The sequence below is a fragment of the Pantoea sp. NPDC088449 genome (genome assembly GCF_044753225.1).
Classification (GTDB): Bacteria; Pseudomonadota; Gammaproteobacteria; order Enterobacterales; family Enterobacteriaceae; genus Pantoea; species Pantoea floridensis.
Window position 1 is genome coordinate 518509 of record NZ_JBIVMT010000002.1, and the last position, 206676, is coordinate 725184.

Here is a 206676-nt window from a genome sequence, read left to right on the forward strand (position 1 = left end):
TCAACGCGTTGCGCTTTCCATCCGCTCAGTATCAGCTGCGTCCCTAACCAAAGCAGATAAACGGTTCCCGCTACTTTCAACATGCCAAACACACCGGGAGATGAAACCAGGATAGCGGTGAGGCCCAAGCCAATGAGCAGGGCATGCGTATAAATGCCTAGAGCAGTGCCCGCCAGCGTACGGATCAGTCCACGACGTCCGCCCGCCAGCGCGCTGTTCATGGCCAGCGTGAAGCTTGCCCCAGGTGAGCATGCCACGGGAAGCAGCGCAGGAATAAAACCCAGTAGATTGATTTCCATAGTGTTTGCATAGTAAGTGATGCATTACGCTGTTGCCACTGCTATCTGGAACCTGATGCAGATCAAAGCATGATGGCTATCCGCACTCTACTCTGCGCTTCGTAAAGAAATGTAAGCGCCGCTCTGGCTTAAGTGTGATCGAGGAAAAAGGAATGAATCGAGGTTCTTTTCGTTGTGCTTTGCTGGCCCTGATAATGGTAGCTATCAGCCCTGCACATGCCATCAACGCCGCTCATCGGGCTGCTCTGACACGCTCGGGATGCGATATGCAAACTGAAGCGACGTGGTGCGATATCCACAAAACCAAAGCACAGAATGACGCTAATCGACCAGCCGCCGAGTCACGCAACAGCGTGATGGAACGCCAGCGCGGTGATATCGCCTCCTTTCTGCAGGCACGCGTTCTGGCACAGCCTAAAACGAGCGCTTTTGCGGCACTGGTGGAATATGGATTCACACGTGAGAATGATGGCGACTTTTTTAAGATTACCGATCATTCAGCCTGGCATGTGCTAATGACGTTCAATTCAGACGGCACCGTAGCGACGGCCACGCTCCAGTAATCGCTGTTATTGCCCGGTCGTTTTGAAAAATTCACTTGCGAATTATTGCATTAACTTGATCGTCATTCTCAGTATGCTTATCTCCATCTTCTCATACTAAAGTTTGCATCGTGGTGCGGAAACAAAGGGTACGCATGTTGGCTAATGAACGATCTGCAGAGCCCCGCACGTTTTTACGTGCCGGACGTTTCATATTGATACAGAAACTATTACGTCGTGATAAAACGCCAGCCTTGCTATTAGCGCTGGCGGCGCTGGTGGGCGTGCTAACGGGACTGATCGGCGTGGCGTTTGACCGCGCCGTAAATTTTGTTATTCACACCCGCCTCAACATGATCGATAACGTAGATGGCAGCCCGTGGTTGACCGGTATGAGCGCTTTTTTTCTGGCCGCTGTCCTGGGCGGCATAGGTTACTTTCTGGTGCGCCGATATGCGCCGGAAGCGGGCGGCTCGGGCATCCCGGAAATTGAAGGTGCGCTGGAGGAGTTACGTCCGGTGCGCTGGTGGCGTGTGTTGCCAGTGAAATTCATTGGCGGAATGGGGGCGCTGGGTTCCGGCATGGTGCTAGGACGGGAAGGGCCCACCGTTCAGCTGGGGGGAAATATTGGTGGGATGTGCGTTGATCTTTTCCGCGTGCGTGCCGCTGAGTCTCGCCATACGCTGCTGGCAACAGGGGCTGCAGCCGGTTTATCAGCGGCTTTCAACGCACCATTGGCGGGTATCCTGTTTATTCTTGAAGAGATGCGGCCCCAGTTTCGCTATAGCCTCATTTCTATCAAAGCGGTGTTTGTGGGCGTTATCGTTTCCAGCATTGTTTTCCGCCTATGCAACGGAAATGAGCCAATCATTAATATTGGTCAGTTACGGGATGCGCCTACTAATACACTTTGGCTCTATCTGATTCTGGGTATGTTATTTGGGGGATGCGGCGTTGCGTTTAATCGCCTGATTTTTGCTGCACAGGATCAGTTTCAGCGCTGGCATAAAGGACGCGTAACGCCATGGGTGATAGGGGGGAGTTTACTGGCCGGCACCTGTGGCGTGATAGGAATGGTGCTACCACAGGCCGTGCAGGGCGGGATCTCGCTGGTCCCGGACTTTACCAGTGGTAATGTCAGCGCACAGGCACTCTTCTTCCTCTTCGCGCTGCGCACGCTGATAACCATTTGCTGTTTCTCTTCCGGTGCGCCCGGGGGTATTTTTGCACCAATGCTCACTCTGGGCACACTTTTAGGTACCTGCTACGGCCAATTGTGCATGCAGTGGTTCCCGGGATTACAGCTGGAGCCGGCTACTTTTGCCGTTGCGGGTATGGGCGCGCTTTTCGCCGCGTCGGTGCGCGCTCCCCTGACGGGCATTGTGCTGGTGTTGGAAATGACCAACAATTATCAGCTGATTCTGCCCATGATCATCACCTGCCTGGGGGCCACGCTAGCCGCGCAGTTCTTTGGCGGTAAACCCCTTTATTCTTCAATTCTTGCCCGAATGCTGGCAAAAGCTAACAGGATCGAAAGCTAAGTCATTGTTTAGCTCGCCATGCCAAACTCTTTACCCAGCCACGCAGAAAACGCCGTCATCGCGGCGCTCTCTGCGCGTGATTGCAAGCGTGTAAGCCAGTAGCCACCCAGATCTATCTCAGCGGTAAATGGACGGACGAGCTTATCCGTCTGTAGCAGGTGATGGAAAATCTTGCTCGGGGCTAACGCAATGCCGACTTCCAGCAGTGCGGCTTCAACCATCGTCAGTGAAGAATCGAAGATCATCACCGGATGTGAGGGCGAGGGGGGATGTTCGTTTATGCTTTGCAACCAATGGCTCCACTCATCGCGGCGAAACGAGCGTAGCAGGGTAAATTTATGCACGTCAGCGGGTTGCTGCAGCTGTTGGGCAATGGTAGGACTGCAAAGCGGTGAGAGAGGCGCATCGCAAATAAACTGTGCCTCGGTTCCGTGCCAGGCTCCGCTGCCAAAACGAATCGTATAATCGTGCCCCTCGGCAGCGGGATCGACACGGTTATTGTGGGTGGAGAGTTGCAGCTCAATATGTGGATGCTGGCGGTTGAAATCGCTCAAACGCGGGATGAGTAAGCCGGTGGCAAAGCTACCCACCACCCCCACTTTTAATTTTTCACGCATTGTTCCCGCAGAAAAGCGATCCAGCGTATCGGCAATACGATCAAACGAATCATTCAGCACCGGCAGCAGACTTTCACCTTCAGTGGTCAACATCAATCCACGCGAAATCCGCACAAATAATTGGCAACCGAGCTGCTGCTCCAGCGATTTCACCTGTTGACTCACCGCCGCGTGGGTGACATTCAGTTCAATCGCTGCATTAGTAAAACTTAAATGGCGAGCTGCCGCTTCGAATGCCCTTAGAGCATTGAGCGGTATGTAGGGGCGCGTCATGCATTAACCTGTAAGATTTTCTATTGTCTGACGCTAAAATTAACCGTTTGTTGCGGCTTGTCAAATTGGGCAAACTGCTCGCGGAACACCAACCCGGAAGATTAAATACAATGAAATTGATTTCTCAAGCGTGGATAGCAACGCTCCTGGCATCGGTATGCTCCACAGGCGTGGCCGCCACGCCAGATGTAGAAAAAACCGTGAGTGAAACCATAAAGCCATTGATGCAGCAGCAAGGCATCCCCGGCATGGCCGTAGCGGTGATTGTGAAAGGCCATCCTCACTTTTTCACCTGGGGTATGGCAGATGAACAACGCCATCGCCCGATAACCCAGGACACGCTGTTTGAATTAGGCTCGGTGAGTAAAACTTTCACCGGGGTGTTGGCCGGCGTAGGCGTCAGCAAAGGCGAGATCTCACTTAACGATCCTGCGCGCCAATATTGGTCGGCACTTAATCAGCCTCAGTGGCGCCACATTACGTTGCTGCAACTGGCGACTTACACCGCGGGTGGTCTGCCCTTACAGGTCCCGGACAGCGTGACCAATGAGCCTGAACTGGTAGACTTTTATCACCAATGGCAACCTCAATGGTCACCCGGCAAGACACGGCAATATGCCAACAGCAGCATCGGCCTGTTTGGTTATTTAGCCGTGAAGCCGAGCGGCCTCTCTTTCGAGCAGGCGATGCAGCAGCGCGTGTTTACGCCACTTAAGCTCAGTCATACCTTTATTACGGTGCCGGATGCGCAGAAAAATTCTTACGCCTGGGGCTATCGGCAGGGCAAACCCGTACGCGTATCGCGGGGGATGCTGGATGCAGAAGCCTATGGGGTGAAGTCATCCATTAAAGATATGTCGCGCTGGTTGCAGGCCAATATGGCACCAAAACAGGTGGATGATAAGACATTACAACAAGCCCTTGATCTCGCGCAGACACGGTTTTATCGCACCGATAATTTATATCAGGGACTTGGCTGGGAAATGCTTGATTGGCCTGATCAGGCTGCCATGGCCGAGAAGGGGGCTGATAATACCGTTGCGCTGGGGCCACAACCGGTGGTGGATGCGTCGATACACCCGCGTGTAGCGGCATCGTGGGTACATAAGACAGGCGCCACCGGCGGTTTCGGTGCTTATGTTGCCTTTATCCCGCAAAAGCAGGTGGGCATTGTTATGCTGGCCAATAAAAATTATCCGAATACCGAGCGGGTAAAGGCCGCCATGCAAATTTTAACGGCGCTGGAATAAGTGCCAGGGGCGAATTTTCGCCCCGTTTCTTGTGGCAAGCCACAAGAGCCGGGCGATTGATCATCTACACTTAAACTCTACTCATACTAAGGAGATCGAGATGACAGACCACCCGGAAAAAAGACGTGATGTTAAAGATGAAAAGCACCCGGCTAAAGATGCGCCTAATGAGCACGGTGAGATTCCCAGAACGCGCGATGACAGTGAAGACCACAAAAAAGATCCCTTCCGTGATGAGTGACGTTAATCGGTTTTCGCTGGTGTAAGAAAAAGCATCGCCAGGGGTAGCGCGGCGAAGAGTAATAACGCACTCGCTGCGCCTGCACTGGCGTAGACCTGGCCAAAAAGGAGCGAACCGATCACTTGTCCAGCCGCTAACATAAAAAACAGTATGCCAACGCCGCTGGCAGGCGAATGCGCTGTTGCTTCGGCACCCCATACCAGCAGCACGCCGGAAAGCGTCACATAAGCAGCTCCTCCCAATGCCACGGCAGGAAATAGCCACCACGCATAGTGATGGCTGAGTGCCAGCAGCAGCAAAAGTAACGACATACCGCATAGCGACAGTCGATAAACAGCATTCATGCCAATCCATTTTGCCATCGGCCCCGTTAATGCGCCGAAAATGCCTGCCGCACCGCCAACCAGCCATAACAGACTCACGACGCTGGCATTCACATCAATGTGATGCAATAAATCGGGGCCAAAACTCCACCAGGCCGCGCTGGCGATGCCGCTAATCAACGCAATGACGATTAGCCGCTGAAGCGAGCGCTGGCGCAGTGTGCTGAGCCACGATGAGTGGCGCGCAGCGTCACTTTTTCCGGGCAGCTGACGCCATACTGGCAGGATGCAAATGAGCGCCAGCAAAGCAAACAGGGCGCAGGCTGCTCGCCAGCCTCCCGGTAGCCAAAACAAAATGGGCACGGACAGCATGATCCCCATGCTGGTCCCGGCATTGATCGCGGTATTCATCTGCGGCTGTTGTCGGGATTCTATGCGCTGGCTCACCGCGTCTGCCAGCGCCGGAGAAGCAAGGCCAGCGCTTAGGCCGGCAATAAACAGCCCTGCACCGAGAAGCCATGGCGATGCGGCGCTGGCCAGCAGCAGCAATCCCGTTGCCGCACACAGGGCTGCAACCATCGCGGAAAACCGCGGCCCGGCGCGTGAAGTTAGCATCGGCGCAAGCATCACCGCGACGCAGTAGGCCGCAAAACTACTGGCTGAAAGTACGCCAGATATACGCGGTGTCAAAGGAATAGTGTGCATCACGTCTGGCATCATCAGGCCCCAGGCGAAGCGCGCCATGCCATAAGTGATGGCGATAAGCGAAAAGCCGGTCAGGACCAGCGCAGTCCCTTTCATGGCTGCTCACTGAGATTCAGCAGCTGGAGTGCGGCAGCTTTAGCCGCCTCACATGCATTCACCGCGCCGAGGATCAACGCGGAGGTAAGCGCACCTTCAAACAGTAGCCATATGGCATCAGCTAGCGCCACCTTCTCCTCGCCGTGAAGCTTGTGAACGCAGCGCGCAATGTAAGCGCGCATGCTATGACGATATGCCATCGCCTGTTCAGCCAGTGCGATATCCTCCCCGGCATACTCTCCCCATGCTTTGAGGAATAAGCAGCCGTTGTTACCGTATTCAAGCATCCATGCGCTCATGGCATCGAATATCTGGCTTATTGCGTGGGGATGTTCTGCGGCATATAGCGCGGCGAAAAAACGTTCCTGACGCGCTGTCAGTACCGCAGCCGTCAAGGCTTCGCGAGAAGGAAAATAGCGATACATCGTGCGTGTAGACACATTGGCCTCGCTGCAGATGCGATCGGTACTGGTGGCATGAAAGCCATTGAGATAAAACAGCCGCTCAGCGGCATCAATAATGTCTTGTTGTTTATTCATCCTTAAAAAGTAAACCGATCGTTTTACTTTTGCAAGCTGACGGGATTAATCAGTTGATAAGGCCTTCGTCGCGTTATCGACTTTTACTTCCTTATTTTTTCCGCCGCGAAGGTCGCACTGTACAAGCTCAGTAACCAATCGATAAAGACGCGCACTCTGGGCGACAGCTGGCGATGCTGCGGATAAAGTGCGGAAACCTCCATGCCAGGGCTTTGCCATGCGTTGAGCACCTCGACCAATCTTCCGTCCGCCAGCGCCTCCGCAACGTGATAACGCGGTAACTGCACCAATCCCGCCCCTCGTAATGCGCAGATAACATAGTTTTCCGCATCGTTTACCGTCACCCAACCTTTGGGCGAGAACGCCTGTTTTTTACCATTGATAATTAGCTCAATGGAATAATTCACGCCGCCCGTGGTCGAGAAAAAATTAACGCACTGATGCGCCATTAATTCTTCGGGATGCTGCGGCATACCAAAGCGTCCGAGGTAATCGGGACTGGCGCAAATCACTTGAGGCATCGTGGCCAAATGACGCGCCATCAGGGAGGAATCATGCAGTTTTCCCGCTCTGACTGCGCAGTCAACGCCTTCCCGCACTAAATCAACCAGCCTATCGCCGCTACTGATCACCAATTCAATATCCGGATAGCTACGGTGAAATTGATCGATATTCGGTAGCACAATGCGCGTTGCATGCGCGCCATGGAGGTCGAGCCGCAAAATGCCACGCGGCCGCGCAACCGTATGTCGCAACGATGACTCAGCGTCATCAAGTTCGGAAAGGATATGCACGCACCGCTCATAGAAAGCTTTACCGTCCAATGAAGTCCGCACATGACGGGTGGTTCTTTCGAGCAGCCGGCACTCAAGATTTTTTTCTAACTGTTTGATCGCATTGCTGGCCGTGGCGCGCGGCACGCCTAGCTGATCTGCCGCCTGACTGAAACTTTCTAACTCGACAATACGCGTAAACAGCAGCAGCGTTTCAAACTTATCCATTATCTTTTCTCACGCGCTAATTATTAACGAAAACGGAATTATCATATCAATTTAGCCAGCTTTATCTCTATTTATAAAGCATTAGTATGGATTTCACAGCACGCGGATGCGTGAGTCATTACCTTCACATTGGGAGAAACACATGAGTTCTGTAACGAAAACAGCTCTGGTAACGGGCGCCTCTCGCGGTATTGGTCGGGCGATTGTTGAGCGTCTGGCACAGGATGGATTTTCTGTGATCGTGAACTATGCCGGCAACGCCAGCGCTGCACAGGAAACCGTGCAGGGCATCATCGCTAAAGGCGGCAAAGCCATCGCGATTCAAGGCGATGTAGCAAACGAAGCGGATGTTAGCCGCCTGTTCAGTGAAGCCAAAACCTTTACCGGTAGTCTGGACGTTGTGGTACACAGCGCGGGAATTATGCCGATGGTGAAGATCACGCCAGCCGGTCTTGCCGACTTCGATAAAACCATCAACACCAATTTGCGCGGCGCTTTTCTGGTGTTGGCGAACGCCGCCGAATCCGTGAGCGAGGGTGGTCACATCATCGCCTTGTCGACAAGCGTGATCGCAAAATCGTTCCCGGCTTACGGTCCTTATATCGCGTCCAAAGCGGGGGTGGAAGGCCTGGTTCATGTACTGGCCAACGAATTGCGTGGTCGCAACATCACCGTCAATGCCGTCGCGCCTGGGCCGACCGGCACCGATCTGTTCTTTAACGGTAAGAGCGAAGAGCAAATCGCCGCTATCGCTAAACTGGCGCCGCTGGAACGTATCGGTACGCCTGGAGAGATCGCCAGTGCGGTTGCCATGCTGGCGAGCGCTGACGGGAGCTGGATTAATTCGCAAGTGATTCGTGTTAACGGCGGTTTCGCCTAATCGGCGGATCTGCAAGCAGGAGCATATTATGCAACAAGTCATTCTGGTTACCGGCGCGTCGAGCGGTTTTGGCGCCTTATCCTGTCGTGCATTCGCCCATGCCGGGCACATTGTCTACGCCAGTATGCGCGACACCAAAGGGCGTAACGCAGCGCAAGTTGAGAGCACACTGCAGTACGCGAAGACACAGGGTGTAAATATGCAGGCGATTGAATTGGATGTGCAGTCACAGGATTCAGCCGATGCAGCGATCGCCAGAATTATTGCCGAGCAGGGACGATTAGATGTCGTGGTCCACAATGCTGGACATATGGCATACGGGCCAGCGGAAGCCTTCTTGCCGGAACAATTCTCACAGCTTTATGACATCAATGTCCTTGGTACCCAGCGGGTAAACCGGGCTGCACTTCCGCACATGCGTACGCAAAGAAATGGCCTGCTGCTGTGGGTTGGCAGCAGCAGTACCCGTGGCGGAACGCCACCTTATCTCGCCCCCTATTTTGCGGCGAAAGCGGCGATGGATGCCGTGGCTGTTAGCTATGCGGCAGAATTAGCGCTGTGGGGAATTGAGTCGTCGATTATTGTGCCTGGCGCCTTCACCAAAGGGACTAATCACTTTCTCCATTCAGGTAAACCGGCTGATAGCGATCGCGAGCGTGAATATAACCTCACCGGTCCCACCGCAGGACTAAGTGAACAAGCATTAAAGGGCCTTGCAGAATGTGAACCGGCGGATGCGGATGTTGCCGATGTTGCGGCGGCAATGGTCGGTATCGTCAACGCGCCTGCGGGTAAACGTCCGTTCCGCGTACATGTTGATCCCTCTGATGACGGTGCGGAAGTGGTGAATGCGGTGGCCGATCGTATTCGCAAACAGTTTTTGCAGCGTATTGGGTTAGATGCGCTGTTAAGGCCGAGCATACGTTAGCGGTGGTAAAAGCGGGCTGGAGGCTACGATGCGAACGCTGCTATTTTTACTCTGTGGCTATCTGCTGGCGGGGGCGTGTTATTTGCTGGTTCGCTTGTTTTCCGCAATCTATCCGGCAGTTGCAATGCTGTTTCCAGCACTATTTACTTTGATGTGGTTCGCTGTCTCGTTAACCAATCTTATCGCTGGAATGACTAAGGCCGGATATAGCTTTGGTGAAGAATTGCCTCTGTTTTTGCTGATATTTATGCTGCCTGTAGCAACGTTATATTGGCTGGGGAAAGTGTGACGGCTTAAATCCGCCAGCTGCAGCCCGACGCGCTGAAGCTGGCGGCCCAACTAACTTACTGAGATTGCTGCTTTTTGCTGTCAGCCTCTTTCTGCTTTTTATTGGCCATGTGATGACCCACTGCACAGCCAGCTGCAGCACCTGCAACGCCATGATGCGCCATATGACCAGCCACGCCGCCCACAGCGGCACCTTTCAAACATCCTTTCGCCTCAACCTGAGACGTTACGGACATCAAGATACCTGCGGTAAGTACAATTAGTGAGAGTTTACGCACTGGATTTTTCCTCATTATGTTAATAGGCACATTAAGCCCGAATTGAGCATAGCCATCGTAAATAAATGCACTATTAAAAAGTGTAAGGAAAAGCATTCACTTGCATTGTTTCAAAAGTTCATTATGATTGACTAATCACTCATTTAAGGTGTTTGTATGGCAAGGCCACTTGACGAAGAAAAACGTAGAGCCATTTTAATGGCGGCATTACGAATTATCCCTGAGGAAGGGTTGGGTGCCACAACGGCTCTGATTGCCCGTGAAGCAGGGATTTCGTCTGGCTCACTTTTCACCTATTTTCCGGACAAAGTGACGTTGCTCAATCAACTTTATCTGGCGATCAAAACGGATGTTGCTGAGGCGCTGATGCGCGGTTTTCCTCTCCAGTCTGCTATCAGAGAGAGGGCATATCATGTCTGGATGGCTTATATCGAATGGGCATGTGCCCATCCTGAACAGCGCGCAACACTGCAGCAACTGTCGGTGTCGCGGGTGGTAACTGCTGAAGTGAGGGCGCAGTCTGCCGTTATGTTTGAGGCGATTAACATCATGCTGGCAGAACTGGGTACCACCGGCATTTGTGACAATGTGGAATTTATCACGTCGGTCATGGCTTCTCTGGCGGAATCAACCATCGATTTTGTGTTGCAATCGCCAAACGATAAAAAAGCATTAACCGAAGCAGGGTTCAATATGTTCGCAAGAGCGACAGGCATTTAGCCTTTCGCTTAATCAATAAATGACTGACTAGTTAATCATTAACTGCACATAGGAGAAATACGATGAAACACATCACTCAACATTACATTAACGGTACATTCACCGATTCCATTGGCCAGGAGAAATTTGAACTCTTAAGTCCATCGACGAATGAAGTGATTGGCAGCGTAGTACTGGGAAATGAAGAAGATACGCGGCTAGCCATTGCGGCGGCAAAACAGGCGTTTCAAAGCTATTCGCAATCGACGAAGGAAGAACGCGCCGCCTACCTGCAGCGATTTCATGATGCGATCATGGCAAGGCAGGATGATCATGTGGAAGCTTTTGTGACCGAGTATGGCGGCCCAATTCAGATGGCGCAGTTCCTGGTAAAAGCTTCTGCTGACGCGATTCTCAGCGCAAAAGAGAGCCTGCTAAACATGGCTTTCACCGAAAAGGTCGGTGAAGCGGAAGTTTCACGTAATCCCATCGGCGTTGCCGCACATATCACACCCTGGAACGCGAACATTATTTATTTCTGCAACAAAACGGCGACGGCATTAGCTGCCGGATGCACGGTGGTCACCAAGCCCAGTGAAATGAGTGCCATTCAAACCCAGGTGATTATGGAGTGTGTTCATGCCGCAGGTTTGCCCGCCGGATTGATTAATATGGTCAACGGGCGAGGGGATGTTGTAGGCGTTGAGCTGTCGCAAAATCCAGACATCGCCAAGATTTCGTTTACCGGTTCAACCGCAGTGGGGAAAAGTATTGCAGCCCTCAGCGCGCAGACCATGAAACGCGTGACGCTGGAACTTGGCGGCAAATCGGCCCATATCGTACTGGACGATGCCGATTTAAATAAGGCGGTACCTTTTATTCTGGCGACAGGTTTTCTCAACAGCGGACAAGCGTGCATTGCCGGAACGCGCATTTTGGTTCCTGCAAGCCGTCAGAATGAGATCACCATGGCCCTGAAGCAGGCTATTGATCAGATTAAAGTGGGTATGCCGCATGAGAACGATACTGCCATTGGGCCGATGATCTCACAAAAGCAATACCAGCGCGTTCAGGACTATATTCAGAAAGGGATCGATGAGGGTGCGAAAGTGATTGCCGGCGGAGCAGGACATCCTGATGGGTTAGAGGCGGGAAACTTTGTGAAACCCACTATTTTTGTCGATGTCACGAATCAGATGACGATCGCAAGGGAAGAGATTTTCGGACCGGTTCTCTGCGTTATTCCCTACAAAACCGACGACGAAGCTATAGCGATTGCTAATGATTCACCTTATGGCCTTGCGGGATATGTCAGCAGTGAAAACCGCCAGCGTGCGAAGCACATTGCCGATCAACTGGATACGGGGATGGTATCAATTAATACATTTGTACATACGCCTTTTGCTCCGTTTGGCGGTACCAGGCAGTCTGGTCTTGGCCGGGAAAATGGCATGTATGGCATCGGGGCGTATCTGGAATACAAAACCATTGCTTAATTTGCTGAAAACAGCGTCGGTGAAGAGTGTTAGTTAATGAGCCGGGTCAGCCCGGCTAATCAGGAGCAAATAAGTGAACCTATTAATTTACGGGGCATCGGGCATGGTTGGCCAGGGCGTATTGCTTGAATGCTTGCGGGCAGAAGACGTGGAATCCGTAACCGTTGTGGTGCGTGCAGCAATCTCTCAAAATCACCCCAAACTGCGACAGCTCATCACCGCAGATCTGTCTGTAGAGATGAATAGCCGTGATTATGATGCCTGTTTTTTTTGTCTTGGCGTCAGTGCCGCAGGTATGACCGAGGAACAATACAGCAAGCTGACCTTTGATTTAACCGTGAACATCGCCGCTAAACTGGCACAATCAAACCCTCACATGACGTTTGTCTATGTTTCTGGTGCCGGTACAGACAGCAGTGAAAATGGCAAAATTATGTGGGCGCGGGTTAAAGGTAAAACCGAGAACGCACTGCTTGCGATCGGATTCCATTCAGCGCTGATGTATCGCCCAGCCATAATCCGGCCCATGAAGGGCGTTCGTTCCAAAACGGCGAGCTATCGTATTTTTTATCTACTGATGACGCCGATTCTTCCTGTCCTGAAGTTGATTTTTCCCCGCGCCATCCTGACAACCGAGGAAATAGGCATTGCTATGCTTAATGCGGTTAGATATGGCAGCCCGAAAAAGGTGCTTGAAAAAGAAGACATTTTCGAGCAGGCACACCGGTGAGAACGCGGTAACGCTGCTGCGATATTTCTGTGGTGAACATGGTGCGAAACTAAGATAACTTTCACGTAGCGACGCCGAAGTATTAAGTGCGCATAATCATGATTATGTTAAATGACTCGGGCGTAAAAGGATCCAAGCGTGGTAATACGCAATTATCCTGTCTGATGCAGTTGGATTCGCTTCTGTCCGTTTTGATTTCAACTACAAACAGCCACAGCTATAAATAAATTTTACTTCGCACCTTCCCTGCCGGTTTTGCCGCGTTGGTGATGGCGTCGCTACGTGAATTCTGGTGCGTTTGCAGCACATTGGCCCGCAAACTTTCGCGTAGCAAAACCCGTGACCGGATTTGCCGTTTGCAGTACGTTCTGATGCTTGCCGTAAGCACCGCGCCACCATGATGTTTTTTTCAATCTTCATTGTGCGCAGCGCTCATCAGATTGCAGCCATAAAAAAAGCCGACTGTGATAGCCGGTTTTTTATTATTTCCCGTACTTTCAGCCAACAAGGCTTTCAAGCGGAATATTGAACTGTTTGTGCAGATTGCGAATCATTGGAAGCGTAAGCTCGCGTTTGCGGTTAAGCACTTCATATACGCGATTCTGCCGACCAATTGCCGGTGCCAAATCTTTGGCCGTCAGCCCCATCTGGACCATACGGAAAAATGTCACAAATCCAAAAGATAACACCTGTCTTGATATGCCAAGTGAGTAGAAAAAGGTTACTCTTTTGAGTGAATTTGCAGAGATGTCAATTCACATGAATTGACGATGTATCTGTTTAAAGATGGAATTCGCTATGCCAACGAGTAAAAAAACAGTCGCTAGTAAGGCTGCGGTCCTCGTTATGGATGGCGCACGCACGATAGCAAAAGGGGATCATGACTCATGAGTTTTCAGGCACACACCATCGCTATTCTGAAAGATTTGGAACAAAATGCGTTGCAACTCGACAACGCGCAGGCGATGAAACTCATCTCTCAGATCCGTAATGCAAAGCACATTTTCCTACAGGGGGCCGGGCGAAGTGGCATTGCTATACGGGCGTTCGCTAATCGCTTAGTGCATTTAGGCTTCTCGGTTAGCGTGGTAGGCGAAATTTCATCCCCACATTCTAAACCAGGTGATTTATTAATTATTGGTTCAGGCAGTGGTGAAACCTCGAGTCTGAAAAGTCTGGCGCATCAAGCCGTTGAAAATGGAGTTGAGGTTGCGCTTATCACCATGAAACCCGATTCGACGATTGGCCAATTGGCAAGCAGCGTGCTGGTATTACCGGGGAAGATGAAAACGGAAAACGATCGTCAACTAATACACTTCTCTCAGCCAATGGGTTCGGCTTTTGAGCAACTCTGCTTCATCGTCTATGATGCGATCGTGCTTGAGCTTATGGACCAGCTAGGTGAGACCAGCCAAAGCATGTTTAAGCGACACGCTGATTTTGAGTAGTCCAGAATTTCGCGCCCCAACGTCAACGCATCACTACCCTGCTCACGCACCACATTCAACGCTACGCTGATGAGCTGCTGCCGGCGGAGTCATACGTTGGCGAATGGGTAAGTGGTCAAATTTGTTAAGTTCAGCATCACTCTGCTATTTGTAGCTCATACACTACACATGGCACATCGTAATGTTCCTCAATAGCTTTGTATTTCATGCCTAGCCGTTGCATCACTTTCTGCGAGGCGGTGTTTTTGGGATCGGCAACCGCGACCAGATATTTTGCACCTATCTTTTCAGCAGCAAACTGAATAATCGCCCGGCCTGCTTCCGTGGCGTAACCTTTACCGTGATGATTCGCGTGCAAACGCCAGCCGATTTCCAGAGGTGCGCCATCCTGATTGGCTAAATGTTGTAGACATGCCGCCCCCACCACTTCATGCGACTCCTTTTCCCGCATCGCCCACCAGGAAAAGCCGTATTGCTGCCAGCGCAACATAACGCGTTCAATATTGGCTCGCGTCTCTTCAGGGGATTTCACGATGCCATTGCTGATATAGCGCATTATCTCTGGATCGCTTTCCATCGAGCGCAGGCCGTCAAAATGTGCGTGTTCGAAAGGTTCCAATACTAAGTGTGTTGTAACTAATTTCATCGTTTCTCCCAAAGATTTCATCATTGTAACCAGACCATAAGAATCTCCCGCTTTCCGTGTCAATGTTATTTAGGAAATTTCGTACAAGTCGCCACTCCTCGGTCTGATACTTATCAGTGCCCTGCCGCGATTTAATAACAACATAATTGGGATGGGGAGGTAGAAATGTTGTCATTAACACTAGTAGACAATAACCAATGGATTGCGGAAGGTTTAAATCACTATTTTTCTGAGAAACCTGTTCAAATTAAAAAAATTGACATCGACAGCCTCAATTCAGCCCTCAAAAATATTGCCGGCTGCGATGTACTGATCAGCGAATTAACCGCTTACGGCCGCGATGTGCAGTTTTTTACTGAGCTGTTACGTAAGGTAAAAGTGTCTTCTCCTGCAACGCGCATTATTGTTCTTACCGATCTCAATGAGAAAGCGGTGGTCAGTTACGTTATGAGCGTGCTGCCAGGAGTGATATTCCTTGCTAAAACCAGCTCGCTCGATGACATTTGCGATGCGGTAGTGGGCCACGCGACGACACAGAGTACGCGACGTTCCAAGCAGACGCTCTCACCGCGTGAATTTGGGCTTTTGCGACTGCTGGGACAAACCAGTAATCTGACAGATATTGCCTATTCGCTTAGGCTGAGTTGTAAAACGATCAGTCACCATCGTCAGAGCATCATTCGTAAACTCAACTGTGCCAACAATAAAGAGTTATTTAATCGCCTAAATCGCATGGGTTACCAATTAGAAAAGATTTAATCATTCCCTCCTGTTAATTGAACCGCAAATTGGTGCGGTTCAATTAACACTCAACGTGGTAGCGAATCCCCCCAATCTTCACTTTTCTGGATTTTGTGTGACTGAGGTTGCATTTTCGGCATGAGCTGCTGGTTAACGAGGCACGCCCAGGCGCAGAATGGAATATATAACCATTACTGAATATATATTCAAATCGATTTGCATGCATAACCCAACACGCAATAATTTAAGGAGAAGGTTCTATGAGTAGTTACACGTATCCGAAATTTGGTGCCGGATTGTGGCACTTCGCTAACTATATCGATCGTTACGCGGTTGATGGTTATGGACCGGCGCTCAGCACTCTCGACCAAATAAAACTCGCCGCCAGCGTCGAAGACCTGTCCTACGTTGATGTCCCCTATCCTTTCACTGAAGGCGTTACGGTGGCTCAAGTCAAACAAGCCCTTGAAGATGCTGGCCTACAAGCCATCGGCATCACGCCGGAAATTTATTTACGTCGCTTCTCCCGCGGTGCTTTCACTAACCCTGATGATGCTATCCGTAAACAGGCTTTCGATTTAATGCATGAAGCCGCCACCGTGGTGCGAGAGCTCGGAGCCAACTATGTCAAAATTTGGCCAGGTCAGGACGGTTGGGATTATCCGTTCCAGGTAGATCATAAGAATCTGTGGAAGATGGCGGTTGATGGCATGCGGGAATTGGCCAGTGCCAATCCCGACGTAAAATTCGCTATTGAATACAAACCACGCGAGCCGCGCGTGAAGATGACCTGGGATTCTGCCGCACGCACCCTGCTGGGCATTGAAGACATTGGTTTGCCTAACGTCGGCGTGCTGCTGGATTTTGGTCACGCGCTGTTTGCCGGTGAATCTCCAGCGGATTCGGCTCAATTGATCATCGATCGCGGGCGTTTATTTGGGATGGACGTCAATGACAACCTGCGCGGCTGGGATGATGATTTGGTGGTTGGCACCGTACATATGACGGAGATTTTTGAATTTTTCTACGTACTGAAGATTAACAACTGGGATGGCGTATGGCAGCTCGATCAATTTCCCTTCCGTGAAGATCATGTTGAAGCAGCCAACCTCTCCATTCGCTTCCTGAAACATATTTACCGGGCATTAGATAAACTGGATATCACCGCGCTGCAGGAAGCGCAGCGTGAGCAAAATCCGCTTAAAGCTCAGAAGATCATTCAAAACGCGTTGCTCAGCAGCATCGAGCAGTAGGGTTAAGCCCAGTACGTGCATTCTGGACAAATAGGTGGTCATAAATGGCCTAATGCCGTTCAATTAGGCAATCCTTCTTTATGCAGGTGCGCATGAATGCGCACCCTACGAAAACCCGGTTATATCCGCGTTGGGTCCCCATTTATGGTGACCGATTCACGCTTAGCTGACGAGCAATACGCCATAAATGGCCACCTTACATTGAATTCGAATGCCTAAAAAGCAACGCTCGGTACGAATTTTGTTGCTTCCATTGCAGCGTAAACCCGCTAAGTTGGGAAAAAAATGGAGGTAACTATGCAAATGCCCTCTTCACCCTGGTGGTGGGATCTCTCTACGCGAGAATTTAGTGAACTTGATATGGCAAACATCGTTGCCATACTGCCAATCGGTGCGGTGGAACAACATGGGCCTCATTTGCCGGTACGCGTCGATGCAGCAATAAATGCCGGCATTGTTCAGCGCGCGGTCGAATTACTGCCTGATAACTTGCCGCTGCTGGTCATGCCCGCACTGCCGATAGGTAAATCCGACGAACATCTCGCTTACCCCGGCACGCTTTCATTGCCCTACGAGGTGTTAGGTAAGGTGTGGTTTGAAGTGGCAAAAAGCGCGTGGCGTGCTGGCATTCGTAAACTGATTTTCTGGAATTCACACGGCGGCCAGCCACAGCTGATGGAGATCGTCTGCCGTCAGTTACGCATTGAACTGGGCATGTTTGCCGTCGGTGCCAGCTGGTTTCACACCTTTGATGCTTCCGACTTGTATAGCGCACATGAACTCAATCACGGCATTCACGGCGGAGAGTCCGAGACCAGCATGATGCTGCATCTCCATCCACAATTGGTGCAGATGCAGCACGCAGATAATTTTGTGTCCACGTCGGTGGCGCTCGAAGCCCGCGGCGGTATTTTGACGCCAGAAGGCGGTATTGGTTTTGGCTGGATGGCACAGGACCTGCACCTTTCCGGCACCACCGGCAACGCAGCGGCCGCCGATGCCGAACGCGGAAAGATCGCCACCGATCGCGCCGCGCATGCGCTGCTGAAACTGGCGCGCGAGGTGCAGAGTTTCGATCTTGGTTTTCTTACTGAGCGAACCGCATACCAGCCGCTGAACCTGTAGGGTTGCCATTCATGGCGATCAGGTGCGCATTAATGCGCACCTTATAGGCTACACAAGTCCTGACATCATGCCTTTGATGGTTTCAGCAAATACGCTGCCAATCGCGCTGGTGCCGCGATCGTGACCGATCAGCATCAGCGTTTGCGTATGCTGCGCCAGTTCTCGTACCGGAATATAGATCAAGCGGCCGCTGCGCTGGTCAGATTCAATATCGATTGGCGTGAGAAACGTCAGCGTTTGATCCATCATCGCCGACTGGCGCATCACTTCGATCGAGTTAGTTTCGATGACCGCTTGTAAAGTGATCGAGGCGCGTGCAAACACTTCATTCAGATAAGGGCGAATGACCATCGATTTATCGGCAATCACCACCGGATAAGGCAGGCAATCACTCAGGCGTAAACTGGATTTCTCCGCCAGCGGATGTCCCGATCCTACTACCGCACCTAACCGCACCGGTACGCTAGCAATATTGCGGTGGACCGGCTGCAGTTCAAAATCAAAGCCAATACCCAAATCCGCCTCACCGCTTGCCACCGCGTTAGTGATATTTTCACCGGTGGTGAGCTGTTGTAGCAGCAATTTTACCCGCGGATTGGCGCGTCGGAACTCGGCCGCCACGCGCGGAATCAGGTTTGCCGCCAATCCACTCATCATTGCCACGGTGACTTCGCCACGCCGCAGTCCTTTCAGCTCTTCGATTTTCATCTGCGCAATTTCAATCTCTTTGAAACTCTGCCGTACATGGTGAATCAGCGCTTCACCGGCGGCCGTGAGGATCATTTTACGGGGTAAACGTTGAAACAAAGGCGTACCCAACTCCTCTTCCAGCGCAATCAATTGGCGGTTTATGGCCGATGCGGAGATATGCAGACGCTCGGCAGCTTTGCGGATTGAACCGCTGCGCGCGATCTGGTCGATATAAACAAACAAACGGTGCTGAAGCATATTCCATCCTGCGTTGCCTTTTAGGCATCGGTAAGTGCTAAAAATGATGCTTTTAAGATAATGCTCTTCCGGTGATTAATACATCAAAACCACACCAGGAGAACACATGATGGCAGACGTATCCCGCAGAAAATTTGCGAAGTTAGTGGCTGGCGCGCTGTTGTTACCCGCGCTGGCACCCATGTTGTCGCGCAAAGCCATGGCAGCGAATAACAATATAAAAATCGCCCTGCTGCTGCCCGGTTCGGTTGCCGATGGCGGCTGGAGTTCGCTGGCGTATGTTGGCTTGCAAAGCCTGCAAAAAGCCGGTTTTACCGTCGCCCATAGCGAAAGCATCACCCAGGCGCAGATGGATCAAACCATTCGCGGCTACGCCGATGATGGTTACACCTTGATCATTGGGCACAGTTTTGAATACGGCTCAGCCTTCGCTGAAATCGCCCCCGAATATCCGGATACCTATTTCTTCGCTTCCACCTTTAAGCCCGATGAAAAAGCGCCGGGTAACGTGGAGTACATCGATCTCGCCTATGTGCAAGGTGCTTATGCTGCAGGTGCGCTAGCCGCGCTGATCTCTGATAACGGTAAAGCAGTAGGATTTGTCGGCGGCGGCGATAACCCCACACAGCAGGCGATGATGCGAGCCTTCATCCAGGCGGCAGAGAAAACCCGCCCGGGTATGAAAGGCTTGGGCGTGGTAACCGGCGATTATGATAACGCCGCGAAAGGTCGCGAGGCCGCAACCACCATGATCGGCAACGGTGCGGATGTGATCTGGCATGCGGCAGACGTCACGGGGCTTGGAGCCATACAAGGCGCGGCGGCGGCGAAAGTCAAAGTCCTTGGTTGTTATGTGGATCAGCGTAGTGTCGCGCCGGATTACGTTGCCTGCAGTTTCCGCCAGAATCTCGATTGGATGGTGGAGCAAGTGGGTGAATCGGTGGCCAATAAAACCTTTAAAGGTGGCCAGGAGTGGCAGCCTACGGTGGGCAAAGCCTGGTCAATAGTTAACGGCAGCGAGCGTTATAACGCCAAACTGGTGAGCACCAGCGCCTGGGATAAATTCCAGCAGATCTGGCAACAGCTGGACAACGGCACACTGAAGCCAGTGGTTTGATAAGCGGAATCGACTCATGACAGTAACGGCAAACATACGCGTCGCGCTTAACAACATCACCAAACGCTTCGCACGCGTGGTGGCAAATGACGATGTGTCACTCAGCATTAAAGCCGGAGAAATTCACGCGCTGCTGGGCGAGAACGGCGCAGGCAAAAGCACGCTGATGCAGATCCTGTACGGTTTGTATCAGGCCGATGAAGGCAGCATTGTGGTGGATGGCAAAGCGCAGCGCTTTCGCGATCCCAGCGATGCTATCGCCTGCGGCATCGGCATGGTGCACCAGGAATTTATGCTGGTACAGCCTATGAGCGTGGTAGAGAACGTGATACTGGGGCTGAAAGAGAGCGTCAGCGGCGTACTCAATTTGCATGCTGCGGCAGCGCGTTTGCAGGCGCTATCAGATAAACACGGTCTGGCGATTGATCCCTGGGCAAAAGTACAACATCTGCCCATTGGCGTGCAGCAGCGCGTGGAGATCCTCAAGCTGCTTTATCGCGATGCGCAGGTGCTGATTCTGGATGAACCGACTGCGGTGCTCACGCCGCAAGAGAAAGCAGGTTTGTTTGCCACGCTGAAATCGCTGTGTGCTGAAGGCCGTTCGGTGGTGATCGTCACGCACAAACTGTACGAAATCATGGCCATTGCCCATCACGTTTCGGTGATGCGCGGCGGAAAAATGGTGGATTCAGTCGATATTAAAGACACCTCTGAACGCGACCTGGCACGCCGTATGGTGGGCCGCGATGTGGTGCTGCGTATGGAAAAAACGCCGTGCCAGCCGGGTAAAACCGTGCTGCAAGTTGATAACATCGCGGTGCGCGACGCCAGCGGACAGCAGAAAATCTGGCGCGTTTCGCTGAGCGTGGTCGCGGGAGAAATCCTCGGCATTGCCGGCGTGGAAGGCAATGGGCAATCCGAGCTGGCAGAAACGCTGCTCAATCTACGCGAGCTGGAAGCCGGCCGTATTCTGCTCAACGGTGAAGATATCAGCGATGATTCCCCTGCTACACGCCGCAGTAAAGGTATCGGTTTTATTCCGGCGGATCGGCGCGGCGTTGGATCAGTTACCGATCTTTCGATCACCGATAATGCCCTGCTTGGTCGCCAGCGCAGTTTTACCCGCGCGCGAGGATGGCTGTTGGATCGCCAACGTATTCGCCAGCACGCACGGGATATCATCGCGCGCTTTGCAGTGCGTACGCCAGATGCCGATTTTGAAGCCGGAAAACTCTCCGGCGGTAATTTGCAAAAGCTGATTCTGGGCCGTGAAGTAGCCAGCAATCCCTGCCTGCTGATTGTGGAGCAACCGACGCGCGGGCTGGATGTGGGTGCGATTGAGAGCGTATGGCAAGGATTAATGAACGCGCGCGATCGCGGCTGCGCCATTCTGATGATCTCCGCCGAGCTGGAAGAGATTATGAATCTTTCCGATCGCATCGCAGTGATGTACAGCGGCCAGATCGCCGGGGAAATGAACGCCGTCGATGCTTCTCCAGAACGCCTCGGCGAGCTGATGGCGGGCGCACATCTCAAAAAAGGGGCAGGCAACCATGAAGAAGCTGCTTGAGCGGCGTCTGGCTCCCGCTGAATCCACCAGCGCACTGATGTTAACCAGCTGCTGCGGGATCGTAACGGCGTTTGTGATTGCTGGGCTGCTGTTTATCCCTTTCGGCGGTAATCCATTGTCAGCGTATGGCTTCCTGTTTGACGCCGCGTTTGGCTCATTGAGTAGCGTAGGCCTTAGCATCGTGCAATCCACACCGTTAATGTTGATTGCGTTGGCAACCATCGTGGTGTGGCGTGCTGGATTGGGCTACATCGGCTTTGAAGGTTGCTTTCTGCTGGGTGCCGCGGCGGCCAGCTGGATTGCGCTCTCCGGGACGCCTCAGGGTTTTCCGTGGGCCGTTCCAGCGCTGCTTTATTGGCCACTGGTGCTGATCGCCGCTTTCCTCGCCGGGGCGATTTGGGCCGGCTGGGTTGGCGCGTTACGCGTCAGGTTTGGCGGCAATGATGTACTGATTTCCCTGATGGCCAACTACGTGGCGCTGTTCATAGTGCAATATTTGGTTTCTGGTCCAATGCGCGCGCCCGGCGACCTGCCACAAACGCCACGCTTACCGGTGGATAGCTGGTTGCCGTTTGTCATGACTGGCATGCGCGCACACTGGGGCATCGCCATTGCGCTGGTTGCGACCGTCTTTGTCTTCTGGCTAATGCGCGCCACACCCGCCGGCTTCGAAATCAAAATCGCCGGGCTTAATGCGCGCGCCGCACGCTACAGCGGCGTTGATGTCAATCGTCGGCAAATGGGCGCAGTGCTGCTCGGCGGTGGATTGGCGGCGCTGGCAGGATTGTGCGCGGTACTTGGCGTGCAGCATCGGCTGATGGAAGGCATCTCTGGCGGCGTCGGGTTTATTGGCGTGGTCGTCGCCTTGCTGGCACGCCTCAATCCTCTGCTGGTGATCCCTACCGCAATTCTCTATGGCGGTTTAGAAGTCGGCGGCAGCGCGATGCAGCGTCAAACCGGTTTGCCGACGTCAGTAGTGCTGATTCTGCAAAGTTTAGTGGTGTTACTCATTCTGGCGGGTGATTTGCTGCGCTATTACCGTATCAACCTGCCCATCCTGCGTAAAACCCGCAGCCCAATGGTGGAGAAGCAATCATGAGTTTGTGGGCTAATCTCGACACCGCGTTCTTTGTCAGCTGGCTGGCTGCAGCGGTGCGGCTTGCAGGTCCCGTGTTGTTAGCCGCACTGGGCGAAATCTATGGCGAACGTTCTGGCGTGTTAAATATTGGCATCGAAGGCACCATTCTGCTGGGTGCGCTCTCCAGCTACATGGTAGCGGTAGCAAGCGGCTCAACGGCACTCGGCTTCATCGCCGGTGGCGTAGGAGGATTACTGGTCGGCTGCGTGCTGGCGGCGCTCTATCTGCGTGCCCACGCCAGCCAAATTGTGGTCGGCATCGTTTTCAATATTCTTGCCGCTGGCCTTGCCACCTGGATTTATGCGCTGGTGATGGGCAACGAATCATCGCCAACCATTCCCATGCTGGAACCCTGGCATGTGCCGCTGCTCTCGTCATTACCCTTCATCGGTCCGATTCTGTTCCAACAGCCACTGCCGCTCTATTTAACTTTACTACTGGCGGCACTGGCGCATTTTGGCCTGTTCCATACCCGCTTCGGCCTCTCTTTGCGCGCGGTGGGTGAAAATCCGCGCGCTGCCCATGCAGCCGGGCTTAACGTAGTAAAGATCCGCACATGGGGAGTAATGTTCTCCTGCTTAGGAGCGGGTTTAGCCGGCAGCTATCTGGTGACCGCCCAGATTGGCTTATTCCGCGACAACATCGTCAGCGGGCAAGGTTTTATCGCACTGGCCATCGTTATCTTTGGCCGCTGGAGTCCGCTCAAGGCGGTGGTGGCTGCCTTTATTTTTGGCGCAGCCGATGCATTACAGCTGTCGCTACAGCTGTTTGAAAACACGCTTCCTCCGCAGGTGCTGCTGGCCCTGCCTTATCTTCTCACCATCCTGGCAATGTCCGGCGTAGTAGGACGCACATTTCAACCCGGCGCGCTAACGCAGCCTTATCGAAAGGAATAACTGATGAAATCGTTTCGTTTCAACTCTCTTGCGGATGTGAAGGCGTTCCGTATTAGTCCCGATAGCAGTAACTATTTCGCCATTTTGTTCGACAAACCGCTGGATGGCATTGAGAACATCTTTGTGGTGGAAATCTTCAACGTGGGCGGTGCTACGCCGCCCAATGAACACGCCACCGCGCATGAGTTTTTCTATGTGCTGCATGGTGAAGGCGTCGCTCGCTGCAACGATGAGGAGTTAGTGATTAAGAAAGGCGATTCCCTGCTGTTGCACCCGGGTAATGATCATGCGATCCGCAACACCGGCAGGTGCAAGCTCTATACGCTGACGGTCATGACGCCCAATGAGGGATTCTCCGAACTGATTCGCAGCGGTGACCCTGTCACGCTGGATGAGGAAGATTTGCGCATCTTAACAGGAGCCTGATATGGGAGAAAACGTTTTAGGCAGCAGTCGCCAAAATCAGTGGCGTGTCTCCGCGCAGGTCATTGATATGCGACGCCCGGAGCAACCCGTGCGCGCAGTAAAGCTCGGCACGCGCGACCGATCGGTGATCTTTGATTTACAGAGTACTGCAATCATCGTAGTGGATATGCAGAACGATTTTTGCCATCCCGACGGCTGGCTCGGACACATTGGTGTGGATGTCACGCCCGCGCGCGCACCGATTGCGCCGCTACAAGCGTTATTGCCAGCATTGCGTGCCGCCGAGGTGCCCGTTATTTGGCTCAACTGGGGCAATCGCGCTGACAAACTCAATCTCAGTCCGGCTTTGCTGCACGTTTATAATCCGTATGGCACCGGTGTGGGTTTAGGCGATCCGTTACCGGTTTCCGGCGCGCCGGTATTGCAGGCGGGTAGCTGGGCGGCCGAGGTAGTGGATGAACTCATGCCGAACGATACGGATATTCGCGTCAACAAATACCGAATGTCCGGGTTTCATGACAGCGAGCTTGATAGCATCCTGCGCAATCTCAACGTCACCACGCTGTTGTTTGCCGGCGTCAATGTCGATCAATGCGTGCTCTGCACTTTGCAAGAGGCCAACTTCCGCGGTTATGACTGCCTGCTGCTGGAAGATTGTAGCGCGACGACCTCGCCCGACTATTGTCGCGATGCCACGCTGTATAACGTACAGCAGTGCTTTGGTTTTGTGGTGAATGCCGCAGAGTTACAACAGCAGCTGGAGAGCAACATATGAGTTACTTGCTGGCTGACGGCTGGATCATCTCCATGAATCCGCAGCGCGAGATTCTGGAACAGGCCAGTTTACTGATTGAAGACAACCTTATCGCCGCCATCGGCACGCGTGATGCCTTGCAGCAGCGCTATCCGGAAGCGGAAATCATCAACTGCCGCGAGCGTATTATCATGCCGGGAATGGTGAATACGCATACGCATCTGTTTCAGACGCTGCTAAAAGGTCTCGGTGACGACATGGTGCTGAAGAAGTGGTTCACCTGCATGACCGGTCCAAGCGCCGTGGCGCTGACGGAGGAAGACGTCTACGCCGCTGCGCTGCATGGCTGCGTGGAATCGCTGCGTTCTGGCGTCACCTCGCTGGTTGATTTTATGTACGCCCATCCGCGTCCAGACTTGACGGCTAAAGTGATTGACGCTTTTGAAGTCAGCGGCATTCGCGGCCATGTCTGCCGCGGTTTCCTCACCAGCGGCATTGAGCACGGCATTCCCGCTGAACTGATTGAAACGCCGGAGCAGGCGCTAGCCGATGCACGTAATGTGATTCAGCGCTATCACAAGGCGGATGGACGGGTAAAAGTTGGTCTCGCGCCAAGCATGATTTGGGCGCTGGATGAAAAAGTACTGCGTGGCACACGGGCGCTGGCGAATGAAACCGGCGTACTGATCACGACCCACGTTGCAGAAACCGATTTTGAAATCGAGCAGGCTAAGCTGCGCTTTCAGGCGACCGATACGGAGTTCCTTAGCGATATCGGTTTCCTCGGCCCGGATGTGCTGGCGGTACACTGCGTGCAGTGCAGCTCCCGTGATATCCGTGCGCTGAAGCATCACGACACACGCGTCTCACACAATCCCTGCAGCAATCTCTACCTTGCCTCGGGTGTGGCGCCGATTCCCGAAATGCTTGCCGCCGGATTAACCGTAGGGTTAGGCTCCGACGGCCCCGCCAGCAGCAATAACCACAATCTGTTTCAGGCCATGAAAGTGGCAGCGCTGCTGCCAAAAGGCGTGCATCGCGATCCCACAATAATGACCGCTGAAAAAGTGCTGGAGATGGCGACCATCGACGGCGCGCGCGCCATTGGTCTTGAGCATCTGGTCGGCTCGCTGGAAGTGGGTAAACGAGCGGATGTCGTGATTGTGGATACCTCGCATCCTGCGATGACGCCGATCCACCATCCTGTCTCATCTTTGGTCTACTCCGCTTTGGGCCACGAAGTCAGTGATGTATTTGTGGATGGTGCTTATCTGTTGCGGGCGGGAGAATTTACCCAGCTTAACCAGCGGGAAGTGATGGCGCGTTCACAACGAGCGGCGCAGTCACTGGCGGTGCGCACCGGCAATGATAAAACACGCGGTTGGCGTTCAGCCGCGTTTTGATGGGGCACAGTGGCGAGTTTTAGGCTTATCACCGCGCGAACGATGCTGTTCGGTTAACAGCGGCACATTCCGCTTAACTTACTTTTTGCTACAACATTCAAACTCATACCACTCTGCAAAATGCGCTTTTAGCCCTAAGCTTTAAGGCATCTGGCCACTGTTAATGAGGTTTCAATGAGTTTACTTTTTAGCGCAACGCAACTGGGTAAGTTAACGCTCGACAACCGCATCGTGATCGCCCCGATGTGTCAATACTCCGCCCAGGATGGCAAAGCCAGCGCCTGGCATCGCATCCATCTAGGCCAGCTCGCACTTTCGGGGGCGGGTTTGCTGATTATCGAAGCAACGGCGGTTGAAGCCGCAGGGCGGATTTCGCCGGGCGATCTGGGGTTGTGGGATGATGCAACCGAAGCCGCGCTGGCTAGCGTGCTGGAGGATATTCGCCACTATTCTGATATCCCTATCGGCATTCAGCTCGGTCACGCCGGGCGCAAAGCCTCATGCGCAGCACCGTGGCTGGGTGGTCACCAGCTGGCACTGAATGACGGTGGCTGGCAAACGGTAGCCCCCTCTGCACACGCTTTTAACCCAGAAGACCGTGCACCGGTGGCACTGGAAAAGCAGGATTTGGAGCGACTAAAAACCGCTTTCGTCGACAGCGCGCAGCGCGCCGCGCGTCTTGGCATCCAATTGATTGAGCTTCATGCCGCCCACGGCTATTTGCTGCATCAGTTCCTGTCGCCATTGAGCAACCAGCGTCAGGATGAATACGGCGGTTCACTGGAAAATCGTCTGCGTTTCCCGCTTGAAGTTTTCCACGCGGTACGCAGCGCATTGCCCGATTCAGTTACAGTTGGGGTTCGCCTTTCAGCTACAGATTGGGTTGAGGGCGGCTGGGATGTTGAGCAATCCATCACCTTCAGCCAGCAACTGGAAACTGCAGGTAGCGATTATGTGCATATCTCCAGTGGGGGACTTTCACCGCAGCAGCATATTACAGTGGGGCCCGGCTATCAGCTGCCGTTCGCGCATGATATCCGTAAGCAGGTGAAGATTCCGGTGATTGGCGTGGGCTTGATTACCGACCCGCAGCAGGCTGAAAATGCATTACAGAAAGACGATGCCGACCTGATCGCACTCGCCCGCGCGGTACTCTATGACCCACGCTGGCCGTGGCATGCCGCTGCAGCACTAGGCGCACAAGCGAAGGCTCCCCCTCAGTATTTGCGCTCCGAACCCCATGGGTTGAAAGGGACGCTGGTCGCGAATAAGGGCTGAAAATCATATCCAGGTGCGCATCCAAACGCACCTGGATATCCCTAACAGCGACCGTTACTCCGCTACAAACTCTGGCAGCAGCTTAAACCAGCTCAGCACCCATGCCAGAATATTCAGTAGACCAAATGCAAAGAGTAAAACGACCGCGATCGAACAGCGCTGCTGCGATCGCCAGGCCAGCATCGCCGGAACGATCACCGCCCACAGGGTGGCAAATAAACCGGCAAAGCCAATCGCTGCCACAAATCCACTCGGCCAGCAAATCGAGGCCATTAACGGCGGCAGAAACGTCAGACAAGCGGTTTTAAAACGCGCAGTCGGTGAATGTCCTAAGCCCAGACGATCGGCAATGAAATCAAACAAGCCGGCCGTGACGCCAAGAAATGAGGCAATCACCGCTAAATGCGAAAATATCGACATCATTAATGACAACGCATTGACGTGCAGTTGCGCACGCAGCGCGGCCATCAGCGCCGCAATATCGCCGCCCTGTTGCACAATTTCAGGGAACGCGCTGCGCGGCAAGTTGCCCATGGTGCTGGTAAGCCAAAATACATACAACGCCAGTGACAATAGCGTGCCCAGAACCAACGCTTGTGTGATGTGCTTTTTGTTCCCCGCATAATAGCTCACCAGCCCGGTGATATTGCCATGATAGCCAAACGAGGCCAGACAAAAAGGCAACACCCCGAGTGCGTAGGGCCAGTAACGCTCCCCTGCGCCTGGCGCCTGAAGCAGCGACGGTACATTGACCTGCGTGAGCAGTCCCCCAAATAACAGGATCAAAAGCAGAATCTTGGCCAGCACGCAAAAGGTCATCAGCCGACTCACGCCGGTTGTGCCGAGCCACACCACTGCCGCCACGCCGATTGTTAACAGCACTTTTGCTTCTGCGGTGGAAATTGGCACACCCGCCTGATTAAGAGAGTGCTGATACACCGGGCCGCTGGCCGAGATATAGGCGTAGGTAAGAATGCCGAGCACAAATAAGATACTGAGCCCGTTCAATATCGCCCAACCACGCCCCAGCAGATCTTTCGTTAAGGTGTCATAGCCCGCGCCTGGCGGATAGCTGAGGCTGACGCGCATAAAAAGTAAGCCTGAAAGCAGCATGCCGCCCCAACTGACCAGTAGCATGATCATCGCCCAACCAAACCACGCGCCCGCCATCACCACCGGCAGCGTAAACATCCCTGCACCCACTACGGTGCCGCAAATAATCATCGCGCCCCACCACACGGAAGGCTGGCGGCGGGACAATGTCATCTCCGTCATCATTTATTCCCTACAAAACCGCTTAAAGGCGGCGATGATACACGGGATAACGCTAAGAAGAGAGTTACAAGCAACAGAAAGTGCGACGGTAGATGGCTGGGGTGACAATGCAAAGATGCATTACCACAGGTTGCGCCGTCACGGCAGCGGGTTGTCGCGCAGTAAAAGCCTGATTGATTAACCTGCGCCGTACTGTTTACCCCCTTCAATATGTGATCATTTTCGCAACAACCTTTTAAACATCCTTGTATGGTAGTAGAACACCAACCCTCAGGGACTTTTGCTATGGCCTCTTCCACCCTTACCCAAACGCCAGCGATCGAGAAAGATCATGCTTCACTCATCAAACGAGTGGCAAGCGCATCCGCCATTGGCACCGCGGCAGAGTATTACGACTTCTTTGCTTATGGCACCGCTGCCGTCTTGTTCTTTGGCCATCTGTTCTTTCCCAGCCACGATCCGCTCATCAGCACCCTCGCCGCTTTTGCCACCTATGCGGTGGGCTTTCTCGCTCGTCCAATCGGCGGCATCGTTTTCGGACACATTGGCGATAAAGTTGGACGTAAAAAAGCCCTGGTGGCCACCATCCTGATTGTTGGCCTTGGCACGTTTTGCATCGGATTGCTGCCGACTTACGAAAAAATCGGCATCTGGGCTCCCGTGCTGTTGATTTTGATTCGCTTGTTGCAAGGCTTTGGCGTGGGCGGCGAGCAAGCGGGTGCGGTATTGATGACCGCAGAATATGCACAACCCGCACGTCGTGGTTTCTTCGCCAGCTGGGTACAAATTGGCGCGCCGGTGGGTTTCCTGCTGCCGCTGGCGCTGTTTGCCGTTCTTAATGCCACGCTCTCCCCGGTTCAAATGATGGATTGGGGCTGGCGCGTTCCGTTTTTACTCAGCGCATTGCTGGTGATTGTTGGGCTGTTTATCCGCCTGCGCATTGATGAGTCGCCGGTGTTCGCCGCTATTCGCGAAACCAAAGCAGCAGAATCACGCCCGTTAAAAGAGGTGATGCGCGGGAATCCACGCCTGGTCATTAACGGTGTCGCCGCCAAACTGATTGAAGCCTGTGCCTTTGCCCTGTTCACGGTGATTATTCTGGCGTGGGGCAAAGCTAACAATCTCGATTCTGGCATTCTGATGAATAGCATGATCGTGGCGGTGATTCTCGAGGTGTTTGCCATTCCACTCATGGGCGCGTTGTCAGACAAAATTGGCCGCAAGCCGGTATATATGATGGGTACGCTGCTGATTGTCATTGCCATCGTGCCGTTCTTCCTTGCCCTACAGCAAAACAGCTATTGGCTGACGCAAATCGCGATGATTGTCGCCCTGACACTGGGTCACAGCATGTGTTACGCGCCGCAGGCATCGTGGTTTCCGGAGCTGTTTCCCACTCACATTCGCTGCAGCGGTATTGCGGTGATTTGGCAGGTGGGCTCGCTGATTGGCAGCGGCGTGCTCGGTTTGGTCGCCGTAAAAATCCTGCAAATGACCGGCGGTCACTGGTACGGCCTGGCGCTGTATGTTGCGGTATTAGGGGTGATTTCCGTTATCGGTCTCATAAGGCTGCCTGAAACTGCACCGCGCCGTCGCAACGGCGAATATCATCAATGGCAGCAACATTAATTTGTTGAGCAGAGCGGCAGAATGCCGCTCTGTCGCTTGGCCATGTGATATCAGAGAATCATTTCCGTCTCGGCAGCGAAACCATGAGCAAGCCAATGACAATTAACACCACGCCAGCAAAGCTGCTCCAGCGGAACGACTCCCCCATAATCGGCAATGAAATCGCTGCCAGCCAAACCAGCACATAGCTCAAACTCAGCAGTGGATAGAGCCGATTGAGCGGCAAATGGCGCAGCGCCAGCATCCAGCACACCATTGAGAGCGCATATGCGCCAAGTCCGATGGCTAACAGCAGCAGTGGCTTGAGGTGCTGTAGATTGATCAACTCGCGCAGCGGCGGAAAATCCAGCATCGCCGTGCGCAGCACCAACTGCGCCAGCGACACCAGCAGTACGCTGCACAAGGCCAGCATTAGTCCTTTCATAGATGACTGCCCATCAGCGCCACGCCCGCCATTATCACCAGCGTGCCGATCCACTGTTGCGAGGTGAAGGTTTCGCGCCAGATCAGCCGCGCGGCTAATGCGACCAGCACAAAGTTAAGACTCATCATCGGATAAGCAATGCCGACAGGCACCATGCGCAATACCATCAGCCACAGCAACATCGCCACGCCGAGCAGCAGCACGCTCAGCGCAATCCATAATATCAGCCGCTTTTTACCCTGACGGCTGCCAAGATACGCCGCCTGCTTTTGGCACAGTTGGGCGGCGCAGCTCAGCACACTTACCAGTAAGATCAGCACAAGATTCATGGTGTTGCATCATAGCCGTAATAGACTAAACGGCCCTGACGATAGACATCATCGGGTTCTGGCAAGTTTTTATCCGGCGTGTTGTCACCTGAATTCAACATCAGCACCAGCGAAACTTTCCCCTGGCGACGATGCACGCGCAGCCAGTCAGCAAATCCGTCCGCATCAATAAAGTGAGATTGTGCATCCGGATAGCTCAGGCCGTATTGCAACTCCCCTTTGGCATCGTAGAAGTTGATATCGCTACGCTGCAACGCCCAGGCAACCGTTGACGCCACGCCGGGATTGTTGGCTAACAGATAACGACTATCCGCCAGCTGGTCGTGCACTGCGCTAATAAAACTCTGCGGCTGCTTGGAATCGCGTACCTTTTGGGGGATGGCAAAACCGACCAGCAGCGCCAGCACCAATGGGCAAAGGGCGGCTAACTGCCAGCGGCCATTTTCCGGTTTGCGACTCATCCAACCCAATATGCCCCAGCCAGCAAAAGCCAGTGCTGCACACAATACGCGCTGCAGTTCATCGCTGGCGTACAGCGGACGGTGCGCTACGCCCCACGGAGCCAGAACAATGAGAACAACCAGCGTCGTCACGGCGCCGAACAGTAAGTTGATCCAGCCATTCACTTTAAACGCCTTAACGACAGAGGCAGAACCGCTGTGGGCATAATGCGCCATCAGCAGCGCCAGCGGGGCGAAGCAAGGCAATATATAGGTTGGTAGTTTGCCCTTGGCGATACTGAAAAACAGCAGCGGTAGCAGTACCCAACTCAATAAATAAACCGCACCAGCATTTTGACCGCGTTGACGCCATGCACCCGCCAGCGATCCCGGCAGTAGTGCCAGCCACGGTAAACATCCGCCTAGCAGCACCGGTATGTAATACCAGAAAGGTGCTTTGTGCTGGGCATCTGCCTCAGCAAAACGCTGAATATGTTCAACCCAGAAGAAGTAGTGCCAGAAGTCCCCTTCCTGCCGATTAATGGCCAGCGCCCATGGCAAACTGAGTAGTGCAGCAACCACCATGGTCAATGGCCCCCAGCGCAGCAACTCGGTGAAACGCCGCTGCCAGATGGCCCAGGGCAAAATCGCCAATACCGGGACCGCCAGAGCAAGGAAACCTTTGGTCATAAAACCCATGGCGCACGCGGCCCCGAGCAGCACATACCCACACGCGCGCTGTTGCGTAGATGTTGCCTGCGCCGCCAGCCAAAAGCTGCACATCGCCGCAACCAGCCACAGCATTAAGATGGGATCGAGCACGGCGTAAGTACCAATGCCATAGACCAACAGCGAGGTGAGGAAGATGACGCTGCTGCTTAACGCAACTTTTTGACTGGCGAACATTTTTTTAGCCAGCCAGTAGATAAGTAACGCACTGAATGTGGTACTGATAATCGCGCCAGCGCGCACGCCAAAGTTGGTATGGCCAAACAGTAACTGGCCGATGTTATTCACCCAATACCCGGCAATTGGCTTCTCGAAATAGCGCAAATCAAAGAAGTGCGGTACTACCCAATTACCGCTGAACAGCATTTCGCGGCTGATTTCAGCGTAACGGGCTTCGTCCGGCTGCCATAAGGCGCGGAATTCAATGGGGATCAGATAATAAAGCGCAAAGAGTGCTATGAGCAGCGCGGTTTTGGTGCCTGTTCGCATCCGTGAGTCCTGTAAGAATTAACGTTGGCAGCCTAACCAGCCTTCGCGCCCGGCAAGATGTCCGCGCACCACGTTGCCCTGCGGCAGCGTGCTGAGATCGTCTGGCAATAAGGCACTCAACGGGCAGAATTGAATGTTGTGTTGTTCAGCGCGCTTCAACAGATCGGCGAACGCCTTTAACCCAACGATTCCTTCCACTTCGGCATGAATGGTGTAAACCGGCGAACCGGTTGCAGCGAGCATTTTTTCCAGAATGTAGTCATTAAAGTCGGCAGCGCTGACCGCTTGTCCCACCACTTCATCCCAGGTTGGCAAGGTGACTGGAATTTGTACGGTGCCTACGCTGCCATTACTTAAAAGCGGCAGGAATGGCCCGGAGCCGCGACAATCGCTGTTATAGCGAAAGCCAAATTCCTGTTTGGCAGCCACCACACGGCCATCTGCGCGCCAGCCTGCCACGGCAGAACAGGTGACGTTGTCACCAATAATCGCTTCCAGCGCACTTTTACCTTTTGCTATCTGCTCAACCAGCTTTTCCTGCGGCCAGACCCCCGCCCAGGTTTGCCATGCAAAGTGGTCCCAGGCATGTAAACCGACTTCATGGTGATCGGCGGTGGCACTGATGATCTCCTCAAGGCCACGACCAATTTCACGTCCTGGCCAGGCGGTGCCGGCCAGTAAAATATCCCAACCGTATAGTGATGCTGCGCGGGAACGCAGCATTTTCCACAAGAAGCGCGGCTTAATCAGGCGCCACAAGTGGCGCCCCATGTTGTCGGGCCCTACGCTAAAGAAGAAACTCGCCTGCATTTGATGCAAACTGAATTGCTCCAGCAACGCCGGGACACCCAGTTTGGTGCCACGCCAGTTATCGACATCGACGCGCAAACCTATTTTCTTCATGGCTTATCCTGCAGCTCAACGGTGCGCAGGAAGAAGTCCAGCGTGTTATCGATGGTGGTTTCCATCTCAACTGTTGGCGTCCAATCCAGCAAGCGACGGGCGTTTTTAATCGATGGCTTACGATGTTCAACGTCCTGATAACCTTTGCCGTAATAGCTGCTGCTTTCCACTTCGCGGAAGCCCGCAAACGGTGGGAAATTGCTACGCAGCGGATGGCGCTCAAAACTGGCCAGCAGGCGCTCAGCCAGTTCTTTAATGCTGGCTTCGTTTTCCGGGTTGCCGATATTGACGATTTGACCATCACAGTTGTTCTGCTTGTTCTCGATAATGCGGAACAGCGCTTCAATACCGTCGCGAATATCGGTGAAGCAGCGCTTCTGCGCGCCGCCGTCAATCAGCTTGATCGGAGAACCTTCCACCAGATTAAGGATCAACTGCGTGATGGCGCGTGAACTGCCGATACGCGCGGCGTTGAGGTTATCGAGGCGCGGCCCCATCCAGTTAAACGGGCGGAACAGCGTAAAGCGCAGGCCCTCTTTCTCACCGTATGCCCAGATTACGCGGTCAAGCAGCTGTTTGGAGACCGAGTAGATCCAGCGCTGCTTGTTGATGGGGCCAACAACCAGATTGGAATGATCCTCATCGAAATGCTGGTCGGTACACATGCCGTACACTTCAGACGTCGAGGGGAAAATAATGCGTTTTTTGTATTTAACGCAGTCGCGGATAATTTTCAGGTTCTCTTCGAAATCCAGTTCGAACACGCGCAGCGGATTGCGGGTGTACTCAATCGGCGTGGCGATCGCCACGAGCGGCAGCACCACATCACATTTCTTGATGTGATACTCAATCCATTCGGAGTGAATACTGATGTCACCTTCCACAAAATGGAAGCGAGGCTGATCGAGGAAGCGGCTGATGGCATCAGAACCAATATCCAGGCCATAGACTTCGAAGTTGTCGTCCTGCAACAGGCGCTCGGTCAAATGGTTCCCGATAAACCCATTCACGCCGAGGATCAGCACGCGTGTACGGCGCTTCACCGCCGCCACCGGCTGAGAATAAAGCAATGCCCCTTTCACCATGCCAAGGCTCTGCGCCAGCTGGCTGCCGTTCATATAGACACCGTTATCGACTTGCCCGGTAATCACTTCCAGCGCGCCTTCTCCACAGGCGATCATAAACGGCTCAACGGATAAGACGATGCCCGGCTTTGCCTGATGCTCAGCGCAATGAACGCGCCCTTTCCACACCACGAATTTAACCGTACCGGCAAAGGCAAACGCGCCCGGCCACGGATCGGTTACCGCCCGCACCAGGTTGTTGATCGATTTCGCAGATTGCTCCCACTTGATGCGGCCATCTTCCGGTGTACGGCGTCCTACCATCGTCGCCTGGCTATGATCCTGCGGTGTTGTGACAATGTCACCTCGCAGCAACCCAGGCAGCGCCTGCTCCAGCAGCTGGGTAGCACAGGCCACCAGTTTTCGATGTAGCGTTAAAGCGTTGTCCTGCTCGTCAATGGCCACGCGCTGCTGCGCCACAATGTCACCCGCATCGGCGCGTTTCACCATGCGGTGTAGCGTGACGCCCGTTTCTGTTTCACCGTTGACCAGCACCCAGTTAAGAGGCGCACGACCGCGATATTTCGGCAGCAGCGAACCGTGCAGGTTAAAAGCCCCCACGCGTGCGCAATTGAGGATGTTGTCGCTTAATAACTTGCGATAGTAAAACGAAAAGATGAAGTCGGGCTCCATCGATTTGATGCGGTCAACCCACAGTGGATGATCGGCATCTTCCGGTGCATACACGGCAATGCCATGTTCAGCGGCCAATCGTGCCACCGAAGGGAAAGCGTGGCTTTCAGGCGAGGTGTCCGCATGGGTGAAAATAGCGTCGATCTCAAAACCAGCGTTCAGTAAGGCAGAAATACCAGCACAGCCCATTTCGGCGTAGGCGAAGACAATTGTTTTCATTGCTCAATTTCCTGTACAGAAGAGGCATCTTTCTGTGAATTAATAACACGTTGTATGAAGTAGCGCGGACGGGCACGAACATCGTTATAAATACGCCCGATGTATTCGCCGAGTAAGCCCATACCGATAAACTGTGCGCCAACAAAAATAAACAGCACCGCGAACAGCAGGAATACGCCGTCACCCGCCCAGGCTGCGCCAAGGAACAAACGCAGCACAATCAGCACCAGAGAGAAGGCAAAACCGAGAAGCGCGATCAAACTCCCTACGATACTCAGCAGACGCAGTGGCGTGGTGGTTAAACAGGTGACGAGGTCGTACATCAGGTTAATCAGCCGCATAAAGCTGTACTTTGAGTCACCAAACTCGCGCTCGGCGTGAGCGACGGGTAATTCAATGGTGCGGCGGGCAAAGGTGTTCGCCAGAATGGGAATAAACGTGCTGCGCTCATGGCAGTTCAGCATTGCATCGACGATATGACGGCGATAAGCGCGCAGCATACAGCCATAATCGCCCATCGCTTTACCGGTTACGCGCTGAATCAATTGATTGATGGTGCGCGAGGCGCGGCGACGGAACCAGCTATCCTGACGGTTCTGTCGCACAGTTCCTACCACGTCATAGCCTTGCAGCGCCGCGTTGACCAGATTGGGGATTGCTTCTGGCGGATTTTGCAAATCGGCATCCAGCGTAATAATCAAATCGCCGCTCACGTGGCTAAATCCCGCCATGATCGCCGAGTGCTGGCCATAGTTACGATTGAGTAATACGCCCACCACATGGCTGCCCGGCACAGTGGCAGCGTCAGAGATCATCTCGCCTGAGCGATCGCTGCTGCCGTCATCCACCAGCAAAATCTCATAATCGAGCCCAACACTTGCACAGGCAGCATCGGTTCGACGCACCAGTTCGGGCAGGCTCTCCTCTTCGTTGTACACCGGGATTACCACGGAGACTTTACGAATGGTTTTTTCTTCCAGCATGTCAAACTCCAGCGATCTGTCGCAAAGCACTTATCACGCGATCAACGTCCTCATCGCGCATATCAGGGAACAACGGTATTGAGCAGATGCGATCGCTATTCCATTCCGTATTGGGCAGGGAAAGATGCGGATAGCGCTCGCGATAATATTTATGGGTATGCGCAGCGCGGAAATGCAGGCCAGTGCCAATATCCTGTGCTTTCAAGGCTTCCATTAATGCATCGCGGCTTAGGCCACAGGTGGCTTCATCAACACGGATAATGAAAAGATGCCAGGCATGCTGATGCGCCCAGTGCGGTTGAACTAACGGCATAAAAGGCGTATCGGCTAACCCGACGAGATAGCGTTGCGCAATGGCGGCGCGGCGTTCATTGATGGCAGGAAGTTTCTTCAACTGGACCAGCGCAATGGCGGCACTGATATCAGGCAGATTGTATTTAAAGCCCGGCATGATCACTTCCGCCTGCGGCTTGCGCCCGTGCGTATGGCGATCGTAAGCATCAACGCCTAAACCGTGGAATTTCAGGCTGCGCATACGATCGGCCAGCTCATCATCATCCGTGACAATCAGGCCGCCTTCGGCACAGGTCATATTTTTGATGGCATGGAATGAGAAAATCGCCGTGCCCTGGTTGCCAACATGCTGTCCCTGGTAATAACACCCTGCCGCATGGGCGGCATCCTCTATTACCGGAATGCCATGACGCTCGCCAATGGCGCGTATGGCAGCAAGATCGGCTGGCGCACCGGCGTAATGCACGGGAATGATGGCGCGCGTTCGAGGCGTAATTGCTGCTTCGATTTGTTCAGGCGTAACCATCAGGGTATCGCGATCAATATCAATCATGACCGGCGTGGCGCCCAGCAAGGTAATGATATTGATGGTAGAGACCCAGGTAAGGGATGGCGTAATCACTTCGTCGCCCGGCTGAATATTCAGTGCCAGCAACGTGACATGCATTCCTGCAGTAGCAGAGCTAACCGCAATTGCATGCTTATTACCCGTTAGCTGGCAAAAAGCCGCTTCAAGAGCTGCGTTTTGTGGCCCGGTAGTGATCCAGCCGGATTCAAACACTGCTTTAACGGCTGCTAACTCTTCGTCGCCCAATGATGGACGCGAAAATGGGAGGAAATTCATAAACTCACCTTAACGTTTAACGCCTTGAACTACCTGTATTAGGGCCAGCTGCAATATGCGGCTAAGTGTTTCCATCACTAACATTAAGTAACCTGCTGTTTAAACGTAGGTTAAACCACGCAAATTGCGTAGCACGAATTGTTAATAATCGATTCAGTCGGAAAAACATAAATTTTGTTGCTTTATCGCCCTGTGTAACAAAATACGGATGAATACTTAACGGAACATTAAATGGGTCGTTAACTTAGTGGCTTTTTTCTGAGATGTTGAAGATTGGTAGAAGAAGGAGGGAATGTGGCCTTATTTAAGCAATAGCCAGGTTGCATCTGTGTGACGGGGAGCAGAACGCACGGCATGTACATGAGTCGATACTAATAAAACGCTTTTAAACAATAAGTTAACTTATAAACTATACTCTTCTTAAGGTTATGTTAAGGTTGTGACCTCACACTATGTCAGGATATGCCGACTAATCTTTTGAAGGAGAGTGCAATGAGAACAGCGACAGACAGACTTTCTCAGGCTGCGTTGCGCCGCCATCATATTGGCGTTAAAACCAAAGGACTGCGCTATCGCGGCGATCTGTACGTTTTTCGCTACAATGCCGGTCAATATGATGTGTACCTCAATAATGACTGTGTTATGTCACTTGCCACCAGTAACGTACAGGAGGCGATTCAACTGTTTAAACAGCAATCGTGACACGTTGACCTTGCCCTGTTTTTTACCGAATTCTGGATCCCGATCGGCAATTTTGCTGTAACTCCCTGTAATCTCGTCTTTCCGCTCGCCGCTATGCACGCTTCGGCGTAATGTCTCTCGCCATCAACAAGCCTGGACGGCATAAGAGGAATGACAATGGAAGTGGCGTATTGGTTGATAGGCGGTTTAATGGCTTTGGCCATCGGCAGTTTTCTCAACGTGGTGATCTCTCGCCTGCCGTTACAATTGCAGCAGGATGAAGTAGCGGCCACCCTGTTTTATCCCGCCTCACACTGCCCACAGTGCAAAACGCCTCTGCGCTGGCGCGATAATATCCCGGTACTGAGCTGGCTGTGGTTGCGAGGTCAATGCCGTTACTGTGGGTGCGTGGTGAGCATGCGTTATCCACTGGTGGAAATACTCACCTCACTCTCTGCGCTGTCGCTTACCTGCTATTTACCCTTCGATAAACATTTAGTGCCAGCACTCTTGTTTATCTGGTCGTTACTGGTGCTGGCGTGGATCGACATCGAGCATTTTCTGTTGCCAGATGTTATTACTCTGCCGTTGCTATGGGCTGGACTGCTATTTAAAACAATGGGCTGGCTAGCGGGACCGTTAAACGAAGCCGTTATAGGTGCTGTGGCGGGATACCTCTCTTTATGGCTATTGGCTAAAATTCATCAAAGGCTAAGAGGGTTTGAAGCCCTGGGCATGGGAGATGCCAAATTGCTCGCCGCGATGGGCGCGTGGCTGGGCTGGCCTCTTTTACCCTCTGTGCTTTTGTTCGCTTCTAGTGGCGCTATTTTATGTGTTTTGATTTCCAGAATGGCCTGGCAGCGAGAGGTTAATCACGTCATTGCTTTTGGCCCGTGGATTGCTCTTTCAGCGATAAGTCTCTTTATTCATTCGATTATTTTTTAACCAGTTCATTTTGTGGTAGCAAAACAGGCGGCCAATTATTGGCCAACGCCCTGATTCATATATGGAAAGAGTAAACAATTCTAAACAAAATTAATCATTGTGATGTAGGTCAAAAGGCTCTATATTGGCCGCGTTTTTTTCACGGTTGTTACTTTTTTATTCAATTAGTCAATCGGCAAGCCAATGCGAGCCCCGGTTGAAGGAGAGATATGATGACGGATAAAGTCCGTATTGATAGTTTTGGTGCCAACTCATTCAACGGAAACAACGACGCATTCCTGGCCCGTCAGGCCGAGTTTGAATCAAACGTCAGGAGTTACCCGCGCAAATTGCCTTTAGCGATCGCTAAAGCCCATGGCGTGTGGATCACAGATGTTGAGAATAAACAATATCTTGACTGTCTGGCTGGCGCAGGGACGCTGGCACTGGGTCACAACCATCCTGATGTTCTGCAGAGCATACAAAATGTCATTACCAGCGGCTTGCCGTTACATACTCTAGATCTGACTACGCCTCTGAAAGATCAGTTCTCAGAATCCTTGCTGTCGCTGCTGCCAGGCCAGGGTAAAGAATACTGCCTGCAGTTCACCGGTCCTTCTGGCGCCGACGCCGTTGAAGCCGCGCTGAAACTGGCGAAAAAAGCCACTGGCCGTAGCGGTGTCATCAGCTTCTCTGGCGGCTACCACGGTATGACGCACGGTGCCTTGTCCGTCACCGGTAATCTGTCACCGAAAGAAGCGGTTGACGGCATGATGCCAGAAGTCCAGTTCATGCCTTATCCGCATCAATATCGCTGCCCGCTGGGCATCGGTGGTGAAGCTGGCGTAAAAGCGCTGACCTACTACTTTGATAACCTGATCAATGACGTGGAAAGCGGCGTACGCAAGCCTGCCGCGGTGATCCTCGAAGCCGTTCAGGGTGAAGGCGGAGTTAACCCGGCGCCGGCTGAGTGGCTGCAGCGCATCCGCAAAGTCACCCAGGAACACGGCATCCTGCTGATCCTTGATGAAGTTCAGGCTGGATTTGCCCGTACCGGTAAATTCTTCGCCTTCGAACATGCGGGCATTGAGCCAGACATCATCGTCATGTCTAAAGCGGTTGGTGGTGGTCTGCCACTGGCAGTATTAGGCATCAAAAAGCAGTTTGACGTTTGGTCACCTGGCCATCACACCGGCACTTTCCGCGGCAACCAGCTGGCGATGGCAACCGGTTTGACCACGCTGAAAATTCTGCAAGAGCAGAATATCGCCGATAAAGTTGCGGCGCAGGGTGAGTGGCTGAAAGCGCAGCTGATCGCGATGCAGAAACGCTTCCCGGTTATTGGTCACGTGCGTGGTCTCGGCATGATGATTGGTATCGAGATCGTTAAACCGAACGAAGCAGCCGATCATATGGGCAGCTTCCCAGCTGACGGCGAGCTCTCTGCTCTGCTGCAGAAGAAGTGCTTCGAAGCAGGTCTGATTCTGGAGCGCGGTGGCCGTCATGGCGCAGTGTTGCGTCTGCTGCCTTCACTGCTGATCACCAACGATGAGTTGGCGATTTTCCTGGATAAATTTGAGCAAGCGCTGATTGGTGCTGGCGTCAATCCTGTTTGATTGGAAGCGTAAATGTCTGAAGTAAACCCGATTCTGGCCGCCTCTGCACAGAGCATTGAGGCGTACCAGCAGGCGATTGCGCAAAGCAGCGCCGCGGTTGTGCAGTGGCTGCAACAGCCTGAGATGTATCAAGGCAAAACTGTTGCCGAACTGCGCGAGCGTATCACGCTCGACTTCAATCCAAACGGCCTGGGTAACCAGGCCGCGATTGAACGTGCGATTGAATATTTCCTGAAAGACAGTCTTTCAGTACATCACCCACAATGTGTGGCACACCTGCACTGCCCTAGTCTGGTGGTGAGCCAGGCAGCAGAAGTGCTGATTAATGCCACCAACCAGAGTATGGATTCGTGGGACCAGAGCCCTTCTGCCACCATCATTGAGATCAAACTGATCGAATGGTTGCGTGCGCAAGTGGGTTATTCGGCTGGCGACGCGGGTGTTTTCACCAGCGGCGGCACCCAAAGTAACCTGATGGGTCTGATGCTGGCGCGTGATGCGTTCTATCAGCGCCAGGGTCACTCAGTGCAGCAGCACGGTATCACCGGAGATCTGCGGAAGATCAAAGTGCTGTGCTCTGAAAATGCGCACTTCTCAGTGCAGAAAAACATGGCGCTGCTCGGTCACGGCTATCAATCTGTGGTGCAGGTGAAGTCTGACCAATTCGCTCGTATGGATGTGTCAGACCTGAAAGCCAAACTGGCACAGGCCGAGGCCAACGGTGAGCAGATCCTGGCGATCGTCGCAACCGCCGGTACTACCGATGCGGGCGCTATCGATCCATTGCGTGAAATTGCCGGCATCGCGGCAGAGCACAATATCTGGGTACACGTTGATGCAGCCTGGGGCGGCGCGCTGCTGCTGTCCGAGAAGTATCGCGACTACCTTGATGGCCTGGAACTTGTGGATTCCGTTACGCTGGACTTCCACAAACAGTATTTCCAGACCATTAGCTGTGGTGCATTCCTGCTGAAAGATGAGCGTCATTACGAGCTGATGCGCTATCAGGCGGCTTACCTGAACTCTGAGTTTGATGAAGAGGCAGGCGTGCCAAACCTGGTCTCCAAGTCTCTGCAAACAACGCGTCGCTTTGATGCGCTGAAACTGTGGATGGGCCTCGAAGCGCTGGGTCAGAAACAGTATGCGGCGATCATCGATCACGGCGTGACTCTGGCGCAGGAAGTGGCGAAGTTTGTCGCCTCTGAACCGCGTCTGGAGCTGGTAATGCAGCCACAGCTGGCCAGCGTACTGTTCCGCTACCGTCCAGAGCAGCTGTCCGACGTAGCACAGATTGCGCTGTTCAACCAACGAATCGGCGATGCGCTGCTGGATTCAGGCCGCGCTAACGTCGGCGTGACCGAGAATCAAGGCGTAACCTGCCTGAAGTTGACGCTGCTGAACCCAACCGTAACGCTGGAAGATGTCAAAGTCCTGCTGGCCTTGGTTGAGAAAACCGCGAATCAGTTGCTGAACGCCTAATCCTGCGCGATGTGATAAAGCCGATAACTGGCAACGGTTATCGGCTTTTTTATTGGCTGCATCGCTCACTGATGCTTGTCAGTTGAGAGATGAAACTGACATTACAAAACGCAGGCATCATAGCGGCACACTTTATTGCGTGATAAATTGCGCCGCGACGCAATGTAAGCAGATTGGCTACAGCACATCGGCATTTAATTAAAAATTCCTGCCTGAAAACCTCTCGCTTTTCCCATACCGCTAGATTACTGACAGACTAATAATACCGCTTCAAAATAGTAAACCTTCTTTATTATCAGAGTAAGCAGTTGACTCAGCGTACAATAAAGCATCAATTCGCTAAAGAAATGATAAGTTATTTTGATCATTTACCCGCTCAAATTAAAGCAAATATACAGAGAGTTATCTAATGCTTGCAGGCAGAAAAAAATAATAGATTAAAGTAATAAAATCGACTTCAAATAATAGATTATTCACTCACTTTTATCATTCAAAAAAACAACATTTCATTAACACGAGTAAAATAAAAAACGAACTCTAAATAACTCGTTGAATAATAAGAAGTAACAATGGAAATTAAACTTCCCGGAAATGTCTGGTAAAGGTATTTTTTACTGCTAATTTAATTAACGTTAAAAGAAATGATGGCCCGCTATATTTCCTCTCCATGAAATAAAATCCCAGATAATAACCTTATCCGTAAGAAATTTCTTGATTGGTAAAATCGACTAATAGGTTTATTCGATCATGATTCCTGATTTCAATAGGTAATATCTATCGTTTGAAACTTATTAATATTCACAATCATTTAGCTATTTTATTTGCCTTAGATTTAAATTGTTCGAATAGAGGTTCATTTAATGTTTTCGCTTAATAGGTAACAACCGTATGAGCTCTAACTTTTTTCTCTATTCTGATCTTGAGTTTGACCCGCTCTACAGTGAAATAGATTTCGCTATATCACGGCTGGATTCCAATAACGATCCATTAGAGGAGATTTCGTCAGATATTATTTCATGGTCTCTTATCAATGATCAGTGCGAGAAATTACTTGAAAAGGGATTTAACTGGCGGGTTCTGCTCTGGCAACTTCGTGCAAAATTAATGCTGCAGGGAATTTCTGCGTTGTGGATAACGCTACAGATTTTAGAACAAGCGTTAGAACAATTGCCTGCCGATAGTGAGGTTAGAAGAGATGCCGCAACCGGGCTAATTTGGCTCGCGGGAAATCAATGTTTTACGTTATTTAAAAATGCTCAGCTTACACCTGGAATGACCTTGAGCCTCGAACGTTGCCAGGTTCGAGAGTCAAATGAGGATCGATCTTCCTTACCCTACCCGGAAATTATTTCTGCTGTTGAGACGGCCGACCGGTGGTACAGGGAACAACATATTCCAGCACTGCATAGTCAGTTGATTGATTGTCAGCGAATGCTGAATTACATCAGTGAAAACGTCAATTTTTCGTCTGATGGCTATCAGTTTAATGCCACAAATCTGAGCAGCTATTTACTCTCTGCACAGAAAAACTTGTCTGGATTGTCGGCTAATCCAGCCTCTAACAGTGATGAAGAGCTTAATACACATGTAGAGCCTTACTTACCAGCATCAGAACAACAGAGACCAGATATCCCGCAAAATAGGCGCGAGGTAATTATTATGCTCGATCATATCCTGACCTATTTTGAACAGTATGAACCCAGTCATCCCGCGCCCGTTTTTATTCGACGTTCAAAGAAAATGATTGGCATGGATTTCATGGCGATTGTCGAAGAAATGCTACCCGATGCGCTTAGTACGTTACAGCAATTTGCAGGAAAGTCTTAACCTCTTACTCAGGAGAATCTCATGGCCAAAGATTCAAGCTCGCAAAAGTTTATTGGGAAGAATAATGCTCCGCGCGTACAGATTGAATATGACGTTGAGCTATATGGTTCACATAAGAAAATTGAATTACCTTTTGTGACAGGCGTGATGTCCGATCTTTCTGGCGATCGAAAAAAAGCGTTGCTTCCCGTGGAAGAACGTAAATTTCTAACATTCGATCAGGATAACTTTAATGACCGGATGCGGGCTATCCGCCCTCACCTGCAATACTACGTCAAAAATACGCTGACTGACGGTGACGAACTCCTTGATGTGGATCTGGAATTTGAGTCAATGGATGACTTTTCCCCAGCGCAAATCGCACGACGCATTCCACAAATGGCCGCACTGCTGGAAGCACGTGAACATTTGACGCAGCTCATCACCTATATGGATGGAAAAAGTAGCGCTGAAGAAGTGGTCAAAAATCTACTTGAACAACCTGATTTTCTGCAGCGACTGGTCAATGACGCAAAACAAGCCGTGCAGTCTTTCAATGAAGATAGCGCATCAGAGAATAAGGAGGTTTGAGCATGCCACTGACGCAACAACACACGAATGCCCACACGACGGAATATGCTAATCAACCCATGCTGGGCGAAAATGACGAATTAGGTCGGTTGCTCAAAAAAGGGTTTCGTCCCATGACGCAGGAAGCGTCGAGCGCGGTTCGCCAGGCGATTGGCACACTGGCAAGTCAAATCAATAGTAGCCAGGTGAAAGTGAATCAGGATGTATTATTTACTATCCAATCGTTGATTACGGAAATAGATGAGAAATTATCTTCTCAACTCAATGCTGTTATTCACAACAAGAAATTTCAGGACCTGGAAGCTTCCTGGCGCGGCCTGAGTTATCTGGTTGATAATACTAACGTCAATGAAACGTTAAAAATCCGCGTCCTGAACATTACACAAAGCGAATTAATGAATAGCCTGCGGCGTTTCCGTGGAAGTGCGTGGGATCAAAGCCCCATATTCAAACAAATATATGAAACTGAATATGGCCAGTTTGGCGGTGAACCTTTTGGCTGTCTGATTGGCGATTACCAGTTCGATCACAGTCCAACGAGCGTCATGCTGTTGACTGAAATATCCCGGATATCCGCTGCTGCCCACTGCCCGTTTATTGCCTCCGCCTCACCTGCTCTACTGCAGATGAAGAGCTGGTCTGAGCTTGGCAATCCACGTGATATCGGCAAGATCTTTAGTACGCCCGAATATGCGTCCTGGCGCAGACTGCGGGAAAGTAATGATGCTCGCTATCTGGTAATGACGATGCCGCGCTTTATGGCTCGTCTCCCCTATGGCGCCAAAACTGCGCCAGTCGATGAGTTTGCCTTTGAAGAAGAGGTCAATCCGCTCAATGATAATGATTTTGTCTGGGCGAACTCAGCTTATGCCATGGGTGTTAATATTAACCGCGCATTCCATGAATATGGCTGGTGCTCACGTATTCGCGGCATTGAGTCCGGTGGTTCGGTTGAAGAATTGCCAGCCTATGCATTTCCTTCTGAGGAAGGCGGTTATGAAATAACCTGTCCAACCGAGGTCGCTATATCTGACAGACGAGAGCAAGAGTTGTCAGATGCAGGTTTTTTACCGCTGGTTTATCGCAAGCATTCTGACTTCGCCGCCTTTATTGGGTCGTGCACGCTGCACACACCCAAGCTCTATGAAGATCCTGATGCTACGGCTAATGCCCGTCTATCCGCACGCTTGCCTTATATTTTTGCCACCTGTCGTTTTGCGCATTATTTAAAATGCATTGTACGCGACAAAATTGGTTCATTCCGCTCTCGTAATGATATGCAGGTTTGGTTAAATGACTGGCTAATGAACTATGTCGACGGCGATCCTTCGGTATCAACGGAGGCTACCAAAGCACGACGTCCGTTAGCTGCCGCCGAAGTGAATGTTGAAGAGGTGGCTGATGATCCCGGTTATTACCGCGCCCATTTTTATTTACGCCCTCACTATCAGCTAGAGGGAATGACAGTTTCGCTTCGCTTAGTTTCTAAACTTCCATCCGCAAAAAAAGGTGGAGAATAAACAGCGCCACGATTTTGCACTGTAATTGACCTTTGTAAATATGGCGTTTAAAACACCCTGCGACAGTAGTCGCATCCTCACTCAAGGAGTATGAAATATGGCGGCATTAGTTGACTATTTCTTAAAAATCGATGGAGTAGATGGAGAATCCCCTGACCAGAATTATCCGGGATGGATTCAGTTAGATGCGTGGCAGTGGGCAGAGGAAAATGCGGGGCATTTCTCAGCAGGTAGCGGTGGCGGATCGGGCAAAGTCGAAATGAAAGATTTCGAATTTCGTATGCGCACCAATAAAGCCTCGCCGAAATTATTTTTAATGTGCGCAATGGGTGAGCATATTACCCAGGCTACGCTGGTGTGCCGCAAATCAGGACAAGGTCAAAAAGACTTCCTGACCATTACCTTCAGCAATTGCTTAGTGTCTCGTTTCCAAACGGTGGGTAATATGCCGCTGAATAATATGGGGATCGAAGCCTCTGAAACGGTGCTGCCTACGGATGTCATTAAATTGAACTTTGCCCGTATTGAAGTCGAATATAGAGAGCAAAATAATGATGGCTCAATGGGTGCAGCAATTAAAACAGGCTACGATCTGAAAAGAAACGCCAGAGTGTAATCATATCGCTTAATAATACAATGGCTACTCAGTAGCTATGGGTAGCTATTTCCTTAACGAGCATCATATGAAAGTTTCACAACCCTTTTTATTTGATAAGTTAAGTAGTAAAACGAGCCGTTCTTTCTGGCGAGGCGCATTAGTTCGCGATGTAGAGTTATTGCTAAATGATGCGGCACGCAGTGGACAATTACATTTAGATAACTATCCATGGTGTAAAAACTCAGTTTTAAACTTTGGCTTACCCTCATTAAGCCGACAGTTACCGGTCAATGCTGATGCATTAACCATTGCGCATCACATTCATTCAATTATTGTGCTGTTTGAACCGCGCATCGACCCGCGCTCTATTAAAGTGACGCCGGTGGTAGAAAAAAGGCAGGCATTAGTTTTAGCACTGTTATTTGATATTAACGGCTGGAGCGTTATTCCCGAACTTCAGGCGCCCATTAGTTTACGCATCGCGCTGGATTATTCCTGTGGCGCAGTCAGCATAATTTAATAGAGATATTGCCATGACACCCGATTTCCTCACGCTCTATAACGAAGAATTACGCTATCTCCGTGAAGCGGGTGATGCTTTTGCAAAACAACATCCGCAAGTTGCCAGCCAATTGGGTATACATCGTAATGGCGTACAGGATCCCTTCGTAGAACGATTACTGGAAGGCACTGCTTTTCTTGCGAGTCGGGTTCATGAGCGCCTCAATAACGAGCAGGCAGAATTCGCGTTAAATATGCTGACTCATTTAGCACCGAACTGGCAAACGCCGGTGCCATCGATGATGACGGTGGCGCTACAACCCGATCTCACACACCCGCAGTGGAGCGCCAGAACCTGTTTACCGAAGGGCAGCAGAGTCATGCTGAATGATCCTTCACTCAAAGAGCGCCCTGCTGTTTTCGTTACCGGCAATGACGTACATGTTCAACCGGTTGAAATCGAGCGAGCTGAACTCAAGGTGCATCCACCGCTTGAACTGCCGGAAAACGTACGCCAGCAATTTCAGGATTCGCAGAGCTATTTGCACCTCACCATAAGCACGCGCGGGATTATCCCGCTGTGCGAGCTGAGTTTTTCGCCGCTTCGTCTAACGATGAGCTGTGAAATTGTTCTGCTCAACCAACTTCTAACGTTATTACTGACCAACACGCTGCGTATAGTACTGCACGCCCACCAGCCGGAGGGGCCGATATACAATATTCTCGATGCTGACGCTATCTCTCTTGCCGGATTAACGCCGGAGGAGTCGCTATTACCGCAGGCGATTGGCGAATTACCGGGCTGTCGTCTGTTACGTGAATATTTTGCCGCGCCGGGACGTTTCTCTACGCTTTTGGTAACCGGTCTGCATGACTTTTTAGCACGCGGGACGCACAGCCATACGTTTGATCTCTTTTTCCTGTTTAACAAATCCAGCTTTGCACTGGCAGAGAGTATTCATGCCCGTCACTTTCATCTGTTTGCCACACCGGCCATAAACCTTTTTCCCCGAGTATGCAGCCCGGTGCTGATTAATCAGCAGCACACGGAATACCCGCTGATCGTCGATCGATTAAACGCCCGTCATTTTTGTATTCACAGCCTGACGGAGGTGAAAGCTATTTTGCAGGATGGCGAAAAACGCCCCTTTTCTGCACTGACCGGCGATGCGCATTACGAAACCGTCACTGACGCACCGGCACGTTGGTCATTACGGCGTCGTAGCGATCCACGTACCACGCAAGCCAGTCACCATCGCCTGCCGCTTGAGCAACTCTTTTTGTCCTTTTCCACCGGCCCTGCTCAGCTTGAGCCCCAGGAGATAAAGGCTTTCGCTGTTGAAGCTTTGGTCTGCGAGCGACATTTGCGGCCTGAACATCTTCAACGTCCCCACGTTGAACTTGAGCGGTCAATGCCGATTAAAGGCATCATTCTCACCCGGCATCCCAGCGCGCCGCAGGCTCCGCCGGCAAAAATTAAAAGTTGGCATGCGCTACAGATGCTCAATGTAAACCCTTTGCATTATGCCGAGAGTGAAGTTGAAAACTGCGCCGAATTGCTTCGTGAATGGCTGAGCCTGTTTGTGAATGAGCAAAATGCCGCGCAGACAAAACAGCTTTCCAGCATTCGCCGGGCGACCATTACCCATCATTTCGAACGCTGGCAGGGAGCGGGTCCGCTGAGCTGGACGCGCGGCACCCGACTTTCCCTCGACATCGCACCTCAGGATCATGCCGACCAGGGCGCCTTTATGTTTGCCTATATGGTTTTTCATGCCCTGACAGATTATTGCGAGCTCAATCAGCGGCTCAGCTTCACTCTCACGTTGGATGGCGAACGCTTTATGGAACAGGGGGCATCGGGTGGCTGATTTAACGTATTTGAGCAGCATGGATTACTTTGCGCTGCTACGTGAGATTGAGCGCCGCAATACCGCTGCTTCCCGGCTCGGTACGCTAAACGACAATAGCGATCGGCAGCTCAGAATTTTGCAAAAGGCAGACCTGGCATTTGCCTCGCGCGAAGTGGCGCATGTACTGCCAGCCGGTGAGCGTATCACCATTACGTTACGCCATTTTGGCCTGCTGGCGCCCTACGGCCCGATGCCTCTCAGCGTGACTGAACATACCCGCGCCGAAAAGCTGAATCATTCCAGCAATGCGTTTGGTGACTTTCTCTCACTGCTCAGCCAACGCCAGGCCATTTTCTGGTATCGCAGCTGGAGCCAATTGCAACCGATGGTGAGTCACGATCGCCCGGGTGATGACAACCGTTTCCTGGCTCGCCTTGGTCAGATAGCCGGGATTCCTCCCGTGCGCGGTTATCCGCTGCTGCAAACGCAACTGCGGCAGGTCTGGCCTGCTGCCTGGCTGGCGGGACGCGCTTCTTTACGCGATTTACAGCAGATGCTGAGTCATTTTTTTTCCATTCCCTGCCGCCTGGATACCACGAAGGGAGAGTGGATAAAACCGCAGGAAAAGCGTGCGCAGCACAAGATGGGACATCTTGGTGCCACGCGGCTGGGCAGCCGCATTTTTGACGCACAACATAGCCTGCACATCGAGATCGGCCCGCTCGGATTTCCGGATTATCAATCCTGGCAGCGCGGAGAGAAGAAATTGCAACTGCTGGCGTCGGTCTGTCAGACCTTTGTTCGCCATCAGATGCAGTTAACTATTGATTTATTGCTACTTTCCTCTCCTGAGCTGGCCCAGGCATTTCCCACAAGATTGGGAAGTAACAGTTGGCTTAAGCCGCGTCACGGCGTGGTCTCGCAACGCGTCTGGCAATCCCCAACCTGACAGATGGAATCGATCGCGTTAGCGGCAGAAAGAAGGCGCTGCGTCAGATTGAGGATGGTGCGCTTTTCTCAGCGTTGAATGACATTCACTCATAGGGAACTAAACATGCCTTTAATTCAATTAGTCAGTGAGGAATTGCCTGCACATCGCGCTTTTCCCTTAAGTTTTCAGACGCAGGAAGAGCTATCACGCACTCCGCTTTTCCAACTGGAGATCGCCTCTGCAGAGCCCGATCTGGACTATAGCGAGCTGTTAGGTAAACAGCTCACGGTATTAATTGAGCAAAAACAGGATCTTCCTCGCCCCTTCCATCTCTATATCGTTGGTGGGGAAGATGCCGGGCAACTGGGAACGAAATCGGTCTATCGTCTGACGCTGAGCTGTTGGCTGTGGTTTTTACAGCAGAACCGCAACTGTAAAATCTTTCAGAACAAAAATGTGCCGACCATCATTGAGGAGGTATTTGCGCGCTACGGCGTAGCTCGTTACCGCCTCGATCTCAGTGAAAGCTACCCAGGTCGCGAATACTGCGTTCAATTCGCCGAAAGCGATTTCAATTTCATCAGCCGGTTAATGGAAGATGAAGGCATCATCTGGTTTTTCGCGCAGGAAGATGAGCAGCACACCCTGGTGATTACTGATAATCAGACCTTCCAGCCGCTGTCGCTCACCTACGATCAACTGCTTTATAGCCCTGATGGTGAAGAGCAACGTGCCATCCGCGAAGGGATACAACGTATTCAGCGGGCGCGCCAGGTGCACTCAAGCGACGTGGTATTGCGCGATTATGATTATCTTAACCCGCGTAATAACCTGCAAACCCACGCGACAAACAGTAGCGAAAGCCTGCCTGATATGCCGCTTGAGTGGTACGACTATGCCAGCGGCTACAGCGACCGAACGCGCGGAGAAACTATCGCGCGCCTGCGTTTGCAGCAGTTCAGCGCTCAAGGGCAAATGCTCAGTGGCGAAAGCAATGCTACCGGCTTGAAAGTCGGTCATGCTTTTAGTCTCAGCTTGCATCCCGATCAAAACCGCAACCGCAGATTCAAACTCATCAGCTGCGCCTACCGCTATATCCAGGATGGTCCAGATAGCAGCGCGCAGGGACGTAACGTTACCTGTCGTTTTACCGCTATTAACGATGATGTGACCTGGCGTCCGGCCCGCATTACGCCCAAACCGCAGCTTCCCGGTATCCAAAGTGCCACCGTAGTCGGCGCGCCAGAGAGCGAAGTGCATACCGACAGTTATGGGCGTATTCGCGTTCACTTTCATTGGGATCGCTATAAAACCAGCGAAGAAGATAGCTCATGCTGGATCCGTGTGGTGCAGGCCTGGGCGGGCAAAGGCTGGGGTGTGATTGCCATGCCGCGTGTTGGGCAGGAAGTGCTGGTGAGTTATATCGATGGCGATCTCGATCGCCCGCTGGTTAGCGGCATCGTTTATAACGGCGACAACCCGCCGCCGTATCGCTTGCCAGAACAGATTAACTACACCGGGCTGGTGTCGCGCTCGCTTAAACAGGGTCAGCCTCAGCATGCCAGCCAGATCACCTTTGACGATAAACGCGGCAATGAACGCCTGATGCTGCACGCCGAGCGGGATATGCAGACATCTTCGGGACGAAATGACATCCGTGATGTGGGAAATGATGCCTATGAACGCATCAATCGCACCAAAATTGAAGATTACCAGGATCACATCGTTAACCGCGATAACTACTTCAGCACCACTAAAACCCAGGTAATGGAAACAGATACCAGTTTCACCAGTACTAAAACCAGCGTCACCTCCACAGAAGACGAAACCGCGACCAAAGGAACCAGCACGACCTTTACCGCGAAGAGCAGTTCCGTCACCGGCATCAGTCATTCAACTACCGGGATCTCGACCTCACGAACCGGTATCTCCACCAGCATGGTGGGTATCAGCACCGGCATGACAGGAATAAGCACCAGTATGACGGGGGTGAGCACCAGCATGACCGGCGTCAGCACGGGTATGACCGGCGTCAGTACCAGCTTTACCGGGATCGGTACCAGTTTCACTGGCGTCAGTACCGGTTTTACGGGCGTCGATACCAGCTTCACCGGGGTTGCCACCTCAACCACCGGCGTGTCGACTTCGACAACGGGGGTCTCCACCTCAATGGTTGGATCCAGTAATAGCACAACCGGATTATCAATCAGCAATACCAGCGCAGCCTATTCGCAAGTGGGTGTTGACCTTAAAACCGCCGGCATGCAGAGCAAAAACTAAGGAAGCCAGATGCGCATTATCAAACCTCAACAACTCGCGGTGATTAAAAGTGGCTATCAACTTGGTCGCCAGAGTTATTTGGGTTTCAGTGTGGTGGCCGGATGTTGGCTACAGCGCAAGCCACAGTTCACGACTGAATCCCAAATCTGGCAGGCCTGGCAGCAGGCGCCACATCAGTTCCCTTATCTGGATGATGCAACACCCAAACCTTTTGCCGAATTTCTGCTGGCGGGGCACGTTCATCGCCCTCACCCAGTGCAAACGGCTGAGGCTGCAGTAACGCTTAATCAGATAACCCGACGCTGGCACCTGAAAGCGGCAAGGGACGATAACGGTGAGTTCGTTGCCTTCAATAAAATGCCATTAAATCACTCCGTGGCCGCAAATACGTCTGCGAATCCCTGGGGAAGCCGTCAGCCCACGTTGTTCATGGCAGATCATGATGAAGATTTAATGGTCGCACCGGGTCCGATACCCGCTGATTTCCCGCTGAGAAATCGCTGGATCAAGGCGATTCACACCGCCATGCAGGATGAGGATTACCGCGAAAATATTTTCCCCGGCATGCCAGCCTCCTTTGACACGCGCTACTACCAGCTCGCGTCCGCTGCGCAGCAACTCGCCACGCCAGCCTGGCCAGCGCAGGCTACTGGTGTACTTCATGGCTTCAGTGACGAAGATAGCCACCTGAGCTTTACCCTGCCAAATGTCGAGGCGCGCGCGTGGATACAGCGTGACAAGTCGCAACCGGCTGCAGTAGATATGCCGTTGAAAACGATATGGTTACTGCCCGATCAAAACGTCATCCTTTTGGTATTCACCGGTTCGGTTGCGGTGACCCATATGCTGGATAACAGCATTACTGCGCTGCTGGTCGGCCTTGAGGATCGTGCGGCTTTACGTCCCGATGCCCATTTTTTACAGGTGATGGAACGTCGTTGTGCCGCCAGCGCATCACCTTTCGAATTTATGTATGACCCTGATCTCATGCCAGAAAAGGGTGCCTTAGACGCCTTCATTCCCGATGATGAAAAGCACGGCCATGCCTTTCCTTGTGATCCTGCTGTAACCCAGCAGCACTATGTTCAGCTGCGGGCGCTTATCGACAGCGAAAAAACCACGGCGCCTGAGCCGGCGATTTTCGACGTGAAGAAACTCGCAACGCTGTTTCCGCCGGAACCGCTAGTCGATCTTGACGCTGCAGATATCGTGACGGGTAAGCGCCTAAGCCAGCCAGTGATTGGCAATCTTGCGGGGCGAACTTTCAGTAACTGTCAGTTCGTCAACTGCCGGTTTTCCGCAGGGACGTGGCAGCATATGCAGTTTGAAAACTGCACGTTTGAGTCCTGTCGCTGGCAAAACCTGACTATTCACGACAGTCGCTTCTCGCAGTGCCACTTTTATGATTGCCAGCAGAAAAACCTGCAGCTGACGAACGTTTCGGGCCACAACCTGCGGTTCAAAGCCTGTCAGCTGGACCATTGGCATTCACATAAAGGTAAGTGGGAGGCGTTGACCTTTGACGATTGCCGGCTGTGTGATGCGCATTTTTCTCAGGACGCGCTTAGCGCCGTGACATTACATCAATCAGCGCTGATGCACAGCCGCTTTGAAGACGTGATCATTCAGCAGGCGATGTTCGTTAAATCTACGCTTGAGCAGTTGCAAGCCACCCACCTGGTGATGGAAAAAAGCTCTGCGCTGGCGTCCTCTTTCGTCGGCAGTCATTTTTCACACTCCACCTTCAACAGTGTCACCTTTGGTCAGCGCTGTGATTTTTCATCGGCAATCCTCGATCGGTGCCAATGGAAAAAGGTGGGTCTGGCTCAATCAAATTTACGTTTCACCCAGTTCACGGCCTGCGCCATTGAGGAGAGCTCCTTCGAACGCAGCCAGTTGAATGGCACCGTGTTTGTGCGCTGCGATTTAACCGGCGTTCAGCTGCAACAGGCGCAGTTAAATGAGAGCCAGTGGCAGATGAGCAGCCTGCAGCAAGCGTGCCTGTACGGCGCAGCACTCAATGGCACAACCTTTCATCACTGTAATCTGAGCGGTGCTAATCTTGCGCGCGTTGAACGTGATGCTCAGACCGCATTTGCAGCGTGCTTGTTGCAGGATGTTTGCTGGTTGCCGCGCCGCGATACTTGTCAAAGAGAGGTGGCATGATGAGCAAAATTCATCCAGCTGCCGCACTCACCGCCGCGATACCCATGCCACGAAAGGTCTTCCGAGACACGGCATTTACCGAAAGTGCCGCGCTGCAAAACCTACAGGACTGCGAGTTTATCAATTGCCATTTCGGCTCAATCACGTTGCAGCAGGCGAACTGGTCAGGATTGAAATTTGAACGCTGCCGGTTTCAGTCGGTGAATTTTGCGGGCTGTGAACTCAACGATTGTCATTTTACTCAATGTGAACTGGTGGATTGCCATTGGCATGCAGGCCGTTGCCAACGCTGCACCAGCCAGCAGTCGGTATGGCGGCAATGCGAGTTTCATTATCTTCACAGTAAGGCAATGACATTCCAGGGAGGACAGTGGCAGTCAATTATCCTCAACACCTGCCTAAGCGAGCACTGGAATCTCATCCAGATTCCCATCACGCAGTTGCAATTACTGCATGGCAGCGCGCATGACTGGAATATATGCCAGTGTGAATTTCAAAATGGTTGCTGGCGAGATATTGAAATACAAAGACAAGTAGCCAGCGAATGCCAGTTCAATCATGTTGTGCTGGGCCATCGACATGGCCCCGGCCAGACGTGGTATCAGTGCCAGTGGCTGCAGTGCCAACTTAATGAGCTGACATTAGTAGGCGGAAGTTTTCACCGTAACCAATTTGATGCATGCAATTTCGCTGCCTCCCATTTTCGTCACACGGTACTTGTGGAATCCCAGTTCAGCCAGTGTTGCCTGGCGGATTTTTACGCCGAGGCGATTCAGGGTGAAAAACTACAGCTTAGCGCCTGCTCCCTGGACGCCAGCCGCTGGTCTCACTGCGGGTTGCAGCAGTCTGAATTTCATCACTGCGTGGGTGAAAGTAGCGATTTCTCCTACAGCGATTTGCGCGCGGCTCACCTCAGCGGTTTACCCGACAATACCCTGTTCACTGATGCTCGCCGGTTTGGTGCAACGCCCGCTGCGAGCGTGGAGAACGAGCCTGCGCTGAAGGCCATCGCCGATTGGCATCAAACATGTCGTCCGGGACCCGATCACCTGCACACCTCATTAGCCATCAAAGGAACCAGCAAATATGTCTAATCTCTTGCAACTCACCCCGGTCAGTTGTGCTCTGCCGCAGGGCGAAACCCGGCTAGTCACACTGGCTGCCACGCCTGATGGGCACTTATACGTTGCTGAAGAGCCCACCGTTAGCCTGCATATTGCGGTGAGCTGCCTGGTACAGCCAGCAGCAGGCGATCGGGTTCGCGTCATTGCTGATGGGAATGCGTATTGGGTACTGGATCTGTTGTTGTGCGCTGATCCGGGGCGCGCATTGGCGATCCAGACCGCTCACGATTCCCTGCATATCGATGCCTCAACGTTAACGCTGCGTGCTCAACAGACAATGACGCTGGAAGCGCCGGCGCTGTCGCTCATCAGCCGTACGGGTAACTGGATCGCCGAGCGGCTGAATCAGATTGCGGAAAAAGTGCAGGTTCGCTGTAAATCCTCCGAACGTCTGGTCAGCGAGATCGAGTCGATCGAAGCCGGCCATATCAGCCACACCGCCAAAACCAGCTATCGCATTGACGGCGAGCTGACATCGTTAAATGGCAGAACGGTGTTGAAAATCGATGGCGGACAGGTGCATGTGGGGTGAGATATGACTGCAGCAAATAATAATCTGGGTGGAATGAGTTTTGTCGGAGCCGATCCCATGATCCCTTCTCCCGGCCCAAATACCGCGCCAAACATGATGGGCATTCCCAATGTGCCTAACTACTTTTGCTGCGGCAGTAATGAGCAAAACATGGCGACGATCCGCACGACTACCATCGACGCAGGCAACGAGGTAGGTGTGGTTTCCGGAACCCACTCGGCGCAAATGCTACCGATACAGGGATCGTCGAAGTACTTTATTCAAGGCATGCCCGCGACGCGATTGGGCGATATGAGCATGACCAACAATAACAACATGGTGACGACACAGACCGTGCCGAGCCAGATGAAGTATTTCATCAACGTTTAACGCCTCAGGAGCAAGGATGCATTTACCAGGATGTCTCGTCATCGGAGCGCTGCTGCTCTCAGGTTGTAGCCTGTTTGCCGCAGATTCCGCACCGGATCACGCCGTGCCGCAACCACCCGCGCTTTCTCTTACGGCTGCGTTGAACAGCAACCTGTCGCCAGGCGGCATCGCACAACCCACCAGAGTGTGCGTCTGGCAACGCGCGCAGCCTGGTTTCATACCCGATGGCGTATTTAGTGGCGCAACTTGCCAGCTGCAATCGGACGCTAACGCGCCTTTGTTTAACGACATTATCGCGCCGGGCATGCAGCGCAGCCTGCATTTGCCTGACACGGTGACCACACCGTGTTGGTTGGTGATCGGTGCTGAGTTTCAACAATACGGCTCGTCACAGAGCCTGATTGAAATTCGCGTGGCTAATGCTGATGCCGAAAAAATTATTGTTTTAATTAACGATCAGACACTTGCGTTCAAAATATACAACAAGGATTAACCTCATGTTTCCTACCAGTCGTACCGCATGGATTGAAGGCATGCTGATGGAACCACAGCATTTTCAGCAGCAGGAGCGTTTTTTTGAACACCATATTGATGGTCGTCTCAGAGCCGTTCAGCGCTGGAATTGGGGCTTCAGCCAGATTGAAATCAATCATGCTTTATTGGATCAAGGCAAGATCGCCCTCACTCAGGCGAAAGGTATTTTTCCCGATGGAACGCCCTTCAGCTTGCCTGGCGATGGCCCACTGCCGCTGCCCTTAGCATTAGAGGAGGCGATGGAGGGCCAGCAAGTTTGCCTCACGCTCACCCTCGATCTTCCGGATACCGAACTTGCCAGCGTGGCAAACGCACGCCAGGGCAGCCGACTGGCATTGGAAGATGCACAAATCAAGAATCGCTATGCGGGTATTTCCTCGCCCGGGAATCCGGACATGGTCACGCTGCAAATTGCACGTCTTAACTGTCGCCTGCAGCTCAAAAATAGCGTTACCGGCGCTGAAACTGCGCTGCCGTTGCTGACAATCCGTGAACGTAGTGCCAACGGTGCGCTGGTTATCGACAGCACGATGCTACCGCCTTTGTTGGACTATCGCGCCTGTGGCTGGCTTAAAGATGCCCTTAACGAATTGATGAGCTTGATTCGCTTACGGCTGGAGAGTGTGTTCCGAAATGATGTTCACTCGGCCGTCGGTGGACTTTCCGAGCTGCTTGAGCTGCTGCTGCTGCAAACGCTCAGTCACGCGCATCTGCATTTAGCGCATCTTAGCCAACAATATCCGGTCCATCCTGAGCAACTTTATCAGCAGCTACTTACTCTGCTTGGTCAGCTCAGCATCATTCCAGATGGGGAACGATTATGGGAACGGCAGGATTTGCAATATCAGCATGATGAGCCGCACATGGGGTTTTTCCCGCTGTTTACCGCCATCCGCCGCGCGCTCTCGTTGGTTATCGAAGCTCCTGCGGTCGCGCTGCTGTTCAAACAACGCGAAGATGGCATCTGGATTTGCCCTACTGACGCGCAGCTCAGGCTGGAGAAAATTGTATTTGCCATCAGCTGCGATCTACCAGCCGACCAGCTGCGACTGGCGTTTCCGGCGCAGACTAAAATGGGCGCAGTGGAAAGAATCAGTCATCTCATCGATCTGCAGCTACCGGGCGCTCGTTTGCTGCCTATGGTTTCCGCCCCGCGTCACATCCCCTGGTATCCCAACAGCGTTTACTTCGAAGTTGATAACAATGACTCGCTTTGTCGTGAGATGTACAACGCCTCGGCGATGGCCGTCAGTATTGTCGGCGACTTCCCGGGGTTGAGATTTGACGTCTGGGGGCTGCGACAAGGGAGGATCGCATGAACGACTTCGAACGCAAAATACGTGAGGCGCTTAACCTGCAGCGTGAAAACGATGACGCGCGTCAGCAGAACAACGCGCTAAATCTGTCGCACCAGGCTTCCCTGCTGGCTACCACTTCGCTGGTGGGTGCCACGATGGCGGGTCTGAAAAAAACCGAAAGCAGCGGCAATGCGCATGCCCATACGCCAACGCACGCGCTTGCTGCAGAGCCCTCCCAGGGGAGCGCCAACGCCGATATCACCTCGCCGTTTCAAACGGAGAGTACGCTGCTAGCCGCGCGCAACACCTTATCGCGTCCTGGGCAAACTTACAGCGAATGGGCAAATCCGCTGATTAAAGCTGCCTTTCCGCTCATTCTGATGGTCGAGCAGTATAAAAAAAGCGGACAACGTCACGATGACATTCAACGCGCGCAGTGGGTACGTGAAGCCCAATATTTTCAACAGGTTTTACTCCAGCAAGGCTATACCAGTGAGATCATTAATCATCTTACTTACCTCCTCTTCACCTGGATTGATGAAACGCTAAACCGCAATAACACCAGCGCGCCGCTCTCGCTGCTGGTGGAGTATTACCAGGATGCATGGGGCGGCGAGAAATGTTTCGATCACCTCAATCAGTACTGGCAATCTCCGCAGACGCATCAGGATGTTCTGCAATTCTATGACCTGATTTTGTCGCTGGGCTTTTATGGTAAATACGCCATGATTGAGCGGGGTCCGCTGCTGTTGGCCGATCTGCGCCACCAGCTGGACGTACTGCTCTACTTAAACCATCCAACCCAAACGCTAGCGGATGCACAGTCCCACCGCGTGGTGCCGAAAAAGCGCGTGATTACTCCCCTGCGCCTGCTGATGTTCGGTGTACTGGCGCTGAGCGCTATTTACGCTTACGCCAGCTGGCGACTGCATGACGATGCTCGCACATTACGTAATGCAATCCTTGCCTGGACGCCACCAGAACCGCGGCGGATTAACATCATGTCGACCTTGCCGCAGCCGCTGCCAGAAATTCTGCAGGAGGGCTGGCTTGAAGTGAGAAAAGATCCTCAGGGCTGGCTGTTAATTTTTACTTCAGATGGTGCGTTCGCAACCGGAAAAGCAACCTTGCTGCCCGACTTCGTGAATAAGCGCAACATCGAGCGCCTGGGAGCGGCTCTCGCGCCATGGCCGGGCGATCTGGAAGTGATTGGCCATACCGATAGCGAACCGTTCCGCAAAAATCCGACGCAGTCCAACTTGATCTTGTCAAAAGAGCGCGCGGATACGGTGGCCAACAAGCTCCGTTCTGTCATGCAAACCAACAGTAAATACCAACGCAACATTGATGCCACGGGCAAAGGTGATACCGATCCGCTAGCGGAAAACACCACGGAAGCAGGACGTAAGCGCAACCGACGCGTTGATATTTTGTGGAAGATTGGCCAGCGCCAGGATGAAGCGACACAGCAGGCCGTTGAGGACGTTCGCGCGGCAGCCAGGAATCCGTAACTAAGGACAGTTCATGTTTCGTCATCTTTTTATACTTATATTTGCTCTTGTGGTCAGCGCAGTGATCTGGTGGATTGGTCCGCTGATTGCGATTGGTCGTTGGTTTCCCCTTGCAAGCCAGTGGCCTCGCGCCATCTTAGTCGGCCTGCTGCTGTTCTGGGCCGTGTGGCCGTGGATCGCGCGCTGCTTCAGCTGGATGTCTGGCAAACTCTTCACGCCGTTTGCCCGCCGGGCGCCCGTTTCTGCGGTGAGCAATCACCGCTTCTATGATGCAGTATCAACCCTGCGCTACGTCGGATTAAGTGAACAGCGGACATACTGGCGGCGCATGTGTTATCGGCTTTATCAGCCCTGGCTGCGCGATCGCCCGTGGTTTTTGGTCATGGGGCCGCAGGACAGCGGTAAGACTTCACTGCTGAGTGAAAGCCAACAAACGTTCCTGTTGGCAGAACAGTATGGATTACATGCAACAAACGGCACCGGGCCAACGCAAGAGTGCAACTGGTGGTTGACACGGGACGCCATCTGGATAGATACCCCCGGCAGCTGGGCACAGAGTGAAGACAGCGTCAGAGCCGATAAAGCCCGCACCTCATTACTTCGCCTGCTGCGACGCAAGCGCGGGTTTCCGCCGATCGATGGCATCTTCCTCTGTCTGGATGCGCACTGGCTGCTCCAGGCTTCCTTATCCGAGCATAAAGCGCTGGCGGACACCCTGCGTGCTCGCCTGCTCGGCTGCGCCAATGATGCGCGCTGCGATCTTCCGGTTTATCTGATGCTTTCACACCTCGATCAACTGCCCGGAGGTGCCTCTTTGCTCGCCATGATGAGCGACAATTTACGCAGGCAGGGTATTGGATTCAGTATTGAGGCGGGCCAAAAACATGCCGAGCAGGCATTTGCAGCACTACTGGTGCGCATTAGCCAGTACGTACTGGAACTGATCCACGACGTGAATTCAGAAACCGAGCGACACCAGCTTCTGCAACTCATAGAGAGCCTTGGCACGCTGAGCAGGCCGCTGTTCAGCTTGATCAATCAGATCTTTCCCTCCTCGCCGGTAGGCTACGAAGTTCAGCTACGCCACATCTGGTTGGGCAGCGCTCGCCAGATAGCGCTGGATCCGCTCAACGTCGCAACATCATGGGGATCATCATCCACTACACATCCCACCACGGAACTGTGGCAATCGGGATTCGACCATGCCATTACCGAGCGCCATATTCTCACCTCGGGGGGCCAGCGTTCCGCTGCCGTAGCGATTCGGCGATGGGTCGGCTCTGTATTGGTACTACTTTTTCTGAGTGGTGTAGGTTGGGGGCTGTTGCGTTATTACCAATGGGAGAAGGATTATATCGGCTACGTGAATGCCACCTTCGATGAAACCCGCCGCTTAGTGCGCGAGGTCCCGGCGACGCAGCGTCCGGGTGAAAATCTGATCGCCGCCTATGAGCAGCTTGGCTATATGAACGCCCAGCTGGAAAGCGTCGATACCCTGCCCCTGAATCCTTATGTCGAACATCTGGCGCTCAACGATGCCGCGACCGCTACCTGGCATCGTCATTTGCTCAAAATCTTCTGGCCGGCGGTGCAAGCCTATATTGTCGATGCGCTCCAGCAGGACGCCAATACCCATAAAGATGATGTCTACGGCACGCTAAAAGTTTATATGATGCTGGTTGATCCGGCACATCGCGATCCGGTTGCCTTAAATAATTGGTTTATGGCGCGCTGGGATCGGTTCGCGCCACCGGGATACGCCAGCAATAATAAAACCTTGTTTGGTTATCATCTGAAGGCGTTGTTCTCATTAGCGGTAACGCCGGCGCTGAAACCTGATGTAAATCTGGTGCGGCTGGCGCGTGTGAGAGCGGCGGAAATCCCGCAGCAGATGCGGGTGATTAACCGTTTGAGGGAGAGTTCACATGCGCTGGCGATGCCAGATGTAACGCTGGCGAATGCGGCAGGCAGTGACGTCATGCTAACACTGAGACGTAAAAGCGACGCCACGGTTAACGATGTTGCGGTACCCGGGTTCTACACCCGATCCAGCTATCGCGATGTGGTGTTGCCGGAAGTAGAAAACATGTCCAAAGCGGTACTCGAGGAGGAATCCTGGGTGATGGCGGACAAGGACAGCGCCTCGAACCTTGAAATGGTCACCGCAACCCAACGTCTGATGGATGAAACGCGCAAACTCTATCTGCTGGAATATGCCAATCACTGGGCCGACTTTATTAAAGATATCCGCGCCAGACCGGTGCAAAGCATTGATGATGCGGCATCACTCGCGCGCCAGTTAGCGGACCCCTCTTCATCGTTAGCCAATTTAATCCGCTTCATTACCCGTGAAACCAGCCTTACCGGACGCGATGATGCCGGTGCAACCAGTTGGTTTGACCGACAGCGTTACAGCTTGCAGAAGCAAAAGCGGGACATTGTCGATGAGATCTCCGGCGATCGTTCACGCTTTAAACTCACGCCAGAACAGGCCGTTGAGGATCGTTTTCAGCCAATGCGGCGGCTGGGACTTGAGTTAGCGAAAAGCAATGTTGGCAATGACAGCCTCCAGCGCACTTTTAACGAGCTTTATAATCTGCTGGCGGCGGCATCGGTTCGTCTTAATAGCAGCGAGAGTAATGCCCAGTCGCCGGATGATGGCTTAAAGCGCGCCCGCATTGATGCCGCGCGTTATCCCGATCCGGTCAGGAGCGTCATGATGGATCTGATTGAACGCGGCCAAAGCCAGACCCTGGCGCAGATTCGGCAAAAACTCTCAAGCAATACGGCGTCACTGACCACCGGTGAATGTAAAAATATCATCGCCAATCGTTATCCGTTTTCCACCACGGCCAAAAACGAAATTGGCATTAACGATTTCTCTCGCCTGTTTGCAAAAGATGGCAGCTTACAGCGCTTTTTCGACCAAAACCTCGCATCGCTGGTTGATGTTAACCAGCGACCCTGGCGCGCTAAGGATCCGAGCTTAATTTCTGCAGGTACCGTCCGATCTTTTGAAAGTGCGGCGAAAATTCGTGAAAGCTGGCTTAACAGCAGCGGAAATATGGCGTTAACCTTTTTCCTCACGCCAATGACGCTCAGCAGCAACATCTCTGAAGCCGTACTGGATATTGATGGACAGGTTATCCGTTATAGCCACGGTCAAAGTCAACCGGAGCGGGTGGAATGGCCAGGCCCAAAAGGTGGCACCTATATTCGCCTCACTTTCAAAGCCAATGACGGCAGCTTGCAGACCGCGATGTTCGAAGGTCCTTGGGCCCTATTCCGACTTTATGATCGCGCGACGGTCAGCAACATGAGTAGTGATACGCGAGAGCTGTTGATGATGCTGAACGGTATGCCAGGAAGCTTCGCGTTTACTATCCGCTCAGCGCAACAAAACTTCCCATTATGGTCCCGCGCGTTGCGCAATTTTAAATGTCCTTAATCCCAGCAATGACAAGGAGTTATTCATGATTAATAAAGAAGATATTCTTGCAGCAGCGCAAAGCGGCAATTCAACCGCCGATAGCGTACACCGTTCTCTTCAGGAAAATTTTACGCAGTCATGCGCATCAATGAGTTTATCCGGTATGGATTCTTCCGCTGCGGTTGCTATGCAGAGTAATGGCGCATGCAAATCCATGATGGAACAAATGGGCAGCACCTTTGTTGGGTTACAACAGCAGTTACAGGCGCATAAACAGGCATTGATGAAAGATGCGCCTGAAATGTTTAACGTAACGAAGAATGATTTGCGCGATACGGTGGCTAAAGGTGTGCCTGCTGAAGAGGCACACTACAACTCTAAGCGCGAGTTTTAATGTGAATAAGCGGATGAAAATCCGCTTTATTTATTAGGTTGCGTTAATTTATCAGCCAGTCACGCGGCATTAAGCTCACGCACATAATCCAGAAAGGCCTGCAGCGGCGCCGGGATTAAACGGCGATCGTTGTAATACAGCCACAGGCCGGTGAAGCTTTGCCACCATTCGGGCAGAATCGGTTGCAGACTACCGCTGTCAAGCGCCGGTTTCAGCCAATCCTCGAACAGATACACCACGCCGGAACCGGCAATTGCGGCCTGAACCGTGAGATCCATGGCCGCGCCGATACTGCAAATCAGCGGGCCTTTTGGCTGCAGGCGCACGGTTTCTTCACCGCGCGTAAATTCCCATTCGGCTACCACGCCGGTCGCATAGCGTCCGTATAAACACCGATGCTGCATGAGATCCCGCGGATGCTGCGGCGTGCCGAACTGGGCCAGATAAGCGGGGGCCGCCGCTAACGCAAAGCGCTGGGTGCGAGGGCCAATCGGCAGCGCCACCATATCCTGTTCCAGATGATCGTCATAACGCACGCCAGCATCACAGCTGTCGCGGAACACATCCTGAACATTGCTCTCCGCCACCACTTCCAGCTGGATATCCGGGTAGCGCTGGAGAAAGCCCGGCACAATCGCGGGTAGCACAATGCGCGCGGCGCTGACCGGGACATTCAAACGCAACGTGCCGCCCGGAGTATCACGGAAGGTATTTAGCGCATCCAGTGCCGCATCCACTTCGTTCATCGCAGGCAGTAAGCGCGACATCAGCGCCCTGCCAGCTTCAGTTAACGCCACGGTGCGCGTGGTGCGATTAAACAAGCGCACGCCAAGCTGCTCTTCTGCCCGCCGTACTGCATCACTCAGGCGTGACGGATTACTCCCCGTCATGCGCGCCGCCTCGCGAAAGCCCCCGGCTTTTGCCACCGCGACTACCGCGTGCAGCAGTGCGATATCTACTGCCATTGTTCGCTACCTCGTACACTGTGTCCCGATTTGCACGGATAGTTGCACAGCGCTGGGGCGATTACAATCACTCTACACACTTACAAAGGAGCTTCCCATGTCTCATCCAGCATTAACTTATCCCCTTGGCGATCGCCAGGTAGCGCGCCTTGGTTACGGCGCCATGCAGTTGGCAGGACCTGGCGTCTTTGGCCCGCCCAAAGACGAAGCGCGGGCTTTGCAGGTACTGCGTGAGGCTATCAGCGCGAGGGTTAACCATATTGATACCAGTGATTTTTATGGCCCGCATATTACCAACCAGCTGATTAAAAAAGCGTTGCATCCCTACGCGGACGATCTGGTTATCGTCACCAAAGTGGGCGCGCGTCGTGATGAGAAAGGCGGTTGGCTGCCGGCGTTCACCCCGGAGGCGCTGACACAGGCGGTTGAAGATAACCTGCGTCATCTTGGACTCGATGTGATTGAAGTGGTGAATCTGCGTTCGATGTTGGACGTGCATGGTCCAAAAGAAGGTTCACTGGAGCCGCAGGTTGAGGCGATGATCAAACTGAAAGAGCGCGGCCTGATTCGTCATATCGGCTTAAGCAATGTCACCGCCAAACAGGTGGCCGATGCACAGGCAATGACGCCGATTGCCTGCGTGCAGAACCTCTACAATCTGGCCAATCGTCAGGACGAGGCGCTGCTCGATCAGCTGGCGGCGCAGGGCATTCCGTACGTGCCTTTCTTCCCACTGGGTGGTTTTTCTCCGCTGCAGTCCGATCGGCTAACCGACGTAGCGAACGAGCTGAACGCCACGCCGTTACAGGTGGCGCTGGCCTGGCTGCTGCAGCGTTCACCGAACATTCTGCTGATTCCAGGTACCTCATCGCCAGCGCACCTGAAGCAGAACCTGGCGAGTGCTGACGTGAAACTCACGCCTGAAATCGTCAGTCGTTTGGACAGCATCGCCTAACCATCGCTTTGCACACCGGGTCGTCATGAATGACGCCCCTACGAAGGTAATATGCGCTGTAGGGTCGTCATTCATGACGACCACTCCATCAAATAATTCCCATCTCCGCCAGGCACCCTTTCAACGTACCAAATGCATCCTGGCACTGCCGCTCATCGACACAGGCAAAACCCAGCAGTAGGCCGCGTCGCTCCTGCGGATGCATGTAATATTGCGACAGCGGACGTACCTTTACGCCGCGCCGCAGTGCCAGCGCGGCGACGGCGACATCGTCGCATCCCATCGGTAAGTTCATCACCAGATGTAAACCTGCTTCGTGATTCACCAGCGGTAAAAAGGCCGCGCCGAGATAGCGTTCAATCAGGCTGACCATAAAGCGTCGGCGCTGGCTGTAAAGCTTACGCATACGGCGGATGTGCGCCATGTAATGGCCTTTCTGAATAAATTCTGCCAGCGCGCGCTGTACCAGCAGATGACCGCCACGATAGAGCTCTGCCGCCGCTACCCGCAGCGGCTGCGCTAACGCTTTCGGCACCACCAGATAGCCGAGCCGCAGCGCGGGATAGAGCGTTTTGCTAAAGGTGCCCATATAAATCACGGGTGCATCTGGCTCGAACCCCTGCAGCGACGGAAATGGCTGGCCCGAAAAACGGAACTCACTGTCGTAATCATCCTCCACCAGCCAGGTCTTATGCTTACGCGCCAGGTCCAGCAGTTGCTTACGGCGCTCAAGGCTCAGATGCACGCCAAGCGGGTATTGATGTGACGGTGTCACAAAAATCATCTTTGGGGCACGGCTGCGCGCCGGTAAATCGGGGATTAGTCCCTGCTCGTCCACGGCAACGGCATGTATTTTCAGCCCATTGATGCGCAGCAAATTGCGCGTGCCCCAGTAACCCGGCTCTTCGATCCAAACCTGATCGCCAGGATCGCACAGTACGCGTGAGACCAAATCCACCGCCTGATGAATACCTTCGGTAATGATGATTTGATCGGCCTTGGCATGCACCGATCGCGCAACGCTGAGGTATTCCGCCAATGCCTCACGCAGATGCATGCAGCCGCCCTGGCTGCTGTAAATGAGCCGTTCGACATCCGGCTCGCGGTTTAACCGCGCCTGGATCTGGCTGAATAATTTATGCGGGAACTGCGTAACATCCGGCGCTCCGGGCACGAACGCGCCCCACTGATAAGGTGAGGCATTGGCGTGACCCAGCAGCGAAGCCCCGCGTTTTGAGAGCGCCGCCGGTTTTGCCGTCATTGAGTCGATTACGGCAGCGTTGCGCGGCGTATGCAGCGATCCTTCCGGCAAGTTTTCCGCAATCCAGGTGCCGCTGCCCGTGCGCGCCGTGACATAACCTTGCGCCATCAGATTTTCATAGACGTTAAGCACGGTATTACGCGACACCGACAGCTCGCGCGCTAAATCCCGCGTGGCGGGCAAACGCGTAGCCCGCGGGAAAATGCCCTCGGCGATAGCCAGTTGCATACAGCTCAGCAAACGCTGCTGCAGCGTCCCCTCCTGCATAAACTGCATGCGCTCCAATACATGATCTGCGTACAAACTCCGCAATTGGCTCCCTCCTTTTCTGTAAAAGTGGCTCTGGCATGATACCTCAGCGCAGGGATAAATAAGCGTGTTTGTTGATGATTTGTAAAGACGCATATCGCTAAGGAAATGTTATGGAAGGTAAAAACAGCCGGTTGCAGCAACGCAAAGATGATGCCCTGCCACGCGGCACCGGCAATCTTTGTCAGTGGTATGTTGAGCACGCAGAAAACGCCACGCTGCGCGACAGTGAGGGCAATAGCTGGATCGATTTCGCCGGCGGCATTGCGGTATTGAATACCGGTCATCGCCATCCACGCATCGTGCAGGCGATTGCCGATCAGTTAGAGAAATTTACCCATACCGCGTTTCAGGTCACGCCCTATGAGAGTTATGTCGCGTTGGCCGAACGCCTAAACCGCGTGGTGCCAATTGCTGGCAAAGCGAAAACCGCCTTTTTCTCGACTGGCGCAGAAGCGGTCGAAAACGCGGTGAAAGTGGCGCGAGCGGCCACGCGTCGTCACGGCATCATCACCTTTGGTAACGCCTTCCATGGTCGCACCTTTATGACCATGGCAATGACCGGCAAAGTGGCGCCATACAAACGCGACTTTGGCCCAATGCCGGCTTCGGTATGGCACGCACGCTATCCCAACAGCGTAACCGGCATCAGCGTGGAGGATGCGTTAGCTAGCCTGCAGGACATTTTTACTCAGGACATCGCGCCGCAGGATGTTGCCGCCATCGTGCTGGAGCCCATTCAGGGTGAAGGCGGATTCCACGTCGCGCCGCCGGCGTTCTTCAACCGCTTGCGCACATTGGCGGATGAACACGGCATCCTGCTGATTGCGGATGAAGTGCAAAGCGGCTTTGCTCGCACTGGCAAGCTGTTTGCCATGGATCACTACGCCGTAAAACCGGATCTCATCACCATGGCGAAAAGCCTCGCGGGCGGGATGCCGCTTTCGGCAGTCAGCGGCCGTGCCGAGATTATGGATGCGCCGGGACCGGGTGGCTTAGGCGGCACCTACGCCGGTAATCCGCTGGCGATTGCTGCAGCCCACGCGGTACTTGACGTGATTGCCGACGAGAAACTGTGCGAACGTTCAGAACAACTCGGCGCCCAGTTGATTGATTTCTTGCACGGCGCGCGCAGCAGCTGTTCTTCCATCGTTGATATCCGTGGCCTGGGCTCTATGGTGGCAGTGGAATTTGCCTCAGCACAAACGGCACAGACCCTTCAGCAACAGGCGATGGCACAAGGCCTGCTGCTGCTGACATGTGGTCCACAGGGCAATGTCATTCGTTTCCTCTATCCGCTCACCATCCCTGATGCGCAGTTCAGCCAGGCGCTGGACATCCTCGGCAGCGTGCTGAGTCAACATTACGATTCTTAGGCTTTCGCCGCTCTTCCCAGCTCGCACTGCGGGCTGGGCTTCTCACCTGTTGTAACCCGGCAGTGCTGCGTGCTGCCTGAGAGACGCTTTGGAGAAATATAGATGAGTTCACAGAATGCCGATGTACTGGCTCAAGGCCTGAAACCGCGTCACGTCCGCATGTTGTCAATTGGTGGCGTCATCGGTGCCGGACTGTTTGTCGGTTCAGGTCATGCCATTGCCGAAGCCGGTCCTGCGGTGCTGCTGGCCTATATAGCGGCGGGCGCGCTGGTGGTGCTGATTATGCGTATGCTGGCGGAAATGGCCGTGGCGTCCCCTGATTCGGGCTCCTTCTCAACCTATGCCGACAAGTCACTCGGTCGCTGGGCCGGGTTCACTATCGGCTGGCTTTACTGGTGGTTTTGGGTGCTGGTGATTCCGCTGGAAGCCAACGCGGCGGGCACCATTCTGCATTCGTGGTTTCCACAGGTTGCGGTATGGGAATACACACTGGCGATCACCTCGTTCCTGACCATCAGCAACCTGTTTAGCGTGAAAAACTATGGTGAATTCGAATTCTGGTTTGCTCTGCTGAAAGTGGTGGCGATTGTCGCGTTCTTGTGCGCAGGAAGCCTGGCGGTATTTGGTTTGATGCCCGGTAGCAGCACGCAAGGCATCTCACATCTGTACGATACGCAAGGCTTTATGCCCAAAGGTATTAGCGCGGTACTGGCAGCCATTCTCACTACCATGTTCTCGTTTATGGGGACAGAAATCGTCACTATTGCCGCTGCGGAGTCACGCGAACCGAAGAAGCAGATCACCCAAGCCACCAATTCAGTGATCTGGCGTATCGCGTTGTTCTATTTACTGTCGATTTTTATTGTTGTCGCGCTGGTGCCGTGGAATACGCCGTCACTCATGAAAGCCGGTTCTTACCAGACGGCAATGCAGATGATGAACGTGCCGTACGCCAAACAGATCGTGGATGTGGTGGTATTGATCGCGGTGTGTAGCTGTCTTAACTCGGCGCTGTATACCGCATCGCGCATGATCTACTCGCTGTCACGCCGTCAGGATGCACCGGCCATGGTGTCACACACCACCCGCAGCGGTACGCCATGGGTTGCCGTGCTGTTCTCTACGGCAGCCGCCTTCCTCGCCGTCATCGCCAATTATCTGGCACCAAGCGCGGTGTTTGAATTTTTGCTGGCCAGCTCGGGGGCCATTGCGCTGCTGGTGTATCTGGTGATCGCCGCTTCACATCTGGTACTGCGTAAAAAGCGCGAAGCGCGCGGCGAAACGCTCAGCTATCGCATGTGGCTGTTCCCAGGTTTGACGTGGGCGACCATGGTGTTCATCGTCGGCGTGTTGGTTGCCATGCTGTTTAATCAACAGCATCGCCCAGAGATAATCGCCACTGGCCTGTTAACGCTGGCAGTGGTCGCCGCCAGCCGCATAGTGCAACGCAAACGTGTGGCGCGTAAAAGCGAAAAAATGGTCGCATTACGTTCCTAACGGGTTGATTCCGGGCAAGGATGCCGCGGAACTTAATCGTACTGCACGTCGATACTGATCGCCTCTTCCGGCACGTTAAGGTTTACCACGCACTTTCTCCATACCGGCAAACCATTGGTCATCTTGTTATCGACGAAGTACTGCTGAAATTCCTTCAGCGCCTCGGAGAGATCGCCAATCGCGCGCGCATCCGGTTCAAACCAATCCGGCTCACCGTTTTCATCGAGGTAATCGAACTGGAATTGCCCGCCATCATCGTCCGCAAATAATTCGGCCTGGACGATCAATTCCCGCGCACCTTCGGGGCCACAGCTAAAGATGATCTGGCCGATACGGCGATAAAGGTCTTCGTATTGCATAGGTTTTGGGTTCCTCAATAAGTATGCTTGGCGGTCGCAATCAATGACGATGCTATGTAAATGCAGCGTTCGAATGTAGGGTCGCCATTCATGGCGACCAGTATTTGTGATGGTGCGATTATATTGACTTTAGTTCGCATGATAAGAGAATGAGGCTCTTCGAACAGAAAGTTGTAAGAAAGGGAGTTTATCATAGCCTGTTCACATCGTTTTCTTCGCGTCAGGAAATCCACCGCGCTAGCGGCCATTACCGTTGCCCTGCTCCTCGCCAGCTGCTCATCGCCGCCGCCGAAATCACTGGTCACCCCTTTGCCGTCGGTGCCCAAACCCCCGATGCCGAGCCAACCATTGCAGCATAACGAGCCGGTGCGCGGCGTGTGGCTGACGACGGTTTCACGCCTCGACTGGCCGCCGATGAATTCAGTTAATGCCAGTCCAGCCATCCGCATCAGCCAGCAGCAGCAAGCGCTAACCAGCAAACTGGATAAGCTGAAAAGCCTCGGCATCAATACCGTTTTCTTTCAGGTGAAACCGGATGGTACCGCGCTGTGGCGATCGCGCATTCTACCGTGGTCAGATATGCTGACCGGCAAAATTGGCGAAGATCCCGGCTACGATCCGCTGAAATTCATGCTGGATGAGGCGCATAAACGAGGCATGAAGGTGCACGCGTGGTTCAATCCCTATCGCGTCTCGACCAACGTCAAACCCTCTACTGTTAACGCACTGAATAATACCTTAGCGCTGCAGCCCGCCAGCGTATTTGTGCTGCATCGTGATTGGATCCGCACCGCCAGCGACCGCTTTGTGCTCGATCCCGGCATTCCTGAAGCCCGCGACTGGATCACCAGCATCGTTGCGGAAGTGGTATCGCACTACGCTATCGATGGCGTGCAGTTCGATGACTATTTCTATACCGAAACGCCGGGTTCCACCCTCAACGATAACGCCACCTTCCGTCAATATGGTCAGGGGTTTGCCTCAAAGGCCGACTGGCGCCGCAATAATACGTTACTGCTGATTGAGCAGGTATCGCGCACCATTAAGCAGCTCAAGCCGAATGTTGAATTTGGCGTCAGCCCGGCGGGCGTGTGGCGCAATGTGTCACATGATGCCGCCGGTTCCGACACGCGTGGTGCTGCAGCGTATGACGAAGCCTATGCCGACACGCGCCGCTGGGTACAAATGGGCCTGCTTGATTACATTGCACCGCAGCTTTACTGGCCGTTTGCGCGCCAGGCTGCCCGCTATGACGTATTGGCACACTGGTGGGCGGACGTGGTGAAACCGACGCACACGCGCCTATATATTGGCGTGGCGCTGTATAAAATCGGCGAGGCCTCGAAAAGCGAGCCAGACTGGACGGTAAATGGCGGTGTGCCTGAGCTGAAAAAACAGCTCGATCTCAATGAGTCGGTGCAGCAAATTAACGGTACGATTTTGTTCCGCGAGAATTACCTTAATCAACCGCAAACCCAGGATGCGGTGAATTATTTGCGCACCCGCTGGGGCCGGTCGCCATAAATGGCTCCCCACCATGTAGGGTGCGCATTGATGCGCACCTGGATGCAAACCGCATAGGATTCAATGACGCATTGATGCGTACCTGGCCACAAACCGCGCGATATGCGGGTTAAACCAGCAACTCCTCACTCTGCATCAACGCAAAAAATGACTCCAGTTCGCGCAGCATCATCGAAGCGGCAATCGAAAGTTGCCGCTGTGGCGCCACGCACAGCGACAGCGTAAATGGCTTCAGCACGCTATCAATCAGCGGAATAAACTTCAGTTCACCGCGTCGATATTCATCCACGATATCCAGCCAGCACATCAGGCTAATTCCCACGTCATCGCGTACCAGCGAACGCAGCATATGAATGTTGTTGGTGCGCGCCACTTCCTGAATTTTAATCCCTGAACTGTTTATCAGCGCCTCCAGCGGATCGGCCAGCATCAGCGGGGCTGCGGGTACGATAAACGGCCAGGATTCGCAGTGGCTAAAGCGGATCGACTCCCGATTCGCCAGCGGATGCTGGCTACTCACCACAATCCCCAGGCGTAAATCCGCAAAGGATTTCACCAGCAGCTCGCGCGAGCTTTGTGGATTGAGCATGATGCCGAAATCCGCATCGCCAGAGGTTAACGCATTGGCGATATGGATATTGCTCATGGTGGTCAACGTAAACGAGATGCCGGGATATTCTCCTCGGATCCGTTGCAAGATCGAGGAAAAGAAGCCGCGGTTGATGGCGTCAATCGTGGCGATATGCACATGCCCATGGCGTAGTCCGCGCAGATCGTCCAGCTGAGTGCAGACGCGACCAAACTCACGCTGCCAGTTTTTCGCGGCATTCAGCAAAATTTCGCCCGCTGCGGTCATACGTAATCCTGATGGATGACGTTCAAACAGCGGCATATCCAGCTGTTCTTCCACGCGGAGTATCTGTCGATCAATTGACGAAGCGGAGACGTGCAATACCTCAGAAGCCTTGCGCAGTGAACCCTGGCGGGCTACTTCCGTGAAATAGAGCAGAAATCGGGAGAAGGCGAACATAGCGGGTGCTCTCTTTTTTGCAACGCATCATGCGAATTAAACAGATGGACGCTTACACATGGCAAAATAATAATCGCTGCCATGATAAAAACAAGGGTTTGCGCGGCTTTGCGGCTGATGACATCCCTGTTCAGGCAGACAAACTATGAAGCAGACAGATTCCCTGGCTGTCACCGTCATCGCAAAGCAGTCCAACGGTGCAGGCAATGTATTACTCACATTGGCGAGTGAAGACGGCCAGCCGCTGCCGCCTTTCGCGCCCGGCGCACATATTGATGTGGAGATTCCCGGCTGCGGTAAACGCCAGTATTCGCTCTGCTCCACGGCAGCCAATCATTACCAAATCTGCGTGCGATTGGATGCGCGCTCAACCGGCGGATCGCGCTGGCTGCATCAGCAGCTGGCAGCGGGCGATGGCTTGCAGATCTCTTCTCCGCGCAACCATTTTCCGCTGCCGCAGGCGCCGCGCACGCTGCTGTTTGCGGCCGGTATAGGTTTAACGCCGCTGCTGGTTATGGCCGAAGCATTAGCCGCGCGCCAGGCGGATTTCACGTTGCATCTCTATCTGAAACGCGCCGATGAACTGGCCTTTTGTGAACGTCTGGCAACGTTGGGTCCGCACGCGGTCATTCACTACAGCAGCGAAAGCGACAGCCTGCGTCAGCGCATCCCGGACGATCTCAAACAGCCGCATAACAGCGCATTGATCTACTGCGGTCCCGCAGGTTTTATGGATCATCTACAGCAGCTGGCGCAGCAACAGGGCTGGAAACTCGACCAGCTGCACAGCGAGCGCTTCAGGCCCAGCGACGCACCGCGGCTTGTTGCTGATAGCGCTTTTGAAATCGAAATTGCCTCTTCCGGTGCGCGCTTCGCCGTTAGCGCCGATCAAAGCATCGCCGAGGTGCTCGAGGACGCGGGCATTGCGATCGAACTCTCCTGCGAACAAGGCATGTGCGGCGCCTGCATCACCGGCGTATTAGCGGGCGAACCCGATCACCGCGATGATGTGCTGAGCCAGCACGAACGTGCCGCCAATGATTGCATCGTGCTGTGCTGTTCACGCGCCCATTCTCCTCTGCTGGTGCTAGATTTATGAGCCGCTTTTTAGGTGCAACAGGCGCACGTTTGCCGCGCTGGTTATTGCCGGAAAACTGGCCGTTAGTAAACAACCAACCGCAGCTGGCGACCTTGCATTTCCACGCCTCAGGCCTGCAATTTGAACCGACCAACGCATCACAACCTGCGGGTTATCTGGCGCTCCACGGTGCGCTGGTGTTACCGGCCTTTGTCGAGCCGCATGCGCATCTGGATAAAACCTTCACCATCGAACGGAGCCCGGCGCAACAGCCAGGGCTGCTGGCGGCGATTGCGGCGATGCATCAGGATCGCGTGCACTGGAACGTCGAAGATTTGCAGCAGCGCGCCACGCAGGCGCTGCTCTGGGCGGCAGAAGCCGGCGTCGGTTTGCTGCGCACGCACATTGACTGGTTCTCGGTTGATGCACCATTAGCGTGGCAAGTGATGGGCGATCTGCACCATCCGCTGTGCAGCATCGAACGCGTAGCATTGGCTCCGTTGCCCTTCTTCACCGATGCCAGCGATGCGCAGCACATTGCCGCACAGGTGGCGACCAGCGGTCCAGGCGCGCTGTTGGGCGGCTTTATTCACAGCAGCAACTGGGATGCGCAGGCGTTTCAGCATCTGCTGGATGCTGCAGAGCGGTGGCAGCTGGATGTCGATCTGCATATTGATGAAGAACTTAACCCGCAAGCGCAGGGATTACGCTGGCTGGCGCACTATTTGCAGCAGCATCCGTTTAGCGGGCAGATCACCTGTAGCCACAGCTGTGCGCTTTCACAGCAGGATGACGCAGAGCAGATTCTTGCGGTGCTGGCACAACACAAGGTCAGGCTGATTGCGCTGCCGCTCACCAACCTGCTGTTACAGGACGCGGTGCCAGGCCGCACGCCACGTCAGCGCGGTTTGACGTTGGTGAAAGAGGCACAGGCGTTAGGCATTCCGCTGCTGCTCGGTGCCGACAACGTACAAGATGCGTTCTGCCCGTTCGGTAGTTATGACCCGCTCGATACGCTGTTTAGCGGCTTGCTCAGCCTGCAACTGGGCGCGGCGTTTGATGAAGCTTCGGCGCTGATTTGCCAGCGCCGCGCGCTACAGGGCAACGACGTGGTGATATTTCCTGATGCCGATGTGGCGAGCTGGCCGTTACGTCAACGCCAGCGCTATCGGCTAAAAAACGGTGTGCGTTATGGAGAAACAACAAATGGCGCTTGATGAAGGAGCGGGAAAACCGCTGGCGAAATATGCTGCGTGGCGACGCGCGGGCGACTTTATTTTCCTCTCCGGCATTATTCCGGTGAATCCGCAAACTGCCACTATCGTGCGCGGTTACGACGACATTCCGCAAGCAGCGCAGCGCCTGCTGGGCCGTACGGGTGAATTCTCTACCGACATCAAAGAGGGGCCGATTCTGGCGCAGAGCTGGTACGTGCTGGAAAGCATTCGCGCCACCATCGAAAGCGCGGGCGGTCAGATGAGCGATGTCTTCAAGCTGGTGCAATATTTCCGCAATCTCGATCACTTCCCCCACTACAGCCGGGTACGGAAGCAATTTTTCCCCGATGCGCCGCCGGTTTCTACTGTGGTGCAGGTGAGTGAAATGCTGCCGAGTGCGGACGTTTTAATCGAAGTTGAAGCCACGGCGTGGTTGCCGCAATAACACGAGGAGTTCAAATGTTGCATGGTTATATTCCGGCAAACCGCTTTTTGCCGTATCTGAGCTGGACTGACATCGCCACGCTGGACGATAAAGCCAATACCGTTATCGTGTTGCCGACCGGCGCGATTGAGCAGCATGGTCCGCATCTGCCGTGCGCGGTGGATAGCGTGATCTCATCGGGGGTGGTCGGTCATGCATTGGCGCGTTTACCCGCTGACATTCCGGCTTACGCCATCCCGCCGATTACCTACGGCAAATCAGATGAGCATCTGCATTTTCCCGGTACGCTGACGCTGACCGGCGAAACCCTGCTGCACACCATTCTGGAGATTGGCGAATCGCTTTATCGCGCCGGTTTCCGCAAATTTCTGATGGTCAATGGTCACGGTGGCCAGCCGCAGCCGCTACAGATGGCGGCACGCGAGCTGCGCCTGCGCCACGGCGACATGATCATCATCATGCAAGACACTTTCAAAGTGCCGAACTGCGCTGAAAGCTTTATGGACGACAAAGAGCGGCAAATGGCGATGCACGCCGGTCACGCTGAAACCGCGCTGATGCTGGCGCTGGCACCGGATACCGTGCAGATGGATAAAGCGGTAGCCAACTATCCGCCGGCATTCCCCTGTCCGACGCTTTCAACCAACAAACCAATGGCGGCCTGGGCTTCCTATGATTTCGGCCCGAGCGGCGTGATTGGCGATCCCTTGCCCTCCACGCCTGAGCAGGGTGCGGCGATCCTCGAGTCGCTGGCGGAAAGCTGGGCGCAGGTCATTACCGAAGTGCATCAGATGACGTGGGTGACACGCGCCGAACCGGCGTGGGGCACCGGCCAGTGGCAAGGCAAAGTATTAGATCACAACGACGCAGCCGCCTTTTTACAACCGCGCTAGGGACTATTGATGAAAAAAACATTGAGCATTGTTGCCGCACTTGCGCTGGCCCTCTCGGCCCCGGGCATGGCGGCTGAAAAATTCACCTTTATGACCAACTGGTACGCGCAGGCCGAACACGGCGGCTTCTATCAGGCGCAGGCGCAGAATCTGTATCGTGATGCGGGTCTCGACGTCACCATCAAAATGGGCGGCCCGCAGGTGCACACCATGCAGTTGATGGCCGCAGGCCAGGCGGACTGCATCATCAGCGATAACATGCAGGCGCTGGAAATCTGGCAGCAAGGCGTGGAAGCGATGCCGGTGGCGACCACCTTCCAACACTCGGCGATTGCCTTTCTTACCCATCCGGATGTGAAAAACCAAGCCGATTTGCAGGGTAAAACCTTCCTGCTGGCCGCCGAAGCCTACACCTCGTACTGGCCCTGGGCGCAGAGCGCGCTGAAGCTGAAAAATGCTCGCGTACGGCCTTACACCTTCAGCATTCAGCCATTCCTTGCCGATAAAACGCTGGTGCAGCAAGGCTATATCACCTCGGAACCTTATGCGGTGCAGAAAGCTAACGCGCAGGCCAATGTGTATCCCATCAGCGATTGGGGTTATCCGCCGTACGGCAACAGCATCGTGTGCATGAAATCAACCATTGAGAAACGTCCGGCCGCGGTCGCGGCATTTGTCAAAGCATCAATGCAGGGCTGGAAAAACTATCTGCACGATCCCAGTGCCGGCAACGTGCTGATCAAAAAAGAGAACCCACAGATGAGCGATGAGCAGATTGCGTTCGGCATCGCGCAGATGAAGAAATACCAGATGCTGACCGGCGGCGATGCGCAAACCGGCGGCATCGGCATCATGACCGAAGCGCGTCTCAAACAAACCTGGCAACTGCTGGTCGATACCAAGCTGATCGATCCCGCCAAAGTGCCGTTTGACGGCAGCTACACGCTGAAATTCATCCAAGACGTTAAGGTACTGCCATGAATAGCGCCAGTCATCTAACGCTGCTCAACCAGGATGCGCAGGCGGTGCCGCGTTCGGCGGCGGCACCGGCGATTGAGGTGCTGTCGGCAGAGAAAATCTATCCCAACGGCACGCGCGCGCTGCTGCCGGTTGATCTCACCATTCGTCAGGGCGAATTTGTTTCGCTGCTGGGTCCGTCTGGCTGCGGCAAAAGCACCCTATTGAAGATGATCGCCGGGTTGATTGAACCGACGGATGGCAAGCTGATGCTGTTTCGCCGCGATCGACGTGAGAACCAGCGCGATCTACCACTGTCGTTCGTGTTTCAGGAAGCCACGCTGATGCCGTGGAGCAACGTGCACAAAAATGTGCGTCTGCCGCTCGATTTGGCCGGCGTACCACGTGCTGAAGCAGATACCCGCGTACGCGAGATTCTCGAACTGGTCGGTCTCGGCCAGTTTGGTCACGTGCTGCCGCGCGAGCTTTCGGGCGGTATGCAGATGCGCGTATCCATTGCGCGGGGGCTGGTAACGCGGCCTAAAGTGTTGTTGATGGATGAGCCATTTGGCGCGCTGGACGAGATCACGCGCAACAAGCTGGATAGCGATCTGCTCGATTTGTGGCAGGAGCAGAAGCTGACGGTGGTATTTGTCACGCACTCGATTCAGGAAGCCGTTTTCCTGTCGCAGCGGGTGATCATGATGGCGGCGCGTCCCGGGCGCGTGGTGGATGATATCCGCATTGACGCCACCTCGCCGCGTGATGATGAATTCCGCGTCAGCCAGACCTTCACTCACTATGCCCAACTGCTGCAGCGCGGTCTGTTGGCAGCCAGCCAGGAGAGTCAATGATGAAACCGTTAGCGGCCCATCGTCAATTTCAGCAGTGGCTGTTCCCGGCCATCGTCGCCATCGCCATGCTGCTGCTGTGGCAGTTTCTGGTCACCACCTTTAAGGTGCCGGCATTTCTGGTGCCGTCACCGCTGGTGGTGGCGCAAAGCCTGGTGCAAAACTTTTCCACGCTGTTTATGTCGCTACTTTACACCCTGAAAATCACCGTGATCTCTTTTGCCCTGGCGATTGTGATCGGCTCGATTGTGGCGTTTTTGCTGGTGCAGAACCGCTTTATTGAAACCGCGCTGTTCCCTTACATCGTGTTTTTACAGGTGACGCCAATTGTCGCCATCGCCCCGCTGATCATCATTTGGGTGAAGGACACCACGCTGTCGCTGGTGGTGTGCGCCACGCTGATGGCGGTGTTCCCGATCATTTCCAACACCACCCAAGGTTTACGTAGCGTATCGCCAGGATTGCTGAGCTATTTCCGTCTCAATCACGCCTCGCGGATGCAGATTCTGCTGCGTTTACGCATTCCTTCGGCGCTGCCGTACTTCTTCGGCGCGCTGCGCATCTCCAGCGGCTTGTCGCTGATTGGTGCGGTGGTAGCCGAGTTCGTTGCCGGCACCGGCGGCACCGATACCGGCCTGGCATACCAGATTCTCCAGGCCGGTTATCAGCTGAATATCCCGCTGATGTTTGCCGCGCTGTTGCTGATTTCACTGGCCGGCTTCCTGCTGTTCGCCCTGATGTCGTGGCTGACGCGCCGCGTGCTGGCGGCTTGGCATGAGAGTGAACTGAGCCCCAGTTAACATCGTAGGGTCGCCATTTATGGCGACCTTCTTACCAGGTCGCCATAAATGGCGACCCTACGGAAAACCTTTTTACACAGGAATAAAACATGTCTGATTCCGATCGCCAGTCTGCACTGGCGGCGCTGGTCGCGGCGTTGCCTGAACTTGACTGGATCAAAGAAGCGCCGAAGGTCAAGCGCCTGTCGCGTGATTTCCACTGGTTCAGCCCGGTGCTGAAACCCCAGCTGGAAGAGAAATTTGCTGAACTGGCGGTGCGCCCACGTGATGAACGCGAACTCACGCATATCGTCGCAGCCTGCGCCAAAGGGCGTGTTCCGCTCAATCTGCGCGGCGGCGGCACCGGCAATTATGGTCAACTCATCCCGCTGAACGGCGGCGTCATGGTCGATATGACACGCCTCAACGCCGTTACCGCTATGGGGCACGGCACGGTGCGCGCGCAGGCGGGGATCCGTCTTGGCGAGCTTGAGGCACACACACGTCCGCTCGGCTGGGAACTGCGCTGCATGCCCTCCACGTGGAAACTGGCCACGCTTGGCGGCCTGTTCGGCGGTGGCTTTGGCGGCGTAGGCTCAATCAATTACGGTCCGCTGGCCGCGCCGGGCAACGTGTTGTCAGTGCGGATGATGACCATGGAAGAGACGCCGCGCATTATTACGTTACAGGCGCCAGACGCGCTGCTGCTGCATCACGCCTACGGCAGCAACGGCATCGTGCTTGAGATCGAACTGGCGCTGGCGCCCTGCCATGACTGGATAGAACGCCTCGATACCTTTGCCGATTTCCCAACAGCGATGGCATTTGCCGATGCATTAGCACGCTCGCCCGGCATGGTAAAACGCCAGATTGCCGTATTTGCCGCTCCGGTGCTGGATTACTTCACCGATCTGGCCGCTGCTGATGTAGCGGGTAAGCATGGCGTGATTTCAGTGGTCGGCAGCGAAAGCGATGCACTGCTATCTTCGCAGGTAGCCCAACACGCTGGCCGCAATGCACTCCATTTCGCTGAAGGGGAAAACAGCGGCCATTCGCTGATCGAATATTGCTGGAACCACACCACGCTGCAGGCGCTGAAAATTGATAAAACGCTCACTTACCTGCAAACCGCCTATGAGGCGGAGAACTATCAGCAGCAAGCTGTAGCGCTGGAAGCGCAACTCTCCGATGAAGTGATGTCGCATATTGAATTCCTGCGCGACATGAACGGCAGTATCACCTGTAGCGGTTTGCCGCTGGTGCGCTATAGCGACGAAGATCGTCTTAACGCCATCATGGATATTTACCGCGCTAACGGCGTGAAAATAAACAATCCGCACGTTATTCATATTGAAGATGGCAAGCAAGGCACGGTGCGCGCCGATGTAGTGGCAATGAAACGGGCATGCGATCCGCATAATTTATTAAATCCCGGCAAATTACGCGGCTGGGAAGTCCGTGAAACTTTACCGGATGTCTCTATTCCGGGTGTGAATTAATCATTTTATTTTAATTAGGGATGTGCAAATGAAAACACTGAAAAGTGTCGGACTGGCTGCGCTGTTTTTCCCTCTGGCTCCGGTAGCAATGGCGGCCTCGCAGAGCAATATCAGCGATTGTCAGTACGACGCCAGCGGCGTAGAGAGTTTCACCGATATTTTCACCTGCGGTACGGTTAGTGGCAGTCTGCGTACGCTTTATTACTCCACGCACAATGCGTATTTTTCTAAAGGCTTTAATCAAGACACCACCAGCTACGGTGGTAGCCTGAAATATGAAACCGCCCCGGTATATGGTTTTCGCGCGGGCGTCAGTGCAATATTTTTACGCGGTATCGATCATCCCGATGAAGCACATACCATTAGCGATATTGGCACTAACCAAACCAATGTCGGCGAAGCCTATTTAAGCTGGCAACAGGATGACTTTAAAATTACCGCAGGCGATCAGCGTATCAATATTCCGTTCGTGGGCGACTACGACTGGCGTATTACCCCTATTTTGTTTCGTGGTGTAGATGCCAATTACGGTGACAGCACCAATTATCTGCATGCCACTAAAGTCTGGCGCTATAAGCCGTGGGGTGACGATCAGTTCCTGAACACCACCGCCTATACGGATATTGATGAACGCACCAATGGTATGTGGGCCATTGGCGGTGGACGAGGATCGCAGTGGGACGATAAAAATCTAACCGGTCAGTTATGGTATGAAGAGTACGCCGACTATTCACGCCTGGTGTATGGCGAAAGCCACATCCAGTGGCAGCAGACGTTATTCCAGCCGGATGTCGGACTACAATTCATGCGCGGCACCAGCGACGGAAAAGCGTTAGCAGGTGAAGTGAACAGCACGTCCTACGGTGCTCAGCTGGCGCTCGCTTTCACGCCTGCGCTGAGCTGGAAGTTGGGTTACGATCACATTGCTGCCAGCGCTAACAGTTGGGGCAACGGATCGCTGGTGGTGCCATATGCGCACAATAGCGCTTCGGGTCCATACTTCGCACAACCGTTCTTCACCAGTACTCAGGATTTGGGGAGCGGAAATGCCTATTCCACCAATCTCAATTATGTACTGAATGAAAACCTGTCGCTTGGTACGCAGTATTCGTTTATGGATCTCAAACCGTCAGCCTCTTCAGACAGTATTAATCAGTCTGAATATCTGGTTTATTTTACCTGGGCCTTCAGCGGCGTGCTCAAAGGATTGAGTCTCACCGATTTTGCCGGTGTACAAACCTCGCCGCTGTATGATGCGAAATTCTGGCAGAACCGTTTAAGTTTGCAGTACGATTTCTAACGAATAATCACGCCAGCAACGTGATGTTGCTGGCTTTATTTATTAATAAGGATCGGTGGCACTCAGCAACTCTATACTGCGTTCAGTACCGTTCACTCGGACCTTGAGAAAACGACGCGTGCGCCATTTGCCGTCCGCATCTTGTACGGCTTTTTCGAAGGTTGGGCCATGCAGCAGAAGTTCTTTATTATCGTTGTAACCAAAACCCACATTTTTATTTCCAATCCAGTGCTGCTCAAATGCCACCACCTTCTCGGCATCCAGGGTTTTACTCTCTTCCGCACTGCAGGCGGTATAACTTTTGCGGAAGATAAAGCACAAACCAGCCTGATAACGATCTTTACCGTTAGTTTCCACCAGCGCAATTGAGAAACCGGTATAAGCCGCAATTTTAACGTACAGCTTAGTCCGCGTTCCCGGCCCGGAAATATGCACTTTCACCACCGGACTGGAACCTTCGCTGTGCCAACTGCCAATGGAATCGGCATTATCACGCGCCTGCAAATAAATATTGGCGGAGCCTTCTGGGGTTCGGTTACTAAAATCGGTTTGCGTTTCACTTTGCGAAAGATATTGCGCCGTACCGACAATGCGCACGTGGATCTGCGTTGATGAACCGGAGAAGTTGAATTCACCGACATAGAACCATTGATCGGCATCTTTACGGTTATCCATGTGGTGCTGTGAGGTAATCACATCGTAATTAAGCGATCCCTGAATCACCGCGCCCCAGTCGGAAATTTCCAGCACGCCGCGATCGCCCTCTGAAATTAACGTCCAGGGTTCAATTCCCTCGGTGCTGTAATCAAAACCAGCACTTTGATTATGAATACTTTTTTGAATGATCGTGGCGCGACAATAGCCCAGCTTCAGTGGATACTGCGTAGATTCAATCGCCAGACCTTCTATCACCCATTGCCCATTGGTGAGATCCCCCGCGTATTCTGCGTGCTCAATCCAGCCGTTACGAATAAAGGATTGCGTACAGCGCGGCAGATCCAGCGTGGGTTTAATTGTGCTGCCCTGCAAATTGAAATTTGACAGCTCAATGGCCGTTGAGTGATCCCATGCGCCCCGCTCTTGATCGGACCAGCGTGCGTAGACAATGCTGTCCTGACAGCCGCGTGAATAGAACTGATCGATTTTACAATCTAACGTGTCGATTAAATCCAGGGCGCGTCCACCAAGATAGCGAAACTCCATGCTGCTCACGCGCAGAAATTGGCCGCCAGTAATGATATTCGCAAAGAATCCCACTTTATTGAATGCGGACCCGCCATCTTCACCGCTGTTCGAACTCATCCCTTTGACGACGAATCCAGAGATTTCAACGTAACGCGCGTTAACTTTAAAGAAATGCAGTCCGCGCGGTTGAGTATTCCAGTTAAACAACAGTGTCGTCGTTGGGAAATAGCCAAAATTAACCGACGCGCCGGTGACCTTGAAGCGATTAATTTCAGTGTCTGAGATATCAAACGTCGACATGCTAAACACGCCAGCCGTAAAGCGAATACCCGCCGAAGGCAGCACGCGCTGTGACCAGGCGAACATCCGCTTTACCGCATCAATACAGTCGGTTTTGCCATCGGCTACGGCGCCAAAATCCAGCACGGTTACCGCGTTATAATCAAAAAGTACCCGTTTCCAGCGCTTATTGCCTGGCGTGACGAAAATCAAACCTCCATCGTCAATACTTTTGGTGTCGGTAGCATCGTAAATAAATACACCGCCGCCATTTTTGGTGCCGCGGGTATATTCAAGCACTGACGCAATTTCGCCAGGCGCTGAAGGTTCGGTGGCTTTTAATTCTGCAATGTCGCGTAGCTGTATAACGCTTGCGGCACCGGTGAGGGCATTTTGTGGAGTGATATTGGTATTGCTTGACGTATTCGCCATAGTCTACCCCTGAAATAATAAGAGAAGTGACTGCACCATGGAGTATAAGTAATTGAAATTTAATATGTTACTGAGTGCCATGCTAATTAAAGTCTTTTAAAATATGCCCATTAATCTCTTGAGAGCAACGCTATGATTTTTGATAAAAAGCGCAGCGGCTCACTCGCTGCTTTACAGATTAATCGCAGGCGCCATGTTGTTATCATCGGTACGATAAACGCGGGCGAACATCACATTTAAAGCCTCATACCTTAATGACATGACTGTTTATTTCAGCAATCAATTAAAAAGCCTGTTGAACCGATGCAGGGTGGCCAGCGCTCCTCGCTGCTGGCCACATGATTAAAACGTGGCGTTTACGCCGACATTCCACGTCACCTGATGGTAGTCACTGTTACCGCCCACCGTAGAAACCCCCGCAAACGCATTGACAGTTTGCCCAAGCGGCACGTTGGCACCAACGGACATATCCAGCCAATTTTTATCGCCCGCCTCAATGCTGCGCGCGAAGGATGTGCTGGTTGACTTCAATCCGGCCCGTACCGTGGAATCAGTATCGCCAAATTGGTGGTTATAACTGACCTGCGCCCAGGGATTAATCAGCCACTGTTTGCTATCAATTCGCCATCCCACTGCGCCAATCTGAGAATGAGTGGTTTGATCGGAGTAACGCATTGAGGTACTGCTGTCACCGTTTTCGCTGTAGCCGCCAACCCGGCCATAATCCAGCGCGTAACTCGCTACGGGCCCGGTATTTAGGTGTTCGCCCAAAGGTAACGACCAGCCGGTTTGTACTCGCATACCCAGTAATTTACCGCTGCTGTTGCCCTGTTCGGTGCGCGTAGCCGGGCCGATATGAATGTCACGCTCTATGCTGTCGAAATCGAGATCGGCATAGTGCAAATCAGCGTTGATCCAGCCCTGATCGAACAGCGTAAGCTGGCTGTAAATGGCCACTAGATTACCGCGCAGCTTGTAATCAAAGTTTGATGAGGGTTCCTGACGCTGGTTTGCGTTGGAGAACAGCACGCCGGTTTGCCAGTTATCGGTAAGCTGATAGCCGATACCCAGCGTCAGATTGGTGGTGTTAGCATCGCCGTTGTTCCAGCTGTCACCCTGATAATCTCTGTGCTGCCCGGCATAACCGCCGAATACCGTGAATTGCCCGGCGCTGGCCGGTTGCTGGCGCTGCTGCTGCAAATGCCCATCCAGCGTATTGTGCATGTCACGCGCCATCATCAGGGGGGACTGCGACAGCGCTGCCACTTGCGCGGGTGCATCAAGAACTGATTGGATGTAATCCGCGATCATCGCATGCACGGCCGGGCTGGGATGCAGATGATCGGCAAATAGATACGCTTGTGCGCTGGAGAAACCGGGTGCGGCCGAGGAACATTCTGCCGCCGATGTGCCTAACGGACACGCCATGCCGATGGTATTGGATAAGCCATATTGCGTGGGATTAGCAATCACTTCATTGAACAAACCGGCGATATCAACACGCACAATGTTGCCATTCAGCTGCGCTAACCCCGCTTCTTCTTGCTGATTGTAGCCATCTGACAGTGCGGTAACCTGCTCACTCAGCGCCTGCCAGGCCGCATAAAGCTGTTTAGCCAGCGCATCACGCACCACCGGGATGGTTGAAATCTGCCCTGCCGCCTGGGTAAAAGCATCCTGCACCGCCTGCTGACGCGCCGCCGTATTGGGTGTTGCCACGTCATCCAGCGACTGAAATGCCGCCGCCAGTGCGGGCGTCGCGGCTGACCCCAGGACACTCAGCACCGCTTCCACCATATAGGGCGTCGATCCCAGCTGCGGCACGTTGGGGACAATCACCGCGCCCGCACCGGCATCAAGCAGCGTTTTTACCTGTGCCACCGCCGCCGTGGCGCTGGTGCTGATGGTTTCACGCGCGGTCAGCGGATTAGTGACGGCCGCAGCAATATCATTAGCGCCAACCCAATGAATATAGAGGCCGTTACCGTCAGCGTGCCCGCCGGTGGATTGCAGATAGCTCGCCAGCTGATCTTGCGTGTTCAAATCAGGGTTGATGGCGGGAATCGTTACGCCATTACCCTGGGCATAATTGCTGCCACCGCGTGAAGAAGCCTGCAGATTTTGCCCGAGATGGGCCGCGAGAATCTCATCGTACAGCGGATGTTGCGCGCCATCATAGGTAAAGCGGCCCACGTTGCCGCCATCGCTTAAGCTATCGCCAAATACCGTCAAACTATCCCATGCCAATGCGGAAGCAGGCGTCAGCAAGCTGCTGAGCGTCGCGATGGCGACGGCGGAAAGTGCCCATTTGTGGTTTTTCATCATCAACTCCAAAAAGGTAACGCCCACGCGTCATGCCGCAGCAACGTGGGCTAGCAAAGTCGCATCCAGGATGCGCAAAGTGATAACAAGGACGTTAAACATCTAGTCAGGAAGCGGATTTATTACCAGTTCGATACCGCAAAAATGCGGGCGGCATTTCTGGCGCTGTTATGACATGCATTCAAATTAAACCTTTAGTTCTTCGCGCCGATAACCAAAGGTGAACCGCCAATCGGTTCGTTTAAAACATCAGGTAGGTTACTTAATGACCCCATGCGGCGCTGATGCGCAGAGAGACACCTTTTGAAGTGTCCGGCGAAGGGGAATCTTGCGGAGCAGTCGAAGTTACGCATCGTAGTCGTGACCCAACTGAAGCTGCACGCATTTCGTTCAACAGCAATCGCCTGAGGCTTCCCATGTTTGGTGTGAAAAAGTCGAGTCTTACATTGCCGTTTTCAAAGAGCGGCGATGTGCTTAAAGATATCAATGCGATCAAACAGCATGTTGCATGGATTGAGTTTTCGCCCAATGGCGAAATCCTTACCGCCAACCCACTCTTCCTTGAAACCACCGGCTACCAGCTGGATGAAATTCAGGGTAAGCATCACCGCATCTTCTGTAGCGCACATTACAGCCAATCATCCCGCTATCTCTCGTTCTGGCAAACGCTGGCGGCCGGAGAATCGGTAACGGGAATTTTCGAGCGTTTTAACAAGCAGCGTCAGCGTTTCTATCTCAGCGCCACCTATTTTCCGGTTAGCGATGAGAAGGGCCATGTGTACAAAGTCATCAAGGTGGCGTCTGACATTACCGAACGTCACCAGGAGCTGGAGCATAAAGAAGCCGTGATCACGGCGCTCGACCTCTCCATGGCGGTGATTGAATTCTCTCCGGAAGGTCAGATACTGGGTGCCAATAGCAACTTCCTGACGCATATGGGCTATGAGCTGGCGGCAATTGTAGGCCAACATCATCGCCTGTTCTGTTTCGATGATTTCTATCGCGAAAACCCCGACTTCTGGCGCAAAATCGCTAAAGGCCAACACTTTGTAGGCCGCTTCGAGCGCAAAACCGCCAGCGGCGATCGCATCTGGCTCGAAGCCAGCTACAACCCGGTCTATGACGCCGATGGCAAGGTGTACAAGGTGATTAAAATCGCTTCTGACATCACCGCGCGCGTTGAGGCCGCCAAGCGTGTGGCGGACATTGCGCTCACCACCTCTGAAGAGACCTCGCAAATTACCGACAATGCCAATGAGGTGCTGGATGAAACTATCCGCAACTCCGGCCTGGTGGCGGTTCAGGTCAACGCGGCCACCGCGATTGGTGCTGAGCTTAACGCGTCGGCTAAAAGCATCAGCGAAGTGGTTGAGACCATCAACCTGATCGCCTCACAAACCAATATTCTGGCCTTGAATGCGGCGATTGAATCCGCGCGAGCCGGTGAAGCGGGACGAGGATTCAGCGTGGTGGCGGGCGAAGTGCGTCGCCTGGCAGCATCGACCTCCAGCGCCACCAAACAGATCGCCCAAGTGGTGGAACACAACGCCAGTCTGATTGCGCAAATGCAACAGCAGTTGCATGAAGTGAAGCAGTTTGTGGTTACAGAGCAGGATAAAATCAGCGTCCTGTCACGCAGCCTGAGAGAAATAAACAGCGGCGTACATGAGTTTGTGAATGTGATTCATCGGTTGGATGTGTGATGCTGCGCCAGGTACGCAGCTTTGCGTCTTGGTCGCCATGAATGGCGACCCTGCGTGGATATAGCCGGGTTTTTGTAGGGTGCGCATTCATGCGCACCTGCATATAACCGCAATATAGTCGGCATTGACGCATCGATGCGTACCGATTTCACTCGATATTCAGCATTCATCCCCGCAACCACCCACTTCACCTTTCGGTAAATTTTTGTCTTTGTACTGGCATTGTGAACAGAATTGCTTCATATAAATAGCATCTGCTATATTTTATAGCATTGGCTATACTACTGTGGAGACGACGATGTTCACCCAACGCTTTTTGCCCCTTGTTATCACGCTGCTCACGCTTAGTGCGCTGTTGCCTTGTCGCGCCGCGGCAGCAGAGAAACTGAAAGTTGTCACCACGTTTACGGTGATTGCAGATATGGCGAAGAATGTAGCGGGCGATGCGGCGGAGGTGACCTCAATTACCAAAACCGGTGCCGAAATTCATGAATATCAGCCCACGCCCGGTGACATTCGTCGCGCGCAGGGGGCGAATCTGATTCTGGTGAACGGCTTTAATCTTGAAATGTGGTTTAGCCGCTTTTATCAACGCTTAAACGATGTGCCGCAAGTCACCGTAACGGCGGGTATCGAACCCATGGGCATCACCGAAGGTCCCTATAACGGCAAACCCAATCCGCATGCCTGGATGTCGCCGGATAACGCGCTGATTTACGTCGATAACATTCGTAATGCTTTGCAAAAATACGATCCGCACAATGCTGCGATTTATCAGGCCAACGCCGAGCGTTACAAAGCACAGATCCAGCAAACCATCGCACCTATGCGCGCTGCTATCGAAAAGCTGCCGGTGGATAAACGTTGGCTGGTCACCAGCGAAGGCGCGTTCTCCTACCTTGCGCGAGACTTCGGCCTGAAAGAACGCTATTTATGGCCAATCAACGCCGATCAGCAAGGTACGCCGCAGCAGGTGCGCAAAGTGATCGATGCGGTACGCACCCATAACATTCCGGTGATTTTCAGTGAAAGCACCATTTCGGCTAAACCGGCGCAGCAGGTGGCGCGTGAAGCCAAAATCCATTATGGCGGCGTGTTGTATGTGGATTCGCTGAGCAATAGCGCGGGCCCGGTTCCAACGTATCTTGATCTCCTGCGCGTCACCACCGAAACCGTGGTGAAAGGCATCACAGAAGGAAGCCAGAAATGAGCAAGGTCGAGATGAATGCCGCGGCGGGATTAAACGTGGAAAATGTCGGTGTAACCTATCGCAATGGCCACACCGCGCTGCGCAAGGCAAGCTTTAGCGTGCCGGCAAGCAGCATCACCGCACTGATTGGTGTGAATGGTTCCGGTAAATCCACATTGTTTAAAGCCATCATGGGTTTTGTGCCGCTCTCTTCCGGCGCGGTTACGCTGGCAGGTTTACCAGCTAACAAGGCGTTGAAACACAATATCGTCTCTTATGTACCGCAATCGGAGGACGTTGACTGGAGCTTTCCGGTGCTGGTGGAAGATGTGGTGATGATGGGTCGCTACGGCTACATGGGCATGCTGCGGATTCCGCGCCCGGCCGATAAACAGAGCGTAGAGCAGGCGCTGGAGCGCGTGGGGATGAGCGCCTATCGCCACCGTCAGATTGGCGAACTCTCGGGCGGGCAGAAAAAACGCGTATTTCTGGCACGCGCGCTGGCGCAAAGTGGTCAACTCATCCTGCTGGATGAACCCTTCACCGGCGTAGATGTAAAAACGGAAGCGGCCATCATCGCCCTGCTCAGGGAGCTGCGCAATGAAGGGCGCACCATGCTGGTTTCCACCCACGATCTCAATGCCATTCCTGAGTTCTGCGACCGCTGCGTATTCGTCAAAAATACGGTTATCGCCAGCGGCTTACTGGAGGAGACCTTCACCGCCGAAAACCTGGCAAAGGCGTTCGATGGCGTACTGCATCAGCGTAATACGGTATTGCTACAGCGAGTTTTGGCCAGGGATCACGACCGGGGAGCAAGCCATGTCGTGGATTATTGAGCCGTTTGGTTATCAATACATGCTGAATGCAATGTGGATTGCGGCGCTGGTCGGCGCGATTTGCGCCTTTCTGTCCTGCTTCCTGATGCTGAAAGGCTGGTCATTGATTGGTGATGCGCTGTCGCACTCGATTGTGCCCGGCGTGGCCGGTGCCTATATGCTGGGACTGCCCTTTGCGTTAGGCGCCTTTCTCTCCGGGGGCTTGGCGGCAGGCAGCATGCTGTTTCTCAATCAGCGCACGCGGCTGAAAGAAGATGCCATCATCGGCCTGATTTTTTCTTCGTTTTTCGGTATCGGTCTGTTTCTGGTGTCCCTCAATCCCACGGCAGTCAATATTCAGACCATCGTGCTGGGAAATATTCTTGCCGTTGCGCCCGCCGATATCTGGCAGCTCGGTGCGATTGGCGTTATTACGCTCACCATTTTGCTGTTGAAGTGGAAAGATTTGATGGTCACCTTCTTTGATGAAAGCCATGCCCGCTCGCTGGGTCTGAATACGCTGCGGCTGAAAATCTTATTCTTCACCCTCCTCTCCGCCTCGACGGTTGCCGCGCTGCAAACGGTTGGCGCATTCATGGTGATTTGCCTGGTGGTTACGCCGGGCGCAACCGCCTACCTGTTGACGGATCGCTTTCCGCGTCTGTTGCTGATCGCCGTAACCATTGGCAGCGTCACCAGCTTTCTCGGCGCGTGGAGCAGTTATTTTCTCGACGGTGCCACGGGCGGCGTCATTGTGGTGGCCCAGACGCTGGTGTTTTTGGTGGCTTTCGTGTTTGCGCCTAAACATGGGGTGCTCGCCGCGCGCCGTCGTGCCCGTTTGACGAGGGAGAATGGCAATGATGAGTGAACTTTTGCTGAGCCCCTTCCAGTTTGCATTCATGAATATGGCGCTGATCACCACGCTGCTGCTGTCATTGCCCTGCGCGATGCTGTCTGCTTTTTTGGTGCTAAAAGGTTGGTCGCTGTTGGGCGATGCCATGAGTCACGCGGTATTCCCCGGCGTAGTGATCGCCTGGCTGATTGGCCTGCCTTACGCCATCGGTGCGTTCATCGCCGGCATGCTGTGTGCCGTCGCTACCGGCTATATCACCGAAAATAGCCGCATAAAACCTGATACGGTAATGGGCATTGTTTTCTCCGGTATGTTTGGCGCAGGTTTGGTGCTGTACCTGAAACTACAGCCTGAAGTCCATCTCGACCATATTTTGTTCGGGGATATGTTAGGCATCAGTCTCGCTGATATCATCCAGACCGCCGTTATCGCTATCATTGTCAGCGTGTTGATTGGCATTAAGTGGCGTGATTTGCTGCTGCATGCTTTCGATGCCAATCAGGCGCGCGCCTGCGGTATCAATGGCAAAGTGCTGCATTATGGCCTGCTGTGTTTGATCTCGTTAACCATCGTCGCCGCGCTGAAATCCGTGGGCGTGATTTTATCGATTTCCATGTTAATTGCGCCCGGCGCCATTGCTTTGCTGCTGGCGCGTCGTTTCGTGCAGGTGATGCTGCTGGCAGTAGGCATTGCGATGGTGACCGGTTTCAGCGGCGTTTATGCCTCATTCTTCCTCGATAGCGCACCGGGTCCAACCATTGTGGTGATTTACGCGCTGCTGTTCGTACTGGCATTTCTGTTTGCCACGCTAAGAGATCACCGCACCCAGCAGCGACACGTTTAACCGCCGTCCGGGAAATAAACCCGGACGGCCCGTTGGAGCCATCCGTTTACCTTACAATCCGGCTTAAAACGACCATCTGACGCCGGCATTATAACGCCAACCTTTCGCGCCGTTGCCGTCGATCTCTTTGCGATAATCCGCTTCGGCATACAGCGCTACGTCTTTTTTCAGCGTTGCGCTGCCGCCCAGGCCAACATCCCACATCTGGCCAAACTTCCCGCTTTCAAACGTTTGGCTGCCATCCGCATCGGCAGATCCAATGTTCGTTTTTGCAGTGCCGCCCCAGCCTTTGTAGTAATTGGCGCGGATATAGGGCGTATAGGCGTTCTGACGAGCATCTTGCCAGGTGCGATCAAGCCGCGCGCCGAGCCGACCGATAGTTTGATCATAATCGTCATAGGACACACGCGTGCGGTCGCGGTCGGTGAAACTATCCATCTTCATCTGCAGCCAGGTAATTTGCGCCTGCGGTTCTAGCCGGATGCCGTTGGCGAAAGCAAACGGATAACCCGATTCCACCGAGGCCGTCCAGCCATTGCCTTTCGGTGAGGCCACCTCTTTTTGCCGTGCGATGTCAGTTTCACCGTGATACCAGCCCCAGCTCAGCGAGCCATCAAGATAGAACCCGCTATCACGCAGCCAGGTTCCATAGAGCGAAATGCTGTCGCTATCGAAGCTGGTGGAACTGTAACCGTCTGCCGCGTGTGGCCGAATGCGCGTGTTACCGCGCGTGTAGGCCACGCCGCCGCGCAGACTGTCTTCAGCACCTTCCGCACGCAGCAGATTACCGCCCAACTGTACCGCGCTGTAATCGAGATCAAAGTCATAGCCGTAATCGGCCAAGCCGCGATTGCTTTGGTATTTCAGATTGGAGCCGAGATAGCGGATAAACATCTCGCCGCCCAGCGCGTCGGCATCGCCTTGCTGCTGACGTAATTCACCCAAACGTTTATGCAGATCGTCGGTGACCGCCAGCGAGTAATAAGCCAGACCAACGGGTGCCGAGATATAGGATGGCACCTGTGGCGTTACGGCCAAACGCACGGCGCGCTGATTACTGCCAGTGCGCGGCTGACACAATGCGCCGTCTTCGCAAACAAAGTTGTTGGCGAGACGATAATCCCACAAGCCGCTTGCTGAGCTATCCGGCGCAAAGCTGGCTAAACCATATTGCCACGGCCCGGATGCGACATAACCGCCCTTTAGCACAAAGCTTTCGGCATTGGCATTGCCAGAAACCTGCGCCAGCGAGACGCCTTCACTGGCGGCGATTGCACCATCGCGATCGCGATCCATTAGGGGGCCGCCTACCAGCGTATCGTCGATCAGGGTAGTGCCGGTTGCGTTGCCGTTAACCCGCAACACATCGCTTTGCGTCGCCGTAGAATTGAGTTTCAGGCTGCCGCCCGCAGAGGCCAACTCGCCGTCGATGGTTAAGATGTTCGCCGCCGTGTTGCCGCCGTTGGTGAGATCCAGCGTACCGGCGTTATTCACCACCAGCGAATCGTTGCTCGCACCTTGTAACCGTGGGTTGACGTTATCCCCGGCGAACAGCGTACTGCCGGCATCGATATTGATGGTGCTGTGCGCCAACTTGATGTTGTCTGTTAACGTCCACTGGCTGCCGAAGAAGTTAAGCGTGCTCCAGCCTGCACCGAGGTTAGTCCCTTTGCTCAGGTCATCGCTGGCAAAGGAACCACCGCGCGCCGTCAGTTCGCTGAGAGTGAGTGTGCTGCCCGCGCCATGATCGGTGGTGATGTGGCGAGTATCCGCCAAACTCACGTTTTGCACCGTCGCCTGATTCGCCGCGCCGCTGCCCATTGTCAGGCTACCGTTGAGCGTGCCGCCGCTGACGATCAGTTCATCGCTGCCGCTACCGCTGTTCACATCCCCCACCACGCCGCCTTTAAGTAAGGCGATAACATCATTACCCGCACCGCCGGCGACAACCACCTGGTCCGGGAACGGCGCGTTGATTATGCCTTCGTTAATAAACACCGTTTGGCCGCCGCGCAGATCGATCAGCGGAGACACGCGGCTCAGAGAAGTAATGGAACCCTGGTTAATGACCTGACTTGCGGTACTGGTGACAATCGCCGAGCCGCCGTTGAAATCACGGATACCGATTGAACCCTGCGAGATGACTTTGCCGCTGGTATTGGCGCGAATACCGGTGCCTGCGCCGGAAACGAGAATGGCATAATCCTTCCCGATCACCAGATCGTTGCGCGTGGTTGAACCATCGGCATTTTCAAAGCGATAACCGGTACCGCCGCCGCTAACGTTGATTAAGGCCCGGCCGTTCGGATCGAACGAGGTGGCTGAACGCACGCCGTTGCCGCCGCTCACATCCAGCATCACGTTATCCAGCGAGATGTTGGCGGTTTCAGCGCGGTTATTGATGACGCTGCCGCTGCCGTAAGATCCCAGGATGATGTCGTTGGCTTCAAAGCCTTGGGCGCCGGTGTCGAGTAATAAGCCATCCGCTTTACCCATCGCCTGCAGGGCGCTCGCTCCCTGGCCATCGCCATAGACTTTCAGCCAGCCGCCGTCGCCAACGCGCAGCGCCGCAATACCGTTATCGACGCGTAATGCGCTATCAACCGGCACGTATTGGCCGTAGCCGCTGCTGACATCCACACCCGTACCCGAAGCAATATGGATGCTGCCCCGGTTGATGAAGTTACCGCCGTCATGCACGCGTGCGCCGGTACTGTTGGGCCCCTTAAGATCGACTACCCCTTGATACTGATTGAATATGCGCGCCCCGTCGCTGACATCAAATGCGGTGGCATTACGACCATTGCCGGTGATGTAACCCGCTGCATAAATTTCCGTATTGTTGGTGCTCGCTTGTCCGGCAATATTGTTGCGACCATTCAACGTAATGGTGTTGCTCAGCACGCCGGAAGCGCTGCTGCTGGCGCGCATTACCGTCGCGCCTTTACCCGTGACCAGGTAATTATCAGTACCGGAGACATAGGATCCCGGCTGGGACACATCGATCCCGGTGCTATTTTTGCCGCTCAGCGTTACCGTACCCGCAGCCAGGGAATAGAGCGCACCCTCAAAGGTCACCTCATACAGGGTGGAACCCTCAGTACTGACATTGATGTTGCTGCCATTCGCGATCAGCCCTGATCCATAATCCTGAACCTGATAGCCCACCTGATTCGGTGCGTGGAACACCACGCGGCTCTGTGGGCCAAGATTTGCCTGTCCCCCGGCGGTGACAATCCCACCGACGGTATAATCGCCAAACAGATTCATGGTGCTGTTTTGATTGATGCGTGACAGTCGGTCATAGGCAATAAAACCGTAGGCACCTGAGTAAATATTCAGCGTACCGGTGTTGTTGATGTCAGACGTCGTCACCTTATCGCCAACAAACTCATAACCATCGGCATACAGCGCCACACCGTTGTTGGCGACGCTAATCTCGCCACTATTGGTCACCTTTCCGCCGTTGGTCGCATAGATTGCCTGCGGCGCCAAACCACTCAAGTTAATGTTGCCGGTATTGATCACCTGGGCATGATTACGCGCAATCAACCCGCGCTGGAAGTTGTCGCTACCGCTAACCGCTGCGTGGTTAATCAACAAGGTATTGTTATTAAATTGCGTATCTGGATTGACCAATGAGCCTTGCAGCAAATAGCGATAACCATCCGCTGCAGCCCAACCAGCATCCTCGCCGCTGAGGTGGACTTGGGTTGCCGCATCAACGGTGGCGTGTGCTCCGTCGGTAATCCACAGCCCGGATGCGTAGCGACTGTTCAGATTGAAGGTGGCACCGTGAGTAGCGATCTCGCTGCCGTCGCCAGCCGCATAGACCCCAAGCGCAAAGGGAGCATTCATTGCAAGCGTCATGCCTCGACCATCAAAATCAGCGCCCTGCTCAACGCGGAAAAGCGTGCCGCCGTTGCTTGATGTGGCGTAATGCCCATTTGCAGGCAAATTAATTTTGGCGTTCGGCCCGATGGTGTAAAAACTGATTTGCCGTTGACCGAGAAAGTCTCCATTTCCCACCGATGATGGCACGGCGTTGGCGCTGACGTTTACCGTCGCATTGCCTTCAGCGCGGATGCCAATGCCTGCGGTACCGCGCAAATTGATTTTCCCGGTGAGATTCGCCGTTGCGCTGCTGCCCGGCTCGCCAATCACCCAAACAGCGGTATTGTTGGTACCGCTGAAACGATCGGCATCACCGCGGACGTTAATGGTGCCGCTGGAGTACGCGCTGGCGCTGTTACCATCACGCGCAATAATTTTGAGGGCGGTGCTGTTATCACCATTAAGATTGATGCTTCCCGCATTTCCCACCTTGCCGCCGCTGCCGGAATCCAATACCAACATGCCGATATTCTCTGCCGGCTGATACTGCGCCTTACCGTTTACCTCAATGATGCCGTTGTTGCGCGCCAGGGCATTGGGCCCATATTCAACCTTCATGCCCACCGCATTCTGCACTTTCGAGCCAATGACGATGCGGCCATTGTTGATGGTGGTGGAATCCAGAAAACCTTCAACCGCAGTGACGCCGCCGCTGAGATTGACGGCAACGTCTTGGGTTTTATCGTATTTACTGTTTTGCGGGGTACGTCCAATGTAGATTGTGCCGTCTTTGGCGTTAGTGAAACCACCGGTACCGCTGGCAATCACACCAATGGCCGAGCCGCTGCCTACGGTATCGGTTACCCCAATATTGATATTGCCATGGTTGATAGCGCTGGCATCACCGAGCCATATTCCCTGCGTGTTACCGCCGCCGGGTTGAAAATTGAGGACGCCATAATTGCTGAATCGGCTGCCGTTGGTGGCAAAAATCGCCATCCCGCCGCCGCCGAGGGTTGACCTATCAACGCCTTTACCGTTGGCGTTATTCAGAAAGCCGCTATTAATTACCCCGTTATTGAAGCCACGACTGTTATTAAGCAACTCTAAACCGGAACCGGTGCTGGCAAGCTTGCCATTGATAATGGCTTTCGCACCATTGCTGGCGCGCATCACTGCGCTATTGCTGTTCACCACTTCAAGGGTTTTACCGCGATTGATTTTAACAGACGCTTTCGGTCCGTCAGCGCTGAGTACCACCTGATCAAATATCGGTAATGCCACTTCATCATCAAAGTTGTTAGTACTCATGCGGTACACCACGCGGCCATCGCGCAGCGTATAGGCTTTATTAAATTCGCTGTTGTAACTGTCGGTGCTGAGATTGGCGTTAGAGAGTTGATCGATCAACCAGTCATTATAATTGCGTAATTCACTGAGGTTGGTGACGTTGAAAGTGCTGGTGCCGCCATCCAGGGTATTGACGGTAAACACACCGGCATATTCCACCACGTTACCCACATCATAAGCCAGCCGATCGCCGCCGTAAGGCGTGGTACCCGCGGTGAAGGTAATGCGGTTATTGCCATTCCAGTTCAAATGCCCTTTATTACTGGCGGTAAATAACTGGCTTTGTTTAGCAGCCATCGACCAGCGATTGGTTGTGGAATTGGCCGCTGCGTTATGCTGGCCAATATCAATATTTAACGTGCCATTGCTAACAGAAGCAACGCGCGCATTGATATATTGTTTGTCGTTTACATCAAAATAATCTGGCACTACGGTATCCAGGCCTACTGACGGCAAATCCACAATGTCAGCAGTATTAAACACCTGATAGGTTTTATAGGTATTTTCCTCATAGTTAGGGATGCCGATGGCATAATTCTGCGGCCCGATTTGCAATCGCGCTTCGCCAATCACATTGTCATTAATAATTCGGCCGATGGTGCGCAATTCACCTATCGTTACGCTTCCCGTTCCGTTTTCTCCCGGCGTGAACTGCGGCAATCCGCTTAGCGTTTGCGTGCTGCCATTACATAAGCAGTACGCGCCTACCTTATTGTCATTAATTTCGGGCGTATAAGGCTTTAATACCGCCGCCATGGTGGGCAAAGCAGGAAATATCATGCCTTGTGCTGCCACAAGGCTGAGTAACACCGGATTTAATTTAAACATATTGTTTTCCTCAATTGAGAAAAGACAAAACGCGCATAACCTTACGCCGTTACGCTTGAGGTTTATTTAAGTGATTGAATTATTTTGTTTCAGCTTTTTAATGTTTGAAATCGGGTGAAATGAGTATCTACGCTATGTATGGGAATCGTCTAGTTTGAGTTAAGTATTTGTGAGGTGGGAGAGAAGATTTAGGAAATTAGCTAAAAATAGAATAATTATCATCGGACCTAAAAGTTAATAAAAAGATTAAAAAAGGATGGCAATAATAGGTGGCGATGGGTTTAATTGGGCCGAAGAAAAAAATTACCCGTTTAAGCGGCAATTTGCAGCTTCATCGCTAAATATCCTCTTCAGCTGCCGCAAACCACGCGGGTGGCTGGCCAACGTAACGACTGAATGCCACGCTGAAGGCGCTTGCGGAACGATAACCGACGCGCTCCGCCACTTCGGCCACCGCCATGCTTTTGCCGCGCAGCAGGTTTTTTGCCAGCGCCATGCGCCACGTGAGTAAATAAACCATCGGCGCTACGCCAACTGCTTCCCGGAAACGCACAAAGAAAGCTGAACGCGATAGCGCAGCAGCTTTCGCCAGTTCGGCCACCGTCCAGCTGTGTGCCGGATTAGCGTGGATAGCCCGTATCGCCGCCGCCAGTCTTTCGTCGGCTAAACCGCTCATCACGCCCGGACAAGCGTTGCATATTGGCATCGATCGCAGCGCTTCAATGAGCAGCAACTCCAGCAATCGCTCCAGCACCACATGGCGCGCCGGACGCTGCGCACGACATTCATCCATCACCAGTTGTACCAGCGTGGTCAAGCGCGATTCGCCGCGCACATGAATAAATTGCGGCAGCAGTGAGACGATCAAACCGGCATCCGGTGCGCCGAACTGGCAATAGCCAATTAAGGTCTTTACCTCGACCGGTTGATGCGGATCGCCAATAAAGTATTCGCCCGGTGCAAGCATTTGCGGCAGCGTTGCCGGCACATCGTCTGCGGGTGGTTCGGCGCTGGTCATGCAGAATTCCCATGCGGCAGGGATTAACACAAAGTCGCCCTGCTCAAGGGTAATCGCTGGAAAGCCTTTCATCTTCAATTGGGAGCGGCCTTCCAGCACCACACAATAAAATGGCTGGCCGGTTTCGCTGCGATGTACGCGCCAGCGGCCATTGGCACATGCGCGTTTTGAAAACGCGGCTTGGGGTTGCAACAGCGAAACCATCTCGGCCAGCGGATCGATCATTTGGACTCCTGCGAATGAAAACCGGACGTTGTGTTGTAGTGAGTCCAGAGCGTTAACTCTATAGTGGTTGCCTACCCTAATGCAATGCAGGAGTGAAAGATGAAAACGATTCTAATCACCGGTTGTTCTTCTGGCTTTGGTCACGCCACCGCACTCTATTTCCTTGAGCGCGGCTGGAAAGTAATTGCCACTATGCGCAATCCGCGCGCCGATCTGTTTCCCGCCTCAGAAAATCTGCGCCTGCTGCCATTGGATGTCAGCGACGCTGCCAGTATTAAACAAGCCATCGCCGACGCTGGCGAAATTGATGTGCTGGTGAATAACGCCGGGATCGGGGTATTGACCTCATTGGAGGGCACGCCGATGTCGACGGTGCGCGACGTGTTTGAGACTAACACGCTCGGCACCATCGCACTGACGCAGGCTGTGCTGCCACAGTTTCGTGCGAAGAAGAGCGGTATGGTAATCAATGTGACATCGACTGTTACGCTGAAATCCCTGCCGCTGCTGGCGGTTTACACCGGCAGTAAAGCCGCGGTGAATGCCTTTACAGAATCACTGGCACACGAGCTTGAGCCGTTCAATATCAAGGTGCGGCTGGTGCTGCCCGGTCTGGCGCCAACCACCGACTTTGGCAAGAATGCGAGGCCGCGCATGGAAAACACTCAGCTCGAGGCCTATCAGCCGCTGCTTGATGGCGTATTTAACGCGATGCAACAACCGCAGCCAACCACTAAAGCCAACGATGTTGCTGAAGCGGTATGGCGTGCGGCAACCGATCCTAATGCGCCGATGCGCATTCCAGCGGGTGAAGATGCGGTAGCCTTAGCTAATCAAGTCGGTTAACTGTGAATCTCGGCGACGGCCATGGTGAAAATCAGCGGCTGCGCGCCGAGGTTAGCGTAGCTGTGTGGCGCAGCGGTTTTTGCTACTGCAGAACTGCCACACGGCACTGCCAATACCTGCTCATCAACCTTCAGTGTCAATTCCCCTTGTTCGACATGCAGTAATTCGTAGGTTCGCTGTGGATGGCCCGGCGACTCAAACGCTTCGCCGGGAAACATCTGCCAATGCCACAGCTCAATCATGTCCGGCCCCTGCGTGCCCGCTAGCAAACGTGCCGTGCCGCCTTTCTCGCCCTGCCATAACACTGGAATGTCCGCTTCTGCAACCAGATGCGCCAATGGATCGGCGCTGACGTTGACAATATCCGCCACCGATAAACCCAGCGCCGCGGCTATTTTGCACAGAATAGCAATGCTAGGATTAGCACTACCTTTCTCAATTTCCACGAGCATCCCTTTACTCACTCCTGCGCGGCGCGACAGCTCATCGAGGGATAATTTTTGCTGTTGGCGGTAAGTTTTAACGCTAGTGGACACTGCAGCGCTGACAAAGTCGATATCAGCACCCACTTCGGTCATTTTATTGACTTTATTCTTCATCGGTCACTATTATGGGATAAATTAGTCATTACAGGATTATGTTATGTTCGCCTTTAACCCGTCAATCGATCCTTCCGTCTCTGCACTGGCTCCCGAGTTCACCGCGCTCAGCATTCTGGTACAGGCGGCGCCGGTATTGCATCCGCAGGTGGGAGAAGAAACGCTGGCGCGCGCCTGTCGCGATATGCTGAAGCAGGATTTCCCCTGGGCCGAGCAACATCTGGCACAGTGGGCGGAAATGTTTAAACGCTTTGGTACCAAACCCAAGCGTACGCCCTGCTCGGCGGATGCACTACGCAAACGCGTGCAGCGTGACGGTACTATGGCCGCCATCGATCCCATTGTTGATCTTTATAATGCGGTGAGCCTTCGTTTTGCCATTCCGGTTGGTGGTGAGAACGTGGCGGCTTACGCGGGTAACCCACTTTTAACGCGCGCTACTGGCAACGAGCTCTTCGATGTCTATAAAGAAGGCGTGTTAAGTCATGAATCGCCAGAGCCAGGCGAAGTGATATGGCGCGATGATACTGGCGTGACTTGCCGACGTTGGAACTGGCGACAAGGTGTCCGCACGCGTCTCAGCATTGAACAAAAGCAGATGTGGTTTGTGCTAGAGCGCTTGCCGGCCATGCCTCTGGACGCCTTGCAGCAAGCGGGCGATATGTTGGAGCACGGTATTCAACAAATGATGCCGGGTGCCAGCGTGGTGCGCAATGTGCTTAGCGCAAGCCAAAGCTAAAAGCTATGTTTGTCAAAGTAATGGTTTTAAAAATCGTTTAAGGAGAAACAGATGATAACGCGTAAAAACTACCCGCAGTTAGGTGAAGTCAAAGCGCCGTATGTACACGCAGTAAAGCATGCCGATACTTTGTATGTATCTGGCTTGACGGCCTTTGGCACGCCAGCGCAGCAGGCTGATATCGCCGCGCAAGCCGAAGCCATTTTCCAGCAGCTGCATTGCATTGCAGGAGAAGAACAGAGCTCGCTAGAGAACCTCATCAAAGTGACCATTTTTATCACTTCATTTGATGAGATCAACACATTACGCAGCGTGCTGTTTAGGCATTATGGCGACCATCTGCCTGCCAGTTCGCTGGTGCAAATTAGCCAACTGTTTTCGCCCGAGTTGAAGATTGAAATTGAGGCGATTATCGCGCTGTAATCTGCGCCAATCTCTGCAATGCAAGCAATCCATCACGTTCAAGCCAGCTGCGCAGCGGTGCAAATAGCGGTTCAGGTAATTCCTCGGGGGCAAACCACTGCCAGCCGTGGCACTTTTCAGGCTCCATCAGCTGCGGTTCACCGCTAGCATTCTGCGCCACCATCAACAGCGTGATGTAGTGCTTGTTGACCTCGGGAAAGACATCGCTAATGAAAGCCCCGTTTTGCAACGTCCCCAGTTGCAAGCCGGTTTCCTCCAGTACCTCACGACGTGCACAGTCTTCGGGTGATTCTCCAAACTCCAGATGCCCGCCCGGCGCAGACCAGTCTCCGGCGCCGTGGCTGCCTTTACGCTGGCCCAACAACAATTTGCCATCGCGGAAAATTAAAACGCCAATACCTACCTGTGGCGACATATATGCTCCTTGTTTTCAGGTCGTCATATATGACGTAATGCCGATCAGTTAAGCGCCGTATCAAATTACCGCACCTTCCGTAGCGGCGCGATTTATCGCGCAATAAATTGCGCCGCTACAAGGTGTGCTCTCGGTAATGAGGTTTTTTATATCTTAACTGACAACCATTACGTCATATATGACGAGCCTATGATTACACCACACCAATCGGCTGATAACCCTGCCATTCTGGGCGGAAAGGTTCACCGTTAGCCTCCGGCGTGAGGTGGATATAGAGATCGCCCACTTTTTCCAGCAGCAGGCAATCATCCACGTCTTTCAGATTGTCTTTGTGCTGATGATCTGCCCCGGGCAATAGATTAGCCAAACCCTTCGCCTTGGCCTCTTTCATACTCTCCGCCACAAACAGATCGAACGCGTGCAGTTCCGCCAGCGTCGAAGGATGATAGGCTCCGGCATTAACAAAGAAAAGTTTTTGACGGCTGCTAGCCGGTTCTGACGACAGCGACACCCGATAACCGTCAGCCCATGTTATGCGCGCATAACCGTCGACGTGGATTTTATCGGCATCACCAAACCAGGCTTCACGCAGCGCTGGCCAGGCATCTTCGGGTTTATCTGCAGCCACGAATTGGATATCGTGCACTTCAATGTTGGATTTTCCGGCATTACCGCCAACGTAAAAGATAAATAGGTTCACGTGGTCATTTCCTTTGCAATCTCAAAGCGTTGCAGGCGTTATAAAACATAATACATAGCGAAACAACGCATTCATGCTGCAACCATACTGCCTAATGCTGCGGTTTAAAACGCAGTGCCATCACCATTAGCAGCACAATGCCGGCGCTCATTATCACCCACGCACTGTCAAGTGAGGCTGCACGATCGCGTACCATTCCGGCAATCAACGGCATTAATGCCGCCAGCAGATAGCCACCACCCTGCACAAACGATAACAAGGCACCCGCTTCTTCAGGCGTGCGCGCATAATCCAGCGTGACGATTAATGAAAGCGGGAACAGTGCGCCGATGCCCAATCCCAGCAGCAAGGTCGGCAGCCACGCCTGCTCACCACCCAGCATCAGCAAACTGAGCAAGCCTGGCAAAATCATCCCCAATACCACCAGCAATGGTCGGCGACGATCGCGAAAGCGATGAATCACAGCCGCCAGGACAAACCCTGCGACAACTTCCGTCAACGTCAATGCGCCCAGCACGTAACCGCTCTGCTCTGGCTGCCAGCCGTGCTGAATATAGAACGGCGGCAGCCACGCGAGCACTAACGTGTAGGCGCCGGTGCCAATACCGAAGAAAATCATCAACAGCCAGGGGCGTTGCTGACCTAACGCGCCTGAACGAGGGGTGTCTGTGTCTGGCACGGGCGTCGTGTGGTGTGACATCACCCGCCACAGTAAAAGGGCAATCACAGCCGGCAGTGCGGGGATTGCCAGCGTTAAGCCTAAGCCTTGTGCAGTCGCCAGCGGTGCTGCACTGGCAGCAGCGATTGCCGCACCCGCCATAATGCCAGTGGTGAACAGCGCCATTAAGGTTCCCGCTTTCGCACCAAAACGACGCTTAATCTGCGCGGGCATGAGTGCCTGAATCAAACCAATACCGCAGCCCGCCACCAATGCACTGGTTATTAACATTATGGCTGAATGATTCACGCCGCGCGCGAGGCTGGCCAGTGCTATTAGCACTAATCCACAGGCGATACCACGCACTTCGCCCAGCGTACGCAGGAGCAGCGGCCCCGTCAGCGCCGCCAACCCCATCATGATCACCGGCAACGTGGTTAACAAACTGAGTTGCGCAGCGCTTAACTGGGCGTCATGCTGCAGCAGCGGGAAAAGCGGCCCCATCGCCGCCATCACTGGCCGCAAATTCAGCGCGATAATAAAAACCAGTACGGCAAACAGCCCAACCGCAGGTAAAGTACGATTCACTTTGCATCTCCTTGCACGTTAAAAGTATCTTAACGTTAAGATACTTTACTCAGGAGAAACAGCCCCTGCGCACAAAGCAACAAATTGCACGTTGGCAGGGCAACGGTGAAAAACACCTACCACGCGTAGCGGCGCGATTTATTGCGCAGTGCCTGGATGGGCATTCGGCCGTCATTTAGATGCGCGATAAATCGCGCCGCTAAGGATGATGCCAAAACGTATGAAAAGTAATGTATGGAGAAGCAGATTGGCGGATCACGTTGATTTTGTAATGGAACAGTGGGCCAGCGCTATGCCGGAGTTGGATGCGTCATCGATGGCGGTGTTTGGTCGCATGCTACGTATCATGAAACATCTGGCGAAAACGCGGGCCGATGCGCTGGCACCGTTTGGCTTTCGCGAGGGTGAGTTTGATGTGCTGGCCACGCTGCGCCGTGCGGGCGCGCCCTATCGCTTGTCACCGACGCAGCTCTATACATCATTGCTGGTGACGTCGGGTGCCATGACCAATCGGCTTAATCGACTTGAGGAAGTGGGCTCGATCGTCCGCATCGCCGATCCGGAGGATAAGCGCAGCATGCTGGTTGCGCTAACTCCCGTCGGGCAGGAGAAGATTGAGCAGGCGCTGAAAGTGCATACGCAGACGCAAAATAGCCTGCTGGCCACGTTGGATGCTTCACAGCAGCAGCAACTTGAAGGGCTATTGAGCCAATTATTGGTGGCAAGTGAAAGGTAAAATTGAGGTTGCGGATGTGTCAAATTACGAATTAATTCAGCACGTTTTCCGTTAAAGTAAGCGTCTTGCCTGGCATTCTTACGGACCAAACATGAGCAACAAATACGCCCCGTCGCAGATATTTCTGCATTGGTTGACCTTCCTGTTAGTGGCCACCGCCTATTGCACCATGGAATTTCGTGGGTTAGCGACGCGCGGTTCGTGGCAAGGTTTTGCGATGATCATTGGTCATTTCAGCGCCGGAAGCTGTGTGCTGGTGCTAATGCTGTCGCGCATTATGCTGCGTTTTCGTCATCGCAGCCCAGCGATTGTGCCTAAGCCACCGCACTGGCAAACCGGCTTAGCACATTTGATGCATCTGGCGATTTATCTGTTTTTCATCGTGCTGCCCACGCTGGGCATTCTGTCGCGCTTCTATATGGGCCGCACCTGGTGGATTTTTGGCATCCCAATGCCGGTAAGTGGCGATCCGGACCCGGATTTTGCCGATACGCTGGCGGGCTGGCATGAAACCCTCGCGCCCTATGGTTATTGGCTGATTGGTATACACGCCCTGGCCGCGCTGGCGCACCATTATCTGTTTAAAGATAATACGCTGGTGCGCATGATGCCTTCCCGACGCTCGCGCTGATTTAAGTGACAGCGTCACGCAGGCTAAAACGTTAAGCTAAAGCTGTCATCAAGCAGAGCAAGGATCTCACTGTCCGGCAGACCATTTTCCAGCGTGATGCTGAGCCAATGCTCTTTATTCATGTGGTAAGCCGGATAGACGCCGTGCTGCTGGCGCAGCGATCCATTAAGTTCGGGGCGGGTTTTGATGTTCATCACGTCAATCATCGGTCCATCCGGTAGCCCAAGTTTGTGGCTCTCCAGCGGGAATACCAGCGCAAACCATTTGCGATGACGCGGGTGACGCAGCACTGCGTATTCGCTGTGCTTTTTCCAGGGGTAATCAGGTTCCACCTGATAATGCTGGCTGATGTAGTCGAACAGCTGTTGACGTTGCATGCATGCTCCCTGATGAATAACGTGCAAAAAAAGCACGCGCGAAGCCATAATATTAATCAGTAAAGACTACACTGCGAATTGATTTTTTTGCGCGTCCGCTGCGCCTTAAACCAGGGAAGTGAATGATGTTTCATCTGATTTTCAGCATACCGAGCTGGTATGTCATCGCGCGGTTTTTATTCCCGCTAGCGATGCCACTGCTATTAAAAATTGTTCTCTCTCTGCTGGTGTTACTGGCTTCACAGTATCTGCTGGTCAGTCGATTTACCTCCGGCAGCATGTTCTCGCCGGAAATGCCCCGCGCGATCGTCATCCTGTTCAACTGGGGTTTTAGCGCCGTTTTGTTTCTCGCGATCACCCAGTTTGTGATTGATGTGGTGGCCTTGATCTCGCTGCTGTTCCCTCATCCGCTGGAGATAGTTCCCGCCATTCGCTATGTGGCGGCGGCGTTTGCGCTGATTCTTGCCACGGTGGGCGTCTATCAGGCCATTCGCGTTCCCCCGCTTAAAGATGTGACCATCGAGATTGATAACCTGCCCCAGGAGTTTGAGGGCTATCAACTGCTGCAGCTGACCGATATGCACATCACCAAACTGTTCAATGAGAAATGGACCCGTGCGCTGGTGACAAAAGCCATGTCGTTGAAAGTGGATATTATTCTCGTCACCGGCGATGTCATTGATGGCACACTGAATAATCGCCGCGCGGACGTGGAGCCGCTGCGCGATTTACACGCACCCGATGGGGTTTTCGCCATCACCGGCAACCACGAATATTTCTTTGAACAGGAGCGCTGGACGGCCCATCTGGCCTCACTCGGATTGGAACCCTTGCTAAACCGCCACACCGTGATTAACCGCAATGGTGCAGAGCTGGTGATTGCCGGTATGCCCGATACTTCCGCCTCACGCCGAGGCGCCGTTGGCCCGGATTTGGATGTGGCGCTGGCAGGTGCGCCGGAAAATGCGCCCGTGATTCTGCTCGATCACCAACCGCGCAATGCGCGACAAAACGCGGTGAAAAAAATTGATCTGCAGCTTTCCGGCCATACGCACGGCGGTCTGATTCTGGGCTTTGATCGGTTGTTTGCTAAACCTAATGCGGGCTTTGTATCCGGCTTATATCAGGTAGAAGGCATGCAGCTTTATGTGAATAACGGCACCGCGCTTTGGCCGGGCATGGCAGTGAGATTAGGGCGTCCATCGGAGTTAACCCGCATTACGCTGCAGCGGCGACGTTAATCCGATAAGACAGGTCCGTGGTTCACGGACCTTTTTTATGCCCTGGCAGCATCCCACAATCGCATCATCTGTGCGATGCCCCGCTCAACCTCGACGAGGGGAACATTATCCCGCGCCAACGTTGAGATCCCCAGCATGAAACTGCTAAAGCTGACCGCCAGTGACAGCGTTTCCTCATTATCTTTCAGTTCTCCGCTGTGGATGCCTTTCTCAACGCAGTGTCTAATCCCTGCGCGGGTGCGCTTGCGCGACGCTTCAAGGGGTTTCAGCACGTGGCGATTTTCTTCGCTGCAGGATGACATCACGCTGAGCGCAACCATGCATCCTCGTGGATGCGAAGGATCGTACTGCATTCTGGCGGAGTTCCGCAGCGCCGTCTCCAATGCCTGACGGGCGGGTAAGTCGGGATCCCACAACGCTTCCGTTACCTGAGCATGCGTTTGCAAATAACAGCTCACGGCTTCAGCGAAAAGTGCTTCTTTCGATCCAAACGCAGCATAGAAGCTTGGCGCGGTGATCCCCTTGCCTATCGACGCTTTCAGCTGCGCAAGCGAGGTGGAATCGTAGCCATGCTCCCAAAAAAGGTGCATGGCTTTCACTACCGCGTCATCCCGGTCAAATTGTCTTGGTCTGCCTGTTCTCATCATCAACACCTCCGCCATATATACTAATCGATACAGAATTCATTGACAACGTACAACGCCTTTACGCAATATATATACCGATCGATACATATATCATTTTCATGCAATGACATTGTTCTTAATCACCTAAAGGCTTAATGATGAAATTACATAAACATGGCGAGGCACAGCAACTGCCGGTGTTGGCGCTGCTGGCGCTGGCGATGGCAGGCTTTATCTGTATTCTGACGGAAACCATTCCCGCCGGTTTGCTGCCACAAATCAGTCAGGGACTTGCTATTTCGCCTGCGCTGGCGGGTCAGCTGGTTACCGCCTATGCCGCCGGTTCGCTGATCGCGGCGATTCCCCTGACGCTGCTAACGCGAAGCTGGTCACGCCGCAGAGTTCTGCTGAGCACCGTGTGCGGATTTCTGGTTTTTAACACGCTCACCGCCGTATCTTCTAACATCACCCTCATTTTAATCGCGAGATTTTTAGCGGGCGCGTCTGCCGGTCTGGCATGGAGTTTGATTGCGGGCTATGCACGCAGAATGGTGATTCCGTCGCTGCAGGGACGTGCGTTAGCACTCGCCATGGTGGGCACGCCAATCGCGCTCTCATTGGGTGTTCCTGCAGGAACCTGGATGGGATCATTACTCGGATGGCGTCTTACTTTTACCGTCATGTCTGGACTCTCGCTCGTCCTGATTGGCTGGATACTGCTGGCCGTGCCGAACTATCCCGGTCATTCCGCGAAGCAAAAAATGCCGCTCGCTGCGGTATTACGTCTGCCAGGCGTTCGCTCCGTGCTCGGTGTGGTGCTGGCGTGGATGTTGGCGCATAACATTCTCTATACCTACATCGCCCCATTTATCGCCTCGGCGGGTCTGGCGGCGCGGGTGGATTTGGTACTGCTGATCTTTGGCATTGCCGCGCTGGGCGGGATTTTCATCATCGGCAGAATCATTGATACCCATCTGCGTAAAGCGGTGCTGTTATCCCTGTCGATTTTTGCGACGGTGTCGCTGGTGTTTGGTGTGGCTACGTTAACCGCTGGCGTGATATATGCGGGAGTCGCCGTCTGGGGATTGACGTTCGGCGGTGCGGCGACGCTGCTCCAGACGGCATTAGCCGATGCCGCCGGTGACTATGCCGACGTCGCGCTCTCAATGAATGTCGTGACGTGGAACAGCGCCATCGCCCTCGGCGGTTTAACCGGCGGATTGCTGCTCAAGCATGCCGGCTCCCACGCTTTCCCGTGGGCGATCCTCATATTGCTATTGGTCGCTTTGGCGATTGCTCTGCGTGCACAGCGAGGTTTCCCAACGATCGGCAGCAGAGCTAAAGCGTCACTCAGCCCTGCCAGCGAGACTGACGTATAACGCTGCAAAAATTGAGCGGAGAGAATTCAGGCTGTTTATCCTTGATCACATCGGCTTTCACATTGCCAAATGTGGTGTCCGGTTTATGCCGGATGCCATCATAAAAGGCCTGAATGATCTCCTCTTTAAATGCCGCTGGACGCGGGTAGCGGCTTGTCACCGCGTCTATCTGCTCATCAGCAAAATATTCATAGCCGATGCCCAACACATCCATCTCTACCCCAGCCGTCACCAGCGCGATCTCCGGTGCCATAAACTCGGGAATTCCCGGCGTGGTGTGCAACGCAATGGCAGTCCATACCTTGTCAATATCATGGGTGGAAATGCCGTAGCCCTGCAGAAAGTCGCGCGCGGCATTGGCGCCATCCACTTCAAATCGTTTATCGCAGCTGCAGTGTTCGTGCGTCAGACCTATGTCATGAAACATGCAGCCAATATAGAGCAGCTCGTTGTCGACCTTGAGCCCACGCTGTTGACCCGCCAGCGCGCCCCAGTAGTACACGCGGCTGGAGTGATTAAACAACAAGTCCGATTCTGTATCGCGGATAAATTCGGTGGCTTCGTGCGCCATTTTGCTGTCTGGAATGCGGATACCGGTGACATTCACGCTCATTTTCTCTCTCCTGTTGGTTGTGTTTTTCCAGCATAGGGCGCAAAGTTCTAGTCTCAAAGTGTCCAATTCAGATGATTAAGGACATTATGATCGTTTGCGACATGGAGAAGAGATGAATGCGACACGACATCGCGATTCTGGCGGTACCCGGCGTACAGCTGCTTGACGTTTGTGGGCCGCTGGATGTCTTTGCTGAAGCCAACCGTATTCTAAAGCGGCAGATTTATACGCCAAAAATTATCGCCATTGACGGATCACCTATTCACGCCTCATCGGGGGTGCGGTTAACCGCCGATATGATGTTGGCGGATAGCGTGAGCTATGCCCCGCACACTTTTCTTATCGCTGGCGCGCCGGGAATTGAAAATTTTTCCCCGGATGATGAAGCGCTATTGGCAATAACGCGTTTATGCCAACGCAGTGAGCGTTTTGGATCGGTATGCAGCGGAGCGCTGCTGCTGGCCCGCACCGGACTGCTGGAGGGCAAGCACGTTACCACCCACTGGGAATGTGCCGGTTTGCTGGCGGCTCTTCATCCGGGGATTATCGTGGATGCCGATGCGTTGTGCGTAACCGATGGGCGGGTGCGCACCGCGGCCGGTGTCACCTCCGGCCTGGATCTCGCCTTGCGGCTGGTTGAAGAGGATCTTGGCCGAGAGGCGGCGATTGAAATTGCTGCGCATCTGGTGATGTTTTTCCGTCGCCCGGTTAATCAGACGCATTTCATGCGCGGCAGCAGCATGTCGCTGGTCGGTCGCTCGGCACTACAGGAGCTACAACGCTGGGTTATCACGCATCTGCATGCAGTAAAATCGGTGGCAATGATGGCGGAACACATGGCTATCAGTGAGCGACATCTCACGCGTCTGTTTCGCAATGAACTGGGTATCACGCCGGGGCAATGGCTTGAACGGGAGCGCGTCGCTAAAGCGAAACAGCTGCTGGAGCAAAAATCGCTGCCGGCCAAAACCTTGGCAACCGAGTGCGGCTTTTCAGGTGCCGATGTGATGCGCCGCGTTTTCAGCCGGGTAACCGGCATGACACCCTCGGCGTACAGCAAGATGAATGCGAAAAGCTAAAAGCCGGACGCGATGCCCGGCTTATCAAGTTACGTTAGGCTTTGGCAAATGCCAGCAAATCAGGGTTAATCTGCTCAGGGTTAGTGGCAAACATACCGTGGGACAAGCCCGGATAGGTTTTCAGTGTGCCCTGTTTCAACAGCTTGATAGCCTTATGGGCAGAATCATCAATTGGCACAACCTGATCGTCCTCACCATGCAGCACCAACACCGGAACGCTTATCGCCTTTAAATCCTCGGTAAAGTCGGTTTCTGAGAATGCGGCAATACAGTCATACTGTGCTTTTGCCCCTCCTGCCATGCCCTGACGCCACCAGTTATCAATCAACCCCTGGCTGATTTTTGCTCCCGGACGATTAAAACCGTAGAACGGTCCCGCTGGCACATCGATAAAGAATTGCGCACGGTTGGATGCCAGCGCCGAGCGGAAACCGTCAAAAACAGATTTTGGTAATCCTGCTGGGTTTGCCGCCGTTTGCAGCATGATCGGTGGCACCGCGCCCATCAGTACGGCCTTCGCCACCCGACCTTTTTCGGCATGCGCCACATATCGCGCCACCTCACCGCCACCGGTTGAGTGGCCAATATGAATGGCGTTGCGTAAATCCAATGCTTTGACCAGTTCAGCTACGTCGGCAGCGTAGGTGGTCATATCATTGCCGTTATCCGTTTGATCGGAACGCCCGTGTCCGCGGCGATCGTGGGCAATAACGCGATACCCTTCGGCTAAGAAGAATAACATTTGGTTATCCCAGTCATCGGCGCTTAAGGGCCAGCCGTGATGGAACACCACCGGTTGCGCATTTTTTGGACCCCAATCTTTATAAAAAATCCGGGTACCGTCTTGGGTAGTGATGATGCCGTTGCTCATTTTAGAATCTCCAGACTGTGATGATAAAAGGGTTAAACCGTTGGCAAGGGCCGAATGAGAAAGCCCGATACTGGCTGAGAGCGTACCGCTCAGAATCAGTAACCCTCGCCGGGAAATAGCTAACTGTTCAATCGCTGCGCCTGACATAGATGTTCCTTTACGGTTTTCGTTAGTCACTGTTGCTGTTCGATGAGCGTATTGTCAGGCACAAGACGATTCGCTAACATTGTCATATATGACACATTAAGGGCCTTAAGTGACAAAGCATGAACACACCTGAAAACAACGTTGTGGCGGAAGTGGGCTTAGTGATTTATCCCGATAGCCAGCTCGCCGCTGTCTATGGTCTGACGGATATGTTCAGGATCGCCGCAGATTGGGCGGTGAATATTTCTGGTGAAGATCGTAAACGCGCTATTCGGGTATCGCATTGGCAGAACGATACAACAGCTAGCAACATGTTATGCGTGTGGGATAGCCATCCCGATCTGCCACATCGATTGAGCCATGTGATTGCGCCGCCAAGCCTGGTGGTCCCTGAAAAAATGGTGCCGATGAAGGTGCCAGCCAACTGGATGAGCGAGAGATACAACGAGGGGGTAACGCTTTGCTCTGTGTGCGCCGGGGCGTTTGTGCTCGCAGAAACCGGGCTTATTGACCATCGCCGCGCGACTACGCACTGGGCGTTTGCTCAAACGCTGTCGGAGCGATTTCCGGCGGTTGATGTCGCGGCAGAAAATATGGTGATTGACGATGGTGATATTATTACCGCCGGCGGGATCCTGGCCTGGACCGACTTGGGCCTGACGCTAATTGAAAAAATATTGGGCACCGGTACCATGCTGGCCACCTCGCGGTTTCTGTTAGTCGATCCACCGCGCCGTGAACAAAGCACTTACTCCGCGTTCATTCCCAATTTTGATCACGGCGATAGCCCAATATTGCGCGCTCAGCATCACCTCCATGCCCATTTTGCCGATCAGCACAGCATTGATACGCTTTCCGTTCTGGCCAACATGACACCGCGCACTTTTCTGCGTCATTTCCAAAAGGCGACCGGCCTACGCCCAACGGATTACGTGCAGCAGGTACGTATTATGAAAGCGCGCGATGCGCTGGAACTCTCCAATCGCTCGGTCGATCAAATTGCATGGGAGGTCGGCTACACCGATCCTTCCGCTTTCCGCAAAATTTTTCGCAAACTCACCGGCGTAACGCCTGGCCAGTATCGGCAAAGATTTGGCACCCAATAGCGCGTGCCAAATAGTGTTGGTCACGGATAACTAACTGAGCTGGAAACGTCCGACGGTATGCGCCAGCTGCGATGCCTGATCTTCCAGCGAACTGGCAGCGGCTGACATCTCCTGCACTAGCGCGGCGTTCTGCTGCGTGGTGCTGTCCATCTCGTTCACCGCAATCGTTACCTGGCTGATACCGCGCGCCTGCTCATCGGAGGCAATCACGATTTCGCCGATAATGGTGCGCACCGAGTTCACCGCCTGGGTCATCTCCTGCATGGTTCTGCCGGCGTCCTGCACCTGCTGCACGCCGCTGCCAACGCGCTGGGTGGATTCTTCAATCAGTACCGCAATATCCTTCACCGCATTGGCACTGCGCTGTGCCAGATTACGCACTTCCGACGCTACCACGGCAAAACCGCGCCCTTGTTCACCGGCGCGTGCGGCTTCTACCGCGGCGTTAAGCGCCAGGATATTGGTTTGGAACGCGATGCTATTGATGATGGCGGTGATGTCGCCAATTTTTTTCGCGCTGTCGTCAATCTGCGCCATGGTTTGCACCACCTGACCTACCAGCGTTTCACCACGGCTGGCAATATGCGTTGCATTGTCGGTGAGCGTGGTAGCCTGATGCGCATTGGTGGCGTTGTGTTTCACCGTGGCGGTGATCTGCTCCATGCTGGCGGCGGTTTGTTCCAGCGCGGCCGCTTGCTGTTCAGTGCGTGATGCCAGATTGAGGTTGCCGCTGGCGATTTCACCTGCGCCCTGACGCACCGACGAACTGGCATCCTGAATCTGACCAACAATCTCACGCAGCTGGTTTTGCATAGTATGCAGTGCATAGAACAAGCTGCTGTTATCACGTGCTTTCAGCGTAATCACGTTATCCAGCTTGCCATCTGCCACGGCCAGCGCGATGGTTGCGGCTTCCAGCGGTTCGCCACCAATCGGTTTCAGCACTTTGCGACTGAACAGCACGCCAAGCAGCGAGCACACCACCAGAATGCTGATCACCATCAGAATTACCGCGTTGACCAGCTGATGATGGGCGGCCGCCATCACTTTGCTCACAGGCGCAACCACGCCGAGATACCATTTCTGATCGCTGTTACCAATCACCACCGGTTGCCAGGTCACCAGCGCATCTTCTCCCAGCAGCGCATCGTGCTGTTTCATTACGCTGTTGCTGAAGTTGTTGGTTACGCCTTTCCACGCCTTGCTGGTCTGGCTTTTATCGGGATATGAAACCACGTTGCCCGCGCTGGAGAGCAGCATCGCATAGCCGCTGCCTTCCCACGGTTTGATTTTATTGACCTTCTCCTGCAGCGAGGCCAGCGAAATATCGGAGGTCACCACCCCCCATAATTTTCCCTGGCTGACGATGGGCGCAGCCACCGAGGTCAGCAACGTGGGTACGCCGTTATAAGCGTAGCTGTAGGGCTCAATCAGCATGTCCTTCTGGCTTTTTTGCGGCAGCAAATAGTAGTCGCCCTGGCCGGGCGTAAAGATCGAGGTCAGCGGATGCATGTTGAAATTGCCGGACTGATCGCGGTCAACAAAGAAGGCGTAGCGCCCCTTTGGTGCTGCCCCCGGCTGCGTGGCGAACTCAGCGTCGCGCCCATCAAAGGCGTTTTCTTCGAAAATTACCGAGATCGACAAATAATCGGGATTATCACGTAGCGCCGATTCCATCACTTTATCGGCCACTTTGCGGTCCTGGATCCCCGCACCGGGTAAAGCAATCAGGCTATGACCGAGATTGTGGGCGACGTCACGGGCATAGCTGAGTTGTTGCTGAATTTGCAGCGCCTGGCTCTGCGCGATCTGCTGCAGGTAATTTTCCGCCAGCGACTGTTGCTCATTGCTGGATTGCCAGCTCAGGACGCCGATGGTGACGGCGAAGCCGAGCGTGATCGTTAAGGCGCCCGTCAGCAGCATCTGCGTGCGGGTGCTCATGGTTTTCTTATGTGATGCGTGTTTGGCCATTATGGCGCTCCTGGAGTTGACACTTTTCGGTAGAAAAAGAACCACTCCCTGTGCGCGTACATCCCTTTGAAGAGTCTATCGGCGGACGGCGCGGGAACTTGATGGCGAAGGAGGTCGGATCAGCGTGCTGCGAGGTGACTAATTACCGGGAAAACCCGGTGCGCATAAATGCGCACCCTACAAAATCAGGATAAATAACCGTAGGGTCGCCATTTATGGCGACCGGCATCAGGTCAGCGCCCAATGCCGGTTTTTTACTTAAGCGTTATTTCTTCTCTGGCAACGCGTAGGCCAGCACGTAATCGCCGACCGGCGTTTCCATAAAGTGGTGCCCTGCCGCGACAATCACCAGATATTCACGCCCGTTCTGGGTATATATCATCGGATTCGCCTGGCCGCCTGCCGGCAGTTCGGTGCTCCACACCTGCTTGCCGGTTTGCATATCGATAGCGCGAATCAAATCGTCGGTGGCAGCCGCAACAAAGATCAAACCACTTGACGTCACAACTGAACCACCATTGTTTGGCGTACCAATATTAATCGGCAAGCCGGTGGGTAATCCGAACGGGCCATTGCGACGTGCGGTGCCGAGTGGACGGTCCCAAATCGTGCGACCATCACGCATATCGATTGCGCGAATGCCGCCGTAAGGTGGCTCTTTACACAGCATGCCGGTGAACGGTAAACGCCAGCCCGCATTCACATTAACGGCGTAAGGCACGCCGATTTGAGGATCGCCCGCGCCTTCCGCATGGCCTTCATCGTGCGGATTATAAGGAACTTCATCGCGCGGTTTCCAGCCAAGCGCATCCGCTTTGGCACGCGGCACCAGAATGTTGTAGTTCGGCATATCGTTGTAGTTAGCAATGATAATGCCGCGCGTGGGATCAACGGCCACGCTGCCCCAGTCGGAACCGCCGTTGTAGCCCGGATATTCAATCGAATGGCGATCGGCTTCCGGCGGCGTATATTGTCCCCGGTAGCTCGCCTTCTGGAACTGAATGCGGCATACCAACTGATCGATCGGCGTTAATCCCCACATATCCTGCGGCGTCAGATCCGGCTTGCTTAGATGGTGGAACAGTGAGTAAGGCTGCGTCGGCGAGCGCTGATCCGGCTCAATACCGCCGCCAGTGACTTTGCGCTCTTCAACGCCAAACAGTGATTTACCGGTGCGGCGGTCCAGAACATAAATTTCACCCTGCTTGGTCGGCATAATGATCGCCGGGGTTTTGCCGCCGTTCTTATCCGGATAATCCACCAGCGTTGGCTGCGAACCAGGATCGTAATCCCACACGTCTTTGTGTGCGGTCTGGAATGACCACGCGGGTAAACCGGTGTCAATATTCAACGCGGTGAGTGAAACGGAGTACTTATTCTCGGCAGGCGTACGCGTGCCGCTCCAGTAGTCACCCGAGGCATTACCCACCGGCAAATACACCAAGCCAAGCTTGTCGTCACCGGTGAATGAGGTCCAGACATCAGGCGAACCGCGCTTATAGGCGTTAGGACCTTTTTTCGGTGTGGCGGTATCCGGTGAAGCAGGATCCCACGCCCATTTCAGCTGACCGGTGCGCACGTCGTACGCTTTGATGACACCCGGAGGACCAAATGCGCGTTGCCCATCAATGGTCTGGTGCGCCACAACTAAGGTGTCACGAATGACCACCGGCGCGGAGTTAATCGCCACATAGCCATCGTAGGTCTCGCCCATATCTTCGGCGAGGTTCACCGTGCCCTGATTACCGAAGCTACGGCAAATCTCACCGGTTTTTGCATTGAGTTCGATAATGCGCGCATCCAGCGTACCGAGAATAATGCGCTGCTGGCAGTCGCTGTTATCACCCGCAGGCGAAGAGGCCACTGCGCTGTCTTGTCCCGTGGTGATATGGCTATTGGTTTGGCTGTCATACCACGTCAAACCACGACAGGCCGCAGTGTAAGGAATGGATTTGTCGCTGACTTTCGGATCAAAGTGCCACTTCTCTTTACCGGTGCTGGCATCCAACGCAAACACCATATTGCGCGCGGTACAGGTATACAGCGTATCGCCCACTTTGATAGGTGTGTTTTCACCGCCCCAACGTGCTTTGGGCAGATCGCCGGTACGGAACTGCCATGCCAGCTTAAGATCTTTGACGTTATCTGGCGTTATCTGGCTGGCATTGACGAAGCGCTGTGACGCCAGCGAACCGCCGTAGGTATACCAATCCCCACTGTCCGGCGTAGAGGCTTTGCCGCTGCCGGTATCCGCCATAAAGTTGGCCGATCCCGCCGCCGGAACATCAGTTGCAGGCGTTTCGTTTAACGGCGCAAACGGCAGCGCTGCCGCCACGATAAAGGCAAGAATTAATACACTGGCCAGTACACGCGATGCGCCACGGCTTACGCGCGGCGCCAGGTTGGGTAACTGGAAGGCGAACCAGATGCCAAGTATCAGCATTAATGCAAAGCGCGGTACCCAGCGCCAATAGTCAAGCCCGGACTCATAGATGGTCCAGATCAAGGTGCCGACAAACACCAGCGCAAACCAGCCTGCGCCGCTGCTTCGCTTCATAAAAATCAACACCGCAGAGATAATCAATCCTATCCCTGCCAACAGGTAATACCAATTGCCACCCAAGGCGACCAGCCAACCGCCGCCTCCCACTAGAGCAATGCCCAACAGCAGCAAAACCACGGCGAATATTCTATTCCAGAGCGAAAGCCTGGCTATTCGATTTGCGATGTTCAAAATAAGTTTCCCTTTGCCATTAATAATTACCGGTATAAATTTTTTTAAACTCCGCTGTAAATTCTAGAATTCATTCGCCATTTCGCCGGATTTATTGGTAAATACGCGTGCGATTCGGCACTTTTTATCCGCTTAATTTCCCTATAGTTTCCGGGATAAATTTGAATAGCGCGTCACCGATATTACTTTTGCCGAAATTTTTGTAATCACTGATTCTCTCTCATCACCAACCCGCTCCTTTCCTTCTGGTTAATGAGCCGATTACAGGCTATTATTCAGCTCACAAACTGAGCCGAATAGCATCGCTATTCGACTCATGCGACTCCGGAGCAACTTCATGATGTGGATTTGGCAGCAGCCTGACTGGCCGCAGTTCCGCTGGCAGGATGAAAAATTATTGCCATGTTTGCGCCAGCTGCAGCAGCAGCGTGGCGTATTACTGGGGCGTGCCAGCGTGCAAGATAATAGCGATCAACAGACGCTGGATACGCTGCTGAGTAACATCCTGGCATCCTCAGCGATTGAAGATGAACGCGTCAATGCGCAGTCGGTAAGATCGTCTCTTGCGCGCCGTTTAGGCGTTTCGCTTAACCAACCTTATCCGGTTTCCGAACGTTCAGAAGGATTGGCAACCATGATGATGGACGCCATCAGCCAGCGCGATGAAGCGCTCACGCTGCCACGTTTGTGCCAGTGGCATCGCTGGTTGTTCCCCGCAAGTGAATGGACGTTCAAGCGATTGAATGTCGGAACGCTGCGCGGTGAAGAGCCGATGCAGGTGGTTTCGGGCCGTATCGATCGACCAACAGTGCATTTCGAAGCGCCACCGCGCGCCGGGCTGGAAACGCAGCTCAACGAATTTGTCCGCTGGTTTAATCATAGCCGCGAAGATCCCCTACTTGATCCGCTGCTACGCGCCGCGCTTTGCCACCTGTGGTTTGTCACGCTGCACCCGTTTGATGATGGCAACGGACGTATCACCCGCGCCTTAACCGACCTGGCACTGGCACAGGCCGATAGCCAAAGCATCCGTTTGTATGCCATGTCGGCATCGATTCTGGCGCGACGTGCAGATTATTACCGCATCCTGCAGGAGACGCAGCGTGGTGAACTGGACGTTACGGCCTGGCTGCTGTGGTTTTTCGATGTGCTGAATGACAGCCTGGAGCAAGCGCTGGAGGCCGTTACGCGCACACAAAATAAAGCACGCTTCTGGTTGATGCACAATGCGGCCGAGCTAAGTGCGGAACAAACCCGCGTATTGAATCGTTTGCTGGATGGCGGTGAACAGGGCTTTAGCGACGGCATCAGCGCCGGTCAGTATCAGAAGGTGGCGAAAGTGAGTAAAGCCACGGCGACGCGCCATTTAGCGGAATTAGTGATGAAAGGCTGTCTGGAGAAATTACCCGGCGGCGGGCGCAGCACCCGCTACCAGATCAAACGTTAACGCGTGCCGGTTGCAACAGGGTGCGCATGAATGCGCACCCTACGAAGAACCGTGTGATGTCGTAGGGTCGCCATTCATGGCGACCAGCCGGCAGCGTCGTTATCAGGCTGCTTTAACCGCGCGGACTTTCTTTTCCGGCGCTGTCGCTTCAGCATCCGGGTCCACAGACGCGTCAGTAACTTCAGCCGGGTCCACAGCTTCCGCCGCATCACGCTTCACCACGTCCGGGAGCTTGCTGGTACGCAAGATATGCTGCACAGCGTCTTTCTGTTCAGCCAACAACAGACCCAATGCTTCGGCCTGCGCTTCATCCAGCGCTGGCTGATGCTGCTGCAGCCAATCGGTGAAAGCGTCTGCCATATCCAGCATTTTGTCCCAGGCATCCGCGTCTTTTTTATTGGCAAACGTCATCTTCTCTTCACCCTTTCTGACTACAACATATTTGGTTTCGACTGCCATGATGCACCTCGATTGACTGTATTTATATACAGTATATTCTCATGAAACTTTGCAAGGCAATGACTTTCTGCCCTTAAGCCAGTAATTCTTCCAGAAATAGCGCCAGCGCTTTGCGCGGATCGTCCTCTTCAGAAACGATCATTTCAATGCCCCACTGCCCCAGCACCTCTTTCGCTACCGGATTATTACGGTTGGTAAAAAGATAAGACTTAGGACGTGCAGTGGCCAGGCCGGTGCGGCCCCACATTTTGGTCAGGCGGTAGAATAACAGACGGATGTTAAAATCACTGATGCTGTAGCCCACAAACAATACCGAGTTGCCCATCACGTCGTGCGTCAATTTGATATCGAGCGGAGAGTCGAAATAGAGGCGCTCAAAGTAGCTGCTCTCATCTAAAACTATCGACGTATCGTCATCGAAATCGCCATGCAGCTTAATGATATGGCGTTTATCTTCGGTCAATGACACCAGGTCTGCGGCATTGGCTACCTTGCTATAGGGCACGTTATGCGCTTCATGCGCCATCTCCAGCCAGCGGTCATAATTGGTGGTATAGATGCGTGAGAAATTGCCCTGGGTGATCATGGTGTGAATTTCAGAACTGCGTACGTCGATATCCGGACGATGCCATTCGCGATCCATCCAGCTGCGCAGCGGCCCAAGCGAACCTTTACGCTGCTTATAATATTCCGCTAGCGACAGATGCGTGCCGTAAGTATTGAAAATCTTCGGATCGTAACCCAGCTCTTTAGCCAGATGGGCAATCAACTCATGCCACTCCGGCAGGCCAAGATTGCGCGAGATACCTGCACCCGCAAACAGGATCAGTTTACCGGCGTCGTAGGCGCGTTTGAGCTCCGGTTTCATGCCAGTCCCCGCGATGTTTTCAAGAAGGTAGCGAAGCGATCCAGCGCCAGGCGGCGCATGGAGATCTCATTTTTCAATTCGCCCATTTCGGCAAAGGTTTGCGTGTGGCCTTCCGGGATAAATACGCAATCCCACTGAAACTCTTGCGGACCGGCAGGCTTGGTGGCAATAGTGCCGCGCAGCTCACCTTCAAACTGATACATTTTTTGTCCGTCACAGTAGCCCAGTACGGTTTTTGCCGTGACGCAGGGACTGTCCAACCCATTCACCAGTTTGGTAAACCGCTCGGCATTGAGGCGGCTCCAGAAGATGCGTGTCAGCCCGGCCGGTAAGCCATTTAAGCCGTCCAGATACAATCCGGTATGCTCAACAAACAGCGGACGACCAATAATCGAGAACGCCTTAGTGAGTTTATCACGCACCAATTCGACTTCATTTTCCGTCTGGATCTCTTCAATACGGCGTGCGATAGGAAGAACCTCGACGCCCACCGGCTCAAGGATGGTACGCACCTCGGCCAGCTTTAGCTCATTTGCGGACAGGAATCGTATTTTCATTGCAATCAGTAAGTTAAGAGTGAATTTACGTTCTGAGACAGCCTATTGGTTATGCTTTCATTCTAACGCGTGCAGGGTTAACTGGGTAGAAACAATCTCTAATACAAATATCTCATTACGTAAACCGTGGGATCGGCGTTGATGTTACGTCAGCAATCATCCTGGTTAAGCAAGATCTCAGGTCGACAGCGATAAAAAGCCGATCGGTTTTGAAGTCCTATTGCGCTGGAAGCAGTCTGCTAAAGGATTTATTTCCCAGGTGCGCATTAATGCGCACCCTACGAACTCGTAGGGTCGCCATTAATGGCGACCGGTACAATGCATACTAATCAAAACAGCACTCACCCAAAATCATCAGTATCGTGGCACAGCGATTCTTAAAAAAAATTAGCGTTTGCCATAAGAAGTGGAAATTAAAAAAATACGACCACGCGCAATCACTTATTAAATGCCGCCATTAAATTCGCAGCCACTTAAATAAAACAAAAAAGCCCACGACTTTTACATCGTGAGCTTTCTCGCAAAATGAGGGTGATTAAAACAATTACTGATAAACAATGCCCGGTGGATTGATTTGAGATGTTTCTACCGCTTCCTCCTGTTCACCCCAGCGCGCCAGCACCTGTTTGTACTGGCCGCTGGCAATCGCGCCGTTAATGGCTTGCTGCAACGCCTCATCTAAGCCATTGCCTTTCTTGGTGGTGACCGCCACCCACGCGCGGAACGGGCCGTGGCCGACGATTTTAGTTTGCCCACGAGAAGCCACTTTCCATGCCGCCATAGCCTGCGGACCAAATGACATATCGGCCCGCCCCGAAAGCAGCGCCAGCGTAGCAGCAGCATCATCGTTGAGATAAATCGGCTGCACCGGCGCTAAACCTTGTGCACGGTTCTTCTCATCCCAACTCAGTAAAATACGCTCCTGATTGGTACCGGAACCGACGATGATGCGTTTACCTGCCACATCTTCCCGTCCTTTAATGGCGCTGATTGGGCTATCCGTTTTAACTGCGAAAGCGTGGTTATCTGCGCGATAGGTAGCGAAATCGAACTTCTTCTTACGCTCCTCGGTCACCGCAATATTGAACATCGCCACATCATAACGACCAGCGGTAATGCCCAGCGGCCAATCTTCCCACGCCGCCGGCACCAGTTTTAGCTTCAGACCTAGGCTATCCGCCAGCAGACGCGCAATATCCGGGTCGCTGCCAATCAGCGTCTTATTATCCGTAGCCCACAAACCGATCGGCGGTGAATTATTGGCCGACGTCGCGACGGTTAAATAACCGGGATTGACGAAATGAAATCCCGCCGGAATTCTGGCAATTGCCTGCGGATTGGCAGCAATATTAATTGGCGCTTCGTTATTCTTTGCATCCAATGTCTCAGCGGCAATAACCGGCGTTGCCAACATCAGTGTCAGTAACGCTGTAATAATGACTCGTTCCATTAAAGTACCCGCGCCAGAAAACGTTTAGTGCGCTCATGACGCGGCTGATTCAGTACCTGATGGCTGCTGCCCTGCTCAACAATGCGGCCGTCGACCATAAACACTACGTTATCGGCCACTTCACGCGCAAAGCCAACTTCATGCGTCACAATCACCAGCGTGGTGCCGGAACGCGCCAGCTTCTTGATCACGTCCAGCACTTCGCCCACCAGCTCGGGGTCGAGCGCCGATGTCGGTTCATCAAATAGCATCACGCGTGGGTTGAGCATCAGCGCCCGCGCAATGGCGATACGCTGCTGCTGCCCGCCCGACAAATGGCGCGGCCAGGCATCGGCTTTGTGGCGCAGTCCCACCACATCCAACAGATCGCCCGCCCGGTCGATAGCTTCACGCCGCGACAGCTGACGATGCGCAATTGGCGCTTCAATCAGATTTTCCAGCACCGTCAGATGCGGGAACAAGTTGAAGTTCTGGAACACGTAGCCAACGTTGATACGTTGGCGCAGAATCGCCTTTTCCTTCAGCTCATACAGCTTGTCGCCGCGCCGCTGATAGCCAATATAGTCGCCATCGATCTGAATATAGCCTTCATCGACACGCTCCAGATGGTTAATGGTGCGCAGCAGCGTCGATTTACCCGAACCAGATGGCCCGAGGATCACCGTGACCGATCCCGGTTCCAGCTCTAATGACACATCATCCAGCGCTTTTAGCTTGCCGAACGACTTGCTCACGCCGGTGATGCTAATGGCGCCAGCAGTATGCAGATTCTTGCGGTAATCAATGGCTTCGGACATGGGAGAGCTCCTCGGTTGCAGGTTTGGCGCTGCGGTTACGCCATTGACGCCAGCGCGACGGCTGCGGTTCACGCGTGACGCTGCGCGCCAGCCAGCGCTCAACGCTGTGCTGCAGCAGTGACAGCACGGTGGTGATAATCAGATACCAGGCAGCGCCCACCATCAGCAGCGGAATCACCTGCTGCGTGCGGTTGTAGATCATCTGGATGGTGTAAAACAGCTCGGGCATCGCCAGCACGTACACCATTGAGGTGCCTTTGGCGAGGCTGATAATTTCGTTAAACGTGGTAGGAATGATCGCGCGCAGCGCCTGCGGCAGAATGATGCGAAACGTACGACGAGAGGATGATAAGCCCAGCGCCGAAGCCGCTTCAAACTGACCGTGGTCGACGCCCAAAAAGCCGCCGCGAATGATCTCGGCGCTGTAGGCGCTCTGCACCAGCGTCAACCCAATCACCGCCGCCGGAAACTGGCCGAGCACGTTGATGGTCTGGAAATGGCCCCACGACAGCGCGGTGAACGGAATCCCGAGCGACAGCGTGTCGTACAGATAGGAGAAGTTGTACAGGATGATCAGCACCACAATCAGCGGCAGCGAGCGAAACAGCCAGATATAGCCGAACGCCAGCGTGCTCAGCAGCCACGATGACGAAAGCCGCGCCAGCGCCAGCAGGCCGCCGAAGATCAGACTGAGAAGGGTGCCGAACAGCGTCAGCAGCAGGGTTTGCCCCAATCCGCTGAGAATCACCGGATCAAAAAACCATTTGGCGAACACACCCCATTCCCAGCGCGGGTTAAAGGCAACGGAATCGATCACGCTGGCCAGAATAAACAGCGCGACAATCGCGCCGACGGTCCGTGCCGGATATCGCGCCGGCACCACGGTTAATCGTTGTTGATCGCTCATTGTTACTCCTTAGCTGGCCTGCGCCACGCTATGCACATCAATGACTTTCAGGAAGCGCAAGCGTCCATCGTGTGGCGGGCGGCTATAGACTTCCATATCCTCCAGCAGCGCAAACTGCGGCTGGTAACCGTGACCGATATACAGTTTCACCGCCTCCGGCTGACGGAAGCCGGTAGTGAGAAACACGCGCTGATAACCGGCGCGCAGCGCACGCCGCTCAAGCTCCTGCAGAATCAGCAACGCCAATCCCTGGCGACGCAGATCGCCGCGTGTCCAGATGCGCTTAAACTCGGCGGTGACCGCGTCGTAAGGTTTATACGCGCCCATGGCGATAATTTCGCCGTCGCGTTCCAGCACGATAAACAGCCCGCGCGGCGGCAGATACCATTCGGTTAACTCCACCTCTTTTTGGTTAGTGAAGAAATCGCCGTAGCGCGCGGCGTATTCGCCGAACAGTCCAGTGAGGATGGGCTGCAGTTCGGGCGCTTCTGGCGACACTTCACGGAAAAATTGCTCGCTCATGCGGCCTCCTTAATCGCCCAATCCAGCGGGATTGATTTCGGAACTGTCGATGCGTTCCACGCCTTCACCCCAACGCGTCAGCACCTTGTCGTAATCACCGTTCTTGATCACGCCGTTCAATGCGGTGTTGATCGGTTGTACCAGCCCGCCATCTTTCTTCACCGTCACCGCGATATGCGCCGCTTTTGGCCAACCGCCATCAACGCTACCCACCAAACGCGTCTGCTTAGTCAGCGCCGCTTTCCACGCGCCGATCACGTTCGGACCGAAAAAGGCATCCGCACGACCCGACTGCAGCGCCAGCGTTTGTGCTGCATCGTCTTTGGTATACACCGGCGTAAACGGCTTCAGCCCTTTGGCTTGATTCTCTTTATCCCAGGCCAACAGGATTGACTCCTGATTGGTGCCCGAGCCGACGATAATGCGCAGTCCGGCGATATCTTCTGCTTTGGTAATCGCCTTGATTGGGCTGGTGGATTTGACGTAAAAGCCGAGCGAATCTTTGCGGTAGGTGGCGAAATCGAAGCGCTCTTTACGCGCTTTGGTGACGGTCACGTTACTGATCGCCGCATCGTATTTGCCCGATGCCACACCCAGCGGCCAGTCTTCCCACGAGGTGGGCACCACGTTGAGTTTTAACCCCAGGCTATCGGCGACTAAGCGGGCGATATCCACTTCGCTGCCGAGCAGAGTTTTGTTGTCATCGCTGAATACCGTTAGCGGCGGCGAGTTGAGCGCGGCGACGGCCACAGTGAATGAACCTGGCACCGCGAAGCGATGTCCGGCCGGAATCTGCGCCACAGCGGCGTCATTCTTCGCGGTATTGATCGGCGTTTTGTTGGCTTCCACACTGACATTCTGACCGTTAACCGCCACATCCTCGGCAAACACGGCGCTGCTCATGCCCAGCAGCAGCAGCGCGATAAGGGATTTCTTCTGCATAGCGTTTTCTCGACTCTTATTGTTGTGTGAACTGGTTAAGCGGATCTTTCAGGCCAAAGCTGGCGCGCAGCGTGGTGCCGGGATATTCCGTGCGGGTTAAGCCGCGCGCTTGCAGAATTGGTACCACGCGATCGACAAAGCGTTCGAAGGTGTCGGGCGTGCCGCCCTGAATAATGAAGCCATCGGTGGCTTCACTCTCAAACCACAGCTGCAAACCGTCGGCAACCTGCTCCGGCGTGCCGTGAAACAGTGGACGCGGCGTCGCGGCCTCTAACGCGGCCTGGCGCAGCGTATGACCGTGCTCGCGCGCTTTGCGTTTGATTTCGTCGGTGGTGCTGCGGAAGCTGTTCTGACCGATATCGCCGAGTTCCGGGAACGGTTCGTCTAGCGGATATTGCGAGAAGTCGTGGTGATCGAAGAAGCGGCCAAGATAGTTGAGCGCATCCTTGATGGAAACCAGCGCCGCGGTGGTTTGGTACTGCTGCTCCACATCTTCCGCGCTGTCGCCCACAATCACGCCCACGCCCTGGAAGATGTGCAAATCGCCCGGCTCGCGACCATTCGCCACCAGCTGCTTTTTCACATCGCGATAGAATGCCTGCGCTTCTTCGCGTGTCGGCTGATGAGTAAAAATGGCATCGGCATGACGCGCCGCCAGCTTTTTACCATCTTCCGATGCACCTGCCTGAAACACCACCGGACGACCTTGCGGCGTGCGTTCGATGTTCAGCGGCCCCTGTACCTGGAAGAAATCACCGTGGTGATTCAAGGTGTGCAGTTTGCTGGCATCAAAGAACTGGCCGCTCTCTTTGTTACGCACGAAGGCATCGCTTTCCCACGAATCCCACAGCCCTTTCACCACTTGCAGATACTCATCGGCAATGCGATAGCGCAGCGCATGTTCCGGATGCTGCTGACGTGAAAAGTTTTTCGCCGATCCTTCCAGCGGTGAAGTCACCACGTTCCAGCCAGCGCGACCGCCGCTCAGATGATCGAGGCTGGCAAACTGACGCGCCACGGTGAAAGGTTCGCTGTACGAAGTGGAAACGGTGCCAACCAACCCGAGATGCTCCGTGACACCCGCCAGCGCCGACAGCAGCGTCAGCGGCTCAAAGCGGTTAAGGAAATGCGGGATCGATTTTTCGTTAATAAACAGACCATCGGCGACAAACAGGAAATCCAGCTTGCCCGCTTCCGCCTTGCGCGCGATGTGTTTGGCATAGTCAAAATTGATACTGGCATCTGCCAGCGCCGCCGGATGACGCCACGCGGACATATTGCCAGATGCGCCATGCAGAATAGTGCCCAATCGCAGTTGTCTTGCAGTCATAATGTTCTCTCTTGTACCAAGGCGCAGCCTGACGGCGACATCGTGTCGCCGTGCAGAACCGGGATTAAATCAGTGAAGCGATCTAGTTCAGAATGGCGTCGCGACATCGCGCATTGAGGTGCTGCAACGCCTGTTGAGCCAGTTGCGTGAAGTAGTGTGCAGCGGGGGCGATCAGCGCTTCATCAGGGTTGAAGCCGCCATGATGCAGACCAAACTCGCTGGCGCTGCCAATGCTGACAAACGCGCCGGGGATCTGCTGTAAGTAGTAGGCAAAATCTTCACCGCCAAGATGCAGCTCGGCGGTTTGCACGCGGTAACCGACTCGCTGCGCCACGTGGCTGGCAAACTGCGCCCAGCGCGCATCGTTCTCCAGCACCGGCGGACCGGGATGCCAGCTAAAGGTGGCGCTGGCGCCGTTGGCTGCCGCGATGTTCTCCACTAGCGTGCGGGCGCGCTGCTCGAGCTCGGCGCGCACCTGTTTATCATGGGTGCGCACCGTGCCGCCAAATTCGGCCTCACCGGGCAACACATTCCAGGTTTTACCAGCGTCGATGCGCGTAACGCTCAGCACTAAGCTGTCCAGCGTATTGAAGCTACGGCTGGTCAACGATTGCAGCGCCTGAATGATCTGGCTGGCGACCACAATGCTATCAACGCCCTCTTCCGGATGCGCCGCATGCGCGCCTTTCCCGGACACGCGCACGATAAATTTATCCGCATTGGCATAAAACGCGCCGCCGCGCGTGGCGAAGGTGCCGGTCGGTAAACCGGGTTCGTTATGCATACCGAAAATCGCCTGTACGCCATCCAAAACGCCCGCGTTAATTAATTGGCGTGCACCGGTAGCGTTCTCTTCCGCCGGTTGGAACAGAATACGGATGCGGCCTGGCAACTGATCTTCAATCGCTTTCAGTTGTAATGCCGCACCCAGCATGACGGCGCTGTGCACGTCGTGGCCGCAGGCATGCATCACGCCGCTGTTGCGCGAACGGTAAGTAAGTCCGGTGGCTTCATGGATAGGTAATGCATCGATATCGGCACGCAGCGCAATCAGCGTGTCGCCGCGTCCCACTTCTACCACTACGCCGGTTTCCAGCGGGTAGTCCAGCAGACGCAAACCGGCGTCCTGTAACCAGCGGCGCAGGCGTGCAGTGGTTTCGACTTCGCGACCGGATAATTCCGGCCAGCTGTGCAGCTCGCGCCGCCAGTCGATCAGCTGATGTTCGCTAAATTGCGTCATACCTGCCTCCGGAATCGGCGAATCATGCCGTCACTAAACGGTGCGTGGCTAACAGTTCGAGTGATTTCACGCGCGCGCGCTCTTCAGCCACCGGCGTATCAATCACGAACTCTTCAATGCCAAAGTTCTGATGGAGCGCATCCAGCTTGGCATGTACCTGCGCGGCGGTGCCTTTCAGCAGCGAAGGCGTGCGTGGTTCAATCACGTAATCGCTGTAGCCGCCCTGACGCACATAGCGCTCCGCCTGCTCGACGCTGCCGACGTTAACGCTGGGGCCATCTTTCACGCTGACGTGATAGACGCGCAGGTTGTCCACCAGCAGATCGGCTTCCGCCGGCGAATCCGCCACCACCACCTGCACCGCCACCAATGCACGCTGGCCGTTGCTGTGCTGACGATAGCTATTGAGGACTTTCTCCATCAGCTGTGGATCGCCGTTGTGATGCGCAGCAAACACCAGCTGCCAGCCGAGTTCAGCTGCCAGTTTGGCGCTCTCTTCGCTTGCACCCAACAGGAAACGATTCGCCGGACGCGGCGGCTGCGGCGTAGCGCGCAGAATCTCTTCATCTCCCACCGGCGGCACCTGCAGCCAGCTATCCAGCAGCGTCAGCTGCTCCGCGAAGCTGCCTTTCTCCTGCAGATGGACACCGAGCTGCAGCGCCCGCGTGGAGAGCGGCAAGCCACCCGGCGCTTTACCGACGCCGATATCAATACGACCCGGAGCCAGCGAGGCTAATAAGTTGAAGTTTTCCGCCACTTTGTAGGGACTGTAATGCTGCAGCATCACGCCGCCGGAGCCGACGCGAATATGCTGGGTCTGGCCGATAATCCAGGCGATCAGCAGTTCCGGCGAAGGGCTCGCCAGGCGATCGGTATTATGATGTTCCGCTAACCAAAAGCGGTGATAGCCCCAGGCTTCCGCCTGCTGCGCTAACTGTAAAGTGCGATGTAGCGCGTGACTGGCCGTCTCTCCATCGGCAATCGGCGATTTATCCAGCAAACTCAGTCGGTATGACATGCGCCTTATCCTTTTTGTAGTGAATATGACGAGTAGTTTGGTGTGGTAATCGCTATTTCGTAAAACAACAAATCCGAGATAGAGAATATGAAAAATAGAAATAGCGTTAATGACAAATAATAACTACCTAACATTTATGGCGGCGTATTTTATTGCGCGATAAATAGAATCGCTACAGCATGTGGGTTGCGTGATCCCTGCACGTCCTCGTTTAGCACGAGAACATAACGGCTTTCCTGCTATATCGTGTACCTGCGCAGGGCTTTGCTCTTTTTCGGCATAGCTAAGTGAATTTCCAGCAAACTCCCGCGCAGCGCATGGCTGAAAGCGAACATTACGCCAATGAAGAGCTCTGATAAAAGCCGCAGCAGATTGCGACAGTAAGGAAGCAATTAAAATCATAAAGCAAGAGGAATGTACTTATTTGATGATGATATAATACTTATTATTGTCGGAGAGGTAGCTTTAAGAACAGAGTCAAATTTTAATCGGTGATATTTTTCACAAAACCCTTTCATAATTATGTTGTTGTAAAATGAAAATGGTTATGATGTGAGGTCACTTGGCAGGAGCATGATGGAAATGGATGACTTATTAATTAAAAAGCGATTAATTAATGCTGGATTCACAAAAAAAGAAATAAACTTCATTGCTTACTGGGCGGAAAAAGAGCAACTAACAATAATTGAAATTATTAAGGATTTGAGAGCAAGATTCATTGGAGGAATTTTTATAAGATTACTAGTCACTACTTTTTGTGCATGGTGCTTTTTCAAGGGAGACTACAACATGGTTGTAATCGGCATCCCATTGATTTTTTCATTTATAATGGCTGAAGTGTTTTTTCCTTTAAATTTAGGAAGTAAAGCGTTTTCAAAATACAAGTACATCAAACAATAGACTTAAATACTTTCTTCCACTAAAATTTATGGCTCCTTTAAGCAAGGAGCTAAGCCACTTATAAAATTTAAAGCACTGAGGGATTAATTTCTGCTATCGATCATTGATTTTATGGCAAAGCCATCTCCAACAGCCTCAAGCATTAACGCATTATTGCTCATAGTTTTGTAATTCCTTACAAAATCAGAGGGTAAATATCGATAAATTCGGAATGAGTCGGGTTTGATAACATGCCTTGCCAAACCATAAAAAGATAAAGCAATGTCCATTGTGCTATAAGCTATCAAGCCAACAGAATCACTATAGCCCATAAAATTTGCGACTTGCACATATGCTTTTTTAACAGGACCGATTGTATCCGAGCGATTTTCAACAATATTAAACAACCCTTCAATGCCACCATTAATACCGTGTAATATCAAAAGCGCCCCAGTTGATATACCAATGAAATTGCCATGTGTCATTGATGCGGCAATCATTCCCATACCTGCTGCAATCTGAAACCCACTCAAAACCACACTAACACCATTAATAATATAACCCCACGTATCGAGTTTATTCACAAGTTCGGCAGAAACTACAACCTGAGCTCGACGCATTCCAAGATCATTATCCTGCTCATAAATAAAGTTTCTCTCTTCTTTCAGATTGAATAAACATGACTCACATTCATGTTCATTTTCAGCCTCTTTGACACCCTGCAACTGTGAAGAGATAAATTTTTCAATCTCATTATTGAAATTCATTCGCGTAAACAGATCCTGCAAATGGCGTGAAGAGGCGCGTTGTGCAGTTATCCGCAAATTTTCAGCTTCATCTAACGCTAAAGTAAGGTAATAACTGTTGAAACGTTTTTTATCCAGATAGTTATCCATAACCGAAACTCCCTCGCTGAATAGCATGGCTAATAAAAGACTTTTATTTATTTCATCAAATCATGCCTCAACGCCGGAGGAGCAATGGCACAGTAAAACCTTACTTGCTTCAGCTTTAATCGTTAATCTTCAAGCGCCTCTCACCTCTCATTCCTGAAATAATTTAAGATGCAATAAGCCTATTCTTACAAACTTCACAGATATGCGAACGTGTGGCAAGTGGCTCTCACGGCATAATTACGCGCGATATAATGCATCGTTTAAAATGTGCGGTACATGATTTCAGTATTTCGTTGCCTGGTACGATGTCATAACGGCTGCTTCGCGACATTGTACACACGAGTGGAGCGCTGCTACTTCCGCCATATTAAGTAAACTGTCGCAATGAGCGTATTTGATAGCGAATTCTTTCAAGTTAAAGACTCTGATGAAATTCGCAGCAGATTGCCATACGAAGAAAGCAATTAAAATCATAAAGCAAGAGGAATGTGCTTATTCGGCAACGATATAATACTTATTGTTGTCGTGGAGATGAGTTTAAATAATAGCCAAACTTTATTCGGTGATATTTTTCACAGAATCATTTCTTTATGCTGTTTTAGCAAAATGGGAATGGTTATGATATGAGATCAATAGATAGGAACATGATGGAAATGGATAACATAGTAATTAAAAGGCGGTTAATTAATGCTGGCTTCAGTAAAAAAGAAATATCTTTCATTTCTTTCTGTGCAGAAAAAGAAAAAAAGTTATGGATTGATATTGTAATTGACTTAAGGCTTTATTTTTTAGGCGGAATGCTCTTCCGATTCGTTGCACTTATTTTTTGTGTGTTAAGCTTTGTGTTTAATTATGACTTAGGAGGAATCATTTTCACATTAACTGCTTCACTCTTTATTGCTGAATTTATTGCCCCTTTTAAATTAGGAGCAAGAGTTTTTTTGAGGTTCAACAAAATAATAGCCTGACGTGAATCATCGTGCAAAATCTTGTCATAAGCACATCTTCAACGCCTTTTGAAATCAGCGAATTTTACTCATTTTTATGAAGCGTTCATCCAGATAGTTGCTCCAAACTAAAACGCTTTAGCTGAAATTCTCATGCGAAATCCGACTAATTACATATGCAAACTCAAAAACACGCTTTATAAATAGCTTTGGATGAACTGCGAAATAAAGCCTTAAGCCCTACTCGCCAGATAGTTAATACAGCATCAACCTCACCTCCGCATTACTGCAGATTTCAACATGTAATAAGTAAGTTAGTACAAATCACTTGGACGACATACTAAAAAGATAATAGGCCTGATCCTGACTACGCGCGATAAATCGCTTCGCTTCGACTGAGCGCACGCTCCGCGCTATTTATCATTTTCGGCAAAGCTTAGTGCAATTCATTGGTTCAACTCGCGGGTGCGGCATTTGATGATGAAAACCGCCCGTCGGGCTATTGATAAAAAAGGGAAACACCATGACTAAGCAATTTCACTTGCAGGCGCTAAGTTTAGCCCTGCTATCAGGGATTTTTAGCGCCCACGCGGCGGATACGCCGGTCAAAGGCGGCACACTGATTTATCTTGAACAGCAGGCGCATACCAACCTCTATCCGCCTGCCGGTGGTTTTTATCCTAATGGCGGTATTCTGAATCAAATCACCGATAAGCTGACGTGGCAAAATCCCAAAACCTTGCAGGTTGAGCCGTGGATTGCCGAAAGCTGGAGTAGCAACGCTGATAAAACCGAATACACCTTTAAAATTCGTCCCGGCGTGACGTTTTCTGATGGCACGCCATTAGATGCGAACGCGGTAGCGAAAAACTTTGATACCTACGGGCTGGGAAATAAAGCCCAGCGCTTGCCGGTTTCTGAAGTGATTAATAATTACGATCGCAGTGAGGTTATTGATCCGCTAACGGTGAAATTCTATTTCAAAAAACCGTCCCCAGGGTTTTTGCAGGGCACGGCGACCATTGGATCCGGTCTTGTTTCCCTCAGCACTCTGCAGCGTAGCTTCGATCAGTTAGGTGATGCGCGCCATATTATTGGCTCCGGGCCGTTTGTGGTCAGCGATGAAAAACTCGGGCGCGAAGTCGATTTAACCGCGCGCAAAGATTACCAGTGGGGCCCTAAAAACCTCGCGCAGCAAGGACCAGCGAATCTCGACGGCATCAAGTTTATCGTCACGCCGGAAGACAGCGTGCGCATTGGCGCACTGCTGGCCGGTCAGGCCGACTTTATCCGTCAGGTACAAGCCTATGACGAGAAGCAGGCGCTGCAGCAAAACTTCCCGATTTATGCTGCGCCTACGCGCGGCGTCAACGACAGCATCAGCTTCCGCCCGGATAACCCGCTGGTCAACGATGTGAAAGTGCGTCAGGCGCTATTGCACGCCACCAACGCGCAGCAGGTGGTGCAAACCCTGTTCTCGCCGAACTACCCGCAGGCCACCTCGGTGATCGCCACTTCGGCGGCCGGTTACGTCAATCTGTCCGACAAACTGAAATATGATCCTACGCTGGCGAAAAAGCTGCTGGATGAAGCAGGCTGGAAACCAGGCAGCGACGGCATTCGCGAGAAGGATGGCAAGAAGCTGGCGCTAGCGGTTTATGAATCCTTGCCGCAGCCGCAGAACAAAGAAGTGCTGCAGCTGGTGGCACAGCAGTGGCGTCAGGTGGGCGTAGCGCTGGCGGTTAAAGCTGGTGATGCCGGTAGCCGCGTGCTGGATAACCTCGATCCGCTGAAAACCCCGCTGGTGGTATCAGAAGTGGGCCGCGCCGATCCCGACGTGGTGAAAAGCCAGTTCTACCCGACTAACCGCGATGCGCTGCTGCAGAAAGGCGGCTCCAGCGACAAGGTGCAGAACTTCCGCGACGACAAGCTCAATACGCTATTGCTGAACATCTCCTCTGAGGTCGATCCGGCCAAGCGTCTGGCGGTGACCGGCGATGCGCAGCGTTATCTGCTCGAACAGGCCTATGTCATTCCGATTTTTGAAGAGCCACAGGTCTTTGCCGGTGCGCCATGGCTAAAAGACATCGATTTTGAGGCCGTAGGTCGACCGTCGTTCTACGGCGCGTGGCTGGAAAAACACTAAGGCAGGTTAATGATGCAACGTTCACTGCTGCGAAGAGTGGGTCAAAGCGTTTTGGTGCTGTGGGCCGCGTTTACCCTGTCGTTCTTTCTGCTGCAGGTGCTGCCCGGCGATGCGGTGCTGATCAAGTTTCAGAACCCGGATCTGGGCCTCAGCCCGGATCAAATCGCCGAAATGCGCCTGGCTTACGGCGCGGATAATCCGCTCTGGCAGCAGTACGTGCACACGCTACTGGCGATGTTGCGCGGCGATTTCGGTTACTCGGTGCAGGCAGGCGTGCCGGTCAGCGAACAGCTGGTTAGCAACCTGCCTGCCACGCTGCAACTGGCGCTGCTCGGTTTTGCGCTCGCCACGCTGATTGCATTTGCATTGGCGGCGCTGTCGCGTTTGCCCAGGCTGCGCTTCCTGCGTTCAGTGCTGCAATCGGTGCCCGCGCTGTTTATCTCGCTGCCCACCTTTTGGCTCGGCATCGCGCTGATTCAGCTGTTCTCCTTCCAGCTGCGCTGGATTCCGGTGATCAACCCTTCAGCGCTACAAGGCCTGATCCTGCCGGTCATTACCGTGGCGATTCCAATCTCCGCGCCGCTGGCGCAGATTCTGTTGCGCAGCATTGATCAGGTTTCCACCCAGCCGTTTGTGGCGGTGGCGCGTGCCAAAGGAGCCAGCGAAAGCCAGGTATTGTGGCATCACGTGATGCGCAATGCGCTGCTGCCGGTACTTAACGTCGCCGGTTTACTGCTCGGCGAACTGATTGCCGGTGCGCTGATTACCGAAACCGTATTTGGCCTGAGCGGCATTGGCCAGCTGACGCAGCAGGCGGTAAATAATCAGGACGTCGCGGTGTTACAAGCGGTGGTGATGATCTCCGCGCTGGCCTTTGTGCTGATTAACCTGCTGGTCGATGCGCTGATGCCGCTGTTCGACCCGCGGCTGCAATCCATTGCCGGAGGCCACCGATGAGCCTGGTCGATTACTCAACTGCGCGTCACAGCAACGGCAACGCACGGGCGTCGCGCGCGCTACATATCCAGCCAGGTTTGTGGCTGGCGTGGGGCGTGATGCTACTGGCGCTGCTGGCGGCCTTTGCGCCCAGTTTGTTTACCCATTTCAGCCCAACCGAAGGCGTGCCCGGCGCGCAACGCCTGCCGCCGCAGGCCGCGTACTGGCTCGGCACCGATCAGCTGGGTCGCGATCTCTATACGCGCATCATCTATGGGGCCTCACAATCATTGGCTGCAGCCGTTGCGGCGGTGGCGATGGGCCTGATTGGCGGCACCTCGCTTGGCGTGCTGGCGGGCGCGATTGGCGGTCGCACCGAAAACGCCTTAATGCGTCTGGTGGATGTGCTGCTGTCAATTCCGTCGCTACTGCTGTCGCTCAGTATTCTGATTCTGCTCGGCTTCGGCACCGTGCATGCCGCGCTGGCGGTGGGCATTGCGTCAATTGCCAGCTTCGCCCGCCTGGCGCGTGGTGAAGTCGTGCGCGTGCGCCGCAGTGAGTTTGTTGAGGCGGCTTACGGCAGCGGCGGCAGCTTCTGGCGCGTGCTGTGGCGCCACATTTTACCCAACTCGCTCACGGCGGTGATCGCCTTCGCCGCCCTGCAGTTTGGTCAGGCGATTCTGGCGTTATCAACGCTCAGTTTTCTCGGCTACGGCACGCCGCCGCCAACGCCGGAATGGGGGTTGCTGATCGCCGAAGGGCGTAACTATCTGGCAACCGCCTGGTGGCTCACCACCTTCCCCGGCATCGTGGTGGTTGCGGTGGTGCTGGCCGCCAATCGCATCAGCCGCCAGCTGGCAGGAGGTGACGCATGAGCGCGTTATTAGCCATTGAGAATTTAACCCTGAGCTATCGCCAGCGCGGCGAATGGCGCGCGGTGGTACACAACGTCAGCTTTGAATTGCAGCCTGGTGAAATGGTGGCGCTGGTCGGGGAATCCGGTTCCGGCAAAACCACCACCGCGCAGGCCATTATTGGCCTGATGGCGGAGAACGGTCGCCGTGACAGCGGCAAGATTGTGCTGAACGGCACCGATATCGCCGGTTGGTCGTCAAAACGGCTCGATAGCCTACGTGGCGTTAACATCAGCTTAGTGCCGCAGGATCCGGGCAACTCGCTCAATCCGGTGAAAACCATCGGCGATCAGGTGGGTGAAATGTTGCAGCTGCACCTGAAAATCAGCCAAGCCGAGCGCCAGCAGCGCGTGCTGGAGCTGCTGCAAAAAGTGGGTTTGAGCCATCCGGAGCAGCGCCTAAAGCAGTATCCGCATCAACTCTCCGGCGGCATGAAACAGCGGGTGCTGATTGCCATCGCCCTCGCCCTGCGTCCACAAATCATCATCGCCGATGAACCGACCAGCGCGCTGGATGTGACGGTGCAAAAGCGCATCCTCGATCTACTGGACGTGCTGCGCCGCGAATCGGGCACCGCGGTGCTGTTCGTTACGCACGATTTAGCGCTGGCAGCAGAACGCGCCGACCGTTTGCTGGTATTCCGTCACGGCGAGGTGCAGGAGCAAGGACCGGCGCAGCAGGTGATCAACGCGCCGCAGCATCCGTATACGCGTCAGCTGCTGCAGGATGCCGATCCCGGTGAAACCGCGCTGGCCGTTCCTGCCCGGACCAACTTCTCATCACCGGCGATTCAGCTCTCCGGCATCAATAAACTGTTTTCCCTCGGTCGCAATCATCAGTTGCAGGTGGCAAAAGCGGTGAGCGTTACCGTCGCGCGCGGCACCACGCACGCGCTGGTCGGCGAATCCGGTTCGGGTAAAACCACGCTGGCGCGCATTCTGCTGGGATTTGAGCAAGCCGATAGCGGACGCGTAGTCATTGACGGCATCGATGCCACCGCGTTGCGCGGTGAAGCCCAGCGCCAACTGCGTCGCAAGATTCAGTTTGTGTATCAGAACCCGTTTGCTTCGCTCGATCCGCGCCAGACGCTGTTCGCCATTATTGAAGAGCCGCTGCTTAACTTCGAAAAACTCAGCCGCGAAGCGCGTCGTCAGCGCGTTGAAGCGGTAGCGCAACGTGTTGCCCTGCCGCTGGAGTTTTTGACACGTAAACCACGCGAGTTGTCTGGCGGCCAGCGTCAGCGTGTAGCGATTGCCCGCGCCCTGATCCTGCAGCCGGCGATTTTGGTGTTGGATGAAGCCACCTCGGCGCTGGATGTCACGGTGCAGGCGCAAATTCTGCAGCTGCTGCAGCAGCTGCAGCGTGAACTCGGCCTCACTTACTTATTCATCACTCACGATCTCGCCACCGTGCGGCGTATTGCGCACAGCGTTACCGTGCTGCGTGCTGGTGAAGTGGTGGAACAAGGTGACACCGTCACGCTCTTTACTGCGCCTCAGCATGCGTATACGCAAGCGCTGATTGACGCAATCCCTGCTTTCCGTCCGCTGATTAAGGAGTCTGCATGACGCGTAAACGTATTGGCTTTTTCACCCGCCTGTTGGATGACACCACGGCACAGCAGCGCTATCGCCTCGCCACCGAACAGATTCAACATGCCGAGCGCACCGGTTTTGACAGCGCGTGGATTGCCCAGCACCACTTTCACGAGAAGGAAGGCGGCCTGCCGTCGCCGCTGCTGTTTCTGGCGCACGTTGCCGCGCACACCCGCACCATTCGCCTCGGTACCGGCATCATCACGCTAGCGATGGAGAACGCGCTGCGCGTCGCCGAGGATACCGCGGTGTTGGATTTGCTGAGTAACGGGCGGCTGGAAGTGGGACTCGGTTCAGGCGGCACCGCCACCTCGTTTCTGCCGTTCGGCATCACTATCGACCAACGCGCCAGCGTGTTTGCCGATCATCTGCATCAGCTACTCAGCGCATGGCGCGGCGATACGCTGGGACACCCGGATAATCATCTTTATCCCGCCGCGCCAACGTTGGCCCAACGCGTGTGGATCGCCACCTTCTCAGTGGAAGGTGCGGCACGCGCCGGCCAGGCGGGCCACGGTTTGATGCTGTCGCGCACCCAGCCGCGTCCGGCGGATCAACCTGATTTAACGCTCGATCAGATGCAGAACCCGATGATCGATGCCTATCTGGCGGCGTTGCCGCCAGGCATCGCGCCGCGCATTCTGGCATCGCGCACCGCCTTTGTAGCTGATTCTAACGATTATGCACGCCGTCTCGCCGAGCCGGGCCTGCAGCGCCAGGCCGACCATTTCCGCGCATCAGGACATGTGGTTGGCCACACGCTGGACGAACAGGCGCGCCAGCTGGATGCGCATTTTGGTGATGCCGACCGGGTGCGTCAATCGCTGCTGGCCGATACCGTGTTGCAACGCGTCACCGACATCAGTTTCCAGGTGCACTCCATTGATCCGCCGCACGCCGACATTTTGCGTTCCATAGAGTTGATTGCCGACCACATCGCGCCCGCGCTGCGGGGTTAAATCAGTAGCGGTCGCCATGAATGGCGACCGCTACGGCAGGGTTTGTAGGGTCGCCATTTATGGCGACCTACTGATGCTTTAACTGGAGAATTGTATGTCCCAACCGTTTGATTTACTTAATGCGCTGGCCGATATCGATCCCGCTTCCGAACTGGCGCAAGCCCGTGCCGAACGCGCCGCCGCCACGCAGCATACGCAAGGCAGCTACGATGTCTTGTTTACGCAAGATGATGAGGATTTCCCGTTAGCCGAACGCTTTGCGCTCGCCGCACAGGTTGCTGCCTGGCACGGTGTAACCGCGCTGCAGGCGCATTACCAGCAGCAGGCGCAACCGCAATCACATAACGCACGCTTTGAAGCGGGTTTAGCGTTTGCTGAACTGCTCAGTCGGCATCCAGTGGATGCCGCGCCGCAGCACATCGACAAGCTGCAACATGCCGGCTGGTCGCCGCGCGGTATCGTCACCCTGGCGCAGCTGATTGCGTTTGTCAGCTTCCAGAGCCGTTTGCTGCTCGGTTTGCGTTTACTGAATGGCGAAGAGACGGCTGCGCAGCCGCATGCGGTAGCCGGAAAGTGGCACGAAGCGCCGTTAACCCTGAGCGGCAAAACCGCCCTCACCGCCTTTACCCAGCAGGAACTCGGCTGGGAGCCGTGGCTGGCCGCGAAACCGCTCAATGAATTTAGCGCTGACGAGCAGGCCACGCTGGCGAAGTTCGGCCACAGCGATTCCGATTACTTCCGCCTGCTGGGACGCAACCAGCCGCTGCTGGAGCAGCGTACGCTCACCGATAAAGGCATCTTCTACACCGCTGGTGGACTTTCGCGCGCGGAACGCGAACTCGCCGCCACGGTGGTAAGCAAGGTCAACGGCTGCATTTACTGCGCCTCGGTTCACGCGCGCAAAGCCAGCCAGCTCTCGAAAGATGAACCGGCAGTACAGAAGCTGCTGAATGTCGCGCCGGGTGCCGAGCTGTCGCACGGACAATCGGCGCGCTGGGCGGCGCAGATCGATCTGGTTGCGACATTATCGATCACCCCAGCCGCCACCAGCCTGAAGCAGCTGCACGCGCTGCGCGATCAGGGATTCAGCACGCTGGAACTGCTGGATCTGATTCAATCCGCGGCCTTTTTCGCCTGGGCTAACCGCCTGATGCTGACGCTCGGCGAACCCTTCTTACCGGCACAAACCCAAGGATGACCATGACTGCGCTTTCCCCTCAACAGCTGGTGCGCTGGCGACGCGAGCTGCATCAGCATCCCGAACTGTCGGACCAGGAATTCGCCACCACCGAACGGCTCACGCGCTGGCTGCAACAACTCAACGTCAAGCTGCTGCCGCTGGCGCTGAAAACCGGTGTGGTCGCTGAAATCGGCCATGGCGAACCGCTGATCGCGCTGCGGGCCGATATTGATGCTTTGCCAATCGATGAACAAACCGACAACCCGTGGCGATCTCAGCAGCCGGGCGTGATGCACGCCTGCGGCCACGATCTGCACAGCAGCGTAATGCTCGGCGTGGCGCAGCAGTTGCAACGTATCGAAGCCCAGCTTCCCGGTCGCGTGCGCATTCTGTTCCAGCCCGCCGAAGAGATTTTCACCGGTGCGAAACAGCTACTGGCGGCAGGTGCGTTGAACGATGTGCAGGCGATTTTTGGCCTGCATAACGCGCCGGATCTGCCTACCGGAACGCTGCGCACGCGCGGTGGCGCTTATTATGCCAACGTCGATCGTTTCCAAATCAATATCACCGGTAAAGGTGCGCACGCCGCGCGACCGCATGAAGGTATCGATAGCATTGTGATTGGCAGCCACATCGTCACCGCGCTGCAAACGCTACCGAGCCGCGTGTTCAGCTCGCTGGAATCGTTGGTGGTTAGCGTAACGCGCTTCACGGCGGGCAATAGCTGGAATGTGCTGCCGCAGACGGTGGAGCTGGAAGGCACGGTGCGCACCCACAACGCGGAAATTCGGGCACAGATTCCGCAGAAAATTGAAGCATTGATAAAGGGTATCGCCGCCGGATTTGGCGCGCAGGTTGAGCTGGTATGGCAGGAAGGTCCGCCATCGCTGGTGAATACGCCAGAGTGGGCTGATTTCGCGCTGAGTCTGGCGAAAGAACAAGGCTATCAGACGCAAATCGGTACGCCGCAGATGGGTGGCGAAGATTTCGCCTTCTACCTACAGCAACTGCCAGGTACGTTTGTCAGTATCGGCAGCGCCAGTGATTATGGTTTGCATCATGCCAGTTTCGATCCGGACGAAGCGATGCTGGAACCTGCGGTGCAATACTTCACTGAGCTGGCCCAACGCGCGCTGCTGACGTTGCACCAACAACAGGCGCTGGCATCGTGACCCTAAGAGTAAGGAGAAAAGCGATGGCGATTTCGCTACCGGTTCCGCGTCTCGACCATGTGGTGATCAATGTTGCCGATCAGTTAGACGACGCCAGCGCGCTGTTTCGTCGCCTGGGTTTTCAGCTTACCGAGCGCGGCCATCATTCGCTCGGTTCCAGCAATCACCTGGCGATCTTCGGTGATAACTATCTGGAGTTATTAGGTTTTGAGGCCGGACGCGGCAATCTGCGCCAGGATTTATGGCAATCGCCGATTGGACTGAGCGGCTTAGTGTGGAAAACCGAGGATGCCGATGCAGTGTGGCGCTATCTGGAGAGTCAGGATATCGACGGCGATCAGCCTGCGAGCTTTTTCCGTCCGGTGACCTTGCCGGATGGTAGCGAGCAGGAAGCGCGCTTTCGCACCGTGCGACTACGTCCGTCGCTGGTTGCCAATGGCCGCAGCTTCTTTTGTCAGCACGACACGCCAGATTCGGTGTGGCAGGACGCATGGCGCATCCATCCCAATGGCGTGAGCGATATCGTTGAGTTTGTGGTGGTGGCACAGGATCCTGCCGCCGCCGCACAGCCCTATAGCCGGCTGTTTGGTGCCGATAAGCTCACCGCCTGCCAGGAAGGTGCGTTTGTGTTGAAAGCGGGCGTGGCAACGGTGCGCTTTGCCGCCGCAGAATACGTCACCCAGCGTTTTGCCGGTTTACCACTCGATTACGACGGCAGCGCCCGCATGGCCGGGTTAACGTTGCGCACCACGGATTTGCGCAAGGTAAAAGCCAGCCTGCTGCTCGGCGACGTACCGTTCCGCGAAGAAGAGTCCGCGATCATTGTCGGTGCCGAGCAGGCATTTGGCGTGGCGTTAAGGTTCCAGCAGTGAGTAACAGGTGCGCATTAATGCGCACCCTACAAACCGTAGGGTCGCCATTCATGGCGACCCGCTGTGCATAAATGCCCAACTCACCTGGCTGCGCTAAATGATCGTAGGGTCGCCATTCATGGCGACCAGGTTAAACTATCTTCATCTTCTTCTCCTGTTACCGAAGGTGAACATTGACCAGCCGATTGCAGCTTGAAACCCCCAGACTCACCTGCGCGCAGCTCGAGGAAGCCGACTTGGCTTTCTACCGCCAGCTACAGCTCTCGCCACAAGTCATGCACTACATCGCGGACCAAAAATCTGAAGAGAAAATTCACGCTGATTTCAATTCAAGATTGCCGCTCTGGTCGCCACGCAGCGCGCATTGGTTGTGTTTGGTGGTGCGGGACAAACAGTCGGGCAAACGCCTCGGGGTCAGCGGCTATATTCACCGCGATAGCGACTGCGCCGAAGTCGGCTTCCTGTTCGCGTCGGAAGCTCAGGGTAAGGGATATGCGTATGAGTCACTCAACGCACTTTGTGACTATGCGTTTAAGGACGGCGGCATCCGGCGGCTTATCGCGACCGTTACCGCAGGCAATACATCCTCACGCCGACTGCTGGAAAAAGTCGGCTTCGTATTAGAGGGTGAACTGCGGGAAAACTACTGGCTGAGAAATGCGTGGCATAACGATTGGCTGTTTGGGCTGCTGCAAAAGGATTATTAACCGCAGTCATTCCCAGGTGCGCATGAATGCGCACCCTACGATTTTGTAGGGTCGCCATTCATGGCGACCGCTTTTACATCTTTAGCTGTGCACGCTTGTTATACAGCCGCCGATAAGACAAGTAGGCGGCGATGATGGTCGATAAACTGGCGGTGCCGATCAGCATAAATGTCACCATAATCTGATACTTAATCGCTTTTACCGGATCAATACCGGCGAAAATGAGCCCAGACATCATGCCAGGTAAACTCACCAACCCGACCGTTTTGGCACCATCAACGGTGGGGATCATCGCGGCACGAATGCTGTCACGGATAAACTGCCCTGATGCCATTTTCACTGACGCGCCCAGGCTCAGCATCTCTTGAATCTTCTGACGATTATCGCTAACTCGCTGATTGAGATTGCTGAAGCACAAGCCAACCGCCACCATCGCGTTACCGGCAATCATTCCGGAGATCGGGATCACCTGCATAGGGATAAATTCAATCGCACCGCTTAGCACCAGAATGGTCAGAGTGAGCGTGGTGCCCGTGGTAATCGCGATAAAGGAGATGGTAAATCCCTTATCAATATTGCGGCTGCGTTTACGCGCATTGAGCGCCGCATTGACGCAGATAAACAGCACCATCAGCACGGTGAGCCAGTCATTGTTCAGGTCAAAGATCGACTTGAGCACATAGCCAACGATCACCAGCTGGATAATGGCGCGACACACGCTCCAGATGATGTCTTTGCTCATGCCGAGCTTCTCTTTCTGGCTGATCAGCAGCGCAATCAGCACCAGCATCAGTGAGAGCAACAGCGAGCTGTCGGTAATATTATGCTGGCTCATGGGCTTCTCCCTGTTGGGGCATATCGAGTTTCAGCACCTTTTTTGCCTGACTTATCTCCTGCACATCGTGACTGATCCACATCACGGCAAGATTATTCTCACGTATTAACCCATCGATAAGGTGATTGATCGCGGCTTTGTTCTCTTCGTCCAGTGCGCTGGTCACTTCGTCCAGCAAGAGCACCTGCGGCATAAACTGTAGGTTGCGCAGCAGTCCAACCCGTTGTTTTTCACCGCCCGATAGTTGCTCAATTTTCTTGTCCAACATATCGGCTGTTAGATGCACGCTGGCGAGCGAAGCCACCAGCTGCTCGCGTTGCGGCTTTTGCTGACGAATCTGCCACGGCAACGCCAGGTTATCGAAAACCGTGTCGCCAAACAGCACGGGCGTCTGAAAACAATAGGAAACCTGTTGCCGATAACGTTCGGGCTTCAACGTGACAATGTCACGACTTTCGAAAAAAATCTGTCCTGCTGTTGGTGCAACTAATGAAGCCAATATCTTCAATAACGTGCTTTTGCCGCTCCCGGAAGGTCCAGTCAGCAACAGCAGCTCGCCGGGATGGAGTTGTAGTGAAATCGGCGCCAGCAGCGTCTGGCCCTGCATGGCAAAACTTACCCCTTGCACATCCAGCAAGGGAGAATGGGTGGTCATGACATAGGTTCCCGGAAAAATAAACCGGGGGATTATAGTCTAAGTAGACGCGATGCATCCTCGCGATTAACCGCTATCACGCTGTAATGCCCTCCATTCTGGTAGAGCTAAGGATCGCTTAATCTTCAACAGAGAAAATAGCCTCAACTTAAGAGGATATTTTTAATGAAAGCGATGAAATTTCGACCATTCAGTGAATATTTGGCTGTTGCGGTAAGCGTGTTCGCCGTGGTGAGTTTTCTTATCATCTGGTTGTAACCTAAGGTTCACTTAACCTTCATTTTTTAAGCTCTCTCCATCTTTACTCCGATGGATGGATCAATGACGTTCTCGCTCGCAAAAAGACCGACGTTAAGTCGGCTTACGTTTATTACACTATTTTCAATTTATATTGCGGTTTTCCTGAACATTGCTTTTTATCGGCAGGTGATTGCCGCCATGCCGCTTGATAGCTTACGCACTATTCTGGTATTTGCTTCCATGCCAGTAGTGGCATTCAGCGTTATCAATATAATCGCTACACTCGCTTCGTTTTTATGGCTCGACAAGCTCATCCTGGCTCTCTTCGTGCTGGTTGCGGCTGCGGCACAATATTTTATCTGGAGCTTTGGGGTGGTGATCGACCGTTCGATGATCGTGAATATTATCGATACCACGCCTTCCGAATCTTTTGCCTTGTTATCACCCAAACTGATTATTACGCTGGGATGTAGCGGATTGCTTGCCGCTCTGCTGGTCTTTTGGCTGCGCGTTAATAATGGCAAGCCTTTCTGGAAAAGTGTCGCCAAACGCATGGCTTCAATTGTGGTATCGATTATTTGCATCGCATTAGTAGCGATGTTCTTCTACAAAGATTACGCCTCACTGTTTCGTAACCAAAAAGAGCTGATTAAATCGCTCAGTCCTTCTAACTCAATTGTGGCGACGCTTTCCTGGTATAACCACAGCCGCACCGCCAACTTACCGCTGGTAAAAATTGGTCTGGATGCCAAACAGAAACCAGCGATGCTGGCCGGACCAAAGAGAAACCTGACTATTTTAGTGGTAGGTGAAACCACGCGTGCCGTTAATTTCCAGTTAAATGGCTATCAGCGGGAAACCACGCCACGCCTGGCAAAAGATGACGTCTCCTATTTCCCGAATACACAATCGTGCGGTACCGCCACCGCCGTCTCTCTGCCCTGCATGTTCTCCAATATGCCGCGAGCACATTATGACGATCAGCTGGTTGAGCATCAGGAAGGATTGCTGGATATTATTCAGCGCGCCGGTGTACAAGTGCTATGGAACGATAATGATGGCGGCTGTAAAGGCGCTTGCGATCGCGTACCGCATCAGGATATGACCAGCCTGAATTTGACGGATATGTGTCACGACGGTGAATGTTATGACGAGGTGTTATTCCACGGTATTGAGGATTACATTAAAAATCTGAAGGGCAATGGCGTCATTGTGCTGCACACCATTGGCAGCCACGGACCGACATACTTTAACCGTTATCCGCCACAGTTTAGAAAATTTACGCCCACCTGTGATACCAGCCAGATTCAGGATTGTACGCAAGAACAGCTGGTTAATACCTACGACAACACCATTCTGTATATCGATTACATTGTTGATAAAGCGATCAATGTGCTCAAAGCACATCAGGATGACTATACCACCAGCCTGGTCTACCTCTCCGATCACGGTGAATCATTGGGCGAAAACGGTGCCTATTTGCACGGCATGCCCTATGCGATTGCGCCAGATGTGCAGAAACATGTACCGATGCTGATCTGGCTATCGCCGGACTACCAACAGCGCTATGGCGTGAGCAAAGCCTGTGTTGATCGGCAAGCGGCACATAACGGTTATTCACAGGATAATCTGTTCTCAACCATGCTGGGATTAACCGGGGTTCAGACCAGTGAATATCAGGCTAAGGACGATATTCTTGCCGCTTGCCGGGCTAAGCAAAGTTAAACCGCTGGCTGCTGCTGGACGGTCACCATGAATGGCGACCCTACGAATCACGCAAGGTTAAGCCGCTAGCTGCTGCTGGACGGTCGCCATGAATGGCGACCCTACGAACCACGCAAGGTTAAACCGTTGGCTGTTGTAGGGGCGCCATTTATGGCGACCCTACGAACCACGCAAGGTTATACCGTTGGCTGTTGTAGGGGCGCCATTTATGGCGACCCATGTCACGCTGCCACGCGATCCGCTCCTAATAAATCCAGAATCCGGCTGCGCAGCGCCACCAGTTGCGGATCGTCACGCCGGCGCGGCCACGGCAGATCAACCTCAATCACATCCACCACTTTTGCTGGACGCGGGCTGAACACCACCACGCGATTGGCCATCACCAGCGCCTCTTCCACATCGTGCGTTACCATCAGCGTGGTGAACTGCTGCTCCTGCCACAAATCAACGATCTCTTGCTGCATGCGCAAGCGAGTCAGCGAATCGAGCTTACCCAGCGGTTCATCGAGAATTAGCAAACGCGGGATGTTAACCAGCGCACGCGCCAGCGCCGCACGCTGCGCCATGCCGCCAGAGAGTTGATGCGGCCAGGCGCGGGCGAACTGCTTCAGTCCTACGCGATCTAACATAGCGTTGATGCGTTGTTCGCGCACCGGGCGGCTTTCACCGCGAATTTGCAACCCGAGACCGACATTGTCATATACCGTGCGCCACGGATAGAGCGTCGGATCCTGAAACACCACCACGCGCGACGGATCGGGCGCGGTGATCGCCTTGCCCTCCTCCGCCAGCACACCGCTGGCCGGCGGTTCCAGCCCCGCTAGCAGGCGCAGCAGCGTCGATTTACCACAGCCGGAAGGACCCAGCAGCGCGACAAATTCGCCGGCCTGCACCTGCAAATTAATATTCTCCAGCACCGGTAAATCTTCACCTTCTAACGTAAAGTGGTGATTTACCTTCTCAATCGTAATATTAACGCCTGCCGTGGTATCGGTCATATTGTCGCTCCTGCTTCCTGTGCAAATAAATAAAGCATAGGCTTCTCTTTCAACCCACCGAAATAGCCATTTCGGCAAACGAATACGCAAATTCTCATAATGAAAAACTGCATGACGACATGCGGGATTGTTATTTTGTCGCGGTTATCGCCTTTGCCATAGTGCGGTGAACTTTATCTACAAGGAAGACAAGATGGCATTTCAACAATTCTCTCTGAGCAGACGCGCGTTATTACGCGGGTTGGGTTTCCTGAGTGCTGGTGTGGCGGTGAATCCGTTGCTGAGTAGCGCGGTATTTGCCGACGATAAATCACTTAAAACCATTAAGCTGGCATGGGGACAAACGGCGGTGTGCCAATCACCGATTTCGGTGGCGCTGAAGCAAGGCTTCTTTAAAAAGTACGGCCTCAATGTTGAGCCGGTGAACTTTAGCGGTCCCACCGATGCGCTGTTACAGGCAATTGCTACCGGCCAGGCCGATGGCGGCATTGGTATGGCGCTGCGCTGGCTTAAACCCCTGGAGCAGGGCTTTGATGTAGACCTCACGGTGGGCACGCACGGCGGCTGCATGCGTTTACTCGCACCGCAAAACAGCGGTATCCGTGATGTGAAAGATTTGGTGGGTAAATCGGTGGCGGTCAGCGATCAGGCTAGCCCAATTCGCAACTTCTTTGCCATTCAGCTGGCGAAACAGGGTATCGATCCCGATAAGCAGGTGAACTGGTTGCAGTATCCGCCTGACCTGTTTGGCGAAGCGCTGCGCAAAGGCGAAGTGCAGGCGCTGGCCACCGACGATCCGCAGGGCTGGCTGCTGAAAAAGCAGCACAATTTAGTGGAAGTTGATAACAATCTGAAAGGCGAATACGCCAACCTCACCTGCTGCGTGCTGGGCCTGCGCGGCTCGCTGGTGCGTGACGATCCGGCCACCGCGCGCGCCATTACGCAAGCGATTGTCGATGCACAGCAGTGGACCGCCGAACATCCGGAGGAGACGGCGAAAATCTTCCAGCCGTTTGTGCCGGGCTCGGTAGCGGTTGAGGACATTGCCGCGATGCTGAAAGAGCATACGCATAGCCATCATTCAACTGGCGTGCAGCTGCGCAAAGAAGTGGCGGTCTATGTCGACGAGCTGAAGAAAATCAACGTGATCCGTCCAGATACCGATGCACAGCGTTTTGCTGAGCACTACGTGCCTGAGCTGCTGCCAGCTGAATCAGCCCATCAGCACGCCAGCAACATGGCGCACATGAGCAACATGTCGAGCTAAGGAGTCGAGGATGGCCAGTGATACTCTGACGATTGCCCGCAACCGTGACAGACCGCGTCGTATTCAACCTACGGTGTGGGTCGCGCTGCTGCTGTGGTGGGCGCTGGTCGCGCTCATGGTCGCGGTGCCGGATAAGCCGCAAGGTTTTGCCGCCCCGCGTTTTGTTAATGAAACGCATGAGCTGTTTGCCGCCATTGCGCTTATTCTCAGCGGGCTGGCGGTTGCATCAAGCCTGTTCCCACGACTGACGCTACTCGCGCCGCTCAAGCGCAGCGGTCCGTGGCTGATTGTGCTGGCGCTGCTGATTGGCCTGTGGGAAATCGTCACTGGCAAGCTGGCGCTGTTGCCGGCGCCGTTTTTTGCCCCACCGCGCGCGCTGGTAGAAGCTTACGCCACCGACTGGCCGCGTTTGCTGGATAGCGTGTTGAATTCACTGCGCCTGCTGGCCTTCGGCTTTATCTACGGCAGCGTGGTCGGTTTTATTACCGGCGTAGCGATTGGCTGGTCACGCGGGTTGGGATACTGGGTGCATCCGATTCTGCGTTTTCTCGGCCCGGTGCCCTCCACCGCGCTGCTGCCGCTGTCCCTCTACTTCTTCCCGTCGAGCTTCGCGGCGGCGGTATTCCTGATTGCGCTCGCCACCTGGTTCCCGGTGACGGTGCTGACCTGGTCCGGCGTCTCCAGCGTTGATACGCGTTATTACGATGTGGCGCGCACGCTGGGTGCCAATTCGCTGTTTCTGGTACTGCGTGTGGCGGTGCCTGCGGCGCTGCCGCACCTGTTTGTTGGGCTATTTATGGGGCTGGGCGCGTCGTTTTCGGTGCTGGTGGCAGCGGAAATGATGGGGGTGAAATCCGGGCTCGGCTGGTATCTGCAGTGGGCGCAGGGCTGGGCGGCCTACGCCAACATGTATGCCGCGCTGATTGTGATGGCGCTGCTGTTCTCCTCGCTGATCTCCCTGCTATTCCTGGTTCGCGACCGTCTGCTGTCGTGGCAGCGCAGCGCGGTGAAATGGTAACAACACACATTGCGCAATAAATTGCGCCGCTACGGTATGTGCATGCATTCGTAGCGGCGCGATTTATCGCGCAGATATTCGGTTCACATCATCCATTGCCGAGGTCAATTATGGCTGCAAAAATTTCTGCTTCTATCACCGAACTGATCGGCAACACGCCGCTATTGCGTCTATCACGTTATGCGCAGCAGCAGGAGATTCAGGCTGATTTAATCGCCAAGCTCGAGCTGTTTAACCCTAATCACAGCGTGAAAGATCGCATCGCCCTCAGCATGATTGAAGCCGCCGAACGCAACGGCACTATTAAGCCCGGCGATACGCTGGTTGAAACCACCAGCGGCAATACCGGCATTGGTTTAGCGGCGATTGCGGCGGCTAAGGGCTACAAATTCCGCGTTTATATCAATGATTTTGTCAGCATTGAGCGTAGCCAGATTATTCAGGCCTACGGCGCTGAAGTGGTGCCGTTCAGCACTATCGATGGTTTTAAAGCGTTTTATGACGCCAGCAACGGCGATTTCGTTGCCGCCACTAAGTGGCTGGCCGAGCAAGTCACGGCTGCGGAGCCGGAGGTGCATTTCCTGCTGCAGCTGGATAATCCCGCCAATCCGGCGATACATGAGCGCACCACCGGACCGGAAATCTGGCGCGACAGCGGCGGCGAGTTGGATATCTTTATCGCCGCGGTAGGCACCGGCGGCACACTGTCAGGTACCGGGCGCTATCTCAAACAGCAGCATCCGGGATTGCAGGTGATCGCGGTGGAACCGGGCATCGGATCGCAGCCGAGCGAACTGCGCCCGGAGCCGCTGGAGATCACCGGTGTGCATGCGTTTAGCAATCAGACGCCAGAACGCATCCCCGCCAATCTCGATCATCGCGTATACGATGAGGTGATCGCGGTGGAAACCTGGCAAGCCTATGCCGCCGCTCGCCAGCTGGCGCTGAGTGAAGGCGTGCTGGTGGGTGATTCATCCGGTGCGGTGTTGTGGGCGGCGCAGCAGGTGGCGGCACGACCGGAAAATCACGGCAAGCGTATTGTGGTGTTACTGGCCGATGGCGGCAGCAGTTATTTAACCACGCAGCTATTCGCGCATCAGATCCCCGCCGAATCGCTGAAGCTGGCAAGCGCGGTGCAGACATCGAGAAAAATCGCATGACGTCCTAATACGCGTCACATTACAACCCCTGGTCGCCATACATGGCGTAATGCCGCTCAAAATGCCTGTTTTTGCAGGTGCGCATGAATGCGCACCCTACGAAAACCCGGCTATAGCAACGTAGAGAGCGCATTTATCCGCGCCTGGGCATCTACGAGGCGGTTCCGCACCAGCGCACTAACGTCATCGCAATCGCTTTGGTGCAGGCCACCAGATCCGCAATCGGCACATGCTCGTTGGGCTGGTGCGACATCGCCGGATCGCCCGGACCGAAGTTCACCGTCGGCGTTTGCCCTAGCGTACTCGGCAGGCCAATATCACTATGCGCACCAAATCCAGCCAGCTGCGGATTCAGTGCGGCATCGGTAACACCCTGCTGGAAGGTGGTGACAAACGGATGATCCGCTTCGATTTCTGCGCAATCGGCATCCAGAATCCACTCGACCCTGGCCGGATGCCTGGCCAGATAAGGATCCAGCGCGCAAACCTTCGCGACGTGTGCCTCAATCTCTTTTTTAACGTTGCCACCCAGCCCCATCTCATCCTTCTCCGATGGCAGATACTGCACATCAATCACAATCTCCGCGCGACCGGCAATTGAGGCGGGATGTTCACCCACTTTCAGCTGCGTCACGATAATCTGGTTGGGCAGTTCCATCAGCGGATGATTTTTGCTCGGCTGCGTCTGCCAGCGACGATTGAGCACATCGAGGCCATCCAGCATCTGCCGACACAGCATCACCGCGTCCACCGGACCGCTGCTGTCCCAGCTGTTTGGCGTCAGCTCCGCATGCCCGCCGATGCCGTCGAGAATAATCCGTCCCCACAAAATACCGTGGCAGATGGGTGAAATGCGATTGGCAGTGGGTTCGGTCATAATGCCCGCATCCGCTTTAAATCCACGGTCGACCATCGCCAGCGATCCCATGCCGCCAATCTCCTCATCGACCACGGTGGTAAATACCACATCTCCCGCCAGGCGGATATTGAGGTCCTGCAACAGCTCTACCGCCATCAACATGCAGGCAACGCCGCCTTTCATATCGACCGCGCCTCGACCGTAAACGGCCGCGTTTTTGATTTCCGGTACAAAGGGATCGCTCAGCCAATGTTCCGGCGGGCCCGGCGGAACAACGTCAATATGGCCGGTGAGCATCAGCGATTTACCGCCGCCCGCCCCACTTAAGGTTCCCCCGAGATTTGGACGCCCTTCAAAGGTGCGGCCTTTATTGGCGCCCGGACGGCCCTGATATTTCGCGTAGAGCGCAGGACCATCGGGATCCCATAAATCGGTCTCCATGCCTAGAGACGCAAGGCGCTGCTGCAGATAAAGCTGGCAATCGCGCTCGCCAGGACCGGCTTCACGCGGATCGACTTTGACGATGGAGGGAAACGCCAGCAGATCGCACAGCGTCTGCGCGATGCGTTCTGCGCTAGCGTCGACGTGTGCGCTGATGAGTTCAGTCAGATTCATGAGTTATCTCCGATAAATAAAAAGTCGTTGTGCCATCAAGACGATAATCAACAACATACCCACCACGCCCAGCTGCCAGACGCTATTTAAACCCAGCTGCAACATGCAGGTTTTAATAGTTACCAGCATCAGCGCGGCGGCCAATACGCCGACCACGCTGCCGCGTCCGCCAAAAATGGCCACGCCGCCGAGCAGTGCTGCGGTAAGGGATTCGAGTTCAAGATTGACGCCAATTTCCGGGCGCGCGCTACCTAACCAGGTGAGCGAGACGAACCCCGCGCAACCCGCCAGCAGGCCGCTCAGGCAATAGGCGAGCAAACGCAGGCGATCAACCGGAATCCCCACCAGCCGCGTGGCGTGTTCATTGAAGCCACAGGCGTAAATCCATTTCCCCCACGCGCTTTTGCTCAGAATCAGCCAGGCGATGAGGAAAGCCGGTATCACGCAGGTGAGAAACGGTAATGGAATGAAGAATTGTGCGCCGCGTCCCCACTGGGTTAACGCCGTGGGAACCCCGGCGATAGCGGCACCGCCGGTCAGCGCCAGTGCCAATCCAGAAAACAGGTAGAAGCTGCCCAGCGTGACGATGAGCGGCCAGAGCCGCAGCCGCGCAATCAGCCAACCGTTGATGGCGCCCGCCAGCGTGCCGGTGAGCAGACAGATCAGCGGTAGCCATGCCGGATTGATGCCCTGATCGAGCGCCAACATGCCGAGAACCGCCGAAAGCGAAACGTTGCCGCCCACCGAGAGATCGATGCCGCCGCCTCCGGTCATCACCACTAACGATTGTCCCAGCGCGACCAGCGACAGCAAGGTAGCGAATTGCAGGATCGAGGTGATTGACCAGGACGCCAGCATCTGTGGCAACAGCAATACAATACCGATGGCCAGCAGCAGCCATAGCGCGATCAGCAGCGTTAAGTCAGGAGATTTACGCCATAACGTCATGCAAGCCTCCTGAAGGTAAATACGCGACTGCTGGCCGCTTCGCTACTCAATACGATGAGCAATACCGCGCCGGTCACCACCGTTTGCCACAGCGATGGAATGCCCACCAGCAGTAAGCCATTTTGCAGAATACGCAGCAGTAACACCCCAAGCAGCGTCCCCAGCAAGCTGCACGATCCCCCGGTAATCCGCGTGCCACCTAGCACCACGGCGGCGATGGCTTCCAGCGCCAGGCTACCGCCCACCGTCATCTCGACGTTGCGATAAGTCGCGATATAGCAGGTGGCCGCAATACCGCACAGCAAACCGCTGATCATAAAGGTGGCGATGCGTACCTGAGTGACCGGAATGCCCGCCAGCCGCGCTTTCTCCTCCGAGTTGCCCGCCGCCAGCAGCCACAAACCGTACGGCGTGTGACGCAATACCAGCCACACGCTGGCCCACACCAGCCCAATGATCCAGGCCATCACCGGCACGCCCAACAGGGAATGCATTAACCCGCCGGTTAACGTGCCTGGCAAACCGGAAAGCCACTGTCCGCCGAGCAGCGCAAACAGCCCGGTGCGCCACACGCCGAACAAGCCGAGGGTGCCAACAATCGCTGGAATACGACCAATCACTACCACCAGCGCGGTCATCAAGCCCAGCAGTAATCCGAGCACCGGGCCCGCCAGCGCCGCCAGCCATGGCGAATTCGTCAGCAGCAGCTGGCCAACCCCCCAGGCCGCTACGCCCATCACCACGCCGACGGACACATCCACGCCGCCCATGGCGATCACTAGCGTCATCCCTAGCGCGATCAACAGCAGTTCACTGCTATTGCGCAGAATGGTGAGCAGGTTATCCACCGTCGCGAACCAGGGAGAAAACCAGGAGAAACCGGCAATGGCGAGCAAGGCGATCGCCAGTAAAGCGATCTCCCGTGAAGTCATGTGCATGCGCATCCCCATTAGAATTTGAACTGGTCGACATTCTCTTTGGTAAATACTGCCGGCGCACCGAGCAGCAGTACGCCGGTTTTGCTATCAAACTTCACCGGCTCGGCGAAACCTGGCACGCGGTTTTCGGCGCTAAAGGCTTTGCCATCAATCAGCTGCTTACCGGCCCACACCGTCAGATAGCCAAGCTTCTCGGGATCCCACAGCACCGTGTAACCAAAAGCACCGCTTTTCAGATAGGCGCGCGCGGTGTTCGGGCTACAAAAACCGCTGCCGATCACCTTGCCATTCTTACCGGCGGTTTCGATGGCCTGCGCGACGCCAGGGCAAGTGGTCGACGCCATGGCGATCAAGCCTTTAAGATCCGGATTGGCGGACATTAAATCGGTGGCGATCTGTGCCGCGCGGCTGGCGGAACCACCGGCATATTGCGGTTTGAGCAAGGTAATGTGGGGATATTTGCTTTTCACCCGCTGCTGCATGAAGCCGATCCAGCTATTGAGATTAGATGCGGTGGCTTCACCGGAAACGATGCCGATTTTGCCGCGTTCGCCAACGCGTTTGACCATCTCGTCAATGATGGTTTCACCCAATCCCTGATCGGTAGCCTGCGCGACATATACCGGACGGCCGCTGTCAGGGGCATCGCTGTCGCTGGTAAACAAATGCACATTATTCGCTTTCGCCTGCGCCAGTACCGGCGCAATGCTGGACGCATCCAGCACGCTGATGCCGATCGCGTTAACCTTCTGCGCTATCAGGTTCTGCACGATCTGCAGTTGATCCATTGGATTGGTGTCTACCGGACCGCTATAGACAAACTCGACGCCCAGATCGCTGGCCGCGCGTTTACCGCCCGCTTCCATCGCCTGGAAATAGGGAATGCCGATAATCTGTGGCACAAAGGCCACTTTTTCTGCGGCGAGGGAATAACCTGAAAACAGTAATGAGAGAGAACAGACTGCAGTAGCAATTCGACGCATTTTATTTCCCCTGGTTAATGGCAGAGCAATTACTGATTCTCAAACACGCGTGCATCGGGATGCGCGCCGGTAATGAGTGAGACGATTTCATCGGGTGAGGTTTCGGCGTGACGCCGCTCGGCAATTTTTCGTCCACGGCGGAACACCACCATGCGATCGGCCACCGCGAACACATCACTGATGTTGTGGCTGATCAGCACCACGGCGCAGCCGCGCGCCGCGAGTCGCCGCGTCAGCTGTAATACTTTTTGCGTTTCTGCAACGGCCAACGCGGCAGTTGGCTCATCCATAATCACCAGCTGCGCGTTGAGGTTGAGCGCGCGGCAGATCGCCACCGCCTGGCGCTGTCCGCCGGAGAGACTGCCGACCGACGCTTCGGCATCGGAGATATGCGCGTCAAGATCCTTTAACAGCTGATCGACCTGCTCACGCATCTCGCGTCGGCGTAGAAAAGGAATGCCCAGCACGCGGCGCTTGAGCTCACGGCCAAGGAAAACGTTCTCGGCAATGCTAAGGTTCTCCGCCAGCGCCAGCTCCTGGTAAATGGTGGCGATGCCGTGTTCTGCAGCCTGGCGCGGCGAGGTGAATTTCACCGCCTGGCCGTCAATCCACAGTTCGCCGTCGCTGGCGCTATAAGCACCCGACAGTACTTTGGTAAAGGTGGATTTCCCTGCGCCGTTATCGCCGAGCAGCGCCAGCACTTCGCCGCGATGAATGGTGAGATTGACCTGGTTAAGTGCCGTTAAGGCACCGAAGCGTTTGCAGATGTTGCGCGCCTCAATAAAACACGTCGTCATCTTCTCTCCCCAGCGCTGAGATAGGCGGCGCTGTGGAAATCGATTTCCCACTGCAGCACCTGGCCGTAGAGAATGGATAAGCGGTTTTTTTCTGCCTCATTAAGATCCTGTGCACAGCGATCCAGCTCGGCTTTCAGCCACAGCGCCTGCTGATGAAACTCCTCTTCAGCATGCATATCGACCCAGCGACGGATGTCGTCATCCAGCAGCGGTTGGGCACTGACGCGTGCGCACCAGTGGTAATACATCCACTCGGCACCAAACATCAGCGTGATGATCTCGGCAAAACTGCCCTGCTTTGCGACGTTTAACATGCCATCGCGAAACGCCGTCACGCCCGGCAAATCATCCGGATAATCCGCCGTCTTGATGTTGCGCCGCGCCAGCACCGCTTCAAACCAGGCAATTTGCGTATCCACCAGCGCATTTAACACGCCAATTAACCAGCGCTGCTGGCGAATATCCGGCGCTTTACTCACTGCCAGCGCAAAGATATTGATGGCAGTGGCGACAAAGTTGCCTTCAAACACCAGATAGCGATTAAACACGGCGTCAGGCAGCTGATTGCGCTCGATATCCTGCACAAACTGATGCTGTTGCATCGCCAGCCATAGTGTTTGATGCTGCTGCAAAAGCTCATCAGAGAAGCCTTTCATCACGCCTCCTCCAGCGCCGCTTGCGCCACGGACATGAAGTGTTTGACGCGTGCAAGCTCAACCTCATTCCACCACACGCCATCCACTTTCAGCGCGCTGGCGACGATTACGCCCTGCGTGCGTTCAAGGATCTGGCAGATGTTGGCGGGTGTTACGCCGGAACCAACCAGCAGCGGCAGCTCGGTAGCCGCACGGATTTCGTCGATTTCATCCAGCGTGGCGCTGTCGCCGGTGCGTTGCCCGGTGGCGATCACCGCATCCGCGTCAAAGAAATCCACGTCCCGCGTGAGCTCCTGAATGGAGCGGTCGGCAACAATCGCATGGCTGCCGTGTTTGACATGGCTATCGGCAAACACGCGGATATGTTCGGCCCGCAGCTGACTACGGTAACGCAGCGCTTTTGCCGCCGCGCCTTCAATAAATCCTTCATTGGCGATATAGGCATTAGCCCACTGATTCACACGGACAAAATCAGCGCCGCCCGCCAGAGCGGTAGCAAAAGCAGGAATGGCGGCGTTGGCCAGCACATTAATACCGAGTGGTACGCCAAAACGTTCGCGAATTTTTTCCGTAATGACCGCCATAAAGGCAGCGGTTTCCGGACCAATATCCTCTGGTTTGGCAAAAGGAATATCACCGTGATTTTCTACGATCAAACCATGTACACCACCCGATATATAATTTTCGGCATCACGCAGCGCACGCTCAATAATAGCGGGGAGCGGCTTACCTTGATATTTAGGCGCCCCCGGAAAAGCCTCGCAATGAATAACACCTATTACTGCTTTCTTTCTGGAAAAAATATCTTGTATTGCGCTACTTTTTCCTGCTGATATAGAAACCATCTTCTTCACCTTATTAATGAGAACCATTATGCGAATTTATGTTGCAGGTAATATTGTTGTTGATGAAACCTGGTCCATTAACGATTTGCCTCAAAAGGGCGCATCTATTCACGGCGTAAAAACATCGCAGGATATTGGCGGCAAAGGCGCTAATCAGGCGATTGTTATTTCACGCTGCGGTATCGATACACGTTTAATTGCCGCAATAGGCGACGACAGCAATGGACGCTGGATTCGTGAGAATATCGCTCATGAACCGGTGACACTTTTTCCCACTGAATATTCATCCCCTCACAGTGACGCCTCAATTATTTTAAACAGCAGCGATGGTGACAATGCCATTATTACCACCACCGCAGCGGCCGATGCCTTAACGGTGGAGATGATTCTGCCCTATTTAGCCGATGCCGCTCCGGGTGATATCTTGCTGCAGCAAGGCAATTTCTCCGTAGAGAAAACCCGCGCGCTGTTCAGCTGGGCAAAAACCAGAGGGATGAAAACCGTGTTTAATCCCTCACCGGTCAATCCTGACTTCGCGCAACTTTGGCCGCTGGTCGATATTGCCGTTGTGAACCAGCTGGAAGCCGATTTATTGCAACCGGCTGGCGTCAGCACCCTCATCGTTACTCAGGGCGCTGCCGGTGCGCTGCTTTTCACCGCCACGCAACGCAGCTTTTGCCCCGCCTCACCGACGCAGGCGGTGGACAGCACCGGTGCGGGCGATACCTTCCTCGCCGTGCTGCTGGCGTCTGCGCTCCTGCGCGGCGTGGAACCCGATCGGCTTGCTTTACAACATGCCAGCCAGGCAGCCGCCATCACCGTGAGCCGTACCGGCACCGTGACGGCTTTCCCTACGCAACAGGAACTCGCCGCGCTGCTAGCTACGCGCAGCGAGTAACCGGTTACTTGAACAGCGGACGATAAGTATCGACGTTCGCTTTGGTCACCACGGTGGCTGGAACCAGAATGGTTTTACTCACCGTTTTCCCTGCCGACAGCGTGTTGAGGGCTTTCAGCGCCTCTTCGCCCATCTTTTTCGGATCCTGCTGCAGCACAGCAGTAACGTAACCGCCATCAATGCCGCTGATGGCTTTGGCCGTCAGATCCCAACCGAAGACTTTGATCGCTTTCTGCCGTCCCTGGTTTTCCACGGCGGCAATCGCGCCCAGCAGGGCCGGTTCTCCGGTGGCATAAATTGCCGTTAAATCAGGATTGCCGGTGATAAGGTTTTCCGCTGCCGTCATGGCGTTGTCCTGGATATTCTGACCATCCACCACATCGGCAACGGTGATGTTGCTGTTGCTCTTGATGGTCTCTTCAAAGCCTTTCTGACGCTGGTTCTGGATCGCCGAATTAAGGGCACCGACAATGCCCAGGCGTGCCTTGCCGCCCATCTCTTTCGCCACGTAATCGACAAAATATTTACCGAGTATTTTTCCGCCTTCCAGATTATCCACACCAACCTGTGACGCTTGTGGACCCGCTGGTAATACCGCATCAATGGCAATTACGGGAATGTTCGCGGCAGCGGCTTCTTTAATCGCCGGCATAATTCCGTTCACGTCAATAGCATCAACCAGAATGCCTTTCACACCTTGCTGAATATAGTTTTCAATTGCATCGTTCTGCGCAACCGGATTATCGGTGGCATTGAAAATAACCAGATCTTTGCCACTGGCTTTAGCGGCTTCTTGCGCGCCCTGATTCATCAGATTAAAGAATAATGCCTGCTGATTAATTTGCACTAAGGCATAAGTTGGTGCGGCTTGCGCCAGGGAAAAAAGGGAACCCGCAGAAATTAAGCCTGTAGCCAAAACCAATGAACGCAGTTTTCCGGTGAAAGATAACATCATGGTGTTCCTCGTCGGGAATAAATAATAATCAGCGTTTCCCAGCGTTAAGACACTGAGATTATTTTTGGCGGGCAAATATCGATGGATATGCTGTTCACACTGCGCAGGTGCAGTGTTTTTAAAACACCCTGCTTACGTTTTTTCGGCAACCCATCCGCTAGGAATACCTGATGAAATAACGAAAGTCAGTTTGGGAATGGATTCCCGGTACTGCGGTAAACTGTGCATACAATTCGCTGAGTGACTTTTTTTGTCAAGTGTTTATTTATGCATCAGTGGGCAAAGGAAAGCGCTGTATCAGCCGTGCTTAAGTGTGTTACAGATATTGGTGTGGATAACAACGCATCCTCTTGCGACTCCGCGCGTTATTGTGAGGTCGCCATAAATGGCGACCCTACGATTGATCGGCACGTTTTGTAGGGTCGCCATTCATGGCGACCGAGAAATGGCGACCCTACGATTAATCGGCACGTTTTGTAGGGTCGCCATTCATGGCGACCGAGAAATGGCGACCTTACGATTGATCGGCACGTTTTGTAGAGCCGCCATTCATGGCGACCGATAAATCACTATGGCGAGGAACATGAGCACAAAACGCGTGTTGTTATCTGACGTGGCGAAATTAGCAGGGCTCTCCAAGGCCACGGTCTCTCGCTATCTGAATCACAGCATTGTGTTGCCGCAGGAGACGATTGACCGCATTGAAGCTGCCATCCACCAGCTCGATTATCGTGGCAACAGCCTGGCGCGACGCCTGAGCAAAGGCGGCAGCGAAACCCTGGGTTTAGTGCTGCCCGATATCACCAACTCCTTCTTCGCTGAACTGGCCGACGCGGCAGAAGAGGCGGCGTCAGCGCGCGGTTACAGTTTGGTACTCTGCATCACCCGCAATAATCCCGACAAAGAGGCGCAGTTCATTCGCTGGCTGGACACACGCCAGGTCGATGGCCTGCTGTTTACCACCAACCGCCCAGATAACGGCTTGTTGCGTAAAGAGATGCAGCGTCATCAGCATATAGTATTACTCGATGAAGATATTCCCGGCAGCAACGTACCAAAAGTATTTGCTGACAACGTGCAAGGCGGGCGTATCGCGACTGAGCAGCTGATCGCTGCGGGACATCGTCATATCGCCTTTATTGGCGGTCCGGAACAGCTGATGAGCGTGCGCGAACGTTATCTCGGCTTCTGCACCGCGATGAAGCAGGCCGATTTGTCGGTACCCGACGCATGGGTCATGTACGGTAACTACGAGCGTGAGTTTGGTCAGCAGGCTTTGCAGCAGCTGTTCAGCCAGTCTCAACGCCCCTCCGCCGTGTTTGCCGCCAGTGATTATCTGGTGCTGGGCTTGCTGGATGGCTTACGTGCCAGCGGCCTTCAAGCCCCCGCTGCGCTTTCACTGGTTGGCTTTGATGACGCCAACTACACCGACCTGACGCAGCCGCGCATCTCCACCATTCGCCAGCCCGCCCGGGAACTGGGTTATACCGCGGTAGATATCATGCTGCGCCTGCTCAACAACGAAGCCAATATTCCATTGGAAACTCGCTTGCCGGTCGAATGGGTTGGCCGCGATTCGATCCAGCTCTGCTGCCCCTGAACCATAATGGCGCAAAATTGCACAACTTTGGCGCAAAAGATGATCAAAAATCACCAGCGCATTACCTTCTAGTAAACCGGTTTACCTCGCTGCGCAAAATTAACTTATTGAATTACCGATTTTTTTGTCTTCACAATACTGGCTAAATTATAACCTGGCACAGAAACTGCAATATTCCTCCCGGCAAACAAATATCGTTGTATCCAGAGCCAGCACGTATCAGGTTATGTTGTATCTGGCAGGTAAACCGGTTTACTAGCATGTAAATCGCGCCAGATCCGACCTTTCCCGCTGACTAACAATTGTCCCGGTAACCGCAATGGGAGTGATCAGATGCAGCAGCCACACGCTACCCCGGCACGGGTAGAAATGATTAACATCACCAAAACTTACGGTTCGATACGATCCCTGCGCGGCGTGAATTTGCAGCTGGCGCCAGGGGAAGTGCTGGGATTGGTGGGCGATAACGGTGCGGGCAAATCAACCCTGACCAAAGTGCTCTCCGGTGCGGTGGTGCCCACCAGCGGTGCCATTCGCATCGACGGTGAGCAGCAGCACTTCACCAATCCGGCGGATTCGCGCCGTTGTCACATTGAGATGGTCTACCAGGATTTATCGCTGTGCGACACGGTGGATGTCGCCGGTAATCTGTTTATGGGCCGCGAGCCAATGAAATCGGTGCTCGGCATCCCTTTTCTCGATCAGGCCAAAATGCATGCCGAAGCACGCGATATGCTGAAAGGTTTGGGTATTTCGATTCCCGATACGCGTTTGCTGGTGCGCAATTTATCCGGCGGCCAACGGCAGGCAATTGCTATTGCCCGCGCCGCCGCCTTCGATCCGAAAGTGCTGATCATGGATGAGCCGACCGCTGCGTTAGCCGTAGCGGAAGTGGAAGCGGTGCTGGAGCTGATACGGCGCGTCTCTGCGCGCGGGGTTAGCGTCATCCTCATCACCCATCGTTTGCAGGATCTGTTCCTGGTGTGCGACCGCATTATGGTGATGTACGAAGGCACCAACGTAGCGGATCGCCGCGTAGCGGATACCAGCCTGAGCGATATCGTTAATTTGATCGTGGGTGAGAAATTTACCGCTCATTCGGCGGCTGCACACTGAGGTAATGGGATGAGCATCATGAATTTAAGCAGTTCGCGCATGATCCAGCATTCGCTACCGCGTCGCCTGCTGCATAACCATTCGGGCGTGGTAAGCATTGCGCTGTTTTTCATCTTTTGCTGCGTGGTGTTTTCGCTGATCACCAGCAACTTTCTCACCAGCACTAACTGGCTGAATATCATTCGACAAAGTGCTCCGCTGCTGATCGTTGCAACCGCAATGACGTTGGTGATCACTACCGGCGGCATTGATTTGTCGGTGGGTTCGACGCTGGCGCTGGTTGGCGCGCTTTCCGCTATCGCGCTTAACAATTGGGGCTTATCCTGGCCAGTGGTGCTGATCGGTGGATTGCTGCTGGGCGGATTAGTTGGCGCCATCAATGGCTTCTTTATTGCCTTTGAGGGAATTCCGGCGTTTATCGTCACCCTGGCCACGCTGGCGGTAGTGCGCGGAGTGGCATTGCTGGTCACGCAAGGTTATTCCATTCCGGTGCCGGCCGACAGCTTGTTTACCTTTATGGGGCGCGCCTGGGTGCTTGGCGTTCCGATGCCCGCGCTGATTGGCATCGTAGTCCTGTTTGCCGGGCATATTGTGCTGAACCATATGCGTTTTGGCCGCTACGTTACGGCGATTGGCGCCAATGCGGAAGGTGCACGTCGCAGCGGTATCAACACCAAAGCGGTGACCATGAAGGTCTATATCATTAGCGGCATGGCAGCGGCGCTGGCGGGGATGATCATTACCGCGCGTCTCGGCAGCGGCTCATCCAATCAGGGTGAAGGCTTTGAACTGCAGGTGATTGCTGCCGTAGTGCTGGGCAGCACCAGCCTGTTTGGCGGCTTTGGCACCATTATTGGCACACTGCTGGGAGCGCTGTCGATTGCCATCATCCAGAACGGACTGATTCTGTCGCACATCTCGCCGTTCTATACGCAAATCGCCACCGGCACCATCATTCTGCTCGCCATCTGGCTGAATACCCGCATTCTCAACCCCGCCCGCGCGCCGGCAAAAGGATAGCCCATGAAAGGATCGATTTTCCGTCATGCCGATCCGTTACCGCTTGGCGTTACAAGTGGCTACGTGATGACGGTTTTAGGACCGCTACCGCTGGCTGAGATGGGCGTGACCTTGATGCACGAACACATTCTGCTCGATGCGTCCGGTAAATGGGTGCCGCCCTGCTGTTGCAGCGATCGTCATCTTGCCGAGATGCCAGTCAAGATCGAGAACCTCGGCGAACTGGCCATGAACCCGCTGATGAGCCGCGATAACTGCCAACTGTTTGACGTCGACCTGGCGATTGAAGAGTTGATGAAGTACCGCGCGTTGGGGGGTGAAACCATTATTGATCCAACCAATATCGGCATTGGCCGCGATCCGAAGGGCTTACAGCGTATCGCCCGCTTAACCGGTCTCAACATCGTGATGGGCACTGGACTTTACCTCGAGCCCTCGCATCCCGCATGGGTGAAAAGTATCAGCGTGGAGCAGCTTAGCGAAAAATTGATCTTTGATCTCGGTGGCGCAGCGGAAAAACCGGAGGTGATTGCCGGACTGATCGGTGAAATCGGTATCTCCAGCCGCTTTACCGCCGATGAAGAGAAATCGTTGCGCGCGGCGGGACGCGCCAGTGCGGCAACCGGCGTGCCGATTCAGGTGCATCTGCCGGGTTGGGAACGTTTAGGCCATAAGGTGCTGGATATCTTGCAGCAGGAAGGCGCCGATCTGCGTCACACCGTGCTGTGCCATATGAATCCTAGCTTTGCCGATAAACGCTATCAGCGTGAACTGGCCGATCGCGGGGTGTTCCTTGAATACGACATGATCGGCATGAGCTATTACTACGCCGATGAATCGGCGCAATCACCTTCCGATGAAGAGAACGCGCGCGCCATCTGCGAATTGATCGATGACGGCTACCTCCAGCAAATTTTGCTGTCGCAGGATGTGTTTCTGAAAACCATGCTGACGCGCTTTGGCGGCCACGGTTATGGCTACATCCTCAAACATTTTGTCCCGCGCCTGAAACGTCACGGCGTCAGCGGCGAACAACTCGAAACCTTATTGATTGCTAACCCGCAGCGCGTATTTGGCGGGTGAAAGGGAAAATTATCATGCAGAAACAAGTCTTGCTGGTGGGCGAATCCTGGACCAGCACCTCGAACCACATTAAAGGCTTTGACCAATTCTCCACCGCCACCTGGCATACCGGCGCCAGCGATTTTATCGCGGCGTTAAAGGAGAGCGATTACGCCGTCACGCACATGCCGGCACACGCTGCGGCCACCGATTTCCCACTCACGCTGGAAGGATTGCAGCAGTGGGATGTGATTATTCTTTCGGATATTGGTGCCAATACGCTGCTGCTGCATCCCGATACCTGGCTAAAAAGCCGTCGCACCGCCAACCGCTTATCGCTGATCCACGATTACGTGGCGGCGGGCGGCAGCCTGATGATGATTGGTGGTTACTTCAGTTTTCAGGGTATCAATGGCGGTGCGCGCTTCCGCCATACGCTGGTGGAAAAAGTCCTGCCGGTGCGCTGCCTCGCCTGGGATGATCGTGTTGAAACGCCCGAAGGATCGACCCTGGAGATGACGCAGCCGCATGCGGTATTCAACAATATTTCCGGCGAATGGCCGTGGATGCTGGGATACAACGAAGTGGAGATGCAACCTGAAGGTACGCTGCTGGCGACCGTTGCTGGCACCGCGCATCCATTATTAGCGGTGCGTGAATATGAAAAAGGCCGATCGCTGGTGTGGACCAGCGATATGTCGGCACACTGGCTACCGCAAGAGTTTACGCAATGGCCCGGCTATCGCCAGCTGTGGATTAACTGCTTCGACTGGCTAACGGAGCGCGCCTGATGCCTCCCGCTTCGCTCGCCCTTACCCAACATTTGCTCGGTTTCGATACGATCAATCCGCCCGGTAATGAAGCGGCGTGCATGCAGTTTTTGGCCGATTGGCTGAGCGAGCGAGGTTTTACGGTTAACCTGTCGTCTTTTGGTGCTGGCCGCAGCAATCTGATTGCGCATCTTCACGGCGCATCGCCCGGAAAACCGCTGGCGTTTACCGGCCATCTGGATACCGTGCCGCTCGGCAATCAGCCCTGGCAACACGATCCTTTTGGCTCGGATATCGTGGCCGATCGGCTTTATGGACGCGGTTCGAGTGATATGAAAGCGGCGATAGCGGCTTTTGCTTTCGCCTGCCTCCAGCAGCAAACGGCGATTCGTGCCGGGCGCGGCGTGGTTCTGCTGATCACCGGCGGTGAAGAAACGGGCTGTGAAGGCGCGCGGTCGCTAATTGATGCCGGCACGTTGCCGGAAATTGGGGCCCTAATCGTCGGCGAACCGACAGCCAATTATCCGGTGATTGGGCATAAAGGTGCACTGTGGCTTCGCTGCGAGACGCGCGGAAAAACCGCCCATGGCGCGATGCCGGAACTGGGAATTAACGCTATTTACCTCGCGGCTGATGCGTTAGGCAAAATCCGCCACTTTTCTCCCGGCGCACAGCATCCGTTGATGAAGCAGCCCACGCTGAATGTCGGACGGATTCAGGGCGGTTTAAACATTAACTCGGTGCCGGATCGCACGGCATTTGATGTTGATATTCGCAGCGCGCCGAATTTGCAACACGCAACAATTCGCCAGCGGTTAGCGGCTATGCTCGGAGAAGAAGTGCAGATCACCACCCTGGTCGATTTGCCTGCCGTATTGAGTTCCGAAGAGAATCAGTGGATCCAATCGGTCTATCGTCGCTGCCAGACGCTTTTCACGCAGCCGTTAGCCGCGCGCGTGGTGCCCTACTTTACCGATGCTTCGCTGCTGCTGCCCGCGCTGGGTAATCCGCCATGTATTATATTAGGCCCGGGCGAACCGACGATGGCGCACCAGACCGATGAGTATTGTTTGTTGAGTAAGCTGGGGGAAGCCGAGCAGTTATATGGGCAGATTATTGCGGATTGGATGAAGGTATAGAAGCGGTCGCCATGAATGGCGGAATGTCGCTCACTTAACCTATTTATACAGGTGCGCATCAATGCGCACCCTACGAAAGCCCCGCACTATTAACGTAGGGTCGCCATTGATGGCGACCTGCGGGATTGCTGGGTGCACAATCCTGCCCACCCAGCATTTTCCTCAGAAACGATAGGTCGCGGATACCGAGACGTTACGCGGCTCACCGTAAACAATCCCGCCGTTGCCGACGTTGTTGTCGTACTCTTTGTCGAACAGGTTGTTGATGTTCGCTTGCAGCGAAACGTTTTTGGTCACGTCGTAGCGCGCGAACAGATCCACCAGCGAATAGCTGCCCTGGCGTGCACGCCAGGTGCCGTTGCCTTCCGGACCGGCAAGATCGCTGTAAGTCTTCGATTGCCAGGTCACACCACCACCGACAGTCAGCGCCTCTAGCATCGGCAAGCGATAGCTGGTGAAGAGATTGAATGACGTGCGCGGCAGCTGCGAATTGTAATTTTCGCCCTCACGATCTTCCGCCACATAGCTGGTTCCGCCGAAGGTCATCTGCCAGTTATCCGTCACCGCGCCGTTCACCTCGAACTCAACGCCACGGCTCACAACGCCGCTTTTACCTACATAGATCGCATTACCGGTTTCAGGGTTGGTTTGTCCTGTGGCTTCACCGACGTTATCCAGTTCGGTGCGGAATACCGAAATTGAGGTGGTCAGGCGACTGTTAAACCAATCCGACTTCACCCCCGCTTCGTAGTTTTTACCAATCACTGGCGCCAGGAATCCGCCTGAAGAATCCTGGTAATCCTGCGGCTGGAACACCGAAGTGTAGCTGGCATACGCTGACCAATTATCGTAGAAGTCCCAAATCACGCCGCCATATGGCGTGATGTTGTTCTTCTCCATCTCTTCCGTCAGCGTCTGACGATTCCAGTTGGTATAACGCGCGCCCAGGATCACATGTAGCGGATCGGCCAGCGAAATGCGGGTTGCCAGATAAGCAGACTTCTGACGCACCAGCTGGGTATCCGAAGCGGGTTCGCGTGGATTCCAGTCAGACTCCGGGAAGTTACCGTTGTAATCGTAGAAATTACCCAGTTGCGCCGGTGAAATATTGGTCCAGGCACTGTAGTACTTATTATCCTGACGGCTGTAATTGATGCCCAGCATCAACTCATGCTGACGGCCAAACATCTCATACGGGCCGCTGGCAAAGGCATCCACCGCATCCACTTTACGTTTACCGGTGTTGTAGCCAGTACCGCCGACGGCGTCATAAGCATAAGAGGCAGGATACTGATTGACGGCAACGCCGGTGTCTTTATTGATATAGCTATCGATATACAGTTGCTTACTATCCAGAGTCATCTGGTTATGCGTGCCGTTAAGCGTGATGTTCCAGCCGTTATCAAAGTTTTGCTGCAGGTTAATAAAGACTTTATTGTTTTCTTTATTGTTATAAGCCCAATCCGGCGCGGTGTTATAACCACGGCGCAGTTTCACCTGCGAGCCGTCGGTATACCAGCGGGGTGAACCACCCCACATTGGCGAATCGGTATTCACCTGGCTGAACTCATAGCCTACCGACAATTTCGTGGCATCGGTCAGATCGGCATCGACTACGCCATAGACGAACTTCTTGTCTGCGCCGTAGCGTTCGATAAAGCTGTTTTTGTCTTCATAGCCCGTCACCAGGCGTCCACGCACGTTACCTTCTGGCGACAGAGGCGCAGAGAGGTCCGCAACGTAACGCTGCTTATTCCAGCTGCCGTAGCTGGCAGAAACACTGCCGGTGAACGCTTTGCTATCGGCGTGCTTGCGCACCATGTTGATTGAAGCGGAGGGATTGCCCGGTCCGGTCAGCAAACCTGTGGCGCCGCGAACCACTTCAACGCGTTCATACAGCGCCATATCGCTCTGCGCATCACCCAGATTCCAGCGCGAAGCGAAAGCGGTTGGGATGCCATCGACCATGTAGTTGTCGATCATAAAACCGCGCGAATAGTAGTTGGTGCGATCCATATCACTCGAGACGCCGTGAATGCCGGTGGTATTCGACAACACATCATTCAGCGATTGCAGCTGCTGATCTTCCATCCGCTGCTTACTAACAATCGAAACCGATTGCGGAATATCGCGCGCGGTCAGCGCCATTTTGGTACCGGCACGCGTCACGGGAACGCTGTAATCTTTGGCGGCCTGCTCTTGCTGATCCGCGCTGGCGCTGGCATCAACGTTCAGAGTCTGCTCGGGAGGGGTGGATTCCGCTGCTTGCGCGATACCCGACGCAATCAACATAGCCAGTAAAGAGAGACGCAGCGCACGCGGAGGCACACTGCCGGGTTTCCTGACGCGCAAATCTTCGAAAGACATACGATTCCTCAATCAACTTATCGTTATTTTTTTCGGCATCGCAGCGTCTGCGGAACGAAGAACAGTAAGGATGCCGTTAAGAAAGCAAATGAGAAATATACGCATTAAGGTTTGCAATGCAAGAAATTGTTACCGGTTAACTGACACTTTTACACTTAGATAAAAGCCTTTTGCGTCAACGAGTAATAATTGAGGTAGGTTACTTTCCGGAATCATTCCGTTAGCGTTATCAGCAACTCCGTGAAAAAGAACAGTTTCTGGATGCCCAACCGGCAGGAAGCACAGGAATGAATGGCCGTACCAGAACGCTCAGTGGCGTAGCAATAAACACAGCCGCCCTGGCTGACAAGCAACGTGCTGTTCGAAGAGCGCCGTAAAATGCGAAGTAAACGCCCCTCTATTATTCTTAGGCTGATACATTTCGGCGATAATAAATACAATAACCTTGCTAAATAATGAAAAATATAAAGACATTTCTGATGCTATCTTATTTTCCGGACAATTCTGCCTGCATGAAATTATTTTAATTTGGTTTAAAGTCTCGTAGAATACCGGCTTCATACCTCTTAGACCAATAATAAGGATTTATTCATGAGCGATGCACTTATTGCGTTGAACAATATTCGTACGCTACGTGCCCAGGCGCGTGATATTGATATTGCCGTATTAGATGAAGTACTGGAAAAACTTTCCGTGGTAGTGGCAGAGCGCCGCGAAGAAGTCGCCGCAGAGAATGCCGCACAGCGCGAAAAAGAACAGAAACTGGCGCAGTATAAAGAGATGTTGCTGAAGGATGGCATCGATATTAATGACCTTGCGCAATTAACCCCGCAGGCAACGAAAGCGAAAGCTAAACGTGCGCCGCGTCCCGCGAAGTATAAATTTATCGACGAACAGGGTAAGGAAAAGTTGTGGACCGGCCAGGGCCGCACGCCATCGCCGATTAAAGCAGCCCTTGATGCGGGCGGTTCGCTGGATGATTTCCTAATCTGAATTAATTAGGTGGACGTCATTGTCCACCTACTGTTTCTCCGGAGCCATGCGATTTTTTGCGCTCTTATAATAGAACGCTGCTATTTAACACCCGCGCGATGTACATGGCCCTATTTCAGAACGGCGCAAGCGTGCGCAATTCTCCGCCCCGCTTCACGCACCGTGTCAATATCGGTGGCAATCGACAAACGGAAATACGGTGATAAACCATAAGCGCTGCCCGCTACGCCGGACACGCCGCTTTCCAGCAGATAATTCAGCACATCCTGCTCGCTCTCAATCTTCTGACCATTTGGACGTGTTTTGCCGAGCAAACCGGCGCAGCGACAGAAGATAAAGAACGCACCGTCCGGATTTAATACTTCAATCTCTGCCAGCGGTTTGAGTAACGCCATTATCGCATCACGACGATCCTGATAAGCTTCACGTTGCGGCGTAAGGAAATCCAGCCCGCCATTGAATGCCGCCGCCGCAGCGGCCTGGCTGATGGCGCTCGCGCCAGAACTGTTTTGCGACTGAACGACCACCATGGCATCAATCAACGCTTTAGGGCCCGCGCCGAAGCCAATGCGCCAGCCGGTCATGGCGTAGGTTTTGGACGCACCGCCTACCAGCAGAATGCGATCAACTAAATCGGGCGCCACGTGCAGCAAACTAACATGTTCACGACCATCGAACAGAATATGCTCGTAAAGCTCATCCAGCATGATCAACACATCGGGATGATCGCGCAGTACCGTCGCCAACGCGGTCAATTCTTCGGCGCTGTAGGCCATGCCTGATGGATTGCCCGGATTGTTAAGTACCAGCCAGCGAGTTTTCGTCGTGATCGCCTGTGCCAGCTGCTGCGGCTGCAGTTTGTAATGCTGCTCGAGCGGGCAGGTTAAGAGAACCGCTTCGCCGCCGTTGAACCGCACGCTATCTGGAAAGGTCGGCCAATAGGGCACCGGCACAATCACCTCATCGCCTTCATTTAGCGTGGCGGCAAAAGCGTTGAAGATGATCTGCTTGGCGCCGTTGGCGATGCAAATCTGTCCCAGTTCATAATCGAGCCGATTTTCATTGTGTAATTTGGCCTGCACCGCCTTGCGCAGCGGTGCAGTGCCGTTGGTGGGCGTGTAGCGGGTTTCACCCGCTTCCATCGCCGCCACCGCCGCCTGACGAATGTGCGACGGCGTATCGAAATCGGGCTCACCGGTGGTGAGATCGAGAATATCCACGCCCTGCTCTTTCAGCTGGCGCGTCAGCTGCCGCGCCGCCGCATTAGCCGAGAGCGACACGGACTGCACACGCTTCGATAAGGTGACCATGTGATGCTCCTGATGGGTTAAGCCGCCGGCAAACCGAGGTTTTCGCGCAGCGTGGCGAACGCGTAATCCTCGCGGAACAGACCGCGACGGCGCAGTTCCGGGATCACCAATTCGACGAACAGGTCGAGCTGCTCGGACATAATGGCCGGCATGATATTGAAGCCATCGGCACCGCCCTCTTTCAGCCACAACTCGAAATCATCGGCGATGTCTTCTGCGGTACCGACAATTACACGATGTCCGCGTGATCCTGCTGCCACCGCAGCCAGCTCGCGCAGGGTCAGATTTTCACGCTTCGCCATGTCCGTCATCAATTTGACGCGACTCTGATTACCTTCACCCAGCGGCACTTCCGGCACCGGACCATCCAGCGGGAACTGGCTGAGATCCATGCTGAAACGCAGCGACAGCTGACGCAGACCATTTTCGATATCCACCAGCGTATTGAGTTCTTTCCACAGCGCTTTAGCTTCTTCTCGCGTGCGGCCAACAATCGGCATGACACCCGGCATGATCACTACGTGGTCGGGATTACGACCGGCTGCAATCACCTGATCCTTCTGCGAGCGATAGAAGGTTTGTGCCTCTTCCAGACTGGCCGACGCGGTGAAGATCACTTCTGCCGTTTCAGCAGCCAGTTTCTGACCATCCGCAGACGAACCCGCTTCAATGATCACCGGACGACCTTGCGGTGAACGGGTGATATTCAGCGGGCCTTGCACCTGGAAATGTTCTCCCTGGTGATTAATCGGCTGAATTTTCTCATCTACAAAGTAGCTGCCCGTCTCCTTATTGGGCTGCACAGCACCCTCTTCCCAGCCGGCCCACAGTTTTTCCGCCACTTCAAGGAATTCACGTGCGCGCGCATAGCGCTCAGCATGGTTCGGCATATCGCTGCGGCTAAAGTTACGCGCCACATCGGTAGAGAACGAGGTGACCACGTTCCAGGCTGCGCGCCCGCGGCTGATATGGTCCAGCGAAGAGAAGCTGCGCGCCATGGTGAACGGATCGCTGAAGGTGGTGGACGCCGTCGCCGCCAGGCCAATGCGCTTGGTATTTACTGCCAGCGCCGAAAGCATGGTCAGAGGTTCCAGACGCGCCATGGTTGAAGGCAGGCGATACATGCTGGTTGCCAGCGCATCGCCGACGAAGAACAGATCGAATTTACCGGCTTCGGCCTTTTTCGCAAGGGTGATGAGCCAGTCAATGTCGGTAGGATCGCCGAGCTTTTCCGTCAAACGCCAGCCGCTGACGTGTTGTCCGACCGGTTGAACAAAAAGACCTAAGCGGATGTGGCGTTGTTGTTGTGAAGTAGCCATGAATTTGTCCTGGTAAATAAAAGTGAGGCGTTTAAAAGGCGTTCTCGGTCGCCAGCAGCGCCTGCTCCAGCGCATGGGCAGTGATGCGGAACGGCAGGCGTTCGGCGCTGGCCGCCGGGAATTTGATCTGTTCAGCGATAGTGCGGATGATGGCCGCGCGATCGCCGGTTAATGGCGCAAGCGTTAAAGGCATATCGTATTGACGCAGCAGCGTCAGCAGTTCGTTGTCCGGCACGCCGTCATGCTCAATTAACGATTGCACCAGCAGGCTGAAGCCCACTTTCTCCCCGTGCAGCCACGCGTGTAGGTCCGGTTGATGGGTCAGACGATTATGGATTGCGTGAGCGAATCCCGGCGTTGGCAACACGTCACGCACGCTGTTCGCCAGCCCCGCCAGAACGATATTGGCGTCGATGATTTGCACCAGCTCAGGCGTCACCTGCTGCTGCGCATTTGCTGCCACCGCTGCGGCACCCAGCTCACGGTAGCGATCCAGTGCGCGCCGCGCGGTCATCACTTTGAGATCCAGTGCCAGATCGTGGGGATTGTTACGCTGATAAGGGTAAAACTCGTAGTACTTCGCCAGCGCATCAACGATACCCGCTTTCAGATAACGCACATCGCTACGGGCAATCACTTCGCTATCCACCAGCACCAGATCCGGCATTTTGCCCAGCGGCTGGCTGCGCACATGTCCGCCTTGCTCATTGTAAATAATCGCTACCGGCGACCACGCGGCGCAGGTGGCGGCCACGGTAGCGAAATTGATCAATTTTAGGTCGGGCAGTTGGCTACCAACGGCCTTGGCCGCATCCAGTACACGCCCGCCGCCGACTGCCAACAGCAGCTCAGCGCCCTGGCTTTCCACATTATGCTTCAGCGTTTCAATGGCGGCATCGGTGCATTCACCCGGCAGATACTCTATTTCCCAGCGAATACCTTCGGCTGCGAGACTTTGTGTTAATGCGGGATTGACCGCCTGCCAGGCGCGGGGAGAAGTAAAAATACGGATATGTGAGGCGTAAGGTTTTATTAATTCTCCGGCGCGCGCGCGCAAACCGGATTCATGTGCATAAGCACGCGGAGATTTGATTGCTAACACGGCTTCACCCTGATTAAGAATAAGGCTATAACGAATTAAAATTAAGATAATTCAGAGGGTTAATACAGAATAGTTATAGCGCTATGTATTTTCTGCATACTACGGTAAATAACGATTTAAGCAATGCAAAACGGGCGATTTCATTTTCACAAATTCGCATTAGCTTAGTTAGTTTTCACATATAGCGCAGCTTGGCTTTGCTGGTAATCTGATCTCTTTCCATTGGTTTGCAAAATAGCCGCCTGCAAGGTCGCCATTCATGGCGTAATGCTCGTCAGTTAAGCGTGGATCGGTCACCATGAATGGTGACCCTACGTGGATATCGCCGGGTTTTCGTAGGGTGCGCATTCATGCGCACCTGCATAAACAGGCATTTTTTTGCTTAAGTGAGCGGCATTACGCCATTCATGGCGACCCAATAAAAACGCGCATTCTTTGCTTTTCTCCGCCAGCTGGCGGTTTATCCGGGGATATCTATGTCACTTATATTTCGTCAGGTTAGAGAAGACGAGGTGGAAACTTATCAGGCCCTGATGCATGCCGCTTATGCGCCGACGCTGGCGCTGGGCATCAAATTTGATGCCGCCACCGCCGATCGCGCTAAAACGCTGCGTCACCTGCAAAGCCACGGCGTTTATGCGCTGTATGCTGATGATGTCATGGTCTCGTCGGTCACCGTGCGCTATCCGTGGGGCCCGCTTCCCGGCCCGTTTGGCCTGCCGCACATTGGCTGGTTTGGCGCGCATCCCGATTATCCTGGCCTGCAATATGGGCGACAGGTACAAGATCGCCTCGAGCAAGAGATCCTGCGCGGCAAATTACGCGCCCCTGCCGTTTCGCTCGGCACCGCAACCAGCCATCCGTGGCTGATCGACATGTACCAAAAGCGCGGTTTTCAGCTGATGCACACCACCGATCTCGGCAAAGGTCACATTACTCAATATATGAAAAAAGTACTGGATGAAGCCGCCCATGATGCGTGGTTAACGCGTCTGGCCGCTCAACAAGGAATGAAACCATGAGCCAACAACTCGACACATTAGGCGAACAGCTAATCGCTTTCCGCCATGAACTGCACCGTTTTCCCGAACTTTCTAATGAAGAGTTTGAAACCACCGCACGCATTCGGCAGCAGCTGGAAAAGCACCGTATTCGCGTACTGGATCTGCCGCTCAAAACCGGCTTAGTGGCCGAAATTGGCCCCGAACAAGGCCCGCTGATGGTGTTACGTTCCGATATCGATGCGTTGCCGATTGAGGAGCAATCTGATGTGACATTTCGCTCTGAGCGTCCCGGCGTGATGCACGCCTGTGGCCACGATTTCCATAGCTCGGCGGCGCTTGGGGCGGCTATCTTACTGAAACAACAGGAAGATACCTTGCCGGGCCGCGTGCGCATTTTATTCCAGGCCGCCGAAGAGACCGGCCAGGGCGCGCCCGATGTGATTGCCACCGGTGCGCTGAACGACGCGGTGGCTATTTTCGGCATCCATAACGATCCTTCACTGCCACCGGGCGTGATCGGCAGTAAAGCCGGTCCGTTGACCGCAGCAGTCGACCGTTTTGATATCAGCATTACCGGCATCGGTAGCCACGCGGCTAAACCCCATCAAGGTAACGATCCGATTGTTATCGCAGCACAAATCGTTTCAGCGGCGCAAACGCTTATCAGCCGCAATGCGCCATCGGGTGATAACGCAGTGGTGTCGATAACGCAGATTCACAGCGGCAGCACCTGGAATGTTATTCCTGATAGCGCCTGGCTGGAAGGTACGGTGCGCTCCTTCTCACAGGAGACACGCGAACGGCTGGAGCAGCGCTTCCGGGAAATTGTGCTGGGTATCGGCGCGGCCTTTGCTGCTGATGTGACCTTCAACTGGCATGCGGGTCCGCCATCGGTGGTGAATGATGCACATTGGGCCGACTTCGCCCTGCAGCAAGCCAGCGCAAGCGGATTTGAGGCGCGCGTGGTGGAAGCCAGCCCGATCGGCGAAGACTTTGCTTTTTACCAGCAGCAGCTGCCCGGCGCCTTCATGATGATTGGCACCGGTGAGCCCTATGCCCTGCATCACCCGGCGTTTCGTATTAATGATGATGTGCTGCTGCCCACAGCACGCTATCTCGCTAACCTTGCCGTCGCGGCATTGCGTAGCCTGGAGCGTGCCAGCTGATGAATCTGACTGCCGCGCTGGCTGAGCGCATTGTTAACAGCCAACCGGATGACGCTGCACGCGATGCGGCGCGCAACGGCGTGCGTGATTTTCTCGCCGTCAGCTGGCCGGTATTGCAAGGTCAGGTACCTGATAGCGGTTTACCGGCGCTGCGCCGCGTTTACGGCGACGGCGGCACGCGCTCCCACGCGCTGCTACTCGGTTATGCCAGCCATGCGCTGGATTACGATGATTTCCATGCCGATTTTCGTGGGCATCCCAGCGTGGTAATTCTGCCCGCGCTCTTCGCCTGGCAACAGCAACAGCCTGCTGAACTGAACGATTTTCTTGATGCCTACGCGATAGGCGTGGAAGTTGCGGGTCGTCTAGGCGTTGCCGTAAGCCAACAGCATTATGCATTGGGCCATCACAACACTGCGACGCTGGGCACCCTTGCCGCCGCCGCCGCGCTCGCCCGGCTACTGCACTTGGATACGTCGGCAACCGCAACGCTGCTTGGCATTGCGGCTACGCAGGCCAGCGGTTTACGTGCGCAGTTTGGATCGGCGGTAAAACCATTGCATGCTGGTTTCGCCGCAGAACGCGCAGTGACTGCCGCACAGCTGACGCTGGCTGGGTTTGATGGCAGACAAGGCGGCGTAATCGAAGCCTTTATTACCGCCACCAGCAATGGTCAGGGGCGGCCAGAAAAATTGATTGAAAACTGGGCGCAACCGTGGCGCATCGTGACGCCGGGGCTGGAGTTCAAGCCTTTTCCCACCTGCGCCGGTACGCACAGCGCCGCCGAAGCCACGCGCATCCTACGCCATGCGTGGCTGGCAAGCGGAAAATCACTGGATTCACTGCTGGAAAATATCAGCGATATCAGCGTCGCTTTTCCGCCGGGTGGTGATATCGCCGCCTCGGTACGTGTGCCAACCAACGGCATTGAAGCACGGTTCAGCCTGGAATATGTGATTGCGGCGATGCTGATGTACAACGATTTGCGTTTGGAGGATTTCGCCGAAGGCGATCTGAATCACGCCGTGATGCCACTGGCGTCCAAAGTGCGGCGTACGCCGGATGAAAGCGCGCCGCCGGATGCGATTAATCCGGCGCTGCGTTTTCATGTGGTGACGTTGACGTTGCGCGATGGCACGCAGTTGCAGCATCGCCGCACACGCCAGCAATCGCTAGCTGATACGGTAGATGTCGCCGGGAAGCTGCGTGCGGCGCTGCTGAAGGAAACGCCGCAGCGCCAGCAGCGGTTGTTAGAGAGCAGCAACTTGCGCAGCACGGCGGAACTCACCGCCTTAACACAGCTACTACTTTAGAGCGTTTCAACAGGCTCTAACGCATCCTGAATGGCATCAGCAAGATTAGCGATTTCGTTCGCTACGGCTTGCAAATCCCATGATGCCTTTGAACCACTGGCCGCAGTAGACGCGCTCACCGACTCTTTAGCCACGGCTAACGCTGCCGCAACTGCCACGGTGCGCTTATGCTGTTCTACCGTGACGCCCAGCGCTGGCTGTGTGAAATAGTCGTTGACCATAATACCTCTCCCTTACCTGTTAAAAATAAAATGAAATCCTGGAGAGGTATTATGAGGTAATTGCCGCAGAGTGCTATCGAAATAGTGAGCCGCCAGCGGCGGCTCACTCTGTTTCAGATTTTAGGCTGCTGATCTTCGGGAAATTCTGTGTCGCGAGGTAGATCATCATCTTCATCGGGTAAGGGTTCATCATCACCGGGTAAAGGAATGACATCATCATCTGGACGCTCTGACATAAGTACCTCCATAAACCCGAATTGGGTGAGTTAAGTGTAGTAATGCCGCCAAATAGGCCGAAGGCGTTCATTTCAATATGTGAGCTAAGCGTAAGAAATATTTAAATAACACTATTCTTAATTTCGACTACCGCTTCACTTAAATAAATTTAATTAGCGCTGTGCTTATTTTATTTTTAGCTCAGTAATTTGCGTTAAGCTAAACCGTGGTTATAATTTAAAATAAGTTTCATAATTAAACCCCTAACGTTTCACTAATAGAAGAATGGTCCAAACAATTACCGCACATACGGTAGCGGCGCGATTCATCGTGCAATAAATTGCGCCGCTACCGAATGTGTGTTCGTTCAAATCGGCATTTATATCTTACTGTTAAGTATTAATACTCATCACGCTGTTAATAATTAACTCATTATTATTTATCTCTATTTCCTGAATATTATTCCGGGGGAACACCATGCCGCCATTTTCCAGCTTTTGGCAAGCCGGCTATGAGGGAGCAGATCATATCAATCCTTTCGGCGAAAAACTTTCCATGAATGCGATTAATGATCATTTATCTCAATACCATAATGATTATGCCGCTTTGCAGCAGTTCGGCATTACGTCGGTACGTGAAAGTATTGGCTGGCGGCTGGCCGAAACGGCGCCCGAAGCTATGCTGGTGAGCTTAAAAAAAAGAATGAATTCGGCGCGCTCTTTTGGCGTGCAAGTTAACTGGACGCTGTGCCATTACGGCTGGCCCGACGATCTCACCCTTTTTTCCCCCGAATTTGTGCCGCGCTTTGCCGCCTATTGTCAGCGCATGGCGGCCTGGCTGGCGGAGTATTACGACGACGCCCCTATTTACTCGCCGATGAATGAAATCTCATTTATGTCCTGGGGTATTTCCGTCGGGTTGTTTGGTCATGATACGCAGGCCGATCCTGACGCGATTAAGCGGCAACTGATCCGCGCCACGCTAGCGGGCTGTGCCGCCATCCTTATTTCCGATCCTCGCGCCCGCTTTCTGCACTGCGATCCGGTGATTCACGTGGTGTCCGATGAGGAGAGCGAAGCCTGTCATCGGCGAACAGCCGAGATTAATGCATCGCAGTATCAGGCGTGGGACATGATCGCCGGTCTGCGTGAACCGGAGTTGGGCGGCAAACCGCAATATCTCGATGTGGTAGGCGCTAACTATTACCACAGTAATCAGTGGCTCACCTATTCCGGCGGCCTGCTGGACTGGCATTTAGGTGACGCACGACGTATCCCGCTGCATCAGATTTTGCAGCAGCTTTCACAGCGCTATCAGCGTCCGATTTTGCTGGCAGAAACCAGCCATGTAGGCAGCGGACGTGCCGCATGGTTATCACAGGTTAGTGCCGACGTAGCTCAGGCACAGCTGGCGGGATGCGATATCCACGGCATCTGTCTCTATCCCATTATCGACCGTCCACTTTGGGAAGATCCCACACACTGGCCTCGCAGCGGGCTATGGGATGTCGATCCGCATCACCAGCGCGTTCTTAGTTCGGTTTATGCCGCCTCACTACGGCAATCACAGCGTTTAGTCGCCCGCTTTCAGGGTTTCGTCACCGCGGCCAATCGGTCGGAGGAATGCTTTATGAAACAGTCGGTATTAGTGGTATTCAGTCATCTTCGCTGGGGCTTTGTGTTTCAGCGTCCCCAGCATTTGTTGTCACGTCTTGCTCAGTTTCACCGCATCGTATTTATTGAAGAGCCGATTTTCCACCCCGCTGAGGCGACGTTACGACAGTATCAACCGGCCCCGAATGTCACGGTCATTGAACCGCACACTAGCGTCGCGGCGCCTGGCTTTCATGATAGCCAAATCGCCGTATTGCAGCCGCTGCTGGCCGATCTGCTCGATGAAGATGAAACACCACTGGTATGGTTTTACACCCCGATGGCGCTGCCGCTGTTGGCCTGCTTTAAACCCAGCGCCATTATTTACGACTGCATGGACGAACTTTCGGCTTTTAATCAGGCACCGCGTCAGTTACGACAGCGTGAATCTGCCCTGTTGAGCCGTGCCGATCTGGTGTTTACCGGCGGCACCAGCCTGTTCGAAGCGAAAAGAAATCGCCACGCGCACGTGTATTGCTGTCCTAGCAGCGTCGATGCGGCGCATTTCGAGCAGGCGCTGGACCGCAGTAACAGCCATCCATTACAGGATAATATGCCCAAGCCGCGTCTTGGCTATTATGGTGTGATTGATGAACGTCTGGATTTAGCGCTTATCGCCGCGTTAGCCGATGCGCATCGCGACTGGCAAATTGTGATGGTCGGCCCGGTCGTAAAAATTGACCCTGCTACGTTGCCGCAGCGTAATAATCTGCACTGGTTCGGTCAGCAGCCTTACGCGGCATTACCGCACTTCCTCGCCGGTTGGGATATCTGCCTAATGCCGTTCGCATTAAATCCCTCAACTCGCTTCATCAGTCCCACCAAAGTGCTGGAGTATATGGCGGCGCAGTTGCCCATCGTCAGCACCGCGATTGCCGATGTCGCGCGTCATTACGCTGATGTCGTGGCTATTGCCGATTCACATCAAACCTTCATTCAGGCTTGTGAAGTTGCGTTGACGTTGCCCGTTGAGACACGTTATCTGCTGGCGAAAAAAATGGCGGCGTTAGTGGCGGAAACCTCGTGGGACCGCACCGCCGAAGAGATGCAGGCGCATATTGCCGCGCTGCCCAGGCGAGATATTACGCAGCCCGATGCCAACAGCGAACGTTCGCAACCGCTGGCGCCACATGCCATTGAATGCCTGATTCTCGGCGCTGGGCCAACTGGACTGAGTGCCGGTTATCACTATGGCGCAGGTGCAGTGGTACTGGAGAAAAACGCCACGGTGGGCGGGTGGTGTCGCTCTATCGAAGATCAGGGTTTCACTTTCGATCATGCCGGGCACATCATGTTCTCCAACGATCCCTATGTGTTGCGTTTATACGACATTTTGCTCGGCGAGAATCAGCATTGGCAAACCCGCGAGGCCTGGGTTTACAGCCATGATGTTTATACCCGCTACCCGTTCCAGTCGGCATTACATGGTTTACCCGCCGACGTGATTAGCGAATGCGTGCTGGGTGCCATTGAGGCACGCTACGGTGCACCGCCAGCCACACTGCAAGCGGTTACGACCGAGCCGCGGCGCGACTGTTGCGCGGACGGAGCCATCCCCGATGGGGAGAGCTTTGCGGCAAAAGAGGAGAGCGAAGATTTCGAAAGCTTTATCTTCCGTACCTGGGGCAAAGGGATCGCGCGTCATTTTGCCTTGCCCTATAACCAGAAGCTGTGGAAAACGCCGCTGGCCAATATGGAAACCTCCTGGCTCGGCGGACGCGTGCCGCTGCCCGATTTGCAGCAAATTATTACCGGTGCGCTGGCACCGCTAGAGAAACCCGTCGGCCCCAACGCACGTTTTGGCTATCCGCTGCGCGGTGGATTCCAGGCGTTGATGGAAGGTTTCGTGCCCCATCTGACCTGCACGCTGGAGCTGGGAGCGCAGGTTGCTGAAATTCAGCCACAGCTGAGACGCGTGCTATTGAGCGATGGCCGACAGTTCCATTACGATCAGATGGTCAGTACGTTGCCGCTGCCGGAGCTGGTACGATTAATGGGGAGTCTGGCACCAGAAGCGGTGCATAAAGCCGCCAGGCAGCTGCGTCATATTTCCGTGCGCTGCGTCAATCTCGGTATTGGCCGCAGCGCGCTAAGTGATAAACACTGGATTTATTATCCCGGCGATACCCTATTCCATCGCATCTTTTTACAGGGTAACGCCAGCCCGCACTGTAATCCGCCGGGCGGTTTTGGTCTGACCTGCGAAATGACCTATCGTGACGACCAGCCATTACCTTACGCAGGCGACGCACTAATAGAACGCTGCATTGCGGATTGTATTCGTGTCGGCATTATTAACGCCGATGATGAGATTCTCACCGCTAGCGTTGTGGATATGCCCTATGCCTATGTAGTGTACGACCATCAGCGCACGGCAAACGTTATGCTGATTCGTAGCTGGCTAGCAACGCAGGGAATACAGCTCTCGGGGCGGTACAGCGAATGGGAATATTATAATTCCGATCACGCCTTTCTTGCGGGAAAACGCGCAGCGGAAACAGTGAAAGATATTACGCACAACCGTAAAACCACGGCTTAATTAAAAAACGCAATAATGATGATAAGCGCGCCGCAAAGGCGTAATGCCGATCACTTATGCAAAAAAATGCCTGTTTATGCAGGTGCGCATGAATGCGCACCCTACGAAAACCCGGCTTTATCCACGTAGGGTCACCATTCATGGTGACCGACTCACGCTTAACTGACGAGCATTACGCCGCAAAGGCGCGTTTATATTTCATCGCGGATCAATCAAGTCCACCACCATTGACAAGATTTCGTCCATGATGTGCGGTTCAACATTAGCGGCAAAACTCGCTTTACGCGCCATGAGATCCAGAGAGCGAAGCTGGTAGCACAATGCAACACCGGTAATATTACCGCTGTCCGTGCTATTGCCATCCAGATAGACCGTAACTGCCTGCGAGCGTGAGGCGGCTCCGCCACTGGTTACCGGAACGCAAACGGCTGTCCCTAGCGCGGCGACGAGTTCCCGCCGGGAAATCACCAGATAATAATGCGGCCCTTTAAACTCCCTGCCTTCAACGGGATCGCCGTTGACGTGCCAGATTTCACCCAACTGCGGAACTCTACGCGATATCATCAAATAGCCTCCTTGCCTTGTGGTTTATCCTGCAAATCATCACTTACTGCTTCGTTAAACTGGCGAATCTCTTCCTGATCAATACCAGCTAACAGTTGATCCAAGGTTTTTCTGCCGCGCGCGACTCGGTTTACAGGTTTAATATTGATCGACTCATCCGTTGCAGTGACATCCAGCTCCATTCCCACATGCCATCCTGCTTTAGCCGCAATATCACTGGGAATTGTCAGCACGACGGCTCCGCCTTGCTGACGCAATTTGGTTAACGCCATATATCCTCCAAAGTGTAACTTTGTCACACAGAGCTTATCATTGAGTGAGATAAAGTCACACTTTGTTTTTTGAGATTAGTTCCCTTTTTACCGCGGCGGAATAAACGCCTGCACCGGCGTCAATTCGCCACGGTATTTCCGTACCTGCACCACGGTGATTTGTCCGCTGCAGCCTTGTGTGAGTGACGAAGTGCCGATATCCAGCGTGAGCACATTGGGATTCCCATGGCGGCACAGCGGACGCAGCGCGGTGGGATCAACCGGATCGTACCAGGCGCCGGTAGGCAATTGTACTACGCCGCGCAGGATGGTTTCAGTCAGGCGCGCGCTCGCCAGCACGTGACCTCGCTCGTTGTAGAGCTCAATAATCTCGCCATCGCGAATACCTAATGACGCCGCATCCGCCGGATGCAAGCTGCACACCTCACGTCCATCACGCTTACTACTCAAGCTGTAATCCCCAAAATCCAACTGGCTGTGCAAACGCGTCGCCGGCTGATTGGCGATAAGCCAGAACGGATGATCGGGATTCGGTTGTTGCTGCGGTTCGCGCCACACCGGATGACCAGGGCAGTTTTCATAGTTAAAGCTGGCGATAGTGGCTGAGAAGATCTCAATTTTACCGCTCGGGGTGGGCAGCGGCGCGGCATCAGGATCGGCGCGGAACGCCTTGATCATGCGGCCACCGTCTTTCAGCTGCGGTAATTCCAGCACGCCTTGCTGCCAGAACTGATCAAAGCCAGGAATCTCGACCTGATGCGCCGCCAGTTTTTGCTGCAGCTGGGCATAATGATGCTTAAGCCAGCCGCGCGTATCACGTCCTTCGGTAAAGTCGTCTTCACGGCCTAAACGGCGTGCCAGTTCGGTGAAAATCGCATAATCGTCTTTCGCTTCGCCAAAGGGTTCTGCCACCGGCTGCATCGCAAACAGATGACGATCGGTAGGCGCGCCGCCAATATCTTCGCGCTCAAGCGTCATGGTGGCCGGCAGCACGATGTCTGCATGACGTGCGCTAGCAGTCCAGGCAATTTCATGCACGATTAGCGTATCCAGCTGGCAAAAGGCCTGACGCAGCCGTGCCAAATCCTGATGATGATGGAACGGATTGCCGCCCGCCCAATACGCCAGACGAATATGCGGATAGGTTAAGCGACGGCCGTTGTAATCAAACTTTTTGCCGGGATTGAGCAGCATATCAGCGATACGCGCCACCGGAATCAGGCGATCGATGCCATTTTTACCCTGCGGCAGCGCGGGAAAACTCACCAGATTATGATGCTTACCATAATGCCCTAGCGCGCCAAGCGCATAGGTATAACCGCCGCCTGGCAGACCGGGCTGACCGAGTGCTGCCGCTAATACTAATCCCAGCCACACCGGCTGTTCGCCATGTTCGGCGCGCTGTAACGCGTGCGCCACCGTCACCAACACGCGTTTGCCGTAAAGCTGGCGCGCAAAATCACCTATGAATGCGGCGCTGACACCGCAAATCTCTGCTGCCCATGCGGCGTCACGCGGCGTGCCATCTTCTTCACCGCGAATATAGGCCGCCATTTCTGGCCAACCCACGGTATAACGAGCGAGGAAAGCTTCATCCGTCAGCTGTTCGGCGATCAATACCGATAACACGCCGAGGATAAAGGCGGCGTCGGTGCCCGGTCGCAGCGCCAGCCATTCGCCCTTCGCCTCATCCGGTAGATCGCTTTTCAGCGGGCTTATCGAAATGAAACGCGTGCCGCGCCGCGCCGCCTGTTGCATAAAACCACGTTCGGTATGTTCGCTTAAGCCGCCGCTGGCAACCTGCGAGTTCTTCAGCGCCAGGCCGCCAAACGCCAGCACGATTTCGCTATGCTGCGCAATCTCTTCCCAACTAACGCCGCGACGTGCAATTTCATTCATGTCGCCGACGATATGCGGCAACAATACTGACGCGGAACCGGAGCTGTAGCTGTTCACCGAACGCACGTAACCGCCAAGCGTGGTGTTCAGGAAGCGGTGCACCTGGCTTTGCGCATGGTGAAAACGCCCGGCGCTCGACCAGCCGTACGAGCCGCCGAAGATGCCTTCAGGACCGTAATTGTCGCCGACGCGTTGCAGTTCACGCGCCACTAATGCATAAGCTTCTTCCCAGCTCACCGCCACATAGTCGTCGTTACCGCGCCGATCGTCCGGGCCCGGGCCGTTCTCCAGCCAGCCGCGCCGTATCATTGGCCGGGAAACGCGCGCCGGGTGGTTTAAGGCCGTACGGAAATTTTGCAGTAGCGGGCTGGGATCGGGATCGCCCTTGAAAGGTTGAATTGTGAGCTGGTCGCCCTGCTGCTGGGCATGAAAAGCGCCCCAGTGGGCGCTGTGCATTACCGGTTTTTGCGTCATTTTTTTTCCTTAATGCTCTTCAGCTCAACGCATACTGGTCGCCATAAATGGCGCCCCTACCACAAACCGGTGCGGATGTTGTAGGGTGCGCATTAATGCGCACCTGGGCGTGGCTGAGCGGCATTAAATCTCGTCCTGGCATTAAAAAAGAAAAACGGTGCCTAAAGCACCGTTGCAATAAAGTTTCTTACGCGCCCGTTTTCCGGGTCATCGAGCACTTGCTGGGTTGGGCCCGCCGCCACAATGTTGCCGCTTTCCATAAAGACAATGTTGTCGGCGACCTCGCGGGCGAAGCCTATTTCATGCGTGACGACCACCATGGTGATGCCCGAGTGTGCCAGCTGTTTAATCACCTGCAAGACTTCGCCAACCAATTCCGGATCGAGTGCCGAAGTGGGCTCATCAAACAGCATGACGCCAGGGTCCATCGCCAGCGCACGCGCAATCGCTACGCGTTGCTGCTGGCCACCAGAAAGATTCTGCGGCCACTCATCTTCGCGTCCAGACAGCCCCACCTGCTTCAACAGCGCCAGCGCTTTGCTGGTTGCCTGCTGACGGCTCTGCTTTTTCACTCGCATCGGCGCGTCAATGATGTTTTGCAACACGGTGCGGTGCGGAAACAGGTTGAACTGCTGGAACACCATGCCGATTTCGGCACGCTGACGCGCGACCTCACCGCTACTTAACTCGTGCAGCGCCTGGCCTTTCTGCTTATAGCCAATGATCTCGCCACCAATGCGAATGGTGCCACCATCGAGTTTTTCCAGATGGTTGATGCAGCGTAATAGCGTAGATTTCCCCGACCCGGAAGGCCCGAGGATCACCGTTACCGAACCGGCAGGAATATCCAGGTTCACGGCATCAAGAATGGTGACGCCAGAGAAGCGCTTAGTGACTTTCCGTAAGGCGATCGCTTCACCCATTGCTGACGCTCCTTTCTGCTTTCGCCGCCGAGAAACCTGGCAGTGATTTCAACAGGCTGCGTTTTTCCCGACGCGTGACGCCACGTCCAAAATAGCGCTCTACATAGAACTGCCCCACTGACAACACCGAGGTCATCAGTAAATACCACAGCGTTGCCACCAGCAGCAGCGGGATCACTTCATACGTACGCTGATAGATGATCTGCGCCGAAAATAGCACGTCCTGCAGTGAGATCACTGAGACCACCGCGGTGGTTTTCAGCTGGCCAATAATTTCGTTACCGGCGGGCGGCATGATGGCGCGCATCGCCTGCGGCAGAATCGTGTGACGGAAAATTTGCGACGGGCGATAACCCAGCGCACGCGCGGCTTCCAGCTGGCCGTTGCCGACACTCTGAATACCAGCACGCACAATCTCTGCGGCATAAGCGGATTGGTGCATCACCAGCGCGATCACCGCAGCGCTAAACGGGCTTACCAGCGCGTTCGATTGGGTACTCCAGATTTCACCAAGGCCGGGAATGGATAGTGCGATGGTGGGATAGAGCGCGGCGATGTTGTACCACAGGAACAGCTGCACCAGCATCGGCACGCCGCGGAAGAACCAGGTATAAAACCAGCTCACGCCCACCAGCACCGGATTAGAGGAGAGGCGCATCAGCGCCAGCACCGTACCAAAGGCAAAACCCAGCACCACGGAAATCGCGGTGAGCTGCAGCGTCATCAGGACGCCTTGCAGGATCGATTCGCCAGTAAAGTTCTCCGCAATCACGCTCCACTCGAAGCGTGGATTGTTGATCATCGAGTGCGCCATCGCCACCACGCACAACAGCACCACCAGCGCACTCAGCCAGCGTCCGTAGTAACGTTTGCCGACGATTTTCAGATCGTCGGTGTGGTGGTGAATATCACTCATTGAAAGATTTCCTGATTACGTTTGGCTTGTTTAACCGCACCAAATCCAATGCCCCAGGTATCGAGGATCTTGTTGTAGCTGCCATCTTTGATCAGCGAGTTCAGTGCCGCCTGTACGGCAGGCTCCAGCGGAGAATCTTTCTGGAAGGCGACAGAAACTGGCGCATCGTGGACGGTGATTTCACCGCTCATGGTCAATGGTTTAATGACTTTAACCTGCCACAGCAGACCTTCGTACGGACCGAGGAACATCGGTACACGACCACTCACCACCGCTTGTACGCCCGCAGGACGATCCGGGAACACCGAAACTTTAATGGGTTTTTTACCCGCGGCTTCACAGGCTTTGCTGGCATCTTCAAGGCGCGTGACTTGGGTGGTGCCGGAACCCGCACCGACTTCTTTACCGCAAACATCGGAAAGGTCTTTGAACGGCGCAACGTTGGCATCTTTACGCGAGATAATGCCCAGGCGGCTGGCATCGTAATAACCGACAAAGTCGATAATTTTGGCGCGCGCCGGCGTGGCGTTGATGTTGGAAAGTGCCACATCATAACGACCGGTTTTCAAACCTGGGATAATGTTGTCGAAACCGCCGGTGTCGCGCCACTGAACCTGGATTCCCAGACGCTCGCCCACGGCATTCATGATATCAATTTCACGCCCGGCCAGCGTTTTGTTGTCTTCTTTATAGAAGGTGGTTGGCGGGGTATTGGGGTTGGTTCCTGCCACAATATAGCCGCGCTTAACCACATCCGCCGGTAGCAGGCTTTTCAGCGCAGGATCGGCCTGCACATGGATTGAGCTATCGGTTGGGACGGATTGATCGGCGGCGAACGCGGTGTGTGCACTCAGAGCGAGCGCAAAAAGAGTCATGCCTTTTGCGAGTTTCACTGGAACCTTTCTCCTGATTTATAAAATGTTTCCCCACAGGGAAAAGGCGTTGAGGTAGCGATGGTTTTTTCTTCTGATTCACCTTGCGTCAAGGCGCACAGTGGTTCGAATTGTCATCCTCATTACGTCCCAAGGACATTCTCATTGAAGATATGCAGCGATCACAAATGCGAAAAAAACATATCTATTGCCGAATTGTGGCAATAGCAGGGTGCGCGGTTTTATAGGGCTATTTCCGTGCCCTTAACGACGCGGATTAACATGCAAAATTCAGATTCTGCCACCGAATCAAAGGCCTGCTAATGCCGCATCGTTTGACCATTTTCGTCTTAGACATAACGGATTTATCTAACGCATAGCTCGCCTGCCCGCCACTCGCCGCGTTGTCAGTCTTATGTAAATGTTTGTCATGTTGGATTACAATGCGAACCATTATCATTATCATGCGCATTTGCTTACAATTGTTAATGAAACAGGGAGAAGATCTAAGTGAATGTAACCATGCGTGGCAAAAAGCGTCCGGTGGCGCTTTTTTTAGCGGGAGTGCTAACGTCGCCTGCAATTGCAGCAGAATCCACGGAAAAGCTTGCAGACGACGAATCGATGATTGTCACTGCTGAACAGGAGCTTAAACAACAGCCAGGCGTCTCCACCATCACGGCAGAAGACATCAAGAAAAATCCTCCGGTTAACGATCTATCCGACATCATTCGCAAAATGCCAGGTGTGAATCTCACCGGTAACGGTGCCAGCGGCAGCCGCGGTAATAACCGCCAGATCGATATTCGCGGCATGGGCCCGGAAAACACCTTGATTCTTATTGATGGCGTGCCCGTCTCTTCACGCAATTCTGTGCGTTATAGCTGGCGCGGTGAGCGTGATTCACGCGGTGACACCAACTGGGTGCCCGCAGATATGGTGGAGCGTATTGAAGTTATCCGCGGCCCTGCCGCTGCGCGCTACGGTTCGGGCGCGGCGGGCGGCGTGGTGAATATCATCACCAAGCGCCCCACCAACGACTGGCATGGCTCACTGTCGCTGTACACCAACCAGCCTGAAAATAGCAAAGAAGGCGACACGCGCCGCGCCAACTTCAATCTTAGCGGCCCGCTGGCGGGTGAAGCGTTGACGATGCGGCTGTACGGCAATATCAACCGCACCGACGCCGACGCGTTTGATATCAATACCGCTGAAAATGGTTCTTACGCGGCGGGACGTGAAGGTGTGCGCAATAAAGACATCAATACCGTGCTCTCCTGGAAAATGACGCCGCTGCAAATCATCGATTTCACTTACGGCTACAGCCGTCAGGGCAATATTTACGCCGGCGATACGCAAAACAGTAATAGTAACGCCAGCACCGATGGCCTGGTTGAATCCCTGTACGGTGATGAAACCAACCGCATGTATCGTCAGAGTTACGGCATAGCGCATAACGGAATCTGGGATTGGGGAACCTCAAAACTCAATTTTAACTACGAGAAGACCAATAACACGCGTCTGCAGGAAGGCACCGCTGGCCGTACTGAAGGGATGATCAATAGCAACACTTACGCCACCAGTCGTTTGGAAAGCTATCGCGCCGGCGGTGAAATCAACTTCCCGGTGCAGCTGTTGGTGGATCAAACCGTGACCTTAGGCGCAGAGTGGAACCGCGATGAGCTCAACGATCCGGCTTCGATGTTATCGGCCAGCGCACCGGGCGTGAACCTGCCGGGCAGTTCAGGCGATCCGTCGCAGCGCAGCAGTAAAAACAGCGCCACCATTAGTTCGCTCTATTTCGAGGACAACATTGCCGCAACCGATACCACCGAGGTGATTCCAGGGCTGCGCTTTGATTATCACGATCAGTTTGGTGCCAACTGGAGTCCGAGCCTGAACGTCTCGCAAGGACTGGGTGATTACTTCACGTTGAAAGCCGGTATTGCGCGCGTGTTTAAAGCGCCAAACCTTTATCAATCTACCCCCGGATACTTGCTCTCGACCCGTGGCAACGGCTGCCCAATTGGGCTTAGCCAATGTTATCTGATGGGCAATAAAGACCTTGATGCGGAAACCAGCGTCAATAAAGAGATTGGCCTCGAGTTCAGTCATGAAGGCTATGTAGCGGGCATCACCTGGTTCCGCAACGATTACAAGAACAAGATTATCTCCGGCACCGAGCCGATCTATTCCAGTTCTAACCCGACCTATAACGTGCTGCGCTGGGAGAATGGTGGCAAAGCGATTGTGGAAGGACTGGAAGGTAATCTGACCATTCCTTTAATTGCCGACACGTTAGAATGGCGCTCGAACGCGACTTATATGTTCCGTTCGGAAAGTAAGAAAACCGGCAATCCGCTATCGGTGATCCCTGAGTTCACCATTAACTCGCAGCTGGAGTGGCAGGCGACGGACGATCTCAGCGCCAATATTAACTGGACGCAGTATGGGCGTCAGAAACCACGACAAAATGCTGAGACAGTGATTGATGTCAGCAATATGACGTCGAAAGAGATCAGCCCTTATTCGGTGGTGGGTCTGAATCTCAATTACGACGTCACGAAAAACCTGCGGGCAAATGCCGGTATCAATAACCTGTTTGATAAGCGCATTTACCGTGAGAACTCAGGAGCTTCGACCTACAACGAACCGGGCCGGGCGTATTATGCAGGCGTGACCCTGTCGTTTTGATTCAGCGGGTTTAGGTCGCCATCAATGGCGTAATGCTGGTCAGTTAAGCGTGAATCGGTCACCATGAATGGTGGCCCTACGTGGATATAGCCAGGTTTTCGTAGGGTGCGCATTGATGCGCACCGGGACGATTCACATCAGCGAAAGAAATCCCGCAACGCCTCCGCCAGCGCCTGCGGTTGCTCATCCGGGATGAAGTGACCACAGTGCTCAATCTTGATTCCCGAAACGTTTGCCGCGAATTCCCCTAACGGCAACGCCATATCGGGAATCGATCCCTGATCGGCACTGACCGCCAGCAACGGCAGCGCTAATTTGCCCTTATCCCGCAGCAGATGGCGATTTTGCGTCGCCGATACTGTCACTTCACGATACGCCGCCATACCTGCCCGAATTGCCCCAGTTTGTTGTAACAGCCGCGTATATTCCGCCATATCTTCCTCACCAAACACCATTGGACTGGCCGCTTTGCGCTTGAGGAACCATTCAAGATAAATCTCTTCTCGTCCTTCGATAAGGGCTTCAGGGAGATCGGGCAGCAGATGAAAAGCGAAGTGCCAGGTTTTCCATGCTTTGTCCGGTGTGGCAGGTAGCGCCTCTGGCAAGGTCACACCTGGAATGCCGGCATCCAGCAGCGCCATTTTGATCACCTGCGCGCCAAATAGCGAGGCGTAGGGCCAGGCAACCCAGGCACCCACATCATGCGCGGCAAGATAATAACGCTCATGATTCAGCTGCCGCATTAAGCCCTGGACTTTCTCCGCCAGCGAAGTGGTATCGTAGCCGTTGATTGGCTTATCGGAATCACCCTGACCGGGGAGATCGGGAGCGACAATAAAGTAGCGATCGCCCAGTAGCGCCATCACGTGACGCCAGGCGAACCAGCTTTGTGGGAAACCTGCCAGCAGCAATAACGTATCACCCTCGACATTACCGCCACTCACATAGTGCAGCCGCACGCCGTCAACGGTGGCGTAATGATGGGAAAATCCGTCGAGTTGCGCAAAGGGCTGCGCCCAACCTGGCGCTGGTTTCATGATGGATGCTGACATTTTCTTCTCCAATTTTAGGAAGCATTCATTTCCAATTTAAACGAAATTAGGAAATGATCGATTTCTAAATACTACCTGACGAACGCCGCGATGGGTAATCCTAAAATGATCCGCGCTTTTTTTACCTAATAGTCAGCGGGTCGACATAATGGGTACCGCTTCATCACAGGTTATTTGCTACTCTGTGCGCGACTATTTCATAACAATTGTGAAACCTATGCGAACATCGGATTTGTTGCGACTGCTGCTGCTGGCGGCAATTTGGGGTGCCAGTTTCCTTTTTATGCGCATTGCCGTACCGGCACTCGGCGCGGTAAATACGGCCTTTTTGCGGGTATTTTGCGGCATGTTGGGGTTATTAATCATCATGGCCATCATGCGTATTCCAAAACGCTTTGAAGGAAAATTGGGATGGGCGATGCTGCTAGGCGTTATCAACTCTGCCATTCCTTTTCTGATGTATTGCATGGCGGCGCGCGTCTTACCTGCCGGTTACTCAGCAATACTCAACGCCACCACGCCGTTAATGGGCGTGGTGATCGGCGCCGCCTTCTTTGACGAAAAATTCACCCTGAGCAAAATTCTCGGCATGATTGCTGGGTTTGCCGGCATTATCCTTATCAGTACTACCGGGGAATCTCATCTCACGAGTGCACTCGTGCTGGGGATAGTGGCCTGTCTGGTGGCAACCGCGTGCTATGGGTTTGCTGGTTTTCTGACCAAACGCTGGATTGGCGCTCGCGGCGGGCTTGATGCCACCAAAGTGGCATTTGGCAGCCAGCTGGGCGCATCGCTTTTCTTGCTGCCTTTCTTTGCCTTTAGCGCCCCGCAGACACCTGCCGCGAGCTGGCAGCTCCCAGAGGTATGGGCCTGCGTGCTGGCTATCGGTTTCCTCTGCACCGCCCTTGCTTACATTATCTATTTCCGTCTGTTAGCCGATATCGGCCCTCTGCGCACGCTGACGGTCACCTTCATGATTCCGCCTTTTGGCATATTGTGGGGTTGGCTGGTGCTGGGCGAGCAGATTAATCAGGGCTTTATCGGCGGCTCGTTGCTGATTATCTGCGCGGTGTGGTTGGTGACGAGCAACGGATTCAGCAAGCGCCCTGCGGTTAACACCGTGGTAAATAAGTAATCACACCTTTTTTCCGCCGGGCTTCAGCGATCGATTGAGATCCTGAATGCGTTTCATGGTTTTGACCGTGCGCGCTGAGGTCGCTGAAGCCACCGAAAGAATCAGCATTTCCAGACATACCAACACCGTGCCGTGTAGCGGCATGCGGCCATTCTCACCGCCGCGCGGCACGTTAATCATCACATCCGCCTCTTTGGCAAACGCCGAATCAATAGCGTTGGTGAGCAAAATGACCGGCATGCCGAGCCGCTTTGCCTCTTTAAGCGCGGTGATGCCTTCCCGGTGCGCCGATTTCTGCGCCATCATGATCAGCACATCGCCGCGTTGCAGCGTAATTAACTGTTCTGCTAATGCAATTCCGGATCGGTTGAGGGTGACGGCAGGAATGCCAATGCGGGTGAATAAGCGCGCGCTGTAATCCGCCAGAATCCCCGATGCATTAATACCAAAGAGCGCCACCTGACGTGCTTCAATCAGCAGCGTCACCGCTTGTGCCACCGCCTGGCGATTGTGCGGTTCGGAAAGTGCATCACACGCACGCTTATGGCCACCCAACACAAAATCGATGCCTGAATTGATATCACACGACAATTCGCTCACGGTCGCGCTCATCTTCTCTTCGGAGTTCATTGCTGGACCAAACCAGGCTTTGAGGGTGGTTTTGAGATCGCGCAATCCGGCAAAGCCCAGCGCCTGAACGGCACGCACCACCGTTGCATCAGAAGTCTGCGTCGCATCGGCAATTTCCATCGCTGTAGCATCTACTATTGCCTCACGATTATCGTGGATATATTGCGCCACGGTTTGCAGACTTAATGATAAGGTTGGCGACCGCAGGCGATAACGTTCCCCTAATACATCCACACGGTTTTTAATTTTATTCGTACTCATCTGTTTAAACTCACCATCCTGCGATTCATTTGTTGCACGCCTGTAGTAAATAAGTGGTTTTAAACTGGCCATTTTGACCTTATCGGTCTGCCACAACCTCAGCAACAACGCCTGATTTTAAAAAAACAACACTCTGTAAAATAACACCTTTATTATGAAAATGGTGCTATTAACAGTCAGGAAAGCCGGCCTCGACCTGCTGTAGTATCCGCACTTTTATTTCCGTTTACTACTACATTTTTTCATGTTTGAATGATTCTCAATTGCATTACATTGGCTATTTAACGCCGCACGACATTACGCAAAATTAACCACTCGCTTCGATTCACGGATGAATATTAATCCCGTAATAACACCAGGTTTAATTACATGAATAATAATCTGCCATGCGCTTTTAAATCAAAACGCCATCCCGCGATCCTTGCGGCGATTTATGGTGCCACCCTTTGGGGTTCGGCCAGCAGTTTTGCGGCCGAGGAAAACACTACGCTGACGGTATCGGCCGATGAAACCGCTGCGCAAGGCTATAACGCCACTAGCAGCTCGGTAGGGAGTAAAACGCCAACGCCTCGCATAAATCAGGCGCAGTCGGTGAGCGTGGTGACGCAGCAACAGCTTGAAGATTATCAAGCATCCAGCCTTGCCGATGCGATGCGCTTCGTCAGCGGCGTGACCGAAGGCAACACGCTGGCGGGTACCGAAGATGGTTTTGTACGGCGTGGTTTTGGCAGTAATTCAGATGGCTCGATCTACCGCGACGGCGTTCGCAGCAGCCAGGGCCTGAATTTTGATGCCACGACCGAGCGCGTAGAAGTATTGAAAGGCTCAGCCTCGCTGCTGTATGGCATTCAGAATCCGGGCGGCGTCATCAATGTTATCAGCAAGAAGCCGCAATATGCGTGGCACACCAAAGTGAGCGGTAAGACCTCCAGTGAAGGCGGCGGCGCAGGCACCGTCGATGTCACCGGACCGCTTGGCAACGGCTTCGCCTTCCGTCTAATTGCGGAAAAACAAAATCAGGATTACTGGCGTAATTTTGGCAGTGACAAGCACACGCTCATTGCGCCCTCACTTCAATGGTTTGGCGAACAAGCCAGTTTCCTCATCAGCTATGAGGATTATCAATATGACATCCCCTACGATCGTGGCACGGCGTTTATTAACGGCAAACCTGTTGATATCGGTTACAAGGATCGTCTTGATGACAAAGCCAACCACGCGTGGGGCCACAACAAAACGCTCAACGCCCATTACGACTGGCAATTTAATGATGAGTGGAGTACCCGCGTTACGCTCGGTTGGAACCAGCGCCAGTACGATAACAACGAAGTGCGCGTTACCGCAATCAATCCCACTACCGGCGTGGTGACGCGTCGCGCCGATGCTAACCGCGGCTTTAACCATAAAACCAAATACGTATCGTGGGATCTGATCGGGTCACAACAAGCGTTCGGCATGACGCACGATATCGTGCTGGGCACCGATTACGAGATGATCCAAACCTACCGCGCACATCAGTTCCAGGGCAAAGCCAACAGCGCATTTAACCTGAACGACCCGCAGTACGATATTTTATCACCCATCACCAATAGCACGACGGAAAACAGCGCCAACGCCAATAACCTGAACCGCACGCATAGCCGCTCGCTGTATGCCAAAGACAGTATCAGCCTGACGGAGAACTGGATTGCGGTGCTTGGCGGACGCTACCAGCATTATGAACAACGCGCCTCGAAAGGCTTCGATCCGGTGGTGCAAACCCTGGATAGCGAAGGCAATAAATTCCTGCCGCAGGTCGGTTTGATATACAAAATAACACCAGACGTTTCGCTCTACTCCAGCGTCAGCAAATCCTTTACGCCCTCCACCGATGTGGATGATGATGGCAATGTGGGCAAACCGGAACAGGGCACAACCTGGGAAGTGGGCAGCAAATGGCAGATTTCACCGAAGCTTTTTGCCAGCGTAGCGCTGTATCGCATCAACGAGCGAGACATGTCGCTCTCCATAAATGGCACCACACGCGCCATTAATAAAGCCCGCTCCAGCGGGGCGGAATTTGAGTTAAATGGCGAAGTATTACCGGGCTGGGATCTCAGCGCCAATTACAGTTACGACAAAGCAGAAATCGTTGATGACGGCGTAAACGCAGCCAACAACGGCAATCGGCTGCAGAATGCACCCCGCCATTCTGGCGCGCTCTATCTGAGCCATAATTTGGCCATCTCCGGCATTCCGGGCGACTTCCGCGTTGGCGGCGGCGCGCGTTATGTTGGCAGCCGTGCAGGCGATCCGGAAAATAGTTTCACCATGCCGGATTACGTCGTCGCGGACAGCTTTATCGCCTGGAATAACTCACTATTTGGCGAAAAAACGCAGTTGAAACTGAATCTGAATAATCTGTTTAACAAGCACTATTACACCTCCAGCGGCGGTAACTTACGCGTGCGTGAGGGCGAAACCCGCAACCTGATGCTCGAGGCCAGCGTTGAATTCTGATTCCGTACGTCTATCAGGCGCATTCCGTGCGCCTTCCCTCCTCGGCGCGATCCTGTTGATGCTAGCGCTTAGCAGCGCTGCATGGGCGAAAAGCATCACCGACATTGACGGTAATCGCGTTGAAATTCCCGATCATCCACAACGCATTGTGTTAGGCGAAAGCCGCATGCTGTATACGCTGGCGCTGCTGGAGCCGGGCGATCCTTTTCAGCATATCGTGGCGTGGCCGCAGGATCTGAAGAAATACGACAGCCAGACCTGGAACAGTTTTGCGCGCCAGTTTCCACAGATGCTGAAGATCCCGTCGCTGGGTTCTGGCGGCCCGAATGCAATGAATCCCGAGCAAATTCTGGCGCTGAAGCCCGACGTGGTGATATTGCCAAGCCTGGCGCGCTACGATGATGCCGATCTGCGTTTGGTGAGCATGCTAAAAGCAGCGCATATTCCGGTGGTGAAAATCGATCTGCGCGTGCATCTGCTGAAAAATACGCGCCGCAGCGTGGAGATCTTCGGTGAAGTACTGAATCAACAAGCGCGAGCGCAGGCATTTAACCGCTTCTACGACGCACATATGCAGGTTATCCGCCAGCGCTTAGCCCGCTATCAGGGCGCAAAACCCTCTGTACTATTGCAACTGCATCTCGGCCGACGCAACGAATGCTGCGTAACCGCCATTAACGGCAGCCTGGGCGAATTACTGAATGCGGCGGGCGGCGCTAACATTGCCAGCAAAACCCAGCATGGCGTTTTCGGACGTCTTAGTGAAGAAAGCGTGATTGCCGCTCAGCCTGATTTCTACTTCGCCACGGGCTTCGGCGATAACGCATCGCAGGGTTTGCTCAAGCTCGGCCCTGAAGTAGCGCCAGCCGCGGTGCTCACCAGTTTTAAACAGCTCACCGCGCAGCAAAACGGTTTACGCGAGTTGCATGCGCTGCGCAATGGACACGCCGCAGCGATCTGGATGAACTTCTATCTAAGTCCCTGGCACATTGCCGCCACGGAGTTTATGGCAAAAACCCTCTATCCCCAGTTATTTACTGACGTTGATCCGGAGAAAACGCTGCAGCAGATATTTCATGATTTTCTGCCCATCCCTTATAGCGGCACCTATTTTAAGGTCATCAGTGCCACGGAGACTAAATAATCGCTGTCGCTGCGCTTGTGATTAATCGGAACATCGCTAATCTTAAATTTGCAGCACGGGCATGGCGTCGAAGAAGTTATTTCCGCCATGCAACAACAACTCATGAGAGGATGTTTTATGGCTGAGCATAGAGGCGGTTCCGGTAATTTCGCTGACGATAAAAAGAAAGCGTCTGATGCCGGTAAAAAAGGCGGAGAGAAAAGCGGCGGTAGTTTCAAAGACGACCCTGCAAAAGCCTCCGAAGCTGGTAAGAAAGGCGGTAAGAAGTAGCTATTACAGCTGCAAGTAGTATGCAGCTTGCTGGAACCTCGCCCGGGCATGGACGCCCGTTGTCGTCCCCCCTCAAGCATTAAACTTCCCCCGACAAATATTGTTAATAACCTGACTTAACTGCTAACAATTTGCAGCGCGCCCTAATGCCGATTCGTCTTAATAAATTCGATTGTTCATTTTTTAACGTGACAAATATCACATTTATGCCAGGCTTAATTTATTCACATCATGCGACATGGAGATATATATGACTGTGCAAACCACTAATAAGACCTTAATTACTGAAGAGTATCCGGTTCCGCCATTTAAAAAACAGCAGCAACCGATGCCTGGTTTAGCAAGCAAAATGGATCCCCGTCCAGATCATGGTGAAACCAGTTATCGCGGCAGCGGTAAACTTACCGGACGTAAGGCGCTGATCACCGGCGGTGATTCCGGTATTGGCCGTGCAGTCGCTATCGCTTATGCCCGAGAAGGGGCTGATGTGGCGATCAACTATCTGCCCGAAGAGGAATCCGATGCCGCTGAAGTTGTGCAACTGATTGAAGCAGAAGGCCGTAAAGCGGTGGCGATTCCGGGTGACATTCGTTCTGAAAAATTTTGTCAGGAGCTGGTAAAACAGGCTGCTGAACAGCTTGGCGGGCTGGATATTCTGGTTAACAACGCGGGTCGCCAACAGTTTAATGAGTCAATCCGTACCCTTTCCACCGAAGATTTTGATGCGACGTTCAAAACTAACGTCTACGCGATGTTCTGGATCACCAAAGCGGCGCTGGAATATTTGCCTGCAGGATCTTCCATTATCAATACCTCCTCGGTTCAGGCTTACCAACCGAGCGCGATTTTGCTGGATTATGCCCAGACCAAAGCCTCAATCGTTGCCTTTACTAAAGCGCTGGCGCAACAGCTGGGCAAAGATAAAATCCGCGTCAACGCGGTCGCCCCGGGTCCATACTGGACTGCGCTGCAGGTTTGCGGCGGCCAGCCGCAAGAGAAAGTTGAGAAATTTGGTGAGTCGGCACCGCTGGGTCGTCCTGGACAACCGGCTGAAATCGCCCCGCTGTATGTGACCTTTGCGCAGGTGAATAATAGCTTCACCTCCGGACAAGTGTGGTGCTCGGATGGTGGTACCGGTACGCTATAACGTCTGCAGCGTTTGATACGCCCTACGACATCAATGACGGTCGCCTTTATGGCGACCGTTTTGTTGCTAATAGCCGTGCGGGAAACACGTCGCGTAACCATTCGATAAACACCCGCAGGCGCTGCGTAAGATGCCGATTTTGCGGATAAACCACGTGAAATGGGTATCTTGACGGTTGCCATGCGGCAAGTATCTCGACTAAGCGTCCCGCTTCAAGATCGGCTGCTGCCGCATAGCGGAAGGTCTGAATAATCCCCAATCCCGCCACCGCCGTTGCCAGATGTGCATTGCTTTCATTCACACCAATGCGATGTGCAGCCTTGATTTCCAACACGTCCTCATCACGCGCAAAGCGAAACGGAAACGCCCGGCCACTTTGTGGCGATAAATAGCTGACCAGCCGATGACCGTTGCGTAGCTCCTGCGGATAAGCCGGCACGCCATACGTTTTCAGATACGCGGGCGCGGCGCAGGTGATGAGCTCAGCATCGCCCAAATGTCGCGCCACCAGCGAAGAATCACTCAGCGGACCGCCACGAATGACGCAATCGACATTGCCACTGATTAAATCTACTGCACGGTCTGAGACGCCAAGATCCAGGCGGATTTCCGGATAGCGTGCGATAAAATCCGGCAACAAAGGAATTAATACATCGCGCGCGGTGGATCCGCCAATATCGATACGCAAATAGCCGCTGGGTTTAATGCTTTCTGCGTTGAAAGAGTGGTCGATATCTTCCAAATCACGCACGATGCGCAGCGCCTTTTCGTAATAGTCGCGCCCTTCGGGCGTCACCGTAACGCGTCGCGTGGTGCGCTGCAGCAGGCGAATGCCAAGATGCGCTTCCAACTCCTGCACCAGCTTGCTGAGCGTGGCGTTGGGCATATCCAGTGAATCTGCCGCACGGGTAAAATTGCCTGCTTCTACTACGCGTGCAAACGCGCGTATTGCCATTAACTGATCCACGCCGTTTTCCTCAAGCCCGCATTATCCACCTACAGAAATAGTCCTTTCGATTTTACACCATTTATCACCAAACCCAGCAGGAATAGAGTGCTTCTCATGCACTGCAACGCAGTCATCTCAACCCCATTACATTTGGAGAAGTACACATGAATACGCTTAACGGTAAAATCGCACTGGTAACCGGCGGCACCACGGGTATCGGTTTAGCATCAGCGCAAGAGTTAGCGGCACAAGGCGCCCGCGTATTTATCACCGGACGTCGTCAGGCGGAGCTTGATGCGGCGGTGGCCCGCATCGGTGCCAGCGTCACCGGCATTCGCGCTGATGCTGCACTGCTGAGCGACCTCGATAATGTGTATGCAGAAATCGCCCAACAGGCGGGGCGGCTGGATATACTTTTTGCCAACGCGGGCGGCGGCGATATGTTGCCGCTCGGTGCCATCACCGAAGAGCATTTTGACCGCATTTTTGGCACCAACGTACGCGGCGTACTGTTCACGGTGCAAAAGGCGCTGCCGCTGCTCAGCGACCACGCCTCGGTGATCCTCACCTCCTCCACCACTTCGGTTCAGGGCACTGCCGGTTTCAGCGTCTACAGCGCCAGTAAAGCGGCAGTACGCAACTTTGCCCGCTCGTGGGCGCTGGACGTGAAAGACCGTGGCATTCGCGTTAACGTTGTCAGCCCAGGACCGGTGCGCACGCCAGGCTTAGGTGGCTTGGTGAGCGAAGATCAGCGTCAGGGATTGTTTGATGCGCTAGCGGCACAGGTGCCGTTGGGTCGCCTGGGGGAAGCGGAAGAGATCGGCAAAGTGGTGGCGTTTTTGGCCTCTGATGCATCCAGCTTTATCAATGCCGCCGAACTGTTTGTCGATGGCGGTATGGCGCAGGTGTGATAGCGCAAGGTAGGTATGACTGGGCCAGTGCCGATCGTTGATATCGCCGGTTTTTCGTAGGGTGCGCATTCATGCGCACCTGCATAAACTGGCCTTTCTTTGCAGCCTTCAGGCCGCGCTGGGATCGGCTTCCACATACAAATAACCGATACCCAGCACCTGACGCGCGCGATCTAACTGGCCAAAATGCACATTTGTGCCTTTGCTTTTCAGCGCATCGCGCGGATCGAAAGGATTGAAATCAATCTGCTGCACGATGCTGTGCAGCCAATTTTCACCGAAAGTACAGCTGCGCCCATATAACCAAATCTGGTTGATATTCAGCGTATTGAGAAAATTATACAAGCTCATCCCGATCGCCTCTGCTGCACGCTGCGCCCACGCCACGATCCACGGCTCGCCCGCTTGCCACGCGGCCAGCAACTGCTTGCTCGAGGGCTGCGCTGCCTGCGCTGCTCGCTGATGAGCAGCCTGTTTTAACGCGCTAAGGGACGCTACCGTTTCCAGACAACCCTGGCGTCCGCAGCTGCAGCGTAAGCCGTCGGGCGCAATAATGGTGTGGCCGATCTGGCCACTGCCATAAAGATTGCCGCGAAAGATTTCACCGTTAATCACGAAGGACGATCCAATACCATAATCGACGTTGATGACGCAGAACTCATTCAACGCGTTGCGGTTGAGCCACTTTTCAGCCAGCGCCAGCATCACGCAGTCGTTATCGACGCGGACTTCAACGCCAAGCTTCTCCTCCAGCAGAAATTTCATCTGCAGCGGCGTCTTCCACGCGGCCTGCGGCATATGCTGTGATACGCCCGTCACCGGATCGACCTGGCCATGTACCGCCAACGCCAGATTAATGCGCCGCTTCGGCCACTGTTTACAGGTTTGCCGCCATACCGCTTCAATCTCATTGAGCAGTGCTTCCGGCGTCTCAGCGTTGATCGTGGTTTGCTGATAGTCGCCTTGCGGCACGAGCTGCGCATCAGCCAGCTGCCGTTCAATACTGGTTGGCTTCACGCACAAACACAGCGTCCACGGCCCTTCGGAAGGCAGTTGAAAACTGCCGTTGCTGTTGCCGCGGGTGCTCATCACAGCATGGGAATGCTGAAGTTTTCCTTCATCCAGCAGCGCCTGCAAAATTTTACTGGCAGCGGGGATCGTCAATCCACTGAGCTGGGCCAGCTGCGATTTGCTGAGCTGTTTATGGCGCCACATCAGATCAATAAACACGGCCTTATTGTGTTTGCGTACGTAAAAATTGTTCAGTCCAACCGGCTTCATTTTCTCTCCCTGCTTCCACAGCAGACGCGTTTACTAAACAGCGTTTACTATCTTTTGTGATGGTCTCACCATCCTGCTTGCACCCATTGCTCTAGAGTTCGTGCTCATCCCAATAACAAAAAATCATCATGACCTCTCAAGAGAAAAATTAAAATGACAACATCACCTGCAAACCATCCGTGGCTGCTCCGCCTCGGCATTCCACCCGCTCTGGCATGGGGCTACGTCGCTGTGCTGCTGTTTATGATTGGCGACGGCGTCGAATCGAACTATCTGGCTCCTTACCTGCATGAAAATGGCTTTTCGCTCAACATCGCGGCGGCGGTGATCGCGTTCTACGGCGTGACCGTTACCCTGGGTTCATGGCTGGCCGGTTCACTCTCCACGTTAATTGGTCCGCGCAAAGTGATGCTGGCGGGCGGTTTGATTTGGATTGTGTTCGAAGTCCTGTTTCTGGCCATTGCGCTCCCTTCACACAGCGTACTGCTGCTGGCGCTAACTTACGGCCTGCGCGGCGTGGCTTATCCGATGTTTGCCTATGCTTTTCTGGTGTGGATTCAGGCCGCCGCCCCCGCGGAGATGCGCGGCTCAGCAACCGGTTGGTTCTGGCTGGCGTTTACCGGCGGCTTGCCGACGCTGGGTTCGCTGGTGGCAATCTTCTCGATCAGATGGGTTGGCGAATATGCCACCTTCTGGCTGTCGCTGGGGCTGGTGGCGCTGGGTATGTTGGTGATGCTCGTCGCGCTGAAAGAGCGCAGCGGATATCAATCGCTGCTGGATGAAAAGCATCGTCAGCAGGGCACCGCCCGAACGCTGATGGGCGGCATTGATATTCTGTGGCGTGAACCACGCATTGCCGCCGCCGCCGTGGTCCGCATCATTAACACCACGCCCTACTTTGGTTTCTTTATTTTCCTGCCGGGCTTTTTCACCGAGCAAATCGGTTTTACACAAACCGAATACCTCAGCCTGATCACGATCATGGGCCTGGTTGGCATGAGTTTTAACCCGATCGTCGGCAAAATCAGCGATCGCATCGGCTGGCGCAAGGTATTGACGGTATTTGGCGGACTCGGCTCCGGTATTTCAATGCTGCTCATGTACTTCGTGCCGCAATGGAGCCACGGCAGCTTTGTGCTCAGCGTGATTTGCGCCTGTTTATATGGCATCACCTTGTGTGGCTATGTCCCTGCCGCAGCACTGTTTTCTTCACTGTGTCAGCCAAAAGATAAAGGCAATGCGATGGCGATCTACTGCTTCGCCGCCGGGCTTTCGACCTTCTTTGGCCCGGCACTCTATGGCGCCTTCAACGCACTCTTCGGCACCTCGGGCGTGGTTTGGGGATATGCCGCGCTGTACCTGGTGAGCGCGATGCTTTCGTGGTGCTTCCTGCTTAGCCCGCTCGATCCCGGCGAGCAGCACAATCCCGAGGCGCAGCGCCTGCGTCGTTTTGATTCTGTCGCTTCAGAGTAAAGAGAAAAACATGAAAGAGTTTGATTACATTGTGGTGGGCGGCGGCAGCGCTGGCTGTATCGTCGCCGCCAGATTGGTCAGGGAGGGCAACGCGCGCGTGCTGCTGCTGGAAGCCGGGCGCGATGAATATCATCCGGTATTAAAAATGCCGGCGGGTTACATGAAGTTCCTCGCCAGCGACAAGTTCCTGACGATGCATCAAACCGAGCCGCAAGCCCAGCTGAACGGACGCGGTGTGATTGTGCCGCAGGCGAAGGTGCTGGGCGGAGGATCGACGGTGAATGCCATGGTGTATATGCGCGGCCATCGTCAGGATTATGCCGACTGGAATCACGCGCTGGGCAATCAGGGGATTGACTGGTCGTGGGAGGCGCTGCTGCCCCACTTCACCGCTATCGAAGATAACGATCATCTTGGCGCCCCCGATCATGGCGTTGGCGGCCCAATGAAAGTGTCACATCTGGGTCACTTCAGCCCGCTCAGTCGCGCGTACGTCAAAACCATGCAGGGCCTGGGCATCCCTTACACGCCGGATTTCAACACCGGCAATCCGTTTGGCGTCGGGTTCATGCAGCACACCATCAATGGACAAACGCGACAGCGTTGCAGCGTGGTAGATGCCTTTATCAACCCGCTGCGCCAGGACACACGCTTAACGATTGCCACCGGCGCGCAGGTGGAGGAGATCCTGTTTGAGGGCGCGAATGCCACCGGCGTCCGCTACACGCTGGAGGGGCATCCGCAGCGTGCCAGCGCCTGCAAAGAGGTCATACTCGCCGCTGGCGCCTACCAAACGCCGAAACTCCTGATGCTCTCCGGGATTGGCCCACAGGATCAGCTGAAAAAGCACGGCATCACGCTACGTCATCATCTGCCCGGCGTTGGCAAGAACTTGCAGGATCACTATGAAGTACCGGTGGTCGCCAGCACCAAAGGTGCGTTTGGCTATTACGGTCAGGATCGCGGCTGGCCAATGATCAAAGCGGGTTTGCAGTACATGCTGTTTAAAACCGGCCCGGTCACCACCACCGGCGTCGAAACCTGTGCCTTCTTTGATCCGCTCGATTTTAGCGCCACGCCCACCATCCAGATGTTCTGCGTGCCCACGGTATATCTCGATCGCGATGTGATGGGCGCCGACCCTGGCCACGGCGTCACCGTTAATTCGCTGCTGCTGCGCCCCAAAGCCACCGGCGAAGTCACGCTGCGCGACGGTAGCGCCAGCAGCTTGCCGATCATTGATACGCAAATATTTGGTCACCCGGATGATTTGGCTCGCACCATTGCCGGCTTCCGCTTCGCGCGGCGGGTGATTGCCGCAACGCCCATCAGCGAGATGGTGCAGCAGGAAATTTTCCCCGGTGCAGAAATCACCTCCGATGCAACTATCGTCGAGCACTGTAAACGCATGGTGAAAACCGGCTATCACCCGGTGGGCACCTGCCGCATGGGGCACGCGAACGATCCGCTAGCGGTGCTAAGCGACGATCTGCGGGTGCGCGGGGTCAATCGCCTGCGCGTGGTGGATGCCTCAATGATGCCTAACATCGTTAGCGGCAATACCAATGCCATCGTGATGGCTGTCGCGCACCGCGCCGCAGAATTGCTGATGCAAACACAGGATTTCGTAAAGAAGGAGACAGCCGATGAGTGAAAAGTTGACGCGGCTGCAGCGGGCGCTGGCCGATTGGCAGCTGGATGCGGTGCTGCTCACCCGGCGCGATAACATCGCCTGGCTGACGGAAGGTGCCAGCTATTACGTTGTTGAACGCGCCGAAACCGGCGTCGCCAGCCTGCTGGTAACCCCGTATAAGGTGCTGCTGCTCGCACCCGAAAATGAGATGCCGCGCATTCTCGCCGAAGAGCCGCTGCCGTTTGCCTGCGAAACGCAAAGCTATCCCTGGTTTCAGTCGCTAAATAGCGTGCTGCCGCCCGGTAAACTTGGCAGCGATACGCCGCTTGCCGAGACAGCCGATATTCAGCAGCAGATGATCGTGCTGCGTCAGGGGCTGAACAGCAGCGAACAGCAAAGATTTCGCACGCTCGGACGCGAAGCCGCGCAGATTGTTGAGGATGTGGCGCGCCAGCTGCGTGCCGGCGTAACGGAATGGCAGGTGGAAGCGCAGATCGTTGCGGCTTGCCTGGCGCGCGGCATTCGCCCGATGTGCACCTTAGTGGCGGCCGATGAGCGTATCGCCGCATTTAAACATCCGGTGCCCACTGCGAAAATAGTGCGGCACCAGCTGCTGATTACGCTGGGCGCTGAGCGCCATGGCCTGCACGTTAGCCTGACACGCCTGGTGCATATCGGTGAACCAGCGCCCGCGCTGCGCCAGCGCCTTCAAACCTTGAGCCAGATCCATGCCGATATTCTCTGTGCAACCCAGCCTGGCCGCAGTTGGTCTGCGGTGTTCAACGCCATACAAAATGCTTATCAGCAGCAGGGTCAGGGCGGTGCCTGGCGCGATCATCATCAGGGCGGCCCGGCCGGTTATGGCTGTCGCGACGAGATCGTAACGTCCGAGTCGCAAGGCGAAGTACGGCTCAATACAGCGCTCGCGTGGAATCCCACGCTCAGCGGCGTAAAAAGTGAAGACACCTTTTTATTGACCTCCGAGGGCTGCGAGGCACTGACGCGTACCGCAAACTGGCCGCTGATTAGCGTGCGACGTGGCGCCAGCCTACTGCACTTCGCCGACTGGCTGGTGTTACCGGCATCTTCATAAGGAAGCGACCATGTCACAACGTTTAACCAACAAAACCGCGATTATCACTGGCGCGGGCAGCGGAATTGGCAGCGCGATTGCCAGGCTGTTTGCGCGTGAAGGTGCCCGCATAGCCCTGTTTGATCTCAACACTGAGACCACCGCAGCGCTGGCCGCCCAGCTGCAGGAAGCATTTGGACAACAGTGCGTGGCCTGCGTGGCGGACGTGACGCAACCGCAGCAGGTACAACGTGCGGTGGTGCAGGCACAGGACGCGCTCGGGCCTATCGATATTCTGATCAACTGCGCAGGCGTGAATGTATTTCGCGATCCGCTGGGGCTGGAAGACGACGACTGGCAGCGCTGCATGGAGGTCAATCTGAAAGGGCCTTACAACCTGATCCGCAGTGTGTTGCCGGGGATGCTGGCGCGGCATTATGGCAACATTGTCAACGTCGCCTCGGTACACGGACATAAAATCATTCCAGGCGCTTTCCCCTATCCGGTGGCAAAGCACGGATTGATTGGCATGACGCGGTCGCTGGGGGTGGAATACGCCAGCCGGGGCATACGTGTTAACAGCGTGTCGCCGGGTTTGATCATGACGCCTGCCGCAGAAGCCTGGCTGGCAAGCTGCCCTGATCCTCAGGCAGAACGTGAACGCCAGGCGGCATTACTGCCCTGCAAGCGCATCGGTGAACCAGATGAAGTCGCTTATACCGCGCTGTTTCTCGCTTCAGATGAGGCGCGCTTTATCAACGCAACCGATATTCTGGTGGATGGCGGCCGCAGCCAGGTTTATCACGATTAATCATTCCGTTTGCTGTCAGCCTGTTGCGCATCACTGCGCACCTGACTAAATCCTCCGCATTGATGCGTTAAAACAGGTGGCAGCAACCGCGCAAAAAATAACATTAGCGCGCCATAACCCGCTATTCTTCGGTGCTGAAGCGACCCTCTGTCATTTGATAATCAGGAGCCTGGAAAAGATGTCTGAGAATCCCAGCATTGCCCTCATTGGACCGGGTGCGATTGGCACCACCATCGCCGCCGCTCTGCATGAAGTTGGCCGCACGCCGACCCTCTGTGGCCGCACCGCGCATCCGCAGCTCGAACTGCGTCACGACAGTGGCAAAATTATTGTCCCTGGCCCGGTGCTCACCCATCCGGCTGACATTGCGCAGCCGTTTGATCTGGTGTTTGTGGCCGTAAAAACCACGCAGGTGGCAGACATCGTCGCATGGCTGGCGGCGCTGTGTGATGAAAATACCGTGGTGTGCGCCCTGCAGAACGGCGTAGAGCAGAAAACGCAACTTGCACCCTATGTCAACGGCGCAGCGGTACTGCCTTCGGTGGTGTGGTTCCCTGCCCAGCGAGAACCGGACGCTTCGGTGTGGCTACGAGAAAAACCGCGCCTGACGCTGCCTGAAACGCCACAGGCTGAACGGGTCGTTGCGGCGCTGCGTGACACGCGCTGTAGCGTCGATCTCTCGGCCGATTTTCTCACCATCGCCTGGCGCAAACTGCTGCAAAACGCCGTTGCTGGCCTGATGGTGCTTTCGAATCGTCGCGCCGGGATGTTCCAGCGTGAGGATGTTACCGCGCTGGCATTGGCCTATTTACAGGAGTGTTTAATGGTGGCGCGCGCTGCCGGGGCAGCGCTGAGCGACAGTGTGCCGCAGGAAATTGTTGACCGTTTCCACCAAGCACCTGCTGATCTGGGCACGTCCATTCTCGCCGACCGCCAGGCCAATCGCCCGCTGGAGTGGGATATCCGCAACGGCGTGGTGCAGCGCTATGGCCGAACCTATGGCATCGCCACCCCGATAAGCGATGTGATCGTGCCCCTGCTGGCGGCAGGAAGCGAAGGCCCAGGCTGAAGATCTGGGGTTACCTGGTCGCCATGAATGGCGTAATGCCGCTCACTTAAGCAAAAAAATGCCTGTTTATGCAGGTGCGCATGAATGCGCACCCTACGAAAACCCGGC

Annotated in this window: 184 protein-coding genes and 1 pseudogene (1 of these 185 only partly in view); 111 read left to right on the plus strand and 74 right to left on the minus strand. The window is 54.1% G+C overall.

The features are described from left to right. On the minus strand, positions 1 to 299 hold the beginning of the coding sequence (locus tag ACIP6T_RS13635) for a LysE family translocator (RefSeq protein ID WP_400457744.1). The gene continues 304 nt to the left of window position 1, outside the view; 299 of the gene's 603 nt are visible here — the first part of the coding sequence; the start codon lies at positions 297 to 299; its stop codon lies off the left edge, out of view. A gap of 266 nt (positions 300 to 565) precedes the next feature. Here ACIP6T_RS13635 and ACIP6T_RS13640 point away from each other — a divergent pair, with 266 nt between their 5' ends. Both ACIP6T_RS13640 and clcA read left to right on the plus strand, forming a co-directional pair. Further along, positions 566 to 862 carry a hypothetical protein gene (locus tag ACIP6T_RS13640; protein ID WP_400457746.1) on the plus strand — a complete coding sequence of 99 codons (297 nt, stop codon included), beginning with the start codon at positions 566 to 568 and terminating at the stop codon, positions 860 to 862. A gap of 134 nt (positions 863 to 996) precedes the next feature. After that, positions 997 to 2382, plus strand: coding sequence for a H(+)/Cl(-) exchange transporter ClcA (gene clcA, locus ACIP6T_RS13645; protein ID WP_400457748.1), 1386 nt, complete (start codon positions 997 to 999; stop codon positions 2380 to 2382). Between the two features lie 8 nt (positions 2383 to 2390). Here clcA and ampR read toward each other — a convergent pair whose 3' ends face one another. Beyond that, positions 2391 to 3272, minus strand: coding sequence for a LysR family transcriptional regulator AmpR (gene ampR / locus ACIP6T_RS13650; RefSeq protein ID WP_400457750.1), 882 nt, complete (start codon positions 3270 to 3272; stop codon positions 2391 to 2393). Between the two features lie 110 nt (positions 3273 to 3382). Here ampR and ampC point away from each other — a divergent pair, with 110 nt between their 5' ends. Both ampC and ACIP6T_RS13660 read left to right on the plus strand, forming a co-directional pair. Further along, on the plus strand, positions 3383 to 4522 hold the full coding sequence (ampC, locus tag ACIP6T_RS13655) for a class C beta-lactamase (RefSeq protein ID WP_400457752.1): 1140 nt from the start codon (positions 3383 to 3385) through the stop codon (positions 4520 to 4522). A gap of 100 nt (positions 4523 to 4622) precedes the next feature. Beyond that, positions 4623 to 4763: a hypothetical protein gene (locus tag ACIP6T_RS13660; protein ID WP_400457754.1), complete on the plus strand. Its 141-nt coding sequence runs from the start codon at positions 4623 to 4625 to the stop codon at positions 4761 to 4763. A 2-nt stretch (positions 4764 to 4765) separates the two neighbouring features. On the opposite strand, the gene ACIP6T_RS13665 is transcribed toward ACIP6T_RS13660, so the two are convergent. The 3 genes from ACIP6T_RS13665 to ACIP6T_RS13675 form a co-directional block, all read right to left on the minus strand. After that, positions 4766 to 5887, minus strand: a complete 1122-nt coding sequence (locus tag ACIP6T_RS13665; protein ID WP_400457755.1) for an MFS transporter — start codon at positions 5885 to 5887, stop codon at positions 4766 to 4768. Further along, positions 5884 to 6426 carry a TetR/AcrR family transcriptional regulator gene (locus tag ACIP6T_RS13670; RefSeq protein WP_400457757.1) on the minus strand — a complete coding sequence of 181 codons (543 nt, stop codon included), beginning with the start codon at positions 6424 to 6426 and terminating at the stop codon, positions 5884 to 5886. The genes ACIP6T_RS13665 and ACIP6T_RS13670 overlap by 4 nt, the downstream gene beginning before the upstream one ends. An 83-nt stretch (positions 6427 to 6509) precedes the next feature. Next, positions 6510 to 7427 (minus strand): LysR substrate-binding domain-containing protein, encoded by a 918-nt coding sequence (locus tag ACIP6T_RS13675; RefSeq protein WP_400457758.1) that lies wholly within the window; start codon positions 7425 to 7427, stop codon positions 6510 to 6512. Positions 7428 to 7569: 142 nt separating this feature from the next. On the opposite strand from ACIP6T_RS13675, the gene ACIP6T_RS13680 reads away from it, so the two are divergent. The 3 genes from ACIP6T_RS13680 to ACIP6T_RS13690 are packed head-to-tail and all read left to right on the plus strand — an operon-like array spanning position 7570 to position 9524. Further along, positions 7570 to 8307 (plus strand): SDR family oxidoreductase, encoded by a 738-nt coding sequence (locus ACIP6T_RS13680; RefSeq protein WP_345830737.1) that lies wholly within the window; start codon positions 7570 to 7572, stop codon positions 8305 to 8307. Between the two features lie 28 nt (positions 8308 to 8335). Beyond that, on the plus strand, positions 8336 to 9235 hold the full coding sequence (locus tag ACIP6T_RS13685) for an SDR family NAD(P)-dependent oxidoreductase (protein WP_097097884.1): 900 nt from the start codon (positions 8336 to 8338) through the stop codon (positions 9233 to 9235). 28 nt (positions 9236 to 9263) lie between these two features. Continuing rightward, positions 9264 to 9524, plus strand: coding sequence for a hypothetical protein (locus tag ACIP6T_RS13690; protein WP_400457760.1), 261 nt, complete (start codon positions 9264 to 9266; stop codon positions 9522 to 9524). Between the two features lie 55 nt (positions 9525 to 9579). On the opposite strand, the gene ACIP6T_RS13695 is transcribed toward ACIP6T_RS13690, so the two are convergent. After that, positions 9580 to 9801 carry a hypothetical protein gene (locus ACIP6T_RS13695; RefSeq protein ID WP_097098335.1) on the minus strand — a complete coding sequence of 74 codons (222 nt, stop codon included), beginning with the start codon at positions 9799 to 9801 and terminating at the stop codon, positions 9580 to 9582. 156 nt (positions 9802 to 9957) lie between these two features. On the opposite strand from ACIP6T_RS13695, the gene ACIP6T_RS13700 reads away from it, so the two are divergent. From ACIP6T_RS13700 to ACIP6T_RS13710, 3 genes are all read left to right on the plus strand, one after another. After that, positions 9958 to 10521: a TetR/AcrR family transcriptional regulator gene (locus ACIP6T_RS13700; protein WP_097097882.1), complete on the plus strand. Its 564-nt coding sequence runs from the start codon at positions 9958 to 9960 to the stop codon at positions 10519 to 10521. A 62-nt stretch (positions 10522 to 10583) separates the two neighbouring features. Continuing rightward, positions 10584 to 11996: an aldehyde dehydrogenase family protein gene (locus ACIP6T_RS13705; protein WP_400457761.1), complete on the plus strand. Its 1413-nt coding sequence runs from the start codon at positions 10584 to 10586 to the stop codon at positions 11994 to 11996. Positions 11997 to 12069: 73 nt separating this feature from the next. Then, positions 12070 to 12726 carry an epimerase gene (locus ACIP6T_RS13710; protein WP_400457763.1) on the plus strand — a complete coding sequence of 219 codons (657 nt, stop codon included), beginning with the start codon at positions 12070 to 12072 and terminating at the stop codon, positions 12724 to 12726. Between the two features lie 497 nt (positions 12727 to 13223). Here ACIP6T_RS13710 and ACIP6T_RS13715 read toward each other — a convergent pair. Then, a pseudogene (locus ACIP6T_RS13715) lies at positions 13224 to 13388 on the minus strand (type II toxin-antitoxin system HigA family antitoxin); the annotation flags it as partial. A 225-nt stretch (positions 13389 to 13613) separates the two neighbouring features. Between ACIP6T_RS13715 and hxlB the strand changes: the two are divergent. After that, entirely contained in the window at positions 13614 to 14174 is a 561-nt protein-coding gene (gene hxlB, locus ACIP6T_RS13720; protein ID WP_400457764.1) for a 6-phospho-3-hexuloisomerase, read from the plus strand. Positions 14175 to 14310: 136 nt separating this feature from the next. On the opposite strand, the gene ACIP6T_RS13725 is transcribed toward hxlB, so the two are convergent. Next, on the minus strand, positions 14311 to 14844 hold the full coding sequence (locus ACIP6T_RS13725; RefSeq protein ID WP_400457766.1) for a GNAT family N-acetyltransferase: 534 nt from the start codon (positions 14842 to 14844) through the stop codon (positions 14311 to 14313). A gap of 141 nt (positions 14845 to 14985) precedes the next feature. Here ACIP6T_RS13725 and ACIP6T_RS13730 point away from each other — a divergent pair, with 141 nt between their 5' ends. From ACIP6T_RS13730 to ACIP6T_RS13740, 3 genes are all read left to right on the plus strand, one after another. Continuing rightward, the gene (locus tag ACIP6T_RS13730) at positions 14986 to 15579 is read left to right on the plus strand and encodes a DNA-binding response regulator (RefSeq protein ID WP_400457767.1); all 594 of its coding nucleotides are present in this window, start codon (positions 14986 to 14988) and stop codon (positions 15577 to 15579) included. Positions 15580 to 15821: 242 nt separating this feature from the next. Beyond that, entirely contained in the window at positions 15822 to 16814 is a 993-nt protein-coding gene (locus ACIP6T_RS13735) for a sugar phosphate isomerase/epimerase family protein (protein WP_400457768.1), read from the plus strand. 297 nt (positions 16815 to 17111) lie between these two features. Further along, complete coding sequence (locus tag ACIP6T_RS13740; RefSeq protein ID WP_400457771.1) at positions 17112 to 17939, plus strand: creatininase family protein; 828 nt, start codon at positions 17112 to 17114, stop codon at positions 17937 to 17939. Between the two features lie 48 nt (positions 17940 to 17987). On the opposite strand, the gene ACIP6T_RS13745 is transcribed toward ACIP6T_RS13740, so the two are convergent. Further along, positions 17988 to 18887, minus strand: a complete 900-nt coding sequence (locus tag ACIP6T_RS13745) for a LysR family transcriptional regulator (RefSeq protein WP_097097874.1) — start codon at positions 18885 to 18887, stop codon at positions 17988 to 17990. Between the two features lie 106 nt (positions 18888 to 18993). Here ACIP6T_RS13745 and ACIP6T_RS13750 point away from each other — a divergent pair, with 106 nt between their 5' ends. From ACIP6T_RS13750 to ACIP6T_RS13785, 8 genes are all read left to right on the plus strand, one after another. Then, positions 18994 to 20004: a BMP family protein gene (locus ACIP6T_RS13750; RefSeq protein ID WP_345830756.1), complete on the plus strand. Its 1011-nt coding sequence runs from the start codon at positions 18994 to 18996 to the stop codon at positions 20002 to 20004. A gap of 16 nt (positions 20005 to 20020) precedes the next feature. Beyond that, complete coding sequence (locus ACIP6T_RS13755) at positions 20021 to 21574, plus strand: ABC transporter ATP-binding protein (RefSeq protein ID WP_400457772.1); 1554 nt, start codon at positions 20021 to 20023, stop codon at positions 21572 to 21574. Next, on the plus strand, positions 21558 to 22673 hold the full coding sequence (locus ACIP6T_RS13760; protein WP_400457773.1) for an ABC transporter permease: 1116 nt from the start codon (positions 21558 to 21560) through the stop codon (positions 22671 to 22673). The genes ACIP6T_RS13755 and ACIP6T_RS13760 overlap by 17 nt, the downstream gene beginning before the upstream one ends. Then, positions 22670 to 23608, plus strand: coding sequence for an ABC transporter permease (locus ACIP6T_RS13765; RefSeq protein ID WP_400457775.1), 939 nt, complete (start codon positions 22670 to 22672; stop codon positions 23606 to 23608). The genes ACIP6T_RS13760 and ACIP6T_RS13765 overlap by 4 nt, the downstream gene beginning before the upstream one ends. Before the next feature lie 3 nt (positions 23609 to 23611). Continuing rightward, positions 23612 to 24034 carry a cupin domain-containing protein gene (locus tag ACIP6T_RS13770; RefSeq protein WP_097097869.1) on the plus strand — a complete coding sequence of 141 codons (423 nt, stop codon included), beginning with the start codon at positions 23612 to 23614 and terminating at the stop codon, positions 24032 to 24034. A 1-nt stretch (position 24035) separates the two neighbouring features. Beyond that, positions 24036 to 24809, plus strand: a complete 774-nt coding sequence (locus ACIP6T_RS13775) for a cysteine hydrolase family protein (protein WP_097097868.1) — start codon at positions 24036 to 24038, stop codon at positions 24807 to 24809. Then, a complete protein-coding gene (locus tag ACIP6T_RS13780) occupies positions 24806 to 26191 on the plus strand; it encodes an amidohydrolase family protein (RefSeq protein ID WP_400457776.1) in 1386 nt (461 codons plus the stop codon). Before ACIP6T_RS13775 ends, ACIP6T_RS13780 begins: the two co-directional genes overlap by 4 nt. 174 nt (positions 26192 to 26365) lie before the next feature. Then, positions 26366 to 27469 (plus strand): NADH:flavin oxidoreductase/NADH oxidase, encoded by a 1104-nt coding sequence (locus ACIP6T_RS13785; RefSeq protein WP_400457778.1) that lies wholly within the window; start codon positions 26366 to 26368, stop codon positions 27467 to 27469. A 54-nt stretch (positions 27470 to 27523) separates the two neighbouring features. Here ACIP6T_RS13785 and ACIP6T_RS13790 read toward each other — a convergent pair whose 3' ends face one another. Next, complete coding sequence (locus tag ACIP6T_RS13790) at positions 27524 to 28744, minus strand: aromatic amino acid transporter (RefSeq protein ID WP_400457779.1); 1221 nt, start codon at positions 28742 to 28744, stop codon at positions 27524 to 27526. Between the two features lie 285 nt (positions 28745 to 29029). Between ACIP6T_RS13790 and ACIP6T_RS13795 the strand changes: the two genes are divergently transcribed. Beyond that, the gene (locus ACIP6T_RS13795; RefSeq protein WP_097097864.1) at positions 29030 to 30373 is read left to right on the plus strand and encodes an MFS transporter; all 1344 of its coding nucleotides are present in this window, start codon (positions 29030 to 29032) and stop codon (positions 30371 to 30373) included. Positions 30374 to 30431: 58 nt separating this feature from the next. On the opposite strand, the gene arnF is transcribed toward ACIP6T_RS13795, so the two are convergent. From arnF to arnB, 7 genes are read right to left on the minus strand one after another with little or no spacing between them, the layout of a single operon-like run. Continuing rightward, positions 30432 to 30797 carry a 4-amino-4-deoxy-L-arabinose-phosphoundecaprenol flippase subunit ArnF gene (gene arnF / locus ACIP6T_RS13800; RefSeq protein WP_097097863.1) on the minus strand — a complete coding sequence of 122 codons (366 nt, stop codon included), beginning with the start codon at positions 30795 to 30797 and terminating at the stop codon, positions 30432 to 30434. Beyond that, positions 30794 to 31126: a 4-amino-4-deoxy-L-arabinose-phosphoundecaprenol flippase subunit ArnE gene (arnE, locus tag ACIP6T_RS13805; RefSeq protein WP_400457782.1), complete on the minus strand. Its 333-nt coding sequence runs from the start codon at positions 31124 to 31126 to the stop codon at positions 30794 to 30796. The genes arnF and arnE overlap by 4 nt, the downstream gene beginning before the upstream one ends. Beyond that, positions 31123 to 32784 (minus strand): lipid IV(A) 4-amino-4-deoxy-L-arabinosyltransferase, encoded by a 1662-nt coding sequence (gene arnT / locus ACIP6T_RS13810; RefSeq protein WP_400457784.1) that lies wholly within the window; start codon positions 32782 to 32784, stop codon positions 31123 to 31125. Before arnT ends, arnE begins: the two co-directional genes overlap by 4 nt. 18 nt (positions 32785 to 32802) lie before the next feature. Next, a complete protein-coding gene (gene arnD, locus ACIP6T_RS13815; RefSeq protein WP_400457786.1) occupies positions 32803 to 33687 on the minus strand; it encodes a 4-deoxy-4-formamido-L-arabinose-phosphoundecaprenol deformylase in 885 nt (294 codons plus the stop codon). Further along, entirely contained in the window at positions 33684 to 35663 is a 1980-nt protein-coding gene (arnA, locus tag ACIP6T_RS13820) for a bifunctional UDP-4-amino-4-deoxy-L-arabinose formyltransferase/UDP-glucuronic acid oxidase ArnA (RefSeq protein WP_400457788.1), read from the minus strand. The genes arnD and arnA overlap by 4 nt, the downstream gene beginning before the upstream one ends. Continuing rightward, entirely contained in the window at positions 35660 to 36646 is a 987-nt protein-coding gene (arnC, locus tag ACIP6T_RS13825) for an undecaprenyl-phosphate 4-deoxy-4-formamido-L-arabinose transferase (protein WP_400457790.1), read from the minus strand. The genes arnA and arnC overlap by 4 nt, the downstream gene beginning before the upstream one ends. A gap of 1 nt (position 36647) precedes the next feature. Beyond that, positions 36648 to 37784: a UDP-4-amino-4-deoxy-L-arabinose aminotransferase gene (gene arnB / locus ACIP6T_RS13830; protein WP_345830784.1), complete on the minus strand. Its 1137-nt coding sequence runs from the start codon at positions 37782 to 37784 to the stop codon at positions 36648 to 36650. 492 nt (positions 37785 to 38276) lie between these two features. Between arnB and ACIP6T_RS13835 the strand changes: the two genes are divergently transcribed. The 21 genes from ACIP6T_RS13835 to ACIP6T_RS13935 all read left to right on the plus strand — a co-directional run bounded on the left by ACIP6T_RS13835 (position 38277) and on the right by ACIP6T_RS13935 (position 63922). Next, the gene (locus ACIP6T_RS13835) at positions 38277 to 38486 is read left to right on the plus strand and encodes a hypothetical protein (RefSeq protein WP_097097856.1); all 210 of its coding nucleotides are present in this window, start codon (positions 38277 to 38279) and stop codon (positions 38484 to 38486) included. Positions 38487 to 38636: 150 nt separating this feature from the next. Continuing rightward, a complete protein-coding gene (locus tag ACIP6T_RS13840) occupies positions 38637 to 39410 on the plus strand; it encodes a prepilin peptidase (RefSeq protein ID WP_176519234.1) in 774 nt (257 codons plus the stop codon). Between the two features lie 209 nt (positions 39411 to 39619). Next, positions 39620 to 41005, plus strand: coding sequence for a diaminobutyrate--2-oxoglutarate transaminase (locus ACIP6T_RS13845; RefSeq protein ID WP_097097854.1), 1386 nt, complete (start codon positions 39620 to 39622; stop codon positions 41003 to 41005). 12 nt (positions 41006 to 41017) lie between these two features. Continuing rightward, positions 41018 to 42484: a pyridoxal phosphate-dependent decarboxylase family protein gene (locus ACIP6T_RS13850; protein WP_400457793.1), complete on the plus strand. Its 1467-nt coding sequence runs from the start codon at positions 41018 to 41020 to the stop codon at positions 42482 to 42484. Positions 42485 to 43372: 888 nt separating this feature from the next. Then, positions 43373 to 44311 carry an ImpA family type VI secretion system protein gene (locus tag ACIP6T_RS13855; protein ID WP_400457795.1) on the plus strand — a complete coding sequence of 313 codons (939 nt, stop codon included), beginning with the start codon at positions 43373 to 43375 and terminating at the stop codon, positions 44309 to 44311. Between the two features lie 21 nt (positions 44312 to 44332). Further along, complete coding sequence (gene tssB, locus ACIP6T_RS13860) at positions 44333 to 44881, plus strand: type VI secretion system contractile sheath small subunit (protein WP_097097851.1); 549 nt, start codon at positions 44333 to 44335, stop codon at positions 44879 to 44881. 59 nt (positions 44882 to 44940) lie between these two features. Further along, on the plus strand, positions 44941 to 46401 hold the full coding sequence (tssC, locus tag ACIP6T_RS13865; protein ID WP_097098333.1) for a type VI secretion system contractile sheath large subunit: 1461 nt from the start codon (positions 44941 to 44943) through the stop codon (positions 46399 to 46401). Between the two features lie 97 nt (positions 46402 to 46498). Beyond that, a complete protein-coding gene (locus ACIP6T_RS13870) occupies positions 46499 to 47017 on the plus strand; it encodes a type VI secretion system tube protein Hcp (RefSeq protein WP_097097850.1) in 519 nt (172 codons plus the stop codon). A 67-nt stretch (positions 47018 to 47084) separates the two neighbouring features. Continuing rightward, positions 47085 to 47519, plus strand: a complete 435-nt coding sequence (locus tag ACIP6T_RS13875) for a GPW/gp25 family protein (protein ID WP_097098332.1) — start codon at positions 47085 to 47087, stop codon at positions 47517 to 47519. Between the two features lie 13 nt (positions 47520 to 47532). Further along, positions 47533 to 49371: a type VI secretion system baseplate subunit TssF gene (tssF, locus tag ACIP6T_RS13880; protein ID WP_400457797.1), complete on the plus strand. Its 1839-nt coding sequence runs from the start codon at positions 47533 to 47535 to the stop codon at positions 49369 to 49371. Continuing rightward, positions 49364 to 50302: a type VI secretion system baseplate subunit TssG gene (gene tssG / locus ACIP6T_RS13885; RefSeq protein WP_400457798.1), complete on the plus strand. Its 939-nt coding sequence runs from the start codon at positions 49364 to 49366 to the stop codon at positions 50300 to 50302. The genes tssF and tssG overlap by 8 nt, the downstream gene beginning before the upstream one ends. Before the next feature lie 105 nt (positions 50303 to 50407). Then, positions 50408 to 52564, plus strand: coding sequence for a type VI secretion system Vgr family protein (locus ACIP6T_RS13890; protein WP_400457801.1), 2157 nt, complete (start codon positions 50408 to 50410; stop codon positions 52562 to 52564). A gap of 9 nt (positions 52565 to 52573) precedes the next feature. Further along, positions 52574 to 54730, plus strand: coding sequence for a pentapeptide repeat-containing protein (locus ACIP6T_RS13895; RefSeq protein WP_400457803.1), 2157 nt, complete (start codon positions 52574 to 52576; stop codon positions 54728 to 54730). Next, on the plus strand, positions 54727 to 55824 hold the full coding sequence (locus tag ACIP6T_RS13900; RefSeq protein WP_400457805.1) for a pentapeptide repeat-containing protein: 1098 nt from the start codon (positions 54727 to 54729) through the stop codon (positions 55822 to 55824). The genes ACIP6T_RS13895 and ACIP6T_RS13900 overlap by 4 nt, the downstream gene beginning before the upstream one ends. Then, positions 55817 to 56386, plus strand: a complete 570-nt coding sequence (locus ACIP6T_RS13905) for a DUF3540 domain-containing protein (RefSeq protein WP_400457807.1) — start codon at positions 55817 to 55819, stop codon at positions 56384 to 56386. Before ACIP6T_RS13900 ends, ACIP6T_RS13905 begins: the two co-directional genes overlap by 8 nt. Positions 56387 to 56389: 3 nt before the next feature. After that, complete coding sequence (locus ACIP6T_RS13910; RefSeq protein ID WP_097097842.1) at positions 56390 to 56755, plus strand: PAAR-like domain-containing protein; 366 nt, start codon at positions 56390 to 56392, stop codon at positions 56753 to 56755. Positions 56756 to 56771: 16 nt separating this feature from the next. Further along, entirely contained in the window at positions 56772 to 57248 is a 477-nt protein-coding gene (locus ACIP6T_RS13915) for a hypothetical protein (protein WP_400457810.1), read from the plus strand. A gap of 4 nt (positions 57249 to 57252) precedes the next feature. Then, on the plus strand, positions 57253 to 58608 hold the full coding sequence (gene tssK / locus ACIP6T_RS13920; protein ID WP_400457812.1) for a type VI secretion system baseplate subunit TssK: 1356 nt from the start codon (positions 57253 to 57255) through the stop codon (positions 58606 to 58608). Then, on the plus strand, positions 58605 to 60098 hold the full coding sequence (gene icmH, locus ACIP6T_RS13925) for a type IVB secretion system protein IcmH/DotU (RefSeq protein WP_400457813.1): 1494 nt from the start codon (positions 58605 to 58607) through the stop codon (positions 60096 to 60098). Before tssK ends, icmH begins: the two co-directional genes overlap by 4 nt. 13 nt (positions 60099 to 60111) lie before the next feature. Beyond that, the gene (gene tssM, locus ACIP6T_RS13930; RefSeq protein WP_400457815.1) at positions 60112 to 63546 is read left to right on the plus strand and encodes a type VI secretion system membrane subunit TssM; all 3435 of its coding nucleotides are present in this window, start codon (positions 60112 to 60114) and stop codon (positions 63544 to 63546) included. 25 nt (positions 63547 to 63571) lie between these two features. Further along, positions 63572 to 63922 carry a DUF6277 family protein gene (locus ACIP6T_RS13935; protein WP_097097837.1) on the plus strand — a complete coding sequence of 117 codons (351 nt, stop codon included), beginning with the start codon at positions 63572 to 63574 and terminating at the stop codon, positions 63920 to 63922. Between the two features lie 59 nt (positions 63923 to 63981). On the opposite strand, the gene ACIP6T_RS13940 is transcribed toward ACIP6T_RS13935, so the two are convergent. Further along, complete coding sequence (locus tag ACIP6T_RS13940; RefSeq protein WP_400457817.1) at positions 63982 to 64887, minus strand: LysR substrate-binding domain-containing protein; 906 nt, start codon at positions 64885 to 64887, stop codon at positions 63982 to 63984. Between the two features lie 97 nt (positions 64888 to 64984). Between ACIP6T_RS13940 and ACIP6T_RS13945 the strand changes: the two genes are divergently transcribed. Next, positions 64985 to 65842, plus strand: coding sequence for an aldo/keto reductase family oxidoreductase (locus ACIP6T_RS13945; protein ID WP_400457819.1), 858 nt, complete (start codon positions 64985 to 64987; stop codon positions 65840 to 65842). 88 nt (positions 65843 to 65930) lie between these two features. Here the strand turns inward: ACIP6T_RS13945 and ACIP6T_RS13950 are convergent, their stop codons facing one another. Then, positions 65931 to 67415 carry a PLP-dependent aminotransferase family protein gene (locus ACIP6T_RS13950; RefSeq protein ID WP_400457821.1) on the minus strand — a complete coding sequence of 495 codons (1485 nt, stop codon included), beginning with the start codon at positions 67413 to 67415 and terminating at the stop codon, positions 65931 to 65933. A 110-nt stretch (positions 67416 to 67525) separates the two neighbouring features. Between ACIP6T_RS13950 and gabT the strand changes: the two genes are divergently transcribed. Together gabT and gabP are read left to right on the plus strand one after the other, a co-directional pair. Further along, positions 67526 to 68788 carry a 4-aminobutyrate--2-oxoglutarate transaminase gene (gene gabT, locus ACIP6T_RS13955; protein ID WP_400457823.1) on the plus strand — a complete coding sequence of 421 codons (1263 nt, stop codon included), beginning with the start codon at positions 67526 to 67528 and terminating at the stop codon, positions 68786 to 68788. Between the two features lie 102 nt (positions 68789 to 68890). After that, positions 68891 to 70285, plus strand: a complete 1395-nt coding sequence (gene gabP / locus ACIP6T_RS13960) for a GABA permease (RefSeq protein ID WP_400457825.1) — start codon at positions 68891 to 68893, stop codon at positions 70283 to 70285. Between the two features lie 32 nt (positions 70286 to 70317). On the opposite strand, the gene ACIP6T_RS13965 is transcribed toward gabP, so the two are convergent. Further along, a complete protein-coding gene (locus ACIP6T_RS13965; protein WP_097097832.1) occupies positions 70318 to 70644 on the minus strand; it encodes a hypothetical protein in 327 nt (108 codons plus the stop codon). 333 nt (positions 70645 to 70977) lie between these two features. On the opposite strand from ACIP6T_RS13965, the gene ACIP6T_RS13970 reads away from it, so the two are divergent. Continuing rightward, a complete protein-coding gene (locus ACIP6T_RS13970; RefSeq protein ID WP_400457827.1) occupies positions 70978 to 72168 on the plus strand; it encodes a glycoside hydrolase family 10 protein in 1191 nt (396 codons plus the stop codon). 109 nt (positions 72169 to 72277) lie between these two features. Here ACIP6T_RS13970 and ACIP6T_RS13975 read toward each other — a convergent pair whose 3' ends face one another. Beyond that, positions 72278 to 73198: a LysR family transcriptional regulator gene (locus ACIP6T_RS13975; RefSeq protein WP_400457830.1), complete on the minus strand. Its 921-nt coding sequence runs from the start codon at positions 73196 to 73198 to the stop codon at positions 72278 to 72280. 145 nt (positions 73199 to 73343) lie between these two features. Between ACIP6T_RS13975 and ACIP6T_RS13980 the strand changes: the two genes are divergently transcribed. The 9 genes from ACIP6T_RS13980 to ACIP6T_RS14020 all read left to right on the plus strand — a co-directional run bounded on the left by ACIP6T_RS13980 (position 73344) and on the right by ACIP6T_RS14020 (position 82217). Continuing rightward, entirely contained in the window at positions 73344 to 74297 is a 954-nt protein-coding gene (locus ACIP6T_RS13980) for a PDR/VanB family oxidoreductase (RefSeq protein WP_400457832.1), read from the plus strand. Continuing rightward, the gene (locus ACIP6T_RS13985) at positions 74294 to 75493 is read left to right on the plus strand and encodes an amidohydrolase family protein (protein ID WP_400457834.1); all 1200 of its coding nucleotides are present in this window, start codon (positions 74294 to 74296) and stop codon (positions 75491 to 75493) included. Before ACIP6T_RS13980 ends, ACIP6T_RS13985 begins: the two co-directional genes overlap by 4 nt. Then, on the plus strand, positions 75483 to 75938 hold the full coding sequence (locus ACIP6T_RS13990) for a RidA family protein (protein WP_097097827.1): 456 nt from the start codon (positions 75483 to 75485) through the stop codon (positions 75936 to 75938). Before ACIP6T_RS13985 ends, ACIP6T_RS13990 begins: the two co-directional genes overlap by 11 nt. A gap of 14 nt (positions 75939 to 75952) precedes the next feature. Further along, positions 75953 to 76831 carry a creatininase family protein gene (locus tag ACIP6T_RS13995; RefSeq protein WP_345830004.1) on the plus strand — a complete coding sequence of 293 codons (879 nt, stop codon included), beginning with the start codon at positions 75953 to 75955 and terminating at the stop codon, positions 76829 to 76831. Positions 76832 to 76840: 9 nt separating this feature from the next. Then, positions 76841 to 77812: an ABC transporter substrate-binding protein gene (locus ACIP6T_RS14000; protein ID WP_400457836.1), complete on the plus strand. Its 972-nt coding sequence runs from the start codon at positions 76841 to 76843 to the stop codon at positions 77810 to 77812. Then, the gene (locus tag ACIP6T_RS14005; protein WP_097097824.1) at positions 77809 to 78642 is read left to right on the plus strand and encodes an ABC transporter ATP-binding protein; all 834 of its coding nucleotides are present in this window, start codon (positions 77809 to 77811) and stop codon (positions 78640 to 78642) included. The genes ACIP6T_RS14000 and ACIP6T_RS14005 overlap by 4 nt, the downstream gene beginning before the upstream one ends. Beyond that, the gene (locus ACIP6T_RS14010) at positions 78639 to 79439 is read left to right on the plus strand and encodes an ABC transporter permease (RefSeq protein ID WP_400457838.1); all 801 of its coding nucleotides are present in this window, start codon (positions 78639 to 78641) and stop codon (positions 79437 to 79439) included. Before ACIP6T_RS14005 ends, ACIP6T_RS14010 begins: the two co-directional genes overlap by 4 nt. Before the next feature lie 89 nt (positions 79440 to 79528). Next, complete coding sequence (locus ACIP6T_RS14015) at positions 79529 to 80917, plus strand: FAD-binding oxidoreductase (protein WP_400457840.1); 1389 nt, start codon at positions 79529 to 79531, stop codon at positions 80915 to 80917. A gap of 28 nt (positions 80918 to 80945) precedes the next feature. After that, positions 80946 to 82217: a TonB-dependent receptor gene (locus tag ACIP6T_RS14020; protein WP_176519229.1), complete on the plus strand. Its 1272-nt coding sequence runs from the start codon at positions 80946 to 80948 to the stop codon at positions 82215 to 82217. A gap of 42 nt (positions 82218 to 82259) precedes the next feature. Here ACIP6T_RS14020 and ACIP6T_RS14025 read toward each other — a convergent pair whose 3' ends face one another. Both ACIP6T_RS14025 and ACIP6T_RS14030 read right to left on the minus strand, forming a co-directional pair. Further along, positions 82260 to 84113: a hypothetical protein gene (locus ACIP6T_RS14025; protein ID WP_097097820.1), complete on the minus strand. Its 1854-nt coding sequence runs from the start codon at positions 84111 to 84113 to the stop codon at positions 82260 to 82262. Positions 84114 to 84455: 342 nt separating this feature from the next. Continuing rightward, positions 84456 to 86435: an autotransporter outer membrane beta-barrel domain-containing protein gene (locus ACIP6T_RS14030; RefSeq protein ID WP_400457842.1), complete on the minus strand. Its 1980-nt coding sequence runs from the start codon at positions 86433 to 86435 to the stop codon at positions 84456 to 84458. Positions 86436 to 86851: 416 nt separating this feature from the next. On the opposite strand from ACIP6T_RS14030, the gene ACIP6T_RS14035 reads away from it, so the two are divergent. The 5 genes from ACIP6T_RS14035 (at position 86852) to ACIP6T_RS14055 (ending at position 91842) form a co-directional block, all read left to right on the plus strand. Next, complete coding sequence (locus ACIP6T_RS14035) at positions 86852 to 88138, plus strand: PAS domain S-box protein (protein ID WP_400457844.1); 1287 nt, start codon at positions 86852 to 86854, stop codon at positions 88136 to 88138. A gap of 298 nt (positions 88139 to 88436) precedes the next feature. After that, positions 88437 to 89348 carry a metal ABC transporter substrate-binding protein gene (locus ACIP6T_RS14040; RefSeq protein WP_400457846.1) on the plus strand — a complete coding sequence of 304 codons (912 nt, stop codon included), beginning with the start codon at positions 88437 to 88439 and terminating at the stop codon, positions 89346 to 89348. A gap of 11 nt (positions 89349 to 89359) precedes the next feature. After that, the gene (locus tag ACIP6T_RS14045) at positions 89360 to 90166 is read left to right on the plus strand and encodes a manganese/iron ABC transporter ATP-binding protein (RefSeq protein WP_400457957.1); all 807 of its coding nucleotides are present in this window, start codon (positions 89360 to 89362) and stop codon (positions 90164 to 90166) included. Further along, positions 90150 to 91013, plus strand: a complete 864-nt coding sequence (gene sitC, locus ACIP6T_RS14050; protein ID WP_097097817.1) for an iron/manganese ABC transporter permease subunit SitC — start codon at positions 90150 to 90152, stop codon at positions 91011 to 91013. Before ACIP6T_RS14045 ends, sitC begins: the two co-directional genes overlap by 17 nt. Continuing rightward, positions 91003 to 91842 carry a metal ABC transporter permease gene (locus ACIP6T_RS14055; protein WP_320204519.1) on the plus strand — a complete coding sequence of 280 codons (840 nt, stop codon included), beginning with the start codon at positions 91003 to 91005 and terminating at the stop codon, positions 91840 to 91842. Before sitC ends, ACIP6T_RS14055 begins: the two co-directional genes overlap by 11 nt. 63 nt (positions 91843 to 91905) lie before the next feature. On the opposite strand, the gene ACIP6T_RS14060 is transcribed toward ACIP6T_RS14055, so the two are convergent. Both ACIP6T_RS14060 and ACIP6T_RS14065 read right to left on the minus strand, forming a co-directional pair. After that, a complete protein-coding gene (locus tag ACIP6T_RS14060) occupies positions 91906 to 97854 on the minus strand; it encodes an autotransporter outer membrane beta-barrel domain-containing protein (protein ID WP_400457849.1) in 5949 nt (1982 codons plus the stop codon). 337 nt (positions 97855 to 98191) lie between these two features. Continuing rightward, entirely contained in the window at positions 98192 to 99097 is a 906-nt protein-coding gene (locus ACIP6T_RS14065; protein ID WP_400457851.1) for a cupin domain-containing protein, read from the minus strand. Positions 99098 to 99196: 99 nt separating this feature from the next. On the opposite strand from ACIP6T_RS14065, the gene ACIP6T_RS14070 reads away from it, so the two are divergent. Continuing rightward, positions 99197 to 99943 carry an SDR family oxidoreductase gene (locus tag ACIP6T_RS14070; RefSeq protein WP_097097814.1) on the plus strand — a complete coding sequence of 249 codons (747 nt, stop codon included), beginning with the start codon at positions 99197 to 99199 and terminating at the stop codon, positions 99941 to 99943. Here the strand turns inward: ACIP6T_RS14070 and ACIP6T_RS14075 are convergent. After that, the gene (locus ACIP6T_RS14075) at positions 99940 to 100542 is read right to left on the minus strand and encodes a helix-turn-helix domain-containing protein (protein WP_097097813.1); all 603 of its coding nucleotides are present in this window, start codon (positions 100540 to 100542) and stop codon (positions 99940 to 99942) included. The genes ACIP6T_RS14070 and ACIP6T_RS14075 overlap by 4 nt on opposite strands. A 43-nt stretch (positions 100543 to 100585) precedes the next feature. Between ACIP6T_RS14075 and ACIP6T_RS14080 the strand changes: the two genes are divergently transcribed. Together ACIP6T_RS14080 and ACIP6T_RS14085 are read left to right on the plus strand one after the other, a co-directional pair. Further along, positions 100586 to 101281 carry a B3/4 domain-containing protein gene (locus ACIP6T_RS14080; protein ID WP_400457854.1) on the plus strand — a complete coding sequence of 232 codons (696 nt, stop codon included), beginning with the start codon at positions 100586 to 100588 and terminating at the stop codon, positions 101279 to 101281. 51 nt (positions 101282 to 101332) lie between these two features. After that, positions 101333 to 101704: a RidA family protein gene (locus ACIP6T_RS14085; protein ID WP_097097811.1), complete on the plus strand. Its 372-nt coding sequence runs from the start codon at positions 101333 to 101335 to the stop codon at positions 101702 to 101704. Here the strand turns inward: ACIP6T_RS14085 and ACIP6T_RS14090 are convergent. The 3 genes from ACIP6T_RS14090 to ACIP6T_RS14100 all read right to left on the minus strand — a co-directional run bounded on the left by ACIP6T_RS14090 (position 101691) and on the right by ACIP6T_RS14100 (position 104065). Next, a complete protein-coding gene (locus tag ACIP6T_RS14090) occupies positions 101691 to 102119 on the minus strand; it encodes an NUDIX hydrolase (RefSeq protein ID WP_097097810.1) in 429 nt (142 codons plus the stop codon). The two genes, ACIP6T_RS14085 and ACIP6T_RS14090, sit on opposite strands and share 14 nt — an antisense overlap. 193 nt (positions 102120 to 102312) lie before the next feature. Then, on the minus strand, positions 102313 to 102819 hold the full coding sequence (locus ACIP6T_RS14095; protein ID WP_400457856.1) for a DUF1543 domain-containing protein: 507 nt from the start codon (positions 102817 to 102819) through the stop codon (positions 102313 to 102315). Between the two features lie 91 nt (positions 102820 to 102910). After that, positions 102911 to 104065 (minus strand): MFS transporter, encoded by a 1155-nt coding sequence (locus ACIP6T_RS14100; RefSeq protein WP_400457858.1) that lies wholly within the window; start codon positions 104063 to 104065, stop codon positions 102911 to 102913. A 247-nt stretch (positions 104066 to 104312) separates the two neighbouring features. Here ACIP6T_RS14100 and ACIP6T_RS14105 point away from each other — a divergent pair, with 247 nt between their 5' ends. Beyond that, positions 104313 to 104801: a MarR family winged helix-turn-helix transcriptional regulator gene (locus tag ACIP6T_RS14105; RefSeq protein ID WP_400457860.1), complete on the plus strand. Its 489-nt coding sequence runs from the start codon at positions 104313 to 104315 to the stop codon at positions 104799 to 104801. Between the two features lie 91 nt (positions 104802 to 104892). Beyond that, the gene (gene cybB / locus ACIP6T_RS14110) at positions 104893 to 105432 is read left to right on the plus strand and encodes a cytochrome b561 (protein ID WP_345830031.1); all 540 of its coding nucleotides are present in this window, start codon (positions 104893 to 104895) and stop codon (positions 105430 to 105432) included. Between the two features lie 23 nt (positions 105433 to 105455). Here the strand turns inward: cybB and ACIP6T_RS14115 are convergent, their stop codons facing one another. Continuing rightward, the gene (locus tag ACIP6T_RS14115; RefSeq protein WP_097097805.1) at positions 105456 to 105809 is read right to left on the minus strand and encodes an MmcQ/YjbR family DNA-binding protein; all 354 of its coding nucleotides are present in this window, start codon (positions 105807 to 105809) and stop codon (positions 105456 to 105458) included. Between the two features lie 125 nt (positions 105810 to 105934). On the opposite strand from ACIP6T_RS14115, the gene ACIP6T_RS14120 reads away from it, so the two are divergent. Beyond that, a complete protein-coding gene (locus ACIP6T_RS14120) occupies positions 105935 to 107050 on the plus strand; it encodes a metallophosphoesterase (RefSeq protein WP_400457958.1) in 1116 nt (371 codons plus the stop codon). Positions 107051 to 107085: 35 nt separating this feature from the next. Here ACIP6T_RS14120 and ACIP6T_RS14125 read toward each other — a convergent pair whose 3' ends face one another. After that, a complete protein-coding gene (locus ACIP6T_RS14125; protein WP_400457862.1) occupies positions 107086 to 107697 on the minus strand; it encodes a TetR/AcrR family transcriptional regulator in 612 nt (203 codons plus the stop codon). Between the two features lie 137 nt (positions 107698 to 107834). Here ACIP6T_RS14125 and ACIP6T_RS14130 point away from each other — a divergent pair, with 137 nt between their 5' ends. Next, on the plus strand, positions 107835 to 109055 hold the full coding sequence (locus ACIP6T_RS14130) for an MFS transporter (RefSeq protein WP_400457864.1): 1221 nt from the start codon (positions 107835 to 107837) through the stop codon (positions 109053 to 109055). Here ACIP6T_RS14130 and ACIP6T_RS14135 read toward each other — a convergent pair. After that, on the minus strand, positions 109027 to 109668 hold the full coding sequence (locus ACIP6T_RS14135) for an HD domain-containing protein (RefSeq protein WP_400457866.1): 642 nt from the start codon (positions 109666 to 109668) through the stop codon (positions 109027 to 109029). The genes ACIP6T_RS14130 and ACIP6T_RS14135 overlap by 29 nt on opposite strands. A gap of 116 nt (positions 109669 to 109784) precedes the next feature. Between ACIP6T_RS14135 and ACIP6T_RS14140 the strand changes: the two genes are divergently transcribed. Further along, positions 109785 to 110747 carry a helix-turn-helix domain-containing protein gene (locus tag ACIP6T_RS14140; RefSeq protein ID WP_345830041.1) on the plus strand — a complete coding sequence of 321 codons (963 nt, stop codon included), beginning with the start codon at positions 109785 to 109787 and terminating at the stop codon, positions 110745 to 110747. Positions 110748 to 110781: 34 nt separating this feature from the next. Here the strand turns inward: ACIP6T_RS14140 and ACIP6T_RS14145 are convergent, their stop codons facing one another. Then, entirely contained in the window at positions 110782 to 111618 is an 837-nt protein-coding gene (locus ACIP6T_RS14145; protein WP_400457868.1) for an alpha/beta fold hydrolase, read from the minus strand. Positions 111619 to 111884: 266 nt separating this feature from the next. Here ACIP6T_RS14145 and ACIP6T_RS14150 point away from each other — a divergent pair, with 266 nt between their 5' ends. After that, entirely contained in the window at positions 111885 to 112871 is a 987-nt protein-coding gene (locus ACIP6T_RS14150; RefSeq protein WP_400457870.1) for a GlxA family transcriptional regulator, read from the plus strand. Between the two features lie 30 nt (positions 112872 to 112901). Here the strand turns inward: ACIP6T_RS14150 and ACIP6T_RS14155 are convergent, their stop codons facing one another. Continuing rightward, a complete protein-coding gene (locus ACIP6T_RS14155) occupies positions 112902 to 114842 on the minus strand; it encodes a methyl-accepting chemotaxis protein (protein ID WP_400457872.1) in 1941 nt (646 codons plus the stop codon). Between the two features lie 265 nt (positions 114843 to 115107). Next, on the minus strand, positions 115108 to 117576 hold the full coding sequence (locus tag ACIP6T_RS14160; protein WP_400457874.1) for a membrane-bound PQQ-dependent dehydrogenase, glucose/quinate/shikimate family: 2469 nt from the start codon (positions 117574 to 117576) through the stop codon (positions 115108 to 115110). 337 nt (positions 117577 to 117913) lie between these two features. On the opposite strand from ACIP6T_RS14160, the gene ACIP6T_RS14165 reads away from it, so the two are divergent. Beyond that, positions 117914 to 119023 (plus strand): Fic family protein, encoded by a 1110-nt coding sequence (locus ACIP6T_RS14165; RefSeq protein WP_400457876.1) that lies wholly within the window; start codon positions 117914 to 117916, stop codon positions 119021 to 119023. A gap of 102 nt (positions 119024 to 119125) precedes the next feature. On the opposite strand, the gene ACIP6T_RS14170 is transcribed toward ACIP6T_RS14165, so the two are convergent. The 11 genes from ACIP6T_RS14170 to ACIP6T_RS14220 form a co-directional block, all read right to left on the minus strand. Further along, positions 119126 to 119482, minus strand: coding sequence for a YebG family protein (locus ACIP6T_RS14170; RefSeq protein ID WP_400457877.1), 357 nt, complete (start codon positions 119480 to 119482; stop codon positions 119126 to 119128). A 73-nt stretch (positions 119483 to 119555) separates the two neighbouring features. Then, entirely contained in the window at positions 119556 to 120350 is a 795-nt protein-coding gene (locus ACIP6T_RS14175; RefSeq protein WP_008108794.1) for an SIR2 family protein, read from the minus strand. Then, positions 120347 to 120907: a non-canonical purine NTP pyrophosphatase gene (locus tag ACIP6T_RS14180; protein WP_009128449.1), complete on the minus strand. Its 561-nt coding sequence runs from the start codon at positions 120905 to 120907 to the stop codon at positions 120347 to 120349. Before ACIP6T_RS14180 ends, ACIP6T_RS14175 begins: the two co-directional genes overlap by 4 nt. 544 nt (positions 120908 to 121451) lie before the next feature. Further along, positions 121452 to 122357 carry an ABC transporter substrate-binding protein gene (locus ACIP6T_RS14185; protein WP_400457880.1) on the minus strand — a complete coding sequence of 302 codons (906 nt, stop codon included), beginning with the start codon at positions 122355 to 122357 and terminating at the stop codon, positions 121452 to 121454. Further along, positions 122357 to 123154, minus strand: coding sequence for an amino acid ABC transporter ATP-binding protein (locus tag ACIP6T_RS14190; RefSeq protein ID WP_009128457.1), 798 nt, complete (start codon positions 123152 to 123154; stop codon positions 122357 to 122359). Before ACIP6T_RS14190 ends, ACIP6T_RS14185 begins: the two co-directional genes overlap by 1 nt. Further along, positions 123138 to 124061, minus strand: coding sequence for an amino acid ABC transporter permease (locus ACIP6T_RS14195; RefSeq protein ID WP_097097793.1), 924 nt, complete (start codon positions 124059 to 124061; stop codon positions 123138 to 123140). Before ACIP6T_RS14195 ends, ACIP6T_RS14190 begins: the two co-directional genes overlap by 17 nt. A 9-nt stretch (positions 124062 to 124070) precedes the next feature. Further along, a complete protein-coding gene (locus ACIP6T_RS14200) occupies positions 124071 to 124583 on the minus strand; it encodes a GNAT family N-acetyltransferase (protein WP_400457883.1) in 513 nt (170 codons plus the stop codon). Between the two features lie 9 nt (positions 124584 to 124592). Beyond that, positions 124593 to 125525: an ABC transporter substrate-binding protein gene (locus tag ACIP6T_RS14205; protein WP_400457885.1), complete on the minus strand. Its 933-nt coding sequence runs from the start codon at positions 125523 to 125525 to the stop codon at positions 124593 to 124595. A gap of 16 nt (positions 125526 to 125541) precedes the next feature. Further along, positions 125542 to 126855, minus strand: a complete 1314-nt coding sequence (locus tag ACIP6T_RS14210; RefSeq protein ID WP_400457887.1) for an LLM class flavin-dependent oxidoreductase — start codon at positions 126853 to 126855, stop codon at positions 125542 to 125544. Positions 126856 to 126937: 82 nt separating this feature from the next. Next, positions 126938 to 128095, minus strand: coding sequence for an amidohydrolase (locus ACIP6T_RS14215; protein WP_400457889.1), 1158 nt, complete (start codon positions 128093 to 128095; stop codon positions 126938 to 126940). Between the two features lie 22 nt (positions 128096 to 128117). Further along, positions 128118 to 129113 (minus strand): MsnO8 family LLM class oxidoreductase, encoded by a 996-nt coding sequence (locus ACIP6T_RS14220; protein ID WP_097097788.1) that lies wholly within the window; start codon positions 129111 to 129113, stop codon positions 128118 to 128120. A 576-nt stretch (positions 129114 to 129689) separates the two neighbouring features. On the opposite strand from ACIP6T_RS14220, the gene ACIP6T_RS14225 reads away from it, so the two are divergent. Beyond that, positions 129690 to 130013: a hypothetical protein gene (locus tag ACIP6T_RS14225; RefSeq protein WP_400457893.1), complete on the plus strand. Its 324-nt coding sequence runs from the start codon at positions 129690 to 129692 to the stop codon at positions 130011 to 130013. Between the two features lie 83 nt (positions 130014 to 130096). On the opposite strand, the gene ACIP6T_RS14230 is transcribed toward ACIP6T_RS14225, so the two are convergent. After that, positions 130097 to 130888 carry a DUF4225 domain-containing protein gene (locus ACIP6T_RS14230; RefSeq protein WP_345830068.1) on the minus strand — a complete coding sequence of 264 codons (792 nt, stop codon included), beginning with the start codon at positions 130886 to 130888 and terminating at the stop codon, positions 130097 to 130099. A 644-nt stretch (positions 130889 to 131532) separates the two neighbouring features. Here ACIP6T_RS14230 and ACIP6T_RS14235 point away from each other — a divergent pair. The 10 genes from ACIP6T_RS14235 to ACIP6T_RS14280 all read left to right on the plus strand — a co-directional run bounded on the left by ACIP6T_RS14235 (position 131533) and on the right by ACIP6T_RS14280 (position 142316). Next, the gene (locus ACIP6T_RS14235; RefSeq protein WP_400457895.1) at positions 131533 to 131856 is read left to right on the plus strand and encodes a hypothetical protein; all 324 of its coding nucleotides are present in this window, start codon (positions 131533 to 131535) and stop codon (positions 131854 to 131856) included. Between the two features lie 502 nt (positions 131857 to 132358). After that, complete coding sequence (locus ACIP6T_RS14240) at positions 132359 to 133981, plus strand: TIGR04028 family ABC transporter substrate-binding protein (RefSeq protein WP_400457897.1); 1623 nt, start codon at positions 132359 to 132361, stop codon at positions 133979 to 133981. A gap of 12 nt (positions 133982 to 133993) precedes the next feature. Then, positions 133994 to 134938, plus strand: a complete 945-nt coding sequence (locus ACIP6T_RS14245) for an ABC transporter permease (RefSeq protein ID WP_400457959.1) — start codon at positions 133994 to 133996, stop codon at positions 134936 to 134938. After that, positions 134935 to 135792, plus strand: a complete 858-nt coding sequence (locus tag ACIP6T_RS14250) for an ABC transporter permease (protein WP_345830074.1) — start codon at positions 134935 to 134937, stop codon at positions 135790 to 135792. Before ACIP6T_RS14245 ends, ACIP6T_RS14250 begins: the two co-directional genes overlap by 4 nt. Further along, complete coding sequence (locus tag ACIP6T_RS14255) at positions 135789 to 137399, plus strand: dipeptide ABC transporter ATP-binding protein (protein WP_400457900.1); 1611 nt, start codon at positions 135789 to 135791, stop codon at positions 137397 to 137399. Before ACIP6T_RS14250 ends, ACIP6T_RS14255 begins: the two co-directional genes overlap by 4 nt. Next, the gene (locus ACIP6T_RS14260; RefSeq protein WP_400457903.1) at positions 137396 to 138385 is read left to right on the plus strand and encodes a putative FMN-dependent luciferase-like monooxygenase; all 990 of its coding nucleotides are present in this window, start codon (positions 137396 to 137398) and stop codon (positions 138383 to 138385) included. The genes ACIP6T_RS14255 and ACIP6T_RS14260 overlap by 4 nt, the downstream gene beginning before the upstream one ends. Positions 138386 to 138479: 94 nt before the next feature. Further along, positions 138480 to 139583: an alkylhydroperoxidase domain protein gene (locus tag ACIP6T_RS14265; protein ID WP_400457905.1), complete on the plus strand. Its 1104-nt coding sequence runs from the start codon at positions 138480 to 138482 to the stop codon at positions 139581 to 139583. A 2-nt stretch (positions 139584 to 139585) separates the two neighbouring features. After that, entirely contained in the window at positions 139586 to 140737 is a 1152-nt protein-coding gene (locus tag ACIP6T_RS14270; protein ID WP_400457907.1) for an amidohydrolase, read from the plus strand. Positions 140738 to 140760: 23 nt separating this feature from the next. Then, positions 140761 to 141609, plus strand: a complete 849-nt coding sequence (locus ACIP6T_RS14275; protein WP_400457909.1) for a VOC family protein — start codon at positions 140761 to 140763, stop codon at positions 141607 to 141609. 173 nt (positions 141610 to 141782) lie between these two features. Then, a complete protein-coding gene (locus tag ACIP6T_RS14280) occupies positions 141783 to 142316 on the plus strand; it encodes a GNAT family N-acetyltransferase (RefSeq protein WP_400457911.1) in 534 nt (177 codons plus the stop codon). A 73-nt stretch (positions 142317 to 142389) separates the two neighbouring features. On the opposite strand, the gene fetB is transcribed toward ACIP6T_RS14280, so the two are convergent. Both fetB and fetA read right to left on the minus strand, forming a co-directional pair. After that, positions 142390 to 143151: an iron efflux ABC transporter permease subunit FetB gene (gene fetB, locus ACIP6T_RS14285; protein ID WP_097097776.1), complete on the minus strand. Its 762-nt coding sequence runs from the start codon at positions 143149 to 143151 to the stop codon at positions 142390 to 142392. Beyond that, complete coding sequence (fetA, locus tag ACIP6T_RS14290; protein ID WP_400457914.1) at positions 143138 to 143806, minus strand: iron efflux ABC transporter ATP-binding subunit FetA; 669 nt, start codon at positions 143804 to 143806, stop codon at positions 143138 to 143140. The genes fetB and fetA overlap by 14 nt, the downstream gene beginning before the upstream one ends. A gap of 321 nt (positions 143807 to 144127) precedes the next feature. Here fetA and eptA point away from each other — a divergent pair, with 321 nt between their 5' ends. Continuing rightward, positions 144128 to 145771, plus strand: a complete 1644-nt coding sequence (gene eptA, locus ACIP6T_RS14295; protein ID WP_400457916.1) for a phosphoethanolamine transferase EptA — start codon at positions 144128 to 144130, stop codon at positions 145769 to 145771. 221 nt (positions 145772 to 145992) lie between these two features. Here eptA and ACIP6T_RS14300 read toward each other — a convergent pair whose 3' ends face one another. Then, positions 145993 to 146769 carry an ABC transporter ATP-binding protein gene (locus ACIP6T_RS14300; RefSeq protein ID WP_097097773.1) on the minus strand — a complete coding sequence of 259 codons (777 nt, stop codon included), beginning with the start codon at positions 146767 to 146769 and terminating at the stop codon, positions 145993 to 145995. A gap of 193 nt (positions 146770 to 146962) precedes the next feature. On the opposite strand from ACIP6T_RS14300, the gene ACIP6T_RS14305 reads away from it, so the two are divergent. The 3 genes from ACIP6T_RS14305 (at position 146963) to ACIP6T_RS14315 (ending at position 150214) form a co-directional block, all read left to right on the plus strand. Then, a complete protein-coding gene (locus ACIP6T_RS14305; protein ID WP_345830093.1) occupies positions 146963 to 148036 on the plus strand; it encodes an ABC transporter substrate-binding protein in 1074 nt (357 codons plus the stop codon). A 10-nt stretch (positions 148037 to 148046) separates the two neighbouring features. Beyond that, positions 148047 to 149054, plus strand: coding sequence for an ABC transporter permease (locus ACIP6T_RS14310; RefSeq protein WP_400457918.1), 1008 nt, complete (start codon positions 148047 to 148049; stop codon positions 149052 to 149054). A 110-nt stretch (positions 149055 to 149164) separates the two neighbouring features. Next, on the plus strand, positions 149165 to 150214 hold the full coding sequence (locus ACIP6T_RS14315) for a PLP-dependent cysteine synthase family protein (protein ID WP_400457919.1): 1050 nt from the start codon (positions 149165 to 149167) through the stop codon (positions 150212 to 150214). 151 nt (positions 150215 to 150365) lie between these two features. Here ACIP6T_RS14315 and ACIP6T_RS14320 read toward each other — a convergent pair whose 3' ends face one another. From ACIP6T_RS14320 to ACIP6T_RS14350, 7 genes are read right to left on the minus strand one after another with little or no spacing between them, the layout of a single operon-like run. Further along, positions 150366 to 151688 (minus strand): M20 family metallopeptidase, encoded by a 1323-nt coding sequence (locus ACIP6T_RS14320; RefSeq protein WP_400457920.1) that lies wholly within the window; start codon positions 151686 to 151688, stop codon positions 150366 to 150368. A gap of 3 nt (positions 151689 to 151691) precedes the next feature. Continuing rightward, positions 151692 to 152636: an ABC transporter permease gene (locus ACIP6T_RS14325; protein ID WP_097097768.1), complete on the minus strand. Its 945-nt coding sequence runs from the start codon at positions 152634 to 152636 to the stop codon at positions 151692 to 151694. After that, complete coding sequence (locus tag ACIP6T_RS14330; RefSeq protein WP_400457922.1) at positions 152633 to 153574, minus strand: ABC transporter permease; 942 nt, start codon at positions 153572 to 153574, stop codon at positions 152633 to 152635. Before ACIP6T_RS14330 ends, ACIP6T_RS14325 begins: the two co-directional genes overlap by 4 nt. Positions 153575 to 153585: 11 nt before the next feature. After that, complete coding sequence (locus ACIP6T_RS14335; RefSeq protein ID WP_400457923.1) at positions 153586 to 154557, minus strand: autoinducer 2 ABC transporter substrate-binding protein; 972 nt, start codon at positions 154555 to 154557, stop codon at positions 153586 to 153588. Between the two features lie 29 nt (positions 154558 to 154586). Then, positions 154587 to 155354: an ATP-binding cassette domain-containing protein gene (locus ACIP6T_RS14340; RefSeq protein WP_400457924.1), complete on the minus strand. Its 768-nt coding sequence runs from the start codon at positions 155352 to 155354 to the stop codon at positions 154587 to 154589. Next, the gene (locus ACIP6T_RS14345; protein WP_400457925.1) at positions 155351 to 156010 is read right to left on the minus strand and encodes a TenA family protein; all 660 of its coding nucleotides are present in this window, start codon (positions 156008 to 156010) and stop codon (positions 155351 to 155353) included. The genes ACIP6T_RS14340 and ACIP6T_RS14345 overlap by 4 nt, the downstream gene beginning before the upstream one ends. Next, positions 156010 to 156855: a BtpA/SgcQ family protein gene (locus ACIP6T_RS14350; RefSeq protein ID WP_345830106.1), complete on the minus strand. Its 846-nt coding sequence runs from the start codon at positions 156853 to 156855 to the stop codon at positions 156010 to 156012. Before ACIP6T_RS14350 ends, ACIP6T_RS14345 begins: the two co-directional genes overlap by 1 nt. Before the next feature lie 28 nt (positions 156856 to 156883). Here ACIP6T_RS14350 and ACIP6T_RS14355 point away from each other — a divergent pair, with 28 nt between their 5' ends. Then, positions 156884 to 157753: a PfkB family carbohydrate kinase gene (locus ACIP6T_RS14355; RefSeq protein WP_345830107.1), complete on the plus strand. Its 870-nt coding sequence runs from the start codon at positions 156884 to 156886 to the stop codon at positions 157751 to 157753. Between the two features lie 4 nt (positions 157754 to 157757). On the opposite strand, the gene ACIP6T_RS14360 is transcribed toward ACIP6T_RS14355, so the two are convergent. Next, positions 157758 to 158708 carry a substrate-binding domain-containing protein gene (locus tag ACIP6T_RS14360; protein ID WP_097097761.1) on the minus strand — a complete coding sequence of 317 codons (951 nt, stop codon included), beginning with the start codon at positions 158706 to 158708 and terminating at the stop codon, positions 157758 to 157760. Between the two features lie 571 nt (positions 158709 to 159279). Here ACIP6T_RS14360 and ACIP6T_RS14365 point away from each other — a divergent pair. The 6 genes from ACIP6T_RS14365 to ACIP6T_RS14390 all read left to right on the plus strand — a co-directional run bounded on the left by ACIP6T_RS14365 (position 159280) and on the right by ACIP6T_RS14390 (position 165415). Then, positions 159280 to 160308, plus strand: coding sequence for a LacI family DNA-binding transcriptional regulator (locus ACIP6T_RS14365; protein ID WP_400457926.1), 1029 nt, complete (start codon positions 159280 to 159282; stop codon positions 160306 to 160308). 369 nt (positions 160309 to 160677) lie between these two features. Next, the gene (locus ACIP6T_RS14370) at positions 160678 to 161424 is read left to right on the plus strand and encodes an ATP-binding cassette domain-containing protein (protein WP_176519248.1); all 747 of its coding nucleotides are present in this window, start codon (positions 160678 to 160680) and stop codon (positions 161422 to 161424) included. An 18-nt stretch (positions 161425 to 161442) separates the two neighbouring features. Then, on the plus strand, positions 161443 to 162444 hold the full coding sequence (locus tag ACIP6T_RS14375) for an ABC transporter permease (RefSeq protein ID WP_345830110.1): 1002 nt from the start codon (positions 161443 to 161445) through the stop codon (positions 162442 to 162444). A 3-nt stretch (positions 162445 to 162447) separates the two neighbouring features. Beyond that, entirely contained in the window at positions 162448 to 163527 is a 1080-nt protein-coding gene (locus ACIP6T_RS14380) for a phosphotriesterase (protein ID WP_400457927.1), read from the plus strand. Between the two features lie 14 nt (positions 163528 to 163541). After that, positions 163542 to 164297, plus strand: a complete 756-nt coding sequence (locus tag ACIP6T_RS14385; RefSeq protein WP_097097756.1) for a glutamine amidotransferase — start codon at positions 163542 to 163544, stop codon at positions 164295 to 164297. After that, a complete protein-coding gene (locus ACIP6T_RS14390; protein WP_400457928.1) occupies positions 164297 to 165415 on the plus strand; it encodes a M20 family metallopeptidase in 1119 nt (372 codons plus the stop codon). Before ACIP6T_RS14385 ends, ACIP6T_RS14390 begins: the two co-directional genes overlap by 1 nt. A gap of 162 nt (positions 165416 to 165577) precedes the next feature. Here the strand turns inward: ACIP6T_RS14390 and fhuE are convergent, their stop codons facing one another. Beyond that, the gene (fhuE, locus tag ACIP6T_RS14395) at positions 165578 to 167782 is read right to left on the minus strand and encodes a ferric-rhodotorulic acid/ferric-coprogen receptor FhuE (protein WP_400457929.1); all 2205 of its coding nucleotides are present in this window, start codon (positions 167780 to 167782) and stop codon (positions 165578 to 165580) included. A 591-nt stretch (positions 167783 to 168373) separates the two neighbouring features. On the opposite strand from fhuE, the gene ACIP6T_RS14400 reads away from it, so the two are divergent. Further along, positions 168374 to 168775 carry an H-NS family nucleoid-associated regulatory protein gene (locus tag ACIP6T_RS14400; RefSeq protein ID WP_097097753.1) on the plus strand — a complete coding sequence of 134 codons (402 nt, stop codon included), beginning with the start codon at positions 168374 to 168376 and terminating at the stop codon, positions 168773 to 168775. Between the two features lie 110 nt (positions 168776 to 168885). On the opposite strand, the gene ACIP6T_RS14405 is transcribed toward ACIP6T_RS14400, so the two are convergent. Genes ACIP6T_RS14405 through ACIP6T_RS14415 form a run of 3 tightly spaced genes read right to left on the minus strand, consistent with a single transcriptional unit; the run spans position 168886 to position 172506 of the window. Beyond that, complete coding sequence (locus ACIP6T_RS14405) at positions 168886 to 170085, minus strand: aminotransferase class I/II-fold pyridoxal phosphate-dependent enzyme (protein ID WP_400457930.1); 1200 nt, start codon at positions 170083 to 170085, stop codon at positions 168886 to 168888. 17 nt (positions 170086 to 170102) lie between these two features. Continuing rightward, positions 170103 to 171404: an LLM class flavin-dependent oxidoreductase gene (locus ACIP6T_RS14410; RefSeq protein ID WP_345830118.1), complete on the minus strand. Its 1302-nt coding sequence runs from the start codon at positions 171402 to 171404 to the stop codon at positions 170103 to 170105. A gap of 31 nt (positions 171405 to 171435) precedes the next feature. Continuing rightward, a complete protein-coding gene (locus ACIP6T_RS14415; protein ID WP_400457931.1) occupies positions 171436 to 172506 on the minus strand; it encodes an iron-containing alcohol dehydrogenase family protein in 1071 nt (356 codons plus the stop codon). A gap of 476 nt (positions 172507 to 172982) precedes the next feature. Here ACIP6T_RS14415 and ACIP6T_RS14420 point away from each other — a divergent pair, with 476 nt between their 5' ends. Genes ACIP6T_RS14420 through ACIP6T_RS14430 form a run of 3 tightly spaced genes read left to right on the plus strand, consistent with a single transcriptional unit; the run spans position 172983 to position 175989 of the window. Then, a complete protein-coding gene (locus ACIP6T_RS14420; RefSeq protein WP_097097749.1) occupies positions 172983 to 173528 on the plus strand; it encodes a GNAT family N-acetyltransferase in 546 nt (181 codons plus the stop codon). Beyond that, a complete protein-coding gene (locus tag ACIP6T_RS14425; RefSeq protein WP_345830123.1) occupies positions 173525 to 174676 on the plus strand; it encodes an amidohydrolase in 1152 nt (383 codons plus the stop codon). The genes ACIP6T_RS14420 and ACIP6T_RS14425 overlap by 4 nt, the downstream gene beginning before the upstream one ends. Beyond that, the gene (locus ACIP6T_RS14430) at positions 174676 to 175989 is read left to right on the plus strand and encodes an MmgE/PrpD family protein (protein ID WP_400457932.1); all 1314 of its coding nucleotides are present in this window, start codon (positions 174676 to 174678) and stop codon (positions 175987 to 175989) included. Before ACIP6T_RS14425 ends, ACIP6T_RS14430 begins: the two co-directional genes overlap by 1 nt. On the opposite strand, the gene ACIP6T_RS14435 is transcribed toward ACIP6T_RS14430, so the two are convergent. Beyond that, on the minus strand, positions 175986 to 176210 hold the full coding sequence (locus ACIP6T_RS14435; RefSeq protein WP_345830126.1) for a hypothetical protein: 225 nt from the start codon (positions 176208 to 176210) through the stop codon (positions 175986 to 175988). The two genes, ACIP6T_RS14430 and ACIP6T_RS14435, sit on opposite strands and share 4 nt — an antisense overlap. 113 nt (positions 176211 to 176323) lie before the next feature. Further along, positions 176324 to 176446, minus strand: coding sequence for a hypothetical protein (locus tag ACIP6T_RS14440; protein WP_255438391.1), 123 nt, complete (start codon positions 176444 to 176446; stop codon positions 176324 to 176326). Between the two features lie 457 nt (positions 176447 to 176903). Between ACIP6T_RS14440 and ACIP6T_RS14445 the strand changes: the two genes are divergently transcribed. Further along, positions 176904 to 180617 (plus strand): FAD-dependent oxidoreductase, encoded by a 3714-nt coding sequence (locus tag ACIP6T_RS14445; protein ID WP_400457933.1) that lies wholly within the window; start codon positions 176904 to 176906, stop codon positions 180615 to 180617. 198 nt (positions 180618 to 180815) lie between these two features. Here ACIP6T_RS14445 and ACIP6T_RS14450 read toward each other — a convergent pair whose 3' ends face one another. The 6 genes from ACIP6T_RS14450 to ACIP6T_RS14475 form a co-directional block, all read right to left on the minus strand. Further along, positions 180816 to 181181: a type II toxin-antitoxin system PemK/MazF family toxin gene (locus ACIP6T_RS14450; protein WP_097097744.1), complete on the minus strand. Its 366-nt coding sequence runs from the start codon at positions 181179 to 181181 to the stop codon at positions 180816 to 180818. After that, the gene (locus ACIP6T_RS14455) at positions 181181 to 181453 is read right to left on the minus strand and encodes an antitoxin (protein ID WP_400457934.1); all 273 of its coding nucleotides are present in this window, start codon (positions 181451 to 181453) and stop codon (positions 181181 to 181183) included. The genes ACIP6T_RS14450 and ACIP6T_RS14455 overlap by 1 nt, the downstream gene beginning before the upstream one ends. 87 nt (positions 181454 to 181540) lie before the next feature. Next, the gene (locus tag ACIP6T_RS14460) at positions 181541 to 183826 is read right to left on the minus strand and encodes a molybdopterin-dependent oxidoreductase (protein ID WP_400457935.1); all 2286 of its coding nucleotides are present in this window, start codon (positions 183824 to 183826) and stop codon (positions 181541 to 181543) included. 161 nt (positions 183827 to 183987) lie between these two features. Beyond that, positions 183988 to 184749: an amino acid ABC transporter ATP-binding protein gene (locus tag ACIP6T_RS14465; protein ID WP_400457936.1), complete on the minus strand. Its 762-nt coding sequence runs from the start codon at positions 184747 to 184749 to the stop codon at positions 183988 to 183990. After that, positions 184742 to 185665, minus strand: a complete 924-nt coding sequence (locus tag ACIP6T_RS14470) for an amino acid ABC transporter permease (protein ID WP_097097740.1) — start codon at positions 185663 to 185665, stop codon at positions 184742 to 184744. Before ACIP6T_RS14470 ends, ACIP6T_RS14465 begins: the two co-directional genes overlap by 8 nt. Then, positions 185662 to 186558 (minus strand): ABC transporter substrate-binding protein, encoded by an 897-nt coding sequence (locus ACIP6T_RS14475; RefSeq protein WP_345830140.1) that lies wholly within the window; start codon positions 186556 to 186558, stop codon positions 185662 to 185664. Before ACIP6T_RS14475 ends, ACIP6T_RS14470 begins: the two co-directional genes overlap by 4 nt. A gap of 501 nt (positions 186559 to 187059) precedes the next feature. On the opposite strand from ACIP6T_RS14475, the gene ACIP6T_RS14480 reads away from it, so the two are divergent. Further along, complete coding sequence (locus ACIP6T_RS14480) at positions 187060 to 189231, plus strand: FepA family TonB-dependent siderophore receptor (protein WP_176519245.1); 2172 nt, start codon at positions 187060 to 187062, stop codon at positions 189229 to 189231. 137 nt (positions 189232 to 189368) lie between these two features. On the opposite strand, the gene ACIP6T_RS14485 is transcribed toward ACIP6T_RS14480, so the two are convergent. Beyond that, positions 189369 to 190283 carry an alpha/beta fold hydrolase gene (locus ACIP6T_RS14485; RefSeq protein ID WP_400457937.1) on the minus strand — a complete coding sequence of 305 codons (915 nt, stop codon included), beginning with the start codon at positions 190281 to 190283 and terminating at the stop codon, positions 189369 to 189371. Positions 190284 to 190500: 217 nt separating this feature from the next. Here ACIP6T_RS14485 and ACIP6T_RS14490 point away from each other — a divergent pair, with 217 nt between their 5' ends. Next, positions 190501 to 191418, plus strand: a complete 918-nt coding sequence (locus tag ACIP6T_RS14490) for a DMT family transporter (protein ID WP_400457938.1) — start codon at positions 190501 to 190503, stop codon at positions 191416 to 191418. Here the strand turns inward: ACIP6T_RS14490 and ACIP6T_RS14495 are convergent, their stop codons facing one another. Further along, positions 191419 to 192309 (minus strand): MurR/RpiR family transcriptional regulator, encoded by an 891-nt coding sequence (locus ACIP6T_RS14495; protein WP_097098324.1) that lies wholly within the window; start codon positions 192307 to 192309, stop codon positions 191419 to 191421. Positions 192310 to 192678: 369 nt separating this feature from the next. Here ACIP6T_RS14495 and ACIP6T_RS14500 point away from each other — a divergent pair, with 369 nt between their 5' ends. From ACIP6T_RS14500 to ACIP6T_RS14515, 4 genes are all read left to right on the plus strand, one after another. Next, on the plus strand, positions 192679 to 194808 hold the full coding sequence (locus tag ACIP6T_RS14500; RefSeq protein WP_400457939.1) for a TonB-dependent siderophore receptor: 2130 nt from the start codon (positions 192679 to 192681) through the stop codon (positions 194806 to 194808). A 58-nt stretch (positions 194809 to 194866) separates the two neighbouring features. Then, on the plus strand, positions 194867 to 195952 hold the full coding sequence (locus tag ACIP6T_RS14505) for an ABC transporter substrate-binding protein (RefSeq protein WP_345830823.1): 1086 nt from the start codon (positions 194867 to 194869) through the stop codon (positions 195950 to 195952). Between the two features lie 117 nt (positions 195953 to 196069). Beyond that, on the plus strand, positions 196070 to 196222 hold the full coding sequence (locus ACIP6T_RS14510) for a KGG domain-containing protein (RefSeq protein WP_008110189.1): 153 nt from the start codon (positions 196070 to 196072) through the stop codon (positions 196220 to 196222). A 250-nt stretch (positions 196223 to 196472) separates the two neighbouring features. Beyond that, positions 196473 to 197369, plus strand: a complete 897-nt coding sequence (locus ACIP6T_RS14515) for an SDR family oxidoreductase (protein WP_097097732.1) — start codon at positions 196473 to 196475, stop codon at positions 197367 to 197369. A 46-nt stretch (positions 197370 to 197415) separates the two neighbouring features. Here the strand turns inward: ACIP6T_RS14515 and ACIP6T_RS14520 are convergent, their stop codons facing one another. After that, positions 197416 to 198336 carry a LysR family transcriptional regulator gene (locus ACIP6T_RS14520; RefSeq protein ID WP_400457940.1) on the minus strand — a complete coding sequence of 307 codons (921 nt, stop codon included), beginning with the start codon at positions 198334 to 198336 and terminating at the stop codon, positions 197416 to 197418. Between the two features lie 146 nt (positions 198337 to 198482). On the opposite strand from ACIP6T_RS14520, the gene ACIP6T_RS14525 reads away from it, so the two are divergent. Further along, positions 198483 to 199229 (plus strand): SDR family oxidoreductase, encoded by a 747-nt coding sequence (locus ACIP6T_RS14525; RefSeq protein WP_400457941.1) that lies wholly within the window; start codon positions 198483 to 198485, stop codon positions 199227 to 199229. Between the two features lie 108 nt (positions 199230 to 199337). Here the strand turns inward: ACIP6T_RS14525 and ACIP6T_RS14530 are convergent, their stop codons facing one another. Then, positions 199338 to 200510 (minus strand): ROK family protein, encoded by a 1173-nt coding sequence (locus ACIP6T_RS14530; RefSeq protein ID WP_400457942.1) that lies wholly within the window; start codon positions 200508 to 200510, stop codon positions 199338 to 199340. Between the two features lie 153 nt (positions 200511 to 200663). Between ACIP6T_RS14530 and ACIP6T_RS14535 the strand changes: the two genes are divergently transcribed. The 5 genes from ACIP6T_RS14535 to ACIP6T_RS14555 all read left to right on the plus strand — a co-directional run bounded on the left by ACIP6T_RS14535 (position 200664) and on the right by ACIP6T_RS14555 (position 206568). Next, positions 200664 to 201983 (plus strand): MFS transporter, encoded by a 1320-nt coding sequence (locus ACIP6T_RS14535; protein ID WP_097097728.1) that lies wholly within the window; start codon positions 200664 to 200666, stop codon positions 201981 to 201983. Between the two features lie 10 nt (positions 201984 to 201993). Further along, entirely contained in the window at positions 201994 to 203637 is a 1644-nt protein-coding gene (locus ACIP6T_RS14540) for a GMC family oxidoreductase (protein ID WP_400457943.1), read from the plus strand. Further along, positions 203630 to 204709: a M24 family metallopeptidase gene (locus tag ACIP6T_RS14545; protein WP_400457944.1), complete on the plus strand. Its 1080-nt coding sequence runs from the start codon at positions 203630 to 203632 to the stop codon at positions 204707 to 204709. The genes ACIP6T_RS14540 and ACIP6T_RS14545 overlap by 8 nt, the downstream gene beginning before the upstream one ends. A 10-nt stretch (positions 204710 to 204719) precedes the next feature. After that, entirely contained in the window at positions 204720 to 205499 is a 780-nt protein-coding gene (locus ACIP6T_RS14550; RefSeq protein ID WP_400457945.1) for an SDR family oxidoreductase, read from the plus strand. Between the two features lie 178 nt (positions 205500 to 205677). Beyond that, entirely contained in the window at positions 205678 to 206568 is an 891-nt protein-coding gene (locus ACIP6T_RS14555) for an oxidoreductase (RefSeq protein ID WP_400457946.1), read from the plus strand. Positions 206569 to 206676: the final 108 nt, after the last annotated feature.

Excerpts from the sequence above, each read along its gene's own strand:
- ACIP6T_RS13640 (WP_400457746.1), top strand. The coding sequence starts at position 566 with ATGCAAACTGAAGCGACGTGGTGCGATATCCACAAAACCAAAGCACAG.
- clcA (WP_400457748.1), top strand. The coding sequence starts at position 997 with ATGTTGGCTAATGAACGATCTGCAGAGCCCCGCACGTTTTTACGTGCC.
- ampR (WP_400457750.1), bottom strand. The coding sequence starts at position 3,272 with ATGACGCGCCCCTACATACCGCTCAATGCTCTAAGGGCATTCGAAGCG.
- ampC (WP_400457752.1), top strand. The coding sequence starts at position 3,383 with ATGAAATTGATTTCTCAAGCGTGGATAGCAACGCTCCTGGCATCGGTA.
- ACIP6T_RS13660 (WP_400457754.1), top strand. The coding sequence starts at position 4,623 with ATGACAGACCACCCGGAAAAAAGACGTGATGTTAAAGATGAAAAGCAC.
- ACIP6T_RS13665 (WP_400457755.1), bottom strand. The coding sequence starts at position 5,887 with ATGAAAGGGACTGCGCTGGTCCTGACCGGCTTTTCGCTTATCGCCATC.
- ACIP6T_RS13670 (WP_400457757.1), bottom strand. The coding sequence starts at position 6,426 with ATGAATAAACAACAAGACATTATTGATGCCGCTGAGCGGCTGTTTTAT.
- ACIP6T_RS13675 (WP_400457758.1), bottom strand. The coding sequence starts at position 7,427 with ATGGATAAGTTTGAAACGCTGCTGCTGTTTACGCGTATTGTCGAGTTA.
- ACIP6T_RS13680 (WP_345830737.1), top strand. The coding sequence starts at position 7,570 with ATGAGTTCTGTAACGAAAACAGCTCTGGTAACGGGCGCCTCTCGCGGT.
- ACIP6T_RS13685 (WP_097097884.1), top strand. The coding sequence starts at position 8,336 with ATGCAACAAGTCATTCTGGTTACCGGCGCGTCGAGCGGTTTTGGCGCC.
- ACIP6T_RS13690 (WP_400457760.1), top strand. The coding sequence starts at position 9,264 with ATGCGAACGCTGCTATTTTTACTCTGTGGCTATCTGCTGGCGGGGGCG.
- ACIP6T_RS13700 (WP_097097882.1), top strand. The coding sequence starts at position 9,958 with ATGGCAAGGCCACTTGACGAAGAAAAACGTAGAGCCATTTTAATGGCG.
- ACIP6T_RS13705 (WP_400457761.1), top strand. The coding sequence starts at position 10,584 with ATGAAACACATCACTCAACATTACATTAACGGTACATTCACCGATTCC.
- hxlB (WP_400457764.1), top strand. The coding sequence starts at position 13,614 with ATGAGTTTTCAGGCACACACCATCGCTATTCTGAAAGATTTGGAACAA.
- ACIP6T_RS13725 (WP_400457766.1), bottom strand. The coding sequence starts at position 14,844 with ATGATGAAATCTTTGGGAGAAACGATGAAATTAGTTACAACACACTTA.
- ACIP6T_RS13730 (WP_400457767.1), top strand. The coding sequence starts at position 14,986 with ATGTTGTCATTAACACTAGTAGACAATAACCAATGGATTGCGGAAGGT.
- ACIP6T_RS13735 (WP_400457768.1), top strand. The coding sequence starts at position 15,822 with ATGAGTAGTTACACGTATCCGAAATTTGGTGCCGGATTGTGGCACTTC.
- ACIP6T_RS13740 (WP_400457771.1), top strand. The coding sequence starts at position 17,112 with ATGCAAATGCCCTCTTCACCCTGGTGGTGGGATCTCTCTACGCGAGAA.
- ACIP6T_RS13745 (WP_097097874.1), bottom strand. The coding sequence starts at position 18,887 with ATGCTTCAGCACCGTTTGTTTGTTTATATCGACCAGATCGCGCGCAGC.
- ACIP6T_RS13750 (WP_345830756.1), top strand. The coding sequence starts at position 18,994 with ATGATGGCAGACGTATCCCGCAGAAAATTTGCGAAGTTAGTGGCTGGC.
- ACIP6T_RS13755 (WP_400457772.1), top strand. The coding sequence starts at position 20,021 with ATGACAGTAACGGCAAACATACGCGTCGCGCTTAACAACATCACCAAA.
- ACIP6T_RS13760 (WP_400457773.1), top strand. The coding sequence starts at position 21,558 with ATGAAGAAGCTGCTTGAGCGGCGTCTGGCTCCCGCTGAATCCACCAGC.
- ACIP6T_RS13765 (WP_400457775.1), top strand. The coding sequence starts at position 22,670 with ATGAGTTTGTGGGCTAATCTCGACACCGCGTTCTTTGTCAGCTGGCTG.
- ACIP6T_RS13770 (WP_097097869.1), top strand. The coding sequence starts at position 23,612 with ATGAAATCGTTTCGTTTCAACTCTCTTGCGGATGTGAAGGCGTTCCGT.
- ACIP6T_RS13775 (WP_097097868.1), top strand. The coding sequence starts at position 24,036 with ATGGGAGAAAACGTTTTAGGCAGCAGTCGCCAAAATCAGTGGCGTGTC.
- ACIP6T_RS13780 (WP_400457776.1), top strand. The coding sequence starts at position 24,806 with ATGAGTTACTTGCTGGCTGACGGCTGGATCATCTCCATGAATCCGCAG.
- ACIP6T_RS13785 (WP_400457778.1), top strand. The coding sequence starts at position 26,366 with ATGAGTTTACTTTTTAGCGCAACGCAACTGGGTAAGTTAACGCTCGAC.
- ACIP6T_RS13790 (WP_400457779.1), bottom strand. The coding sequence starts at position 28,744 with ATGACGGAGATGACATTGTCCCGCCGCCAGCCTTCCGTGTGGTGGGGC.
- ACIP6T_RS13795 (WP_097097864.1), top strand. The coding sequence starts at position 29,030 with ATGGCCTCTTCCACCCTTACCCAAACGCCAGCGATCGAGAAAGATCAT.
- arnF (WP_097097863.1), bottom strand. The coding sequence starts at position 30,797 with ATGAAAGGACTAATGCTGGCCTTGTGCAGCGTACTGCTGGTGTCGCTG.
- arnE (WP_400457782.1), bottom strand. The coding sequence starts at position 31,126 with ATGAATCTTGTGCTGATCTTACTGGTAAGTGTGCTGAGCTGCGCCGCC.
- arnT (WP_400457784.1), bottom strand. The coding sequence starts at position 32,784 with ATGCGAACAGGCACCAAAACCGCGCTGCTCATAGCACTCTTTGCGCTT.
- arnD (WP_400457786.1), bottom strand. The coding sequence starts at position 33,687 with ATGAAGAAAATAGGTTTGCGCGTCGATGTCGATAACTGGCGTGGCACC.
- arnA (WP_400457788.1), bottom strand. The coding sequence starts at position 35,663 with ATGAAAACAATTGTCTTCGCCTACGCCGAAATGGGCTGTGCTGGTATT.
- arnC (WP_400457790.1), bottom strand. The coding sequence starts at position 36,646 with ATGCTGGAAGAAAAAACCATTCGTAAAGTCTCCGTGGTAATCCCGGTG.
- arnB (WP_345830784.1), bottom strand. The coding sequence starts at position 37,784 with ATGAATTTCCTCCCATTTTCGCGTCCATCATTGGGCGACGAAGAGTTA.
- ACIP6T_RS13835 (WP_097097856.1), top strand. The coding sequence starts at position 38,277 with ATGAGAACAGCGACAGACAGACTTTCTCAGGCTGCGTTGCGCCGCCAT.
- ACIP6T_RS13840 (WP_176519234.1), top strand. The coding sequence starts at position 38,637 with ATGACAATGGAAGTGGCGTATTGGTTGATAGGCGGTTTAATGGCTTTG.
- ACIP6T_RS13845 (WP_097097854.1), top strand. The coding sequence starts at position 39,620 with ATGATGACGGATAAAGTCCGTATTGATAGTTTTGGTGCCAACTCATTC.
- ACIP6T_RS13850 (WP_400457793.1), top strand. The coding sequence starts at position 41,018 with ATGTCTGAAGTAAACCCGATTCTGGCCGCCTCTGCACAGAGCATTGAG.
- ACIP6T_RS13855 (WP_400457795.1), top strand. The coding sequence starts at position 43,373 with ATGAGCTCTAACTTTTTTCTCTATTCTGATCTTGAGTTTGACCCGCTC.
- tssB (WP_097097851.1), top strand. The coding sequence starts at position 44,333 with ATGGCCAAAGATTCAAGCTCGCAAAAGTTTATTGGGAAGAATAATGCT.
- tssC (WP_097098333.1), top strand. The coding sequence starts at position 44,941 with ATGCTGGGCGAAAATGACGAATTAGGTCGGTTGCTCAAAAAAGGGTTT.
- ACIP6T_RS13870 (WP_097097850.1), top strand. The coding sequence starts at position 46,499 with ATGGCGGCATTAGTTGACTATTTCTTAAAAATCGATGGAGTAGATGGA.
- ACIP6T_RS13875 (WP_097098332.1), top strand. The coding sequence starts at position 47,085 with ATGAAAGTTTCACAACCCTTTTTATTTGATAAGTTAAGTAGTAAAACG.
- tssF (WP_400457797.1), top strand. The coding sequence starts at position 47,533 with ATGACACCCGATTTCCTCACGCTCTATAACGAAGAATTACGCTATCTC.
- ACIP6T_RS13890 (WP_400457801.1), top strand. The coding sequence starts at position 50,408 with ATGCCTTTAATTCAATTAGTCAGTGAGGAATTGCCTGCACATCGCGCT.
- ACIP6T_RS13895 (WP_400457803.1), top strand. The coding sequence starts at position 52,574 with ATGCGCATTATCAAACCTCAACAACTCGCGGTGATTAAAAGTGGCTAT.
- ACIP6T_RS13900 (WP_400457805.1), top strand. The coding sequence starts at position 54,727 with ATGATGAGCAAAATTCATCCAGCTGCCGCACTCACCGCCGCGATACCC.
- ACIP6T_RS13905 (WP_400457807.1), top strand. The coding sequence starts at position 55,817 with ATGTCTAATCTCTTGCAACTCACCCCGGTCAGTTGTGCTCTGCCGCAG.
- ACIP6T_RS13910 (WP_097097842.1), top strand. The coding sequence starts at position 56,390 with ATGACTGCAGCAAATAATAATCTGGGTGGAATGAGTTTTGTCGGAGCC.
- ACIP6T_RS13915 (WP_400457810.1), top strand. The coding sequence starts at position 56,772 with ATGCATTTACCAGGATGTCTCGTCATCGGAGCGCTGCTGCTCTCAGGT.
- tssK (WP_400457812.1), top strand. The coding sequence starts at position 57,253 with ATGTTTCCTACCAGTCGTACCGCATGGATTGAAGGCATGCTGATGGAA.
- icmH (WP_400457813.1), top strand. The coding sequence starts at position 58,605 with ATGAACGACTTCGAACGCAAAATACGTGAGGCGCTTAACCTGCAGCGT.
- tssM (WP_400457815.1), top strand. The coding sequence starts at position 60,112 with ATGTTTCGTCATCTTTTTATACTTATATTTGCTCTTGTGGTCAGCGCA.
- ACIP6T_RS13935 (WP_097097837.1), top strand. The coding sequence starts at position 63,572 with ATGATTAATAAAGAAGATATTCTTGCAGCAGCGCAAAGCGGCAATTCA.
- ACIP6T_RS13940 (WP_400457817.1), bottom strand. The coding sequence starts at position 64,887 with ATGGCAGTAGATATCGCACTGCTGCACGCGGTAGTCGCGGTGGCAAAA.
- ACIP6T_RS13945 (WP_400457819.1), top strand. The coding sequence starts at position 64,985 with ATGTCTCATCCAGCATTAACTTATCCCCTTGGCGATCGCCAGGTAGCG.
- gabT (WP_400457823.1), top strand. The coding sequence starts at position 67,526 with ATGGAAGGTAAAAACAGCCGGTTGCAGCAACGCAAAGATGATGCCCTG.
- gabP (WP_400457825.1), top strand. The coding sequence starts at position 68,891 with ATGAGTTCACAGAATGCCGATGTACTGGCTCAAGGCCTGAAACCGCGT.
- ACIP6T_RS13965 (WP_097097832.1), bottom strand. The coding sequence starts at position 70,644 with ATGCAATACGAAGACCTTTATCGCCGTATCGGCCAGATCATCTTTAGC.
- ACIP6T_RS13970 (WP_400457827.1), top strand. The coding sequence starts at position 70,978 with ATGCCGAGCCAACCATTGCAGCATAACGAGCCGGTGCGCGGCGTGTGG.
- ACIP6T_RS13975 (WP_400457830.1), bottom strand. The coding sequence starts at position 73,198 with ATGTTCGCCTTCTCCCGATTTCTGCTCTATTTCACGGAAGTAGCCCGC.
- ACIP6T_RS13980 (WP_400457832.1), top strand. The coding sequence starts at position 73,344 with ATGAAGCAGACAGATTCCCTGGCTGTCACCGTCATCGCAAAGCAGTCC.
- ACIP6T_RS13985 (WP_400457834.1), top strand. The coding sequence starts at position 74,294 with ATGAGCCGCTTTTTAGGTGCAACAGGCGCACGTTTGCCGCGCTGGTTA.
- ACIP6T_RS13990 (WP_097097827.1), top strand. The coding sequence starts at position 75,483 with ATGGCGCTTGATGAAGGAGCGGGAAAACCGCTGGCGAAATATGCTGCG.
- ACIP6T_RS13995 (WP_345830004.1), top strand. The coding sequence starts at position 75,953 with ATGTTGCATGGTTATATTCCGGCAAACCGCTTTTTGCCGTATCTGAGC.
- ACIP6T_RS14000 (WP_400457836.1), top strand. The coding sequence starts at position 76,841 with ATGAAAAAAACATTGAGCATTGTTGCCGCACTTGCGCTGGCCCTCTCG.
- ACIP6T_RS14005 (WP_097097824.1), top strand. The coding sequence starts at position 77,809 with ATGAATAGCGCCAGTCATCTAACGCTGCTCAACCAGGATGCGCAGGCG.
- ACIP6T_RS14010 (WP_400457838.1), top strand. The coding sequence starts at position 78,639 with ATGATGAAACCGTTAGCGGCCCATCGTCAATTTCAGCAGTGGCTGTTC.
- ACIP6T_RS14015 (WP_400457840.1), top strand. The coding sequence starts at position 79,529 with ATGTCTGATTCCGATCGCCAGTCTGCACTGGCGGCGCTGGTCGCGGCG.
- ACIP6T_RS14020 (WP_176519229.1), top strand. The coding sequence starts at position 80,946 with ATGAAAACACTGAAAAGTGTCGGACTGGCTGCGCTGTTTTTCCCTCTG.
- ACIP6T_RS14025 (WP_097097820.1), bottom strand. The coding sequence starts at position 84,113 with ATGGCGAATACGTCAAGCAATACCAATATCACTCCACAAAATGCCCTC.
- ACIP6T_RS14030 (WP_400457842.1), bottom strand. The coding sequence starts at position 86,435 with ATGAAAAACCACAAATGGGCACTTTCCGCCGTCGCCATCGCGACGCTC.
- ACIP6T_RS14035 (WP_400457844.1), top strand. The coding sequence starts at position 86,852 with ATGTTTGGTGTGAAAAAGTCGAGTCTTACATTGCCGTTTTCAAAGAGC.
- ACIP6T_RS14040 (WP_400457846.1), top strand. The coding sequence starts at position 88,437 with ATGTTCACCCAACGCTTTTTGCCCCTTGTTATCACGCTGCTCACGCTT.
- ACIP6T_RS14045 (WP_400457957.1), top strand. The coding sequence starts at position 89,360 with ATGAATGCCGCGGCGGGATTAAACGTGGAAAATGTCGGTGTAACCTAT.
- sitC (WP_097097817.1), top strand. The coding sequence starts at position 90,150 with ATGTCGTGGATTATTGAGCCGTTTGGTTATCAATACATGCTGAATGCA.
- ACIP6T_RS14055 (WP_320204519.1), top strand. The coding sequence starts at position 91,003 with ATGATGAGTGAACTTTTGCTGAGCCCCTTCCAGTTTGCATTCATGAAT.
- ACIP6T_RS14060 (WP_400457849.1), bottom strand. The coding sequence starts at position 97,854 with ATGTTTAAATTAAATCCGGTGTTACTCAGCCTTGTGGCAGCACAAGGC.
- ACIP6T_RS14065 (WP_400457851.1), bottom strand. The coding sequence starts at position 99,097 with ATGATCGATCCGCTGGCCGAGATGGTTTCGCTGTTGCAACCCCAAGCC.
- ACIP6T_RS14070 (WP_097097814.1), top strand. The coding sequence starts at position 99,197 with ATGAAAACGATTCTAATCACCGGTTGTTCTTCTGGCTTTGGTCACGCC.
- ACIP6T_RS14075 (WP_097097813.1), bottom strand. The coding sequence starts at position 100,542 with ATGAAGAATAAAGTCAATAAAATGACCGAAGTGGGTGCTGATATCGAC.
- ACIP6T_RS14080 (WP_400457854.1), top strand. The coding sequence starts at position 100,586 with ATGTTCGCCTTTAACCCGTCAATCGATCCTTCCGTCTCTGCACTGGCT.
- ACIP6T_RS14085 (WP_097097811.1), top strand. The coding sequence starts at position 101,333 with ATGATAACGCGTAAAAACTACCCGCAGTTAGGTGAAGTCAAAGCGCCG.
- ACIP6T_RS14090 (WP_097097810.1), bottom strand. The coding sequence starts at position 102,119 with ATGTCGCCACAGGTAGGTATTGGCGTTTTAATTTTCCGCGATGGCAAA.
- cybB (WP_345830031.1), top strand. The coding sequence starts at position 104,893 with ATGAGCAACAAATACGCCCCGTCGCAGATATTTCTGCATTGGTTGACC.
- ACIP6T_RS14115 (WP_097097805.1), bottom strand. The coding sequence starts at position 105,809 with ATGCAACGTCAACAGCTGTTCGACTACATCAGCCAGCATTATCAGGTG.
- ACIP6T_RS14120 (WP_400457958.1), top strand. The coding sequence starts at position 105,935 with ATGTTTCATCTGATTTTCAGCATACCGAGCTGGTATGTCATCGCGCGG.
- ACIP6T_RS14125 (WP_400457862.1), bottom strand. The coding sequence starts at position 107,697 with ATGATGAGAACAGGCAGACCAAGACAATTTGACCGGGATGACGCGGTA.
- ACIP6T_RS14130 (WP_400457864.1), top strand. The coding sequence starts at position 107,835 with ATGAAATTACATAAACATGGCGAGGCACAGCAACTGCCGGTGTTGGCG.
- ACIP6T_RS14135 (WP_400457866.1), bottom strand. The coding sequence starts at position 109,668 with ATGAGCGTGAATGTCACCGGTATCCGCATTCCAGACAGCAAAATGGCG.
- ACIP6T_RS14140 (WP_345830041.1), top strand. The coding sequence starts at position 109,785 with ATGCGACACGACATCGCGATTCTGGCGGTACCCGGCGTACAGCTGCTT.
- ACIP6T_RS14145 (WP_400457868.1), bottom strand. The coding sequence starts at position 111,618 with ATGAGCAACGGCATCATCACTACCCAAGACGGTACCCGGATTTTTTAT.
- ACIP6T_RS14150 (WP_400457870.1), top strand. The coding sequence starts at position 111,885 with ATGAACACACCTGAAAACAACGTTGTGGCGGAAGTGGGCTTAGTGATT.
- ACIP6T_RS14155 (WP_400457872.1), bottom strand. The coding sequence starts at position 114,842 with ATGGCCAAACACGCATCACATAAGAAAACCATGAGCACCCGCACGCAG.
- ACIP6T_RS14165 (WP_400457876.1), top strand. The coding sequence starts at position 117,914 with ATGATGTGGATTTGGCAGCAGCCTGACTGGCCGCAGTTCCGCTGGCAG.
- ACIP6T_RS14170 (WP_400457877.1), bottom strand. The coding sequence starts at position 119,482 with ATGGCAGTCGAAACCAAATATGTTGTAGTCAGAAAGGGTGAAGAGAAG.
- ACIP6T_RS14175 (WP_008108794.1), bottom strand. The coding sequence starts at position 120,350 with ATGAAACCGGAGCTCAAACGCGCCTACGACGCCGGTAAACTGATCCTG.
- ACIP6T_RS14180 (WP_009128449.1), bottom strand. The coding sequence starts at position 120,907 with ATGAAAATACGATTCCTGTCCGCAAATGAGCTAAAGCTGGCCGAGGTG.
- ACIP6T_RS14185 (WP_400457880.1), bottom strand. The coding sequence starts at position 122,357 with ATGGAACGAGTCATTATTACAGCGTTACTGACACTGATGTTGGCAACG.
- ACIP6T_RS14190 (WP_009128457.1), bottom strand. The coding sequence starts at position 123,154 with ATGTCCGAAGCCATTGATTACCGCAAGAATCTGCATACTGCTGGCGCC.
- ACIP6T_RS14195 (WP_097097793.1), bottom strand. The coding sequence starts at position 124,061 with ATGAGCGATCAACAACGATTAACCGTGGTGCCGGCGCGATATCCGGCA.
- ACIP6T_RS14200 (WP_400457883.1), bottom strand. The coding sequence starts at position 124,583 with ATGAGCGAGCAATTTTTCCGTGAAGTGTCGCCAGAAGCGCCCGAACTG.
- ACIP6T_RS14205 (WP_400457885.1), bottom strand. The coding sequence starts at position 125,525 with ATGCAGAAGAAATCCCTTATCGCGCTGCTGCTGCTGGGCATGAGCAGC.
- ACIP6T_RS14210 (WP_400457887.1), bottom strand. The coding sequence starts at position 126,855 with ATGACTGCAAGACAACTGCGATTGGGCACTATTCTGCATGGCGCATCT.
- ACIP6T_RS14215 (WP_400457889.1), bottom strand. The coding sequence starts at position 128,095 with ATGACGCAATTTAGCGAACATCAGCTGATCGACTGGCGGCGCGAGCTG.
- ACIP6T_RS14220 (WP_097097788.1), bottom strand. The coding sequence starts at position 129,113 with ATGTCATACCGACTGAGTTTGCTGGATAAATCGCCGATTGCCGATGGA.
- ACIP6T_RS14225 (WP_400457893.1), top strand. The coding sequence starts at position 129,690 with ATGGAAATGGATGACTTATTAATTAAAAAGCGATTAATTAATGCTGGA.
- ACIP6T_RS14230 (WP_345830068.1), bottom strand. The coding sequence starts at position 130,888 with ATGGATAACTATCTGGATAAAAAACGTTTCAACAGTTATTACCTTACT.
- ACIP6T_RS14235 (WP_400457895.1), top strand. The coding sequence starts at position 131,533 with ATGATGGAAATGGATAACATAGTAATTAAAAGGCGGTTAATTAATGCT.
- ACIP6T_RS14240 (WP_400457897.1), top strand. The coding sequence starts at position 132,359 with ATGACTAAGCAATTTCACTTGCAGGCGCTAAGTTTAGCCCTGCTATCA.
- ACIP6T_RS14245 (WP_400457959.1), top strand. The coding sequence starts at position 133,994 with ATGCAACGTTCACTGCTGCGAAGAGTGGGTCAAAGCGTTTTGGTGCTG.
- ACIP6T_RS14250 (WP_345830074.1), top strand. The coding sequence starts at position 134,935 with ATGAGCCTGGTCGATTACTCAACTGCGCGTCACAGCAACGGCAACGCA.
- ACIP6T_RS14255 (WP_400457900.1), top strand. The coding sequence starts at position 135,789 with ATGAGCGCGTTATTAGCCATTGAGAATTTAACCCTGAGCTATCGCCAG.
- ACIP6T_RS14260 (WP_400457903.1), top strand. The coding sequence starts at position 137,396 with ATGACGCGTAAACGTATTGGCTTTTTCACCCGCCTGTTGGATGACACC.
- ACIP6T_RS14265 (WP_400457905.1), top strand. The coding sequence starts at position 138,480 with ATGTCCCAACCGTTTGATTTACTTAATGCGCTGGCCGATATCGATCCC.
- ACIP6T_RS14270 (WP_400457907.1), top strand. The coding sequence starts at position 139,586 with ATGACTGCGCTTTCCCCTCAACAGCTGGTGCGCTGGCGACGCGAGCTG.
- ACIP6T_RS14275 (WP_400457909.1), top strand. The coding sequence starts at position 140,761 with ATGGCGATTTCGCTACCGGTTCCGCGTCTCGACCATGTGGTGATCAAT.
- fetB (WP_097097776.1), bottom strand. The coding sequence starts at position 143,151 with ATGAGCCAGCATAATATTACCGACAGCTCGCTGTTGCTCTCACTGATG.
- fetA (WP_400457914.1), bottom strand. The coding sequence starts at position 143,806 with ATGACCACCCATTCTCCCTTGCTGGATGTGCAAGGGGTAAGTTTTGCC.
- eptA (WP_400457916.1), top strand. The coding sequence starts at position 144,128 with ATGACGTTCTCGCTCGCAAAAAGACCGACGTTAAGTCGGCTTACGTTT.
- ACIP6T_RS14300 (WP_097097773.1), bottom strand. The coding sequence starts at position 146,769 with ATGACCGATACCACGGCAGGCGTTAATATTACGATTGAGAAGGTAAAT.
- ACIP6T_RS14305 (WP_345830093.1), top strand. The coding sequence starts at position 146,963 with ATGGCATTTCAACAATTCTCTCTGAGCAGACGCGCGTTATTACGCGGG.
- ACIP6T_RS14310 (WP_400457918.1), top strand. The coding sequence starts at position 148,047 with ATGGCCAGTGATACTCTGACGATTGCCCGCAACCGTGACAGACCGCGT.
- ACIP6T_RS14315 (WP_400457919.1), top strand. The coding sequence starts at position 149,165 with ATGGCTGCAAAAATTTCTGCTTCTATCACCGAACTGATCGGCAACACG.
- ACIP6T_RS14320 (WP_400457920.1), bottom strand. The coding sequence starts at position 151,688 with ATGAATCTGACTGAACTCATCAGCGCACACGTCGACGCTAGCGCAGAA.
- ACIP6T_RS14325 (WP_097097768.1), bottom strand. The coding sequence starts at position 152,636 with ATGACGTTATGGCGTAAATCTCCTGACTTAACGCTGCTGATCGCGCTA.
- ACIP6T_RS14330 (WP_400457922.1), bottom strand. The coding sequence starts at position 153,574 with ATGCACATGACTTCACGGGAGATCGCTTTACTGGCGATCGCCTTGCTC.
- ACIP6T_RS14335 (WP_400457923.1), bottom strand. The coding sequence starts at position 154,557 with ATGCGTCGAATTGCTACTGCAGTCTGTTCTCTCTCATTACTGTTTTCA.
- ACIP6T_RS14340 (WP_400457924.1), bottom strand. The coding sequence starts at position 155,354 with ATGACGACGTGTTTTATTGAGGCGCGCAACATCTGCAAACGCTTCGGT.
- ACIP6T_RS14345 (WP_400457925.1), bottom strand. The coding sequence starts at position 156,010 with ATGAAAGGCTTCTCTGATGAGCTTTTGCAGCAGCATCAAACACTATGG.
- ACIP6T_RS14350 (WP_345830106.1), bottom strand. The coding sequence starts at position 156,855 with ATGGTTTCTATATCAGCAGGAAAAAGTAGCGCAATACAAGATATTTTT.
- ACIP6T_RS14355 (WP_345830107.1), top strand. The coding sequence starts at position 156,884 with ATGCGAATTTATGTTGCAGGTAATATTGTTGTTGATGAAACCTGGTCC.
- ACIP6T_RS14360 (WP_097097761.1), bottom strand. The coding sequence starts at position 158,708 with ATGATGTTATCTTTCACCGGAAAACTGCGTTCATTGGTTTTGGCTACA.
- ACIP6T_RS14365 (WP_400457926.1), top strand. The coding sequence starts at position 159,280 with ATGGCGAGGAACATGAGCACAAAACGCGTGTTGTTATCTGACGTGGCG.
- ACIP6T_RS14370 (WP_176519248.1), top strand. The coding sequence starts at position 160,678 with ATGATTAACATCACCAAAACTTACGGTTCGATACGATCCCTGCGCGGC.
- ACIP6T_RS14375 (WP_345830110.1), top strand. The coding sequence starts at position 161,443 with ATGAATTTAAGCAGTTCGCGCATGATCCAGCATTCGCTACCGCGTCGC.
- ACIP6T_RS14380 (WP_400457927.1), top strand. The coding sequence starts at position 162,448 with ATGAAAGGATCGATTTTCCGTCATGCCGATCCGTTACCGCTTGGCGTT.
- ACIP6T_RS14385 (WP_097097756.1), top strand. The coding sequence starts at position 163,542 with ATGCAGAAACAAGTCTTGCTGGTGGGCGAATCCTGGACCAGCACCTCG.
- ACIP6T_RS14390 (WP_400457928.1), top strand. The coding sequence starts at position 164,297 with ATGCCTCCCGCTTCGCTCGCCCTTACCCAACATTTGCTCGGTTTCGAT.
- fhuE (WP_400457929.1), bottom strand. The coding sequence starts at position 167,782 with ATGTCTTTCGAAGATTTGCGCGTCAGGAAACCCGGCAGTGTGCCTCCG.
- ACIP6T_RS14400 (WP_097097753.1), top strand. The coding sequence starts at position 168,374 with ATGAGCGATGCACTTATTGCGTTGAACAATATTCGTACGCTACGTGCC.
- ACIP6T_RS14405 (WP_400457930.1), bottom strand. The coding sequence starts at position 170,085 with ATGGTCACCTTATCGAAGCGTGTGCAGTCCGTGTCGCTCTCGGCTAAT.
- ACIP6T_RS14410 (WP_345830118.1), bottom strand. The coding sequence starts at position 171,404 with ATGGCTACTTCACAACAACAACGCCACATCCGCTTAGGTCTTTTTGTT.
- ACIP6T_RS14420 (WP_097097749.1), top strand. The coding sequence starts at position 172,983 with ATGTCACTTATATTTCGTCAGGTTAGAGAAGACGAGGTGGAAACTTAT.
- ACIP6T_RS14425 (WP_345830123.1), top strand. The coding sequence starts at position 173,525 with ATGAGCCAACAACTCGACACATTAGGCGAACAGCTAATCGCTTTCCGC.
- ACIP6T_RS14430 (WP_400457932.1), top strand. The coding sequence starts at position 174,676 with ATGAATCTGACTGCCGCGCTGGCTGAGCGCATTGTTAACAGCCAACCG.
- ACIP6T_RS14435 (WP_345830126.1), bottom strand. The coding sequence starts at position 176,210 with ATGGTCAACGACTATTTCACACAGCCAGCGCTGGGCGTCACGGTAGAA.
- ACIP6T_RS14440 (WP_255438391.1), bottom strand. The coding sequence starts at position 176,446 with ATGTCAGAGCGTCCAGATGATGATGTCATTCCTTTACCCGGTGATGAT.
- ACIP6T_RS14445 (WP_400457933.1), top strand. The coding sequence starts at position 176,904 with ATGCCGCCATTTTCCAGCTTTTGGCAAGCCGGCTATGAGGGAGCAGAT.
- ACIP6T_RS14450 (WP_097097744.1), bottom strand. The coding sequence starts at position 181,181 with ATGATATCGCGTAGAGTTCCGCAGTTGGGTGAAATCTGGCACGTCAAC.
- ACIP6T_RS14455 (WP_400457934.1), bottom strand. The coding sequence starts at position 181,453 with ATGGCGTTAACCAAATTGCGTCAGCAAGGCGGAGCCGTCGTGCTGACA.
- ACIP6T_RS14460 (WP_400457935.1), bottom strand. The coding sequence starts at position 183,826 with ATGACGCAAAAACCGGTAATGCACAGCGCCCACTGGGGCGCTTTTCAT.
- ACIP6T_RS14465 (WP_400457936.1), bottom strand. The coding sequence starts at position 184,749 with ATGGGTGAAGCGATCGCCTTACGGAAAGTCACTAAGCGCTTCTCTGGC.
- ACIP6T_RS14470 (WP_097097740.1), bottom strand. The coding sequence starts at position 185,665 with ATGAGTGATATTCACCACCACACCGACGATCTGAAAATCGTCGGCAAA.
- ACIP6T_RS14480 (WP_176519245.1), top strand. The coding sequence starts at position 187,060 with ATGCGTGGCAAAAAGCGTCCGGTGGCGCTTTTTTTAGCGGGAGTGCTA.
- ACIP6T_RS14485 (WP_400457937.1), bottom strand. The coding sequence starts at position 190,283 with ATGTCAGCATCCATCATGAAACCAGCGCCAGGTTGGGCGCAGCCCTTT.
- ACIP6T_RS14490 (WP_400457938.1), top strand. The coding sequence starts at position 190,501 with ATGCGAACATCGGATTTGTTGCGACTGCTGCTGCTGGCGGCAATTTGG.
- ACIP6T_RS14495 (WP_097098324.1), bottom strand. The coding sequence starts at position 192,309 with ATGAGTACGAATAAAATTAAAAACCGTGTGGATGTATTAGGGGAACGT.
- ACIP6T_RS14500 (WP_400457939.1), top strand. The coding sequence starts at position 192,679 with ATGAATAATAATCTGCCATGCGCTTTTAAATCAAAACGCCATCCCGCG.
- ACIP6T_RS14505 (WP_345830823.1), top strand. The coding sequence starts at position 194,867 with ATGCTAGCGCTTAGCAGCGCTGCATGGGCGAAAAGCATCACCGACATT.
- ACIP6T_RS14510 (WP_008110189.1), top strand. The coding sequence starts at position 196,070 with ATGGCTGAGCATAGAGGCGGTTCCGGTAATTTCGCTGACGATAAAAAG.
- ACIP6T_RS14515 (WP_097097732.1), top strand. The coding sequence starts at position 196,473 with ATGACTGTGCAAACCACTAATAAGACCTTAATTACTGAAGAGTATCCG.
- ACIP6T_RS14525 (WP_400457941.1), top strand. The coding sequence starts at position 198,483 with ATGAATACGCTTAACGGTAAAATCGCACTGGTAACCGGCGGCACCACG.
- ACIP6T_RS14530 (WP_400457942.1), bottom strand. The coding sequence starts at position 200,510 with ATGAAGCCGGTTGGACTGAACAATTTTTACGTACGCAAACACAATAAG.
- ACIP6T_RS14535 (WP_097097728.1), top strand. The coding sequence starts at position 200,664 with ATGACAACATCACCTGCAAACCATCCGTGGCTGCTCCGCCTCGGCATT.
- ACIP6T_RS14540 (WP_400457943.1), top strand. The coding sequence starts at position 201,994 with ATGAAAGAGTTTGATTACATTGTGGTGGGCGGCGGCAGCGCTGGCTGT.
- ACIP6T_RS14545 (WP_400457944.1), top strand. The coding sequence starts at position 203,630 with ATGAGTGAAAAGTTGACGCGGCTGCAGCGGGCGCTGGCCGATTGGCAG.
- ACIP6T_RS14550 (WP_400457945.1), top strand. The coding sequence starts at position 204,720 with ATGTCACAACGTTTAACCAACAAAACCGCGATTATCACTGGCGCGGGC.
- ACIP6T_RS14555 (WP_400457946.1), top strand. The coding sequence starts at position 205,678 with ATGTCTGAGAATCCCAGCATTGCCCTCATTGGACCGGGTGCGATTGGC.